The organism is Acinetobacter sp. ABJ_C1_1, assembly GCF_044684115.1.
In the GTDB taxonomy this organism is placed as follows: Bacteria; Pseudomonadota; Gammaproteobacteria; order Pseudomonadales; family Moraxellaceae; genus Acinetobacter; species Acinetobacter nosocomialis_A.
This window is the reverse complement of the sequence record NZ_JBITPU010000002.1, coordinates 1-230,686: the sequence shown is the minus strand read 5'-3', so window position 1 is coordinate 230,686 and position 230,686 is coordinate 1. Positions and strand designations below refer to the sequence as shown.

The window sequence follows — 230,686 nt, the reverse complement described above, 5'->3', positions numbered from 1 at the left end:
TTTTTTTAGTAAATGTATCATGCTTATATTTCTATATTTTTTCAGTTTTTCTCATTTTATTTATGTTCATTAAAATTTGATGAATTTAAGCAACTTTAAAAATAATGGATTAACTAAGATAGAAGTAGTTCATCCCTGAGTTATAGGTTACCTATTATATACTATTGTTATGTTATACAGTAGCTTTTAATAAGAACTGTAAGTAACGAATCACAAACTCAACACATCTAAACATTTTTTTGTGGCACTTTAGATTGATGTATGTCGGCGGCGACAAAATAAAGGGATATTTATATGATAAATAAGTGTAAGTGTCATAGCTTAATTTATTTAAATCGCTAAGATAGAAAACTGAATGATTCATCCTCCTGATGCTACAACCGTAGAATAAGCCCATGAAAGACAAGCCGACATTAACTTATCAATTGCCGACTCAGTCCTGTTGGACGCATACATGGATAAAACCGCCTTTTTGTCATCCTGAATTGGGCCATGAAAAAGACACACGCTTTTATAATCAGCAGCCTAGATCGCCTGCACGAGGATCGAAAGAATTATTGCGTTGGTTAGTGACTCGTGAATCTTATACATGGAACGTCGATATTCAGAATGAGTATGAGGTACGCGTTAATACGCCAATTGCTTTGCCGCAGAATCGTCCTCATGCAGACTTAGATGATTGGCAAGTTTGGTTTGTAGGTCATGCCACTGTACTCATTCAAATTGGTCCATATAACTTTATTACTGACCCAGTCTGGTGTGATTATGCGAGTCCACTGCATGGCCGTGGTCCGCGCCGTGTATGCCCAGCAGGTTTTGCATTGGAACAGTTGCCAACCATTCATGGGGTTCTACTGAGCCATAATCATTATGATCATATGGATTTAGCAACGCTTGAGTGGCTACATAAAAAATTCGCTATGCCAATTTATACAGGGCTTGGCAATGGGTTCTACTTGCCTAAAGAGTTCCATGTCATTGAAATGGATTGGTGGCAGGAAATTCCTTATCACGAGTTAAGAATTGTTTATACACCTGCTCAACACGGTTCGGGGCGGGGCTTACGTGACCAAAATAAAGCACTTTGGGGCGGCTTTTCGGTTTTGGCAAAAACAGGACATTGTTTTTTTGCTGGTGACACTGGCTATGCAGGGCACTTCAAACAGATATATGCACGTTATGGCGCACCGCGTGTTGCCTTACTTCCAATCGGAGCTTATGAACCTCGTAAACTAATGAGCTATGTTCATATGAATCCTCAAGATGCAGTGCATGCACATTTAGATTTACAAGCGCATCGGTCTGTTGCGATTCACTATCGAACTTTTCAGTTAACAGATGAAGATCGGGAAGATCCTGAACATGCGTTAGCTCAAGCGATTAAAGCATCATCAAAACTTGCTAATCCTTTTTATTGCATTCGAGAAGGGCATAAATTGACTGTCTAAAACGCTATTATTTTTTATATTAAAAAAGCCAGTTCAATTTGAACTGGCTTTTTATTATTTTGACTAAAATTAAGCTAAGTCAAAACGGTCAAGGTTCATAACTTTTGTCCATGCTGCAACAAAGTCTTGAACAAATTTTTCTTTACCGTCGGTTTGAGCATAAACTTCTGCTAATGCACGTAAGATTGAGTTCGAACCAAAGACTAAATCATTACGTGTCGCAGTAAATTTGACTGCACCTGTCTTACGGTCTTTGCCTTCAAATACTTCACTTGTTGAATCAACAGGTGCCCATACATTCGACATGTCGAGTAAGTTCATAAAGAAATCTGTGCTGAGTACACCAACTTGCTGAGTGAATACACCATGTTGTGATCCATCCCAATTGGTGCCCAGTACACGTAAACCACCAATTAATGCAGTTAACTCTGGTGCAGTCAAAGTCAGTTGTTGGGCTTTATCAATCAATAAGATTTCAGCTGGTGTGTTAATACCTTCTTTCTTCCAGTTTCTAAAGCCATCAGCAGCGCCGAGTAGTAATTGGAAAGTTTCGATATCGGTTTGACTTTGTAATGCATCAACGCGACCAGGAGCAAATGGAACGCTAACGTTAAAACCTGCCGCTTGAGCAGCTTGCTCTACACCAACGTTACCTGCAAGCACAATTAAGTCAGCCAATGACAATTGAGTTGATGGTTTGAGTTCTTCAATTTTAGTTAAAGTCTCAACAGCTTTTTTGTTGACTTCCCAACCACGTTGAGGAGCTAAAGCAATACGTGCACCGTTTGCACCACCGCGTTTGTCTCCACCACGGAATGTTGATGCTGATGCCCAACCAAGAGAAACTAACTCACCAGCAGATAATCCTAATGCAGCGATTTTTGCTTTTGCATCAGCAATGCTTGCAGCAGATGGAATAGCACTGGCAGCAGGTAATGGGTCTTGCCAAATTAAATCTTCAGCAGGGACTTCGGGACCTAAATAACGCGCTTTTGGACCCATATCACGATGAGTTAATTTGAACCATGCGCGAGCAAAAGCATTTGCAAATGCTTGAGGGTCGTCATGGAAGCGACGAGAGATCTTTTCAAATTCAGGGTCAAAACGTAAGGTCAAATCTGTTGTCAGCATTGTTGGCTTACGTTTAACTGATGGGTCGAAAGGATCAGGAATGATTGCCTCAGCATCTGCTGCTACCCATTGAATTGCACCAGCAGGTGAACGCTCTTGTACCCACTCGTATTTGAATAGGTTTTCAAAGAAGTGATTGCTCCATTGTGTTGGAGTTTGTGACCAAATCACTTCTAAACCTGAAGTAATCGCATCTTTACCAACACCTGTACCAAAGCTATTTGACCAGCCAAAGCCCATTTGCTCAATTGGTGCTCCTTCTGGATCAGCATGAACATGGTCAGCAGAGGCTGCACCATGAGTTTTACCTAAAGTATGACCGCCTGCAATCAAAGCAACAATTTCTTCATCATCCATTGCCATGTTGCCAAAAGTCGCACGAATAAACGGTGCAGCTGATCTTGGGTCACCACTGGCTTCTGGACCTTCAGGGTTTACATAAATTAGACCCATTTCGGTTGCAGCAAGGTTACTGCCTGCCAATGCTTCAGAGTTACGATGAGCTAACCATTCTTTTTCATCACCCCAGTTTACATCGTTGTCTGGTTCCCATACATCTTCACGGCCTGCACCAAAACCAAAGGTACGGAAGCCAGAAGACTCAAGTGCAATGTTTCCGGCAAGAATAAATAAATCTGCCCATGATATTTTTTGACCGTATTTTTGTTTAACTGGCCATAATAAACGACGTGCTTTATCTAAACTTGCATTGTCAGGCCAGCTATTTAAAGGGGCAAAACGTTGTTGACCACGACCCGCGCCACCACGGCCATCACCCATACGATAAGTACCGGCAGCATGCCATGCTAAACGAATAAATAAACCTGTGTAACTTCCCCAATCGGCTGGCCACCAATCTTGAGAATCGGTTAATACATTTTTGATATCGGCTTTGAGCGCGTAGTAGTCAATTTTTTTAAATTCTTCGCGGTAATTAAAATCTTTACCAAGTGGGTTAGAGCGTTCCGAGTGTTGATTGAGCAAGTCAACGCGTAATTGATTTGGCCACCAGTGCAAATTAGTCGTGCCACCACCGACTGTGACTTGCGGTTTTGAGTTATGACCTGAAAAAGGACATTTTGATTCGTTTGACATGATTATATTCTCTCTGGGTAATATTTATTTGAGCTCTTAATGGAACCGAAGGCTCATTTTCCTGGACTTCTGGGTTAAAAAAATGATGCATATCGAATAAAGGAATGAGAGAACAAGTGGTGAGATAAACCGTTTTAAAATTTTTCACTGTTATGTCAGCTCATCATTTTTACTCAACAATACATGAGTTTCCTTTGTTTATTATTCCTCCAATTTACTGCATGAAGGCTAAAAAACAAGAGGGAAAATGGTTCGACTTTTGCAAATAATGATGCACGGCATGAGCTCCTTAATCATTGAAACATCGCAATATCTTTCAATTTCGTTCTTTAAATATACTAGAATCTGATTGTTTATTTTTCAAATGGATTAAATTGGCCACATTAATAGATAAAACCGATTTTAACGGTGAAGTAAATTGTTGAGTACGGTAAATGTGAATCTGAAAATAAAAGAGAAAATCTAAAAAATAGTTCAATAAAAAAGGAGAGTTAAAACTCTCCTTTTAAAGTATTTATACGGTGACAAGACGGTTAGATTTAACCATATCGGCTAAACCATGCGTTTTAAAGTAGTACTCAAGCCAGCTTTTTACAATAAGCGGGTTATTCATTTTCATGACATCATCAAGTAACTTTTGGGCATCTGTCATTGGTACATGACAAATTGCTTTACGCACACGTAAGATGTTGCTTGAACTCATAGAAAGGGTATTAAAGCCCATTGCCATCAGTAAGATTGCGGATAATGGGTCACCCGCCATCTCACCACAAATACTTACCGGTTTTTGGTATTTGTGACACTCTTTCACCAGTCGGGTCAAGGCACGCAAAATGGATGGATGGAAGTGTGAATATACACTGGCCACATGCGGGTTATTACGGTCCACTGCAAGCAAGTATTGAGTTAAATCATTTGAACCAACAGAGAAGAAATCGACAAGCTCTGCAAACTCATCAATTTGTAGCAGTACACTTGGTACCTCCACCATAATCCCGATTTTTGGTTTAGTAATTTTAACTTGCTCTTCTTCTTGTACAGCTATCCAGTCACGCTCAAGTAAATAAAGCACTTCTTCGACTTCACTTACTGTCGTTACCATTGGCAAGAGAATATGTAAATTATTTAAGCCAATACTTGCTTTAAGCATTGCACGAATTTGCGCCGAGAAAATCTCTGGATGATCGAGTGTAAAACGAATACCACGCCATCCTAACGCCGAGTTTTCTTCTTCAATACTGAAGTATGGCAAGTCTTTATCGGCACCAATATCGAGAGTTCGCATGACCACTGGTTTATTGGCAAAGTGACTCAACTGTTGGCGGTAGATTGCACGTTGTTCTTCTTCACCCGGGAAACGCTCCCGTAACATGAATGGAATTTCACTTCGATATAAGCCAACACCTTGCGCGCCGCGTTGTACGCCGCGAACAACATCAATCATGAGGCCTGTATTTACAAAAAGTTGGACAGAAACTCCATCTGGAGTAATCGCTTCTTTGGTCTCGTATTGTTTGAGATCTTTTGCGATTTGCTCATCTTCTTTTTGAATTTCTTTATAGCGTTGACGTAAACGACGTGGAGGGTTTACAAAAACACGGCCCTGATACGCATCCACAATCATTTCTGCATCATCAAGCGTGTTAACAGGTAGCTCAGTTACACCAACTACTGTTGGAATACCCAATGCACGTGCCACAATTACCATATGCGAGTTAGCAGCACCTTCTGAGGTTACAATGGCTGCAATATTATCGACCGGTAATTCCACGAGCGCAGCAGTACTAATTTCTTCACCAATTAAAATACTGTCTGGGCTGAGTTCACGGTGGCTTGAATCTTCTTCTTGCAAAGAAGCTAAAATACGCCGTCCTAAATCTTTAAGGTCGGAAACTCGTTCGCGAAGATAGTCATCTTCCATTTGCGCAAATAGGGCAGTGTGTTTTTCAATGACACGGCGAACAGCACCTTGTGCCCAATGACCATCACGAATCAGATCTTTAATTTCTGCAGGTAATGCATTTTCATCTAGCATTCTTAAGAAAACGCTAAATAAAGCGCGTTCTTCTGCCATGAGTGAATCATGCATTTTTTCATCTAAAGAACGAATCTCTGAACGAACTGATGAGATCGCTTGATCTAGAAGACGAAGTTCATGGCTAATATCTTCTGCTTCACGGTCAGGCACTGCACCCAAATCGGCAGGTGGATATAAAATAATAGCGCGACCTAAAGCAACACCGCCTGCACCTGAAGCACCTTGGAAGGTTTTATAGGCAGGCCCATTGCTTGGCTTACGAAATACATCGATATTGCCAACCGCGTGAGCATGTGCAATTACCCCAGAAAGTTGAGCGCAGAGCGTAACTAAAAAGGATTCGGCTGCTTCGCTAAAGTCTTGAGGAAGTCTATTTTGGACAACTAAAACGCCCATAACCTTACGACGGTACATGACAGGTACGCCGAGGAATGAGTTATAAATTTCTTCGCCCGTTTCAGGTAAATACAAGAAGCGCTCATGCTTTGGTGCATTGTCAAGGTTAACAATTTCTTCACGTTGCCCAACCAGACCGACCAAGCCTTCACCTAACTGCAATGAGACATGACCAACTGATTCTGGATTTAAGCCTTTTGAGGCCATCAAGACATAACGCTGGTTGCGTTCATCGAGTAAATAAATAGAGCAAACATCCACTTTCATGGCCTCAGCAACCTGATTGACCATAATGTCTAACGATTCATGCAAACTCACGGACGCATTAATCTCTTGGACAATGCGTCTTAGAGTGTCGAGTTGCATGTTTGACATGGATGTATACTCCAGTATTTTTTAGACTATGAATGTATTTATAACAGCACTTTTAATAAAAATCATTTGCTAGATAAATGATTTTTAGGGTAATTGTTGCAACGGCAACTGTGTACACAACTCCACCATGGCTTTCCGGTAAACATCACGCTTGAAGTTCACCACTTGACCAAGAGGATACCAATAGCTAACCCACTGCCATTCGTCGAATTCGGGCGGGTCAGAGAGGTTTAACTGAATATTTTTTGCAGGCGCAGTTAACTTCAGTAAAAACCATTTTTGTTTCTGTCCGATACATACGGGGTCAGAGTCTGACCGAATGTACCGATGTGGCAAACGATAACGCAGCCATCCCTTGGTTTGCGCAATAATCTGGACATGTTCGGGCAATAAGCCGATTTCTTCTCTCAGTTCTCGAAAAAGTGCCTGTTCAGGGGTTTCTCCAAACTGGATGCCTCCTTGTGGAAATTGCCAAGCATTGTGACCAATGCGCTTTGCCCATAAAACCTGTCCATCATCGTTTGCCAAAATGATCCCGACATTGGGTCGGAAACCTTCTGAGTCGATCATTTGGCTACCTAAATATTTATCTATATCGTTGACTTTAATCGCGGGGACAAACACTTTTTTATGTCCAGCTCGAAAAGATCAAAGTAAAATGTTTAAATTGCTACGATCTTAACGAATTTCTATCGACTAGCGGAGATAGATTTACATTTTTTTTCTTAAATTTCAGTTTAAACGAGAATTTTCATGAAACTGGCGTTGTTTGATTTAGACCATACCTTGTTAAATACCGATTCAGACCACTCGTGGGGTGAATTTTTAGTCAACGAAGGTTTGGTTGATCCGGTTCATCATCGTCAGATGAATGATAAATTTTATGAAGATTACAAAGCAGGCCAACTTGACCCATATGCTTATAATGAATTCGTTTTCGGTTTCTTAACAAAGCATGACAATAACTACTTAACAGAGCTTCACCAATTGTTCATGCAAAAAGTGATTCGTCCACAAATGCGCCCTAAAGGCTTCGATGCGATTAAGAAACATCAAGACTTAGGTCATACTATTGTGGGTATTACGGCAACGAGTGATTTTATTACCGCGCCAATTTTCCGTGAATTTGGTATTACTGAAATTTTAGCGACCAATGCCGAAGTGGCTGACGGCAAATATACCGGTAAAGTTACGGGCTTGGCATGTTATCAAAAAGGTAAACTTGCACGTCTTGATGACTGGTTAGCTGGACGCAGTGTATCAGAGTCTTGGGCGTATTCAGATTCAATCAATGACCGTTTTTTACTTGAATATGCAACGCATGCGATTGCGGTAAATCCTGATGACCGTCTTGAAAAGTTAGCTCAAGAGCACAACTGGGAAATTCAGGACTGGTCGATTTAGGATGATCGAGTTGGAAGAGCTATGTGGCAGTTAAGGTCTTCCAATTCTTAAATCATTATATTTAAAATCATTTTTATATTTCTTGAAAATCCTAATCCAAAAATAAATATTGATAAGTTCAATAAAAATAAATTTTAAAAATGAGGTAATCAATGTCAAAAACACCACAGATTAAATTACCAAAACAACTTTGGAATGATCAAAGTATTGATTTAACACGCCATCGCTATCAGGGAAAATTACTGAGTAAAAGTGAAGGCTTTAAATTAGGTAAAGCTCAACGTAAAAAAGTACCACGTGAACAGTTGTCAAAGCTTTCTGAACGACCACAAGGTACAACTGCTTTAACGATCTATGATTGGAGTAATCAAAGACGGTTAGAAAAACTCAAACCGATTCGTGCAAAACGGATGAGTATTTCACCATTTACATTTTATCGTGGCATGCCTTCTTTGATGCTATTTGACCAAGCATGGGAGCAGGTAAATACAGGTTTATTTCAACAAATTTGTGGTGATTGTCATTTAAGTAATTTTGGTGGTTTTGCAAGTCCAGAACGTAACCTGTTATTTGGAATTAATGATTTTGATGAAACTTTAGTTGCCCCGTTTGAATGGGACGTAAAGCGTTTAACAACCAGTTTTGTGATTGCGGCACATGATATTAATCTTGCAGATAAAGTGGGCTTAAGAGCAATTAAAATAATGCTGAATAGTTACCGCCAACACTTATTAGAAAATTCAAAACTTTCGCCACTACAAGTTTGGTATGAAAAAATTGATGCCATTACCTTATTAGAAAATACTGAATGCCGAAAACTTAGAAAGAAAAGCGAAAAGGATATTGATTCGGCACAGAAAAAAACGGTGTATTCTGTTTTGCCAAAGCTTACACAGCAAGACCAAGTTACAGGCTTGCGTCATTTTGTAGATGATGCGCCGTTATTATGGCATCCAAGTGCAGATGAAGCATTTAGTAAAGATGTTGATGTATTCTTTCAACAATACCGTGATTCTTTGAAATATGATCGCCAAGTCCTTTTTGATCGTTATCAATGTACAGATGTGGCTTTTAAAGTGGTGGGTATTGGAAGTGTTGGTACACGATCAGCCATAGCATTATTTCAAGATGCAGATCGGGAACCGTTAATTTTACAAATGAAAGAAGCGAATCCATCAATTCTTAGTCCGTTATTTGTAGAAAAAGTAAATCACGAAGGGGAACGTGTGATACATGGCCAGCAACTGATGCAGGCCGCAAGTGATATATTTCTTGGGTTTTCTTCAATATCGAATCAACATTTTCATGTCCGTCAGTTACGTGATATGAAAATCTCTTTTAATCTTAATGATATGGATGAGCAGTATTTCTATAAGTATGCTGAAGATTGTGGCTTGGCTTTAGCGCATGCCCATGCAAAATCTGGAAATGCAGATGTACTTATGGGATATCTTGGAGAGAGCGATACGATTGTAGATGTATTACAAACGTATGCAGAAGAATATGCAGAGCGCAATCTAAACGACTATCAGCAATTTATGAATGAAATTGCTGATAGTAAGATTCAACTCGCTGGAGAGGATGCGCTTTAATAAATTACTTAACTTTGCCTGTGGTATACCAAATATTTGGGTCAGGGTTTTGTTGATGCCAAAGCTTAAATTGAGCCCGCCATTGCTGAAAGGGCTCCGATAACGTAGGGCGTGGGTCATCACTTAAACTATAAGCCATGCCTTCTACTAGCCATTTAGGTTTAGTCAGCATTGCGATATTTCCCCATTCTTCGGCTTGTCGGTGATGAATAAGTTCATGGGTGATGTAGAAATCTTTCCAGCCACGCGGTGCAACCAATAACCCCAAATTACCAACTGCTTTCGCGGCTGCTTTTTCCATACCAAAGGTATTTGCACATTGTGGAGTTGAGCAAAAAACCATAGTGGGTTGTTGATGAAAAGCACCTACTTTATTTTGGGTCTCTTTTAATGCCTGATTATAAAGTGTCTTTGCAAGAGGCTCTGTCTTTGGATCATCTACACAGACATGACCATCACAATGTAACAATGACAGGTGATGGCCGAAAACAACACGTATCGGTTTAAACCAAATAAATGTAACTAGAACTAAGACAGCTAAAGTTATGAAGCCGTATAAACCGATTTTAATTATCTTTGAATATTGATTCTTCACGATCATGAATCTTAAGTGAAAAGTATAATGATAGTAGAGTAAAGGGTATATATTTACAGTATCATTTCTAATCAATATATAACTTTATTAATTAAAGTAGCATGGCTAAAAACAGACGTACTAAAAATGAAAGCAGCAATAATTTCTTTGAAGAATTTATAGATCAGCTCATTACCGCTATTTTTGGTGAATTGTTTATTTATATCATTGCTTTACTGTGTATGAGTGCATTTGGCGGAATTATTTTCGCTGCTATATGTTTCAGTTGGGGCGTTCTGTTTTTACTACTACCTTTCGCTGTTCTGATTTATATTCTTCTTAGAAAATATAGTCATTAATAGCGTTATTCCTGCATCATTTTAATCAACTCTTGCATGGCTCTAGATTGTGTACGTGCAGGGTGCCATACCATACCTAATTGGCGGTTCATCTCGACATCTAAATCAAGCTGCTGCATATCTTGATTCAACAAAGTTTTTGGTAGTACTGACCAACCTAAACCAATAGAAACCAACATACGAATAGACTCTAGTGGATTATTACTCATGGTGATTTTTGGTTTAAGTCCTTGTTTTTCAAACTCGGCCAAAGTGATTTGAGCTGTATAAGTTTGTGCGGCAGGCAATAAGCTTGGGTATTCGATTAAGTCTTGTAAGGTCAAATTCTTTTTTTGAGCCAATGGATGAAATGGAGCAGCTACAAAAACTAAAGGATCATTCCAGATGGTAATGTAGTTAAGACGTTCATCACCTGAAGGTGGAAGCGTTAAAAATGCAAGCTCTAAATCACCAGCAAGGACCTGTTCATGCGCTTGTTCTGAGTCAACAAAATGCACGTCTAGCGTGACTTGTGGAAACTGCTGAACAAAATGCTTAAGTGGAGCAGGCAAGTGATGCAGCCCGATGTGATGACTCGTCCCGATTTTTAAACGGCCTTGTATTTGCGTCTGTTCATGACTTAGCGTGTGGTGAATATCTTTAAGTTCATTTAACCAGTTTTTGACTTTTGGTAATAATGAATGGGCAGCATGAGTCGCTTGAACCCCACGTCCTGCCGACTCAAATAACTTTACGCCGAAGTATTCTTCGAGACTATGAATACGTTTGGTGACAGCAGGTTGGGTAATAAAGAGTTGATCTGCAGCCACAGAGATAGACCCTGTTTCCATAACTTTTACAAAAGCTTCAAAGGCTGCAAGATTCATAATACAACTCTACTTGGAATAGAAAAATCGAGAGAGGCTAAAGTCACCAAGCCAAAATCGTATCATGCTTGCAGCTAAACGTTCTATAAACTTGTGATTTGGCGTATTAATCTTAACCTAAGCAGTTGTCTCTTTTTCGTTTAAGGCTGAAATACGACGGTCTTTTGCTGCCCATACTTTTTCATGAAAGAAAAATGCAAATGCTTGTACTGTTGGTTCTAACATACTTAAGGTTAAAGCCATCCAGATGTTACCTGTTACAAAGTACGCGACTAGCATTGCTACCGTAATATGCATAATGTAGTAACTTAAGGTTTTCTTTAATGTACGTTGATTTTTTACAACGAATTTTTGAATATTAGCCATCATCATTCTCTCTACCTATCTTTGATATTTTTAGTATAGAGATGAGAGTATAAGATTAAAAATGGATTATGCAAATGATAATCATTAACAAATCCGATTCATATATTTTGCGTGATATTAATAAATACGGGAATGATTCCTAAAAGTTTTCTAATTTATAAAAATGATAAATTAGATTTATGTGAAACTCTGGCTATAATCGAAGAAAGATTAGAATTACCCAGTCCAATGGAGCAAGACGACATGGCAGGCAAAACTTTATATGACAAATTGTGGGATGACCACGTAGTTACAGAGCGTGATGATGGTTCGTGCTTACTTTATATCGACCGTCATTTATTGCATGAAGTAACAAGTCCACAAGCATTTGAAGGTTTGCAACTCGCGGGTCGTCAACCGTGGCGTTTAAGCGCAAACGTTGCTACACCAGACCATAACGTTCCGACTTCTAAAAAAGAGCGAGATCAGGGCATTGCAGGTATTGAAGATGATACGTCTCGTATTCAAGTTCAAACCTTAGATGATAACTGTAAGGCTTTTAATATTGTTGAGTTTGGTATTAATGACATTCGCCAAGGTATTGTGCATGTTGTTGGTCCTGAACAAGGTTTAACATTACCAGGTATGACTGTGGTATGCGGTGACTCGCATACAGCAACTCACGGTGCTTTTGGTTGTTTGGCGCATGGTATCGGGACATCTGAAGTTGAACATGTTTTAGCGACACAATGTTTGATTCAGAAAAAATCAAAAAATATGTTGGTTCGTGTTGATGGCGTTTTAGGTAAGGGCGTAACACCAAAAGATGTCGTATTGGCGATTATCGGTAAAATCGGTACTGCAGGTGGTACGGGTTACGCAATTGAGTTCGGTGGCCAAGTTTTCCGTGATATGTCGATTGAAGGACGTATGACGGTATGTAACATGGCGATTGAAGCGGGTGCTCGTGTGGGTATGGTTGCAGTTGATGATAAGACTATCGAATACGTAAAAGGCCGTAGCTACGCACCAAAAGGTGAGCAGTGGGAACAAGCGGTTGCTTACTGGAACACTTTACATTCAGACGATGATGCTGTTTTTGATGCAGTTGTTGAATTAAATGGTGCAGAGATTGAACCACAAGTGTCTTGGGGAACTTCACCTGAGATGGTGATTCCAGTGTCGAAAGCTGTACCAACCTTAGAACAAGCCAAAGATGACGTACAACGTAGTGACTGGACGCGTGCGTATCAATATATGGGTTTAAATGCAGGTCAAGCATTGGGTGATATTCAACTTGATCGTGTGTTTATTGGTTCTTGCACTAATTCACGTATTGAAGATATTCGTGCTGCTGCTGAAGTAGTTAAAGGCCGTAAAGTGGCATCTAGCATTAAGCAAGCCATGATTGTTCCGGGTTCTGGTTTAGTTAAGCAGCAAGCAGAAAAAGAAGGTTTGGATAAAATTTTCTTGGAAGCTGGCTTTGAATGGCGTGAACCGGGTTGTTCAATGTGTTTAGCAATGAACGCAGACAAGTTACAACCGGGTGAACACTGTGCATCAACCTCGAACCGTAACTTTGAAGGTCGTCAGGGTAATGGTGGTCGTACTCACTTGGTCAGTCCGGCAATGGCAGCTGCTGCTGCAATCGCAGGTCATTTTGTTGACGTTCGTTCATTTTAATTCGGTCTGGAGCAAACCATGAAAGCTTATACAGTTGAACAAGGTATCGTTGCACCATTAGATCGTGCCAATGTCGATACAGATTTAATTATTCCAAAACAGTTTTTAAAATCGATTAAACGTACTGGGTTTGGCGACAACTTATTTGATGAACTTCGTTATTTAGATGAAGGCTATCCAGGTCAAGATAACTCGGTACGTCCAAAAAATCCGGACTTTGTTTTGAATCAGCCACGTTATCAGGGAGCAACAGTTTTAATTGCTCGTACGAACTTTGGTTGTGGTTCAAGCCGTGAGCATGCACCTTGGGCATTAAATGAATATGGTTTCCGTACCGTTATTGCACCAAGCTTTGCTGATATTTTCTTTAATAACTGTTTTAAAAACGGCATGTTACCAGTCATTTTGCCTGAGAATATTGTTGATCAGTTATTTAAAGAGTGTGCTGCAAATGAAGGATATCAATTAACTATTGATTTAGCTGCACAAGAAGTTCGCACGCCAACCGGCGAAGCGTTTAAATTCGAGGTAGATCCATTTCGTAAGCATTGCTTGTTAAATGGCTTGGATGATATTGGTTTAACGCTTCAAAATGCGGACGCAATTCGCGCTTATGAAGAAAAAACTAAACAGGTTCGTCCTTGGGTATTCCAAGAGATAAATTAACCTTTTGGTACATTTTAAACATAGTCATGGCGTCGTGTTCAAACTCTTGCTAACATGCTAAAGCATAACAACAGCTTAAAATTATGCACTAGATGAGGATTGGGCTTGAACAATGAAGAGGAACGTTACTCATAGCTTTTTGTTGGGCCTGTGCGCAATAACACTGAGTGCTTGTCAGAGTACTCATAATGTAGTGGATACTGTTCGTATTAAGCAGGCTGAACAAGAACATTTGGGGCAAAATGCAGCAATATATTGTTCGGGCGCAAAAAGTTGCGAATTTGAACGGCTAAATGATATTACTGTTGTTGATGCACAGACACGCAGAATTAGTAATCAGGCAATTCATCAAGGAATTGTAAGATTAAATGGTTCGGTGTTGAGTCAAAGCAATAGCTTGTATCTATCTGTGCCTGCGAAACAATATGAAGTGGTGATTCGTTACTATCCGATTTCTCCAGATCGGGCAGAAACGATCCATGTTATTCACCAATTCAAAGCTAATCATCGCTATATGTTTAAAATGTACCGAGACAAATCTAACCGTTCGGGTAGTTTGCTCAATGTTTCTGTACCAGATCCATTATGTGTTGACTTAGAGCAGGATGGGCGTGTAATTCGCCGTTTTTGTCGACCATTTGATGTAACCACAGGACTCGGTGAATTTCTCGAACAGAAAAAACTAACACCACGACAGTCATAACGCTGTCTTGTCTTTGAAAATGGAAAACTTCATGTCTAAACAGATTTTAATTTTGGCTGGTGATGGAATTGGTCCTGAAATTGTTGGGGCAGCAGAAAAAGTATTAAATAAAGTAAATGAAAAATTTAATTTGTCGTTGACTTGGGAACATGGCCTATTGGGTGGCGCAGCGATTGATGCTCATGGTGAACCGTACCCAGCTGTAACAAGCGAGCAAGCAAAGAAAGCCGATGCCATTTTATTAGGTGCCGTTGGCGGACCAAAATGGGACACTATTGAACGCTCTATTCGCCCTGAACGTGGTCTTTTAAAAATTCGTAGTGAACTTAACTTGTTTGCTAACTTGCGCCCAGCGATTTTATACCCACAATTAGCCGATGCTTCTAGCTTAAAGCCTGAGATTGTTGCTGGTTTAGATATTTTAATTGTTCGTGAACTTACTGGTGGTATCTACTTTGGTCAACCACGTGGTATTCGTGAACTCGAAAATGGTGAAAAACAAGGCTATAACACTGACGTTTATTCTGAAAGTGAAATTAAACGCATTGCAAAAGTGGCTTTTGAACTTGCAGGATTGCGTGGCGGTAAAGTGTGTTCTGTAGATAAAGCAAACGTTTTAGAAGTGACAGAGCTTTGGAAGCAAACGGTTACTGACTTACAGCAAGCGAACTATCCAAATATTCAGCTTTCACATATGTATGTGGACAATGCTGCAATGCAACTTGTACGTGCGCCTAAACAGTTTGACGTAATCGTTACAGGCAACTTGTTTGGCGATATCTTGTCTGACGAAGCAGCAATGCTTACAGGCTCAATTGGTATGTTGCCATCAGCTTCTTTAGATGAAAGCGGTAAAGGCATGTATGAACCTTGTCATGGTTCAGCGCCTGATATTGCAGGTCAAAATGTGGCAAACCCATTAGCAACCATTCTTTCTGTTGCAATGATGCTTCGTTATACCTTCCGTGAAGAAGCTGCTGCTAAAGCAATTGAAGATGCAGTAGGACAAGTACTTGATCAAGGTTTCCGTACAGCCGATATTATGTCTGAAGGCATGACTAAAGTAGGTACAGCCGAGATGGGTGCAGCAGTTGTTGCTGCTCTTGCTTAATCGCTACTTTACTAAAAAAACGCAGCTTAATCGCTGCGTTTTTTATTGTCGAAAGGTTTTAACAGGCTTTGCCCTGATATTGGATTGATTCAGCAATGTCATTTTTAAGCTGAAAAATAACTTTGCAACTAAAATTAACATCGTAAGAATTGCTTCCTAAAGACCCCGATTGAATAGGGACTGGATTACCACCCATCTCTACATTACTCACCATAGGAATGGGAATACTTAATGGCCGTAAAATTGTGTAGATGAGTTGATTTGGTGTTTTTTGTGGAACATGAGCAATTTGAAATCCAAGACCACGCAAGTTTATTTCTTGCTGAATGACGGTCGACGATTTGCCCAGAAAGCCTTTTAAATATTCCTGTAAGTCGACAGATTGGCGTGGGGTAGTTGCACAACCGTTAAGATGAATAAGTATCACTGAGAGTAAGCTTATTCGACATAAGGTCTGTATGTTCATTTTTCTCTATCACATTATATTTATTATTAGATAACGGTAGGTTGGATTGCCTAGCTTGTAAAGAAAAAAAGGAAGTTTATGATAAATGGAGAATGAGTTTATCTAGGGATTCATACTCATATCCAAAAGGCTTTATAATTATTTTGCAAAAAACTTAAGGAAAACATGATGAAAAAAATACTTTTAGCATTTTTATGCAGCTTTGGAGTAACAGCGGTATATGCCGATAATTGTGACACTACTCGTAATACTTATGATGATATTTACTGTACAAATAAAATCTATGCGAGTGCTGATGCAGACTTGAATAAAAACTATCAGGCATTAAGAGCAAAATTGAATACGGCGCAAAAAAATACGCTTAAGAAGTCTCAGCTTGCTTGGATACGTCAACGTGATGCGGAATGTACAGATTCAAATAGAAATAGTGTAGACGTGCAATGTCGTTTACAGACAACGCAGGAAAGAAACCATTGGCTGCAAGAAAGATTGCGTGAATGCCAAACAGTCGGATGTAAAACCAGTCGATTAAGTGAATAAATAACGCAATAAAAAAGCCACTTCATGATGTGGCTTTTTTGCATTCACTAATTAGCGAGCACGGTACGTAATACGACCTTTAGTTAAGTCATATGGAGTCATTTCGACTTTTACACTGTCGCCAGTAAGAATACGGATATAGTGTTTACGCATTTTACCAGAAATGTGTGCAATAACTTCGTGACCGTTTTCAAGACGTACACGGAACATCGTATTAGGAAGCGTTTCGGTGACAACGCCTTCGAACTCAATGAGTTCCTCTTTATTGGCCATAGCCTACCTGATGATCAAATTGGAAAGGCGCAAATTATAGTCAATTTATTTAAAAAAAACAAGATAGACATCTTCTTGTTAAAGCATCTGGTTAAACTATGACTAGTAAAAAAAGATGCAATTTTTTTCACAAAACAACTCTAATTCTGTTGTCAGTTTGGTCAATCAACGCTAATCTAAAATCATAGTTATTAGGGACTGTTCATGAAAAAAGAGTCAACAGCTCCTAAGTATCAATGAAGTATCTACATGGAAGGGCACTGCGTGGGTCAGCTAACAGATGCATCAGTTGTATTACGTTTTGGCTATCAAGCAATTCGTCGTGCAGGATTGCCAACAGAAGAAATATTAACTAAAGCGGGAGTCGCTTTAAATCAGGTCGATACTAATGCACGTACTCCGTTAAGTGCACAGTATGCCTTTTGGACTGCAGCTCAGGAAGTCAGTAAAGATCCAGACATCGGTTTGCATTTAGGTGAGCATTTGCCTTTGTACCGTGGTCAGGTGATTGAACATTTATTCATTAGTAGTGAAACCTTTGGTGAAGGGCTTAAGCGAGCTTTGGCTTACCAACGTCTAATTAGTGATGCATTTGATGCAAAACTGGTGGTTGAAGATGGACGTTGCTATTTGACCAATGGTGAGCAAGTGGGGGCCGACAACCTTGTGAATCGTCATTTTTCAGAATGCGCGATTTCTGGTGTGCTCAGATTCTTCAAATTTATTACCGAAGGGCAGTTTCATCCTATCTTCATCGATTTTAACTTTAGTGAAGGTGCTTCGGAGGACGAATATTTCCGAGTTTATGGCTGTCCGGTAAGTTTAGGGCAAAAAGAAACAAGGCTATATTTTGACCCTGCCATTTTAGACTTCCAACTTTGGCAAGCAGAACCTGAACTATTGCAATTGCATGAGCAGCTCGCAATTGAAAAGTTACAAGAACTGGCTCGTTATGATTTAGTAGGTGAAGTTCGCCGTGCGATTGGTTCGACACTTGAAAGTGGAGAAACTACGCTAGAAACCGTAGCAGCACAATTAAATATTACACCGCGCCGTTTACGGACACAGTTAAGTGAAGCGAATACCAGTTTTCAGCAAATACTTTCTGACTACCGTTGTCGTTTGGCTAAAAAACTTTTGGCAAATACCAGTGAGAGCGTAGAGCGTATTGTGTATTTAACGGGTTTCTCTGAACCAAGTACGTTCTATCGTGCGTTTAAACGCTGGACCAATGAAACACCAGTTGAGTACCGTAAGCGTAAACAACACCGTTAAATACTAAAATTGGTTAAGCCTACTCAGGTAGGTTTAGCCAATGTGGTCCAAGTGGTGGCTGTGGTAAGTCAAATTGCTCGGGATAATAACATTGAATAAAGTAGAGACCGTCAGGTGGAGCAGTGACTCCTGCCGCTTTACGATCTTGTGCCGCAAACATCGCATCGATATGGTCTATTTCATACATTCCTTGACCAATTTCCAGTAAGCATCCAACAATATTACGTACCATATGGTGTAAAAAACCATCTGCTTGAATATCTAAGACCAAGTAGCGACCATGCTCAAATAGACGGCAATGCGTCACATGTCGTACAGGCTTATTGGACTGGCATGCTGCTGCGCGAAAGGTTTCAAAGTTATGCGTACCTTCAAATTTGCTGGCAGCTTTAATCATCTTTTGCACATCTAGCTGTTGGTAAATGTGCGTGACCTGTTTATGTAAGAGGGCTGGGCGACAAGGAGCGTTATAAATAACATAGCGGTAACGTCGAGCCGTCGCCTTAAAGCGCGCATGAAAACTTTCATCCATCAGTTTAATCCACTGAATGGAAATATCTTTAGGTAACTGGCTATTTGCTCCTCTTAACCATCCAGTCTCTGGACGAATGGCATTCGTATCGAAATGAGCCACCATATTGGTTGCATGTACTCCCGCATCAGTACGGCCCGCACCGTGAAGTGCAATGGGCTCATCTGCGATTTTGCTGAGTACACGCTCAATCGTTTCCTGAACGCTGGCAACGCCTGGCTGTTGTGTTTGCCAACCTCGATATTGAACTCCGCTAAACTCAATACCGACCGCATAACGTTGCATAGCTTTACCTCTATTTAATGCAAATTTTCATTCCAATGGCTGAGCCATTGTTCTGGGGTTGGGTATTTTAAATAGATTTGAAGTGCTTTTGCATAAAGATCTGCATGACTATGCGCATCATTAATGACAATTTTTGCAGTTTTGGCCCAAGCACTAATTGCATAACGTTGGTCAATGCCGCCAAAGGTCACCTGTGTCGCCAAGATTGGAACACAACCATGAGCATACAGTTCATCTAAGGTTGCCAATAATTCAGGGTTTACTGCGATATTGCCTGTACCAAAGCCTTGTAACACCAAAAAGTGTGGTGGGGCAGGGAGTAAGTGACGTAATTGCTGTACCAAGTGCTGTGTTGCAATCGGTTGCATCATCCAGTTTAAAATTTGGAATGAAGCAGCTTTTTCAATTTGAGCATCTTGTACGATCAATTCATTTTGCTGAGGCGTAAACTCAACTTCACTACTTAAACCTGAAAATGCATCGAGTTCAGTTGTATGCGTTTTTAAAGCAGTTTGTGCATGGAATACTTGATGATGGAATGCAAGATAAGCACCTACAGGTAGGGCAATCACTTGTTCTAATGCAAGATATAAGTTCTCAATTGCATCAGTAAATTCACGAGTATTATCACCTTGAATATTGAGTAACGGGTATTGGCTACCAGTAATCACAATATGACAGCTTTGGCCTAAAAAGCGGGCTAGGGTTGCAGCCGCATAACTGAGCGTATCTGTACCGTGAATAACAACGAAATGTTGATAGCCTTCAAGTTGTAGTTGTTGTATGCGTTGAATGAGGCGTAACCAATCAGGTGCCGTACATGCACTGCTATCGACAATATTAGGTGCAGCGAAGCAGTCGACTGTTAAGTGTGGGGGAATCACTTTTTCAAGTTGAGGTAAGAATTGGTCATAAGGCATCGGAGCTAAAGGTTCACCAATGCAACCAAAAGTACCACCCATATAAAATAAGGCTATTTTTTTCATATTTTTGCAGGCATAAAAAAGCAGTCATCTCTGACTGCTTATGGTAAATCGAACAGTTCTAAGAAGCTATGCGATTAAGTAGGTTTTTCGCATGTTGTTGTTGTTCTGTGTTGAATTTTTGCTCACCGGACTGTAGTAAATTGCGCGCTGCTTGGTTCGCTCCAAATTTGATGTATTGCTCAGCCAACTTTAAGTCGAGTTCATTTTCATTTACTTGTTTTAATTCTGGAAAAGATTCTAGAAGTGGATCTTCTATTTGAGCTTGCGTAACTACTTCATTGACTACATCTATGGAATTTTGAGTTTCAAGCTCTGGTGCTGTAACTAAGGCAGGCTCATCTAACGAAAACTCAAGCGGTGCGATAGAAGTCGCTTCTAATGGCGCTTGTTCTACGAGTGTAAGTTCATCTAATGATGGAACTTGTTCAACAGATTTCGTCTCTGAACTTGAAGGATTTAAGTCAAGGTTGAAATCTAATGCATTGACGCTACTCTCTTGATCTGCTTTTACCTCTACTGCTTGAGTTTTTTCCTCAGTTTCATGCTGAGGGGCCAAGTCAAAAGAAAACTCTAAATCAGCTAGCTCATTTGTTTCCTTAGATGACGATACTTCTGGTTCTTGCGGAGACGTTGATACTTCTGTTTCATGTACAGGTTGGCTGGTATTTTCTGTAGCCGCAGTTTTTTCGAATGAAAAGTTAAATTCTAACGGTTCAACTTCAACAGCAGGTTCTTGTTTTACCGGTGTATAGTCTTTCTGCAAGTCATCAAAAGAAGCTTCAGAAGAACTTGTTGTTAACTGGTCAAACTGAGCTGTTGTATCAGGTGTATTTTTTGGCTCTTCATATGTTTGAGCCTGAGGAAAATCAATAGCATCAGGTTGTCTTGAAGACTCATATTCTTTTTGTCTTGCTTCTGCTTTAATTGCGATTTCATTTAATGCCAAGCTGCGAATGTGGCTAATAAGTTGTTGAATCGCGAATTCATCTTTTTGAGCAATATGAACTTCAAGAAGTAATAAATACAATTCGTGTTGGGTATTGTCTTTCTTTAGTGCCTGATTGACTTGAGCTTCGGCCGCAGAAAATTGTTTTTCTTGAATGAGTTGTTGAATATTTTGACGAACAGCTTCTGGTACTGGACTACTTTGTGGAAGAGCAGGAGCGACTTCTTCAACTACACTGGCTTTACTTTTTTCGCGAGAGCTTTTACTCGACTTGGCACTCGCTTTTTTACCCGCTTTTTTACTTATACTTTTTGAGGAGGTGGTCTCTTGTTTTTGGCCATTCTCACGCTTTTTTAAAACAACGGCGACCACGAGTAATATGATAAACGGAATCACATATAACATTACTTTCCCCTTAAAAAATAAAATTTTGCAATATAAAGCGAGCTAACTCTGGTTTTAACTTAATGTTTTTGCTTGTGAGTTCGTTGCTGTGCTTGTAACTGCTGTTGTAACTCTGCCAAACGCGCATTCAGAAGTTGAATACGTTGGTCTTTTAAACTTAAAGTTTGATTTAGTTTGGTTACATTCCTTTGTAATGTAACGGTTTTTTCTCGAGTTGTCATAACTTTTACTGCTAACTCAGTATTGTTTTGACCTTGTTGTGTGCTCTTTTTTGCACTTCCATGAGTAGAATTTGGGCTGTTCTCTGCCACAATGCTCATTTCAGCTTGTTGTAAACGATATTTAGCTCTGCCAGAAGATGGTTTTGCTAAGTTGGCTTCATTCGATTTAGGTTTTGGATGTGAAGCTTTAGCTGTATTTGCTGCTGTTAAGTTTAGTGAAATTCCCTGACGTAAACGGTTTACATCACCTTGAATAAACGCATGTCGGTTTTGAGCTTGGATATCTCGCATGACCTTAGCCACAGGTTGTTTGGTCTGTGCTGCAATACGATTAGCAATAGTCCATAAAGACTCATTCCGTTGTACAACATATTTACCTGTAGGTGCTGGGCCTTTATAGGTGCTGATTTTTTGCTTTTTCGGTGTACTTTTACTTAATACATTTTTGTGTTGAGCAGGCTTAGCTTGGGCTGCTTTTTTGACTGTAGTTGTTTGATTGTCATTGCTTGGTTTAAGAGGCGCAGATGGCTGTTTTTCTACAGCAGATGGCTGCTCAGTACTCATTGCTGCTATAGTTTGCTGTGGCGCTTGAGTCGAAGGTTTTTCGGTAAAAGGCGTCGCAGGAGCAGAGCTACTCAAAGCCGGAGCAGATCCAGTGCTAATGTTTAGATTACGTTCATTAGCTGGAGTTTCGGCTACGGTTGTTGCTGTCTCAGCAGGTGTGTATCGAGTACTTTCAGGTAAGTTTAACGCAATGTCTTTTTCATTTACGATAAATTGCGGTGAAAGTGGACTTTCGTTAGCAGCGACCTTTTTTATAGGCGATGGCTTTAAAACGGTTTTAATATGTTGAAGACGAGTTGCATTACCTTCACTGACTTTTACGACAATATTCAGTTCAGGATCAATAATAGGACGAGATGAGGTAATTACAATAACGCCAGAACCTTGACCATTTTGTCGTGTATAAAAATTCAAGTTACCAGGAGGTTGATGAGTGACTCCTAAACCATTGAGATCTTCTTGCGTGGCTAAACTGACTTGCAAGGGCGTATTTGGATCGGCTTGCTGAAAATTCATTTCTGCATACAGTAATTCCCCAGGCGCAGATTGAATTTGAATAGGATCTAATGTAATCGCATAAACAGAAGGCGAAGACATAATGGTGAAAATGGCAATTTTTAATTTGTTATATGCAGTCATCTCAATCCATGACCTGATCAGTCGTAAAGTCGTTCAAAATTATACAATAATGAAATGTAAATAAATTGTTAATTTTTCACAAACCAGTTACGAAAAAGCCGATCAAATGTGATCGGCTTTTTATTTTGACTGAATTATTCAGGTCAAATTATGAGCTTTTGTATTCTACTAAAATACGTAACATACGACGTAAAGGCTCAGCAGCACCCCAAAGTAGCTGATCGCCTACTGTGAATGCACCGAGATACTCTTTACCCATATTGAGTTTACGTAAACGGCCTACAGGTACAGTTAAGGTACCAGTCACAGCTACAGGTGTAAGATCAGTCATAGATGCTTCACGTGTATTTGGTACAACTTTAGCCCACTGGTTTGAATTACGAATCATATCTTCGATCTCATCAAGCGGAACATCTTTTTTCAGTTTGATCGTTAATGCTTGAGAGTGGCAACGCATTGCACCGATACGCACACAGTGACCATCAATAGGAACGATTTGAGAGTTACCTAAGATTTTGTTGGTTTCAACTTGGCCTTTCCACTCTTCTTTAGATTGACCGCTTTCAAGCTGTTTATCAATGTAAGGAATTAATGAACCAGCAAGTGGTACACCAAAGTTTGCAGAAGGGAAGCCTTCACCACGTTGTAACTCAGCAACTTGGCGGTCAATATCAAGAATTGCAGATTTAGGATCATCTAACAAGGTCTTGGTATTGTTGTATAAATAACCCATACCTGTTAACAACTCACGCATGTTTTGTGCGCCAGCACCTGATGCTGCTTGATAAGTCATAGCAGTCATCCACTCAACCAAATTGTTTTGGAAAAGTGCGCCTACGCCCATCAACATAAGTGATACTGTACAGTTACCACCAACGAAAGTTTTAGTACCTTTCGCTAAACCGTCTTTAATCACGTTAAGGTTAACTGGATCAAGAACAATGATTGCATCATCAGACATACGTAAAGTAGATGCAGCGTCAATCCAGTAGCCATCCCAACCAGTTGCTTTTAACTGTGGGAAAACTTCAGACGTGTAGTCACCACCTTGGCAGGTAATAATGACATCCATTTGCTTCAGACTATTAATGTCTGTAGCTTCCATAAGTGCTGGGGCAGTCTTACCACCAAATGAAGGAGCTTCACCACCTGCATTACTGGTAGAGAAGTAGAATGGCTCAATATGAGCAAAATCATTCTCTTCAACCATACGTTGCATAAGGACGGAACCGACCATCCCGCGCCAACCGACCAGACCTACTTTCATGTCATTTTGCCTCGGTGCGTTAAAATTGTTAGGGGGAGTTGAGTGTATCAAAAGTGCTCACAACTGCAAGCGTTACAGAATCAAAACAGCAATTTTATTGAGTAGAATATCTTGTTTATGTTACATACAAAATTGATAAAGATGACAAAAACATTAAAAACAAATCATCTTAAAAGAGTAATTTCAATGATTTATATCGAAGTTCTATCTGTAGTGGTGATTTGGTTGACTTTCTGGTCACTTATTCCTCGTGATGAGTGGTGGTTTAGAGGGGCTGATTTTCCGCGGCTACAAATTCTATTTATTGGCTTAATTGCTCTAATTGGCATGTTGTTTTGGTCGGATGAATGGAATATCGGGCGTGAGCTTTTGCTTGCGGTGCTCATCGCGGCAATTGCTTATCAGCTTAAAATGGTTTTGCCTTATACATTGTTTTGGAAAAAGCAGGTTAAAAAGGTCAAACAACAGCAAGTAGATCCCAAAAAGCAAATTTCACTTATCGTTTCGAATGTGCTTATGCCTAATGATAAATATCATTTGCTTCTTGAACATGTGCGGTCACTCAAACCTGATTTACTCCTTACTTTAGAAACAGATAAAACGTGGGAAAATGCTTTAAAAGAAATTGAAGCGGATTATCCTTACCGTGTGCCTGTACCTCTCGATAACTTATATGGCATGCATTTATATAGTCGACTACCGCTGAAAAATGTTGAGGTCAAATTCATTTTAAGTAATGAAATTCCTTCTATCCATACCACGGTTATCTTACGCTCTGGGATGCATGTTCAGCTCTACTGTTTACATCCAAAGCCGCCTAGTCCAACTGAAGCAAAAGATTCAACATTACGAGATGCAGAGCTTCTGATTGTTGGAGATCAAATTAAGGATTTAGATGAAAGTTGTATTGTGATGGGGGATTTAAACGATGTAGCGTGGTCACGGACAACCCGTTTATTTCAGCGTATTAGTGGGTTGCTCGATCCGCGAGTTGGGCGACATTTTATAAATACTTTTCATGCAGACTATCCTTTATTACGTTGGTCACTCGACCATATATTTCACAGTACAGACTTCGGTTTGGTAAAAATGCAGCGTTTATCTCATATTGGATCTGACCATTTTCCTGTCTACGTCGTTTTACAAACAGGTCGAATATTTGAAGAAATTCAAGAAGAAGTAGAGCAAACTCAAGATGATGAAGAGGAAGCTCAAGCTGCGATACAAGAAGGTATTGCCAAAGCTGAAAAAGAAGAAAAAATAGTAACTGATGAAATTGCGGAGCCTTATAAAGAGAAAAGTATATAAAATAAGTTGTAAGCAATATCGTACAAAGATTTGAGTCTAGGTCCAATAGGCAGGGGGAGCTAAAACCCGTATTCTACATTCATCGGCACACGGAAGCGGGAATGGATAATCCCAAGTAAGGATGCACTAAGCTGATATGGAACGACATCACGGATACGATGTTAGAACGGAAGCGATAAAAAGAATTATATACCCTGAAAGCACAACCTCATTTACCCGAGTTTTGCAGGACGCAGAACTCGGGTTGATATTTATATAAATACCATTTAATTAATTGTAAATTAAAGAAATTTTTTTAAGGTTATCTTAATTTTAAAATCTATTTAATATAGGTAGTAGTTCATAAATTTTTTTATATATCAAAGCTTTTTCCGATGAAAATAGATACAAAAATTTTTTTTGTTAAGTTTTTGTTTTTATAGATTATTGAGGAATAAATATAGGCTTTGGTCTATTTAGACATAAATTGGACTTGTTTAATTGGCAAATCTCAATAGAATGTGCCGATCGTTGACATGTTGGATCGTCAACAGGCATTGTTGTTTACTTCGCCGGATCGGCGGGTTGTGATTTGCTTGTGTATTTAAATTTCTGTTTGGAAATTACTGCACATATTGAGGTTTCACTATAAGAATAGTGTTCTTCTCCCTCTCATATTTGATACTTTGCGGTGCATAAGGATTGTCTTATGAAGAATTTTAAATTTAGCCTTGCGTGGCAAATTTTAATTGCTTTAATCCTAGGGATAGTTGTCGGGGCTGTTTTACATAACCAGCCTGAAATCAAAGATAGTATTGTAACTAATGTTCTTACTCCATTAGGTAAGATCTTTATTAGCCTGATTAAAATGATTGTTATTCCAATCGTTTTCTCTACATTGATTTTAGGTATTGCTGGTGTTGGCAGTACAAAAAGTCTAGGGCGTCTTGGTTTTAAAACCATTCTCTATTTCGAAATTATTACTACTATTGCTATTTTAGTTGGCTTGGTTGCAGCGAATATCTTCCATCCAGGTTCAGGCATTGATATGTCTCAACTGGTTCAAACTGATATTTCTCAATATAAGCATACAACTGAAGAAGTACAGTCACAGTCTCATGGCATCATGCAGACAATATTATCGCTTATCCCAACGAACATTATTAGTTCAATGGCGCATGGCGAAATGTTACCTGTGATTTTCTTTGCTGTGCTTTTTGGTATTGGCTTATCTTCATTGCCAGCTACGACGAAAGATCCGCTATTAAATGTATTTCATGCTATCTCGGAAACAATGTTCCGTGTGACGCACATCATCATGAAATATGCGCCAGTGGGTGTATTTGGTTTAATCGCTGTAACTGTTGCAAACTTCGGTTTCGCTTCACTTATTCCATTAGGTAAATTGGTTGTATTGGTTTACGGTGCAATCTTGTTCTTTGCTTTAGTGGTACTTGGTTTAACTGCAAAAATGTTCAGCATCAATATCTTTACATTGTTTAAGATTTTGAAAGATGAATTAATCTTGGCATATTCGACTGCAAGTTCGGAAACAGTTTTACCGCGTATTATGCAAAAAATGGAAGCTTACGGTGCGCCAAAAGCGATTTCTAGTTTTGTAATCCCAACAGGTTATTCATTTAACCTTGACGGTTCTACGCTTTACCAAAGTATTGCAGCAATCTTTATTGCACAGCTTTACGGTATCGAAATGTCAATCAGCCAACAAGTTATTTTGGTTGTAACACTAATGATTACTTCTAAAGGTATCGCAGGTGTTCCTGGCGTATCATTCGTGGTGTTATTAGCGACATTAGGTAGTGTTGGTATTCCTGTAGAAGGCTTAGCATTTATTGCTGGTGTTGACCGTATCATGGATATGGCTCGTACTGCGTTGAACGTTGTAGGTAACGCGCTTGCGGTACTTGTAATCAGTAAGTGGGAAAAGCAATATGACTATGAAAAAGCTGCTGCTTATGAAGCAACATTTAAATAAGACTGCTTTCTTTTAGTTGTAAAAAACCCGCGATCATCGCGGGTTTTTTATTACGTTATTTCAGTACACTTTGATATAGCTCAAGGGTCTGATCGCACATATCTTTTAAACTGAACATTGTCACAGGAGCGACTGTTTGAGGTTGTTCAATATGATGCTTTACTGTTTTGACTAAAGCTTTTTCATTTTCAGCTTCAACAAGACCTTGTGGATATACATTAGATAAAATCTCTGCAACACCTCCACGGTTCCAGCCAATCACCGGTGTACCGACTGAGAGCGCTTCTAATGCTGTTCTACCGAATGTTTCTGCTTGATTGGATAGAGAGAGCACAATGTCGCTAAAAGCGAGCCATTCACGTATATCTGAGCGATGTCCTACAAAGGTAATTTTATCTGCAAGTCCTTTGCTTTGAATGGTGCTTTGCAACTCACTTAAATAGGCCTGTTTTTTAGCATCGGCACCACCCACAACAACAGCATGTAGTTGAGGATATTGCGACTGAAGTTGTTGCATTAATTCAATTAAGCTTTCATGTCCTTTTAAACGCGTAATACGGCCAGGCAAGCATAGTAAAAATTTATTTTCGAGTTCAGGAAAATCATTTAAAACCTGATTAAACCATTGTGCGGAGGGTTGGTAGTTATGTGGAAAAGCAGCTGGGTCAATCCCTCGATAAATCCGGACAATATCTTGTGGTGGACAGTTTTTATAATGGTCAGTGATGTATTTAACTACGCTGTCAGAAACAGCAATTACTTTTTCAGCTTGAGTCATAATTGCACTATAGCGATTGATTGAATAGAAACCATGTACCGTGCTAATGAGGTGAGGGCGCTTATGTGCTGGTATTCCTTTTAAGGCAAAATGGGTAAGCCATGCGGGCACACGTGAGCGTACATGGACAATATCGGGTTGATGTTGCTCAATTAGCTGACGTAAAGGGCGAATTTGCCACAAGCTCGATAAAGACTTTTTATGAATCGGTAGTGTTAAGTGTTTAGAGCCTTCAGCTTCAAGTTGAGACACTAGCCGTCCGCCATTTGATACAACCAAAGATTGGTGGCCTTGTGTAACCAGTGCACGTGCAATTTCCAGTGTGCCGCGTTCTACGCCACCGCTATTGAGTTCTGGGAGAAGTTGCATCACTTTCATTGTTTTTTGCCTTATACATTCATAAAAGATGGACCATCTACAGATACATCATTTCAAACTAAATCATTATCCGGAATTTACTATCGTGATAGCGACATGGATGTCGCTGTTTCGCTGTGTTACATGGAAGTAACATCAGCGGAACAAAGGATTTTTGCTTACTTTTTATCCCTAAAAAGTAAGGTCTGCCTATTCGAAAGTATTTGAATTTCACTTTAAATTGAGGCTATGCCTACTATCAATTTAAAATCATTACAGCTTTATCTTAATAGATCTCTTCATATCCCTCAGGACGTGTTTTAAATCGGCGATGGAACCACATATATTGAGTGGGTGCGATACGAAGCTGATTCTCAATAATCTTATTTACACGGGTTGCATCATCGACTTCATCGTCACTTGGCATATTATCGACCGCAGGTTCAATCAAAATATGATATTTAGGGTCCTGTACATCGCCATGACGATAAAAATATAAAGGGACTGCAACTGCTTTTGAAATTTTTAATAAACGACGATGCGCGGTTACTGTAGCAGCTGGTACTCCAAAAAATGGTGCCATAACACCTTGTTTGAGCCCGAAGTCTTGGTCGGGGCTATACCAAATTGCATCACCATCTTTAAGGTGGCGAATTAAGCCACGCATATCATCATGATCGATTTGTGCTTTATAAATGGTTGCTCGGCAACGATAAATAAGCATGTCGAGTAGAGGGTTGTTTTGAGGACGATATACAACATCTGGCTCAAAATATTGAGCACATACATAACCACCAGCATCAAGCAAAGTACTGTGAGTTCCCAGTAATAAAACACCTTTGCCTTGTGCTTGAGCATTGGTAATGTGCTCTAAGCCTTCAATCGTGACACGGTTTTTAAACCAGTACGGCTTATACCAAGCGTTTAAGGTCTCAAAAATACCAAGCATCATATCTACAAAAACTTGTTTTGCTTGTTGCTGTACTTTTTCAGATGACCATTCGGGAAAGCAAACTTCTAAATTACGAATAGTAGTTTTGCGACGAGATTTTAAATATTTCCAAGCGATATTTGCTAACCCGTGAGCCAAACGCCATTGAATCGCCCACGGTAAAATAGCCAAAAGCATGAGGAAAGTAATCGCAATCCATACACCCCAATATTTGGGTAATAAAAAGGACCACTGAAACTCACCGGGCGTATAAGGCTGCTTTTGGCTCATAACGATATAAAAAATTTAAAAAGTTAAAACTGCCAAAAGTGTATCACGAACTGAATTTATCGTCGTAATACACAGGAGTAAATTGAAGGTTTAGAGCTGGTAAAGAAAAATAAACTAAGTTATCGGCGGTGTTCTAAAAGAATACGAACAGCGAGTCCGGCTAATACGGTACCCATAATCCAGCGTTGGATGCTTGCCCAAAGCGGTTTTTGTTGTAGAAAGAGCGCAATGCTACCTGCAGAAAACACAATCAGTGCATTTACTGAAACACTGACAAAAATTTGTATGGTTCCGAGTTGAATAGACTGCGCTAAAATACTGCCTTGTTGTGGGTGTATAAACTGTGGCAATAAAGACAAATACATAATCGCAATTTTGGGATTAAGTAAATTTGTCAAAAAGCCCATTAAAAATAATTTTAATGGTGAATCAATAGATAAGTCTTTTACACTGAAAATAGGCGCTGCATTTGGACGTAATGCTTTCCATGCAAGCCAGAGTAAATATATGGCACCTACAATACGAATCGTGTCATAGGCATATGGAACTGCGACCACAAGTGCCGTAATCCCGAAAGAAGCGCAGAGCATATAAAATACAAAACCAACCGCAACGCCACCGAGGGAAATAAAACCTGCGAGTTTGCCCTGACTAATGGAACGAGATATAAGATAAATCATGTTTGGACCCGGGGTGAGTACCATCGCCAAGCAAATGAGTCCGAATGCCAAAATTTGAGAGAGATCTAGCACGGAAATATCCTTAAATATTATTATACTTATAGGTATATCATAATTAATTTGTATACAGCGAAACTTTACTTATTGTCTTTTTGAATCAAAAAATAAGAATAATTCAGTATGATATGAATATCCTGAATTCATAGAAATTTATGAGAAATCTCCATATCGATGCCACAAAAGGTGTCTTAATTTTTCTGGTTGTATTGGGTCATTATCTTGAAAGGTTAATTGGCTGGAACGAACCTCTAAATCAAGCGATTTTAGGGGGTATTTACTTTGTTCATATGCCAGCTTTTATTTTTATATCGGGCATGTTTTTTAAAGAAGAGAAAATCCTAGAAAAGTTAATTTACTTTTTATCGTTATATTTGCCATTTCAACTTTTATTTCAATTGCTTGATGCTTTCTATAATGGAAGTTTATGGAATTGGTCGTTTCATTTGGTATGGTTTGCTAAGCCTTATTGGGTGCTATGGTATTTATTTGGTATGGTGGCTTGGACGGTTCTCGCTTTTTTCCTAAAAAAGACGACATATCCAGTTCTGTTTTCAATCGTTTTAGCTTTACTTATTGGATGCTCACCCATCAATAATTACAGCTATTCGATTGGTCGAATTTTCGTATTTCTACCTTTTTTTATGGTGGGGGCGGTCTATGGTAAAACCATTTTCCAGTATATTCCGCAGTTGCCTTATGCAAAATTATTTGCTGTTAGTACATTATTAATCATTACTGCTGTAGCCGCTATAAGTCATTATAGTTATTACTGGTTATTTGGCAGTTTGTCATATTTTCAACTACATGTAGATCTATGGCAGGGAATACTGATTCGCAGTGTAATTATGTTGCTATCGGCTATGGGTGTTTTGAGTTTATTTGTACTTACTCAAAATTTTAAACGACCTTGGATCGGTTTAGGCCAAAAAACGCTGCCAGTTTATATATTGCATGGTTTTGTAATTATTGTTTTGACTCATCAATTAAGTTTTAAATATTCGGTAGAGATCAATATTTTCATTAGTCTTGTTTTGGCTATCCTCACTTGTATGGTTTTGCAGTTACAGATATTTGAACGTTTAATTCGCTTCATCTCTTTATTCGTTTATAAACCTTTTATGGCATTACTAGAAATTCTAAATCCAAAAAAAGGGCTTTAATTAAAGCCCTTTTTTATTGATTAACTGCCTTTACTCATTTGCTCAAGTTCATCCCAACGCTCTAATTTTTCAAGCAGTAATTCTTCAATTTCTGCTAGGCGTTGGCTTGCTTGAGTCGCAGCATCTGCATCGGACACAAACCACGAACCATCTGCAAGTTTGTCAGAAAGCTCGGCTTGTTCAACTTCCAGTTTCTCGATTTCAGCAGGAAGTTGCTCAAGTTCACGTTGATCTTTATAGCTCAATTTCACCTTTTTCACGGTACTTTGAGCCGCAGCTTTTTCCGCTTCAGCTTTTGCCTGAGCTTTCTTAACGTCAGACTTCTGGTCTACTACTTTGTCATCTGGGCGTTGTAGTAAGTAATCTTGGTAACCACCAATGTATTCTGCAATATTGCCTTTGCCATCAAATACCCAAGTAGAAGTGACAACGTTATCCATAAATGCACGGTCATGCGAAATAAGTAATAAAGTGCCTTTATATTCAGAAAGCATCTCTTCAAGTAGCTCAAGAGTCACCATATCCAAGTCATTGGTTGGTTCGTCCATCACAATCAGGTTCGATGGTTTAAGCAATAATTTAGCAAGCAAAATACGGTTACGCTCACCACCCGAAAGGGCTTTTACTGGTGTACGTGCGCGTTCAGGTGAGAACAAGAAATCTTGTAAATAACTGTAGATATGACGACGGTTACCATTTACATCAACAAAGTCAGAGCCTTCTGAAACGTTTGCCATGACTGTTTTTTCAAGGTCTAAGGCATTACGTAATTGATCAAAATAAGCAACTTCTAATTGAGTACCTGTCTTAACAGAACCGCCATGTTCGATTTCACCTAGAATGGCTTTAATTAACGTTGTTTTACCGACACCGTTATCACCTACTAGGCCAATACGGTCACCACGCATGACAAGCGTAGAGAAATCTTTGATGAGTGGTTTACCATTATAAGATACGCTCAAGTGCTCAATATCAAATACTAATTTACCAGAGCGATTTGCTTCTTGAGTCGCCATGCTCACTTTGCCTTGTTGTGAGCGGCGAGCTTTCGATTCTTCACGTAAAGCTTTTAATGCACGAACACGGCCTTCGTTACGGGTACGACGTGCTTTAATGCCTTGGCGAATCCAAGCCTCTTCTTCAGCTAACTTTTTATCAAATAAAGCATTTTGTTTCTCTTCTGCTTCCATTTGCTGAGCTTTTAGCTCTAAATAGCGTGAATAGTTACCTTCGTAGCCACGTAGGATGCCGCGGTCAAGTTCAACAATTCGAGTCGCAATGCTATCTACAAAAGAGCGGTCATGCGAAATAAATAGAAGCGTTAAATTATTTTGATCGAGTAGGAATTTTTCTAGCCACTCAATACTTTCAACATCTAAATGGTTGGTTGGTTCGTCTAGAAGGAGTACGTCTGGCTGCGTTAAAAGAGCACGAGCGAGTAGAACGCGGCGTTTACGTCCACCTGAAAGATCTGCCAAATCTGCATTTGGGTCGAGTCCCATTTTACTTAATAGGGCATTCACCTTGTTTTCAAGCGCCCAACCGTCTAGTTGGTCTAGCTTGTGCTGAAGGTTACCCATACGGTCGCAAGCTTCCATATCTCCTAACATACAAGCGTCGGTTGCTTCATGATAAGCTCTGAGTACTTCAGCAGCTTCTCCTGCGCCGTCTGCCACGATGTCAGCAACTTTGCCAGAATCCATTGGGACGTCTTGGGCTAACATAGAAACCGTTAAACCATTTTGAATAGAAACTTCACCAGAATCGGGTAATAAGCTTCCCTCGATGAGTTTAAGTAAAGTAGACTTACCTTCACCATTACGCCCAATTAAACAGACTCGTTCGCCACGTTCTAGATTAAAGTTCGCGCCATCGAGCAGGGCAGGTCCGCCAAAAGCAAGTTGGACATCCCTTAGGGTAATATAGGCCATAATGTTTTCCAGAATCTCAAATGAGGATTTAAATGACTAAACCACCATATCATGATGATCAAGCGTCATTTTCCGCACCCATTGAAGATTTGCAAGTGCGAATTACATTTTTGGATGATTTAGTTGAACAATTAAATCAACAACTCGCTATTCAAACTCAGGAAATAGCTGATTTGAAAAAACAAATGCAATTACTTTATCAACGTGTGGAATCTTCGGATTTATCAGAAGGCATTGCACCTTTTGATCCATTAACGAATAAACCCCCGCACTATTAATAAAAAGGCAAGTTCAATACTTGCCTTTTTATTAGGGGGATATTTTAATTTTACTTAAAAACCATGTAAGACGATCTTACCTTTTGTCGTACCTCTCTCAATTTGCTGATGAACCTGTTTTAAATTTTCAGCATTAATTGGACTTAAAACTTCAGTCACTGTCGTTTTGATTTTCCCTTCATCAACCAGCTTGCTGACTTCATTTAATACTTCACTTTGTTTTTGCATATCTTCAGTTTGAAACATTGAACGTGTGAACATAAATTCCCAATGCACAGACACAGACTTCGATTTAAACGGTTTAATATTTAACTGTTCAGGGTCATCAATTAAACCAAAATGTCCTTGTGGTGCAATCAACTCTACAATATCTGCTAAATGCTGATCTGTTTGAGTGGTCGAGAACACATATAAAGGTGCATTTAAGCCTAATTGTTTGATTTGTGGAGCTAAAGGTTCACGATGATCTAATACATAGTCAGCACCCAGTTGTTTGACCCATTCTTTCGTTTCAGGGCGCGAAGCTGTCGCAATAATTGTAAGGTTAGTTAACTGTTTAAGAAGTTGAATGGTAATTGAACCTACACCACCAGCCCCACCAATCACCAAAATAGTCGTATTAGCTGGTGCAGTCTTTGGAACTTGCAAACGATCAAATAGCATTTCCCAAGCCGTGATTGCTGTTAAAGGGAGAGCTGCTGCTTCAGTTGCTTCTAAAGTTTTCGGTTTATGACCAACAATACGTTCATCAACCAATTGCAACTCACTATTACTGCCTTGGCGATTTAACGCACCTGCATACCAAACAACATCACCTGCTTTAAATTGAGTGACTTTATCTCCAATCGCTTCAACTACACCTACAGCGTCCCAGCCAAGCACTTTCCAACCAGATTCAGCACTTACATTTTTACGTATTTTGGTATCGACTGGATTGACCGAAATAGCCTGTACGCGAACAAGCAGATCATGGCCCTCTGCAACGGGAGTGTCGAGTTCAATATCTACGAGTGCCTCTGGCGATGTAATGGGACCTGCTTTTTGATATGCCACAGCTTTCATAATTGTGATTCCTCTTGTTGAGAGTTTGATCATAACGTAAGCTTAAAAATAGTGACTACAGACAAATAACGCTCATAGTGTCAAAAAGGATACTGTAAAATGGCAAAAGCTCGACATTCAAGTTTTGACTGCTCACCGGGTTGCTCAGTTGAAGCCGCGATCAGTTTGATTGATGGCAAATGGAAATGTGTCATTCTTTGGCATTTATTAAATGAAGGAACTTTACGGTTCAATGAAATTCGTAAACGAGTTCCAAGCATTACGCAAAGAATGCTCACCAATCAGCTTCGTGAGTTAGAACAAGATGGCATTATTCACCGTGAGGTTTATCCTCAAGTTCCCCCTAAAGTTGAATATAGCCTGACTGATTTGGGACGTGGGCTTGAGCAGATTCTTCTTGCTCTAAAAACATGGGGGGATGCACATCTGGATCGGTTTGGTAAGTTATCTACTCTTGAAACTGAAAAGAGCGCCTAAATATTGTGCCTAGATTGCTAAGAATATCTATGAGGAAATGTTGTAGTTTTTAACCTCGTCGGTTAATTGGACATTATTTTTATGATGTAACTTGCGTTTTCTGGTCAGCTTATGCAACTCTAATAAAAGAGATTAATAGGTTTTGCTATGGACAATATCGGAATTTGGGTTACCGTTATCATTGTTCTTTTCGTGCTAGGCTCCATTTTTGGTTTAAGAGTGAGTCCACGTGAAAAGGCACTAGGTATTATGCGAGACAAAGCCCGCAAAATGGGGCTACATCCACGCATAATTGCCGCACCTGAATGGACACATGTCCCGATGGCAACTGAAAAGCGTGCCAGCATGGTTGCTTATTATAGCGTATTGATCCCCGATGCTCGTTTAACGCTCATGCGTGCTCGTGTTATAGACGGAAAATTAAAAGTAGTGCAGGGTGATGAGAAATTTAATGATTCTCCCATTGCATTAAAAGGGATTTATGCTATTGATATGCAGGCAAACTGTGTAGGCCTTTATTGGGATGAGGAATCGGACCTAAAAGCCACGCAATTAGATGAGATGAAGGCTTATCTGTTGGCCTTGGCTGAAGCCTGATTTTTAAATTTATTGGTATAGGAATAACATTTTATATGGCGAATACCTCGCGCTCTGCATCTCAAAGCACAGCATCTACTGCCTCTGCTGCACATAAACGTGCCTTAGTGATTGTGGAGTCGCCTGCCAAAGCGAAAACCATCAACAAATATTTAGGTTCGCAGTACATTGTTAAGTCTTCTGTGGGTCACGTACGTGACTTGCCAACAGGTGGCAGCAAATCAACAGAGAAAAAGCCGGCTGCCCGGACAAAACTCACTGAAGCTGAAAAAGAACAAAAAGCCCAATCTGCGCTGATTAATCGTATGGGTGTCGATCCGGAACATGACTGGAAGGCACACTATGAAGTTCTACCTGGCAAAGAAAATGTTGTTGCTGAACTCAAGAAACTTGCTAAAGATGCAGATGCAATCTATCTCGCAACGGACTTGGATAGAGAAGGGGAAGCAATCGCTTGGCACTTACGCGAAGTGATTGGTGGTGACGATAGCCGTTATCACCGTGTGGTATTTAACGAAATTACTAAAAATGCCATTCAAGAAGCATTTAAACAACCAACTCGCCTAGACTTAAACCGTGTAAATGCACAGCAAGCGCGTCGTTTCTTGGACCGCGTTGTGGGTTTCATGGTCTCGCCATTACTTTGGGAAAAGATTGCCCGTGGTTTGTCGGCAGGTCGTGTACAGTCTGTGGCTGTAAAACTTGTTGTTGAACGTGAACGTGAAATTCGTGCTTTTATTCCAGAAGAATATTGGCAAGTTTTTGCAGATACGCAAGCCAAAAAAGATGACATCCGTCTTGAAGCAGTTAGACAAGCAGGTAAGACGCTTAAACTGAAAAATAAAGCGGAAACTGATGCTTTATTAGAAGTTTTAAAGAACGCTGAATATAAAGTTGCACAGCGTGAAGATAAGCCGACTAAGGTGAATCCGAGCGCACCATATATCACTTCGACTTTACAACAAGCTGCAAGTACACGCTTAGGTTTCTCTGTGAAGAAAACCATGATGCTGGCGCAGCGTTTGTATGAAGCTGGTTTTATTACCTATATGCGTACGGACTCAACATTCTTGAGTGATGACGCTGTAAATATGGTTCGTGCTCATATTGAAAGCCAGTTTGGTGAGAAATACTTACCAGCTAAGCCAAACCGCTATGGTAACAAAGCGGGTGCTCAAGAAGCCCATGAAGCAATTCGTCCATCAAATGTTGCACTTACCGGTGACCAGCTTACAGGTGTAGAACGTGATGCTCAGCGTTTGTATGATTTGATTTGGCGTCAATTTGTTGCTTGCCAAATGACACCAGCAGAATACCTATCTTCAACTTTAACCGTTGAAGCTGGCAATGTTGAATTAAAGGCAAAAGGCCGTACGCTTGTATTTGATGGCTTTACAAAAGTTCGTGGTGCCAACAAATCTGACGACGACATTATTTTACCTGCAATTAAAGTAGGTGAAATTTTAAAATTAGAGAAGCTGGACCCAAGTCAGCACTTTACCAAGCCACCAGCTCGTTTTACTGAAGCATCTTTAGTAAAAGAACTTGAAAAGCGTGGTATTGGCCGTCCGTCAACTTATGCTGCCATTATTTCTACGATTCAAGAACGTGGTTATGTCAAATTAGAAAATCGCCGTCTCTTTGCAGAGAAGATGGGCGAGATCGTGACAGATCGTCTTGATGAAAGTTTTAATAACCTGATGAACTATGCGTTTACAGCCGACCTTGAAGGACAGCTCGATAAAGTTGCTACAGGTGAGCGTAACTGGAAAGAATTATTAGACACATTCTATGGTGATTTTAAAAAGCGTTTGACTAATGCTCAAGGTGAGCAAGGCATGCGCCGTAACCAGCCTGTTGAAGTACCAGCAGTACATTGCCCTGAATGTTCACGTCCAATGCAAATTCGTACGGGTACAACAGGCGTGTTCTTAGGGTGTTCAGGCTATAACTTGCCACCTAAAGAACGTTGTAAAGGAACCTTGAACTTAACGCCAGTTGAGTCTTTAGCAGCGTTATCTGATGATGATGGAGCTGAAACGGCTGACTTGATGTCAAAACATCGCTGTCCTAAATGTGGTACAGCAATGGACAGCTACGTCATTGATGGTGGTCGCAAGCTTCATGTCTGTGGTAACAACCCAGACTGCGATGGCTATGAGCTTGAAGAAGGCGAGTTCAAGATTAAGGGTTATGATGGCCCAACTATTCCATGTGATAAATGTGATGGTGAAATGCAGCTTAAAACTGGTCGCTTCGGCCCGTATTTCGCTTGTACAAGCTGTGACAATACTCGTAAAGTCTTGAAGAGTGGTCAACCTGCACCACCACGTGTAGAACCAATCAAGATGGAACATTTGCGTTCAACCAAGCATGATGACTATTTCGTGTTACGTGATGGCGCGGCTGGTCTGTTCTTGGCTGCAAGTAAGTTCCCGAAAATTCGTGAAACACGTGCACCAAAAGTTGCTGAGCTTCGTAGTGTGGCTGACCAACTTGATCCAAAATACCAATTTATTTTACAAGCTCCAGATGTAGACCCGGAAGGTAATCCAACTATTGTGAAGTTTAGTCGTAAGAACCAATCACAATATGTGGGATCTGAAACACCAGAAGGTAAACAAACTAAATGGAGTCTGATTTATCAAGATGGTAAATGGATTGAAGGCTAAATAAGACAGATAAAAAATGCTAGCTCAGCTAGCATTTTTTATATCAACAACAATAAAAGAAAATTTAATTTTTATGGGGAACAAGAATGTGGAAAAACATTCGGATTTTGTGTTTATTGATTATTTTATTAATCGTTGCAGTTCAGGCATGGCGTGACCAGAACCAAGACTGGAATCAGCCTGTTATCGTGGTATTGCATCCAGTAAATGCGGATGGCTTACAAACTACACAAGCTTATATTCATCAGCTACAAAACGCTGATTTCCAAACACTCAAAAGCTATTTAACTGAATGGTCACAGCATTATCGTGGACAGTCCAGCAACTTTGAGATTCGTTTAGGGCAACAACTACAGCAGAGGCCACCTGTAGTTCCTCAAAATGCCAATATACTGAAGGTAGTTTGGTGGAGTTTAAAGTTTCGTTTTTATGCATGGCGACAACAACAACCTGAAGATAGCGGAGCATCACTCAAGCTTTATTTAAATTATTATGATCCAAGTTATCAAAAAGTTTTGGTGCATTCGACTGCTTTAGAAAAAGGCCGTATTGGTAGCGTTAATTTGTTTGCGACCAAAACACAAGCTTCACAAAATCATGTCGTTCTTGTGCATGAGCTATTGCATGGCTTTGGCGCAAAAGATAAATATGATTTAACAACAGGCCAGCCGATCTATCCATTAGGTTATGCAGAACCTGAAAAAGTGCCTCTTTACCCACAAAAGTTAGCAGAAATCATGGGTGGCCGAACAGCATTGTCTGAGCAGACCAATAAAATGCCGAGTGATTTACAAGAAACAGTCATAGGTTTACCAACAGCTCAAGAAATTGGTTGGTTGAAATAAAATTGTGGATAAATACTGTTTTATCCACATCAATTGTTAATAAACGATGCAGATCTTATACAGACAATAAATGTGAAGTACATCACTATAATGACATTATATAAACTTCCTAATACCTGATAATAAGAGTAGCCATGATGAAAACTGTAGGTAATGATTTAGTTCGTAATCAGCTACATGCTGATCGTAAATGGTATCTAATATTAGGCTTCGTGCTCATTATTTTCGGTTTAGTCTTATTTAGCTCATTACCATTTGCAACATTTTCGGTTGTTTTCCTATTTGGTATTTTAATGATGATAGGTGGTGTTCTGCATTTGATCGCTGCCTTAAGTGTATTTAAAGGTGGTAGCCGATGGCTATGGGCGCTTTTTGGAGTGCTGTATTTAATGGCTGGCTATTACGCATTTTCTACACCTGTGACTACAGCTGTAGTTTTAACTAGCCTGTTATCGATTGCACTGATTATTGCTGGGGTCATCCGCACCATAAATGCATTTTTATTAAGACCAATTGCAGGGTGGGGCTGGACCTTATTTTCAGGGTTATTAACCCTCGCTACAGGTATTTTAATTTTAGTTTCTAAGGACTCACCATTTTGGGTATTGGGAATGTTTTTGGCAGTAGATATTTTATTTCAGGGCATTAACTTCTTAGGACTTGCTTCTGCAATTAAGCATTTACCTTCTAGCTCAAAAACAGTTTCTTAAATTAAATAGCGAATAAAAGGGCACTTAAGGTGTCCTTTTTTGTTTTTAGTGAGCTAGGGTCCATCTCATGGCATGGGTCTGTTAAACTACGCCTTGGTGTTTTAGCGATGTGTGTTATGAGTCTTGCAAAGTTAATTAATGAATTAAATGCTCAGCAAAAAAAGGCAGCAACGACTACGGCTCAAAACTGTCTGGTTTTGGCTGGAGCAGGCTGTGGCAAGACTAAAACCATTGTTGCTCGCGCAGCTTATTTAATTGATCAGGGATTACCTGCAAATCAAATCCAGATTTTAACGTTCACGCGCCGTGCTGCGAGTGAAATTGTGGCAAGGGTTGAACAGCATGTGGGGGCACAAGCCAAAGGCCTTCGTGCATCAACCTTTCATACCTTTTGTATGTACTTGCTACGCCGTAATCCACAAGCTTTTGGTTTGACCCAATTTAGCATTATTGATCGTGATGATCAGTTACTCATGTTTCGCTTATTGAGAGGCAAAGACAAAGATAACGTTTTGCCTAAAGCAGCAGAGCTGTGTGATTTGTATTCTTATGCCCGAAATACGCAATCTAAGCTTTCAGAGGCATTACTCAAGCAATTACCTGAAGCATATGAGTACAAGGAACAAATTGCGGAGCTAATGAAAACCTATGAACAACGTAAAAGAGAGCGTAATTTTTTAGACTATGACGATATTTTGTCGATTGTCGCTGTTCATTTGCAAAATTCCGAAGCACTCACAGATTGGGTTGCAGGTTTTTGTCAAGCTTTGCTGGTCGATGAAATGCAAGATACCAACCCTTTACAGTGGGCACTTTTGCAGCCACTCATTGGCAAGGTGAAATTATTTTGTGTAGGAGATGATGCCCAGTCAATTTACGGTTTCCGTGGTGCTGATTTCGAAAATATTCATTCTTTTAAAGAACGTATTCCTGACGCGGTTATTCATACCTTAGATTTAAATTACCGCTCGACTCAAGAAATATTAGATTTATCAAATTGGTTATTGGCGCATAGTCCAATCGATTATGAAAAACAGCTACAGGCACATCGTGGCAAAGGGCAAAAGCCACAGCTCCACTTGTTTGGTAATGAATTTGAAGAAGCCAACTGGATTGCACAAGATTTAATAGAGCGACATCAGCAGGGCGCAAATTGGTACGACCATATGGTGTTGGTTCGTTCTGGCTACAGCGCCCGCTATTTGGAAGGGGCATTTATTGCAGCTGAAATTCCTTATCGTTTTATTGGTGGCGTAAAGTTACTTGAATCCGCACATGTAAAAGATGTGCTCAGTCTCTTACGTATTGTGAGTAATCCGCAGGATGACTTAGCGTGGATGCGCTTTTTAACTTTATGGGATGGAATTGGTGACGTTGGGGCCAGTAAGTTAGCACAAGAGTTAATGGGTATTGCTGAAGTTGAAGAGCGTTGTCAGCGGTTAGAGCGTCATGGAAAAGTCCCTTTACAGGCTATTTTGATTTTGAAACAGCTTGATGTGCTACAGCAGCATGTTGAAGCAAGTATTGGTCTCGCACTCGATGCCCTAAGTGAACAGTTAGAGCAAAACTATAAAACGAAAGACTGGTCACGTCGTGTTAGAGATTTTGATCTGGTTAAACAGCTGGCGCGTAAGCATGCCTCACTTGGTGAGTTTCTTGAAGAATATGTGCTTGAACCTATTTCAGTTTCTGAAATTGAAAAAGCGGGCGATGATGATTTAGTGACCTTAATTACAATTCATTCGGCTAAAGGTGCAGAGCAAAAAGTATGTTATGTACCGCATGTCTCGCCAAATCAGTTTCCATATGCGCGTGCGCAGGGTGATTTTGATGAAGTAGAAGAAGAGCGCCGCGTATTGTATGTTGCATTAACACGTGCGGAAAATGAATTGATTTTGACGAAGCAAAATCTTAATACATGGTCACAAGACACGTATGATGAACAAGGCCGTAAAATCGAAAGTTATTTCTTAAATGATCTACCCACGCATTTAGTTCAGGCAAAAATTCATCGTCAAGTTCCACAGCCATTTGCCAAAAAACAATGGAACACTTCACGAACAGTAAACTTAGGTTTTGGTATCGATCTCGACTAAACTACTGTATAAGACACTGTAAATACTCAAATGTATATTGACCTTTATTTTGAAGGCCAATGAAGGTTGGAAAATGAAAATATTAGTTCGTAATTTAGATCGTTTAGTGACTGAAGCTGAAGTTTTAGAGCTGTTTAAGGCTTATGGTAAAGTTGAGTCTTGCGTCGTTGTAACCGATAAAGAGACAGGTAAATCAAAAGGTTTTGGCTTTGTCGAAATGCCGAATCCACGTGAAGCGATCAAAGCCATTAAAGGCTTAAATACACTTAAAGTAAAAGGTTACGGAATTCGCGTTAAAGCCGCTGAAGAGTAATGCTTTTATGCAACAATTTTTAGCTCTTTCTGTGGTTGCTCCAAATGGGACCCGTATAGCCCAAGGTGTAAAGACACTAGAAGTTCGTTCATGGGTGCCTACAGAGTTGCCTCTTAAAGATCTATTAATTGTTGAAAACCAGAATTTTTTAATCAATGATAGTGATGAAGAAGAGGGAATAGCTGTCGCTTTGGTCGATGTTGTCTCTATTCATGTTTGGCAAAATGACGAGATTGAACCTGCCTGTGCTACTGGATGGAGTGAAGGATATTTCGCTTGGGTTCTAAGTAATGTGCGACCAGTGAAGCAGCAGTTGAAAGTTCAGGCTAAACGAAAAATTTATCAAGTCGCTTTGGATTTTCCATAAATAACGTTGATTTTATCAATGGAGTCGTTAAGCTAAGAATAGCCACATTGATGGCAATTTTAGAACAGGAAAGTTTAGTTATGTCACGTGTTGCTCGTTATCATGCCGATCGTACCAATCAAAAACTCTATTTTGCGCGCTTAGCGTGTCAACAAGCAGAGCAAACTGATCATGTACAGCAGGTGCAAGCGTATCGTGAAACAGCTGTCTTTCACTTGCATGGTGCGATGCTGGCATTTCTGCAAGAACTGGTACGTTACTATCGTTTAAACGATTCACAGCCGACATTAAAATCGATTGAAGAACATATGGCGGCAAAAGGACAAGTTTCTCCTGAAGTTTCTGTTTTGCAGCAATTGGCAAAAGATGGTTTTGTGGCAGAGTTAAAGCGTGCTTACCGTATGTGCCAATATGCACCGGAACCCACTGAACCAACACCGGAAGAAGAAACATCTTCTAATTTGATCATTAAAGTGACTCAGGGACCCCAGTCATGGTTACCTGATGTGAAAATTTTGCGTGAATGGCATAGAGAGTTAAGTCATTTAATTGATGGTTTTCGTAACGAAATGGTCGAGTTCTAAAATTAAACTGTCTGAGCGCTTGAAATTTAATCCCAGTGCGCCTATATAAATAAGACGAGAGATGCAAAGTGCAAGGGTGCTTTGCCACCATGTTGAAACATGGAGGAAGTATATGTCTATACAGCAATTGAAAGAGTTATTTGGAAATCAAGAAGCAGTGTTGGAGTTAGTCCAACTCGAAGGTGGTGAGCTCGCCTTGCGTAATGCTGGTTCTGAAAAAGAGCCTTTGGTTAAAATTCAATTTAGTGATGAACTAAAAGAGATATTAGGCGAGCAAACGCCTATCGTTGCCCAACATATGATTCAAGCTGCTTTATTTGGACTGTTAGAGAAGCAGGTCAATGAATGGCAGGCTGAAGTTGTAGATGAGCAGCCTAAATTCCTAAGTTAAAAAAAGCGTACTCTTGAGTACGCTTTTTTGTATGCGTTAATGATGTGTTGACTGATGCGCGAGTTCGATTTGATTTAAAATATGATGGCTCATATTCTTTGCCATTTCTTCTTTTGCATAGAAGACTTCGCCGATATTTTCATCTCGAATAACTGCAGCTTCTTCTTTACTTTCTGCACAAATTAAAACCTGAATTTGAGGGTTTAATTGTTTAGCAATATCCACAATTCGGTGAATATCTAAAATATCCATAGGGGAAATTACCAATAGTCGTGCATGCATGATATGAGCCTGAATTAAAACACCAGGTTCAGTTGCGACACCACTCACGGCAGCAATATTTGCTTGACGCAGCTTTTCTACAATTTCACGATTTTCTTCTGCAATTACGACTTTAATGTTCTGATTAATTAAATTTTCAGTAATACGGCGTCCAACACCACCATACCCTACAATTACCACTTGATCGCGTAGATAAGCCTGATCGACTTCATCTGGCAACATCGCGAGTGGGTCACCACTACGCTCAAGAAGTCGTGCTAAATGAGAACGTTCACGAATCCAGCGTTGTACAGGTTCAACTGCCGAGAAAACAAAAGAGTTAAGCGTAATTGAGAACAAAGCGCCTGCTAAAATCAGGTTTTGAGCTTCTAGCGTTAATAGACCTAAAGAAACGCCAAGTGTTGCCAGAATAAATGAAAACTCACCAATTTGTGCAAGGCTGGCCCCGACGGTCAAAGCAGTATTGATTGGATAGCGGAAGAATAAAACTAAAGCCATTGCAGCAAGCGTTTTACCCACCATAATAATCGCGATAACTGCCAAAATATGCAGTGGACGCTCGATAAGGATATGTGGGTCAAACAACATTCCTACCGAAACGAAGAATAAAATCGAGAAAATTTCACGTAGAGGAAGGGTTTCTTCTTCTGCACGGTGGCTAAAGTCTGATTCTTTTACGACCATACCTGCAAAGAACGCCCCTAGCGCCATTGAAACCCCAAAGATGGCATAAGAGCCATAGGCAATCGAAACAGCTGCTGCTACAACGGTCAGCGTAAATAGCTCTCTTGAACCTAAACGCGCAACAAACTGCATTATGATAGGAACAACACGCTTACCCACAATAAGCATAAAGGCAATAAAGCCGATCACCTTTAATAGGGTGATTCCAAGCGTTAGCCAGATGTTTCCTTCTGCGCCCGCCGGTGCTTTTCCACCGAGTAAAACTGCTGTAGCTGGAAGAAGTACTAAAACAAGTACCATTACCAAATCTTCAACTAACAGCCAACCTACCGCAATTTTTCCGTTTACAGAGTCTAAAAGACCACGGTCTCCTAAAGCTTTTAATAATACAACGGTACTCGCACACGATAAGCTTAAGCCAAAAACCAATGCTGAACCAAAGCTCCAGCCCCATAACATTGAAACGCCAACGCCAAGTAAGGTGGCAACCGCAATTTGTAAAATCGCACCAGGCAAGGCAATACGTCGAACTTGTAAAAGATCATTTAATGAAAAATGCATCCCAACGCCAAACATGAGGAACATTACACCGAGTTCAGCAAGTTGGTTGGCAAGATGAATATCTGCTTCTATGCCAGGGGTATTAGGACTAATAATAATTCCGGCAATTAAGTAGCCGATAAGAGGAGGAAGTCGTAGTCGGGCGGCAATATAGCCAAAAAAGAGGGCAACGCCGAAACCAACAGCAAGTAAAATAATTAAATCTACGTCATGCGGCACTAAAAACTCCTTTTACGTGAGTTAGGCTAAAGACAAGCATAAAAAATGCCAAGGCGGAATATGTAGAAAGTTTAACAAAAAGGCGGGTATAAAAAAAATGCAAAAAAAAACGACTTCTTAAAGAAGTCGTTTTTTTCGACGCTAAAATTATTTGATTTTAGCTTCTTTGAAAATCACGTGTTGACGGATTTTTGGATCAAATTTTTTGATTTCCATTTTTTCCGGCATAGTACGTTTGTTTTTAGTCGTGGTATAGAAATAACCTGTACCAGCTGAAGAAACGAGACGAATCTTATCACGCATTGCTCAGACTCCTTAGATCTTTTGACCTTGAGCACGAAGGTCTGCAACAACCTTTTCGATACCCAATTTGTCAATAATACGCATACCTTTAGTGGTTAAACGAAGACGTACAAAACGTTTTTCGCTTTCTAACCAGAAACGGTGGTGGTGCAGGTTCGGCTCGAACCGGCGCTTGGTTTTGTTGTTGGCGTGTGAGACGTTGTTACCAACGACTGGACGCTTGCCGGTAACTTGGCAAACCTTAGACATGGTGTAACTCCATTGATTTAGCCAACAGCAAATCTGTGGCCAGTCATACTAAATGTAAACGGATGAATTCATTCAAGGGGCGTTTTATACCAAAAATACGATTAAAAGACAAGCGAAATTGGTAAAAACGAGGCATGATCTAGTGTAACAGATCATGCCTTGATCAGTTAACGCAACAAGGTTTTCGAAATGAAGCGATGAATTGGTTTATTGAACGGCGGAAGAATGTATTTCAGGCTATAAAGTTTTGGATTTGACATCACCGAACGTTCATGTGAAAGCCCGAAAAAGCCTTCTGGTCCGTGATATTTGCCCATACCTGATGCCCCAATTCCGCCAAATGGCAAGTCATCTTGAGCAACATGGGTAATGACCATGTTAATTCCGAAATGTCCTGAATGAGTATGCTGAGAGATATAATCGGCGCGTGCCTGATCATAGTCAAAATAATACATTGCTAAAGGACGTGGACGACTATTAATAAACTCAATGACTTCTTCTATTTGGTCATATTCTAAAATTGGTAGCACAGGACCAAAAATTTCATTTTGCATGATATCCATTGCAGTCGTTACACCAGTCACTAAAGTTGGTGGAATTTTGCGGACATCATCTAAAATTTCATTTTGCGGATTGATTTCAACAATACGAGCACCCTGATCACGGGCATTTTCAAGATAACCTTGAATCCGGTTGTACTGTTTATCATTAATAATAGAAGTGTAGTCTTGGTTATTGCGGAAATGAGGATACATTCCAGCCACAATCAATTTAAAGTTCTCAATAAACTCGGCTGTTTTCCCGCGTGGCAAGAAAATATGGTCTGGCGCAACGCAAGTTTGGCCTGCATTCCATAGTTTACCTACAGCAATACGCTGTGCGACATCTTTCATATCTACAGAAGCATGTACCAGAGCAGGGGATTTACCACCCAACTCAAGAATAACCGGCACAAGATTTTGAGCTGCAGCTGCCATGACTGTTTTACCAACAGAAGTCGAGCCTGTGAAAATCATTTTGTCGAAAGGCAGATGACTAAACGCATCAGAAATGACGCCACCGCCGTTTACTACAGCAACCAGTTCTTGTGGGAACGCTTCAGAAAGTGCATTTTCAAGAATCTGTCCAAAATTTGGAGATGCACTCGAAATTTTAATCATGGCATGGTTGCCGGCAGCCAAAGCACAGATGAGTGGACCAACAGACAGTAGTAACGGGTAGTTCCATGGTGTAATAATGCCAATTACGCCCATTGGTTGATATTGTACCCAACCTTTTGCTGGCTGATGTAATACACTGATATGACGTTTTGATGGTTTCATCCATCCGGTTAGGTTCTTACTGTAATACTTGATTTGTTCAAGACAAGTAAGTAACTCACCAATTTTGGTTTCCATAATGGCACGATTGCCATAATCAAGGTTAATTGCTTCGGCAATCTGATCTTGATATTTTACCAAGACTTTTTTAAGACGAGCTAAACGATCAATACGCTCTTTAGCAGTGGGTACCGGATGACGTAAGTAGGCAATCTTTTGCTGCTCAAGCAAATCTTGTAAATGCTTAACATCATAAGGAACCTGAGTCTCTGGATTTGTTTTTGTTTGACTGTTCATCGGTACTTACCAAATATACTGATATACTTATTTTTTAGAGTAAATACTCTAAAGAGTCAAGTTGGTTTCTGTGTGCAAGTCTTAACCATATGAATTAACGAAGGTTATTAAAATGTCTCTACCTAAAGCTCTGAAGACAAAAGACCGGATTTTACAAATCAGTTTGCAGCTCTTTAATGAGCGTGGCGAACGGTCTGTCACTACCAATCATATTGCTGCAGAGCTGGGGATCAGTCCTGGAAACTTGTATTATCACTTTCGAAACAAGCATGAAATTATTAAGGAATTAATGTATCAGTATCAGGTCGAGACTTTAGAAATGCTCTCTTTACCTGAAGACAGACCATTAACCACCAACGACAAAATTAGTTATTTTCAGGTGCTCAGTGGTCAGTTGTGGAACTATCGCTTTATTCATCGCGATGTTTATCACTTAGTTGAAAGTAACGAAGACTTTAAGAAGATCTATCCGCGCTTTGCGGGGCAGGTGATGCAGCAAGGACAAAGAATTTATCAGGCCTTTGTCGATGCGGGTCTTATGAAAATGACAGCTTCCGAAATTGAAGCACTCATTATTAACCTTTGGATTGTCTTAACCAACTGGACCAACTTTTTATATATGTCCGGACACATTAGTGACAATAACCACCTTGAGGAAAAATGGGTTTGGCAAGCATTACGCCAAATGGTTTTCTTAGAGGGCCCTTATTTAATGGGTGAAAGCCGTGCGACTTATGAACAATTGCTCGAATCACTTGGACCTTCTGATCTTTTTGCAAGCTTGTCATCCTTAAAAGATGAATAGTTGTGCTTGCTTATTTAGAGCGCTAGAATACTCGGCTTATTAAAAATTTGTCTCAATTAAGTGATATTAACAAAATGAATATGACCACTGCCAATACAGCCCGTTTACTGATTACTTGTGAAGACAAGCCTGGGATCGTACAGGCTGTATCGAGCTTTTTGTACCATCAAGGTGCAAACATTACCGCGCTTGATCAATATGCGACGGAAGCTCAAGGCGGACGTTATTTCATGCGTGTTGAATTTGAACTTGATCATTTACAGTCGCGTAAAGATGCATTAATTCAAACATTTGCTGCCAACGTTGCTGAACGTTATGGCATGCAATGGCGTCTTGCTTTCGTAAACGAAATTAAAAAGGTTGGTATTTTAGTTTCTAAAGTCGACCATGCTTTGCTTGAGTTATTATGGCGTCATGCGCGTGGTTCTTTACCTTGTGAAATTACGCATGTGATTTCTAACCATGAAGATTTACGTGAATCTGTTGAGAACTTTGGTATTCCGTTTACTGTAATTAAAGTAACCAAAGACAATAAAGCCGAAGCTTATGCTCAAATTGATGAAATGATGCAAGGTAACGACTTATTAGTTCTTGCACGTTACATGCAGATTTTAAGCGAAGATTTTGTTGCAAAATGGGAAATGAAAATCATCAATATTCACCATTCATTCTTACCTGCTTTCGTGGGGGCAAACCCATATAAGCAAGCCTATGAAAAAGGTGTGAAGTTGATTGGTGCAACAGCTCACTATGTGACTGCTGACCTAGACCAAGGCCCGATTATTGAGCAAGACGTTGAACGTGTAAGCCATGATTATAACGTTGAGCAGTTACGTGAGCTTGGTGAAGATGTAGAACGTAATGTATTGGCTCGCGCTGTTAAATGGCATTTGGAAGACCGCATTATTGTAGATGGTAATAAGACAGTTGTTTTCTAATTACCTTATATTTTTAAAAGCACACTTTTGAGTGTGCTTTTTTATGGCTAAAATAAATTTAAAATGTTATAACATAACCTTAATTTGATGTTCTATTGGTTATTCTCAATATTGTAACTACTTAATGTTTTTTTAAGTTGAGCACGATTTGATAAGTAGTCTATGGAACTAACAAATTTTAGTGTGTTGTCTAAGCATGAGAAAAGTAAGGTGATATCACTTTATGAAGTTAGATTGCACAATACTAGGAAATGTTTTTCGCAAAAAATTAGTTGCAAATGAAAACACTTCTCATTTATTATTGTGGCACTTTATTGTTCTATCCGATGTTTGAAATCGTTTCTATAAATTGAAGTCGAGATCATCATCCATTAGGTAATTAGATTCTTATGAGTCAATCTTCCGCAGCCTTAAACTCTCCCAATCCGATGAAAAAGAAAGTCATCACGGCCCTAATTGCGGTTGCAATTGGTCATATCGGGGTCTTATGGGCAGTTAGCCACATTAAGCCTGCTGAACTAAAGCCAATTGACAAGAAGCCTTTACAAGTCCGCTTTGTAAAAATTCAAGAACAACCAAAACCTTTACCACCGAAACCAAAAGAACCGCCTAAAAAGCCGGAACCCAAAAAAGAAGTGAAAGAGGTAAAGGTTGTTGAGAAACCTGTGATTCCACCTAAACCAGTGGAAAAAATTCAGCAGGTGAAAAAGGCTGAAACTCCTAAACAAACAGTAAAGACAGAACCTAAAGTTGAACCAAAAGTAGTTACTCCAACGACTACTGTGACTGAAAAAGTCGTTGAAAAGCCAAAACCAGTGGTACAAGAAGCACCTAAAGCTCAACCTGCGCCAGATCCATCACCGAAACATGTTTCAATTGGTGGTTCAGGTGTGCAGTGGAGTCGCTCACCACGTTTGACTGTTTCACCAAAAGATTTACAAGGCGAAGCGCGTTCAGTTGTTGTACTCATTGAAGCCGATGAAAAAGGCAAGATTACTAATGTGCGCGTAACCCGAAGCAGCGGCATTTCAAGTCTAGATGACAAAGTAGTCCGTGCTGTACGTGGTGCAAAATTTAAACCTTATATGGAAAACGGTGTTGCTTATCCAATTAAAGCAGAGCAACCGTTTGATTTAACCCCTTAAACGAATTTGAGTCCCAACGGCTAACCTTAATCAGGAGTTCGAATATGAACTTTTCAATCTATTGGCAACATGCAGATGCAGTGAGTAAAACCCTGTATTTCATCTTATTGGCAATGTCGATTGCTACCTGGACAGTTTTCATCTTACGTTTGATGGGGACTCGCCAATTAAAACAACAAGCTTATGCTCAACTCTCTAAAGCTATTAGTTCGCTAAAAGCGAAGTTACAGCCTTTGAGTTTTGAACAGCGTAAAGCAGTTGCAGAGCAAGCATTATTGCGCCAAATTTCTGCTGAAAAAGTCAATGCTGAGAAAGGTATTTCTGTTTTAGGAACAATTGCTTCAATTGCACCATTTGTTGGTTTGTTTGGTACGGTATGGGGTATTTTCCACGCGTTGGTTGCTGTAGGTAAGAGCGGACAAGCAGGATTGGCTCAAGTGGCTACACCAGTAGGTGAAGCACTTATTATGACTGGTCTTGGTCTTGCAGTTGCGATTCCTGCGGTATTGGCTTATAACATTTGTGTACGTGCTAACCGTGGTCTTGCTCATGATTTACAAGATCAAGCACACAGTTTGTTAATTGATACGATGTTGCAGCAAGACTCAACTGTAAAGTCTGATGTTAAAACTGCAGAGCAAAGTTATGTTGGAGGTCAAGCTTAATGGCTTTTCAATTGGGTGAAGACCACGATAGTGGCATAAATGAGATGAACCTCATTCCGCTAATCGACATTATGTTGGTGTTAATGATCATCTTTTTGGTCACAGCAACAGTTGCCAACCCATCGATTCCATTAACACTGCCTAAAACAACTGCTGAAATTATTGATCCACCACCAAAAGCAATTACGATTAGTATCAATGCAAATGGTGAAGTGGCTTGGGATACTCAAGTAATTAGCCTTGATGAGCTTCAAAAACGTTTCCAAGAAGCAGGTCAAGGTGCGGTTAAACCAACCGTTCAACTTCGTGCTGATAAAGAGTCGAAGTACGATACGGTAGCTCAGGTAATGTCTCGCGCCAGTGAAGCCGGACTGAGCGATATTGCCTTTGTCAGTGAAAACTAAAATTTAGTTTACTCAATAAAAAAGCAACCAATTTGGTTGCTTTTTTATTGCTCTGATTTATTGATCTTTCATCAGATGCTGGAATTTACTATACAGCTTGAGCAACTTAGGTGGAATCGCAAAGTTGCAATAACCTTGTGAAGGGTTCTTTGCATAGTAATTCTGATGATATTCTTCGGCTGGATAGAATGTCGGGACAGGAGACAGCTCAGTCACAATATCAAGATCGTCATCTTTTAACGTTTGAATCGTGTGTTCTGCTGCCTGTTTTTGCTCTTCATTATAATAATAAATAACAGAGCGGTACTGAGTACCAATATCATTACCTTGGCGGTTTAAAGTCGTTGGATCATGCGTTGCAAAGAAGACATCAAGTAACTGAGAATATGTAACTTGCTGTTCATCAAAGTCAATAAGGACCACTTCAGCATGCTGAGTGTCTCCTTGACATACTTGCTCATAGGTTGGGTGAGTTGTATGCCCACCAGCATAACCACTTGTTACTTTTTCTACACCACGTATTTGTAAAAATACGGCTTCGACGCACCAAAAACAGCCGCCGCCAAATAATGCCTGTTGCATTGTTTTTCCCTCTATTTCCTGCCTATTACAATAGGGTCTATCTAACTAGATTACAAAGTAAAGCGTGTATAAAAAAGTAAAGAAAAAGAGAATAACTTATTTAGTTTTCGATAGCCACCAACAGATCCTCTATATTTAAAGGGTTTCTAGATACGCTTCTAAGTTGGAGAATGTGCCATTAAATCCTTGTGTCATTCCATCGCGAGCAGAATCAAAAGTTGAGTTCTCAATATCGTCAGAGTTCCACGGTTGCCAAGTAATTGTGACTTTTGTTTTATTATCAATATCTTCAAAAGTTGTGGTTGCTAACATTTCTAAGGGCCATGTCGGTGACATAGGGTGTCGTGTGTTGTTACCGTCTTTGTCTGAGAAAGATTGAATAAACGTTAATCGCTCATTAGGTACAATCTCACGAAACACCTGCTTCCCCCACATTTGTGTTCCATCGGGTCCTTCTAACCCATAGTGATAAGTTCCACCCACTCTAAAATCCATTGAGGTATGAATGATTTTGAAATTTTTTGGACTCATCCAATTTTGTAAGTGATTAATATCAGTATGAACCTTGAATACAAGATCACGAGGTGCATTGAATACTTTAGAAATACTAAATGGTGTAATTTTTTCTGTCATGATTATTTTCCTTTATTAGAAAACTGGTTAATTTAAGTTATGGAGTTATTTTGTGATTCTTGCAAATTATTTTCAAAGCTAACAAAGTGTTCTTCTGATATTTGGCGAAAATGAGCCTATAAAATATTAAGCAGACTCTAGTCAACTTTGGGTAAACCTTGTCGCACAATTTGAGAGAAGTGTTCACTACTCTGATCTGAGAGTTGTTCAAAATGTTCAGTACGTGGATTGATATGTGCGATTTGATACCACTGTTTTAAACTAATATTTTGATTAAGCGCTTTAAGATCATATAAATAATTAGGTAGATAACCAGAGGCTATTAACCGATAATCTTTAGGAAGCTGATATGGGTTAATGGCTTGAACCATATCAAAAATTAAGGTTGTACAATTACTTGTGAGGGTGTTATACCATTTTGGCTGTGCACGTAGCTCATCTGACTTTTTAAGATATTCTAAAAATAACGCTTTTTGTTCTGAACGTGGCATATTGACTGGGAAATTATAAACTTGCTCTTTACGGATGTTGCTACGCGTGTAGACAATATCTTTTTCATCAGATGCAATTAAGCTCAGTTCATATTTTCTAAAAAAGCCACCCACTGCCGAAAACTCCTCAGTCTTTTCTTTTCGAATTTCGATTGAAAAAACTAAAGGCTGTTGATTCTTAAATTCGAAACTGACCAGCGTATGGGCAATTTGTGGCCCCATCCAGTAAGAAGTAATAATATTTATGCCATTTAACTGGTTCAGGTCAAAAGTACGGGTTTCCCAGCGAACGTCATAAGTACCATCGGGATGCCAGTTGAAGTTACGGACATTATGCAAAGTAATAACATCGCCGTGTTTTTCGTAACTTAGCATATTGGCAACTTCAGGGTTCCAGTCACGGTCTTGACGTGCAGTAATTGAGAAATACCAAACCAGAGAACAGGCAAAAGCTAAAAGATAAATTAAGATATCTGTACGACGGCTAATAATATGACCATTGAAATATAAGCCAGCCATACTTAATGCAAAGGCAATCCATATGCCGATAATAATACGGCTACCTAACCAGCCAAAAGGTTGTTGCACCCAAAGCGCTAAACATACCCAAATACTGGAAAGCACAATAAACAACGTGAATAAACCATGTAAAGCGCCGAAGAGGAGGGCGATAATAAATTCACGTGTTCCGATATTGTGCATAGGCGGCCATAAAATTATTTTTTATAAGTTGCAAATTCGAATGAAGTTCCTGTTTTTTCATCTACTTGCTGCTCGCTCGCAGTTTTATGAAATTCACTCGGTATAGTTGGATAATGTGCATCACCTTGGACATCTAAGTCAACATGAGTGAGCTCGAGACGGTCTGCAATTGACAAGGTTTGCTTAAATATTTCACCACCACCAATGATGAAAAGCGTCTGCTTTTCGGTGTTTTTGGCGTCTTCTAAAGCTGCGTTTAAAGCATCTTCAATTGAATACGCAATTTTTACGCTGTCAAAGTGCCAGTTAATGTCACGGGTAATCACCCAGTTCACACGGTTCGGTAGAGCACGGCCCATAGACTCAAGAGTCTTACGGCCCATGATGACCACACCACCTTGGGTGATTTCTTTAAAATGTTTTAAGTCGGCAGAGATATGCCATGGCAACGCATTGCCTTTACCAATACAGTGATTTTTGTCCATTGCGACAACGTGGACAACTTCTACATTTTGCCATGCCATAATCTTATTCTCTAAACCGTAATCTAATGAAATTTAAGCCGTCGTTATACTGCAACCGGAGCTTTAATTGCTGGATGTGACTCGTAACCTACAATCTCGATATCTTCAAATTTGAAATCGAAAAGGTCTTTAACTTCCGGATTAAGTTTTAATTGGCAAAGTGGTAATGGTTCACGCGTTAATTGTAGTCGTGCCTGCTCGAAATGGTTGGCATAAAGATGCGTATCGCCACCTGTCCAAACAAAATCACCTACGCCTAAACCGCACACTTGAGCAATCATATGGGTGAGTAAGGCATAGCTAGCAATATTAAATGGCACGCCCAAGAACACGTCAGCACTACGTTGATAAAGCTGGCATGACAATTTGTTGTCTTGTACGAAAAATTGGAAGAGTGTGTGGCAAGGTGGCAATGCAACTTGTCCAGCTTCATTCGGGTTCCAGCCAGAAACGATTAAACGGCGCGAATTTGGGTTAGTTTTGATTTCGTTAATTAACCATTTAATTTGGTCAAAACCATCTTGGTTATAAGTACCGTCAGCATTTTTAGTTGCGCCGAAATTACGCCATTGGTGGCCATAAACTGGGCCTAGTTCATGTTCTGGGCGGCCAAAACGAGCTGTTTGTTCTGCTGTAGCCCATTCGTCCCAAATTGAAACTTTATTGTCTTTTAAATATTGGACGTTGGTGTCGCCTTTTAAAAACCAAAGTAACTCAATCACAATAGAACGGAAGTGAACTTTTTTTGTGGTGAGTAAAGGAAAACCTTTAGAGAGATCAAAACGCATTTGATGACCAAATACAGAACGGGTTCCTGTGCCTGTACGGTCGCCTTTGTCACCGCCATTATCAAGGATATGTTGTAGTAGGTCTAAATATGCACGCATAACACTCTCGAGTTCGGATTAATTCCATAAAATAAAGGGGGGAGATAGCTCAACGATAAATAATTACGCAATAGAGCTGCTTCATCATGAACCATTGAAGATGATACCTGTTGTAGCTCAAGATGAAAATCTAAAAATAGTTCTATGGCATTTCAAGAGGCGTAATTATTCAAAACGCTTGGCACGATTTTGATAAATTGAAACAAGAAAAAATCCAACCAGTACAAAGCCTAAAGCTTGTATCGTTACGATCCAATTATGCTGAGGTGGCAATATCCATACCACAATAGCAACAATAAGAAGAGGATAAATTCTAAGCAGAAACTGGAAGTTAGATTTATATGAACTACGGTCTGGAATTTTTGTTTGTAAATATTGCCCGAAATGAAGTCCGAAACCTAACGCAAGGCTCAGAATAGTGTAAGTCGGCGATAAAGGCTGGACTTGATTGGCTACATAAATTGCAGCACAAACGACAATAATGAAGATGAGTTTGATGTGACGCGGTGCGTTGTACCAATAAGCCAACATAAAACGGGAGCCTATTTGTTAAATAACGATTGTGGTGAAAAAATAAAAGCAGCAAGCGCCATAAATGCAATGCCTTGAACGCCCCAAATAAGTAAGTTAGGCATGGCTTTCACAAAAATAAGTGCAAACAAGAGGGCAATAGGGACCCATGTAAATAGACGGTAAAGTAAACCGGTTGGGTTACTTTGAGCAAAATGCAATTTAAAGTAGCGGCAGATTAAAAAAATAACCCCAGTTCCCGTAAACATTAAAATAGTATCTAACGGTAATGGTTGATATTGATATAACCCAATACAGATTAAGAGGGTAATAATTAAGATCATTAATTTTTTAAAAGTCGGGACTTGCTTGTTAAACCAGAATTCCAGCATGGTGTATCTTCTTTCTTGGGAGATAAAAACTGTAGCATAAAAAAGAGGAGCCGAAACTCCTCTGATTTAGATGTTAACTGTTCTTTTGTGGGCCCCAGTCATAAATTTTCTTTTGATAGGCATACCACATCATCCAAAGGCCAATGAGTAACATTGGAACTGTAAGAATCTGACCTTTAGTCATCCAACCAAATAAAATGAAACCTTGGTCGGCATCGGGTTGACGGAAGAATTCCATTACAAAACGTGCAACGCCGTAACCCATTAAAAATAGTGCTGAAACGGCCATACGTGGGCGAGGTTTTGAACTAAACCACCACAAGATAATGAATAGAATTAGACCTTCACAAAGTGCTTGATAAATTTGAGAAGGGTGGCGAACTAAATGTAATGGATCGGTTGGGAAAATCATTCCGAATGGATAATTCGGATCTGTAACCGCGCGACCATATAACTCTCCACCAATAAAGTTACCGAAGCGTCCGAACATTAAGCCTGTCGGTACACACGGGGCAATAAAGTCGAGTGTCTGGAACCATGTTTTTTGATATTTTTTACACCAGAATAGCATTGCAATCATAACGCCTAAGAAGCCGCCGTGGAAGCTCATACCACCAGTCCAGACTTGGAATAGCCAGATTGGGTTTTCAAGGAATTTATCAAACTCATAGAAAAGCACATAGCCGATACGTCCGCCGAGCACAACACCTAAAGCGCCGTAAAACACCAGATCGGAAACCATGTCCGATGTCCAGCCATCACGCTGTTTGGCACGGTAGGAAGCGAGTCCCCAAGCACATAAAAATGCCAATAAATACATGAGTCCATACCAATGGACTTGAAGAGGTCCTAGATGTATTGCGACCGGATCGATATTAGGATAGGTCAGCATTGCTGCTCCTTGATCTTACGTTTTGACAGATTGTAGCGGAATGATGTGAAAAATGTTGTACATTCAATGTGTAAACATAGGGAACAAGAATCAATGTGTATTGTGGCTTTAGCATGGCATGTTCTGGATGATATGCCCTTGTGTCTTATTTCAAACCGTGATGAGTTTTATCACCGACCAACCGCATTGTTGCATCAATGGGAACATGCACCCATCATTGCAGGGCAAGACTTACAGTCCGGTGGCACTTGGATGGGCGTTACGCCACAGGGTCGATGGGCTGTGTTAACTAATTTCCGTGATGGACGTGATAAACAGCAATACGAGACGTCTCGAGGTCATTTGGTTCAGGCTTTTTTAGAGTCGGATTTGTTGCCGATTCGCTTTGCGCAACAATTGGAACAACAGCAACAGAACTTTGCTGGTTTTAACTTGTTTATGGGAAATGCTGATCAGGCAGTCTATATGAGTAACCGCGGTGAGGCTCCTCAAGTATTAGCCAACGGCGTATATGTGGTTTCGAATGGTTTAATGTCCGATCACTGGGAGAAAACCAGACATTTAAGAACCCGTTTTACGCAAGAGTTCTTGCCTATGCATCAGCACAAAACAGAAGAGTTAAGCTTGCAACATGCAGCGTGGGATATTTTAGAAGATGAACGTAAAGTCACCACAGCATTGTTGCCAAATACGGGCATTCAACCAGAAATGGAAGAGTTATTATCATCGACTTTTATTCAAAGCCCAGTATATGGAACACGTTGTTCGAATTTTTTAAGAATGACCAATAATGAATGGATTTGGTTGGAAAAGACCCAGCAAGGCGAACATAGCGGCCAAATTGTACAGCAGCAGATACTTCTAAATCGTTAACAAAATGCCGATCAAATGATCGGCATTTTTCTAGGGAGAAATAAATTAACCAGCAATAACACCACCATCTTTACGGGTAATAACTACAGTTGCCGAACGTGGGCGCGCAGTTTTGTTGCTTGGGTCTTTTTGTGTGGCAGGCCAGTTACTTTCTGGTTTTGCGTAACTTGACGAATCTTCACCAGGGTGCTGAACATTAATGAAAATTGCCTTATAGTCCGGTGTCATGGCAATACCAGTAATTTCACATTGCTTTGGTCCGACTAAGAAACGGCGTAATGTTGCATCTGTAACTTTAGCGCCTGTTATGGTTTGCTGACCATTTGATGTAGTTGCCGCACCGCCATCACCAATTTGACCTGGTAGGGCAGCAAGCATCATACAGTTGGTGACATCTGTATAAGCACCGTCATCTGTTTCAATCCAGAGAACACCGCGTGGGTCAAACCACATACCATCTGGAGATGAAAAGTCGTTATTGTCTGTTAAGCCTGACAAGTTGATGTTTGAAGCCATCGAAGCTTCTGCACCAAATAAGTAAATGTCCCATTTGAAGGTTTCAGCAGTTGTTTTGTCATCGGCTTCTCTAAAACGAATGATATGGCCGTTTACATTTCCCTTTTGTTCTTTTGTGCCTGCATATAGGTCAGTATAGTTACGAGGGTTGGCTGCATCTGTAGGGTAATCTTTACCACGGTTTGAGTTGTTGGTGAGTGTGACATAAATTTCACCATTAATCGGGTTAACGGTTGCCCATTCTGGGCGGTCCATTTTTGTTGCACCGACTGAATCTGCTGCTAAACGCGCAAAAGTGACTGCGTCTGCCTGAGATTTAAATGGATAGGTCGTGTTACTTTCATTTAAACCATTTTTACCGTAGGCAAGTTCAATCCATTGACCTGAACCATCGTTATTAAATTTGGCAACATACAACTTACCTGAGTTCATGTATTTGTCACCGGCTGCATAGCCGCCGTTTATATCTTTTGTGTCCCACACTGCGGTTGAAACAAACTTATAGATATATTCGCCACGAGAGTCATCACCCATATAAAATGCGATTGGTTGACCTGCTACGGCACGACATGCACTGTCTTCATGGGCAAAACGGCCTAATGAGGTACGTTTAACCGGATTTTGACGGTTATCAAATGGGTCAATTTCGACCATCCAGCCAAATGTGTTTGGTCCATTGCGGTAATCTTGGGTTGCTTGAGCCGCTTTTACATCGGCATTCCAGCGGTCATATAGGTCTTGTGCCTCTACTTGCCCAATTGCGGTTTCCCAACCGTAACGAGAACTCGACCCTGCTTTAAGGCCATAGCGTTTAAGGGCAATAATTTCTTCTGGAGTACGTAGCGCATCATCAGTTGTGCTACGGGCAAAATAACCGATAAAGTTTTCTTCTGTGGTTAAGTATGTTCCCCAAGGTGTATAGCCATTACCACAGTTATTGTGTGTACCACGAGTCTGACGGCCAGCAGGTGAAAAGCGCGTTGAAAGTAAGTTAGACCCTGCTGCTACACCAGCGAAGTCCATGACTGTAGAACCTGTAATACGTCTATTAAAAATAGAGTTTTTTACAACCTCGACTTTTTGAGTAGCAGGGTCTTTTTTAATATGTACTACAGAAACCCCATGGGCATTGGTTTCACGAATGACTTCGTCTTCTGGGCGGCGTCCATCAACTTTGGTTGGACCTTTAGGGTGTAGAAAGGTTTGGTTGATGTATTCGTGGTTCATCACCAATAAACCTTGTGCTGAAACAGTGTCATCAAAACGGTTTGTTGATGTGTTTAAACCAAAATAGTGCATACCATCGTGGCAGTCGCCAGAGCGAAACTGGAAGCTTGGACCAGATGGAATATTGTTATCGTCCCAATCACCAAAAGAAGGATTAATAGAGTCACCTAAAGCGTAAATCACATTTGCCTCATAACCTTCTGGTACGGTCACAATATCATTTAAATTTTTAGCAACTGGCGTAAAGGTAAGTTTTTCTGGCTTTTTATTCGGATCGACTGGAGCAGTTCCACCGTTGTTGGAGCCAGAGTCATCGTTATTATCATTACAGCCCGTTAAAGTGGAGGCTAAAGTTAATGCCACAGCCCCGCTTGCTGCTTTAGTAATGAGACTACGACGACTTACGTATTGGTCTAAAACATCACGAAAGTGAATATTGTTCGAAGTGTTGTTGTCTAGTTCCTGATCTTCATGATATGGGGTCAAGTCGTTCATATTAAATTCCTAATTCAAAATAAGTTTTTTCTAAATGTCTTGATTAGCTTAAGTTTTGAATATGACGAGGTCTTGACGTTTTAATGATAACTTAATGAAAAATTTGATCGTTTAGTCAAAAAGAAAAGTACTTTTTATTTTTATGGGGGTTTTTAAATAAAAGAAACCTGCATAAAGCAGGCTTCTTTTGAGTTGCGGTAAGAATTATTTCTTTACAACAGATGGTGCTAGAGGGTCAGCCGTAATATAACCAACTGCCGCTGCAAAACGATCTTTGTAGTTTGCACGAACAAGAGGATCAAGAGTCGCTTTTACTTTATCGTGTAATGGAGATTCCCAGTCACCCGGATGCTGGAAGTTACTCATGATGTAAGTCCAGCCATTCACTGCATCTACAGCATGTAAACCTGTCGATTCAGCACCAGCAGGTGTTGATAAGATACGGCTTAATTGTTTGGTATCTACGTTATATGCCCATAAGAAGTTATTTACGTGCATACCACTGTCTTCACCAATGAAGAGCGTACGTAAGTTTTCAGAGAACTTAATGTTATCTGGGTTTGCAATTTTATCTGCATTTGCAAGGTTACCCAAAGCATCAGCAGTGGTGAGGTCTTCACCCACTAAAGCTGCTGGCGGTTCCATATGAGTCGATACCCATTCACTGTTAATGAGCTGACCTTTGTTGTCAACTTGGCTGCCTTTTAAAGTGTGCGCATAAACTGCACCAGCTTTTGGACCCTGTACTTGAATATCAGTGGTTTTATCAACCATAGAAGACTGTACATAAGACATCGCAGAGTATGCGATTTTGTCTTTAATATTGACAGTTGTGCCTTCCATTTTGGTGAAGCCCATACTTGCGCCCACTAAAGCTGCATAACGATGCGTTTCTAAGAAAGCCGCTTCACGCTCTTTACCCGGTACAAGTTTGACCCAGTTATTTTTGCCGCTATAACGGATTTTGGTATAGCTTGCATCTTGAGGATCTGTAGTTTTTACATCCATCAAGTCTGAAATCTTGTATTGATCTGCCCAGCTTTTTACTTCTGCACTTGTTGCATGGCCAAGGTTAATCCAAGAAATATCACCTGCACCAGCGCCTACGCCTGAGGTTTGCTTCCATTTAGCAACATAGAGCGTACCCGCAGATAAGTCTTTTTCTTTATCGGCAACAAACATGAATAAACCGCCATTCGTTGCATCATCACCCATCAATGCAGTGCGGTTATCTGGCATAACTTGAATAAGTTCGTGCGAGATACGACCTAAACAGTAATGTTTTTTGATTGAACCTGTACCATCTGTATTTACAGTCACTTCTGGTAAATGACCGTAGTGGTATGGGTTACCTTTGGTACTGTCACCAAATAAGTTTTTGCTAAATACTGGTAAGTAGCTTCCAGCAACATTGTTTGCGTCTGGTTCGTATTCTTCACTAGAAAGGTGAGTTCCCCATGGAGATAAGCTTGCACCACAAGTAATCCATAAACCGTTTACTTTAGACGTATCGACATTGTGGTATTTAACCAGTGTTAAATGACCAGTTTTAGGGTCTTGGTCTAAAGTTAAAATCGCAATTGGAGATGGTAGTAAGCCATACATAGACGCTAAGCTTTGGTCGCGAGTCGTATATTCAAACTGAACGACATGAAATACAGGGTTGCCTGTAACACCTAAAGCTTGTTTGTCTGCATCGGTAAAGTCACGACCTGTTGCTTGTTTAAAGCTAATTAAAGAGCTTCCATCTGGACAGTCAGAGAAGAATTGACGTTCTTGACCTGGTTTTGACTTATCAATAATCGGCTGATTATTAATATCAACATAACCACCCGCTAGAATTTTTCCACCTTTACCGTCTGCAACCAGATCACCAGTTGTAAAGAATGGCTTGTACGCTAATGTGTAGTCAGTTTTTGAGCCATCTTCCCAGCTAATTGAAAGGCTTGATCCAACAGTTGTTGTTGCCATCGCTGCTGGGTTGGCTAAAGATGGTGCAGCCATTGAGGTAAACGTTGCATTTTTAAAGTTTACTGTTGGTGGTGGAGTAACAACATCTGAATCATTATTACTGTCATTACAGCCTGCTAACGTTGCTGCCGTAGCCATCGCACCTAATGGAAGAAAAGGGATCCCCGTAAACCATTTTAAAATATCGCGACGTGTTGGGTGGTTAGAAGCAGTTGTCATAATAAATCCGTAACTTTTGTGTGTATATTTGTTGAGTCGATTCTATGGATTGGAAATGACACTTTTCTTACATTTTTAAGTCACTTTGAAGACAGTTTATAATTTGATTAATTAAGGCGATTTAAAAGTAAAAAGCCCAAATCTTAATGTTTGGGCTTTTAAAGAGAAGTTTTAAATTATTCAGCAGTCTGGCTTTTTCTCTTCTCAAGAATTTTACCGAACAGTAGGCCTATTTCAAAAAGTAACCACATTGGAATCGCTAGCATCACCATTGAAATCGCATCTGGCGGTGTAATAAACATAGCAACAAAAAAACAGCCCACAATAATAAAACGTCTTTTTTCAGCAAGGCTTTGAGTATTTACTACGCCAATTAAAATCAGTAATAAGGTTGCGATAGGAATTTCAAAAGTGACACCAAACACTAAAAATAGCTTTAAACAGAAGCTTAAATAACTATTAATGTCGGTCATTGGCGCTACTGTTTCAGGTGAAACGCTAATAAAGAAATGTAATATTGCCGGCAAGGTAATGTAATAAGCAAAAGCGACGCCTGCATAAAATAGAACAATACTGCCAATGAGTAACGGTAGCGCTAAATGGCGTTCTTTTTGATAAAGCGCAGGGCGAACAAAAGACCATATTTCATAAAGAATAAATGGCATTGCAAGCATAAGTGCGACAAATAAATTAAGTTTAAATGGCGCCATAAAGGTTGCTGTTACATCCGTTGCAATCATTGAAGATGATGCAGGAAGTTGTAACCTTAAAGGCTCAGACAATAATTGGTAAGTATTATTTCGAAAGGGTAGTAAACAAAAGAATAAGAATAATGTTACCCCTACAATCCTGAATAAATGGCGTCTTAAAACCACCAAATGATTCATGATTGGCATTTGGTCTAGGTTTTCTTGACTATTTACAGTGGTTGAAGGCAGTTGGTTCATACGGCAATCTTCAATTCAACAGGAGATGTTTCTGGAATATCAGTTTGAGGAACTAAAGGCATAGGTTTGGCAACATACGGCACTTTGTAATGGTCTGATATAGGAATACATTTCCGAATAGGCTTTTGTGTTGTTTTAGGCGTTTCTGGAACTTCTAAATGTTCTGAAATCTGCTGTTTTTGTATTTCTTCAAGCTGCTGTTGTACTTTTCGTTCCAATGCTTCAATGCGGTTAAGTTCCTCTTGCATTTCTTTGCGGAACTCAGAAAGACGCAGCTCCTGATCAATCTCGTTTTGCAAATTGGTGATATAGCGTTTTAGTCGAACATACCAACGACCTGCAAAACGTGCAGCTTCGGGAAGCTTATCTGGACCTAAAACTAAAATTGCAATAATTGCAAAACAGAGTAGCTCTGTCATTCCTACATCAAGCATGGGACAAACCTTTAGCTTTTCACTGATGTGCTTTCAGATGTTTTAACTTGTGCGTCAATCGTACGAGGAGTATTTAAAGATGCAGCTTCGTCTTCTTCACGAACTGATTTTTTAAAGTCTCTTACTGCACCGCCAACATCTTTACCGATATTTTTTAATTTAGATGTACCGAACAATAAAATAACGACAATTGCGAAAATAACGACATGCCAAATAGATAAACCAGCCATGATTTTATACCTCTTTTTAGTTCGCTTTATATCAACAGGTTGCCATGACAGGAATGTGACACTTATATTTCATTTTTAAGACAGTATTTATAAGTCGTCAGTTACGGTTAGATTTTTAAAGATATTTATCTGAGTAATTTTAAATTTTATTTAACTTAGATTTTAGACCAATTTACGTGAAATAGATCATACATTTCAAAATCAAAAGGTGTAGCATAACAAGCTGTTTTTAACGAGCAAGAGGAGAGGACGTGGCATTACTATTGCCTATATTGGCATTTATCACCGGACTTTTACTTGCTCAGACCTCCATCGCAGAAACCATAAAACCTATTCTTTCAGCTTGGCTTGCACGACTCCTGATTCCGATTGTGATCATTTACAACATGGTCTTTTATCAATCTGGAAGTTTGAGCTTAATGCTCTTTAGTTTTGGGTCTGCATTTATTATTTTCTTTGCCTATTTGGCTCTATTTAAAGACCGCTTACTGGCACTTTGCGTAAGTTATACCAATATGGGATGGCTTGGTTTTCCTTTTGCCATGGCTCTATTTGGTCCTGAAGCAACTGCTCCAATTGTCGCTTTATATATTGGGATGTCACTTTTTGGAAATGCTTGGGCTGTCACCGCGGTAACTACTGCACCGCAAAGTAAGCTCAATATATTAAAAAAGGTTTTAACTTCCCCACCTTGTATATCAATATTTTGTGCTGTTGTGCTCAGACTTTTAGGGGCCCAGCATATCGAAAGCCCTGCTATACATTGGGTTTATGAGGTTGCTAAATTTGCAATGACTTTTGCAGGTATGTGTGTGCTTGGAATGTGGCTGCGCCGTACCAGAGTTTATGCAAAAGACTTAATTTACAGTACAAAAGCTCAAGCCTTTAAAGTCGCGTGTGGCTTTGTTCTATGTGGCTTAACTTATAGGTTTCTACCGATTCCAAATATAAGCCAGCAAATTGGAGTCATGTTTTTAATGTTCTGTTTGCCACCGGCAGCCAATATTGTAGCGCTAGAAACACATTATCAAGGAACAGGAAGATCTGCGGCTTATATTGCTTCTGGGACGATTGTGAGTTGTGTGTGTATTGCGATTTATGCAGTGTTTTTACATCTTTACTTCTAAGGAAGAGATTAGACCAGACGGCCTTTGAATAATGGTTATATGCTTATTTTGTGTATATAGGCAATATTTACTTTTGTTTCGTCAAAAGTAACAAAACCATTTGTCGAACTGACGACACATCCTGAGCGATTCCCGAAGCACTGCTTTGGGAATCAGCGCAAGGCAGTGACGGGCGACATCCATGTCGCCTAGCACGATAGCAAATGGCTTTAACGTTAAACTAAATAAATGCTATATAAAGTTTTATTTCTGCAAGCTCTCTCTGAATAACTGCATCGCTTGTCCACGATGACTAATCTTATTCTTATCTTCTTTAGAAAGTTCAGCACTAGAAACTTGTAGCTCAGGTAACCAGAACAGAGGGTCATAACCAAAGCCATTTTCACCACGTGCAGCTTCTAAAATTTCGCCGTGCCAAATGCCTTGGAAAATTTGTGGCAATGGATCTTCAGCATGCGTTACTAAAGCAAGCACGCATACGAACATACCTTCAATCACTTCACCATTTTTACGGTATGGCAAAAGGTCATTTAATAATTTGGCATTATTCGCTGCGTCGTCACCATGTTCTCCAGCATAGCGTGCTGAATAAATACCAGGTGCACCACCTAAAACCGGAACACAAATACCTGAGTCATCAGCCATAGCAGGTTTCCCTGAAATTTTAGAGGCATGACGTGCTTTAATAATGGCATTTTCAATAAAGCTTAAGCCGTCTTCAATGGCGTCGGGAATATTAAGGCGACCTTGAGGAATAATTTCTACAGGTAACTTAAGCTGTTCAAAAAGTTTTTCAAACTCTGCGACTTTACCTTTGTTATTACTTGCAAGGACTAAAGAGCCCTGATCAAACCAATGTGGGGTAGACATAAGATAACCAAACTTTATAACCAATATTGAACGCCAGTTATGTTACGTGTTTTTTGGAAGGGGATATAGAGTAAAACAAATAGAATATAAAATTAGAAGCTTAAAAACTAAAACCACCTTATAGATGATATAAGGTGGTTTTAGTCGAGTAAGTTTGAGCTGGATTATTATTGAGCTTGAATCCATTTATCCGCACGGTCGCGTGCCATACGAATTTGCTCTTGAGTTAAGTTTGCAGCAAGAGCAGTCTTTTTACCTTCAGATAAACTAATCACTTTATTGTCGAGCATGCCATCACGAGTTGAAAGCTCATACCACTGGTAAGCACCTACGTAGTTTTTCTTTTGCTCTTCCATCATCGCGAGGTTATAGCTTGCGCGGTTATCGCCGTTACTTGCAGCTTTTTCGAAATACTTACGAGCCATAGACTCATCTTTCTTAACACCAATGCCGTCGGCGTACATACGGCCTACATTTAACTGTGCTGGTGATAAACCTTGGTCAGCAGCAGCTTTAAACCAAGTAAATGCTTGTTTATCATCTTTTGCTACATCTTTACCGTATTGGTAACGTGTTCCAAGATAAAATTGTGCGCCAGCTTGGCCAGCTTGAGCTGCTTTTTGAAGGTCATGAATCCCCATTGTGGAGAAGCGCGCAGCCTGGCTCGCAACCGATTGTGGCTGGGCGATATAATCTGCATGAGCCTGCATACTTAGCAGTCCTGCAATTAGTGTGCTAAATAATGTCTTTTTCATAGTGCACTCACTCGATAAATAGCGACTTCACCAAACAAATTCGGAACATGTTTGCTTAACAGGCTTCCCTGCTGGTTTCCATTGACGGCGAGTCGATTAATAATTTGTATTTGATTTTCCGCACATAGTGCTTCGAAATCTTTAAACGTACATAAATGAATGTTGGGGGTGTTATACCACATATATGGTAGAGCATCCGATACAGGCATCATTCCTTTTAATGCTAGAAAAGAGCGAGTCTTCCAATGCGCAAAGTTTGGAAAAGTAATAATAGCCTGTTTACCCACACGCACCATGTCTCTTAATAAAACATCGGGTGCATCTACGGCTTGCAAAGCCTGTGCCATAACCACATAGTCAAAAGACTGGTCGGCAAAACGGCTCAAACCGAGATTCAAATCTTGTTGAATAATATTTAACCCGCGACTGACGGCAATTGCAATCTTTTCTTGATCAATTTCTAAACCATAAGCACGAATTTGATGCTTTTGGCTCATATGAGCGAGTAATTCACCGTCACCACACCCTAAATCGAGTACGCTAGAGCCGGGTTTAATCCACTTTTCTGCCAGTTGTTGATCAATACGCATTAGCTTGCCTCCAGTGATGTCGATTTTAAATGTTCTTCACCGCCTAAGAAAGCGCGCAGTGTTTTGACATACAGTGGAATCGGAAATAAAAACGAGTCATGACCTTGTTCAGCATCAATATCGAGGTAACTTACCGGCTTATGGTTGGTAATGAGCGCATCTACAATTTCTTGTGAACGGCTTGGTGCAAAACGCCAGTCAGTTGTGAACGAAACAATTAAGAACTGGCATTTGGTTTTACTCATCGCATCTGTAAGTGAATGACCGTACTCACGTGATGGATCAAAATAATCCAAAGCTTTGGTCATAATCAGATAAGTATTGGCATCAAAGTTACGGCTAAACTGTTCACCTTGATAACGCAGGTAGCTTTCGACCTGAAACTCGACATCAAAACCGTACATAAACTTGCCGGATTTTAAATCACGACCAAATTTTTGTTTCATCGCTTCTTCAGAAAGATAGGTAATATGGCCGACCATACGAGCCAAAATTAGGCCTCGTTTTGGATAGCTATCATTTTCTAAATAACGACCATGATGGAAGTCTGGGTCAGACAAGATGGACTGACGTGCCACCTCGTTAAATGCAATATTCTGTGCTGAAAGCTTTGGCGCGCTAGCAATAACGACACATTTTTGTAAACGGTCAGGGTAGTCTACCGACCATTGTAGTGCTTGCATGCCCCCTAATGATCCGCCAACTACTGCATACCAAACACTTACTCCTAAACGGTCAGAAAGCATGGCTTGAGTTTTAACCCAGTCGCGTACTGTTACTAATGGAAAATCTGGTCCATAAGGGCGATTATCATTTTCAGGGTTTGGTGAAGTTGGACCAGTCGATCCACTACATCCACCAATATTGTTGAGTGCAACTACAAAAAAATTATTTGTGTCGATTGCCTTACCCGGGCCAATACAGCTATCCCACCATCCAGCTTTTTTATCATCTTCATGGTGATAGCCCGCTGCATGATGATGTCCGGAAAGGGCATGACAGATCAAAATCGCATTTGATTTATCTGCATTTAAAGTGCCGTAAGTTTCAACCATTAACTCAAAGCGTGGTAAAACACGGCCACATTCAAGATGTAAGGGTTCTTCAAATTGGAACTTTTGCGGAGTGACTAACCCCACTGAGTCAGCTGGAAAAGACACGGGAACATTTCGCCTTTTAAATCTTTCAGGAATAAAAAGAAAGGATACCAAGCTAGGTATCCTTTCCAAAGTCTTTTTTTTAATTAAACAGCGGCGGCAACAACCTGATCTGTACTTAAAACACCTTGATCAATCAAACGGTTGGTACATGCAATAATTGCTTCAATTGATGAGGTGACTGTGTTGTCGTGAACACCTGCACCAAACGAGCCTCTACCAGTACCTTTCACTTGAAGTTCAATTAAGGTTAATGCTTTGGCATTTGCACCTGAACTAATACTACGTTCTTCATAGTTCAATACGTCAATTGGTAATTGAAGTGCATTTAAGAATGCAGAGATAGGACCATTACCTTCGCCACGTAATTGTTGAGTTTCACCTTCAACGTCGATCTCAAGTTCAATGATTTGAGTACCATTTATGTCAGATAACTTATAGTTTTTGACTGTGTAATGGTGGTTCTTCACATCGACATATGCGTCTTTAAACAAGGTCCAGATTTCTTTGGCATTAATTTCTGTACCATTCTCATCAGCATATTGTTGAACAACCTGACTGAATTCGATTTGCAAACGGCGCGGCAATACAACGTTGTAGTTTGATTCTAATAAGTAAGCGATACCGCCTTTACCAGACTGGCTATTTACACGAATTACAGCATCGTAGTCACGGCCCAAGTCTTTCGGGTCGATTGGCAAGTAAGGCATATCCCAGATTTCTTCGTTTTTCTGGTATTCAAAGCCTTTTTTGATTGCATCCTGATGTGAACCAGAGAATGCAGTAAATACCAAGTCACCTGCATATGGATGACGAGGGTGTACAGGTAAACCAGTACATTCTTCAACCGTTGCAATCACTTCATTAATGTTAGAGAAATCTAACTCTGGCGCTACACCTTGGGTGTACATGTTCAATGCAATCGCAGCAACGTCAACGTTACCTGTACGTTCACCATTACCAAACACACAACCTTCGACACGGTCAGCACCGGCCATAATGGCAAGTTCTGATGCAGCAATACCACAGCCACGGTCATTGTGGCAGTGAACAGAAATAATCACGCCATCACGACGTGCCAAGTTACGATGCATCCATTCAATTTGGTCTGCATAAACATTTGGCGTAGAAACTTCGACAGTAGCAGGTAAGTTTAAAATTACTTTATGATCTGGACGTGCATCCCAAATTTCTGTGACGGCATCACAGACATCTTTTGCGACTTCTAATTCGGTTGCAGAGAAACATTCTGGGCTGTACTGGAAAATCCAGTCAGTTTCAGGATACTGTGCAGCATATTCTTTCACTTTCTGAGCTGCATTCATCGCCAACTGTTTTGCGCCATTTACATCTACATTCAACACTTTTTGACGGAAGGTTGGAGAGTTAGAGTTATAAATATGCACAATTGCGCGCTTAGCACCTGCTAAAGCTTCGAAAGTACGCTCAATTAAATGGTCACGTGCCTGAACCAATACTTCAATGTACACATCATCAGGAATATGATTTTCTTCGATTAACATGCGGGTAAAATCGAAGTCAATTTGAGATGCAGACGGGAAGCCGATTTCAATATGTTTAAAACCGATTTTTACAAGCATTTTGAACATTTTGAATTTTTGTTCCATGTTCATCGGTTCAAAAATTGCTTGGTTACCATCACGTAAATCCGTGCTCATCCAGATTGGCGCTTTTGTAATTTCGTTATTTGGCCATTGGCGATCTGGTAAATCGACTCGCTGGTACATACGGCGGTATTTTTTGCTAGGGTCAGCCAACATCATGAGAAAACTCCTTATCTCGTAGCACGGTTGCTCTAGGTATCGTGTAAAAGGCAACGTTCTACAGTTATATATGGTATCTAATACAGAAAAATTAAAGGGAATTTAGAAAGGTCTGCTCTAAAATGCAGACAAAAATTTATACGCGCGCGAGGCGCAACATCAGGAGTTCGAGATGATGTCTTGCTTGAGTAGGCTGGGCAAACAAGTGATTCGTTTTCATCTATAGACCATGTAATAGTAAGTTTGGTGGTTTGCTAATATGCTTATTGTTTAGATATATCACATCTAAACAATGATTACACGTTGTGCAAAAGTCTTATACACATTTTAATTTCAGTGTTCAGAAAATAATTTTCTAATTTTGCATTGTTCTATATTTTATCGAAAATAATTTTCATTATTTTGCCTTATTGGGATAAAAATAATTAATTAGACTAAATAAGGCAAAAATAAATAGAGTTATAGTTCAGCCCACTTACGCATCAGGTTATGGTAAAGGTTGGTCAGTTTAATGACTTCGCTATGATTGTCACCTAGCTGCATTCTCAGGTTTTGTACTGTTTGATCTAGGTTAAACAGCATATGTCGTTCGGCATCATCACGCACCATACTTTGCACCCAGAAAAAAGAAGCAATACGACAGCCAGAAGTAATCGCCGTCACTTCATGCAAACTGGTAGATGGATATAAAATCATATCTCCTGCTGGGAGTTTCACTTCGTGATAGCCATAAGTGTCTTCTACGACCAGGTCACCGCCTTCGTATTCTTCAGGTTCGCTTAAAAATAAAGTACATGATAAATCGGTTCTAAGCCGTTCTTTTGTACCACGTATACGACGGATAGAGTTGTCTACATGAAAACCAAAAGACTCCTGATTTTCATAACGATTAAACAGGGGAGGGATAATATCAAGTGGTATTGCAGCAGATAAAAATAATGGGTGAGTGCCTAATGCCTCAAGAATAATATTGCTCAGATGATGAGTAAGCGGATGATCTTCAGGTAATTGCTGATTGCGTTTTACAGTTGCAGAGAGTGTACCAGCGGTTACTTTGCCATTGACCCATTCAATTTTGTCCATTTCATTACGAAAATATTGGACCTGTTCTTTACTCAATACATTGGGAATATGGTGGATCACGGTGATACCTGCGAGTAATAATAGTAGAAAATTAAAATAGCCTCTAACAATAGAGGCTATTTTATATCAGAACCCATAAAAATATTATGGGATTCTAAATTAACTTAGTATTTAAAGTTAATTGCGAGTACTGCGCTACGGCCTTCTGCTTCTGTTGCATAATGAGAAGCATAAGCTTTAGTAAAGTAACGCTTATCTGATAGGTTGTTTAGGTTCAGCTGTAAATTAACATTTTTATTTACGTCATAACGAGCCATAGCATCGTAACGAACATAACCAGGAACATATTTAGTATTTGCAGCATCTCCAAATACTTTATCCATAGCGACTGCGCCAGCACCTACTGTCACTTGTGGTAATACTTTATAAGTTGTCCAAAGTGTCGCTGAGTTTTTCGCTACGTTTTGTACTTGATTACCGTTTGTTGGGCTTGGAACATAGTTGCCGTTACTATCTTTAGCATATCCACCATCAACGATTTCGCTATCTAAATAGGTGTAACCAGCAGAGACTGCCCACTTTTCAGTAATGTTACCGTTCGCACCTAATTCAATACCGTCAACACGTGTTTCACCAATATTTCTTGTGAAACCATCAGTGCCTAAAGCACGTGTATTAGTTTTTTCAGTACGGAAGATTGCAGCAGTTAAGTTTAAACGGTTATTTAATACATCCCATTTTGTACCTAACTCATAAGTTTTAACTTCTTCTGGCTTGAGGTTATTAATAGCTCTTGCTTGTTCATCGGTTGTGTTACGGTTTGGAACGCTAATTCCCTCTGAGCCATCACCAGCATCTACACCTACTGGATTAGCTGAGGTTGCATAGCTCAAATAAATAGAACCATTTTCAACAGGCTTAAATGTGATACCTGCTTGATAGTTAAAGAAGTCATTGCTTGAGCTGTATTTTGTGCCAGCTTTAATGAGCGTTGCACCTGAGCCTGAGTCCTTATTGTATTTAACATCAGTATCAAATTTATCCCAACGTACACCTAAGTCAATTAACCATTGAGGTGTAATTTCAATGTTGTTTAATGCGTAAATTGACTGGGTCTTAGATGTAATGTTGGTAACATTTGGGTTTGCTTGTATACGACCCAACCATGCATCATTTGGATTAGGGTTATTAAGGTCAGTACACCAGCCATTTGAGTTAGCAAGTGAACAAGCATTATTTGCACCGCTACCACCAATTTGTGAAGTATTTGGATCGGTTACGATGTTTGTGCCACGATCTGACTCTTGCTTGCTATATTCAGCACCAATATTAAAGCTGTGCTTAAGAGAACCCGTATTGAACTTACCTTTTAGTGATAGCTGATCAGTAAAGCTGTCTGTATCAGTAATATTGGTATTTACACGGCGCCAAACCTTACCATTAACGATGTTACCTTGGCTGTCATCTGGCTGAGTCCATAAATAATTATTTTTAGACTTACCATAAACAGCAGTATTGCTGAGGGTTAAGTTATCGTTAAAGTCATGTTCAAGTTTAAGTGTACCAATCTGGTTTTCTTGTTTTTGAAAATCGCGATCTTTCCAACCGTAATAAATACCTTGTTTAACATCAACCGGTTTACCAGCAGTCGCTTTCTTAATGACGTCATATTGATAAGGCACACCAGAATCAGGTGTATCATCAGTTTTTAAATAGTAGTAGCTCAGTGTTCCACGGGTAGCACTATCTAAACCGAAACTAATACTTGGTGCGATACCAGCGCGTTTATATTCTGCACCATTACTTTGGCCAGCTTTGTCATTTTGGTGCCCCATCACAATAACACGGGCAGCCACTCCATTACCGAAGTCTTTATTGCCATCTAAAGTAACACGAGCATAGTTATCTGTGCCCCCGGCAACAGAACCTTCAAGAGAGTCACCTTTTTTCGCAACTTTCGTAATCAGGTTGATACTACCGCCTGAACCACCCGCACCACCTAAAGCAGATGCAGAACCTTTAATAACTTCAACTTGGTCGACAGCAAACATTTCACGGTTTTGAGAAGTTGCATTGCGAACGCCGTCTACATACATCGAACTTTCTGAGTTGTAGCCACGAATGAAAGGTCGGTCGCCATTTGGGTTACCACCTTCACCAGCACCTAAAGTAATACCAGGTACGGTACGTAATGCATCAGATAATGTTGTTACTTTTGTATCTTCAATAAGTTGTTTTGAAATAACTGAAACTGATTTCGGAGTATCTAAAAGGGGAGCAACGAATTTTGCATTCGCTGATTGATCTACCTTTAAAGATTCTTCTTGAGTCGCTTTAGTATGAATGGTTGGTAATTGTGAAAGTGACTCTTGTGCCATTGCAGTTGTTGCGATCATAGAAAGGGATGATGCGATTGCAGATGAAACAATTTTTTTACGTGTTCTAATCAATGACATGACTTTCAGGACTTAAATACAAAACGTTATGCGAATAATAATAATTCTTATTTATATGTACAGTTTGTGTTAATTGGATTTGCCGATAGGATTGTGAAGAAAATGTGAAAGATTTAATAGGGTTTTGTGTCTTAAATTCCCTAATTGATTGATTATTCTTAACTGTTTATAAAAACGATAATAATTTATAAATTAATTGTAATTTTAGATTTATGAAGAATAACTAAAAAATTACTTTGGCTTAAGGATGAATTAAAAAAAATTAAAAAATCATAAAATTATTGTGAAATTTACTGGAAAAACGGCCTTCAATTTACTGATCTGATCGGTTAATTTTGTATATCTTGAAAGTTGTCATATAATACAGCACTTTTTTAAAAACTGTTCCTACTAACTAATTTTTATCGAGGAAGCCATGCAAGTAACGACTGAAGCGGTTTCGGGCGTTGCCCGTCGTTTAAATGTTTCTGTACCGACGAGCCGTATTAACGAGCAATTTGAAGCTCGTTTGAAGCGCACTGCCAAAACTGTGAAGATCAACGGCTTCCGTCCGGGCAAAGTACCTGCAAACGTTGTTCGTCGCGAATACGGTGCAAGTATTTATCAAGAAGTTGTGAATGACATCATTCGTGACAGCGTATTCGAAGCAATTCAACAAGAAAAAATCAATGCGGTAGGTATGCCGAACATTGAGAAAGTTGAACATAAAGAAGATGCTTTAGTTTTTGAAGCAACTGTAGAAGTTTATCCTGAAGTTGAAGTAAAAGCATTTGACGGCTTAGAAGTTGAACGTAAAACAGCTGAAATTAAAGACGCTGACGTTGACACTATGATCGAAAACTTGCAAAAACAACGTCAAACTTGGGCTGTAACCAAGGGTATGGCGAAAAAAGACATGCAAGTGACTTTTGACTTCGAAGGTTCTATCGACGGTGAGAAGTTTGAAGGCGGTTCTGCTGAAGACTTTAAACTTGTGTTAGGTTCAGGTCGTATGATTCCTGGCTTCGAAGACGGCATCGTTGGCATGAAAGCTGGTGAAGAGAAAGTAATTGATGTGACTTTCCCTGAAGATTACCAAGCTGAAAACTTAGCTGGTAAAGCAGCTCAATTCAAAATCACTGTGAAGCAAGTTGAAAAACCTAAACTTCCAGAGATTGATGCTGAATTCTTAAAAATCTTCGGTGTTACTGAAGAAGAAGGCGTTGAAAAATTAAAAGCTGACGTTCGTAAAAACATGGAACGTGAAGTTCGCAATGGTTTACGTAACCAAGTTAAACAAGCTGCATTTGATGCTCTTGTTGCTGCTAACGAAGTTGAAGTTCCAGCTGCAATGGTTGCTCAAGAAATTGACCGTCAACGTCAACAAATGGTTCAACAGTTCACTCAACAATTTGGTGGTGCTGGTGCTCAATCTTTTGACAAGAGCATGCTTCCTGACGAATTGTTCAAAGAACAAGCAGAGCGTTCTGTTAAACTTGGCGTATTAGTAAGCAAAGTTTTAGCTGATGCTAAACTTGAAGTTGATCAATCACGTGTTGATGCTTACATCGACGACATGGCTTCTTCTTATGAAGATCCAACTGAAGTGATCGAATACTTCAAAAATGATGCTCAACAACGTGCTCAAATCGAAGCTGTTGTATTAGAAGATCAAGTTGTTGATCACATCTTAGCTGCGGCTAAAGTGACTGACAAAGCAGTATCTTACGAAGACTTGTTGAAAGAACAACAAGCTCGTCGTATGGGCTAATCTTTTAAGAAGTCAGGAAAAGGCGCTTTAGGCGCCTTTTTCATTTTTAGGTATGTGGTTAATTTGAGTACGCCATTAAGTACTTAGGTATAAATAATATAATATTTCAGTGCGAACCTTTTGCAATTTGAGAAATTATCCCGCATATTGTTGCCATAGGTTAAGTCACAAAAAATTTAGGAATAAATAACGTATGTATGTTCCAACAATTGAAAATGCTTTAGTTCCTGTTGTGGTTGAACAATCTTCTCGCGGCGAACGTTCTTTTGATATTTATTCACGACTTTTACGTGAGCGCGTCATTTTTCTAACTGGTGAAGTTGAAGACAACATGGCAAATTTGATTGTTGCTCAAATGTTGTTCTTAGAAGCTGAAAACCCAGATAAAGATATTCATCTTTATATTAACTCGCCAGGTGGTTCAGTCACTGCTGGTATGGCGATTTATGACACGATGCAATTTATCAAACCTGATGTAGTGACATACTGTATGGGGCAGGCTGCATCTATGGGCGCATTCTTATTAAATGCTGGTGCTAAAGGTAAACGCTATTGCCTTGAAAATGCACGTGTAATGATTCACCAACCATTAGGTGGATTCCGTGGTCAGGCATCAGACATTGAAATTCACGCACGTGAAATTCTATTTATTAAAGAACGCTTGAATCGTTTGATGGCAGAACACAGTGGTCAAGACTATGACACGATTGCTCGTGATACTGATCGTGATAACTTTATGACTGCACAAGCAGCAAAAGAATATGGCTTAGTCGATCAGGTATTAAGTAAGCGTCCATAAGGGGGAGTTTTAAGTGGCTTGAGTTGTTAGAAAACGCCTCCATATAGTCATTTAACCCTATCGCTTGCCCTCATATTTAAGATTCTATTTGTGGAGAGAATATGTCCGAACATCCTCAAGGACAAAAACATTGTTCATTTTGCGGTAAAACGCAGTCTGAAGTCGGGAAACTGATTGCGGGCGAGGACGCATATATTTGTAATGAGTGTGTAGATGTCTGCTTAGACCTTGTACAAACCAGCCAACAGGTTGAAGCAGGTGACTGGGCGAGCAAGGCATTGCCAAAACCACATGAAATACGTGCTGCGCTTGATCAATATGTGATTGGTCAGGATCTTGCCAAAAAGACATTATCTGTTGCCGTTTATAACCATTATAAGCGTTTGAAAGTCGGGCAGTCTGGTCATGTGTCTAAAGATGTGGAAATTGCTAAAAGTAACATTCTACTGATTGGACCTACCGGTTCAGGTAAAACATTACTAGCTCAAACATTGGCTCGTTTGTTAGATGTTCCATTTGCGATGGCAGATGCGACTACTTTAACTGAAGCGGGTTATGTCGGCGAAGACGTTGAAAATATTGTACAAAAGCTTTTGCAAAAAGCAGATTACGATGTAGAAAAAGCTCAAAAGGGCATTATCTATATCGATGAAATCGACAAGATTACACGTAAATCTGAAAATCCGTCGATTACGCGTGACGTTTCTGGTGAAGGTGTACAACAAGCATTGCTTAAGATGATTGAAGGTACTGTAGCTTCAATTCCACCACAAGGTGGACGTAAACATCCGCAGCAAGAGTTCATTCAAATTGATACCTCAAATATCTTATTTATTTGTGGTGGTGCATTTGCTGGACTGGAAAAAATTGTACAACAGCGCCAAGAGAAAGGCGGAATTGGCTTTACAGCTGACGTGAAGAAAAAAGATGAAAGCAAGAAAATTGCTGAATTGTTCCGTCAAGTTGAGCCGACTGACTTAGTAAAATTTGGTTTAATTCCAGAATTTATTGGTCGTTTACCAGTTATTGCAACGCTTGAAGAGCTTGATGAAGAAGCATTAATGCAAATTTTGACAGAACCAAAAAATGCATTAACTCGCCAATATCAATACTTGTTCAACATGGAAAATGTTGACCTTGTATTTGAAGATTCAGCTTTACGTGCAGTTGCTAAGCGAGCGCTTGAGCGTAATACTGGAGCTCGTGGTCTACGTTCGATTTTGGAAAATGTTTTACTTGAAACAATGTATGACTTACCAAGTCGTACAGATGTAGGAACAGTTTTTATTAATGAAGCAGTCATTAATGGTGAAGCTGAACCTGTTTACAAGCCAGAACGCCAGCCTAAAGAAGCAGCAACTCATGAAAGTGTTGCTAAGGCAGATTTAAAAGTAATTGATTCGAAGTCTGCTTAGATTTCATTCATCTAAAAAGCATGAATCGCGCGAGTGATTCATGCTTTTTTTGTTTTCAATTCATGTAGGTGGTGTTAATCTAAAAAAACAAAATACGCATAGTTTTGCGATATAGAAAAATCAAAAGAAAACGCTTTGAGGGATGTCATGCGTTATTTAATTATTGCATTAAGTTGTACCGCACTACTTGCGGGTTGCCAAAGTTCATCACACTTAGCAAAGAATCCAGCTGAGCTGACTGCAACGTTACCTAAAGTTGATGTTGATAAAGCACCCGGTGTATTTGATCAATACCATGTGGGTGGCTTTAGTATGGGTGGCTGGGTCAACCAAAAACTAGGCCAGACATTTGTACCGATTAAACCGCAAAATGAACATGCAGCAGTAGTCTATCTCTATCGGCCAGATACCAAATGGAACCGTCAGGAAATTGCAGCAATTAATTTGTTTGTAAATGGCAAACGAATTCCAAGCTTATTACATAACCATTATTACTGGATTGAACTACCAGCAGGAAGTTATCGTATTTCTGCAAGTCGGCCTTTATTAGGTATTCATTTCCAAGAGCCAAAATATATTGATATTACGGTCGATGCAGGAACATCTTATTATTTAAAATACGATGAAGAAAATAAAATGGACCGTGGTGAACACACTGGCCCATTTATGTTAATGCAAGAAAATATCGGACGTAGAGAGATTGCTTTTACTGAGCTTAAATCTTCTAGCTATAATTTTGTTGCTGAAGATACTTCAGGAAAAATACGTCATAAACCGCAAGAGCTAAAACCAGCTAAATATGATGAGAAGTCAGATGTTCATCTGATTAAACCATTTAAGTTATGGAACCCTTTAACGTGGTAATGGCCTACAAAGGATAAAGAAAAGTTAAGACTTTTCTTTATCCTTCATCAATGGCGCAATAATTTTAAGCATCTCTTCTTGCATGTGATCACGTGCTTTAGGGTCATTAAAGGTTTGTTGACCCAGCTCCATCATATATTCTGAAATTTGCCCCATAATCTGTACGTTTTTACGCGTAATCGATTGGCCTTCTGGGGTTTTTAAAAATTTCAGATTTGCCTGAACTTCTTCTTCAGTATATGTCTTTAAATAAATATCTTGTAGGGCTTGCGTAGTTTTTGGGCTACTAATGAGCTGGTTACTCGAATCTTTTAAAAGTAAGCCTAACTTTTTCGCTGCCTCTTTTTCTTTCGGGCCTAAAGTTTTGATGCCCGTAATATTAGTGATGATCTGTTCAGCTTGTTGATCATAATAAGGCGTTAATTCATTAATTGATTCTTTAAGCAAATAATCAATTTGGCTCATTTGCATGAGTTCTTTGACTGAACTTAATTTGGCAGGAGAAGCAAATAAGCTTGTTGTAATACAGCTTAGGCAGAGACTGATTGAGAGATTTTTAAGAATAGGGCGGATAGTCATGAAATGACCTATATGCAATTTATGGCGGGTGGGTGTATTTATTAATAGCACAGATTGGTGAATCAATTGTTACAATTCTTTTCAATTACCAAAAAATATTAAAAGGCATAAAAAAAGCACCGAATCCGGTGCTTTTCTTGATTAGCCTGCTGCGGCATCGATTACTGGAATTTTTCCAATTTTCGCTTGCCAGATTTTTGGAGCCACTGCGTGAATTGATGTACCGTTTACATCAACCGCTACAGATACAGGCATATCTTCAACTACAAATTTGTAGATTGCTTCCATACCTAAGTCAGCGAAGGCAACAACTTCAGCTTCACGAACAGCTTTAGATACAAGGTAAGCTGCACCGCCAACTGCCATAAGGTAAGTTGCTTTGTTATCTTTGATTGCTTCAATTGCTGTTGGACCACGGTCAGCTTTACCAATCATACCGAATAGACCAGTATGCTCGAGTACTTTACGTGTGAATTTGTCCATACGTGTTGCAGTTGTAGGGCCAGCAGGACCAACGACTTCATCACCCACTGGATCAACAGGGCCAACGTAGTAAATAAATTTACCTTTAAGATCAACTGGTAATTCTTCACCATTGTCGATCATTTCAACCATACGTTTGTGTGCAGCATCACGACCTGTGTACATTGTTCCGCTAAGAAGTAATGTATCGCCTGGTTTCCAAGAATCCATTTCTTCTTGAGTAATGGTATCAAGGTTTACACGTTTAGACTGCGAAGAGTCCCAAGTTACTGATGGGTAGTCTTCAAGTTTTGGTGCTTGAATATGAGCTACGCCTGAACCATCAAGCTGGAAGTGAGCATGGCGAGTCGCAGCACAGTTAGGAATCATACCAACTGGTTTACCAGCAGCATGACATGGGTAATCTTTGATTTTAATATCAAGAACAGTCGTTAAACCACCAAGACCTTGTGCACCAATACCAAGAGCATTTACTTTCTCAAAGATTTCGATACGAAGTTCTTCGATTTTGTTTTCTGGTCCACGGCGAAGTAATTCGTCCATGTTGATTTCTTCCATGAGTGCTTCTTTAGCAAGCATCATGGCTTTTTCAGCAGTACCACCAATACCAATACCGAGCATGCCTGGAGGACACCAGCCTGCACCCATAGTTGGAACAGTTTTAAGTACCCAGTCAACAATCGAGTCAGATGGGTTAAGCATTGCAAGCTTAGATTTGTTTTCTGAACCGCCACCTTTAGCAGCAACAGTAATATCTACTTTGTTACCCGGTACGAGTTTGTAGTGAATAACAGCAGGGGTGTTGTCTTTTGTATTTTTACGACCAAATGCAGGGTCAGCAAGTACAGATGCACGAAGAACGTTGCTGTTTTCAAGGTAACCTTGGCGAACACCTTCATTTACTGCATCGTCTAAGCTCATTGTTAAATCGAATTTAACATCTAAGCCCACTTCAAGGAAAACGTTAACAATACCAGTATCTTGGCAAATTGGACGATGACCTTCCGCACACATGCGAGAGTTAATTAAAATCTGTGCAATTGCATCCTTTGCAGCTTTGTTTTCTTCGCGATCATAAGCACGGCTCATCGCTTGGATAAAGTCTTGCGGGTGATAGTACGAAATAAACTGTAGGGCGTCCTTGATTGATGTAATCAAGTCATCTTGTTTGATAATCGTTGTCATACCAAAAAATCTCTTGAGCGGGCTGTTAGCTAGCGGGCTAAATTATATGACAAAAAGACAATCTTGTGGGGGATTGGTTGATCTTTTGACCGAAAGTCGAATAAGACCAATGCTAAGTGATTTAAAACTAAGAATAACCAACAGCTAAGGCAGTTATTTGAGAATAAAAAAAGCCATTTGAGCGGACATCAAATGGCGAGAGGTAGAAAAGATTAAATGATATTAATTATTTGGCAGCAGCTTGTTGTTCAGCCTGAATTGCTGTTAAGGCAATAGTAAAGACGATGTCATCTACTAAAGCACCACGAGACAAGTCATTGACTGGTTTGTTGAGGCCTTGCAACATTGGTCCAACGCTGACTACATTTGCTGCACGTTGTACTGCTTTATAGGTCGTGTTACCTGTATTTAAGTCTGGGAAAATAAATACATTGGCACGACCAGCAACACGTGAGTCTGGTGCCTTTTGACGACCCACACTTTCAACAGAAGCTGCATCGTATTGGAGTGGACCATCAATCAGTAAATCAGGGCGACGTTGCTGAGCAATTTGAGTCGCTTGTTGTACTTTCTCAACATCCGCACCTGTTCCAGAGGTTCCAGTCGAGTAGCTGATCATGGCAATACGTGGGTCAATTCCAAACGCTTTTGCAGAGTCAGCAGACTGAATCGCAATTTCAGCAAGCTGGTCGGCTGTAGGGTCTGGGTTAATTGCACAGTCACCGTAAACATAGACTTCATCTGGTAAAAGCATAAAGAATATGGATGAAACCAGTGAGTAAGAAGGTGCGGTTTTAATCAGTTGAAAAGCAGGGCGCACGGTGTTCGCTGTTGTATGAACTGCACCAGAAACCAAACCGTCTACATGATCTAGCGCCAGCATCATGGTGCCGAGAACTACGGTGTCTTGTAATTGATCTTTGGCTTGTAACTCGTTGAGTTTACCTTTGCGCAGTTCAACCATTGGTGAAACATATTGGTTGCGAATACTGTCCGGATCAATAATTTCTAGGTCAGCTGGTAGTTCAATACCGCGTGCTTTTGCAACGTCTTGTACTGCATCTGGTTTTGCTAGCAAAATACAATGCGCAATACCACGCGCCTGACAAATAGCAGCTGCTTCAATAGTACGTGGCTCATCGCCTTCTGGAAGCACAATTCGTTTTTTAGCTGCAATTGATTTTTGCACTAACTCATGACGGAATGCAGAAGGAGAAAGGCGTGGAGTTGCACCGTTATTACTGTGCTGTTTAAGCCATTCGACATCGATATGACTTGAAACAAAACGAGTCACTTGCTCGGCACGTTCAGTGTCATCGATTGGAATTTCATTACCAAAATCAGATAAGCGCTGTGCCGTTTCCAGTGTGTTTAAACGGGTATGTAAAATTGGTAAGCCTTGTTTGATAGCGCTTTGGCAAAACTCTAAAAGCTCAGGGGCAGGTGCTTCACGTTCGGTCAGTACCAAGCCTGCCAATGGAATACCGTTGCTGGTTGCCAAGCTACCTGCAAGTAAAACGTCGGTACGTTCAGATGCACTAATAATCAGTTCGCCAGCAATGAATTTATTCAGTTCATATTCAATGCTTGAGGCAATTAAACTTGAATGCAAAATACGACGTGTTTTCGCTTCGCCTTGATGTACCCATTGACCGTCAATCACGTTCGCGATGTCTAAAGTTCTAGGTACACTTAAGGTATTACTAAATGGGACTAAACCAATAATGGGTAAATCGTTCGATCCAAAGTAGCGATTATATTTTTGCAGCTCTGTCGTAAATTTTGCGATGTCTTCAGTCGGTCGTAACGATGGATCAAACGCAACAGGAATCTGAGCTGTTTCCTCAGATAACCCGCGTGTACGCATAAAGAGTACACCTGCTGTTCGGTTTGAAGTTGCACCGCCAAACTGACGCAAGTGAGCTTCAACTTTCTCGGCTGTTTTACGTGGGTTTTGAATGTCAGCAGTGCTCACTAAAACCACTTCTGCATCGAGGGCTTGAGCAAGACTTGCATTAAGCTCACTGGCAAAATGATCTTGCCCATTTGGCAATAAACCTTCAACAATAATGACATTATTGTCGGCTGCAATACTGCGATGAAGACTTACTGCTTCTTCAAGTAGTTCATCAACTTCACCTGACGCAATGCGTTGGGTTAACTTTTCATGAGAAATGGATTGAACAGTTTTACCTTGAAATAAATGACCAAATAAAGATGTAGTTCGGTCTAAATTTTCTTGATCTACCTGAGAAAATGGTTTTAAAAAGCCTGCTTTAATCCCATTACAATCAAGTGCATAAATCATACCTAAGCAGGCAGAGGTTAAACCAACCCCTTCACCTGTAGGAATTAATAAAATTGTATTCATATAAACCTATAAATAAATGAATAACGTTCTTTGACTTCTGTAATTAAGCAAGGCTAACTTCAGGAGATGTATTTTGTGAAACGTCTACAACCTGACGAGTTTCTTTGGCAATACGGCCTTCTTCATCGGTTGGAATCACCCAAATTTGTGGGCCTGTACCACTATCGATACGGCCTTCTGTGCCACGTTTTAAATTGTTGTTCTGGTCTTTATCGAGCTGTAAACCAAAGTGAGGTAAATAAGCTAAAGTTTTTTCACGAATATAAGCTGAGTTTTCACCAATACCGCCTGTGAAGATCAGGCCATCAATACTTGGCAAACCACAGCTTAGTGCAGCAAGTGATTTTGCAAGACGGTAGCTAAATACTTCGATTGCAAGACGCGCATCTTCGTTGCCATTTTCAGAGGCTTCAATCACAGTACGCATATCGTTAGAGAGTTGTGATAAGCCAAGTAAGCCACTTTCGTTATTCAAAACTTTATCGATTTTCGCTAAGTCCCATCCAAGGTTTTTTGCAAGGAAACTGTGTAAGCTTGGGTCGACATCACCACTACGGGTTCCCATCACAACGCCTTCAAGCGGAGTAAGGCCCATAGAAGTATCAACACTTTGTCCATTCCATACTGCACAAGTCGAACTACCATTGCCCAAGTGTGCTGTTAACCAACCGCCTTTTTGGAAATTACCAGCCAGTTCACTGCCTCGGTCAGATACATAAGCATGGCTTGTGCCGTGGAAGCCATAGCGGCGAACGTTGTGATCTGTATATAAAAATTTAGGGATTGCATAACGGTATGCATGCGCAGGCATGGTTTGGTGGAATGCAGTGTCAAATACGGCAACTTGAGGTAATTCAGGAAATAGGCGCATCGTTGCTTCAATCCCGATTAAGTGGGCTGGGTTATGAAGCGGTGCAAGAGGAGTAGCTGCACGAATACGTTCTATAATTTCAGGAGTAAGTAATTCAGCTTTGGTGAGGCTTCCACCATGTACGACACGGTGACCGATTGCTTGAGGTTTATAGTTTGCAAGACGTGCAAGTAAAGTTTCTAAAGCTTTGGCGTGATCAGCATAGGGAATTGAAAGCTCTAGTGGTTCTCCACCGACTGTAATTCCTTTAATACGAGCATCAGCCGCCCCTAAGTTTTCTGCTAAACCATAAATACGATCTTCACGACGGTCTGAAACCAGCGCGTATTTAATAGATGAAGAACCGCAATTAATAACTAATACTGATGTAGCCACGTTGAAATACCCAAGTCCTGATTTAAAAATAGTTTTCCTAACTTCCTGATCAAAAGGCATTAATTGCAACATGCATTAAGAGCAGGTTGTGATGTTTTAACATGTGTTGTTTTTCTGTCCAAGATAGACTTTAGCCCATTAGACTTAAGCACTATCGACCATCAAATTTTTTATAACTAATATCTGTTCAGTATAAAGCTTAACCACTGTATTTATTGTTTTTTTGTAGAAGAATTAAACAGTTTTTTGTATGTATTTATGAAAAGTAAATTTTGAATTAAGGTAATTTTCAACTATTTGGTATAAGTTTTTTAAGAAAAAAGAAGTGCTGTCATTTTAATCAAACTAGAGGGGAGTATTACAAATAATATACGTAATTGAAATTAAGTTTTAATAGTTTATATATAGGATAAAAAGGATAAATTATAAACATTTTTAATATCAAACTAAGTATAAAAAAGTCAGTGCTCACCCATTTATAAAGATATTTTATTGCTTTGATATTATGAGAATTTTCTCATAGTTATTAATGTTTAATTTACCCGTAAATATAGTCAAAAATAAAATCATTTCCTTGTTTAAAACTTAAACATTATTTGTCTTTAATGCTAAGGCCTAGAGTATTGCTCGGAGTTATAAGGGCTTGCATGTCGCTTTTTGCCTTAATAATATTATTCATCCCTCTGCCAAATGATCGTTAAATATATCATTTGGTCTATTTTGTTTTTCCGGCTTATCCGGTTGTACAGGAGCGTCCAGCATGGACTTGCCGAACCCAATATTGGCAAAAGTTACCGAGCGTGTAATCGCGCGTAGCCAAAAAACTCGTTCTGCATATTTACAACGCATTGAACATGCCCAAGGTAAATTTCCTGCTCGTGGAGCACTCTCATGTGCCAACCTCGCGCATGGTTTTGCCAGCATGGAAGATAATGAAAAATTAATTATTAAAGTTGGCCGTGAACCAAATATTGGCATTGTGTCTTCATATAATGAAATGCTTTCAGCACATGCCCCTTATAAAACCTTCCCAGACATTATAAAAACAGCTGCCCGTGAAAATGGTGGTGTTGCTCAGTTTGCAGGTGGTGTGCCGGCAATGTGTGATGGCATTACTCAAGGTAATGCCGGTATGGAATTGTCATTGTTTTCACGTGAAACAATTGCGATGAGTACAGCAATTGCACTTTCTCATAATATGTTCGATGCCGCATTGTGTCTCGGGGTGTGCGATAAGATTGTGCCGGGCTTACTGATTGGTGCCTTACAGTTTGGTTATCTACCGACTATTTTTGTGCCTGCGGGTCCAATGAGTAGCGGTTTATCAAATGATGATAAAGCCAAAATCCGTCAACAATTCGCGACTGGTCAAGTGGGTCGCGATGCCTTACTTGAAGCTGAGTCAGCTGCCTATCATGGTCAGGGCACATGTACCTTCTACGGGACTGCAAACAGTAACCAAATGCTGATGGAAGTCATGGGTTTACATTTGCCAAGCGCTGCATTTGTTCACCCTCATACGCCATTACGTGATGCTCTCACTGCCGAGGCTGCTAAGCGTGTACTTGACTTAACTGCTGAGCGAGGCAACTACACACCAATTGGTCATGTTGTCGATGAAAAAGCCATTATAAACGGCATTGTGGCTTTACTGGCTACAGGCGGTTCAACCAACCATACGTTACATCTTATTGCGATTGCACGCGCGGCTGGCATCTTAATTGACTGGGATGACTTTGATGAGTTGTCTGCTGTTGTTCCATTGCTCGCAAAAATCTATCCAAATGGTAAGGCTGATGTAAACCATTTCCAAGCTGCGGGTGGGGTTGCTTTCCTTATTCGTAACTTACTTGAAGCTGGTTTGTTGCATAACGATGTAACGACAGTGGCGGGTAAAGGTTTACAACACTACACCAAAGAACCGAAATTGATTGACGGTAAGCTCACTTGGGTTGACGGTGTGGTTCAGAGCCTCGATGACAAAGTACTCCGTAGCATTGATGCGCCGTTTCAGCCAGATGGCGGCTTGCGCTTAATGCAAGGTCGCCTTGGTCGTGGTGTTATCAAGATTTCTGCGGTTGCGCCAGAGCACCGTAAAGTTAGAGCTCCGGCAATTGTGTTTGACTCTCAAGAAGCAGTACAAGCAGCGTTTGATCGTGGCGAATTACACCGAGACTTTATTGCGGTTGTTCGTTTCCAAGGTGCTCGTGCGAATGGTATGCCTGAGTTACATCGTTTGACGCCTGTGTTGGGTGTTTTACAAGACCAAGGTTTCCACGTTGCTTTAGTCACTGACGGTCGTATGTCTGGCGCTTCAGGTAAAGTACCAGCAGTCATTCACTTGTCTCCAGAGGCTTTACTCAACGGTCCGATTGCTAAAATCCAAACCGGAGATATGCTGGTTATTGATGCTGAAGCTGGTGTACTCGATATTGAGTTAGATGAACAAACTTGGCAGTCACGCCCTGTTGCACAACCAGAACATCAGGCAGAAAACGAAGTTGGTTTTGGGCGTGAATTATTTGGTGTATTCCGTGCAGCAGCAGCGCCTGCTGAACATGGTGCATCTGTGTTTGGTTCACTTGTTGGTGAAGAGCCACAAGCGCATATTTGAGACAAAGGAATTACAAAGTAATGAGCAAGATTGAAGATGTGGTCAAATTAGGCCCAGTAATTCCCGTGTTGGCTTTTGACTCTGCCGAACAAGGTGAACATGTATCACGTGCATTGCATGCTGGCGGTGTAAAGGTACTGGAAATTACTTTACGTACTGCTGCTGGTTTGGCTGCTATTGAGCGAGCGTCTCAGTTGGCAGACGACATTGTGGTGGGTGTGGGAACAATTACCAAGCCTGAGCATTGTGCTCAAGCTAAAAAAGCAGGCGCTAAGTTTGGTGTATCTCCTGGTTTGACCAAAGACTTACATTTGGCTGCACAAGATGCTGGCTTACCTCTATTACCAGGAGTCATGACACCAAGTGATCTGATTCAGGCGATTGAGTTGGGTTATGACATTGTGAAGTTTTTCCCAGCGCAGCAAGCAGGTGGAGTCGAGATGCTCAAAGCATTTTATGGTCCATTTCCAAACTTGCGTTTTTGCCCGACTGGTGGAATTACAGCAGAGTCAGCACCAGATTTCTTGAAGCAACCTAACGTCGTTTGTGTAGGTGGTTCATGGTTGACGCCTAAAGCTGTTGTTGCTGCACAAGACTGGGCTGAAATTACGCGTTTAGCTCAAATTGCGAGTCAGTTGAGAGCATTGTAAATGTAGTCAATATTTATAAAAAATGAAGTGCATTCTATGTGCTTTAAAGGCTGTATTGATGTGACCAGTTTGTGCTGGTCACACCTAAATATAAAAAATTAATGTCTTAACAGTAGGAATTACTGTGGTTGAAGACTTTTGTTTAGGCAGTGTGCCTAAATAATAATTCCAAGGAGAAGTGTCCCATGGAGACGGTTCAGGGTGGCATGTTGCTGATCTACACTGTAATTGCGATTATTGCATTGGTTGTTATGATCGCGAAGTTCAGAATTTATCCCTTTTTAGTTCTTATCATTGTTTCACTCGGTTTAGCTTTAGCTGTTGGCATGCCAATGGGCGATATTGTTAAGTCATATGAAGCTGGTACTGGTAAAACCTTGGGCCACCTTGCGATTGTAATCGCGCTCGGAACGATGCTCGGCAAAATGATGGCCGAGTCAGGTGGTGCTGAACGAATAGCAATTACTTTAATTAAATGGTTTGGTGAGAAAAATATTCACTGGGCCATGATGTTTATTGCTCTTATTGTTGGTCTTCCCGTATTTTTCGAAGTCGGTTTTGTTCTACTTATTCCAATTGCGTTCAACATTGCTAAACGGACAGGCAAGTCCTTATTAGTTGTTGGTTTGCCGATGGTTGCTGGTTTGTCGGTTGTACATGGTTTAATTCCGCCACATCCAGCAGCTTTGCTGGCAGTGCAGGCATATCATGCTGATATTGGTAAAACGATTGCTTACAGTTTAATAGTCGGTGTTCCAACAGCTATTGTGGCTGGGCCTTTGTATGCACTCTGGATTAATAAATACGTCAAACTGCCTGAAAATAACCCGTTAGCAAAGCAGTTTGTTGATGCGGATACGACTAAGACTCGTGAGCTACCAAGCTTTGGGATTACCTTATTTACGATTATGTTGCCTGTTGTACTCATGTTAATCGGAAGTTGGGCTGATCTGTTCTTTGCACCAAAAACTTTCGCAAATGATGTACTACGTTTCATTGGTACTTCTGATATCGCATTGCTTATTGCCGTACTGGTCAGTTTTATTACCTTTGGTACGATGCAGGGCTTTAACCGTGAGCAAATTGAAAAATTCTGTGGCGGGTGTTTAGCTTCTATTGCTGGGATTATGTTGATTGTAGGTGCTGGTGGCGGGTTTGGTGGCATTTTACGTGACACCGGTATTTCTGATGAGATTGTATCTACAGCTTTAAAGGCAAATTTATCGCCGTTATTGTTAGGCTGGTTTGTTGCAGCATTAATTCGTTTGGCTACAGGTTCTGCAACGGTTGCTATGGCTACCGCTTGTAGTATTGTTGCTCCAATTGCAGCTACGGCTGGCGTTGCTGTTAGGCCGGAACTTTTAGTCCTTGCCACGGGTTCAGGTTCATTGGTGTTCTCACATGTAAATGACGCAGGATTTTGGTTAATCAAAGAATATTTTGGTATGACAGTAGGGCAGACACTCAAGACTTGGTCAGTATTAGAAACGATCATTTCGGTGTTGGGTTTATCTTTCACGCTACTGCTTAGCACTATTTTATAATTAAAGGTGAGTAATCCATGATTGTGATTGCAATGGGTGTCTGTGGAACAGGTAAAACCCTAATCGGTGAGTTGTTATCAGAGCGTTTGGCTTGTGAGTTCCTCGATGGCGATACGCTTCATTCGGCTGCAAATAAAAGCAAGATGAGCCAAGGTATTCCTTTAACTGATGAAGACCGTTTGCCGTGGTTACAAGCCATTCGTCAGGCGATTGAAACAAAACAAAGAGATGGTGAAACAGCTGTATTTACATGCTCATCTTTAAAGCGGATGTATCGCGATATTTTAAGAGGGCAGGACCAGAATATTAAATTTATATACTTAAAAGGTTCTTATGAGCTGTTGCAGCAACGTCTTGCTGAGCGAGCAGGCCATTTCTTTGACCCATCATTGCTACAAACTCAGCTAGATACATTAGAGGAACCTGATGTGAATGAAGCAATTGCTATTGATATTGCGCTCACACCAGAACAGATCATTGAACAAGTCATCCAGAAGTTAGGGGTGACTGATAGTGTGTGTCGAGGATAACCTCATTTAAAACTCACATCTTGATGGCTCTATAGCCTGAGGCCCAAGCAAGGTGAATACCGGTAACAGTACTGGTATTCACACAAACTAGACCTGTTCATAACAGGCTAGGTTTAAATTTATAAATAATTGGAGATAAGAATAATGAGCCATTCAAATAATTTACAACATAAATTTCCCCCAGTAGATAGTATTCCTGACAGCGTACGTCTGCCATCTCAGATTCATCAGCGTATCTCGTTAGTGGATGGTGAGTTGAAGTTATGGGCTGGTTCAACCAAGAAGACATTCTCTCCAATCTGGATTCAGCAACCTGACGGTAGCTTGCAGCAAGTTGAGCTTGGTAGTTATCCAGTCATGGGTGAGAAAGAAAGTGACGAAGCGTTAGAAGCTGCAGTACGTGCCTACAATAATGGTCGTGGTGAATGGCCAATGATGAAAGTTGGTGAGCGCATTGCTTGTATGCAGAATTTTATTCAGCGTATGGTGGAACAGCGAGACCTCATTGTTAAACTGATCATGTGGGAAATTGGTAAGAGCTTGGCGGACTCAGAAAAAGAGTTCGACCGTACTGTCACCTATATGCGTCAAACGATTGATGCCCTGAAAGATCTGGATAATGCCAACTCCCGCTTTGTGATTGCTGAAGGTACGATTGGTCAAATCCGTCGTACTCCATTAGGTGTCGTGTTGTGTATGGGACCGTACAACTACCCGCTGAACGAAACCTTTGCTACCTTGATTCCGGCCATGCTGATGGGTAATACCATCATTTTTAAACCACCTCAATTTGGTACCTTATTGTTTGAACCATTGTTGGAAGCATTCCGTGATTCATTTCCAAAAGGTGTGATCAATACCATTTATGCACCAGGTTCATTGGTGGTGCCGCATCTGTTGGCATCTGGAAAAATTAATGTATTGGCATTGATTGGTTCTAGTAAAGTGGCCGATCACTTGAAAAAACAACATCCTAAATCTCACCGTCTGCGTGCGATTCTGGGATTAGATGCAAAGAACGCAGCCATTATTCTGCCAGATGCTGATTTGGATTTGACGGTGAAAGAGTGCCTGTTGGGGGCATTGTCTTTTAATGGTCAGCGTTGTACTGCGCTTAAAATGCTGATGGTACATCGGTCAATAGCTGACGAATTTGTTAAGCGTTTAACGGCTGAGCTGGCTAAACTAAAAGTGGGTATGCCTTGGGAAAAGGGTGTATTTATTACTCCGTTGCCAGGCATGCATCGTACAACCTATATGACTGAAGTCATTGAAGATGCCGTGGCAAAAGGAGCTAAAGTCGTTAATCCGGAAGGTGGTGAGTTCTGCAAAACCATGTTCTATCCCGCTGTAGTTTATCCAGTGACAGAGGGTATGAGACTGTATCGCGAAGAACAGTTTGGTCCAGTGGTGCCTGTCTCTGTTTATGATGACATTGAAACTGTGCTGGAATATGTTACGACTTCTGATCATGGTCAGCAGGTGAGTATTTTTGGTAGCGACCCCGAGCAAATTGGTCATTTAGTCGATACACTTGTACATCAAGTTTGTCGTGTAAATATCAATTGTCAGTGTCAACGTGGTCCAGATGTATTCCCATTCGGTGGCCGTAAAGATTCTGCGGAAGGTACACTGTCTGTGCATGATGCGTTACGTGCATTTTCTATCCGCGCTATGATTGCTGCTAAACAGACCGATGATAGCAAAGGTATGCTGGCTTCTATGGTGTCTGAGCACTATTCGAAATTTGTGAATACCGACTTTATTTTCTAATTGATATACGATTAAAAAAACCAGCTTTTGGGCTGGTTTTTTTATAGTTGCTAATAATTTAAATAATAAAAAAACGCCTGAAATTGATCAGGCGTTTTTTTTGCAAGAATGGCTTGATTATTGACGAATTTGACCGTCACCTAACACAATCCATTTTTGAGAAGTTAAGCCTTCTAAACCAACTGGACCACGTGCATGAATTTTATCTGTTGAGATACCAATTTCAGCACCTAAGCCATATTCAAAGCCATCAGCGAAACGAGTTGAAGCATTAATCACGACTGAACTCGAATCTACACGAGCCAAGAACTGACGAGCCAAAGTATAGTTTTCAGTCACAATGGCATCGGTGTGATGTGAACCATACTTATTGATATGGTCAATTGCTTCATCAATACCACTAACCACTTTAACAGCAAGAATTGGTCCTAAATATTCGGTATACCAATCTTCTTCTGTCGCAGGTTTTACAGAAGCGCCTAAAATACGACGTGTTTCTGGACAGCCACGGAGTTCGACTTGTTTTTCAGCATAAAGTTCAGCAATACGTGGTAAGAAAACGTCTGCAATTTTTTCATCAACAAGCAGTGTTTCCATCGCATTACAAACACCGTAACGATGTGTTTTGGCATTCAATGTAATTGGTAATGCTTTTTGTAAGTCGGCTTGAGCTTCTACAAACACATGACAGTTACCATCAAGATGCTTAATGACAGGAATGCGAGCTTCATTGGTTACACGTTCAATTAGGCTTTTACCACCACGTGGAACAATTACATCTACGTATTCAGCCATGGTAATGAGGTGACCAACCGCTGCACGGTCAGAGGTTTCAATCACTTGTACTGAATGCTCAGGTAAACCAGCAACTTTTAAACCATGTTTAATCGCTTCTGCGATCGCTTTATTCGACTCAAGTGCTTCTGAACCACCACGTAAAATAATGGCATTACCTGATTTAATCGCTAAAGATGCAGCTTCAAGGGTAACGTTTGGACGTGATTCGTAAATCATACCAACGACACCTAAAGGCACACGCATTTTTCCAATTTGAATACCTGTGGGGCGATATGCAAGATCCGTAATTTCCCCAATTGGATCGACAAGCGCGATCACATCTTTTAAACCTTGCAACATCCCTTTAAAGCGTGCGGGCGTAAGCTCAAGACGATCAAGTAAGGCGCTATCAAGCTTGTTGTTACGGCCTTTTTCCATGTCGAGTTGATTCGCCGCCAAGATTGCTGCCTGATTATTTTCTAAAGCAGTATAAATAGCAGAGAGTGCATGATTTTTAAGCGAAGTTGAAGCACTTGTTAAAACGCGTGAAGCCTCACGTGCTTGTTGCCCAACTTTTTGCATGTATTGTTCAATTGAATCTTGCATAGCAGTTTTTAATCATTTACCAATGACTACGATAGTAGCAGTCAAATGCGGAACAATGAATGGCTTTTTTTCAAAAATGTGACCGCTATAAAAAAACATTTAAATATTTTGAAAACTATTAGCGGCTTAAACAAGATGAGCGGTCATTTCAGCGATTGCGTATATTTCAGACAATTGTTTAGAATGGACTTGTGCAATACAAACTAATACAAATTTTAAAGATTTGTGCATAAAAGATTACATGTTCAAGAAGGAACTCTTGCAGCATAAAAAAATTACAGCAAGGAGGAAGCAAGGATATGAATTCCATTATTCAAATGGATTCGGAGATAAACCAAGCTTATGCCGGTTTTGGGTTTTTCGATATCTACCATAGAGATAGTTTTAAACAGCCAGCTCGTACCACATGGATTGACGGCTGGAAAATTGAATACATGGCGATTGCAGATCCAAAAACCATTCACAAAACACCAATCGTGATTGTTGGCGGCGCTTTTCAAAATTTTAACTCTTATAAATATTGTGTTGAGCAACTGTTTGAAAGTGGTCCGGTCATTCTAATTGACTTGCCATCAATGGGCGCAAATCAACAAATTACCAATCGGGATACTGGAATTTCTGCTGGAACATTAGAACTACCTGATTTATCAGAAATGTTAGGTCGCTGGTTAGATATTGTTGGAATTCAAAAAGTTTCTGTAATGGGAATGTCGTTGGGTTCAGTTGTTGCTTCTTGTTTTGCTTATCACCGTCCAGACCTGATGGATCGCATGATTTTGATGGGTGTTATGCAAAAGACCCGTAAAAGCTGGCGAATGATTTTGGAAGAATCGCTCAAACTCATGCAAGAAAACCGTATGGAAGAGTTTGGGCAAGCGGTCATTTTATATTTGGTCAATCATGCCAAGTTAGATAAAACCCGTATGTCACCTACAGCTAAAAAATTATTTTTTAGGCAAATGGCTGAGTTTACGGGTACCGAGCGTGAACGTTATGACATTAACTGTAATCGACTTTTGCGTTTAACAGATGTGCCGATTCCAAAGTGTAAAACACTGGTTGCAGCAGGGCAGTATGACAGTTTTACTCTGCCTCATGAAAATGCCAATTTTGCTTTGCAATGTCCAGATATGGAATTTGCACTAATTGCAAACGCAGATCATGTACCACAGCTCCAGCGTCGTAAAGAAACCATGAGTTTGTTCACTTCATTTTTAAAAGGTGAATCTATCCAAAATTTGGATGGCATTATTCCAATGACGCGCGAACAAATGCAAAGTATGGAGCGCCGAGGTGAGGAACGGATTCCAGTTCTCCAGCCTAAAACGAAACTGAGCCACCGTGAATGTAAAACAGAATTGCCAGTGACGATTGTGGACGTGACTTTCTTTGGGATGTACTTGAAGTTCGATGATGTGACACAGCTCGACTTTGTAAATGAACACCCACGGGATCTGGCTCTGCATTTAGAAGATGAGGAAGGCCCTTTCTCAATTGAATGTTTAATCTTTGAAGCTACTGAACAAGGAATCCGTGCTTTATTTAAGCATGGCAGTTTTGAGCTTGCTGATCGTTTAAGTCGTTTTATTGTCCGTCAAAAACAAACTGCTTAATTAGGTTTTTATAAATGGAAGCTCGTTTATTTCGAGCTTCCATTTTTTTATATTTATTATTTTGTTTGGGCATGAATGGTCCAAACTAAGCCACCTAAATGTTCTTCACTTCTCTCTTTAGAAACTTGTCCAAAGAATATTTGTGGTTGCTCAACACTCACCTGACTAAATCCTGCATCTTTAAAAAAGTCTTTCACCTCAAGTGGCGTTTTAAAATGAAAACTAAAAGAGCTGCGAGACATTAATTTCAGTAATTTACTGCTGTTCCAGATAATACTGGCGAGTTTATTTTTAACGGGTTCAGGGTAAAGGTCGGTTAAGTAATGGAACTTTTTAAAAGAAGCACCATAGTGGGCAATCGATTGGATCAGTTGTTTTAATAAGTCTTTATCAAAATAGTTAATTAAACCTTCACTAATCACAACCAGTGGGCGGTTAGGATTAAACACTTCAAACGCTTGTGCAAAGGCTTCGGTAAATAAATCGACTGATAAAACCTCAGGGGCATTTTTTTCAATTTGTTGTAGGGCATTTTGTTTGGTTTGTGCCATATCGGGTAAATCAAGCTCTCGATAGGTAATCGAAGGGTAATGCTGTCTAAACCACCAGCCGCGTGGTGATAAACCACAGGCAATTTCAAGCACCTGTAAATCAGGATTTTCTTGAATCAACTTCTCTAAATTATGATCAAGCATGGTATGGCGCTGTTTAAGCGTCGTGCGCATGCTGCCACCCACATATTTCTCTGCCCAAGACTCTAATGGGTGAACTAAATATGCCAGTGATTTGCCTTTACTGGTAGCAAGTGCTTCGTGTGAGATCCCCATTTGATACCAGATATAACCCGTATAGTGGGCTGTAAAAGAGATGTGGCGGTGTTTTGAAAGGTGTTGTGTCATTCGTCCTGAACTCGATTTATTGTTTTTCTGTGATCTTCATTGCCTAAGCGCTATAAGATCTTGAATTGAAATTACGTCATTTAAGTTGATTAATACATCACGGCGGAGTTTTGCTATTTTAAATGTTTCATATCGGGATTAACCTTCGGTTCGACCTACCTTGCGAAACGATGTTTCTCATTTGGCAAAAGTAGGCAAAACCTGAGGTACGAATAGCAAAGATTAATTATCTTTGCCGTACCGTAAAACGAAAGCTATGCTTTAGTAAATGCTACGCACTTCGTTTGTCTTGCGCAATGCGAAAGCGCTAACGCTTTTGCATTGCTCAGGTTGCAGATGACGCTTCTACGTATTCATAATTTAGATCGAATTTTTAAACTCTTCAATGGCTGTTTTGACAGCTTGCCATTCATTTCCAAGCGATAAAGTTTCACCAATCTGAATTTGTGGAATTTGGCCACGCATGCGTTCAAGGCGTTCTTGGTTTGGTAGCTCTAAGTTTGCAATACCTTCAAGTGCTGTACATGCTGCACTACGGTCATTGCATACCAGCCCCATATCGCAGCCAGCTGCCAGAGCGGCCTGAATACGTGCATCTGCGCCACCAGCTACACAAGCAGCTTGCATGCTTAAATCATCAGAGAAAAGTACACCATTAAACTTCAAACGGTTGCGTAGAACTTCTTTAATCCAGAACGGTGAGAAACCTGCCGGATTTGGGTCAACCTGATCATAAATCACATGTGCAGGCATGAGTGCATCAAGCTCAGGCATAAGCTTAATGAAGCTTTGCATGTCATGGTTATAAATTTCGTCATAACTGCGGCTATCAATTGCAGCAGCAACATGAGAGTCTGCTTTTACTGAACCGTGACCAGGGAAGTGCTTACCGGTATTTGCCATTCCAGCTTTTTTCATACCGCGCATAAATGCGCCAGCAAGTGGGGCAATATCCTCAATGTTTTTAGAGAAGCCACGGTCACCAATCACATCACTAATTGCATTAAGGTCTAAAACTGGTGCAAAACTAAAATCGATCCCCACAGCCAAGACTTCAGTTGCCATTAACCAACCACACTGTTCAGCCAGTTCAAGCGCCTTTTGTGGTTGGGTGATATAGAGTTCGCCAAAGCGGCCCATCGCTGGCAATAGCGTAAAGCCAGATTTTAAACGTTGAACTCGACCACCTTCTTGATCGACAGCAATCAAAATATCTGGGCGAACTTGGCGCATATGGTCGGTTAAAGCACGGACTTGTTGTGGTGATTCAATATTTCGTGCAAATAAAATCATGCCACCGACTTGCGGAGCTTGTAATAGTTCAATATCTTCTTTAGTAAGTTCTGTGCCGGCAATGTCCAGCATCAACGCGCCAATCATATTGGTTCCATTTGAATTTTGATTGAAAAACAATAAGCGAATTTTGCAATGATTTGCTACATTTTGTCAGTACAGAATATGATAAAACTACACGGTATAAACAATTTAGTTGGTTAAGATGTTGAATCTGCTTAGTTCATATCGAAAACAGAGCGTGTAAGATACGAACACCCAAGGAAGTATTAAGAATTTATGAAACTTCAAACTATAGCTTGTGCAGTAGCAATCGCGACTGGCGGTTTATTCTTCTCTCATACGATGAACGAAGCAAGAGCAGCAACCAATACAGCTGCTGTTTCTCAATCGATCCAGCCAACGCAAGAGCAGGCCTTGGTGGCTCGTCAACTGGCAACTTTAGTTGATCGCCAACATTATTTAAATATGCGTCTGGATGCGAATACATCTAACCGTATTCTTGATATGTATTTAGACAGTCTTGATCCAGACCATTCATTATTTTTAGACGCTGAAGTTCAAAATTATAAAAAACTCTATGGTTCAAATTTTGGTGCTTCATTAAAAGCGGGGAACTTAACTGGATCGTTTGCAATTCACCAGCAATATCGTGAACGCTTAAAACAATTTTACGAGTTCATGTTGGCTGAGTTGAAACAACAACAGAACTTAAAGCAACCAAATAGCTATATAGAAGTAGATCGCGAAAAAGCACCGTATTTTAAAACAACGGCTGAGCAGCAAAATCACTGGCGTAAAATGCTGGTTTCACAGTTAATTAATTTAACCATTAGCCGTGAAGAAGAGCAGGCAAAACAAAAGGCACTGAAAGAAAACCCGTCACTTGCTGATGGTCAAGACTTAAAAGGTCCAGAAGATTTAACGCCAGCTCAAACTTTGACTAAGCGTTATACACGTCAGCTTGAAAGAATTAGTCGTGTAAAAAGCGATGATGTTTTAGATAAAACATTAAATGCAATGTTAGCGACTTATGATCCACACAGTAACTATTATCCGCCAATTGATGCGATTGAATTGAATCGCCAAACGACTTTGCAGCTTGAAGGGATTGGGGTATCAATTCGTCCAGAGCGTGGCAATGAAGATTACACCAAGATTGAAACCATTGTAGAAGGTGGTCCTGCAAGTAAGTCTGGCCAAGTGAAATCGGGAGATCGAATCGTTGGAGTCGCTCAAGAGGGCGGTAAAATGATCGATGTGGTGGGTTGGTCAAGTTCGGAAATTGTTGGGCTTATCCGTGGTAAACGTGGCACTAAAGTAACTCTGAAACTTCTTGGTGCTGGTGCATCAATGAGTCAGGCACGTAATGTGACTTTAGTACGTGACGTTATTCAAGAAGAAGACGCAGGTGTTCGCTCACGTACAGTTGAAGTGACACGCGATGGTAAAAAGCATGTATTAGGTGTGATTGAAATTCCGTCATTCTATTTTGACTATCGTTCACGTCGCGCTGGTCAGCAATATCGTTCAGTTTCTGAAGATACTGCAAATGCTTTTGAGGCATTAAAAGCGAAGAAAGTAGAAGGTATCATTATTGACTTGCGTAATGACCCAGGTGGTTCATTAGAAGAAGTTGCACGTATGCTTGGACAAGTGATTAAGTCAGGTCCTGTTGTGCAAATTCGTGATGGCAACGGCAATGTCAGTGTATTTGAAGACAACGATGGCGGTCAGCAAATCTATACAGGTCCTCTCGCTGTATTGGTGAACTTGGCATCTGCTTCAGCAAGTGAGATTTACTCTGCGGCAATTCAAGACTATGAACGTGGCATTATCATTGGTAGTACAACTACAGGTAAAGGTACAGCTCAGGTCCAACTTGATACTTTGGCGTACGGCCAAGCGACCTTAACTCAGCGTAAATTCTACCGTGTTACAGGTGGTAGTACGCAAAACAAAGGTGTAGTGCCAGATATTAAGCTTGTCGATATCTATAACGAAGAGTTTGGTGAGCGTAAATCGAAGAACGCATTAAAGTGGGATACCATTCCTACCGCACCATTTAAGCGTGAAGGTTCTGTTCAACCATATGTTGCGAAGTTGTCTCAATTCTCTGAACAACGTGTTGCTGTCGATCCTCAGTTTAAATATTTAAATAAACGTACGGCAATCGCGAAGGTTACGAGTGACCAGAAACAGGTTGTGCTTGATATTGATAAGCGCCGTGCTGAGCTTTTGAGTTTGGAAAAGCAAACTTTAGATGCTGAAAATGAACGTCGTGCAGCAACAGGTCAAAAGCCTTTTGCAAACTGGGAAAGCTATCAAGCTTCATTAGATGCGTTAGCTGAATCTCGTGCCAAAATGAAAGCTAACCAACGTCCTGCGTTGCCAGAAGAAGAAACATTTGTGAATGAAGCAGCAAATGTACTTATGGACTATGCAAAATTGCAAAACCGTTAAGTTCTTTTGTCTGTTTTACGAAAAAGCACGCTGTTCTCAGCGTGCTTTTTTAATTTTTTATGTCAGTAAACTGTCATGCATTTATCATCAAAGTGTCAAGAAAGCTGCTTAATCTTTAAGCATGAAAATAAATACATTGATGGATGGCGCTATGCAAGGCTCATACGCGACAGCACTATTAAAACAACAGCAACTCCCTGAAAGCTTCCAATTCTATTTTAAACAAAAACAGCAGTTGTCTAATACTCAGGAATTGCACCAACTCCACGGGTTGGTTCGTCCTCGTTTAAAAATTGCGATTGTGACAGAGACATGGCCGCCAGAAATTAATGGCGTAGCACTCTCACTATTACAGTTATGTCAAGGTTTGCAAAAACAAGGGCATAAAATTCTACTGGTTCGACCTGAACAAAAAGCCAAGTGTCATGATTTTTTGCCAGAGCAAGAATGTCTGGTCATGTCACAAGCGATTCCGAAATATCCAACGCTGCAATTTGGCTGGCCTCAATATTTAAAAGTTTCAAAAGCTTTTGAAAAATTTATGCCAGATGTTGTGCACATTGTGACGGAAGGGCCGCTGGGCTTAACTGCTATGCAAGCTGCAAAAGCAAAAGACATTCCTGTTTCTAGTGGCTTTCATTCACCATTTCAAGATTTTAGTCGATTCTTTGATTTGGCTTTTTTAGTTAAGCCAATTCAAAAATATCTTTGCTGGTTTCATAACAACACGCAAGTGACCTGTGTTCCGAGTAAAGATACAGAAGAAGCTTTACGTGGTTTTGGTATTACCTGTCCACTTATTGTGGTTGGACGAGGTGTCGATACTACGCGCTTTTCGCCAAAGCATCGCTCAGAAAGCCTACGCCAGCAATGGGGTGTCGATGCCGATACTCGTGTCATGCTGTATGTAGGGCGTTTATCACCAGAAAAAGAAGTGCAATTGATTGTTGAAAGTTATGCAGCCATGCAAAACATGCAGCAACATAAAACTAAACTGGTTGTGGTGGGAGATGGCCCGGATCTTGCTCGATTAAAAGCATTACCTGAAGCGAGAAACGTCATTTTTACCGGTAGTTTGCGTGGACAAGATTTGGCGGCTGCCTATGCAAGCGCAGATGTATTTGTATTTGCGAGTCAAGTTGAAACGTTTGGTAACGTAGTTTTAGAGGCAATGGCGAGCGGTTTGCCGGTTATCGCGTATGATTATGCATGTGCACATCAATATTTAGTCCATAACGTAAGTGGTTGGTTAAGTCCACTTGGGCAGAAAAACCATTTTATACAACAAATTTATCAACTCCCTTCAGTACAACAACTTAGAGAAATGGGCATACAAGCCTGTCATAAAGTACAGCAAAGCGGTTGGCAACTTCCGGTACAACAATTAGAACAGGCATTTTATCAGGTGGTGAAGGAATCCTCGGTGGACTTCACCTAAGTATCCTAAAATAGGAGAACGACCATGAAATTAAAGAATGCAAAAATAAAAATACTCGATCTTGATTTGAGAGGCTGTTTATATCTCAATCATTTTTCTCACTCACAACGTGTGGCTTTATTCTTCAAAATTATTAGCCGTGCGGGCGATGGGCCATTTTGGTACCTCATGCTGGCAATTGTATGGGGAATGCATGGCATTACCTACAGTTTGCAAATTATCTATTTGTTAATTGGCGGCTCAATAGGAACGGCAATTTATAAATTTTTAAAACATAAAACGACGCGTCCACGCCCATACCAAGTCCATCAAGTAATTGTGCTTGGTGAAAGACCACTCGATCACTTTAGTTTTCCATCTGGTCATACGTTACACGCAGTGATGGTGACAATTGTGTTGGGGTATATCCAACCTGTGTTATTAGCCGCTATGTTACCTTTCATGGTGCTGGTTGCGTTGTCTCGTATGGTACTGGGGCTTCACTACCCAAGTGATGTGATTGTGGGTGCGCTTATTGGTGCGGCAGTAGCAAGTCTGATTATTTTTGTCGCGCCATTATTGGGCATTGCTTTATAACGAACAGTAATTTTTATCAGCTTAAGCTATCGATTAGGTTTGTGGATTTGCTAAAGTACACAGTTCGTGATTTAGCAGATTAAACAGATAGGAGCCGCTATGGGCTTACGTTGGACAGATACGATTGATATTGCCATTGAATTGTCAGAAGCACATCCAGAAGTTGATCCGCAATGGATCCGTTTTACCGATTTACATGCATGGGTATGTGCATTACCAGACTTCAGTGATGACCCAAATAAATCAACCGAAGGATTGCTAGAAGGTATCCAAATGGCCTGGATAGACGAAGTTCGCTAAAAACAGTAGAAAAAATCGCAACTTTTACACATTCAAAGCTGATTATTGCCTATGACATCGGTATAATGCTGCAAATTTTTTAAAGTTTAAATCTTAAAATAAAGGAGCCACTCATGGCTATTGAACGTACTTTGTCTATCGTAAAGCCTGATGCTGTGTCTAAAAACCACATCGGTGAAATTTTTGCTCGTTTCGAAAAAGCGGGTTTAAAAATTGTTGCGACTAAAATGAAACACCTTTCTCAAGCTGATGCTGAAGGTTTCTATGCAGAGCACAAAGAACGCGGTTTCTTTGGTGACTTAGTTGCATTCATGACTTCTGGTCCAGTTGTAGTATCTGTTCTTGAAGGCGAAAACGCAGTTCTTGCTCACCGTGAAATTTTAGGTGCTACAAACCCTAAAGAAGCGGCTCCTGGTACTATCCGTGCTGATTTCGCTGTAAGCATCGACGAAAACGCTGCTCACGGTTCTGACTCAGTTGCTTCTGCAGAGCGTGAAATTGCTTACTTCTTTGCTGACAACGAGATCTGCCCACGCACTCGTTAATCGAAAGCATTCAAACCAGATAAGTGGTATACTACTTATCTGGTTTTTTTATTCTCTCAAGAGCATATTGTCTGATTCTTGAACAATATCTTCTGTTTTTGACATGGTTTAGGTAAATACACATGAGTTCTGCAGTGGTCGTTTCATCTGAAAATCTTGATGGACAGCAGCAATCTTCGTCCACGCCAGCATCGCCTGCTGCCGAAAAAGTGAATTTACTCGGCATGTCACGCGCGCAATTAGAAAAATTCTTTGAAGATATTGGTGAGAAAAAGTTTCGTGCCGGACAGGTCATGAAATGGATTCATCAGTACTTTGTTACTGATTTTGCTGAAATGACGAATATTTCAGGCAAGTTGCGTGCAAAACTTGAACAAATTTGTGAGATTAAAGCTCCTGAGGTTGTTCACCGTCATTATTCAAAAGATGGCACACGTAAATGGGTGTTCCGTGTAGGTGAGGGTGCAGGTTCGTTAGTTGAAACTGTATTAATTCCTGCCGAAGATAAAACTGGACTACGTAAGACGCTTTGTATTTCCTCTCAAGTGGGCTGCGCATTGGACTGCTCATTTTGTTCAACAGGTAAGCAAGGTTTCCAGCGTGATTTAACGCCAGATGAAATTATTGGGCAACTTTGGATGGCAAACTATTCTTATATGGAAGAAGTGCCTGTTGCTGAACGTGAGCGTTCAGTGACCAATGTCGTGATGATGGGTATGGGTGAGCCATTGCTCAACTATGACGCCGTATTAAGCTCAATGCACATTATGCTTGATGACTTTGCTTATGGTATGTCAAAACGTCGTGTGACTTTATCAACGTCAGGTGTTGTACCAAAAATTGACCAACTTGCGAAAGATATTGATGTCGCTTTGGCAATTTCTTTACATGCGCCAAACGATGAACTACGTAATGAATTAGTGCCTATTAATAAAAAATATCCATTGGCTCAATTGATTGCAGCATGTCAGCGTTATATTGCCAAAGATGGTAATGAAAGTGCGCGTAAACATGTGACTATCGAATATGTCATGTTGGAAGGTGTGAATGACCAACCTGAACATGCACAGCAAATGATTAAATTATTAAAAAATTTACCAAGTAAAATTAACTTGATTCCGTTTAATCCGTTCCCGCACGCGCCATATGGTCGCTCAAGTCGAAATCGCATTATCTCGTTCCAAAAAACTTTGTCTGATGCCGGATTTGTGTGTACGATTCGTCAAACACGTGGTGATGATATTGACGCTGCATGTGGACAGTTAGTGGGCCAAGTAGCTGATAGAACCCGCCGTGCTGAACAATGGCAGAAAAAAGTTACACAGCGTCAAGAGATTTTACGTACACAAGGATAAAGTTGAGGGAAGACTTTGAGTACTCCGAAGTTAAAGATCATGTTATGTATGGGGGTTGCAGTTGCATTTCTGGCAAGTGGTTGTCAGACTTCGCCAACACTAAAAAAGGACCCGGAAAAAGCAGTGAAGGTGCGTACGCAGCTTGCTGCAGAATACATTCGTTCTGGTGACTTGGATTCTGCAAAGCGTTCCCTTGATCAAGCCTTAAGTGTCGATAGTCGTGATGCAACGGCAAATATGATGATGGGTATTTTATTGCAACAAGAAGGCAGTAAACCCAATTTAGGAAAAGCAGAACATTATTTTAAACGTGCAATTTCTTCTGAGCCAGATAATGCTCAGGCACGTAATAATTATGGTACGTACTTGTACCAAATGGAGCGTTATAATGATGCCGTCGAGCAATTCCGTATTGCTGGTGCAACATTAGGGTATGATCAACGCTATCAAGCCTTAGAAAATCTTGGGCGGATTTATTTAAAATTGGGTGATATTGCGAGTGCTGAAAAAACATTCAAACAAGCACTCCTTGCTAACCGCGACTCTTACATTTCAATGTTAGAGTTAGCAGAAATTTTTTATTTGCAGCAGCAGATTCCGGCTGCTACACAAATGTATGAACAATATGTTCGTACAGTGGGGCAGAAAAATCAGGGTGCTCGCGCACTTTGGATTGGTTTAAGAGTGGCTCGAGCCAATGCGGATAAAATGGGAATGCAAGTTTTAGTAAACCAGTTACGTGCTTTATTCCCGGAAAGTCCAGAATATCAACGTTATTTGCAATTACAGTATAGTACTGAGGCCGTATGGAAATAAATCCTAATTCACAGCAGCCAACTGGCTCAAGCTTACCGACTTCTGCTTTAGGAAATATTCAACGTCCTGGTGAGTATTTACGTCAAATTCGTGTTTCTCAGAAAAAAGAATTAGAGCAAGTATCTTCAGATTTAAATATGCCGCTTAAAACGCTCAGTGCGTTAGAGCAAGACGATTATAAATCTTTGCCAGAAGCAACTTTTATTAAAGGTTATTATCGTTCTTATGCAAAATATTTAAATGCTGATGCAACTGCAATTATTCAGCGTTTTGATGAGATTTATGCAAACGATACAGGCCTTTTGCCAAATCATGCTTTAAACAACTCACCAATTAAAATCATGGGTAAATTACCGGGTTCTAATAGTGATCGTAACAAGAAGTGGTTAAAGCGTGCATTGCTTGCGATTTTGATTATTGCTGTCGTGTCATTGATTGTGATGGGTGTCCAAAAATGGACTTCAAACAAAGAAGAAGCTGAGGCGCCAAAAGCAAATCAGTCTGATGTTGAAGTTTTACCTATGAAAGGAAATGCCTCTGCAACAGCGGGTGATCAATTGGTGTTAAACTTTAACCGTCCAACTTCTGTTCATATTGTAGATGCAACAGGGAAGGTTTTAGCTACGGGTCGTCAGGCATCGACTTTAACCTTAAATGGTGAGTCTCCATTCCAGATTCGTCTTGATGACGCAACAGCTGTGTCATTAAGCTTAAACCAAGAACAGATTTCATTGTCTCCATATACGGTAAACGGTAAAGCTGAATTCCGTTTATCCCGCTAATACCATGAGTTGAGCGATACAATGATAGAGAACCCAATTAAACGTCGACCAACACGTAAAATTCGTGTTGGTTCGGTCTATGTCGGCGGCGATGCACCTATCAGCGTGCAAAGTATGACAAATACCGAAACTTGCGATGTCGATGCAACAGTTGCTCAGATTGAACGTTGTGTTGATGCAGGTGCAGATATTATGCGAGTTTCAGTTCCTTCTATGGAAGCAGCTGAAGCTTTTGGTGCGATCCGTAAACGTGTTTCAGTTCCACTAGTGGCTGATATTCACTTTGACCATAGAATTGCTTTAGCAGTTGCAGACTATGGTGCAGACTGTTTGCGTATTAACCCAGGTAATATCGGTTCAGACCAGAAAGTTCGTGAAGTTGTTGCTGCTGCACGTCATCATGGCATTTCTATGCGTATTGGTGTGAATGCGGGTTCTCTAGAAAAAGATTTACAGAAAAAATATGGCGAGCCTACAGGGCAGGCGCTGCTTGAGTCGGCTTTACGTCATATTGATATTTTAGACCGTCTAGATTTCCATGAGTTTAAAGTCAGCGTAAAAGCATCAAATGTGTTTTTAACCATGGATGCTTATCGTTTGCTTTCACAACAAATTGATAATCCATTGCACTTGGGTGTAACCGAGGCTGGTATTTACCGTACAGGTACTGTGAAATCAGCGATTGCTCTTGGCGGTTTATTGATGGAAGGCATTGGCGATACCATGCGTATTTCGCTTGCTGCTGAACCTGAAGATGAAATCAAGATCGGTTTTGATATCTTAAAATCGCTTGGTCTACGCTCTAACGGTATTAACTTTATTGCTTGCCCAAGTTGTTCTCGCCAAGAATTTAACGTGATTCAGGTGATGCAAGCTTTAGAAGAGCGTTTAGAAGATATACGTACACCAATGGACGTTTCAGTTATTGGTTGTAAGGTAAATGGCCCAGGTGAAGCAAAAGAAGCAGATATCGGGGTTGTTGGGGCAGCGCCTCGTTCATTGGTTTATCGCAATGGTGAGAAAAGCCATTTAATTGATACCAATCAATTGGTTGATGAAATCGAAACTATGGTTCGTCAACGTGTTCAAGAGCTTGAAGAAGCTAAATCTAAAGAAATTATTCGTAGTTCATCATGAGTTCAATTGTCGCAATCAAAGGTTTTAATGACGTTTTACCAACGCAAACAGCAGCGTGGAGACGTCTCGAGCAGCATTTAGCATCGTTAATGGATGCTTATGGTTACCAACAAATTCGTTTGCCGATCGTTGAACAAACGGGACTGTTTAAACGTGCTATTGGTGATGCAACCGATATCGTTGAAAAAGAAATGTATACATTCTTCGATAAAGGAAACCCACCTGAATCATTAACTTTGCGTCCAGAAGGGACTGCGGGTTGTGTACGTGCGTTGGTTGAACATAACTTATTGCGTGGCGCTACGCCGCGTGTGTGGTATATGGGACCTATGTTCCGTTATGAAAAACCACAAAAGGGCCGTTATCGCCAGTTCCATCAGTTCGGTGTAGAAACTTTTGGTGTAGCGACTCCTGATATCGATGCAGAATTGATTCTTTTGACAGCTCGTTTGTGGAAACGTATGGGCGTTGATCATATGGTTCAGCTTGAGTTGAATACTTTAGGTGAAACAGATGAGCGTACAGAATACCGTAATGCTTTAGTTGCGTTCTTAAATGAACATAAAGATGCTTTGGATGAAGATTCACAGCGTCGTTTAACGACAAATCCATTACGTATTTTAGATTCTAAAATTGAATCGACCCAGAAAATTTTGGAAAATGCGCCGAAATTACATGACTTCTTAAAAGAAGACAGCCTAAGCCACTTCCAACAATTACAAGACTATTTGACTGCTGCAGGCGTTAAATTTGTAATTAACCAAAAATTGGTACGTGGTCTAGATTACTACAATAAAACTGTTTTTGAGTGGACAACGACAGCACTAGGTTCGCAAGGTACAGTATGTGCAGGCGGACGCTATGATGGTCTAGTTGGCCAATTAAAAGGTAAGGCTGATCAGTCTGTACCTGCTGTTGGTTTTGCAATGGGGATGGAGCGTTTATTGCTTCTACTTGAGCAAGTTGAACAAGCTGAAATTGTACGCGATTGTGAAGTTTTCTTGGTTGCAGAGCCTGCTTATCAAGCTAAAGCATTGGTTTTGGCAGAGCAATTACGTGATGAGTTAGAAGCTGCTAATAGCAATGTTCGCATTAAAACGGGTTCACAGGGCAGCATGAAGAGTCAGATGAAAAAAGCTGATCAGGCTGGGGCCGTTTACGCCATGATTTTGGGTGAACGTGAATGGGAAGCACAGCAGCTTGCTATCAAAGAGTTAGCAACAGCTGAGCAGTCTCAAGTTGCATTGGCTGAACTCGTACCATTCTTAATTGAAAAATTTACAAAATAAACTGAAACATCTGGAAAAGGACAATCACATGAGCTTAAGTGATGAAGAACAATTCGACAGCTTAAAGTCGTTCGCCAAAAAATATGGTTCTGCCATGATTAGCGGGATTCTCATTGCATTGATTGCCTTTTTCGGGTGGGAATATTGGCAAAAAAGAAATATTGCAACGAGTCAGACAGAAACTGCAAAAGTACAGCAGTTGATGGATGAGGCAAATGCAACAGCCGATAATCCAAATGCTTTAGCTTCAATCACAGCTTCAGCAGATAAACTTGTAAAAGATGATATTGATTCAGTTCAGGCGATACAAACTCAATTTGTATTGGCAAAGCTTGCATATGAAAAACAAGATTATGCTGCTGCTGAAAAAGCTTTGAAAAAAGTTGAAAACTCAAAAGTAAAAGATGAAGGACTGATTCAGGTTGTAAAATTGCGTTTAGCAGATGCACAATTAGCGCAAAACAAATATGATGAAGCTCTAAAAACCTTATCTGGTAATGTCGATCCGGCATTTAAAGCAACAGTAGAAGAGTTACGTGGTGATATCTTTGTTGCGAAGAAAGATATTAATTCTGCTAAAAAAGCGTATCAAGCTGCATGGGATTCGTTACTGGAACGTAAACAAGAGCGACAAATTTTACAAATTAAACTCGAAAGTGTTGGCGTTTTAGTTGAAGATCCACAGATTGAGCGCCCAATTTTGGAAACACAGGTGGAAGAGTCTTAATGAATCAGAAATTCAAACTGCCTTTGGCAATTGCAATCGCATCAGCTGTACTGGTGGGATGTTCTAGCAACAAAGTAAAAGAAGCAAAACCAAATCCACTACCGAAATTGACTGAGTCGAAAAAGTCTCTAGTACCGGTGTTTTCGCGCAGTGTTTCTTCTACGAATAAGGCAGATCCATTACGTTTACAACTTGATGCTAATGACGGTGTTGTTTTTACACTTGACCCTAAAGGCGAAGTAGCTGCATATCGCGGTAAACAACGTCTGTGGGAGAAAAAAGTAAGTAAATTGGGCTTAAGCTCTGGTGTTGAAGCTGCTGAAGGTATTGTTGTTGTGGGTAACAGCAAAGGTCAGTTATTTGCTTTAGATCAAGCTACAGGTGAACAAAAATGGACTGCACAATTATCTGGTGCATTATTAAGTCCTTCTTTAGTTCAATCTGGACGTGTGATTACAATTGCAAACGACGGTACTGTATTTGCACATGATGCATCATCAGGACAACAAGTTTGGGCATACAAATTGCCAAACGTTCAGTTCAGTTTGCGCGGTCAACCATCACCAGTCAGTCTTGATCCACGTACTGTTTTAATTGCTTCTGCAAATGCGTATGTGTATGCAATTGATACGATTAGTGGTATTCCACGTTTCCAACGTCGTGTTGCGGTAAGTGAAGGTCGTTCTGATATTCAACGTCTAATCGATATTGATGGTGACCCGGTTGTTGCAGGCCAGCTAATGGTTACAACCAGCTTCCAAGGTCAAGTCACAGTGACTGATTTGGCTTCTCAACGCGTAGTTTGGAGTGAAGATTCAAGCAGCACCAAGCGTCCAGAAGTTTATGACAATAAAGTATTTGTTTCATCAACTGATGGTAAGTTGACTGCTTATGATTTATCTACAGGCGAAAAGCTTTGGGAAAATGAAAGTCTCTTAAATCGTCATTTAAGTAACCCTGTTGTGTTGGGATCGGACCTTATTGTTGGCGATTTAGATGGTGTTTTACACCTGATCGACCCAGCAACAGGTAAATTGGTAGGTCGTTCTAAAACAAGTGGTGAGGTCAATACATTACGTGTTATTGAGAATCAGCTCTACGTTTCGACCCGAAAAGGCGATTTAAGTATTTGGCAGAATCGTTAATTTTGTTCGCTTGTGCTAAAATAGCCGCTTAACAAATTACGCTGTTAAAAAATATCGGGGTGTTTGAATTAAATCAGTTCAAAGCCCCGTCTTTTATTATGGTCATATCTGACCTTAAAATATATCTCCTGTACTGTTTCTAATGCTCATGCCATGAGATATGGCTGGTCTTGAATTAAGGTTATTGTATGAAACCCGTTATTGCGCTCATTGGTCGTCCGAATGTCGGAAAATCAACGTTATTTAACCAGATTACCAAGAGTCGTGATGCACTTGTAGCCGACTTCGCGGGTCTGACTCGTGACCGTAAATATGGTGATGCGACTTATCAAAATAAGTCTTTCATTGTTGTTGATACTGGCGGTATCGGTGAAAGTGAAGGCGGTATCGATAACTACATGGCCGAGCAGTCAAAAACAGCCATCAACGAAGCAGATATTATTATTTTTGTAGTTGATGCACGTGCCGGTTTGTTAGCTTCTGATGAGCAAATTGCTCGTGAACTCCGCACTTTAGGCAAGAAAATTTATCTTGTTGCGAACAAGGTAGATGGCGTACATGCTGAAGCTGCTTTAGTTGAGTTTTATAAACTTGGTATGGGCGAACCCTTACAGGTTGCAGCGAGCCATGGTCGCGGCGTACAGCAAATGCTTGAAGATGTACTTGCGGAAGTTCCAGAAGATGAAAATCCGGAAGAGCATGACAAAGATATTGGCTTGCGTTTAGCCATTATTGGCCGTCCGAACGTAGGTAAATCAACGCTAGTAAACCGCTTACTTGGTGAAGACCGTGTAGTGGCATTTGACCAACCAGGTACAACTCGTGACTCTATTTATATTCCGTTTGAGCGTGAAGGCCGTAAATACACCTTAATTGATACAGCGGGTGTGCGTCGTAAAGGTAAAGTTGATGAAATGATTGAGAAATTCTCAATTGTGAAAACTTTACAAGCAATGAAAGATGCACACGTTGTGGTTGTTGTGGTCGATGCGCGTGAAGGTATTGTTGAGCAAGACTTACATTTAATTGGCTATGCACTTGAAGCTGGTCGTGCCATGGTAATCGCCATTAACAAATGGGATAACATGAGCGAGTACGACCGTAAACAATGTAAGCTTGACGTTGAACGTCGTTTTGACTTCATTCCTTGGGCGAAAATTCATTTAATTTCTGCACTGCATGGAACAGGGGTAGGTGATTTATATCCTTCTATCCACCGTGCTTATGAGTCTGCAAACTTAAAAGTTTCACCAGCGAAATTAACTCAAATTTTGAGTGATGCGACAGAAGCTCATCAACCACCAATGATTAGTGGTCGCCGTATTAAAATGCGTTATGCGCATATGGGCGGACAGAACCCACCGACTATTGTGATTCACGGTAACAAGGTTGATAAGACACCTGCGGACTACCGCCGTTACTTAGAGAACGTGTTCCGTAAAGTGTATAAACTTGAAGGTACGCCAGTTCGTATTGACTTTAAAACTTCTGAAAACCCGTTTGAAGGTCGTAAGAGTCAAGTTGATGAACGTACAGCTGCGCGCCGCCGTCGTTATATTCAGAAATTCAAAAAAGCGGAAAAGAAATTTAATCGTTAATCTGTATTCATGTAAAAAAGCCCAAAGTCTTCTTTGGGCTTTTTTTACAAAGAATTAAGATAGAACAAAGATTTATGAAAAAGTGTGATTGATAAACGTAATTTTTTGTAAATTTCATAACGAATGCTATAATCCATTTTTTTATAAAATAATCTATATTCCGAAAGAATAATGCTGCTTAAGGTTCTTTTTTAGCATGGTAACATTACATCTTGCCCAGTTAACGCTTACACATGCCCAACCTTCCTACGCGGCACTTGAGTGTATTCCCGCCATGCAAAGAAGGCGTCTGTCACCCTTGGCTAAATTAGCGCTCAATAGTGCAATTAGTACTTTAGATGGACAGCGTGTTGATTATATTGTTTGGGTATCACGTTATGGTGATGAAGCTAAAACATTAGGAATATTACAAGATGTTCTGCAAGGCCAAACACCATCACCTACGCAGTTCTCTACCTCAGTTCACAATGCTATTTCTGGTTTGTATTCTATTTTATGTCAGGATGACACTCCATCTACCAGTCTAAGTTGTTCATGGACAGAAGGATTAATAGAAGCTTACGCTGCATTAAAAGCTTTACCACGTATTCAGCGAGTTTTAGTCGTTGCCTACGATGAACCCTTACCAAACATTTATAGCGAGACTATTGATTTTCCTGCCTATGCAATGGCTGCCTTAGTAAGTTTGGATCAGCCTAATTTACAGTTTACTGAATGGTCACCTACAGATGAATTAGATGGTCTGACATTTTCTCGTTTTTGGCAAAGTGCTGATCTTTCTATGTCTGAATATGGGTGGAAAAAATGCTAAACCTTAAAAAGTTAAAGCAAAAAAGTAATTATTGTTGGCGGGTAGCTGCTACAGGTTTTAGCTTTGCGAGTTTTGGTATAGGGGGTATGGCAATTGCGGCAGTCATTGCACCTGCATTGAAAGTGACCACATCAGATCCGGAAAAACGCCAACAATATGCCCAAAGTATAATTAAGCATAGCTTTAAAGGCTTTACTGAAATGATGGTTAAGCTTGGCATTATGACTTATTCGGTAGAAGGTCTAGAAAAATTAGAAAATAGTCGCCAAGAACTTGTGATTGCCAACCATCCGACTTTGATTGATGTTGTAGTACTAATTGGTATGATGCAGCAAGCTAATTGTGTGGTGAAGGAATCCCTTTGGAGCAATCCATTTACCAAAGGACCAGTACAAAGTGCAGGTTATATTTTAAATGCAGGCTCTAAACAGTTTGTCGAGGATTGTGTTTCTCGGCTAAAAGAGGATAATGCCGCTTCTCTTTTGATCTTTCCGGAAGGTACTCGGACTGAAAAAGGAATGATCCTCAATGAGTTTCAGCGAGGGGCCGCAAATATTGCCATTCGTGCAAATGTGCCAATTCGCCCAGTAGTGATTACATGTGCTCCATCTACATTAACCAAAAATGAAAAATGGTATCACGTACCATCTCGGCCATTTCATATAGAAGTGAAGGTACTAGATGCAGTGTATGTAAAAGATCTATTAGAAGATTTAACGGTAGGACCTAAACAAGTTCGTGAGTTAAGTCGTAGTTTTTACAAAATTTTTGATGAAGAGTTATCTTGAAATGAGCAATCTTGCTGATGAACTAAAGCAAATGATTATTGATGTTTTAGCACTAGAAGATATTACTATTGCCGATATTGATACAGAAGCTCCATTATTTGGAGAAGGTTTAGGATTAGACTCGATTGATGCCCTTGAGTTAGGACTTGCTTTGAAAAAACGTTACAACATCCATTTAAGTGCAGAATCGGATGAGACCAAACAGCACTTTAAATCAGTTCAAAGTTTGGTTGCGTTGGTCGAAGCGCAGCAGCAAGCATAAGGAGTGTGATGATGTTATCTCAAGAACAAGTACTGGCAAAGCTCCGTGAATGGATGGAAGATTTATTTGAAATCGAACCTGAGTCTGTACAGTTAGATTCAAACTTATATTCAGATCTAGATGTAGACAGTATTGATGCAGTTGATTTGGTAGTGAAGATTAAAGAGCTCACAGGTAAACAAGTAAAACCTGAAGACTTTAAAAATGTAAGAACTGTGTTAGATGTAGTGACTGTTATTCAGAATATGACTGCTGAATGAAAATGTTAATTAAAGGGATAATTACAGCACTTTTCGTGCTGTATCCCTTTATTGTGGGCTGGAGTTTATCTCACGGACAATTTGTCTGGGTAAGTGCATTGCTTATTGGGCTAGGTGTTTTACGTTTATTTAGTAAAGGTAATCAGCTTTTATGGCCTTTAACCAGCCTTGCTATTGTTTGTGGTGGCTTAAGCTTACTACTACAGAATCATGCATGGTTAAAGCTGTATCCGGTTGGGATGAGTTTAGGCGCTTTAGGTATTTTTGCATTCACCTTAATAAAACCTCCTTCTATGATTGAGCGTTTTGCTCGGTTGATTGAACCTGATTTACCACCATCAGGTGTTCATTGGACTAGGCAGGTCACTAAGGTCTGGTGTGTTTTCTTTTTATGTAATGCATTAATTGCATTCATTACGGTTTTTTTTACTTCGACTCAAATTTGGGTCATTTATAATGGCTTTATTTCTTATGTGCTGATGGGCATGTTATTCCTTGGCGAATTTATTTTGCGTAAAAGGCATCAGCGTTTACATTCTTCAAATCATTAATTCAAAATTATGCAATGTCATTTTCAGAAATTCATCGATTCGGTTCAGCCACTTTGCTTAGATAGTGCTCTGCATTCAACTAGCTTTAATCATTTTTGGCAGGATGTGGCCTTACAAGCCGGTGCAATTGCTCAATTAGAAAATTTAACTTGGGCTTTATGGGAAACAGATAGCTACGAATTTTTGGTTTTATTGTTTGCTGCATTATTGGCTAAAAAGCAGGTGCTGTTACCGCCAAATCGAGTGCGTGAATTAGAACAGGACTTTGCAGCGCAGCATATTTATTTTTTAAAACGTCAAAGTGTTGAATCAGTTGCTCCCTTATCTTTAACGTTGGATGATGACTTTTTAGAGCAGGCACAACTCTATTTTTATACCTCTGGTTCAACAGGGCAGCCTAAAAAAATCCCAAGAACCCTAAAACAATTACTCAATGAGGTACAAGGCTTAAGCCAAAGTTTTGTTTTTGAAAATGATGCTATAGCTATTGCAACGGTGAGTCACCAGCATATTTATGGATTACTGTTTAAGCTACTTTTACCTCTTGCAACAGGGCGTTGTTTCTATATACCGCAAGTTGCTTATCCAGAAGATGTCATACACGTTCAAAAGCAATTAAAAACACTGAGTTTAAGTAATTATTTGATTTCAAGCCCAGCTTTATTAAAACGCTGGACAACCGATGTGGTTTTAGAACAATGCCAGATGGTGTTTAGTTCTGGTGGCAAACTAGAAAGTGGCGTTCGTCCTTTAGTAAATTGCTTAATTATTGAAGTTTTAGGAAGTTCGGAAACGGGCGGCATTGCCCATCGTGCTAAAGATGATGACGTATGGACGCCTTTTGCCAATGTAGCTATTCGTATTGAAGACCATCAGCTCATGGTCAAAAGTAATCATGCTTATGAAGATAACTGGATTACCACAGGTGACCGTGCCGAATGGGCAGATCAGATGTGTAAGAGCTTTCAGCTTTTAGGACGCACCGACCGAATTATTAAGCTTGAAGAAAAACGTTTGAGTCTAGATGCGATTGAACAAAGTATTCAAGCCTTAGACGAAGTCAAGCAGTGCCATGTACTGGTGTTTGAGCATGAGCATCGTCAAATGCTTGGTTGTATTGTTGTTCTGACAGAGCAGGCTCGTGAGCAGTTGAAAAAGCAGGGTAAGGCAGTCTTTGTTGGCCATTTAAAACAGCAGTTGAAAGATCATTTAGAAACCTTAGCAATTCCACGTCAATGGCGTTTTTTAAGTCAGTTACCGCAAAATACACAATCTAAACTCGATAAAAGTTATTTGAAAACGCTATTCAAGCCGATGTTGCAACCTGTAGTGCTATCACAGAGTCAAAGTGCAGATGACTATATTTTTAGTCTTGAGTTTCCACCTGAGTTAGCATGTTTTAAAGGCCACTTTCCAAAACAGCCTATTTATCCAGGGGTTGGGCAAATAGGTTTTTTACAACATTTTGCTAAATCAATTTGGTCCGATTTAAATTGGTGCAAAGGGTATGAGCAGTTAAAATTCCAAAATCTCATTTGTCCTTATGCTGTTGTGCAACTCAAGCTTTCTCGAAAAGAGCATAAGGTGAGTTTTGAATTACGTGATTCAGAACAGATTCTAGCTTCAGGACGACTATTATTTGCTTTGCAAACGGAAGTAGAGGGTTAAAAATGCAGACCAACTATGGCTTTGTTATCCCAGTCTATAATCATCCACATTTCTTAGCAGACTTGATTGCTAATTTGGATAGTTTTCATTTGCCGATTGTGTTGGTAAATGACGGAAGTGATGATGCGTGTAGCCAAATTCTAAGAGACTTGGCAGAGCAATATCCTCAAATTCATTTAATCGAGCATGAGGTAAATAAAGGGAAAGGCCAAGCTGTAATAACCGGATTACGCGCAGCACATGCGCTTGGTTTAAGTCATGCATTACAACTCGATGCCGATGGTCAGCACTGCTGGGATGACATTCCAAAATTTCTGGAACAGTCTCGGCAGCATCCAGATGCGATGGTGATTGGTCAGCCATATTTCGATGCCTCTATTCCCAAAAAGCGCCTATATGGACGTTACATTACCCACTTTTGGGTGTGGTTAAATAGTTTATCGTTTGAGATTAAAGACAGTATGTGTGGTTTCCGAGTGTATCCACTTGAGAGCACCATTAAGGTATTGAATAGCGCTAAATTCCAACCACGTATGGGTTTTGATAGTGAAATTTTAGTGCGTTTAAAATGGGAAAATACACCTTTCATTAATGTCCCGACGCCAGTGGTTTATCCAGAGCAGGGGATTTCCCATTTTCATGCTTGGCGAGACAACTTAGGCCTAAGCAAGGCACATGCAACTCTATTTATGGGGATGCTGATTCGTTTACCAAAACTGTTAAAACATAAGCTGCAAGGTTAACCATGACACAGTCAGCTTCTCCAAAATGGAATGATATTAAAGAGCGTGGTGGCATGTTGCCATTAATGTTAATGCTTTGGTTTTATCGTTTTGGTGGACGCTGGTTATGTAAATTGGTGCTGTACTTTGTGATTATGTGGTATTGGTTATTTGCAGTTGCAGCAAGACAAGCTTCACTACTCTACTTACGAAAATTACATCGTTTTGCAGGAGCCAACTCTCCATTTATACATGAGCCGACTTTGGGAAATAGCTACGCGCACTTTATGCAGTTCGGCGAATGTATTTTAGATAAGATCGAGGGCTGGCTAGGCAATATTCCAGAACAGAAACTGGAAATTTTTGGACATGAGTATTTTCATCAGCACTACCAAAAGGGCGCTCTAATTGTTGTCTCGCATTTTGGTAATATTGAGTTACTTCGCGCAATAAAATCAGATCATCCACAAAAAATTAATGTGCTGGTTTATCAAAAACATGCAACGAAATTTAATGATTTTCTCAAAAAAATAAATGATAAAGCAGATGTTTGTCTTTTATCGGTCGATGAACTCGGTATTGAAACGGCTATGTTGCTTCAGGACAAAATGCAACAAGGTGAGTGGGTCATTGTTGCGGCAGACCGAGTGCCAGTGCAGTCAGACCGAGTACAGCAGCTAGAGTTTTTAGGGGAAACTGCTGCATTTCCACAAGGCGCATGGATTTTGGCAAATTTACTTAAAGTACCGGTGATTGCCGTATTTTGTTATCGCATGCAGCAACAATTTCAAGTGCATATCCATCTCATTTCAGAGCAGGTAAATTTACCGCGTGCTCACCGTATTGAAAGTATGCAAAGTGTGACTCGAACCTATGTAAATGTATTAGAGCAGCATTGCATGCGAGCTCCTTATCAATGGTTTAATTTTTATAATTTTTGGACGAAATAACATGCGTGTGTTAACCGTAGGGGAACAACCACTTTGCATTGAAGATGTTGTTGCTGTAGCCAGAGGCGAATGTCAGGTTGCTTTACCTGCATCCTCTGAATGGCGTGAACTGATTCAAAAAGGAGCTGATTTTCTCGATCAGTTACTTGAAGAAGAAGGGGTAATCTATGGTGTGACCACGGGTTATGGCGACTCGTGTTTGGTTGAAGTTCCATTGAATCAGGTCAATGAATTGCCACTGCATCTTTCTCGTTTTCATGGCTGTGGTTTAGGTGAAAACCTTGATGTAATTACTGCACGTGCAGTCGTTGTTACTCGTTTATGTTCATTGGCACGTGGTTATTCAGGTGTGTCGATTGCTTTGCTGGAACGCTTAGTTTGGTTGCTCAATCAAAATGTGATTCCGGTTATTCCATCTGAAGGTTCAGTGGGGGCAAGCGGTGATTTAACACCATTATCTTATATTGCTGGAACTTTGGTTGGTGAGCGTGATGTTTATGTCGATGGACGAATTGTTCCGGTTGCTCAAGTGTATGCCGAAAAAGGGTTACAGCCTTTAACACTCAGACCGAAAGAGGGCTTGGCCCTTATGAATGGTACTGCGGTGATGACGGCAATTGCATGTTTAAATTATAAAAAAGCAGAGCAGATTGCTTTTGCAAGTACTTTGATTACTGCGTTGAACGTATTGGCATTGGAAGGTAATCCAAGTCATTTCGATGAAGTTCTGTTTGCACAAAAGCCGCATCCAGGGCAGCAACAGATTGCCAAGCAATTACGTGATTGGCTGAACAGTGAAGTACAAACCGCACATCAGAGTCCACGCTTGCAAGATCGTTACTCATTACGCTGTGCGCCGCATATTATTGGCGTGTTTGAAGACTCAAAAGTATGGTTACGTCAGTTTATTGAAAATGAGCTGAATTCGAGTAATGACAATCCATTAATTGATCCTGTCGGCATGCGTGTGTTGCATGGTGGTCACTTCTACGGTGGACATATTGCACAGGCAATGGACAGCTTAAAAATTATGATTGCCAATATTGCTGACTTGATGGATAGACAGATTGCACAGTTGGTCGATCATAAAATGAATCATGGTTTACCACGTAATTTAACAGGTGCAACGGCTGAACGTTTACCACTGAATCATGGTTTTAAAGCTGTACAGATTGGAGTCTCCGCGTGGACAGCCGAGGCTCTAAAAAACACCTTAGCTGCTTCAATTTTTTCACGTTCAACCGAATGCCATAACCAAGACAAAGTCAGTATGGGAACCATTGCTGCACGTGATGCGAGCCGTGTGATTACTTTGACACAGCAAGTAATTGCAGCGCTGTGCTGTGCAAGTGTACAGGCGATTCATTTGAAAGGTTTAACGGAACAATTAAGCCCAACATTACAAGCCTTCATGCAATGGACCTTACAAAGCTTTGCATTTGTCGAAGAAGATCGACCATTACAAACCGAATTACAACAGATTGTTGATCGTTTAGACCAACTTGAATTGTTTAATCAACCAGAATTTATGGGATAAGGTGAGCGAATGCATGCGGATGTAATCATTGAGATTCCATTTCATGATGTTGATACCATGAATGTGGTTTGGCATGGACACTATTTAAAGTATTTTGAAATTGCACGCTGTAAATTGCTTGATCAATTTCATTACAACTATATGCAAATGAAAGAATCTGGTTATGCATGGCCTGTGATAGAAAGTCACGTCCGTTATGCATATGGTATTGAGTTTGAACAAAAGATTCGGGTTCGGGCTATTTTAAAAGAATGGGAAAACCGTTTAAAAATAGACTATTTGATTTTTGATGCCGAGTCTGGAAAGCGTTTAACCAAGGGCTATACCACACAGGTTGCTGTAAATATTGCAAACCGTGAAATGTGCCTTCAGTCACCTCAGGTTTTATTTGAACGTTTAAATGCGTGGTCTGAGTTCCAACCAACGAGGGGAGCATGATGTCTAAATTTGTTAAAACTTTAGGGATAGGTCTCACAGTATGGATGGGCAGCTTGAGCGCCGTTTATGCGGCCTCAACAGAAGTGACACAGATTTTTCAGCAGTTGGCACAAACGCCGATAGTCCGTGCTGATTTCGAGCAGCAAAAGAAATTACCGTCTTTGAATAAAACTTTTGTATCCAACGGTTCTTTATTATTTGCGAAATCTTATGGTGTGGCATGGCAAATTAAACGTCCAGTACAGGCGGATCTCATTGTTACTCCAACCAAACTGGTACAAAAGACTCAGCGAACATTTAGCCAGATTCAAATTGATCAATCACCTTATAGTTCTGTTGCAACACTCTTTTTGCAGTTAATGTCAGGCAATGAACAAGCCTTGGCAAAGAACTTTAATGTAGTGAGTGCAAACTATAGTCCAGCGGGCTGGAATATTAGTTTAACGCCAAAAAGTAGCTTATTTAAAAAACTGTTTGTGCGTGTAGATGCTCAAGGTCAACAGTATGTAAACCAAATTGTGATTACTGAAAAAGCCAATAATTTGACCACAATTCGCTTTAGTCACCAGACTTCTAAACCGACGACTTTAATGGCTGCCGAGCATGCGCTTTTCCAATTGGCAAAATAAATTTACTGTACTGTGGCTAATCGCGCTCTTACTCATGGCTGTGGGATTGGGCGTAACATGGCTTAAAAAAGATATCCATATTCAGACGGATATTTTTGCGTTATTGCCGAAAATGCAGCAGGACCCACAGCTTGCACGTACTCAGCAGTATATGAATGAGCAACTCAATAACAAAGTATTTGTTGTAGTGGATGCTAAAGATGAATCTGAGATACAAAGCGCGACGGAGCTTTTAACGGTACAAGCCAAAAGTAGTGCATTATGGCAACCTTTAAAACCACAACTTGATTTTGATCAATTTGCAAAGCAGCTCTATCAACATCGGGTAGGTTTGTTAAGCGAGCAAGACCAGCAGTTACTACAAAAAAAAGACTACTCGGCACTTAGTGAACAAAGCTTAATGCAGATGATGAGTCCGGGTCTACCTGTGACAGCAGAATCACTTAAGCAAGATCCATTACTCTTGTTTACTCGTTATGCCATGCAATTGGCAAAGCCATCGCAGCAAGATATTGAAATGGAGAAAGGCTTTGCGACTATTCATCATGATCAGGGGCTTTCACGGTTATTTGTATTACAGTTAACCCAAAGCCCATACAATATTGATTATCAAGAACAAGTATCGAACTGGATTGATCAGACCAAACAAAAATTAGCTGCAATGGGGCTAAATTCCCATTGGACGGGAACGATCTTATTTACAAATTTTGGAACGCAATCGGCTAAAGAGGAAATCTCGACCATTGGTGTTGGTTCGACATTAGGTCTGATTTTTCTGGTGTGGTTTGGTTTCCGCTCATTACGTCCTATGGCGACAGAATTTATTGCTGTTTCGACCGGAAGCTTTGTTGCATTTGCAGTGACTCACTGGATATTTGGGGAAATCCATCTCATCACTTTAGTATTTGGTGCGAGTCTAATTGGGGTTTGTGTCGATTTTTCTTTTTACTTCATGGCAATGCAATCTCAGCATCGCAAGCTAGGTGGTTTCCAGATTTTATTACCTTTATTGCCTAGCTTATTTATGGGCTTAATGACCACCTTGGTGGCTTATGTCTTTTTGAGTTTTACACCATTTCCTGGGTTTAGACAGATTGCGGTATTTTCAATTGTCGGTTTAACTGCGGCTTGGATTAGTAGTGTACTTTTATTACCAAGACTACCTGCACTTAATGCCCAACCAGCCATACATGCTTTGTCATGGATTGGACAAACACGACTGTGGTTTCAGCAACGTGCAAAAATACGTTATAGCTTGATTGCGACTATTTTAGTTGCAGGTACAGTTAGTCTTTTCTACCTTAAAACAAACGATGATATTCGTAATTTGCAAGGTATGGATGCGAGCTTAAAGCAGCAAGATCAAACTGTACGTGAACAATTTGGACAGCAACAAGGCAGTGATTATTTTGTGGTAAAAGCCACCTCTGCAAATGAAATGCAGCAACAGGAACAACAACTCATTAGACAGTTGCAGCAGTTACAGGCAAAAGGGGAAATTTCTGCATTTCAAGCTTTGGGACAGTGGATTCCACCATTGGTTCAACAGCAACATAATGTGCAGTTATTACAAAGTATTCCACGCTCGACTTTAGAACAATATGCACAAAGTATGGGGCTAAATGTGGCTGATGTTTTGCAATGGCAACAGCAGCTCGCGAAACAACCCTTATTGGATTTCGCCGTATTTAAAGATCATCCTTTAGCTTTTTTACAGCTCCAAGCGAATGAGCGTTTGGTTATGGTGACAGGGATAAAACACCCAGAGGTTTTAAAAGGGCTACAGTCTCAATATGTGCATTTTCAGCAACCGATTGCAACAATGTCACAAATGTTTGCCGAGCATAGAGTACAGGCTCAGCATCTTCTGATTTATGCATTAATTGGATTAACACTAGGCTTAGCCGTTATTTATGGCCTAAGTTCGATTGTGCCTTTAGTTCTGCCTGTAAGTTTGGCGTTATTGAGTACTTTTGCTGTTCAGGCGTGGTTAGGTGTAGAAATTAATTTGTTTAGTATTATGGCGACTTTCCTGATCATTGGGATTGGTGTCGACTATGCAATTTTTTATCGACATGGGCATGATCATCCACAAGTAGTTGGAATGGCGTTATTTTTATGTATGATGTCGACCTTACTTGGCTTTGGATTACTTTCATTTAGCCATACGTATGCAATTCACTGTTTTGGTTTGACGGTTTTATTTGGGGTTATTTTCTCATTCATCTATGCGACTTTACTCACCCCAGCAGATGAAAAACATATCGTGAATTTACAAGACCATTCATAATTTGAATAAATTAAAAAGGAAAGTCGTGCTATGAGCACTTTAGAAAAAATTGATGTAGTCATTATTGGGGCGGGTCCATCAGGAAGTTCTGCTGCGGCACTTCTGCGCAAGAAAGGCTATAAAGTTGCGGTTTTGGAAAAGCAGTATTTCCCACGGTTTTCAATTGGTGAGTCATTACTACCGCAATCTATGGCGTTTTTAGAAGAAGCCGGTTTACTAGAAACAGTTCGCGAGCATGTCGAGCAATATGCGTTTCAATTTAAAAATGGTGCGGCCTTTTTACGTGGTAAACAACGCAGTTTTTATGACTTTACTGAAAAGTTTACCGATGGGCCGGGGACGACTTGGCAGGTTCGCCGTGCAGATTTTGACAATTTACTTGCTAAACAAGCTCAGGCTTATGGGGCAGACCTTCGTTTTGGACATGAAGTTTTAGATGTAGACGTAGCACCGGAACAGCCTATTCTTACGGTATTAGATGAAAATCAGCAAAGCTATCAAATTCAAACCAAGTTCTTACTTGATGCAAGTGGGTTTGGTCGAATTTTGCCAAAATTGTTAGATTTAGAGAGTCCATCAAACTTTCCGGTACGTCGTGCACTGTTTACTCATATTGAAGATGGAATTACGGATGACCCTGAGTTTGACCGTAATAAAATTTTAATTACGGTACATGAAAAAGACCACCGTGCATGGTATTGGCTAATTCCATTTGCTGACGGCCGAGCTTCTTTTGGTGTAGTCGCTGAACAAGATTTTTTTGACAAATACACAGTTGAAAATGCTGCCGATAATGAGCCAGAGGTAATGTTCAAACGCATTTTAGCCGACGAACCAAGCTTGTCAGAGGTACTACGTCAAGCTAAGTTTGATACACCAGTACGTACTTTGGTGGGCTACTCTGCCAATGTTAAGCATTTGGCAGACCGCAACTATGCACTTTTAGGGAATGCGGGTGAGTTTCTTGATCCAGTGTTTTCATCAGGAGTGACTATCGCGTTAAAATCTTCAAGCTTGGCGGTTCCTTTGGTTGAGCGTGTTTTGCAAGGTGAACAGGTAGACTGGTTGCAAGAATATGAAAAACCGCTGCGCCGTGGTATTCAGGTGTTTCGTGCCTATGTTGAGTCATGGTATGAAGGTGAATTTCAGGACGTCGTTTTTTCACAAAATCAGAATGATGGCATTCGCCGTATGATTTCTTCATTACTGGCGGGTTATGCATGGGACGAAAAAAATCCAATTCATAAAAATGCCAAACGTAGACTTAGCACCCTAGCAGAATACTGTCGTGAAGGCTTAATGCAAGAACAGGTATTAGAGGTATAAGCATGCAGTGCAAATGGATGATGATATTACTTGGTAGTTGCCTATGTTTTACGGGCTGCCAAGTGATGCCACATGCGAAAGGTTTACAAAGTCCCTTATGGCAAACTCAAGCTTATCAAAGACAAGATCAGGTTGAAGTTCAGTGGAAAAACCAAAGTTTTAGTTTTTTGCTATATCAGCAACAGCAAGGAAATGTACTGGATATGGTCGCTTTGAGCTTGACGGGCCAACAGCTGTTTAAATTACAGTTTGATGGCCAACGAGTTCATGTAGAGCAACGTATTGACCAAATGCGCTTATTACCTTTTGAATTTGTGGTACGTGATCTTTTATTTGCGACCTACCCAAAATTTTCGAGCTTGGGACAACAAGCTGTAGAAATGAAGCAACAGGCTGATAATCAGGATATTTATATTGATAAACAGCCTGTATTACACATCAAGAAAGGTCAGGGAAGTATCGAGTTACTTAATCAACAAGTTCCTTATAGCATGACGCTAAGTTCGATTGAAAATACCTTGCAGCCTCAAAAAAGCAGTACACCATGAGCGTTTCATCTATAAATAATTCTGCTCAAATGGCAGTCGGCATACAGTTCAGTGTGGGTTTATCTGCATTAGGTTGTGAACCTGATCAAATCAAACAAGCATTACAACAGTCGCAGCAAACCTTAACTTTGCGTGATGATTTAATCGCTGATCGTAATGTTTGGGTGGGACAATATACGCACTCATTGTGTTCGAGTGTGCCGGATGCCTTACAGTCTGTCGATTCTCGTAATTTAAGATTTGCTCTGACTGCTTTAGCAAAAATTGAAACCGAACTAAAAAGTTATACAGAGAAGTTTCCATCAAAACGTTTAGCGATTGTGGTTGGAACCTCTACTTCTGGTATTTCCGATAGTGAATTATTGCTTAAGCAATATTTTGAAGGACAAACTCAACAACTCATTTCTCACCGACGTCAGGAAATGAGTTGTTTAGCAAAAGCCTTACAACAGTATTTAAATTGGGAAGGGCCTGCATATACTATCTCTACCGCTTGTTCCTCAAGTGCTAAAGCATTGGCTGCTGGGCAGCGTTTGCTACAAGCCGATTTAGCTGATGCAGTACTAGTAGGTGGTGTCGATACTTTGTGCCAACTCACACTCAATGGATTTAATAGCCTAGAGAGTTTATCTAGCGATATTTGTCAGCCATGTGGGGCTGGACGTGATGGTATTAATATTGGTGAAGCCGCAGCCTTCTTTTTGCTCACTAAAGAACAAACACCTGTCATGTTAATAGGCGCAGGAGAATCAATGGATGCATGGCATATTTCTGCTCCGCATCCGGAAGGTAAAGGTGCTGCGATCGCTATGGAGCGCGCATTGGAGATGGCAAATATATCTGCACAAGATATTGGTTATTTAAATCTTCATGGAACTGCAACTCCACAAAACGATGCCATGGAAATAAAAGCTGTACGACAAGTCTTTGGTAATCATCAAGTTGCTTTAAGTAGTACCAAGCATAAAACTGGACATTGTCTTGGTGCAGCTGGTGCTATAGAAGCGTTTATTTGTGAGCAGGTTTTAAAAGATCAGAGCTGGCTACCATTACATCGAGATGTTGAGATTGATCCGGATTTGGCTGACCAAAACTATGTGCAAAATGCCGAACTAAAACAATCCATTCGCTATGTAATGAGTAATTCTTTCGCTTTTGGGGGAAGTAATATTAGTCTTGTTTTTGGAGTGAAGCCCTAATGAAACTGGAGGCAATTCAATATATTCCTCATGAGCAACCAATGGTATTTATAGACCATTTAACTGAGGTTGCAGAAGGGCGAGCACAAGCTGAGCTAACCATTACACCTGAGCTTATGTTTTGTGAAGCCGAAGGTTTACCGACATGGGCAAGCATTGAAATTATGGCGCAAACCATTAGTGCTTACTCAGGCTGGCAAGGCCAACAGTCAGAACAAGCACCAAAAGTCGGATTTTTATTGGGAACACGTAAATTACATTTACCTATTCCTTATTTCGCCTTGGGTTCTCGATTGATCATTCAAATAGAACAACAATATTTTCATGAAGGACTTGGGCAATTTTCCTGTGAAATTCAATATGCTGAACACTGCATTCAGGCAACGTTAAGTGTATTTGAGCCAACAGAATCACCATTTGAATAACCACAAAGAATTAGGAATACATTGTGACAAGACGAATTTTAGTAACGGGTTCAAGTCGAGGAATTGGGAAGGCGATTGCATTGCAACTGGCAAAGGCTGGTTTTGATGTAACGGTACATGCACGTTCACGTCAGTCAGAAGCGGAGCAAGTCGTACAAGAGATTCAGGCATTAGGACAAAATAGCCATTATTTAATGTTTGATGTAAATGAGCGCAGTACGGTTCAGCAAATTTTAGAACAAGATGTAGAGCAGCATGGTGCTTTTTATGGCGTGGTTCTCAATGCTGGGCTTACCCATGATGGTGCTTTTCCTGCCTTAACAGATCAAGACTGGGATGAAGTGATTTCGACCTCATTAGATGGTTTCTATAACGTTTTAAAACCGCTCATTATGCCAATGATTCATCTACGCAAGGGCGGGCGTATTGTCACTTTATCTTCTGTTTCTGGAATTATGGGTAACCGTGGTCAGGTGAACTATAGCGCTGCAAAAGCAGGTTTAATTGGTGCGACCAAAGCCTTGGCACTAGAGTTGGCGAAGCGAAAAATTACCGTGAACTGTGTTGCACCGGGACTGATTGAAACCGAAATGGTCACCGATGAAGTTAAAGAACATGCACTTAAAATGATTCCGTTACAACGCATGGGACAGGTCGATGAAGTGGCAAGCGTAGTGAAATTTTTATGTTCAGATGAAGCCTCTTATGTAACCCGACAAGTGATCTCTGTAAATGGGGGACTCATCTGATGAAGCGCGTTGTTGTGACAGGAATGGCAGGGATTACCTCTTTAGGTGAAACTTCCGACGAAATTTTTTCTCAATTTAATGCAGCAAAAAGTGGCATTCGCTATATGCCTGAATGGGAACAGTATGTTGATCTTCGGACTAAGCTAGGTGGTCCAGTTGAAACATTTCATGTTCCTAAGCACTTTAACCGTAAAGTGACCCGTGGTATGGGGCGTGTTGCGCTCATGTCTGTGGTATGTGCTGAAACAGCTTTGCAAAATGCTGGTTTACTTGGGCACGAAATTTTGTCCAGTGGTGAAACAGGCGTTGCATTTGGTTCTTCTGCGGGTAGCGTAGAGGCTGTGGGTGAGTTTGCAAGCATGTTGCTTCATCAAAGCATGAGTAAGATTAATGCAACCACTTATATACGTATGATGGCCCATACAAGTGCTGTCAACATGACCGTGTATTTTGGCCTAAAAGGCTTAACTTTACCGACGTCTAGTGCTTGTACTTCTGGCTCTATGGCCATTGGTCAAGCTTATGAAGCAATTAAGTACGGCAAACAACTGGTCATGATTGCGGGTGGTGCAGAAGAGCTCAGTGCTGCAGGCGCGGCTGTTTTTGATGTTCTATTTGCCACAAGTAATATGAATGATCAGCCAGAAAAAACACCACGTCCATTTGATGCTAAGCGAGATGGTTTAGTAATTGGGGAAGGAGCAGGCTGTTTAATTTTAGAAGAATACGAACATGCTAAAGCCCGCGGTGCACATATCTATGCTGAACTTATTGGATATGGAAGCAATACTGATGGCCAGCATGTAACTAAACCTGACGCTGAAATGATGGGGCGTTGTATGGAGTTGGCGCTTAAAGATGCATCTTTGCAGGCTAGTGATATTGGTTATGTAAACGCACATGGCACATCGACCGATCAGGGGGATGTAGCAGAAAGTCAGGCAACAGCAAAAGTTTTAGGCCGTAAGCCAATTAGTTCATTAAAAAGTTATTTTGGGCATACGCTGGGGGCTTGTGGTGCTATTGAAGCTTGGCTCAGTATTGAAATGATGAACCGTAATTGCTTTATTCCGACATTAAATCTAGATGAAATTGACCCGCTTTGTGGAGATCTGGATTATATCGTTCAGCAGCCTAAAGCACTCGATGCAGATATTATTATGAGCAACAATTTTGCTTTTGGTGGGATTAATACTTCACTTATTTTTAAACGTGTTAAATAATAAGGAACACAACAATGTTAAATAAGAAAATTTTATTGGTAGCAATGCTGAGTGCTGGTTTTACTGCTACCGTTCAGGCTGCTGATGAAGTACATCATTTAAACTTTAAAGAAGCTGTAGACCGTGCCGTAGCAGATGGAACTTTGGATGGCTCTGTAAAATTTTATTTAAGTGGTACAAAGTCGGGCGGTAAAGTTATTCAAAAAGACGTAGTAACCAATAAAAAGACCAATGGTTTTGCTAAATCAGCAGAAGCTTCATGTGATTGGGTTTTACGTTCAGCGCTTATTCAAATGCAAAACAATGCTAAAGCACAAGGTGCAAATGCAGTGACCAATATTGTGAGTTATTTTAAGTCAAATGAAACACGTAGTACGACGACTTATGACTGTTATAAAGGCACAATGATGGCTGGCGTAACGCTTAAAGGCGACATCGTTAAATTTTAATTAATTGAGTAAATAGGGTAGAGATAATGTCTGAACATATTATAGAAGTTTATACACAGGCATTATCTCAACTTCTTTTAAAGTCGAAACAAGACTTTCCCGACTTTCGTACATTTAACGATTATAAAAAGCAGCAGATACAACATATTAAAAATAAGCTATTAGCTCAAAAGCTAAATGTAAATCCAGCAGATTTAGTATTTGCGAAACATGAGTATGGCAAACCTTATTTGTTAAATCATACGTTGCATTTTAACCATTCACATAGCCAACAATATTATGCTTTGGCGCTAAGTGAGCGGGTTAAAGATATTGGTATAGATGTTGAAGAACTTGACCGTAAAGTCCGTTTAGATAGTTTGGCACAACATGCCTTTCATCCTGATGAATATGCAACATGGCAAAGCCTAGAACAAGATAGAGAGTATTGGTTTAAGGTCTGGACCACTAAAGAAGCTGTTCTAAAAGCATCAGGCCTTGGTATACGTTTAGATTTAAATACTTTAAACACTCAAGCCCACCCCACCAATCATGGTGGATTATGTTCGCATGAACTTATTGGAACGTTTGCTTATCAAAATTTTGTTTCAGGTAACATGATTTTAACGGTCGCATGGCGTTCAGAGCAGTCTTGCCGTGGGTTTCAGTTCCCTTCTATTCAGCTTCATTCACTTGAAGGATAGAGTGAGCCAAATAGCACATATAAAAAAACCGCGAATTACGCGGTTTTTTTAGTTTAGAACAAGCTATAAAATTAAGCTTGACCTTCAACAGCAGCAGCTTGAGCACGTTCCATATTTGCTTCGAACTCTGCATCAAAGTTGATTGGAGTAAGAAGTAATTGTGGGAAGCTACCCTTAGTAACTAAGTCGTTTACAGCTTCACGTAAGAATGGGAACAAAATGTTCGGGCAGTATGCACCCAAAATGTAAGGTAAGCGATCTTCTTCGATGTTATCGATTAAGAAAATACCAGATTGAGTTACATCTACGATGAAAGCTGTTTCATTGTCGTTATTGGCTTGAACCACAACTTTTAAAGATACTTCAAAGTGAGTTGGGTCAATCTTTTCAGCAGCAGAAGAAAGATTGATATTAAGTTCAGGTTGCCATTGTTTAGTAAAAACTTGTGCCCCTGGAACCTCAAAAGAAATATCTTTTGTATAAATACGCTCTAAAGCTAATTGTGGTTGAACTTGTTGTTCTTCGCTCATTGTTTTTTCCTTAATATGGATGCGATGTTAAGCCAATAATTCGTCGAGTTTACCTTCACGCTCTAAAGCATAAAGTTGGTCAAAACCACCGATAAACTGATCATTAATAAAAATTTGTGGAACAGTACGATGGTTTGTACGTTGCATTAATTCAGCACGTACTTCTGGTGCTTCAACAGAAAGATTTACTTCTTTGTAAGCAACACCTTTACGCTCAAGTAATTGTTTCGCGCGAACGCAATACGGGCATACAGAAGTTGAGTAAACAATGACATTTGCTGCCATAACAATTCTCCTTAAGCTTTTGGTTTGCTTTTAACGAGAGGTAAGCCTTGAGCTTTCCAGTTACTGATACCACCATCAAGGCGATAGCTGTCATGGTGAGCAACTTTCTGTAAAGCGCTACCAGCAACTTGCCCTAGGTTACAGATAAATACCAATGGACGGTCACTTGCTTTTAATTCATCAGCATGACTTGCAATTTGGCTATAAGGAATATTGCGGCTACCACTAATGTGACCTTCGCGGAAGTCTTTGCTATCGCGTAAGTCAATCAAAAGAGCATTTTTCGCTTTCACTAAAATACCAAGCGACTGTGGAGAAATTTTACGACCGTTACGTTGACCTTCAAAAATGAAGAACAATACGATCAAGACTCCGAGTGTACCAAACAAAATGGGGTGATTCCCCATAAACTCTAACCAGCGTTCCACAAGTCACCTAAAAAAATTAAAAACAAAATTGACCTAGAGTATAGCGTATATAGATGGTGATCAAAATCACCACTTCAAGGGCAAAAGGGGTAGAAAATTAGTTTTTTTGCTGCGCTTCTTGAATCTCATCGATTAAACGTAAGAAGCTATCTAAGCGTCGTGGCAAAATTTCACCTGCTTCAACAGCCTGTTTTAAACCACAGTTCTTTTCATGAGTATGCGTGCAATTACGGAACTGGCATGAACCTAAATGTGCTTCAATTTCAGGGAAACCCATACGAATTTTTTCTAAATCGAGATGCCAAAGCCCAAACTCACGAATTCCCGGCGAATCAATTAAGGCACCATTTTTACCAAAGTTGATTAAGCGCGTAGAGGTTGTTGTGTGTTGACCAAGTGCGGAGTTTTCAGAAATGATATTGGTTTTCTGCTCGGCATCTGGAATAAGCACATTAATAAGTGAGCTTTTACCAACACCTGACTGACCGACAAAAGCAACGGTTTCACCATCAAGTCGTTGAGACAATGCTGAAATATCGCCTTTAGAATGACAAATCAAGCTCTCATAACCTAAATCTTCATACTCTTTAAGCATGTCGAGAATCGGGTCATTTTCAGTCAGTAGATCTGATTTATTCAGCACTAAAAGGGCAGGAATATTTGCATCTGCACATGCTACTAAGTAGCGGTCAATCAGAGTCGGTGCCGGTTCTGGAAGCGGCGCAAAAACAATAACGATTAAACTGATATTGGCTGCTACAGGTTTTACTTTGTGATAGCGATCTGGACGAGTAAGCAGTGAAGTACGTGGGTGAATTGCAGTAATAATCCCTAAGCCTGTGTTAGGGTCTGCTTGCCACTTCACTCGGTCACCCGTGACCAATAATTCAAGATTTGTGCGCGTGTGGCAACGCCAAATACTTTTTAATTCAATCGGTTTCCAGAATGGTTCTGGTTCGCCTTCGGCAACTTGAGGTTTCTCTGGGTGATGCTCGGGTACAGAAAGTGCCTGTACTTCAAGTTGACGGCCATAGTGCTGTACAACCAGCCCATCTAGATCTTGTGAAGTATCGACTTCTTCTTGGCGAGTTTTATGCTGTTTTTCAATACGACGTTGCTGTTGCTCAGTTAAACGACGCTTACGAATTAGAGCCATTCATATCCCAAAAAAACCATTGTTTGAAGACCGCAAAAATAGCACGAAGCTGGTATGGAATTACAGCGCAGAAGCAAGAAATTTGCTACTATTGATGTTTTTACGGCATTTTAGAACGTACATACATGAGCAGTACTTTAAATACACGATTAATTTGGATTGATCTGGAAATGACCGGTTTAGATACCGACAACGACCAGATTATTGAAATCGCAACAATTATTACAGATGATCATTTAAATGTACTTGCCGAAGGTCCGGTTTTGGCTATTCATCAACCTGATCGTATTTTAAATGCAATGGATGAGTGGAATACTCGCCAGCATGGCCAGTCTGGTTTAATTGAGCGAGTTCGCCGTAGTAAATTGACAGCTCGTGACGCTGAGTTACAGACTTTAGAATTCTTAAAAAAATGGGTTAATCCAAAAGTTTCACCAATGTGTGGTAACTCGATTTGTCAGGATCGCCGTTTCTTACATCGTCTTATGCCTGAGCTTGAGCAGTATTTCCACTATCGTAATCTTGATGTATCTACGGTAAAAGAGCTCTCAAAACGCTGGCGCCCTGAAATTATGAGTGGCCTGAAAAAGAATGCATCACATTTGGCGATGGATGATATTCGTGACTCAATTTCTGAACTTAAGTACTACCGTGAATACTTCTTCATTATGAATACTGATGGTAAAGATTAATGACTTTGCCTGAGTAATATGAAAAGGGGGCAGTAGCCTCCTTTTTTATTATTTAAAGGACATTGTTACAATAATGCCAAGGGCTAATTTGGCTTTCATATTCATTTTGCTTAAAATGATGTTTTAAGTTTATTTATTATAAAAAGAGAGCATTTATGCAAAGTAATAACCCGATACTGACCCGCGTTGAAACGGTCAGTGATTACAGTCAACCGATGACCGTGCAAGGTGCGATTCAAAAATCTGTGATGTTGACCATCATTGCTGCCGCAGTGGGTGTCGCTTTATTTTTCTATGCAGCCTTTACTGCAAATGTTGGTATTGCTTACGCAGCTTCAATTGTGGGTGCAATTGGTGGCTTGGTTTTAGCTTTAATCACAACGTTTAAACCAACGACTGCGCCAACTTTAGCAATTCCTTATGCTCTATTTGAAGGAGCATTTATTGGTGGTATTTCGTTTACTTTCCAGTTGAAATATCCAGGTGTTCCTCTTCAAGCTTTATTGGCAACCTTCGTCACTACTTTGGTGATGTTTGGTCTCTATAAGTTCCAAATTATCCGCGCAACTGAAAAATTCAAATCGGTTGTAATCTCTGCATCTTTGGCGATCTTTATTGTATTTATCGTGCAGATGGTTATGCGTTTAGCATTTGGTTCAAGCATTCCTTATATTTTTGAAAGTAACTGGTTAGGAATTGGTTTTGCTGCATTTGTTGCAGTCATTGCTTCACTTAACCTGATTTTAGATTTTGACCTGATCGAAACCAACGCAGCATACCGTGCTCCAAAATTCATGGAATGGTTGTGTGGTATTGCGTTGCTTGCAACTTTAGTCTGGATGTATATCTCGTTCTTACGTCTACTTGGCTTATTGTCTGACGACTAAAATTTAGATTATAAAAAGTCGCTCCTGCATAGGGGCGATTTTTTTTCGTGCGATTTTTGAAAAAAGATGCATTATGCAATTTCGAAAAACGTTGAATATTGGCATTATGCTGAAAATTGTTTTGAGTGAGATCGGCATGACACAAGGACTTTTAGCAGGTAAACGCTTTTTGATTGCAGGCGTTGCTAGTAAATTATCAATTGCTTATGGTATTGCACAAGCATTACACCGTGAAGGTGCAGAGCTTGCATTTACTTATCCAAACGAAAAATTAAAAAAACGTGTAGATGAGTTTGCTGAGCAATTCGGTTCTAAGCTTGTGTTTCCATGTGATGTTGCCGTTGATGCTGAAATTGATAATGCATTTGCGGAACTTGCAAAACATTGGGACGGTGTAGACGGTGTTGTGCACTCAATCGGCTTTGCACCTGCACACACGCTTGACGGTGACTTTACTGACGTGACTGACCGTGATGGTTTTAAAATTGCTCATGACATTAGCGCATACAGCTTTGTTGCAATGGCACGTGCTGCAAAACCTTTATTACAAGCTCGCCAAGGTTGTTTATTAACTTTGACTTACCAAGGTTCTGAGCGCGTTATGCCTAACTACAACGTAATGGGTATGGCGAAAGCATCTTTAGAAGCTGGTGTTCGTTACTTGGCATCAAGCTTAGGTGTTGATGGTATCCGCGTAAACGCGATTTCTGCGGGTCCAATCCGTACTTTAGCTGCTTCTGGTATTAAATCTTTCCGTAAAATGTTAGATGCTAACGAAAAAGTTGCACCATTAAAACGTAACGTAACGATTGAAGAAGTGGGTAACGCAGCGTTATTCCTATGCTCACCTTGGGCTTCAGGTATTACTGGTGAAATTTTATATGTAGATGCTGGTTTCAATACTGTAGGTATGAGCCAATCTATGATGGATGATGAATAAGTTTTAAAATTTATTCAGACATAAAAAAAGCCGTAGTTGAAGGACTACGGCTTTTTTACTGGGCGCAAGTTATTGCGGCAGTTCTTTTACAGGTGAACCACCTAATGCCTGCATAAGGGTGACATAAGCGTTGTATTGGCTTTGTTTGGTTTCAACAAGGCTCAAGCGCGCAGTACGTGTAGTTTGCTGAGCATCAAGAAGTGTTTTTAATGCAACAGCGCCATAACGGTAGCGGACTTCGGTTAAACGTTCGGTTTTTTCTGCAAGTTCAACATTACGTTGTTGCAGCTCTACTTGTTTGTCGAGTTCTGTGCGGCTTGATAACGCGTTTTCTACATCAGCAAAAGCCTGATAAAGCGTTTGGCGATATTGAATAATCGCTTTTTCATAATCAAGGTTGCTAATCGCGATATCTTTTTTCATATCGTTATATTGTAAAAACGGTAGGCTCAAACTCGCCCCAAGCGTGAGGGCAGGGTTACGTAATAACTCCGTTAATGATGTACTGCTTGAACCTAAACTACTGGTTAAGCTAATTGACGGATAGTAGCTTGCTTTAGTCTCATCTTTGGTTGCTAGGGCTTTTCTCAAGCGAAGCTCGGCTGCTTGCAAGTCTGGGCGACGTGACAAAATATCCGCTGGTAAACCCGCACCAATAGCAGGCAGTGCTGTACGTGGTAAACGCTGTGGCTCTTGGATGTTGAGTTGCTGTACAGGTTCATGCAATAACACGGCAATGGCTGTACGCGTTTCAACAAGCTGTTGTTCAATTTGGCTTAAACTTGCTTTTTGGCTTTGAACAGACTGCTCGGCTTGCGTAAGGTCTAAGCCTGAAACTGCACCTGCTTTATACTGAGTTTGAACTAACTGATAAAGCTTTTGTGAAGTGGCTAAGCTTTGCTGTGCAGTTGCATAACGTTCATTTAAGTAGCCCAGTTGCCAGTAGAGTTTCGCTGTAGTGGCAATTAGACTTTGCCCTGTAGACTGTAAGTCTTGTTCAGTCGCTAAAGCTTCCCATTTACTTGCTTCAGTTTGACGAGCAAGCTTGCCAAACAAATCAAGTTCATAACTTACGCCTGCACTTAAGGATAGTCCTTTAGCACTATCATCGCCTGAATTTAAATCGAAATTATGACCTGTAGAAACATTTGAACTGGTACGCAAGCCTTGTTGATTTGCCGTTAAATCAGCTTTCAGGCGAGCTTGCTTTAAGGTGATCCCTGCAACAGCTAAATCACTATTACGTTCTAATACGTTGTTTACGAGTTGGTTGAGCTGTGCATCGTTAAAAAGCGTCCACCAACGGTCAGAGTATTGTGCAACTGATACAGTTTTCGTTTTAGTTGGGTTGTCGTACTGAAAGCTACCCGGAACCTGTACAGAAGGGGCTTGGTAAGGTGTTTTAACCATCGCTGCACATCCCACAAGAGAACTGGTGAGGAGAAGTGCTGCGCTAAGTTTAGTCATTGAAAAAGACATGCAATTTTCCTTATTCTCGTGATAGTGCTGCAACAGGGTCGAGTTTTGCGGCATTTTTGGCAGGCAAGAAACCGAATACGACACCAATTAATGTTGAGCAAACAAATGCAGCCACAATAGAGGTCATCGAATATGCCACTGCAAAATTACCTGCGGCCACTTTGTTAATGAGCTGTCCTAGGCCGAGCGAAAGTAATACGCCGAGTACACCACCAATTAAACACACTAAAATTGCTTCGATTAGGAACTGCTGCAAAATATCACTTTGTCGAGCGCCGACAGCCATACGCACCCCAATTTCTTGAGTACGTTCAGTCACCGAAACCAACATAATATTCATTACACCGATACCACCAACTACCAGAGAAATTACAGCAATTGCTGATACTAAGAGGGTCATAGTACTTGTGGTTTTCTCAATGGTTTGACGAATACTGTCACTGTTCATGGTGAAAATATCTTGGGCACCGTGGCGCTGTGTTAATAAGTTAACAATCGCGTTTTCAGCGGCGCTGGTCGAGTATTTATCGTTAATACGTACGACAATATTACGGACATGGGCTTGCCCTAACATCCGGCTCATGACCGTGGTATAAGGCATATACACATTGAGTGTGTCATCTGAACCCATACCGCTAGTTTGAGGCTCTACAATCCCGATAATACGAGCCGGCACACTACCCAGTAATACCACTTGCCCAATTGGGTTGGTGCCATCACTAAAGAACTGTTTTTGAGTATTGGTATCAATGACTACATCTTGCGAACGATCTCGCACACTACGCTGGTCAAAGGTTTGACCGTCTTTAAAGACAAGTCCCTTTACGTCAAAGAAGTCGTTACTTACACCATTAATGGTCGCATTCGCTTCATTTTGTTGATAACGCATAGTCTTGGATGTGCTGACCATTGGACTGACCGCACTCACATAAGGCTGCGTCATTAATGCGTCGGCATCGGCAGGCACCAGCGTTTTAAAATTGGCTGTTTTGGAGTTGTCACCAAAACCACGACCTTGGAATACCGTAATTGTGTTAGTACCGAGGCCACTAATATTTTCCAAAATCTGCTTTTGTGAACCATTACCCAGCGCTACCACCGTTACGACAGATGCAATACCAATAATGATGCCTAGCATGGTTAAAAAGGTACGCATACGGTGGGCATTCATGGACAGTAAAGCCATTTGGAACGCTTCAGATAAGCGGTCTAAAGTTGAACGCCAAGCTGAAATACTTTTGCCTTTTTTCTGCTTATTTTGTAGAGCAGGGGCTGCATCTGGGTCAGTTTTAACTTCTTCGGTAGATTGGTCTGGAACATTAGGACGGTCACTAATAATTTCGCCATCACTAATTTCGATAATACGCGTTGCATTTTTTGCAACTTGCATATCGTGTGTAACCAAAATAATGGTGTGGCCAGCCGCATTGAGTTCACGCAAAATTCGCATAACCTCAACACCACTATGTGAGTCGAGTGCACCTGTTGGTTCGTCGGCTAAGATTACATCGCCGCCATTCATTAAGGCGCGGGCAATCGAAACACGTTGCTGTTGACCACCGGAAAGTTGGCTCGGTCGGTTTTGAGTTTTAGTGCCTAAACCTAATTCAGTGAGTAGGGCAGTTGCACGTTGTTTACGATCCGAAGGAGTAACACCTGCATAAACAGCTGGAACTTCAACGTTACCTTCGGCAGATAAGTCACCGAGTAAATGATAACGCTGGAAAATAAAACCAAAATATTCGCGGCGTAACTGCGCTAACTGGTCGGGTTCTAGCTTACCGGTTTCTTGACCATTAACCTTATAACTCCCACTTGTTGGGCGGTCCAGACAGCCCAAAATATTCATGAGCGTTGATTTACCAGAGCCGGACTGGCCGACAATGGCAACCAGTTCACCTTCATAAATAGTAAGGTCAATGCCTTTTAAAATTTGAATCGTGCTTTCGCCAGCAGGGAATTCCCGGACCAGATTGCTGACTTCAAGCAAAGCTTGTTTTGTCATGCTTACATTCCCATTGGACCGCTACGGCGACGGTTATTACCACTATTTGCAGAAGCTGCAGAGTTTTCTGAACTATCAGCAATCACAACTTGGTCACCTTGTTTTAATCCGGCAAGTACTTGTGCGTTTACACGGTTGTTAATACCCACCAAAATTTGCGTTGGTTTAGTCGTACCATCTGCTTGTAAAATACGAACGACACTCAGCGTTGCTTTGCCTTGTTCAATAAGTTGTTTTTGTTCAGGAGTTAAATTTAAGCGTTCTAAACGAGCACCATTACCTTCATGTTTTCGCTCTGCTCTTGGTGTAGAGCTTGCTTTGTCAGCTGACTGACCAGGTTTTCTTTGACCAGAAAATTGTTTACTACTTAAAGCAGAAGATGGAACCAATAAGGCATTTTTTGCTGAATCTAATACGATATAAACTTGAGCAGTCATATCAATACGCAATTTGCCATCTGTATTTGGAACGTCAAATAAAGCATTGTAGTAAACAGCTGAACTGCTAGTTGAACTTGTTGTACTGTTTGATTCACTCGAAATTGAATCTGGAGCTGGCTCAATCTGGCGTAATGTCGCATAACGCTTGCTGTCATCGCCTAGAGTAGTGAAGTAGACCTGTTGGCCTTTTTCTACTCGCATAATATCGGCTTCACTCACCTGCGCTTTAATCGTCATATTTTGCAGTTTTGCAATTTTAACGATTGTAGGAGCACTTTGGTTCGCGTTTACGGTTTGACCTTCTTCAGTCACAATCGCAACAACCGTACCATCAGTTGGTGCAACAATACGTGTATAGCCAATATTTGTTTGTGCTGTTGAACGCGTAACTTTTGCAGACTCAATTTGTGCATCTAATGCTTTAACTTGTGCCTGAGCAGTTTTATAAGCAGCTTCAGCTGACTCTAAATCTGCACGAGGTGTTGCATCTTGAGCATACATTTGTTGCTGACGACGATACTCAAGTTGTTTTTCATTTAAAGATGCCACTTGTTGAAGGCGCTGTGCTTCTAAGTTTTTAATATTGGCATCGGATGTTTTCAAACTGTTCTCTTGGGTAGTCGAGTCAATTTGTGCAATGAGTTGACCTTGTTTGACCTGATCGCCAAGCTGTACATACATCTTTTTAACCTGACCAGATACCTGAGCACCGACACTAATCAGTTTGGTTGCATCAAGCGTACCGGTTGCAAGTACATTATTCTCAATATCTCCGCGAGTTACCTCAGCTGTAATATATTGAGGTTGCTGTTGTTTAGGCTTTAAAAACTTCCAAGCTAATACAGCAATAACGGCTATACAGACGACAATAATAACGAGTTTAATTGGCTTTATTTTTGGCATGGCGAGAGGTCAGAAAGTCTAAAATTTTAATTAGTATAAGAGTCAATTGAGGATAAAACGTGAATTTTTATGATATTTCAATCAAGCAGGCAAAGGATTTGACTGCTCTATTGTATAAATAATGTTTTCCCACACAACTCGGCAATTGCCTGTTGCATCAAATGTTCGGCATTTTCATTAGACATGCCTTTAATTGCCGCATCGATTTGCAAGAGTAGAGTAGACCAGCCTAAAAACTGCTGTGGATTGAGTCTTCTTAACGCTTGCTGATATAAGCTAACTTTTGTTTTCCAAATACCGAGCTGCAATGCATTATGCGGTTGTTCGAACAACTGCATGAGTAAACGCATTTCTTTACTTAATGTCCATAAAATTAGGCTTTCAGGTTCACCAGAACCAATTAAATACTGGAAAATCTTAATCGACTGCGCGAGATTACCTTCTAATAAAGCATCGCTTAAGTCGTAAGTGGTGTAACGGGACTGATCTTGTAGACATGCATATAGCTGTTCAATTTGAATCAACTTTTGGTCTGGGAAAGTATCTCGTACACGCATCAAGCTATTTTTAGCGGCGAGTAAATTGTGCTCGTGATGCTGCATGAGCCACTGCCAAGCGTCATTGTCGAGTTGAATTTCGAGCTTCTCTGCTTCAGCAGTTAAAATTCTTTGACGGTCTTGCGGATAGTTGGCAGTCAAAGCAACAACAACGCCGTTTGCTTCGACAACTTGGAAAAAAGCAGACTTTAAACTGCTACTGTCTTGTTTAGGTAAAACAATTAATAGTAGGTTAGTTTCATTATGTTGAATATAGCTTTTAAGCTGTTTTAGACCATTTGCATCGGGCTTGATATTGCCATGAACTTCAATCGCAAGTTGCTGCGAAAATAAAGACAAGCTGTTCAGTGCATTAAAAACATTTTTCCAGTCACTCACGCTACTAATATCATAGCGCTGTCTTTCAATGTCTTGTTGCTGCCAGCTTTTGCGGAAAGTATCTAATAAGTTTTGTTCAAGTAATGGTTCCTGTCCATGCAGAATCCACGCACCCCGAGCTTCCGGAATGCGTTTAAGGGCTTGTAAATAGTCAAGTTTCATTACTTAAGAACAAATAAATCTTATGGTTGAGCTTTTGGTAAGCGGTTTGCTGAAATTTGACGAGTAATTTGCTGTGCAATGTCATCAATCACAATACGTTGTAAGTAACCTTCTTGCTGGTTCTCAGTGTTAACCGTTGCTAAGTCGTATTGATAACTACGAGATGCAGTTAAAGTACGCGGCTCGGTAATTTTATTACCTTGACGGTCTTCAATTTGGAAAGTCACAGTCAAGCGTAATAACACTTCTGTAAGCTTACCATTTAGAAGTTGACGACGCGGTGTGTACTCTAAAACATGAAGAACATACGCATCATTGTCATTGCTGAACTGAACGCCATTTGCAGCTAAATACACTTTTAATTGTGTTTCTAGGTCATCGGTTTTTGCCGGTAACTCAAGGCTTAACTTTTTATAAACAAGTGGAGTCGCAGTCGGGTTAGTTCCTTTTAAATGGAAACCACACCCGACTAAGCCTGCACTAAGGCCTAAGGTTAAAACAACAGCGGCTAAACGTTGGGCTAAGTGCATGCTTGATCCTCTCATTAATACCTGTAATTAAACCACGAGGTTAACCAATTTGTTTGGAACCACAATTTCTTTTTTGGTTGGTCCTGTTAAGAACTGTTGCACTTCTGATAATGCTTTAGCTTGAGCTAATAATTCATCTTTAGAAATATCAACAGAAACTTCAAGTTTACCGCGAAGTTTACCATTTACTTGTACAACAATCGTTTGGGTATTACGTGTTAACGCAGAAGCATCAACTTCAGGGAAGATCGCTGCTGTTAAGTCCGTACCAAACTGAGCCAATAAAGTTTGGCTTAAATGCGGTGCAAATGGCGCAAGTAAAGTTAACAATGTGGTGATTGCTTCACGTTCTACAGCAATGTCATTGTCATCTTTAGCTTCAAACTTGTTGCTTGCGTTTAACAATTCCATCAATGCAGCAATTGCAGTGTTGAATGCATGACGACGTTCAATATCATCACTTACTTTTTGAATCGTTTCGTGAGTCTTACGACGTAAATCTTGAGCATCTTTAGACAAGTTTGCTGTATCGATTGCAGTTGCAGCGTTTCCTTTTTCAAGGAAGCTTGCTACAAGACGCCATACACGTTTCAAGAAACGGTTAGCACCTTCAACACCTGCGTCAGACCATTCCAAAGATTGATCTGGTGGAGCAGCAAACATCATAAATACACGTGCTGTATCTGCGCCGTATTGATCAATAATGGCTTGTGGGTCAATACCGTTATTTTTCGACTTAGACATTTTTTCTTGTCCGCCGATAATCACTTCTTGACCGTCACCTGAATATTTTGCAGAAATGATGCGACCTTTCTCATCACGTTCTAATTCGATGTCAGCAGGGTTGAACCAAGTTTTCTTACCATTTTCTGCTTCACGATAGAATGTATCTGCAAGCACCATGCCTTGAGTTAACAAGTTAGTAAATGGTTCATTACCTTGTACAACGCCTTCATCACGCATTAATTTGTGGAAGAAACGTGCATAAAGTAAGTGAAGAATCGCGTGTTCAACACCACCAATATATTGGTTTACAGGAAGCCAGTTTTGAGCTGCTTCAGGTTTAACCATACCGCCAGTGAAGTCTGGAGACGCATAGCGTGCGTAGTACCAAGATGACTCTACGAATGTATCCAATGTATCTGTTTCACGGCGTGCATCGCCACCACAGCAAGGACATTTCGTTTCATAGAATTCAGGCATTTTATTAAGCGGGTTACCTGAACCATCTGGAACAACGTCAGTTGGTAATACAACCGGAAGTTGGTCTTCTGGAACTGTGACTTGACCACAAGTATCACAGTTAATCATTGGAATTGGACAACCCCAGTAACGTTGACGAGAAACACCCCAGTCACGTAAACGGAATTGAACTTTAGAGTTTGCTAAACCTTGTGGTTCTAATTTCGCAAGGAATGCGTCAAACGCAGCTTGGAATTCTAAACCGTCAAACTCGCCAGAGTTAACAAGTTTACCTTCTTTAGAACCGTACCATTCTTGCCACTCAGTTGCAGAGTAATCTGCATCGTCAGCGCCTTTGGCATCAATCACTTGCTTAATTGGCAAGTTGAATTTGTTAGCAAATTCAAAGTCACGTTCGTCATGTGCTGGTACAGCCATCACTGCGCCAGAACCGTAAGACATTAATACGTAGTTTGCGATCCAGACAGGAAGGTCTTCACCAGTTACAGGGTGTTTTACAAACAAGCCTGTTGCCATGCCTTTTTTCTCGGCTGTTGCCAAGTCAGCTTCTGCAACTGAACCCATGCGGCATTCTTCAATAAATGCAGCCAATTCAGGGTTATTTTCAGCAGCTTTAAGCGCAAGAGGGTGTTCTGCTGCAACAGCAACATATGTCACGCCCATAAGCGTGTCAGCACGTGTTGTATAAACAGTTAAGCCGTCAGCATAAATTTCGGTATTGGCAGATGGGAAAGTAATTTCCATACCAGTAGAGCGACCAATCCAGTTACGTTGCATGGTCAACACTTGTTGAGGCCAGCCATCTTGTAAAGTGTCTAGGTCGTCTAATAATTCTTGTGCATAGTCCGTAATACGGAAGTAGTACATTGGAATATCGCGTTTTTCAACCAATGCACCAGAACGCCAACCACGGCCGTTTTCAACTTGTTCATTCGCCAAAACTGTTTGGTCAACTGGATCCCAGTTCACTGTTGAAAGTTTACGGTAGATCAAACCTTTTTTATAAAGTTGAACGAACAACCATTGTTCCCAGTGATAGTACTCTGGTGTACAAGTTGCAAATTCACGGTCCCAATCTACAGATAGACCTAATTTTTTTAATTGGTCACGCATATAAGCGATGTTTTCAAATGTCCATTTTGCCGGAGCAACTTTATGGGCAATTGCAGCGTTTTCCGCAGGTAAACCAAACGCATCCCAACCCATAGGTTGTAATACGGTTTCGCCTTTTAAACGGTAGAAACGGCTAATTACGTCGCCAATTGTATAGTTACGCACATGACCCATGTGCAGTTTGCCACTTGGGTAAGGGAACATTGACAGGATGTAACGATGTTTACCTTCGACAGTGTCGGCAACTTTAAAGACTTTACGATTTTCCCAATCTTGTTGGACGGATGGTTCAATCGTGTTTGCTTGATATTCTGGGTCAATGTGAGAAATAGTCATAGACGTAAGCTATACAACGAAAATTGAAATGAAAGATTGCTGCACAGCATAGCGCAAAATACAGGAAAATGTCAGTTTTTAGATCACGATTTTATCTTTTAATATGAGCTATAAAAATTTCCCAACCCATTCTTCTTTATTTTAAATCCAAGAAGAGTGGTGAAAGTATTCACCACTCTCATTTTACTTATCGTGGTGCTGAAGCGGATGGGGCAGGTGGCGCAGGTGGAACTGCTGCTGCGGGTGCAGTTTTTTCCTGCACGGCATTAGGTGCTGCTGGTACAGCCTTATCTGTTTTATCTTGAGCCGGTTGTTCAGGGCTTGGTGTCGAATTTTTTACAGATGGCTGAGTGCCATAAGTCGAAACTTTGTTCAAATGTTTCGCGCCTTTAGGCGGTGGTGTGGTGGTGTAATGTGTCGAGCCACTTTGGTCTACCCATTTATAATATTGCTCTGCCTGACTTTGAGTTGAGCAAACTAAAATTGCTGTTGCCGCTGCTGTATACAGGCTTGTTTTTAAATAAGATAAATTCATATTAGATGTTCCCCAAAAAATACTGACTATATTTAAATAAAGTTCAAAAATAAGCAATTTAGAATGCAGGGTTTTATATAAAAAAGAGTGATTTTTTAATAAAAATGGAGAGGGAATGAACAAATATTCGGCTCAATATTAGCTTAAAAAAACAGCAGCTAAAAAATTTTATGGAAAAACCATTTCTTTATTCTTGACTTTGTATATAGAAACAACAAAAATGCTTTCTCTAGTTTTATATGTATTTACTCGATCACCCTTCGAATAAATATCATGTTTTGTAATAGACATTCTCTCTAGCCGAGAGATTGATTTTACTAAAGTATGTATATCCAGACATGCTTTATTAATGTTAAAACAGCTTATACGGCTGAAAACAGAAATTTTTCTATTGCGACGAAAACTAGACAATATGTGTGCTATAACAGTGCAGACAATTCAATGAATGAAACACTATTTGTGCCTTCCATAAATAGTGATAAAAATTTTAGGGTGAATCACGTTGGAACTTTTATCTGGTGGTGAAATGCTCGTTCGTGCTCTTGCGGACGAAGGCGTTGAACATGTTTTTGGTTATCCAGGCGGCGCTGTATTACATATTTATGATGCGCTATTTCAACAAGACAAAATCAATCATTACCTCGTGCGCCATGAGCAAGCTGCTGGTCATATGGCAGATGCATACTCGCGTGCTACAGGTAAGACTGGCGTAGTACTGGTCACTTCTGGCCCAGGCGCAACCAATACAGTAACTCCAATTGCAACAGCTTATATGGACTCAATCCCAATGGTGATTTTGTCTGGCCAGGTTGCATCACATCTTATTGGTGAAGACGCTTTCCAAGAAACTGACATGGTTGGTATTTCACGTCCTATCGTGAAACACAGCTTTCAGGTCCGTCACGCGAGTGAAATCCCTGCAATTATTAAAAAAGCATTCTATATCGCTTCAAGTGGGCGCCCTGGTCCGGTTGTAGTCGATATTCCTAAAGATGCGACGAATCCTGCAGAAAAGTTTGCATACGAATATCCTGAAAAAGTGAAGATGCGTTCATATCAACCGCCTTCACGTGGCCACTCTGGTCAAATTCGTAAAGCAATTGATGAATTACTTACTGCAAAACGTCCTGTTATCTATACAGGTGGTGGTGTCGTTCAAGGGAATGCTTCTGCTTTATTAACTGAACTTGCGCATCGTCTTGGTTATCCGGTAACTAACACACTTATGGGGTTAGGCGGATTCCCGGGTGATGACCCTCAGTTTATTGGCATGCTGGGTATGCATGGTACATATGAAGCCAACATGGCAATGCACAATGCAGACGTAATTTTGGCAATTGGTGCGCGTTTTGATGACCGCGTAACAAATAACCCTGCCAAGTTCTGCCCGAATTCAAAAGTGATTCATGTCGATATCGATCCTGCGACCATTTCAAAAACGATTATGGCGCATATTCCTATCGTTGGTGCAGTAGAGCCTGTTCTTCAAGAAATGTTGGCACAGTTAAAACAGTTAAATGTGTCTAAACCAAATCCTGAAGCAATTGAGGCTTGGTGGTCTCAAATTAATGAATGGCGCAAAGTTCATGGTTTGAAATATGAAAACCTATCTGATGGCACCATGAAGCCACAGCAGGTTGTTGAAGCTTTATATAAAGTGACCAATGGTGATGCCATCATTACTTCTGACGTTGGTCAACATCAGATGTTTGGTGCACTTTATTATAAGTACAAACGTCCTCGCCAATGGATCAACTCTGGTGGTCTTGGCACCATGGGTGTTGGTTTACCTTATGCAATGGCTGCGAAGCTGGCTTTCCCAGATCAGCAAGTTGTTTGTATTACGGGTGAAGCTTCAATTCAGATGTGTATTCAGGAACTTTCAACCTGTAAACAATATGGCTTGAATGTAAAAATCTTGTGCTTGAATAACCGTGCATTAGGTATGGTTAAGCAATGGCAAGATATGAACTATGAAGGTCGTCATTCAAGCTCTTATGTTGAATCATTACCTGACTTTGCCAAGTTAATGGAAGCTTATGGTCATGTAGGCATTCAAATTGATCATGCCGATGAACTTGAGTCGAAGCTTGCAGAAGCAATGGCAATTAATGATAAATGCGTATTTATCAACGTTATGGTTGACCGCACGGAACACGTTTATCCAATGTTGATTGCGGGTCAGTCTATGAAGGACATGTGGTTAGGTAAAGGGGAGCGTACATAATGAGACATATTATTTCTGTACTCGTTGAAAACGAAGCTGGTGCGCTTTCTCGCCTTGTTGGTTTATTTAGCCAACGTGGATATAACATTGAAACACTTAATGTTGCACCAACCGAAGATCCGACATTATCACGTCTGACTTTAACGACTTATGGCGATGACCATAAAATCGAACAAATTACGAAACAGCTCAACAAACTTGTTGAGGTGGTAAAAGTAGTTGATTTATCAGAAGGTGCACACATCGAACGTGAACTCATGCTAATTAAAGTAAAAGCATTAGGAGCTTCACGTGCCGAAATTAAGCGCACTGCGGATATTTTCCGTGCGCAAATCGTAGATGTGACACCAACGACCTATACCATTCAAATAGCAGGGACAACTGAAAAATTAGATGGTTTTATCGATGCACTTGCAGAAAACACCATTCTAGAAGTCGTTCGTTCAGGGGTATCTGGTATCGCCCGTGGCGAAAAAGTTTTAGCCATTTAATTTTTTAAAAAGTATTTTAGCGGAGAACACAAATGCAAATTTTTTACGATAAAGACTGTGACTTATCAATCATCCAAGGCAAGAAAGTAGCGATTATTGGTTACGGTTCTCAAGGTCATGCACATGCACTTAACCTTAAAGACTCAGGCGTAGACGTAACTGTAGGTTTACGTGCAGATTCAGCTTCTTGGAAGAAAGCTGAAAATGCTGGTCTTAAAGTTGCTGAAGTTCCAGCAGCAGTTAAGCAAGCTGACCTCGTAATGATTTTGACTCCAGATGAATTCCAATCACAACTTTACCGTGACGTGATTGAGCCAAACATCAAAGAAGGCGCGACTTTAGCATTTGCTCATGGTTTCTCTGTTCTATATAACCAAGTTGTTCCACGTAAAGACTTAGACGTAATCATGGTTGCGCCTAAAGCTCCTGGTCACACAGTACGTTCAGAATTCCAACGTGGTTCAGGTGTTCCTGACCTAATTGCAATTCACCAAGATGCTTCTGGTAATGCACGTAACGTTGCGCTTTCTTACGCTTCTGGCGTAGGTGGTGGGCGTACAGGTATTATCGAAACTTCATTCCGTGAAGAAACTGAAACTGACTTATTCGGTGAGCAAGCAGTTCTTTGTGGTGGTGCAGTTGAACTTGTTAAAATGGGCTACGAAACTTTGGTTGAAGCTGGTTATGCACCAGAAATGGCTTATTTCGAATGCTTACACGAACTTAAGTTAATCGTTGACTTGATGTTCGAAGGCGGTATCGCTGACATGAACTACTCAGTTTCTAACAACGCTGAGTACGGTGAATACGTAACTGGTCCTGAAGTAATTAACGAGCAATCTCGTGAAGCAATGCGTAATGCATTAAAACGTATTCAATCTGGTGAATACGCGAAGATGTTCATTCAAGAAGGTGCGTTGAACTACCCATCTATGACAGCTCGTCGCCGTCAAAATGCTGCACACGGTATTGAGGTAACTGGTAATAAGTTACGTGCGATGATGCCATGGATTCAAGCGAACAAGATCGTAGACAAAGAGAAAAACTAATACTCTTTTCTATTGTTTTAAAAAAACCCTGCTAAATGCAGGGTTTTTTATTTTAATTGTTCTAAATTGAGCTTAAAAAAACATCATTAAGGTCAATTGACCTAGACTTAAGAAATTCTATATTTTTCATATAATTGGATGCTTAATTTTTGGTTACTTTATTGATTTCTAAAGTAAAAAATGCTTGACCAAATGTTAGATAATGTTATTGTTTATAACTGACTAAAAAAGTCGAATTTACTAATTTTCTTTAACGTGTTTAATTGTATTTTGTGCAATGAATTGAACAAAATAAAAAAAAGTATTGAATAATCATGGAAGTCCAGTATGGGTCATGTTGATTACGATAGCACATTGATCGTCGGCTCTTTTATTGCGGCTGGCGTTATCTGCTATATTGTGATTTCCATGGAGCAGTTAATATTTAAGCAAGCTTATAAAAAAGTTGAACCGCTTATTTTATTACTGAATGGTTTATTGCTCGCAGCAGCCATTAGTATTGTCCATATCGTAGGCATGCAGGCTTACCATTTATTTGAAACAGCCTATTCTAATATTTCTTTAGTAGTACTTTCTTTTGGAATTAGTGCTTTACTTTCATGTATCTCAATTTGGCTCACTACTCGCTTTACACTACCATTATTTAGGTTGGTTTTAAGTTCAGTCATTATGGGAATTGGTATTTCCGCTTCGTATTATGTGAGTATGTTGGGCTGGAATATTGATATTTATAAGAAAGATTACACGTCATTTCTCATTTTATTTTCTGTCTTAATTGCCATGAGTGGGTCGGGTTTAGCTTTCTTGCTAGCCTATAAATTAAAAGAGAGCGAACGTAATCGGGTGAGTTTAAAACTCGCTTTTGCAGTCATGATGACCTTAAGCATTATGGGTATGCACTATACGGCACTCATTGCGACCAATATTACTGATAAATTTGTGAGCCAATATCAGGCTGAACATGACTTGCTGCTGTTTACCATTATTTTGGTCACTTGTTTGGTGCTGGTCGCGAGTTTTATTGTTGCAGTGCTGGAGCAGCGACTAAATCAACGAAATTTAGAACTACGTAAAGTCAATAAAGAACTCGCCAATCTCTCTATTCAAGATAACTTAACTAAGCTACCAAACAGACTTTATTTGGTTGATTACGCAGAAGTTCTTCTTTCAGACCATCGTTACAAAGACCAAAAAATTGCTTTTCTCTATATCGATTTAGATCGGTTTAAATCGGTAAATGATGCGTTTGGACACCACATTGGTGACCAGCTTCTTATTCAAATGGCCAATCGCTTACATTGGCAACTCAATGAAAAATGTAAGTTACTTAGAATTGGTGGGGATGAGTTTTTATTAATAGCTGAAAATACTGATATCGATGGGGCGGTGCATTTAGCAGAAAAAGTATTGCAGCTTATTCAAGAAAGTTACCAAATTTCTGGTAAAGAAATTAATATTTCGGCAAGCCTTGGTATCGCACTGTTTCCGGAACATGGGCAAAATGTTCAAGACCTGCTAATGAATGCCGACGCTGCCATGCTGATGTCAAAAGAGCAGGGCCGCAATACTTATACCGTCTTTAGTTATTCTACCCATCAACAAGAAACAAGAAGTCAGTCAAAACTGATCAATGATTTATATAAAGCAGTCGATGAAAAACAATTTGTTCTCTATTACCAACCGAAGTTTAATACCAACCTTGAGATTTGTGGGGTAGAGGCACTCATTCGCTGGAACCACCCAACTTTGGGTATGCTCACACCTCATATGTTTATTGGCGGTGCAGAAAAGACGGGTTTAATTATTCCAATGGGATATTGGGCGCTTGAACAAGCCTGTCAGCAAATTCAGGAATGGGAACGCAGCAACACTCAGTTTTATCCAATTGCAGTCAATTTATCGGCCTTACAGTTTGAAAATAAAAAGCTCTTTAGTACCCTCGAAGGCTTGTTAAAAAAATACCAAATTCAGCCGCATCACCTTATTGTTGAAATTACCGAATCGACAGCTATGCGGCATATCGACTTAAGCATTCGTGCTTGTGAACGATTGCGAGATATGGGTATTCGTGTGGCAATTGATGACTTTGGAACAGGCCACTCAAGCTTCTTATATTTAAAAGATTTACCAGTCGATGAACTTAAAATTGACCGTGGTTTTATTGTAGATTTAAAGCCGGGTTCAAAAGAAGAAGTCATTTTAGAAAGTATTATTCACTTGGCGAAAAAGCTAGGTTTAACCGTAACAGCCGAAGGGGTGGAGACTCAGCAGCAAGTCGAAATTTTAACGCGTTTGGGTTGTCAGCAGTTCCAAGGCTATTTGTTGGGTATGCCTGTAAATGTAGGGCAATTGATCCAGTCACAAGGCGCTCATTTTGTTTAATCTAAACCTTGGGTTAAATTAAAAAATACCAGTTTATATAATATCTAAAATAATAATTTAGTTAATCTAATGAAAAACAATAAGAAATTTAAAATCTTGGCATAAATTCCACATTGACACTTCTAAACTCTCAGATTAAGCTTTGCATGCTGGCCACATTGCCAGTTGGTTTTAGCAGACCATGATGAAAGATCGTATCAGAGTTATCCCGTCTGAGGGATAGTTTTGTGCGTAGGCTCCTCGTCTCCTCCCGTAGCGGTAGGACGGGAGAGGGACACCTTCGGGTGTGCTGGTTATATCTTTCACCAGTCTGCTAACCCTCTTTCGTTCTGCCACCATAATTCTAAATTAATGCTTTGGCAGAACTCCAAATATAAGGAGTTGGCTATGCATACTATTTTTATACCACCAGATTAGTCTTTAACAGGGTTTGATTACTTTTGAGTTTTCAGACTTTAGTTCGTCACGACTAAAAAATCATATAAACAATAAAACTTGAGATGCGTTAGGGCTATCTTTGGGGCCTTTGCATGCTTTTTTTGCCTAAAGCAAAAGTTGCAGCCGTTTTCTCTCATTTAGACACAACAAGAAATTATTTTATAACGGTACATATATGCCATATTCAGATCTCTCATTTCGCGCGTTAAGTGCGCTGCATAAGTGTCGCTATCTTTTTAGTCAACATGGTTTTCACAACGTCGGCGTCGACCGCCTTGTGAGAGAGGCAGAGGTCCCGAAAGCCTCATTTTATAACTATTTCCACTCTAAACAGCGGCTGGTTGAAATGTGCCTAAACTTTCAAAAAGATGCCTTAAAAGAGCAAGTACACTCAATCATTTACATACAAAAAGATTTAGCCTTACGTGAAAAGCTCAAGAAGATTTTCTTTTTACATGCCAATTTAAATGGCAACTATTACTTATTATTTAGAGCTATTTTTGAAATTGAAAAAATCTACCCGACAGCTTATCAAGTGGTGGTGCAGTATAGACATTGGCTCATTAACGAAATCTGTAATTTGCTTTTAACCTTAAAGAAAGAAGCCACCCAACAAGATGCTTATATGTTTTTATTTGTCATGGATGGGGCGATTATGCAATTACTCGATGCAAACAGGGGAGATACGCGAGATATGTTACTAGTATATATTTTAAAGAGCATATTTATGAGTGATTAATTAATTTAAATAAATACTTTTTTTAATCTTATAGTTTTATTAATCAATATTTTTTAAAGATTGAGTTTATTTAAAAAAAGCCGTTATGTGTTTAAACATATCGGCTTAATTTATAAGATTAACAAGAAGCAATAAGCCTAATTGAATAAGAGAGTTTTTAATAAAAACCTATCAATCGTTAAAAAAGATTTGTTAATGCAGTTTACAAAAAATAACTTAAAGTTATTTAAGCGGCTGCATAACTTTGTCTTGTTTCAAGCTCAATCAGCTTATTTATATAAGACCATGTTTCTTCAGCGTTAATTTCAGGTTTATTAATAGTGCCATCAATAATAAGCCCATCTATAATGTTAAGAAAAAGACTACTTAAGACTTTAGGGTCTTCAATTTCTAAATCTAAAAATATAGACATCACTAAATTGAAAATCCAGTGTCTATATTCATTTACTTGAGTTTTTATAGATGGATACATCTGTAAAACTTCTATAGTCGCTTTCTTAAATAAGCAACCATTAAAATCTTCAGTGTTAATCCAGTCCATATACCAGTTAAAAACATTCTTAAGTTTGTTTAACGGGTCATGAGTACTATTAACCTTTTCTAATAGGGAAGCCTGAACCTCTAAAATTCTTCGCTGAAGGCATTCTTCAATTAAAACTTCCTTAGAAGAGAAGTACTTATAGAAAGTCATTTTTGCAACATTGGACTCAGCAATAATTTTGTCTACCCCAATAGAGGTATAACTTTTCTGATTAAAAAGGGTCATTGCTGTTGTTATAATCGTTTCTCTTTTTGACATTGGTTGCCCCGTCATAGATATTTTTTGATTAACTTTGCTATTGTAAAGTATGAAAGCTTAAATAAAACTTATTTTATGATATTTAAAAAACCATATTTATTCAATAGTTTGGTATATTTTAAAAAATAACAATATATGTATTTTATTGGCAATAGTTTACTTTTTTAAATAATATTAATTAATCCATTGATTTGTTGAGATAATGAACATAATATCGATTCGTTAAGTATGGGTATACGGAATTTATCCTTTTAGCGACTGAGTGCGAAATGGAAATAGAGGGATGGCCCTTAGCTTAACTATAAGAAAAACTTTTTATAGAGAATGATTATGTCAAAAAAATTTGAAGACTTTGATAATCCAAGACAAAAAGCATTACAAGGTATGAAAAACAGTATTTCTGCCCAACAGTGGGAAGAAAACTTACAGTTTCTCAAAAATTTAAGGAATAGAATTGCACATTTGCCAGTAAGTCATCATCCAGCCATTGAAATATTAAATAACGGTTATCTTGATAAACAAACCTTGACACGTATTCATTTAGAATACCGTCATGCCATCGTACAAATTTTTACTGATGCTTTGTTAAAAGCACAGTTTCTCACAAAGCAATTGGAACCAAAGCTTCACTCGGGCGCTAAAATGTTTCCACGGGTGTTATTAAGCTTAAATATATTGGATGAATTCGGTTTTAGACCGGGTTTAGGTAAAGATAATTATTATTTAGGGAACCCTGAATATGCACATTATCCATTATATGAAGACTTATTAAATGACTATGGTTTGACTGAGGCTGACCGTCGTAATTATAAACCTTCAAAAATTGCAGATCAGGTGAGAACATTCTTAGAAGATTCTTATGATAGCTATATCAATGTCGTGGCTTTATTGGCTGTGGCAGAAGAAGAAGTCATTCTGTTTAGTCCACCATTACGACAAGCAACCAAGTTTATAAATATTGATGTTGAGGGTGGTGGTTATTACCACGTACATGGCGTTTCAACAGATGAAACGGCAGAAGCTGCCGATGATGACCATCAAGATGACTTGTGGTTTGCATTAGCACAAGCCATTACCAAAGATGATTATGAAAGCTTGACCAAAGTATGTCTTGAGTATTGTGCATTGTGGACTGAGTTTTGGGACGCACAAATTGCCGATATTCAATTTATTGAAGAAAAGAAACTGGCATAAGCGTCTAAGTTTATTCATAAAAAGCCTGTTTATATTGAACAGGCTTTTTTAATGGTGAAAGCCATGAGTTCTTTAGGGTTTCAACAAGTGAAATGCTAGAGCATTAAGAATGCCAATAACAGTCTTAGGAGCATTATTTATTGCAGGGAAATATTCTTATGATGTATTTGATCCATATCTTTTAGTTCAGCTAATGGTGTGAACTACTACCTTATTATAGCCAATATGTGAACCAATCACACATTTTGATGGAAAAAACAACGATTAGATAATATTTTTTTACTTCCTCATCTTATTAGTTTTTTAGATAGAAAATAGTGACATTAATTGTCACATTTTATAGGAAAACATTCTTTTTCCCTAAGACTACTAAGGAAAGTTTTACCATTTGGTAAGTAAAAAATGTCACCAATTTAAAAAAGCCAATAAAAATATTTATAAAACTTATTATTTACTCCTGTTTAAACTCATATTCAAAAATATGCATCTATTGACACTATAATAATAAAACCTTTAACCTTAATTAAATATTTACTGGTTGGTTTTAAATCTTCTAAATAATATGGAGATTTATTTTGGGTTGTATAATATGATTTTACAACGCTATAAAATAGTTTTCGGTGGAACAATAGGGGCTGGAAAAACGTCGGCAATTAAAAGCTTATCCGATATTCCAGTTTTATCCACTGAAGCTTTAAATACGGATCATCAAACACATAATAAATTACTCACTACTGTGGGAATTGATTATGGAGAGGTGATATTAGAAGATAATACAATTGTTGGTTTATATGGGACTCCTGGACAAGAGCGTTTTAATTTCATGTGGGAAATTATTTGTCAGGGGGCACTAGGTGTTATTATCTTAATTGACCATTCAAATCCTGATCGTCTAAACCATTTAAAATATTATATTGATGCTTTTAAAAAATATGATGTTCATATGGTTATTGGTATTACGCATCTTGATCAGGATTCGAATCTACAATTAAAAATCTATCGTGATTATATGAAAATATACGAACATCATTATCCATTATATGCTGTTGATGCTCGTATAAAAAATGATATTTTGCTATTAACTGAAACATTGATTACCAATATTGAAGTTAATTAAATTATCTTCTAGAGGTTAATTATGGAATCAATGACTGTTATAGACAATCAAACAGACGAATTTAAACAATTTTCAAAGAATGTTGTTTCTGCACTACTGCATCAAACAAAGCATATAAACCTTTGTATGCTCTGTACTACTGATGGATTTGAGATTACCACTGCAAGTAAAAAAAATTGGAGTAATACTGGAAAAATTGCGGCGGTGAGTAGTTCTATCATGGCACTTATTTCAGCATTTATTTCTGAAATTCATTTAGTAAATTGTCAAACAATTACTTTAGATACAGAAACAGGAAAAGCTTTTCTGAGTATTGTCCCTCATGACAAGTTTCCTTCAGTACTTGTTGTGATTACAGATAAAAATGTTCTCCTTGGTGAAATCCTGCATGAACTTAAAAAAGTAATTGCACATTTACATCAGTATTAAAATTTTATTTATGTGAAATCATCATTTTTATATGAAAAATACTCTCTACCTCACGATTTTTGGTTTAAATTCTGATACCTCAGATCAACTAAAATCAGCGATCCAAAATGCTTTTCCTCAGGGAACCCTTTTGGAATGGACAACTTTGGCTCATCCTGAGTTAGATTTTATTTTCATCAATGATGCTTTCTTCCATTCTCAGATTATTCAGAATATTATTTCTACACATAAACATATTAAATATCTAAGATTAGTAAATTCTCCTGAAAAATCAGGAATGATTAATAATGGTATACTCTACTATCCATTTTTAAAATCCAATGATTTATTATCTTGGTTAGTTGATAAAACAAAAAATTATCAGATTACTTTAAACCATGAAGCAACCTTATCTTTTGATGAAATATTTACAGAAAGAAATGGTTTTATTCGCCTATATGATCATATAGGTAATATTGCAATTATTGATGCGCGTACTGAACGTGTTTTTGTTGATCCTGAACGAGACCATATTATTTTTAATCATCAAATTAAACAAAGCTATGCTAAAAGTTCTCTAGTTAATGAACTCTTAAAATCTTTTGTTTTATTTGATTTGAAAGTTTGGTTATGGCAGGTTCTTTATCAGTCTACTGAGATTTTAGAGTTATCTAATATTCAAGATAAACAATGTTATATTCTTAATGAATGGCCTCAAGTTAATGGTTTTTCAAATAGAAAAAAATTATTAAAAATATCAGCCTTTTTCTCAAAAGGTGCAGAGGTTGAATATGTTGTTCAAAATTCTGAATATACTTCAACACAAGTTAAAAAATTTATTTTAATGACACAGTTATTGAGAATGAGTGAAAGCATACCTTCTGCCCAAGCTAAATTTAAAATAGAAACTGTTCAAACTTATCAAAACTCTTCGGGGGTATTCTCAAGTTTTCTAGGAAAGTTAAGAAGAAAACTTGGAATATAAAAGATGTTAATACATCTATTATTTGGCATTTTGCCTTTTTATACAATTGGAGTAATTTATGGCACGTTTAGAGCTTGATAAACTATCAGCTATTGATGGTTTTGTTGCTGGGGCATTAGTTGATAGTGAAAGTGGTTTAGCATTATCGACTGTGGGGAATGGTCTTGATATTGAACTTGCAGCAGCAGGAAATACAGAAGTTTATCGTGCTAAGCAAAAAGTAGCTAAAACGTTAAATCTAAATGACAATATCGAAGACATTCTCATTACTTTAGACAAACAATATCATTTACTTCGTCCATTAAGTGATAATCCAGCATTATTCTTATATATTGTTTTAGAACGTAGTAAAGCAAACCTTGCAATGTCACGACATGAACTACGTGCTTTTGAAAAAGAATTAGATTTTTCTTAATTCAAAAAAGCATTAGTTTAAAATTGTAAAACAAAAGAATGAACATGTTTAACAAACTGTTCATTCTTTATGAAAAAATTATGCATTCAATTTTACAAATTATTTCCCCTTTATTTAGATACTGATATCTTTCTTCTTCGTAGTCTTGTTTCAAAACAACTGAATGGTCTTTTTTGTTAAAAGATTAGAATGAAATCTCTATGCCCAATTTGTTTGTAGGTAAAATCAGTAAATAGCCCTTGCAGCAACATTATTTCTTATCTTAATTCTCAATCCCTCTGATTTGATGCAATAAGTTGCTTTTGTTTTAGCGTTATCAGTATGTGATAACTGTTTTTCCATCCATCTATACCGCTCAATTCATTTAAATATGTTGACGCAGTAGCTCTGAACCAGAAGAGAAGTTTCATAGACTTTAATGTGAAAAATTCTAGAAGTCGTGAACATAATCTACTTAGTAGTGACTTCTAGTTTTGAAATATGTGGACAACTCCAGACTTGTCCACAAAGTCGATGAAACACTTTATAAATCTGCTACAATTACGCCAATTTTTTATTTTGATCGACTTTAGATCTTCGGCACTGCAATCTCCGCAGTAGGTGTATTTCATGAGTTTTAAAGATGAGTTAGCGGCACAGGTCGCTCAACGACGCACATTTGCTATTATTTCCCACCCCGATGCCGGTAAAACCACCATGACAGAAAAACTGTTGTTATGGGGTAAAGCGATTCAGGTTGCAGGGATGGTAAAAAGCCGTAAATCTGACCGTGCAGCTACATCTGACTGGATGGAAATGGAAAAAGAACGTGGTATCTCGATTACCACGTCTGTTATGCAGTTCCCATATAAAGGTCACACGATTAACTTACTCGATACACCGGGGCACGAAGACTTCTCGGAAGATACTTATCGTACGCTTACCGCAGTTGACTCTGCACTTATGGTGATTGACGGTGCAAAAGGTGTCGAAGAACGTACCATCAAATTGATGGAAGTGTGTCGTATGCGTGACACACCAATTATTTCTTTCGTCAACAAAATGGACCGCGAAATTCGTGAACCACTTGAGTTGTTAGACGAAATTGAAAACGTTTTAAACATCCGTTGTGTACCAATTACATGGCCACTTGGTATGGGTCGTGACTTTGCTGGTGTATACAATATTCTTGAAAATAAATTGTATGTATACAAAGCAGGTTTTGGTTCAACCATTACCGATATTGAAGTGCGTGATGGTTATGATCACGCCGACATTCGTGACAAAGTAGGCGAGTTGGCTTGGGCTTCTTTTGAAGAGTCGCTTGAGCTAGTACAAATGGCAAATGAGCCATTAGACCGCGAGCTTTTCTTACAAGGTAAACAAACGCCTGTTCTATTTGGTACAGCATTAGGTAACTTTGGTGTTGACCACGTTCTAGATGCATTTATGAACTGGGCACCTGAACCTAAAGCTCACCCAACGCAAGAGCGTGTGGTTGAAGCGAAAGAAGAAGGTTTCTCTGGTTTTGTATTTAAAATTCAAGCCAACATGGATCCTAAACACCGTGACCGTATTGCCTTCATGCGTATTTGTTCAGGTAAATACGAGAAAGGCTTGAAAATGAATCACGTGCGTATTGGTAAAGAAGTCCGCATTAGTGATGCGTTGACTTTCTTGGCTGGTGAGCGTGAGCATTTAGAAGAAGCATGGCCGGGCGATATTATTGGTTTGCACAACCACGGTACAATCCAGATTGGTGATACTTTCACTAGCGGTGAAAACCTTCACTTCACTGGTATTCCACACTTCGCGCCAGAAATGTTCCGCCGTGTACGTTTGAAAGATCCATTAAAGTCAAAACAATTGCAAAAAGGTTTGAAAGAGTTGTCTGAAGAAGGTGCAACTCAGGTGTTTATGCCACAAATTAGCAATGATTTGATTGTGGGTGCAGTTGGTGTGCTTCAGTTTGACGTTGTTGCTTACCGCTTGAAAGAAGAATATAAAGTTGACTGTGTTTACGAGCCAGTAAGTGTAAATACCGTGCGTTGGATTCATTGTGATGACGACAAGATTCTTAATGAGTTCAAGAAAAAAGCACACGACCAGCTTTCAATTGATGGAGGCGGTCACTTAACGTATCTTGCTCCAAGCCGAGTGAACTTGCAGATTATGCAAGAGCGCTGGCCTGATATTCAGTTCCGTAACACACGTGAACACTAAGCATGTAAATGTGACAAACAGCTTCGAATAGAAGCTGTTTTGTTTTGAAAAATAAGAAAGGATGATGAAATGAACTTGAGTAAAAAAGCCATTATTGCGCTTATAGTTGCAGTCATAGCACTAATTTCTGCTATTTCTGCATTTGTTTGGAAAAGCACTCATTCCTCATCCTCTTCTCAAAAAAATCCAGTTTCTGCTCAAGAGCATCCTACTGAGAAAGCAGAGGTTTTACCTTATTTAAACTTGACCGAAACCAAGGCAAATTATGCAGTTCCTTTTTGTGAAAAGAAAAACTGTATTGATGTCGACATTCAAACCATAAAAACCCAAGACACTTGGTTAAATAGCTGGATTGAAAAGAGTCAGGCGAAAGTTATTCAGACTCAAATTGATTTGAAAAAAGATTTAAGCCTGCAACAAGCAGTAGATGCCTACGTTAAAAAGTCGGATGAATGGCAAGAGAAATATTCTAAAAACCGTGCCTACGAATTACACATTCATACGCGTATTGCTTCGCAGCGCAATCAATATGTTTTATTGCAGTTAGGGTTAGACAGCAAACAAGAAGAAGTCACTATAAAAGATCGTTATTATTTTTTTGTGGCTGATCGTAAATTGCATAAAAGCTTAACTTTGCTTGATGTACTTCAAAAAGACCAACAAACCACTGTGCATCAAATCGTGCAAACGGCTTATCAGGACTGGTTGAAAAAACAAAATGCTGACGTCAAAAAAGACGCACCAAAAACTTTGTATTGGGGACAAGCCGACTGGTTCTTTGATGGTGAAGGTGTAGGTCTGCACTATCAGGCAAATCAGATTACGAAAGATGCCCCTCAGCTCGATATTTATTTAACAACAGAGCAAACTAAAAAAATATTACAACCTGAGGTTTATGAACAAATGTTTTAAGTTGGTAGCAGAATTTGCAACCTACTTATAGATGCGCTAACTTCATATGAGTTATGCATAATCTTCTCAGAATAAAGGCAAAATATGATGTTAACTTCTAAGGCCTCGCTACGTTTAACGCTACTTGCTTCTGCACTATTTTTAGTGGCATGTCAGCCTAAAAGTGATCCTAAAGAGTCGAAAGATCAGCAAAAACCAGCAGTGGTTGAGCAAAAGCCTGTGGAGCTGACTTTAAAAGGGGAAACAGTGCAAAGTAAGGTGGTTTTACCTGACTGTAGTGGTAAAACTTGTCCTGAATTTACTGTTGAGCGCTTGCAAAGTAACTATCCGTTTATTGATAAGATTATTGACCAACAAGTTTTAAAAGCACTCGGCCAGATTCTTGAGATTGCAGAGCCAGACGCAAAAGCAGCAAAAGCCAATAAAAAGACAGAGGCTTCAGCAGTTGCCGCTACAGATCAACCAGATAGTTTCGATGCTCAGGTTCAGCGCTATGCCAACTCATTTATTGGTTTAGATAAGGAACTAAAAGAGTTAAGTAGTAATCATCAGATTAATCTTTTAGTGAAGCCTAAAATCATACAGTCGCAAGGTAAAGTCGTAACTGTTGTGGTTAACAGTAGTAGCTATTTGGGTGGGGCGCATGGTTCGGCTGCACAGCACTATTACAATTTTGATTTAAAAGAGGAAAAGCAAGTCAAACTTGAAAACTTGCTGCGTCCAGAGAAAAAAGCGGCTTTAGAAAAGTTAGCACATGAGGCGTTTAAAGCTTGGGTGACAGACTCAAAACTTGCCAATAGTGTGAGTGAATATGAGCAAGCTTGGCCATTTAAACTCACCGAAAACTTCTTGTTAGGTGATCAGGGCTTAATTCTTCAATATGGTGAATATGAAATTGGGCCTTATGTTGTTGGGTTGCCTCGTTTAGTCATTCCGTATGATCAATTACAAGATGTGTTGAAAGAAGAATATTTACCGCAGCCTAAAGCTAAACCTGCTTCGGCACCAGCTGCAAAAAGTGCTAGCTAATGCATTTGTTTGATACCCATACCCATTTTGATGTTGCCGATTTTGATGAAGATCGGCAACAGTTAGCACTTGAGGCTAAAAAAGTGGGTGTAGATGCTTTGGTGTTAATAGGCTTTTTACAGTCACGTTTTGATGAGTTGGTACACACCCATCATCAGCTCAAGCAGTGGGATAATGTACCCACTTCTTATTTAGCGCCGGGGTTGCATCCGTTTTATATTGAACAACACAGGCCAGAACATCTTTCTCATCTTGAAAAAATTTTACAGCAAGAAGACTGCGTGGCAGTCGGTGAAATTGGCTTAGATACTTTTCTGAAAGAGCATAAGCAGCCCGATGTATATGCCAAGCAAAAACAATATTTTGCTGACCAGTTAGAACTAGCAACCCAATACCAAAAACCAGTGCTGCTTCATATCCGTAAAGCGCATGGCGATGTGCTTGCTTTGTTAAAAGCGCATAAGTTTAAACTTGGTGGCATTGCTCATGCTTTTAGTGGTGGGGTAGAAGAGGCGAAAGGGTTAATTAAACTCGGTTTTAAAATTGGTGTGACGGGGCAAATTACCAACCCAAATGCGAAAAAGCTTCATACGGTTGTGCAGGCTATAGGGGCGGAGCATTTAGTGATTGAAACGGACTGCCCAGATATGACACCGCTTTGCTGCCAAACCTCTACTGAGCAGCGTACTCGAAATACGCCTGTGAACTTACCTTTTGTATTAAAAAGTTTGGCCGAAAATTTAAATATGCCAGAGTCTGATTTAGCCGAAAAACTTTGGAAAAACTCTCTATCTGCTTTGAAATTATCGTAATAAAAATCAAAGATTAGAAATAGTAACTAAAACAAAACACAGTGATGAAAAAAGAAGCTTAAAGTAAGAAAACAACATGTAAAAACGTGAAAAATAACATTGCCAGACATGGGAGGATAACCCAATGGCTAAGTATAGCAATATCAATAGTTTTAATGCTCTACAGACGCTAACAGTAGGTTCCAGCAATTATCAGATTTTTAGCTTAACCCAAGCCGAGAAAAAGCTAGGTGACATTGCCAAACTGCCGAAATCATTAAAAGTACTGTTGGAAAACTTATTACGGTTTGAAGATCAACACAGTGTTAAAACGGAACACATTCATGCTTTAGCAGAGTGGCTAAAAACCCGTAGCTCAGATCAGGAAATTCAATATCGACCTGCACGGGTTTTAATGCAAGATTTTACCGGTGTTCCTGCGGTCGTTGACTTAGCTGCAATGCGTGCTGCAATGGCACAAGCAGGCGGCAATCCTGAAAAAATTAATCCATTATCGCCTGTAGACTTAGTCATTGACCACTCTGTGATGGTGGACTATTTTGCCGATGATCAAGCTTTTGAAGAAAACGTTCAAATTGAAATGCAGCGTAATGGCGAGCGATACCAATTTTTGCGTTGGGGACAATCTGCATTTAATAACTTTAGTGTTGTGCCACCGGGCACAGGTATTTGCCATCAGGTTAATTTAGAGTATTTGGCTCAAGCGGTGTGGCTAGGCGAAGACAACGGACAAACCTTTGCTTTTCCTGACACTTTGGTCGGTACAGACTCCCATACCACCATGATTAATGGTTTAGGTGTATTGGGTTGGGGTGTTGGTGGTATTGAAGCAGAAGCTGCAATGTTGGGCCAGCCTATTTCTATGCTTATTCCTGAGGTGATTGGTTTTAAACTGACCGGAAAATTACAAGAAGGGATTACGGCAACTGACTTGGTGCTTACCATTACTCAAATGCTTCGCCAAAAAGGTGTAGTGGGTAAATTTGTAGAGTTCTATGGCGATGGTTTAGCCGATTTACCACTTGCTGACCGTGCGACCATTGCCAATATGGCACCTGAATACGGTGCAACGTGCGGTTTCTTCCCAATTGATGAAGTGACTTTAGGTTATTTGAAGCTAACAGGCCGTCAAAATGACCGTATTGCACTGGTTGAAGCATATAGCAAAGCACAAGGCTTATGGCGAAATGCAGGTGATGAACCTGTTTTCACAGACACTTTAAGTTTAGATATGAGTACGGTTCAGGCAAGTTTGGCAGGTCCAAAACGTCCTCAAGACCGTGTGCTTTTATCAGAAGTACCAAAAACCTTTAATGCACTCATGGAATTAACGCTTAAACCAGCTAAAGAAGCTAAAGAGCGTTTAGAAAATGAAGGTGGTGGCGGTACGGCTGTAGAAGCGGCCAAAGCCAATATTCAGCATGAAAGCCCATCTTGTGTGATTGAGGGACAGGAATATCCGTTAAATCATGGCGATGTCGTCATTTCAGCGATTACTTCATGTACCAATACTTCAAACCCAAGTGTAATGTTGGCAGCAGGTTTACTTGCTAAAAAAGCCATTGAAAAAGGCTTGCAGCGCAAACCGTGGGTGAAAAGTTCACTTGCGCCTGGTTCTAAAGTCGTGACTGACTATTTGTTGGCGGCTGGGCTTACGCCGTATTTAGATGAGCTCGGCTATAACTTGGTTGGTTATGGTTGTACCACGTGTATTGGTAACTCGGGTCCTTTACCTGAACCAATTGAAGATGCAATTCAGTGTCATGATCTAAACGTGGCATCTGTACTCTCTGGTAACCGTAACTTTGAAGGGCGCGTACACCCATTGGTTAAAACCAACTGGCTTGCATCACCACCACTTGTGGTTGCTTATGGTTTAGTTGGGAATATTCGTACTGACTTAACGACTCAACCAATTGAGCAAGGTAAAGACGGGCAACCTGTTTACTTAAAAGATATCTGGCCAAGTCAGGCAGAAATTGATGCTGTCTTACAAAAAGTAAATACCGACATGTTCCACAAAGAATATGCTGCGGTGTTTGATGGTGATGAAAGCTGGCAATCGATTCAGATTCCAAAAAGTAAAACTTACGAATGGGCTGATGACTCGACTTATATCCGCCATCCGCCGTTCTTTGAAGGTATTAGTGAGCCACCAAAACCAATTAAAAATATTGAACAGGCGCGTATTTTGGCAGTGCTTGGTGACTCGGTAACAACCGACCATATTTCACCGGCCGGTAATATCAAAAAAGACAGTCCGGCAGGCCGCTATTTACAAGAGCAAGGTGTTGAACCAAAAGACTTCAACTCTTATGGTTCACGACGTGGTAATCATGAAGTCATGATGCGAGGCACGTTTGCCAATATTCGTATTAAAAACGAAATGCTCGGCGGTGAAGAAGGTGGTAATACCATCCATATTCCAAGTGGTGAGAAGCTTGCCATTTATGATGCGGCAATGCGTTACCAACAAGAGCATACACCGCTCATTATTATCGCTGGTAAAGAATACGGAACAGGTTCTTCACGTGACTGGGCTGCCAAAGGAACGAATTTGTTAGGTGTCAAAGCTGTCATTGCTGAAAGTTTTGAGCGTATTCACCGTTCAAACTTGGTGGGTATGGGCGTGTTGCCACTCCAGTTTGTTGATGGACAAACTAGGCAGTCGCTCAACTTAACCGGTCATGAGGTTATCTCGATTCGTGGTTTATCGGATGGTATTCAGCCTCATGAAATTCTTGAAGTTGATGTGAAAGGGCCAAATGGGGTAGCCAGCCACTTTAATGTGTTATGCCGAATTGATACGTTAAATGAGGTTGAGTACTTTAAGGCTGGTGGTATTTTGCATTATGTACTTCGGAATTTGATTGCTGGTTAATTTGGCTAAGTTTGCATAGCCTTGTAATGAGGGTGCTTTGGCTAATGTTGACTATATAGGCGTATCCTTACTTTTTAAGGATAAAAAGTAACAAAAATCCTTTGTCGGGCTGACGGTATATCCTTATACCGCAGCCCAACTGGGCGGCATCCATGCCGCCTGTCACGTTAGTAAATAATGACTTAAATCTTAAATAATATAATTTGATTTATAATGATAAGACTTGTCGTGAATTTAAATATCACCATCTCAAGTTTTCTTTGATCTGAAATACACTTTCGTCTGAAAAGCAGTAAAATACTCCCCGTGTTTTATATCCCCTCAAAGAGTAGCAATGACCGATCTTCAACAAGATGAATATGACCGCCGTTTTGCAGGTGTAGCCAAAATTTATGGTGATTCATCGTTCCAGCACTATGAAAAAAGTCATGTGATGGTGATTGGTATTGGTGGTGTTGGCAGTTGGGCGGTAGAAGCTTTAGCACGTACAGGTATTGGCGAGATCACACTAGTCGATATGGATGTGGTTGCGGCATCAAATGTGAATCGTCAGCTACCTGCAATGACCTCAACTCTGGGCTGTGAAAAAGTTGAAATTATGGCGGAGCGTTGTCGCCAAATTAACCCACGCATTAAAGTCAATATTATTGATGACTTCTTAACACCTGAAAATGTTGCAGAGCTTTTAAACCCTGTACCAGACATTGTTTTGGACTGCATCGATGATGTTAAAGCAAAACTGGCTTTAATGCTCCATTGTCGTTTTAATAAAATACCTTTGATTGTTTCAGGTGGGGCAGGTGGTAAGCTCGATCCACTTAAAATTCGCGTGGCGGATCTATCAAAAACAGAACAAGACCCAATGTTAGCGAAGTTACGTAGTCAGCTTCGTGCTCGTGGCATCTGTAAAAAGCCAAAAGAGAAATTTGGCATTACCTGTATTTACTCAATCGATAATCCATTTTCAAGCGCAGATGTCTGCCCATCGGCTGGGTTGCGCTGTGGTGGCTATGGTTCAGCGGTGGTGGTGACTTCAAGCTTTGCCATGATTGCTGTAGCCGAAGTTTTGAAAAAACTCGATTTAAAGAAAGCCTAATTTAAATATTGAAAAGGCATGCGCTTATGTGAGTGCATGCCTTTTGTTTTGGGAAAAACTATTTAATCATATAGCTCTATGTTGTCTTGTTTGGGCTGTGTGGGTAATTGCTGATCATAAAATTTAAAGCACCATAAAATTAAAATAACGATGGTGCATATTGCGAAACCTTTTAAATACTTCATGAAGAATTCAATCAAGTGAATGGTCTTGATTAAAATTCTAGTCAAGGTTATTCATCTAATCTAATATAGAAAATAGACCAAATGATCTAATTTTGAGATGATAATGCTCACATTAAAACAATTCCAATATTTCATAAAAATTGTTGAAGAAGGGAGTTTTACTGCTGCCTCAGAAAAGCTATTTATTGCTCAGTCTGCCTTAAGTCGACAAATGAAACTATTAGAAGAAGAAATTGATTTTCAGTTGTTTGACCGTACTGACAAAAGAGCAAAACTCACGGCAGCGGGAGAGGTCTTCTATAAGAAAATAAAAGATAACTTGCTTTACTTAAATGAAATTATTGACCTGTCTAAAAGTGTGTCGGATGGGAAAAACCGTCAGATTAAAATTGCTCATTCAAGCAGCATTGTTATGGAGCATAAAAAGGTACAAATATTAAAAGAAGTTAGCTTAACCCAGCAGCTGAGTTTTGAGCTGAATACCTTGTCATCAGAACAACAGATCTTAGCGTTAATGAATGGTGAAATTGATATTGGTTTTATTCGGCCACCCGTTCGGCACACATTAGATGAGATGAGTGTTGTTAAGTTATATGAAGAGCCATTAATGGTGGCTGTGCATATTGATCATGCCAAATTTGCTAAAGAAGAAAAGGTTTATTTAAAAGACTTAAAAGATGAGTATTTTGTATCTTCACCTCATGCTGAAAGAGGGGGCTTAAGTTATTTGGTCGCAAATCTGTGTTTAGCTGCAGGATTTACCCCACAAAAAGCCCCGATTCAGTCACGGAAGGTTTCACAGCTACAATTGGTTGCTGCAAATTTGGGAATCAGTATAGTTCCTGAAGAGTTCAAACAAATTTTGCCTAATCAGGTAAAGCTTTTACCCTTGGCAGATCATTTGTCACTTTCAGAAGTTTTATTGGTCTATAGAAAAGATCATGATGAAATGATTCAGCGCTGTGCCGAGCAAATTCATCAAATGTTTTTACCTTAAAAAGTTAATTAACCTAATCTATAGTAAGTGTAGGTAACGTTGTCGTCTTTGTAGACGTCATAACTGCTTTGTTTGAAGTCTGACACCCATTCACTGCCTGTGTAACCAGCAATATGTCCATAAACGTGATTGCGGGTTCTGTGAATGATGTAAATGTCGCCTTCTTGAGGCTCATCAAAAGCTGGGTTAATTTCTTTATAGCCAATTTTTTTCAGGGTATCGCCCCAATCAGATGCTGCAATTGGGTGGTTTTCAACATCGGCACCAGCAGATTCAAGTGCAAGACGAATGCTACGTGCACAACGAGCTTTGCTGCGTCTAGAGGTAACACTTTCTAATTTTGCTACGAATTTTTCTACATCTATGGCTGGAGGGGTGTTGCTTTCAGTGCGGTGATTATTGGGTTTCATGGTGAAGGGATAAGGAAGGCTTGGTGTGCTGTGTGATACAACAATCGCTGCCTGATTTGAATCCTGATACATATAGTTATCAGCTACTTGTCCGTCATAAATAATCATCGTGAAATCTCTACCCGTACTACCTATATCCGTATTTAGAAAATCACCACCTACCTGTGGCGTTCAGAGATACTAATTGCCCAAACTTAAAAGTTTTGTTTATGTTATGTAATAACGTATCTTTTTTCCAGTTTTTATTTCTGACTGAGAAAAAATAGCCTAGTTGAAATAGCGACTAAAAGCAGTGAAATTTAATTGTTTGATATTATTCATTATAAATAATTAATCAGAGCTTAAATTTGAATATTTTGAGCCGACATTTGCGAATATACTCAAAATCTAAGTCTCTGATTTAAAATGCCACATTTTCTTACAATTTAAGAAGGTTAAGCAGGCTTAAACCTGATGCTCTTTTACATATTCTTCAGTACGAATAATGGCAGCTTGCATGTTTTGAATTGCATTCTCGACATCAGCTAAAGTTTTTGCATTTCCACCGCTCAATGCCTGACGCCATTTACGGGCACCCGGTAAATTTTGGAATAAACCTAAAATATGACGGGTAATGATAGAGAGTGGCGCACCTTCAGCCATGCGTTGTTCGATATAAGGCAGCATTTGTTCCATAATATCGAAACGGTCTGGTGCTTCTAGGTTCCAAAGTTGGCCAAGCTCAGCAAGTAGGTAAGGGTTGTGATAGGCTTCACGGCCAATCATCACACCATCAACGTGCTGTAAATGAGCTTGAGTTTCGGCAAAAGTTTTAATTCCACCGTTAATTTCAATGGTCAGGTGTGGACGTTCTTGCTTTAAACGGTAAACATCTTCATAACGTAGTGGTGGCACTTCACGGTTTTCTTTCGGAGACAAACCTTTCAATATCGCAATACGTGCATGCACAACAAAATGAGTACAGCCTGTTGCCGCAACGGTGTCTACAAAGTGCAGCATTTCTTCGTAAGACTGCATGTCATCAATACCGATACGGTGCTTTACCGTTACCGGAATATTCACCGCTTTTTGCATGCTATGAATACATTCAGCGACCAAGTCTGGTTCTGCCATTAAGCACGCGCCGATTTTATTGTTCTGTACACGGTCACTTGGACAGCCTACATTGAGGTTGACTTCTTCATAGCCCCAGTCTTCAGCCATTTTTGTACAAGTGGCAAGCTCTTGAGGATTTGAACCACCGAGTTGCAGTACGATTGGGTGTTCTTGGCCGTTGTAGTCTAAATGGCGTTTTGCATCGCCAAATAAAATCGCGCCTGTCGTTACCATTTCGGTATACAGCACAACGTTTGGGTTAAACAACCGCGCAAAGAATCGGTAGTCCTTTGTAGTCCAGTCCATCATAGGTGCGACAGAAATACGAGGTTGTAACGATTGAAGTGATTGCATAACCAATAGACCCAAAAGTCGCTAAATTAAAGAAAGGGCAGCATTATACGGGGTTTAGCCTTGAATCGACAGAGGCTTTTAGCCGTATAATTTATAACCGCCCTTGGAGTGGATATAGAAAGATGATTTTTAACAAGTTACGTTATGGCTGAGCTAGCTGCTTTTTTTGTAAGAAAGCATCAATCACACTAAACAAAATGCAAAACACAACGAGTCCAACACCGGCAAGACATGTCATGGTCCATCCACCATGATTCCAAGCAAAAATTCCTAATGCTGAACCAGCTGCGCCACCAATAAAATAAGTCGTCATATAGATGGCATTAATACGAGATTTAGCATCTGGACGTAAACGGAAAATAATGCTTTGGTTACTGGTATGAACGAGCGCGAGTGCCAATTGAATTAATGCAAAACCAATAACATAAGTAGAAAGTAAAGTTTGTCCGAAATAGAAACAAACCCAGCTCACCAAAAATAGCCCACAACCCATCCAAGTAAGTAATCTTGTATAGCCTTGGTCGGCGTATTTACCAATATAGCGAGTGGATAGTGCACCAAAGATACCGACTAAAGGGACCAATCCGATAAATAGATCGGGTAAATGATGTGCCGAGGTAAGAAGTAGTGCAATGGTGGAATACAAAGTACTGACTGCTGCAAAGGCAAAAGCACCCGTAAGCGCTCTTAATAATAATCGCTTTTCTTGCTTTAAAAGCTGAGCCATGGAAACAAAGATTTGTCCATAGTTCATTTTCATACGCAAGACATAAGGCAAGCGGCTTTTTAAAGTAAATGCCAATAGAAGCATTAATACACCGCTTACCACATAAACCACTTTCCAGTGGAAAAGATTGGAAAATAAGCCTGCCAGACTGGTAGAGAGTAAAATCCCGACCAATAATCCACTCATTAAAAAGCCAATAATCTCGCCTGTTTTCTCAGGTTTGACCGTCATAGTTGCAAGTGGAATAAGCACTTGAGCTGCAACAGAAAACAAGCCCGCTAAAATTGTACCGATCCAGAGCATGGGCAAGTTAACAGCAAACGCAGAAGTAAATAGACCAACTGCACAAAGCACCATCAAAAATGGAATAGCCTTGGCTTTATTGACGATATCACCCATCGGAACAATAAAGAGTAAACCGAGGGCATACGACACCTGAGCAAATGTCACTGTTAAAGCAGCTTGTGCTTGCGTTACAGCAAACTCTTGCTGAATAGAGTGAATTAGAGGCTGACAGTAATAATTCACACCTGCACATAAGCCACATGCTGCTGCCATCAACCAAAGCAAAGGTTTATTTTGACTGATATCTTCAGGGGTAGACATGATGTTCTCTCAGTTTTATTAGGTATATGCCGTTGCTTCAACTTCAATAAGCATGCGTTCTAATGCAAGGCGTGGCACAGGAATGAGCGTGCAGGCTGGAAAAGGATGATTTTTCCATAGATTTTGCATGATTTTAATTAAAATTTGGTGTTTTTCATCTGAGTGGTCAACAATTAAAACTCTTAAAACAGCAATATCTGAGATTTGTGCGTTTGCTGTAGTTAAGGCGTGTTGAATGTTATTAAAAACTTGAGTGGCTTGTTCTTGAAAGAGTGGGCTGAGTTCGCCGTTTGAATCTTCACCGCCTTGACCAGCTACATGAATAATATTCTTAAAATTTTGGACTACTGCAACATGACTATAAGCATTTGGGGTTGGGTTATATAAAGATGATGGATTTATGATTTTAAAAGCTTCTTTATTCATTGGAATTCGACCGTTCATTAAAAGTTAGATGAGTATCCAACCTCAACTTAAGTTGAGGTCAAGAAGATTTAATGTTTTAGTCTTTTCTTTCTAAGTGTAATCATCATTACACCTACAATATTGAGTAGGCAGCCCACCCATTGCCACATATTGAGATGTTCATTTAAGAAGACAACGGCAAGTAAAATCGTTAGAACTGGTCCAATTGAAGCAATCATTGCAGATTGTGATGCACCAAGACGCTCAATGCTTTGTATGAGCATAACAGTGGGTAACACGGTGACTAAAAAGCCTAAGCCGACTCCATACCAAATGACGCTTGAGGGGAGCTGTAATATCAGTTGAATAGGATGAGGTGTGCTCAAAGCGTAATGTGTTAATGCACCAATACAGGCAATAGTTAGTGCTAAGCCTGTGAAATTCCAAGAACCAAATTTTTTAATTAATGGCGGAGTTAGCAGTAAATAGCCTGCAAAAGCTACCGCACTTGCAAATACGAAACTTGTTCCTAACCAGAAATTGCCCTGAATTGGTGCATTGTTATGTTCTTGGAGCATTACTAGCACCGTTCCACCATAACTAAGGAAAATGGCGAATAAACTTTTTACATCTAATTTTTGTTTGTAGAGCAGGCTTGAAGCAATCACGGTAAGTGTGGGATATAAAAATAGGATAATTCGCTCTAAAGAGGCACTAATAAACATGAGACCCATGAAATCGAGCCAGCTGGCGAAGTAGTAGCCTAATAGACCGGCAAAAATTAAAATTAGCCAATCCTTCTTTTTTATGCCCTGATTATGATGCCTATTGAACCAGCAAATTAATAGAAAGAACGGTAAAGCGCTTAACATACGTAAAGCCATCAGGACTGTACCGTCTACTAATGGAGAAAGGGCATAAGTTTGTTTAATAAAGATTGCTTTTGTGCTGAATAGAAAAGCAGAGCAAAGCGCAAAAAAAGACCCAATTTGAGACGACGATAAAGAAATTTTCATATACAGGACTGTATAAGAGAGACTATTGTCTGCAAAAAAAAGAAAAATCTTCTTATATTACACCTCAAGTCAAATATCGTGAATCATCAGTTCAAAATATGGGTATTTATTAAATAAATAGTGGGTGGTATTTTCAAAAAGTTCAATTAGAATCCAAATTCTGTACAAAGAATACACATGGGGGAAACATTGCGGGTTGCAATGTTTTTGACAATGAGAAATTAGCTTGAGGAACGCTCATGCAGATCGGAATCCCAACCGAAACTGTCGTCGGTGAAAATCGTGTAGCTGCTACGCCAGAGACAGTAAAGAAGTTGATTAGCGCTGGTCATAGCGTTGTGATTGAACGTGGTGCTGGTGTAAAGGCTGCGTACATTGACAGTGCTTATGAACAGGTCGGTGCAACCATTACGGATGATGCCTATACGGGTAGTCAAATTATTTTGAAAGTTCGTGCGCCACAAGGCGGGGAAATTCAAAAACTTGCAGCAAATACAGCTGTTGTAGCAATGTTTGATCCTTATCGTAATACCGAGCTAGATCAGTTTGCGAATCAGCAAGTATCTGCTTTTGCTCTGGAATTGCTTCCTCGTACGCTTTCTCGTGCACAAAACATGGATGTGTTGTCTTCTCAGGCGAACTTGGCTGGTTATAAATCAGTTTTGCTTGCAGCGGCTGAATATCAACGCATGTTCCCAATGCTTATGACTGCTGCCGGTACTGTAAAACCTGCACGTGTTGTGATTATGGGGGTTGGGGTTGCGGGTCTTCAAGCGATTGCTACTGCAAAACGTTTGGGTGCAATTGTTGAAGCAACTGACTTGCGTCCTACAGCAAAAGATCAGGTTGAGTCTTTAGGCGGTAAGTGGTTAGACGTACCAATGTCTGAAGAAGAACAGCAACGTGCAGCAGATGCAGCAAAAAATGGTTATGGCTGGATGCCGGGTGAGCAATATATCAAAGACCAAGCTGCGATTGTAGATAAAGCTGTGTCGAATGCCGATATCGTGATTACAACAGCATTGTTGCCGGGTCGTGATGCACCGCGTCTGATTAAAGCTGAAACTGTTGCCAAGATGAAACCGGGCTCTGTCATTTTAGATATGGCTGTTGAAACTGGCGGTAACGTTGAAGGCTCTAAAGTTGGCGAGACTGTGTTTACAGAAAATGGTGTGAAAATTTTGGGTATTCCAAATATTCCAGCCACTGTTGCGACAGAAGCTTCTGCATTATATGCACGTAACGTTTTTAATTTCGTAGAGACTTTATTCGACAAAGAGAAAAACTTTGCGATTAATCAAGAAGACGAAATCCAAAAAGCCCTATTGGTCACTCATGGCGGTCAAGTGCTGCTTAAGCGTGGTTAAGGAGATCTCTCATGGTTGAAACTATTACAATTTTCGTCCTTGCCATCTTCGTAGGTTATTACGTTGTTTGGGGCGTTACACCAGCTTTGCACACGCCACTTATGGCGGTAACCAATGCATTGTCATCAATTATTGTTGTTGGTGCGATGCTACAAACAGTAGGTCTACCTGTTTTAGGTGTAGATGCTAATGTTGCATTTCAAAGTGTGAATGTGGTGAGTGTACTGGGTGCGATTGCAGTATTTTTAGCAAGCATTAATATTTTCGGTGGCTTCGCAGTAACTGCGCGCATGCTGGAAATGTTCAAGCCTAAGCAAAAGAAATAAGAGGGCTTTGACATGGAATTTATTCAAGCAAATGCAAACTGGTTGTACCTTGTAGGCGCAATCCTCTTTATCTTGACGCTTCGTGGCTTGTCTGGCCCTAAAACAGCAATTCAAGGTAACCGTTACGGTATGATCGCAATGGCGATTGCAGTTGTGACAACCTTCTTTGTTGCCAACAACCCAGTGATCTGGATGATTGGTGGTGCAATGGTGCTTGGCGCGATTGTAGGTATTGCACGTGCACGTACTGTCCCAATGACTCAAATGCCTGAAACTGTTGCACTTATGCACTCATTGGTAGGTTTGGCTGCGGTTTTAATTGCGGTTGCAGCAATTTTGCATAACAATCAGCTTACAGCATTGTTTGCTCAAAACGAGGCGGCATTAACAGCGGCTGGCGTGCAACATGCACACATGAGCAAGGTTCACCTATTTGAATTGTTTGTTGGTTGTTTCGTTGGTGCAATTACCTTTACAGCATCTGTATTTGCTTACGGTAAATTGGCTGCGAAAAAATGGGCTAAAACAATCTCTGGTGGATGGGTTAAACCTGTTCAAGCACTTATCTTTGTTGCGATGTTGGCTTGTGGTTTCTACTTCTTCACAACTGGCAACATGACTGCTTTCTGGGCAATGACAGCACTTGCACTTGCATTTGGCTGGGTATGGATTGCACCGGTAGGTGGTGGTGATATGCCTGTTGTGGTATCGCTTCTTAACTCGTTCTCTGGTTGGGCAGCAGCAGGTATTGGTTTTACACTAGAAAACAACATGTTGATCGTTGCAGGTTCGCTTGTTGGTTCATCTGGTGCGATTCTGTCTTACATCATGTGTAAAGCAATGAACCGTTCAATCATCAACGTATTGTTTGGGGGGGCGATGGGTGGTGCGGCAGTTCCTACAGCAGCTAAAGGTGAACAAGTTCAACGTAACTACCGTTCAGGTTCTGCTGATGATGCTGGCTTCTTAATGTCAAATGCAGACAGTGTTGTGATTGTACCGGGTTATGGTATGGCGCAAGGCCGTGCACAAAATGCTGTAAAAGAATTGTGTGAACTTTTGAAAGAACAGGGTGTAACGGTTCGCTTTGCAATCCATCCGGTTGCAGGTCGTATGCCTGGTCATATGAACGTACTACTTGCTGAAGCAGACGTAGCATATGAAGACATCTTGGAAATGGATGAGATTAACTCAGATTTCCCAGCAACTGACGTAGTACTTGTCATTGGTGCAAACGACGTTGTAAACCCAGCTGCAAAAGATGACCCAAGCTCACCGATTTATGGTATGCCGATTCTTGAGGCTCATAAAGCGCGTACAATTATGGTGATTAAGCGTTCTATGGCGACTGGTTATGCAGGTCTTGATAATGACTTGTTCTATAACGAAAAAACAATGATGATCTTTGGTGATGCTAAGAAAGTTGTTGAAGATATGACTAAAGCAATTAATGGTACAGGCCACTAAGTTGCTTTGATACAAAAAACCACCTTCGGGTGGTTTTTTGCTTTTTGAGATTTAAAGAAACTTTTCTACTAAGTCCATTGATTGTTGGTAGAGATCACGTGCCAGTTGCTGGTTTTTGGCATGTGAAGATTTCCAGTCAGGCATATGCGCACTGACATATTCGCCGTTGCGGTTGTGCCATGAGTCTCCAATCGCCATCTCTGTGATGAGCTTTGCCGGAACTGATGTTGGAACTAAACCTACTTTCATGGCTGCATAAACTGGTTTTGGTAAATCGCGATAAATATCAGAAGCAACACCACCAGGGTGTAATGCATTGTTAGTAATTGTACTACCAGCTAGTTGTTCAGCTAATGCATTACTGAACAGTAAGTTTGCAAGTTTAGATTGTCCATAATAGAACAGGGGATTATAAAAACCTTCTGCACGAAATTTATTAGGTTTAATTGAACCAACCCAGTGGGCAATAGATGCAAGGTGAATAATGCGTGCTTGAGGTGATTGTTTTAAAGCTGGAAGTAGCTTTTGAGTGAGTAATAAATGCCCTAAATAATTAACGCCAAATTGCTGTTCAAAACCATCTGCTGTGAGCTGTTTTGTTTTTGCAAATAGCCCAGCATTATTAATGAGTACATCAAGATTGCCGTATTTATCTGCAATTTCATCAGCAGCTTTTCTGGTTAACTCAAGACTGTTTAGATCAAGAGAAACGATATCAACTTGTCCTTGGTTGAGTGAGCGTAGTTTGTTTTGTGCCTCTTGTGCTTTTTGAAGATTTCGACACGCCAAAATGACATGTTGCCCTTGTTTTACAAGTTGTTCGGCTGTGGCAAAGCCAATCCCTGTGTTGGCGCCTGTAATGAGTATCTTCACTTTTTAGTGCTCCAGTTATGCTATTTATTGATGAGACTTTAAGAGTAGTTATAGTGCTGGAATTCTGACAATTTGTCATGTCAATTTTAATGAAGGTTGATGACTAGCTCGTAAGTGCTGTTAAAGCTTTGATAGAAATGTCTGAGGCTGTAAAAGATAGTTTGTTTTAAATAAAAATTTTGGTTGGTTATATAAACAAAAAGCGGCTCAAAAGAGCCGCTTTTTTTAAAAGCAAAAATTTTATGCGACTGACTCTGGGGCAGTACGCCATAAGCTTTCTAAATCATAGAATTTGCGGGCAGTTGGTAGCATCACGTGTACTACAACAAAACCAAGATCAATTAAGATCCATTCGGCATCTCGTTCGCCTTCAACGCCAATCGGGCGGAAACCAGCTTTTCGAGCTTCTTCTGCAACATTGTCAGCAAGTGCTTTGACGTGACGAGTAGATGTACCACTCGCGATGACAATAGCATCCGCAACGTTGCTAATAGAACTAACATCTAACTGTAGAATATCTTTTGCTTTTACATCAACTAAAGCGTCATGGACGACTTTGAGACAAGCTTGTACGTCTTTATTTGAGGTGTTCATTGCGAAATCGTGAGAATTAGACACGCTGGGCGATGGTTCTAAATTCATATAGGGTATATTTTCCTGACAATTACTCACTATCTAATATAGTGGTTTTCGCGCTAAATTTCAAACAAAACTAGTAACAGTTTATATATTTACATCATCGGAAAAATATTTCTTTTTCCATGTAAATGACTGATTTGACCCGTTTTTAGGCTTGTATTCTGCCGCAATGTAGCCTTCATAAGCGCTTTGCTTAATCCAAGAAAAAATTTGTTCATAAGGGATTTGAGCTGTGTCGGGTTCATGGCGTCCCGGACAATCTGCAAACTGAATATGGCCAATCTGGTGAATATTTTCTTGTAAACCTTCAAGTACATCTTCACCCATCATTGCCATGTGGTAACAGTCATACTGCATTTTTAGGGCAGGGTGATTGACTGCTTCGAGCATTTCTTGGGCTTGGGCAATGTTTTGTACTAAAAAGCGTGGCATATCTGTGCCATTAATCATTTCAAATACAGGTTCAATACCCTGTTCTGTAAGTAAATGACAGGCCAATTTTAAATTGCTTGCTAGTGTTTTAAGGCAAGGGAGTAGGTCTGAATCTTGAGGTTGCTTACCTGCCAGAATATTAACACGAGGTACTTTTAAGGCAGTGGCATAGCGAATAGCTAACTCTAGTGCTTCACGAAATGCTTTTTCTTGACCCGGTATGCCTGCCAAACCATTTCCACCCTGCATAAGATCACCAGCAGGAACATTAATTAAGCATAAACTTAGGTTGTAACGTTCAAGTTGGTCTTGAATATCGGAAATGGAAAGTTCGTATGGGAATTGGATTTCTACATGTTCAAAGCCCTCTGCGTGGGCTAATGCAAAGCGTTCAATTAAAGAAACTTCGGTAAAAATCATGGATAAGTTAACGGCAAGACGACCCATATACAAACTCCGTTTATTATTGCTCTACTACTTGAATCATAGTAGCTAAATCTTTCTCAGCAAAGCCATTTTTTTGGTGAGTTTGTAGCTGTAATAGAGCTTTTTGTGCAACAGGGATGTCTAAATTAACATTCTTAGCTAATGTTACCGCGTTGTTAAGATCTTTAGATAATGTTTGAACTTTCCACTGAATAGGCTCGAATGTATGAGTTGCCATACGTGGTGCAAGTATTTGAAAAGGCTTTGAGTCAGCAAAACCACCGGCTAGGGCGGGAGCGAGTAATGTCGTGTCTACACCTGCACGGTCTGCTAGTGCTACAGCTTCAGCAATAAGAGCACTGTTTGCTGCCACAATCAGTTGATTGCAAATTTTAGTGGCTTGCCCCGTACCTGTATCGCCCATACGTGTTACACGTTGAGAAAGTACATTATAAACAGGACTTAAAGCTTCAATAGTTTGAGCATCTCCACCTGCAAAAATGACAAGTGTACCTTGTTCGGCACCAGCGGTTCCCCCTGAAACAGGAGAGTCAATCCATGTCGTATGTTGTGACGCGGCAGCCTGAGCAAGTGCTTTTGTTGCAGCTACAGACAGGCTTGAGAAGTCTACAATAACCTGACCAGCTTTTAAGTGAGGTTGAATTTGTTCAAATACGGCTTGCACAGCTTTATCGTCAGCTAAACAAGTTAAAACTATAGGGTATTGTGCGATGTTTGAAAGATCGAGAGCGTGTGCGCCAATATCGATAAGTTCTTCACAAGCAGATGCTGTTCTGTTCCAGACAGCAACTTGAAAACCTGCTTGAATAAGACGGCTAGCCATACGGCTTCCCATAAGCCCTATGCCTAAAAAGGCAATAGGTGTATTACGATCAAAATTCATCTTCAATGCTCTTATCTATATTGGCGTGGTAAAAATTTAACTTCCGGATGTTTATCTTTTTTACGAGCAAGTTTGCTATTTTTACCAAGTAATAATTTAAGTTGCCAGATTTTTTCTAGACGTAATGATTTTTCTGGTTGATGCTCCATTGCATCTAATACGCGTTTTGCAGCAGTCAAAGCATCTGGTGAGCGTTGCAGCATTTCTGAGGCAATCGCATTTGCTTTTTCTAATGGATTTTCACTTAAGTGAGTTACAAGGCCAATATCTTTTGCATAGTTTCCGTCAAATACACGGGCAGTTAAGGTCAGCTCTTTTGCAAGATCAACACCTATCAAACCCTTAAGTGAGCGGGTAAGTCCCATATCTGGTACTAAACCCCAGCGACTTTCCATAATCGACATTTTAGTCTCTGGGTGAGCAATACGGATATCGGCAGCCAGCGCAAGTTGCATCCCCGCACCAAAACAATAACCTTCAAGTGCGGCAATCACAGGTACAGGTAAGTTCTGCCAAATTAGAAACGCTTTTTGGAAAAGGCTTTGTCCCGGCTTTACAAGTTCCCAAATCGCAAATGCAGAGTTCTTAGGATTGTTAAGGTCAGATAAATCAATACCAGCACTAAATACTTGTGCTTCACCAGTCAAAATTACACAGCGAATATCTCGGTCTTTTTGTATGGCTTTAGCCGTTGAAACGAGTTCTTTAAGGAGGGCGAAACTCATGGCATTACGTTTATCTGGACGGTTTAGATAAACTGTCGCAATGCCATTATTCTTTTCTATACGTAAAAGTGCCATGAAATTCCCGCTTATTTTTTTATCGATAAGCGGAGCATAACATGGCTTGAAATTGGAAACATGACAGGTCAGTCATGCCTTTTCTATAGGTTCTTGTTTAGTCGGGTATAACTAAAATTTGGTGAGCTGCACTTTCAACTTCTTTAATGACAAGTCCTAATTCATCGAAACGTTGCATGACTTCTTCGATGAATCCGTCATCGGCTCTACGACGCTCTTTACGTAATGTCGAAACAAACTGTTCGAAGTCACCAGTGACTTGTTGAAGTTTTGGCGTACCGACATAGCGAGTTGCACCGTAGAGGCGATGTAACACATGTTCAAGCTGAGGGAAGTCTTCAAGCTCAATAAGCTGCTGCATTTCATCTAGCTCAGTTGGAAAACTGTCTACCAACATTTTAAGTAAGTCTTGAGCAAGATCTTCTTTATTTGCAGCCAATTGTAGGCTTTGCTGCCAGTTTAATATTTCTGGGTCTAGTGCTTCGGCAACAACGTGATGATCTTTATCTAAAGCTTGCGCAGTGAAATTGTTTTTGGTCCATTGCGTTAAAATCTGAATGATTTGCTCCATTTGAATTGGTTTGGTGACATAGTCATTCATACCAACTTTAAGAAGCTTTTGCTTTTCATCAGCAAGGGCATGGGCTGTTAATGCAATAATTGGAAGCTGCATTTCGCCATCTAGCGTTGATTCTAATGAACGGATCGCGCGAGTGGTATCAATGCCTGACATAACAGGCATTTGAATATCCATAAACACTAAATCAAACGGTTTGAGTTTTTGGTCAATGCGTTCTTGAATGATATTTAGCGCCTCTTGTCCACTTAAGGCTTTAGTGGTTTTAACATTTAACTCACCTAACAATGCTTCTAAAACAATTAAGTTTGGTAAGTGGTCATCGACCGCTAAAATATGTAAACCCTGACCATTAAAGTCTTGTTGTTCCTCTTCAAAAATAGGTTGGTCACTTAATAATTGAATGAGTCCGCTACGGCTTAATGGTTGATAAAGTGGGCGAGCGCGATATTCGGTAAGCATGTTTGGCTCAAGCGTCATTTGATAGCCATAAACTGCTAAGTTGCCTTGATAGCGGCTACGAATTTCTTTAAGTAAAGCCTCAGTATCGCCGCTATGATCAACAATAAGCCAAGTATTATCTTTCTGATCAAGATGCTTTAAGCGGCTAAACAAGTCCAGAATCGACTGCGTTTCGATATGTGGAACTTGGTAATTTTCAAGATAGTATCGTAAAACACTTGCTGTTGCAGGATGTGCTAAATAAGACACGACTTGTAAATGTTCGAAGTGAGGGTGCTCTATCTCATGCTCTTCATCTACAGCAAACTGTGCAGTAAACCAGAATGTTGAGCCTTTTTCTGTTGGTGCACGCTCTTGGTTATCTTCAAAACCAATTTGACCATGCATGAGATGAACCAGTTGTTTAGAGATCGCGAGACCTAAGCCTGTACCACCAAATTGGCGTGTAACAGATGCATCGCCTTGTGAAAACGACTCAAATAATTTTTTGCGGTCAGTACCACTTAAACCAATACCACTGTCTTGAACGCTAAAATGCAGTAAACATTGACCAATATCGTCATGTTCCATACGTACACGAACAATAATTTCGCCATCTGGAGTGAACTTGATTGCATTTGAAATTAGGTTGGTCAAAATTTGCTTAAAGCGTAAAGCATCTCCAATGACTTCTTGAGGAATGTTGTCTGCATAATAGAATGCCATGGCAATATGCTTTTGGGCAGCCAAAGGTGACAACATATCCATGACATCGAAAATAGCTTCTTCTAAATCAAACGGTGCTGTCTCAAGCTCTAATTTACCTGCATCAATTTTTGAGAAATCTAATACATCGTTAATTAATGCTAATAAATGGGCAGAAGATTTTCGAATAGTTTGTAGATAGAGGTTTTGTTCGTTACTTAGGTTTTGTTGGCGAAGTAATAAATGAATAAAGCCATCAATACTGTTAAGCGGCGTACGAAGCTCATGACTGATATTGGCAAGGAAAACAGATTTTGCCTGATTTGATGAAATGGCTTGGTCACGTGCCTGACGGTAAGTAATATTTTGAACTTCGAGAGTATCTAATGTTCTGCGTAAGTCTTCTTCGGTTTGTTCTGTGTGTTCTTTAAGTTCTAAAAAACTAAAATGTAGTCTTTTCACTACACTTGCGATATCGCGCTGCAGTAAGCGTAATTCACCAGTACTGTTAATAACCATGTGCTGGTCTAAAGTATCTGCATTAAGTCGCTGTAGCTGCATCCGAATTTCGTACATTGGTGCAACCCAACGGCGAGAGAAGAAATTTAGACAGAGCAAAAGTAATAATAAAGTCATTAGACTGGTAATAACTAACGCAATCAGAATGCGATAACGTGCCAATTCTAGTGGTTGATTATCCATTTCAATCACTAGCCAAACAGGGGCTTTCCCTGCGGTATTGCTGACTCGAATACCATAAATGTTGTTATTGTTATAAGAGATCGGACCAAAAAAACTATTGTTTTGCGTAAAGTTAGGCCAGTAACGATTATCTCGGTAACCTACACTTAAGTATGTTTGACCATTACTATCAATTAAAGCAGCACGCTTTAAATCTTTTTCACTGAACATGCTTTGCATAATGTTTTGTGCATGATCATATTCATCAGGTTTTAGCTCTACCAGTGTGTAGAGGTTTTTGGCGATTTCATTATAACGCGCCAAAATAGCCGAAGCGTGATGCAGTTGCTGTTGTTTTGCAGAGTGAGAGGTTTCAGTTAAAACCAGAAAAGCACCAACACCAGTTAAAATCATCATGGGCACAAAAATAAGAGCAATCAATTGCCCATATGCATGATTCAGACGTAAGCGTTTCGATAAGGTTTTATTGAAATTAGACATGGCTACATCAGATTGATCTCTCTGTAGGGCATATTATCACGCTTTATTTTAAAACAGACGGCATTTTATAACTGACTGGGCTTTAATCACTTTCATTAAAAAGCATAGTGAAATGGGTGCAGTACCGATCATTTTTTCATACAATAGTGCCACCCCGATTTAGGTGTTGATCATGAGTAATACACAACCTGATTTTTTAGCCGACGAATTTTTGTTAGATCACTATGTAGGTAAAACACCTTTAGTCCGTTTGCAGCGCTTGGCTTGTCACACGCAGGCAACGGTTTTAGCAAAATTGGAAGGTAATAATCCGGCAGGTTCTGTAAAAGATCGCCCTGCATATAACATGATTATGCAGGCAGAAAAGCGTGGTCAAATTAAACCGGGCGATACGTTAATTGAAGCAACTAGCGGCAATACAGGTATTGCGTTGGCTATGGTTGCGGCAATGCGCGGCTATAAAATGAAACTTATTATGCCAAATAACATGAGCCAAGAACGCAAAGATGCGATGTTAGCTTATGGCGCAGAACTGATTGAAGTGACTCCACAACAAGGTATGGAAGGCGCACGTGATTTAGCTTTGCAAATGGAAAAAGACGGCAAAGGTCATGTTTTAAACCAATTTGGTAATCCTGATAATGTTGAGGCTCATTACCTGACAACTGGTCCTGAAATCTGGAAGCAAACTGGCGGTAAAATTACTCATTTTGTAAGCTCAATGGGTACAACCGGTACCATTATGGGTGTTTCTAAGTATTTAAAAGAACAAAATCCAGACATTCAGATTGTGGGTTTACAGCCAGCAGACGGATCAAGTATTGCGGGTATTCGTCGTTGGCCAAAAGAATATTTACCCACGATTTTTGATAGCAGTCGTGTAGACCGAATTATTGATATTCCTCAAATTGAAGCTGAAAAAACCATGCGTAAATTAGCGCGTATGGAAGGTATTAGTGCTGGTACATCTTCAGGTGGTGCGGTTTGGGCATCAATTAAGATTGCAGAAGAAAATCCGGATGCTGTTATTGTGTGCATTATCTGTGACCGTGGCGATCGCTACTTGTCTACAGGTCTGTTCTCAGTACAGGACGATAACTCATAATTGAGAGAAAGAATGCGTTTCCCAACTTTAGTTTTTGACATTGAAACTTTAACTGATTTAAAAGCGGGAGCGCATTTATATCATCTTGATTTGCCAGAGGCAGATGTTGAACAGGCACTCACAAAAATCCGCCGCCAAGAATCAGGTATGGATTTTCAGCGTTTGCCATTGCATGAAATCGTTTGTATCTCTGGTTTATGGATTGATGAATCGGGGTTTAGACTGTTTTCTTTTAGTCGAGAGCACTATTCAGAAGCTGAAATTTTACAGAAATTTCTATCTATTTTTGACAAGCGCCATCCTACTTTGGTGAGTTGGAATGGCTCACAATTTGATTTGCCGGTTATTTTGTTCCGTGCCATGTATCATGGCCTTTCTGCACCGGGCTTGTTTGATCAAGGTGAGCTTGATAGCCAGAAACGTTTTAATAATTACCAAAACCGTTATCACCACCGTCATATTGATTTAATGGATGTGATGGCAATGTTTAATGGCCGTAATTTCCAGAAACTTGATGAGGTTGCCTGTATTTTAGGTTTACCAGGTAAACGTGGTGAATCGGGGTATCATGTTCCTGAATATGTACGTGCTCAGCAATGGTTAAAGTTAACCAGTTATTGTGAAGGTGATGTACTCAATACATGGTTTATTTATTTGCGTTGGTTGTTACTTAAAGGCCAAATTAATGTAGATGAACATAACCACTGGATTAGTTCCAGTATTGAATATTTACAGACTATGCCTCCACAGGCCGATTTTCTTGAAGTGTGGCAACATACCTCAAAACACACTGATTTTACGTCCCACTATTTTAATCCTTTAGATTTTTAGGTTCATTCTTTGAAACAGCAAGCCAAATCTCGCAAAGCTCAGCAACCTGAATATATTTTTCAGGTTGAAACTCTTTCTCATGAGGGGCGAGGAATTGCGCACTATGGTTCTCATCCAGATCATCCGGCAGATAAGCATGGTAAAAAGGTATTTATCCGTTATGCGTTGCCTGGAGAAACCGTAAAGGCTCAAATTACGCATGAGGCTAAACGCCTTGAAGAAGCTGAAATGATTGAGCTTTTAGCAGAACCTTCGCCAAATCGCGTAGAGGCAGTTTGTCCTCATTATGGTATTTGTGGTGGCTGTAGCATGCAGCACATCCATCCAGATGAGCAAATTCGCTTAAAGCAAAATGTACTTCAGTCACATTTGCAACACTTTGCAGGTATTCAACCTGAACAGTGGCTAGAGCCAATTCGATCTTTACAAAGTGATTATCGTCGTCGAGCGCGTATTGGTGTGCGTTATTTGCCAAAACCAGATCGTTTGATTCTAGGTTTCCGTGAGCATCATAGTAATCGTTTAACTTCTATCCATACATGTAGTGTTTTGGACAAAAAGTTATCAGATAGCCTGCCAGAATTGCGTACTTTACTCCAAAGTCTAAAAGGCAAAGCGCATATTGGTCATGTAGAATTAGCAAAAGGTGATGAGGAAACTTCTTTATTGGTTCGTCATGTAGAAAAATTAAACAGTTCTGATGTCAACCAATTAAGACAATTTGCGTTACACAAAGGCTGGCAATTGTATTTGCAACCTAAAGGTCCTGAAAGTCTTCGTCGTATTGATGAAGAGCAAGGCGCTATGCGGTTACATTATGCTTTAAATGCATTTGAGGTAAATTTTGCTTTTTCGCCATTGGATTTTACGCAGGTCAATGGCACAGTAAATGAACAAATGGTGCAATTGGCATGTGAATTGCTTCAATTGCAGCAGGGTGAAAGGGTACTGGATCTGTTTTGTGGATTAGGTAATTTTTCGCTTCCACTTGCACGATGTGTTGGTGCAAATGGACAAGTTGTTGGTGTGGAAGCAAGTGAAGAAATGGTGCAACGAGCAACGGATAATGCCAAGTGTAACAATCTGGTGCAAGCGAGCTTCTTTTCACAAGATTTAACAAAAGATTTTTCGCATCATTCTTGGGCAAATCAAGGATTTGATGCATTATTGATTGATCCTCCTCGTGCTGGTGCATATGAAATTATGCAGTATGTACCAAACTTTGGAGCAAAAAGAATCGTTTATGTATCATGTAATCCAGCAACACTCGCAAGGGATGCGGGTGTTTTGGCTCAACATGGGTACCAGTTAAAAAAAGCAGCGGTTATGGACATGTTTACGCACACAGAACATGTTGAATCAATTGCTTTATTTGAAAAAATTCAAGAGATAAACGATTAAAAACATGAGTTACATATCCAGGAGAATGGTATGGTCACAGTACGTGAACAGTTACCTGAACAACTAACTGAGTTGTCAGAGGAAACGACTGTAGAGCATGCCGCCGAAACACAAGTCGGTTTAGCCTCATGGTTGGATCGGGTTCGTGAAATATTAGATGGGGCAGAGCTTAAACAACTCGAAGAGGTTGCGCATTTAACCCTGCAAAAAGAGTTAGATTCAACGGTTAATCATCGTTCCAATACATTTGCTACTGGTGTTGGGATGGCTGATATTCTTGCGCATTTACATGTAGATGAAGACACTTTATCTGCTGCGATGCTTTATCGTAGTGTTCGTGAGGACATTACTGATATAGAAGAAGTGAGGCGCAAATTTGGTGAGCAAGTCTATAACCTTGTCAAAGGCACTTTGGCAATGGGTAAGCTTTCAGAGCTCATTGAAAAAAATAAACGATTAGAAGACCATTTTAATAATAACCAGCGGGAACATTTAAGCGGCATTTATAAAATGTTGATTTCTGTGACCGAAGATGTTCGTGTTGTTTTAATTAAGTTAGCTGAGCGTACTTATTCTTTACGTGAGTTGGCGAACTCGTCACGTGAGCGTCAAGAGCGTGTCGCGCGTGAAATTCTAACTATTTATTCTCCATTAGCGCATCGTTTGGGTATTGCACAGCTTAAGTGGGAACTAGAAGATTTAGCTTTCCGCTATTTGGCACCAGACCGTTATAAAGAGATTGCTTCTTTACTCAATGAAAAGCGTCTTGAGCGCGAACACTATATTCAGTTCGTGATTGATCGCTTAAAGAATGAGTTGGCGTCTTACGGTATTGAAGCTGAAATTACAGGTCGAGCAAAACACATTTATTCGATTTATCGAAAAATGAAGAGCAAAAACCTGAGTTTCGATCAGCTTTATGATATTCGTGCCTTACGTGTATTGGTCAATAGCGTACCAGAGTGTTATCACTCATTAGGTATTGTTCATCAAATTTGGCGTCATATTCCACACCAGTTTGATGACTATATTACCAATCCAAAAGCCAATGGTTATCGCTCATTACATACTGCTGTAATTGCTGAAAATAAATCTTTAGAGGTACAAATCCGTACTCATGAGATGCATGATGAAGCAGAATTAGGTGTGTGTTCGCATTTTAACTATAAAGAAGGCTCAAAAAATACCGACCATTCTTTTAACCATCGTTTACATTCGCTTCGTGCTGTTTTGGAACATTACCAAGAACGTAATGAAACCACAGTACATCAAAATGAAGACGAGACAGAAGGCTTTGATCAACTTCAAGACTTTGAAGGTTTTGAAAAGATTTATGTTTTCAGCCGTGATGGTGATATTAAAGAATTACCACGTGGATCAACTGTTTTAGACTTCGCTTATCATGTACACACAGAGGTAGGGAATAAATGTTATGCAGCGCGTGTTAACCAGCGCTACGTGCCATTAACCTATACGTTAAAAACAGGTGAGCAGGTTGAGATTTTAACCAAGAAAGACCGTGAACCAAACCGTGACTGGTTGGTGAACTCTTTAGGTTATATCAAGACATCTCGTGCACGTGACAAGCTACGTCACTGGTTCAGACAGCAAGATCGTAGTAAGAATCTTGAAGTTGGTCGTGAGTTATTGAACAAAGAATTGTCTCGATTGGCGATTCACCCTAAGAGTATCGATCTTAACGACTACTCATCGCATTTCAATGTGAAAACAGGCGATGATATTTTGGTTAATCTGGTTAGCGGCGATATAAGCCTACATGCCTTGATTAACCAGATTAATCGTCAAATGCATCTGGATCAGGATGAGCCTGAACTGGTGCTTAAGCCAACATTAAACCCACGTGCCAGCCATACTTTGTCTGCACATGGTATTTTGATTGATGGTTTAGACAACGTAGAGCTACATATTGCACAGTGTTGCCAACCAGTCCATGGCGAATCAATTGCTGGCTATATCACATTGAACCGTGGTGTAAGTATTCACAAAGTCTTGTGTTCTGATTATCAACGTATGATCAAGCAAGAGCCAGAACGTGCTGTTGAAGCCGATTGGGAAATGCAGCCAACTCGTGGTCAAAGTGTTCAAATTGTAGTTGAAGCTTATGATCGTCGTGGTTTGCTCAAAGACTTAACTCAAGTGATTTTCTCTGACCAGATTAATATCCGTCAGGTGAATACAATTTCTGAGGCTGATGGTATTGCCAATATGAAGTTGCTCATTGAGGTCAAAGGTTTGGCTCAGCTTTCACGCTTATTGGCTCGTTTAGAGCAACAACCTGGAATTATTAGCGCACGACGCATGATTCAAGGTGTTTAATTAGATTGAAAAAAGGCCGTCAATTGACGGCCTTTTTTTATAAGCTACTTTCTTGATAAGTAAATATTTGTCAGGCGATTTAAAAACTGTGGGCTTATGGTTGAGAGTTGATAAAGCAGTTTAGTTTTTATACCAACTGGAGTGTGAGTCGGGGTCCAGAAATGAGCTTTTTTCTCAACAAGAGAAAGCACTTGTTGGGCAATATCATTAGGCGTTAAATCGACTCCCATGTTTTGAATACTGCCCGCATTCATATTGTTGACCATCGCAGTTTGTACAAATAAAGGCATCACATCTAAAACACGAATGCCGTATTTTTTCCATTCCACATCTAAACCTTCAGTAATTCCTCTCACTGCAAATTTACTGGCTGAATAAGAAATAAGGTCAGCTTGCCCGTAAATTGCAGAAGCTGAAGAGAGATTAATGACGCGTGCAAAAGAAGCTTGCTTTAAATAAGGAAGTGCAGCATGGCAGCCATTGATGACGCCGTTTACATTAATATTGATTGTTCTTTGATGTGACTTGATATCGATATTTTCAAAGGCTCCGGAATATAAAATCCCTGCGTTATTTACTAAAATGTTAAGCTCGCCAGCCCAGTCGATAAATTCTTTTAATATAAGTTGCCATTGGCTGTAATCACTAACATCTAAATAGCCAGCGCATGCATTAGGTCCTAACTCTGTTGCTAAGCTTTGAGCAAGTGATTCGTTAATATCATAAATGCCTACTTTATATCCTTGGTTGTAAAATACTCGCGCAATTTCTGCTCCAATACCTTGAGCTGCGCCACTAATCAGAATGCTATGTTTCATCTTTTTTTCTCTTTATCGTTACAATAGGATGAATGATTTGCCGCTTTAATTTTGATCATAGCAAATTAAGATTTTAAATTTACTGACCGACTTTTTGAACTTGAGGGTTACCATGGATAAATTGCTTAAAATTATGCAAGAGCTACGTGAAAAATGTCCGTGGGATCAACAGCAAACTCCAATGTCATTGACTAAATATGCAATTGAAGAAGCATATGAAGTCGAAGCTGCTATCCGTCAGGGTGATATTGATGAAATTCGAAATGAGTTGGGTGATTTGTTACTACAAGTTGTATTCCAATCACAAATGTTTAGTGAGCAAGGGGCGTTCAATTTTCAAGATGTAGTTGAGGCAATTAGTGAAAAATTGGTAAGACGTCATCCACATGTTTTTCAAGCTGATCAATTTAATAACTTAACACCCGAACAAGTCAGTGAGTTATGGAAACAAATTAAACAACAAGAAAAGCAAGGTAAGCCGCAATCAAGATTAGATGAAATTAAACATGGGCCAGCACTGTCTCAAGCACAGGAAATTCAAAAAAATGTCGCAAAAGTCGGGTTCGATTTTGAAACAGTAGAAGATGCTTATACAAAACTAGAAGAAGAACTAGATGAGTTTAAAGAAGCGCTAAAAAATCAAAATATTGATGAAATTCAAGATGAATTTGGCGATTGTCTGTTTTCATTGGTCAATGTAGGACGTAAACTTAACATTTCAAGTGAAACTTCACTTTTATCAACCATACATAAATTTAGAAGTCGTTTTGCTTTTATTGAAGAGCAAGCCATAAAACAGCAAAGAACATTAGAAGACATGACCTTGTCCGAGATGGATGAATTGTGGAATCAAGCAAAACGACAATTACAATCAGGGGAAAAACGACATGCGATACAGCATGAGACTTTGGAAAAATAAGTGTTTTATTTTACTGATGTTGTACTTAGGGGTAATTTCGCCTTCGGTTTTTGCTCAATCTTTTGACCAGAACTTTCTAGAATGGAAGGCTAAACAGCAGATGTACGACCAAAAGTTAAACGTCTCTAAGCCTTCTCATTCTTATGGTTCTAAAAATTCTTATACTAAGAGTTCTAATGACTCTACAGGGCAAATTCACTTGAATCAGGCCACTGTAAATGAGTTTCAGCAGTTAAAAGGCGTCGGTGAGAAAAAGGCGCAAGCGATTGTAGAATATAGACAGAAGAACGGAAGTTTTAAAAATATTGACGAAATTAAAAACGTCAAAGGAATAGGACCAGCTATTTTTGAAAAAAATAAATCACGTTTAGCCTTATAAAAGTTGTGTTCGTCAATTATCATTTCCTGCGCAATCTAAAGAGAATCAAATTGCCCTTTGTGTGTGTTAGAGCTATGATTAGCGACAACTTGTTATTTACGTCCTGACGTAGGAGACAGCGTCTTTTGCAAACCTTGCGAGCGTCAAAATGTGGTTTGTCCACAGCCCAACTTCCTTCTTCGATTTTAGATGTGATCGATAGTCTGAACAAAGCAGGCTATGAAGCTTATATTGTTGGGGGTGGTGTCCGTGATTTAATGCTAGGACTCAATCCTAAAGATTTCGATGCAGTCACCAATGCAACACCTTCTCAAATTAAAGAAGTTTTTGGTCGTCGATGCCGAATTATTGGCCGTCGATTTGAATTAGCACATGTCTATTCAGGGCGTGAGCTAATCGAAGTTGCTACTTTCCGTGCTCCTCCTAAAAAAGCAGTCACCAATGCTTCAGGCATGATTTTGCGTGACAATAATTGGGGAACCATTGAACAGGACTTTGCTCGACGCGATTTTTCTATCAATACGCTTTACTACCAACCACGTAAAGGTATTGTGCTCGATTTTTGTAAAGCAATTGATGATGTCAAAAATAAGACTTTGCGTTTATTGGGTGATCCTGTACAACGTTTTGAAGAAGATCCGGTGCGTATGCTACGGACGTTACGTTTTGCAGCGAAGTTAAACTTTAAAATTGATCCAGCGATTCTCGATATTTTTGATGTTGAGATGACGCAGTTGCTTCGCGATGTTTCTCCACACCGTTTATACGATGAGTCTCAGAAGCTTTTCACAATGGGTCATTTGGCACGTGTATTACCAATGCTGATTGAATTTGGCGTGTGGAAACAGCTTTTTGCTGATATTCGCCCAGATCTGACGCCATTTATTCAACGTGCTGCAAAAAATACAGATCAGCGTATTCAAATTGGTAAAACCATTAACCCTGCATTTTTCTATGCAGTTTTATTGTGGCAGCCATTTTTAGAACGTTGTGACTTTTATTTAACGAAAGGTGTAGTTCCAGCTGAAGCTCGTGCCCAAGCTGGTTTAGATGTTTTAAAACGTCAAGCCACGCGTACAGTCATTCCTCGTTTTGCCGAAACTTTTATTCGTGAAGTTTGGGAAATGCAAACTCGATTGCTTAATCCAAAGCCACAGCAAATTGAAGCATTGGCAAGCCATGCGCGTTTCCGTGCAGGCTTTGACTTCTTATTACTTCGTGAAAAGTCAGGTGATGACACCACACAAGGAATGGGAAGCTGGTGGGATGCTTACCAAGAAATGTCAAATGACGAAAAAGAAGCTGCGATTAGCCAATATAATCGTCAAAAAGCGAAAAGTCGTCGTAAGGTTGCTGCTGAACCTGTTGAAAACAATAGAGTTGATGCAGAAATTGAGCCTTTGGTGGATGTTCCAGAGCCTCGAAGCCGTCGTGGCAAGAAAGAACGTGCACGACAAGAGCAGTCTGTTGACCGTTTTATGGAAAAATCTTCCACATCACAAACCAATATGACGAGCGATCACCCAATCTTAAAGCGTAAGCGGGTACAACGTGATTTGAGCCAAGTTATTTTTGGGCCTACACAATGACAGTAACCACATATATTGGCTTAGGAAGTAACCTAGGTGACTCACGCCAAATTTTGTCTGAAGCGATAGCCAAGCTTAAATCTATTGGTAAAGTGAAGGTATCCAAACTGTACCAAAGCCCACCGATGGGTCCTCAAGATCAACCGAATTATCTAAATGCAGTTGCTCAGCTAAAAACTGAGTTACTTCCGCTTGACTTACTCGACCATTTACAGCGTTTTGAACAGGAAGCTGGGCGAGTGAGACTCCGTCATTGGGGGGAGCGAACTTTAGATCTTGATCTGCTGATTTATGGCAATGAAAAAATACAAAATGAGCGCTTAACTGTGCCGCATGTAGGAATACTGCAACGAGATTTTGTTGTGATTCCCTTATTAGATTTAGACGCTGATTTACATATCGATGATCAGCCACTTAAGAATTTAGAACTCTTACAGCAGCCAACGCTGACTGTACTTGCTGATGAGTCTTGGGCTTAAAGCCGACTTATTACGTTCTGCAAACTCCTGTAGAGGATACCATCATGATTAGTCTAAGTGACTTAAGAAAATTTAAAGCCGAAGGACGTAAGTTCTCTTGTCTAACTTGTTACGATGCAAGTATGGCAAAAGCAATGGAACTTGCTGAAATTGATACTATCTTAATTGGTGATTCTCTTGGAATGGCAATTCAAGGTCGTGACTCAACTTTACCTGTAACTGTTGAAGACATGGCTTATCATACAGCGGCGGTGCGCCGTGGTAATCAGCATGCATTGATTATGACTGATCTACCATTTATGAGTTATGCCACTTTAAACGATGCTTTGCAGAATGCGAAAACAGTTATGCAAGCTGGTGCCCAGATGATCAAAATCGAAGGTGGTGCATGGCTAAGTGAAACCGTACAAGTGTTAACACGTAATGGTGTACCTGTATGCGTACATTTAGGTTTAACACCTCAGTCTGTACATGTATTTGGTGGCTACAAACTACAAGCTAGGACCCGTGAAGCTGCTGATCAACTTATTGCTGACTGTACGGCTGTAGTTGAAGCGGGCGCGGCAGTATTATTACTTGAATGCGTTCCTGCACAATTAGGTCAAGAAATTGCAGAGTTATTCCCGAATACTCCTGTAATTGGTATTGGGGCGGGTAATGCGACTGATGGTCAGGTACTTGTAGTACAAGACATGTTAGGTTTGACGTTTGGCAAGGTTGCACGTTTTGTGCGTAACTTTATGAAAGAACAATCTGGTGAAACAGCAATTTTAGATGCTTTTAAAGCTTTTCACGCTGCTGTACAGGACCAGTCGTTCCCAGCCAAAGAACATACTTTCCAAGTTGAGCTGTAATTCATGAAAACAGAAACCACTATACAAGGCTTAGCTGCTTCTTTAAATCCTGCTAGAGCTGCACGTAAAATCATTGGTTTTGTCCCAACTATGGGAAATCTACATGAAGGACATCTAACACTTGTTCGTGAAGCGAAAAAGTTATGTGATGTTGTGGTTGTGAGTATCTTTGTGAACCCGACCCAATTTGGTCCAGGTGAAGATTTTGATAACTATCCACGTACTTTAGAGCAGGACAGTCGTCTACTTGCTGATGTTGGTTGTGATATTATTTTTGCACCTTCAGTTGAGCAAATGTACGGTACACAACCTCGTTTAACTAACATTAGTGTTAGTCAAATTACGGATGACTTATGCGGTAGTTCACGTCCGGGACACTTTGATGGTGTGGCACTGGTTGTCACAAAACTCTTTAATATTGTGCAACCGAATTATGCTTTCTTTGGTCAAAAAGATTACCAACAGTTGGCAGTGATTCGCCAGTTTGTACAAGACTTAAATATTCCATTAGAAGTGATTGGCGTGCCCATTGTTCGTGCGGCAGATGGTTTAGCGCTTAGTTCAAGAAATGGTTATTTGACTTCTGAACAACGTCAAACTGCACCAGTCATCTATCAAGGTCTAAAGCAAGCTGAAGAGCAATTACACCAAGGTAAAGATTTACAACAAGTCTTGGTAGATTTAAAAACGCTGTTGACAGACAATGGTTTTGTTGTGGATTATGTGGAAGCTCGTCAGCCGAACTTGTTAGCTGTTTCTCAGTTTGATCGCGATATTGTGTTGTTTGTCGCGGCTAAATTGGGCGCAACACGTTTAATTGATAATTTACAAGTTGCCTTTACACCTCAATAATACATAAAAGGACAGCCATGCCATGAAGCGTATACTTATCGTGACAGGACAGTCTGGTTCAGGAAAATCTTCAGCTCTTCAGGTATTAGAAGATTTGGGCTATTACTGTATTGATAATTTACCTTTGGCATTGCTGCCTGAAATTGTGGCAAAGCTAGATCATGAAAATAATCTTGAGCAACTGGCTTTAGGTGTAGATGTCCGAAGTACACGGGCTGATATGCAAGAGTTCGACCATGTTTTTGAGCAATTACAAAAACATGGTACGGTTGATGTGATTTATCTGACGACACAAGATCAGGATTTGATTGCACGATTTAGTGCTTCGCGTCGTCCACATCCGTTGGCGAACCGTTTCAAAAGCCTTTTACAATGTATCCATGAAGAAAAGCAGTTACTGATTCCAATTCAGTTCCGCGCTACCGTTCATATTGATACTACCGATAAAAGTGTTCATGATTTAAAACATATTTTGCTGTCGAAATTAGGGCAGTCAGATAATCTGATTGTTATATTGCAGTCATTTGGTTATAAACATGGCATTCCTTTAGATGCCGACTATGTTTTTGACGTACGGCATTTACCAAATCCGCATTGGGATTTAGAATTACGCCGCTTTTCTGGTTTAGACGAGCCAGTTAAGCAGTTTTTAGAAGCAAGTCCACAAGCAAACGAAATGTTTGAGGACATACATCACTTCTTAAAAAAATGGTTGCCGGCATTTGCTGAAGGGCATCGTCACTATATGACGGTTTCAATAGGTTGCACAGGCGGCCAGCATCGTTCAGTTTATATGGTAGATAGACTAAAACAAGCACTTGAGGCAGAATGGTCTGTTCAGGTCTTACACAGAGAAATGAAGCACTGGTCATGATAGACACAACTGTTGATGTAATTAATAAACTCGGTTTACATGCACGTGCATCAGGAAAACTGATAGAGGTCACTACGAAGTTTCGTTCATCAATTCAGATTGGTAAGGGCGATCATTTAGTAGATGCAAAGAATATTATGTCGTTACTGATGTTGGGTGCAGGAAAAGGGACCACTTTACGTTTGGTCATTGATGGCGCTGACGAAGAACAGGCATTAAATGAAGTACAGGCGTTATTCGCCGCAAAATTTTATGAGGCAGATTAATCGTGGCACGTCGTCCCCAGCGTTATACTGAAGAAGATTTTGATTCTTTAGAAGGACGTGCAAGTAAAACCGAACAGAAAAAAGCAGTTCAACGTATGGCTGCTTTAGGTGAGCAGTTAGCACAACTTTCTATCAAACAGATTCAAAAACTTCCGGTTGATGAGCGTTTAATTGATGCTCTTTTAGAAGTTCAGAATATTAGCTCGTTTGAAGCGCGTCGTCGCCAGTTTCAGCGTGTTGGTAAACTCTTGCGTAATGAAGATGAGACCGTCATTTTATCTTATTTGACTCCTCAACAAGGCGCGAAAAAACAAGCTCAATTGATGCGTTGGGTAGATCGTATGATCGAGCAGGGCGACCCTGCAATTAATGAGTTTAGTAAAATCTATAATGCATCTGAACGTCATACTTTGCGTCAGCATGTGTTAAGAATTAACCGTGATAAAACTCAGCAAGTTGCGGAAGCAGATCTTGAAGCATCTAAAGGTAAGTTTATTAACTACGTGCAGCAAGTCGCTTTATTGTCAGATCAAGGTTAATACCGTTTTAACTAAAAAAAAGCGACGTTAGATACGTCGCTTTTTTATTTCCGATATTGTTTAAACGCGTTCTTTTGCCCATTCACGCAAAATGAATTTTTGCAATTTGCCTGTTGCGGTTTTTGGTATTTCAGTAATCACTACATCTTTGGGAACTTTAAAGCGCGCCAGTTCTTTTTGACAATGTGCAATAATTTCTTCAGGAGTCACTGTAGCACCCGTTTTTAATTCAATAAATGCACATGGTACTTCTTGCCAACGTTCATCAGGTTTTGCCACAACAGCCGCCGTTAAAACTGCTGGATGTTTATATAAAACGTCTTCCACCTCTAAAGATGAGATATTTTCTCCACCTGAAATAATAATATCTTTGGAGCGGTCAGTGATTTTTGCATAGCCATCTGGGTGGCAAACAGCTAAATCTCCTGTGTGGAACCAACCACCAGCGAAAGCTTCTTCAGTTGCCTTAGGATTTTTTAAATATCCCTTCATGACAATGTTGCCACGGAACATAATTTCTCCCATGGTTTCGCCATCATTTGGAACAGGCTGCATCGTTTCAGGGTCTAGTACGCGCATACTGTCTTGTAAAGGATAAGGCACGCCCTGACGAGAATGCAGTTGTGCTTGTTCAGTAATTGACAGGTCGCTCCATCCTGCTTGAGATGCGCAAAGTGCAGATGGTCCATAGGTTTCAGTTAAACCGTAAACATGGTTGACATTAATTCCAATATTTCGCATACCTTCAATCACAGCGACAGGTGGAGCAGCACCTGCCACCATAACTTCAACATGATGTTCTATGCTTAACTGTTTTTCTTTTGGTAAGTTAATAATCATGGATAGAACAATTGGCGCACCACAGAAGTAATCAACCTTATGTTTTGCAATAAGCTGCATCACCAGTTCAGGATCGACCTTGCGTAGGCAAATATTGGTGCCACCACTGGCTGCAATACTCCATGCAAAGCACCAACCGTTACAATGGAACAGAGGAAGTGTCCATAAATAAACAGCTCGAGGTTTCATGCCACAGGCTAAAATATTACTAGCCGCATTTAAATAAGCACCTCGGTGATGATAAACCACGCCCTTAGGGTTGCCTGTTGTGCCGGAAGTGTAATTTAAGCTAATTGCATCCCATTCATCTTGTGGTAAATGCCATTCGAAATCAGTATCACCTTGAGCTATCCATTCTTCATATTCAAACGAACCAAGAAATTGGTTTTCACCCTCATATTCTTCATCAGCGACATCAATCACAATAATATGTTGGTTGGGAATGAACGATAGAGCTTCTCTGGCTAAATTAACAAACTCAGGATCAACTAAAAGTACTTTAGTCTCAGCGTGCTCCAGCATGAAGGCGATAGTTTTAGCATCTAAACGAGTATTTAGTGTATTAAGAACAGCACCAGCCATAGGTACAGCAAAATGTGCTTCGATCATTGCTGGTACATTTGGCAATAAAACTGAAACGGTATCGTTTTTAGTTATGCCTAATTGTTGAAGTTGAGAAGCAAACTGTCGGCAGCGCTGGTAAGTTTCTTTCCATGAAATCTGACGGTTGCCATGAATGATAGACGCTTGGTCTGGATAGATATAAGCTGCACGTTCTAAATAGCGCAGAGGGGATAACGCAACAAAGTTTGCGGGTGTGCGTGGTAATTCATCGTATGCACTAACCATGTGAAATAACTCCATGTTCTATTTTTTAATTCATTCTTTGAAAATATGACTTAATATTAATCAAAGCATTAATGCTTTAGTCTTAAACAGAAATACCCCTCAGTCAGGAAATGAGCACAAATGCTATTTTCAACATCTTAAAACAGTTCTGATGAATAATTATCCTATTTATGTATTTCTTAAAATTTAGGTAGAGCACTTATTAAAGTCACTTATTGCTGTTTACCGTATAAGCAAAATGTATTTATGATTTTATGAGTACAAAGGTTTTCACTTGGCTTGAACAAGTGTAAAATCTTTCAGGTTTTTTAATTTTGATTTACACCGTTTTTATATTTTGAGGCTTGCCTCGATCATAATCTCGCGGTGAAATGCTCCTTCGTATAGGGCATCACTCCTTAAGGATTTTTCTATGCCAATTATCACATTGCCAAATGGCGATCAAAAGAGTTTTGATCACCCTGTATCTGTTATGGAAGTCGCTCAAAGTATTGGGCCTGGTTTAGCAAAAAATACTGTTGCTGGACGAGTAAATGATCGCTTAGTTGATGCATGTGACTTAATTACCGAAGACTCGACCTTACAAATTATCACTCCAAAAGATGAAGAAGGTCTTGAGATCATTCGCCACTCTTGTGCACACCTTGTAGGGCATGCAGTAAAGCAACTTTTCCCTGAAGCAAAGATGGTGATTGGTCCAGTCATCGAAGAAGGTTTCTATTACGACATCTGGATGCCACGTCCATTTACATTAGACGATATGGCAGCAATCGAAGAGCGTATGAAAAAGCTCATCGATCAAGATTACGATGTTGTTAAAAAAATGACTCCACGTGATGAAGTTATTGCTGAATTTACTGCTCGTGGTGAAGAATACAAATTACGCTTGATTGCAGACATGCCTGAAGAAACACAAATGGGCTTGTACTACCATCAAGATTATTTAGATATGTGTCGTGGTCCTCACGTACCGAATACAAAATTCTTAAAATCATTCAAGCTCACTAAAATCTCTGGTGCTTACTGGCGTGGTGATGCGAAGAATGAACAGCTTCAACGTATTTACGGTACTGCTTGGGCTGATAAAAAGCAGTTAGCAGCTTATATCAAGCGTATTGAAGAAGCTGAAAAGCGTGACCACCGTAAAATTGGTAAAGCATTAGACTTGTTCCATATGCAAGAAGAAGCACCGGGTATGGTGTTTTGGCATGCAAATGGTTGGACTATTTATCAAGTACTAGAGCAGTACATGCGTAAAGTTCAGCAAGATAATGGTTACCAAGAAATTAAAACTCCACAAATCGTAGACTTTACGCTTTGGGAGAAATCTGGTCACGCAGCAAACTATGCAGAAAACATGTTTACGACTCATTCAGAAAGTCGTAATTATGCTGTAAAACCAATGAACTGTCCTTGTCACGTTCAAGTGTTCAACCAAGGATTAAAATCTTACCGTGATTTACCAATTCGTTTAGCGGAGTTTGGTTCTTGTCACCGTAATGAACCATCTGGTTCTTTACACGGTATTATGCGTGTTCGTGGCTTTACACAAGATGATGCACATATCTTCTGTACCAAAGAACAGATCGGTAAAGAAGTTGCAGACTTTATTAAACTCACTTTAGATGTTTATAAAGACTTTGGCTTTGAAGAAGTTCAAATGAAGTTATCTACTCGCCCAGAAAAGCGTGTAGGTGATGACGCACTTTGGGATTTGGCTGAAAAATCTTTAGCAGATGCTTTAGATGAAGCTGGCCTTAAATGGGAATTGCAGCCGGGTGAAGGCGCATTCTATGGTCCAAAGATTGAGTTCTCTTTAAAAGACTGTCTTGGTCGTGTATGGCAATGTGGTACCATTCAGTGTGACTTCAACTTGCCAGTTCGTTTAGACGCTTCTTATGTAACTGAAGAAAACGAACGTGATCAGCCTGTAATGTTGCACCGTGCAATTCTTGGTAGTTTTGAGCGTTTTATTGGTATACTAATTGAACACTACGCTGGTTTTATGCCACCTTGGTTGTCACCTGTACAAGCATGTGTCATGAACATTACCGACTCTCAAGCGGAAGCAAGTGAGCAAGTTGTGGCAAAACTCAAGGAAAATGGCCTTCGCGCTATTTCTGACTTGAGAAATGAAAAAATCGGATTTAAGATTCGTGAGCGTACTCTAGAGCGCATTCCTTACCTGTTAGTTCTTGGTGATCGAGAAGTTGAAGAAGGTACAGTGAATGTACGTACTCGCTCAGGAAAAAATTTAGGTACTATGTCAGTGGATGCTTTCATTGACTTAGTGAAATCTGCCGTCGCCGAACGTGGCCGGTATATTGTGGAGTAAGAAAGATTAAACAGCCTGACCGTAACCAACAACAAGGTGCAAAGAGTAACCGTCCAGCAATTAACGATGAGATCCGTGCAAAAGAAGTACGCCTCGTCGCTGCTGATGGTGAGCAAAAAGGAATTGTTTCATTAAATGAAGCACTGCGTGCTGCTGAGGATGCAGATCTTGACCTTGTTGAGATTGTCGCAAACGCTGAGCCGCCTGTTTGTAAAATCATGGATTACAACAAGCACTTGTTTGACCTGAAACAGAAGCAAAAAGATGCCAAGAAAAAACAGCATCAAGTGCAAGTGAAGGAAATCAAACTACGCCCAGCAACTGATGTAGGTGATTATCAAGTTAAGCTTCGTGCTATTTTGAAGTTCCTTGAAGAAGGTAACAAAGTCAAAATCACCTTACGTTTCCGTGGTCGTGAAATGGCTCACCAACAACTTGGTTTAGCTCAATTGCAAAAGATTGAAGCAGACGTAGCTGAGTTTGGTATTGTAGAGCAAGCTCCGAAAATGGAAGGTCGACAAATGGGTATGTTGCTTGGACCGAAAAAGAAAAAGTAATACTCAAAAAAAGCACTGCAAAAGCAGTGCTTTTTTTTGCCTATCATTTTATGGTTTAGTTCCTTTAAAGTGCGATTTAATAACTTTTTAAACCAAACTTATTCTCAAATTTTATGTATTTTTTGGTGTTGGAGATATCATTGTATTAGCCAAAACATGATATAACGCAAGACGCAGTCATGATAACGATGAATAGGAAAATAGAATGATTGATCTATATTATTGGGGAACACCCAATGGACATAAAATCACAATTGCCTTAGAAGAAATGGGACTGGATTACACCCTTTATCCAATTAATATTTTAGAAAATGATCAATTTCAACCAGATTTCCTGAAAATTTCCCCAAACAATAAAATTCCTGCAATTGTCGATCAGGACGGTCCACGTGGTGAGCCAATTTCAGTATTTGAATCAGGCGCGATCTTGCAATATTTAGGTCGAAAAACTGGCTTATTCTATCCAACAGATGAACAAGAGCGAGTTGAAGTTGAACAATGGCTCATGTGGCAAATGGGTGGACTAGGGCCTATGCTTGGGCAGAATCATCATTTTAACCGCTTTGCGCCAGAGAAAATTCCTTATGCAATTGAACGTTATGTGAATGAAACTAAGCGTTTATATGGTGTATTGAATAAACAGCTCATTGGTCAGAAGTTTGTTGCAGGGGAATACTCAATTGCTGATATGGCAATTTTACCTTGGATCCTGCGCTATGAATGGCAGGGTATTCAATTAGAGGACTACCCATATGTGCAAGAATACATTGTCCGTTTAACAGCACGTCCTGCGGTGCAAAAAGCTTTATCAATTAAAGTCATCTAATTTTGCTTGGTAGCACAATGAATAAAGTGAAAGGTAGTTTGGTTTAATTAGAATGCTAAGTTACTTTTTACTTTTTTTGAGTGCTTTTGGGGCGGCTACATTATTACCGCTACAATCAGAAGCTGTACTCGCTGCTTTATTATTAAAAAATCAATATTCCGCTTTTCTTCTCATTTCAATTGCTACTTTCGGAAATGTACTCGGTTCATGTGTGAACTGGTGGTTAGGTTTAAAAATAGAACAGTTTAAACATAAAAAATGGTTCCCAGTTTCTGAAAAACGTCTAGAACAAGCTCAACGTTTTTATCATAAGTATGGCTTTTATTCGCTGCTTTTAAGTTGGACACCTGTGATTGGTGATCCAATTACTTTGGTTGCTGGCTTATTCAAAGAAGATTTTTGGCGCTTCTTATTTATGGTTCTTATTGCTAAGGCTGCGCGTTATATTTTTATTTATTGGGTAATTACAGACTTCATTTAAAGTAAAAGCATCCGAAGATGCTTTTACTAAAAGGATTTAATTAGTCTTCTGAGCTTTTAGTAATATCGACTTTAAATAGGTCATTGGTTTTTAGCCAACAGAAGGTGACCACTGCAAGCGTCATGCAACCGCCAAAAATAGTTGCTGCAATAGTTCCCAAATATTTAGCTGCCAAGCCTGATTCAAATGCACCCAGCTCATTACTGGATGAAACAAACATTCCATTTACAGCTGCAACGCGACCACGCATATTTTCTGGTGGGAAAATTTGCAAAATGGTTTGTCTAACCACAACTGAAATACTGTCACAAGCACCTGTCATGGCCAGTGCAAATAGGGACAACCACATATTGTTTGAGAAAGCGAAAAGGATCGTGAATACACCAAAACCAGCAACTGCAAGTAGCATGTTACGCCATGCGTGTTGAGTTGGAGGAAAACGGGTCAAAGCAATCATGGTAATGAGGGCACCAATAGATGGTGCTGCACGTAGATAACCTAAGCCTTCTGGCCCTACTTTTAAAATATCTTCTGCAAAGATAGGCAGTAGGGCAATCACACCTCCAAATAAAACAGAGGCAAGGTCTAAAGAAATAGCCCAGAGAACTATTTTGGTTTTCCAAATAAAGCGGAAACCATCACCTAAGCTTTCTAATACATTGGTAGTTTCAATTTTAGGAAAGCTTCGTTTTTGTAATAAATTAATGAGAATAAAACAGATGCTGAGTAGGGCTGCAACACTAAAAAGACTGGTTTCTCTGCCTAAGTAAGCAAGCATAAACCCACCTAGCATAGGCCCAATAATCACGCCACTTTGCCAACCAATCGTTGTCCATGTTGCGCCATTGGCATAAAGCTCACGTGGAATTAAGAATGGTTTCAATGATGTAGCAGAGGGATTATAAAACCCACGTATGGTACCTAAGCCAAAAATAACAGCATAAATACCCCAAGAAAGGAAATTTACGCTGATATGACCTAAACCATGCAGATGGAACAGCAACCACAAAACTAAAGGTAGAGGCACTGAGAAAAATAAACAGATTTTCATAATGACCTGTTTATTAAACTTATCAGCAAAATAGCCACCCCAAAGGGATAGAGCAATAAATGGAATGGCTTCTGCGAGACCAATTAAGCCTAAAGTTAGAGGGTCTTTGGTAATTTGATAAAGTGAATAAGCAACAATAATTTCTTGAATCAAAATTGCTAACGTTAAGCAAAATTGATTAATGGTAACAATAGAGAAATCTCTATAGCGCAGTGCAGCGAATGCATCATGTTTCTGCATTTGAAATATCGTATGTTGATAATTTGAACATATTATAGAGCTAAATAAACCATGATGCTGAATTTATTAGCAATGACCAACCTCTAAACAAACAATATAAATTTTTAATTTGTTAAGGCATCAATCCAAAAAAATGTTACGAGTAGTTTTAATTTTAGTCAGCATGCTATAAAATACGCGCTTCCTTACCTGCAGGTCGATTTTGCAATGGTGCAATCGCGCCGAACAGGTGCCTAAAAGAGGTTACTATGGCTAAGTTAAAAACTCGCCGTGGTGCAGCTAAACGCTTCAAAGCGACTGCAAACGGTTTTAAGCGTAAACAAGCGTTCAAGCGCCACATCTTGACCAAAAAATCTGCTAAACGTATCCGTCAATTACGCGGCTGTGTAATGGTTCATGTTTCTGACATGAATTCAGTTCGTCGTATGTGCCCATACATCTAAGGAGATTATAAATGGCTCGTGTAAAACGTGGTGTAGTGGCTCATCGTCGTCACAAAAAAATTCTTGCTCGCGCTAAAGGTTACTATGGTGCTCGTTCACGCGTTTACCGCGTAGCGTTCCAAGCGGTAATCAAAGCTGGTCAATACGCTTACCGTGACCGCCGTCAAAAGAAACGTCAATTCCGTGCTCTATGGATTGCGCGTATCAATGCTGGTGCTCGTCAAAACGGTTTGTCTTACAGCCGTATGATCGATGGCTTGAAAAAAGCTCAAGTGATCATCGACCGTCGCGTATTAGCTGACATCGCTATGCATGATGCAGTAGCATTTGCTGCTTTAGCTGAAAAAGCTAAAGGCGCATTAGCTGCATAAGCTTAGAGATTCAAAGAAAGGCCGCTTTTTAGCGGTCTTTTTTATTTTAGGGTTCTATTTTTAAAAGAGAAAATAATTAGAGATAAATGATGAAAGACGAAAAATTTCTAAATGATTTAATTCAAAAAGTACAGCAAGGTCACCAATTCAAATATTTGTATTTCTGGGGGCATACTCCTAAGCAAGCTGATTTTATTGATAAAAGCTGTTTTAGCCAGTGGTTTCCTGCGCAATTTGAAATTGAGGGTGTTGAGTACTTTACTGCTGAGCACTATATGATGGCGCAAAAAGCAAAATTATTTAATGATGAAGAAATTTTTGCACAGATTTTGCAGGTTAAACATCCGAATGAAGCAAAGCAACTCGGCCGTAAAGTACGTAATTATGATGAACAGATATGGCGAGAAAAACGTTTTGACATAGTGGTGCAGGCGAATTTTGCCAAATTCTCACAGCATCCTGAGTTGAAGAAGTTCTTATTAGCCACAAAAGACCGTATTTTGGTTGAAGCATCTCCAGTCGATAAAATTTGGGGTATTGGTATGGCGCAAGATCATCCACATGTCAGAGATCCATCTCTATGGCAAGGACTAAATTTGTTGGGTTTTGCCTTAATGCATGTTCGAGAGCTGCTTTTAACTGAGTAGGTTGGTGTGAGGCTATCAATGCTTCGCTCTAAAAAGTAATGACGTGAGGGGAGTGAATTGAAACCATTAAATGACACAGATATTCGTATAGCATCATTTAAGGATGCATTATCTATTGCAGAAGTACATGTGCAAGGTTGAAAGGAAACCTATGCCGGTATGGTTAAACAAGAAATATTAGATGAGCTTAACGTACTAGATAAAGAACAGTTGTGGAAAGAGATAAGCAGAAGTCCTGATCATAAGTTATTTATCTATACTGAAAATGGAGTAGTAAAAGGCTTTCTCGATGGTTATTTAAATCCAGAAAATAATGTTGCTGAAATTCTTGCTTTTTATCTTTTAAGAGAAGTTCAAAAGTAAGGCATAGGCCGTGAGTTATTTCAAAAGTTCTATCAATGCGCTTTAAATCAAGGTTGTGCTTTTATTCGTTTAGAGGTTTTTAATAAAAATCCGAGTCGCTTCTTCTATGAAAAAATGGGAGCAAAGTTAATTGATGAGGCCGAACTACCAGAGTTCGGCCTCGGAATAACAGAATTACTTTATCAATGGGAACTTTAATCTTGATTAAAGACCAAAATAATAAGCTAAGGCACAAATAATGATGGTTAGAACAATAAGCTTGATTACACCTGTTCCTCCAGCCTTATGGTGAGGTGCTTTTAAATGGGTTGTAGACTCATTCGTTGCATCAAAAGGAGAGGGTTTCTCAACAGGCTTTAATTGAGCTGTTTGATAGTGATTTGCTGCTTTCACAATCAGTTTTGCAAATAGGTCGTCAGTTTTGTGGGTAAAATTTCTTAAGTTAATAATTTGTTCTTGGTCTAAGTCTTCCCCTAAAGGATCATTTGCGGTGCGTTTCTTCTGCTCTAAATAATCTGATAAAGCCTGAGTGCGGTAGAGGAGTTGATGTGCACAATCAGCTGGGTAGTTTTCAGGAATAAGAGCAAGAGTCGGTTGATGATCTACCGAAATTTGATGTGTTGACCCATCAAAATATTTTTTCAGAAATTCTGGTTCTTCAAAACCTGCTGCATACTTACTTCGAAATAACTCAGTTTCCATAAAGTCAGCAATTTCATCCCATTGAGGTGCTTTTAAGTCAGCATCAACTTTCTTAGATAGTTTTTCGTTCAGTTCAAAACGCCAAAAAGTTTCTAAGCGTAAATCACTACGCTGATTTAAAGGCGCTTCAAATTCATTATCGCTGCTGTACCATTCGGCAAGCTCATGCCCAAAAATCCATGCGATTTTTTTATTGTTTTGATGGCTCACAATAAAATGGGTATAAGGTAAAAGTTCTACATTATTATTTGGATTTTGCTCTTCATTTAAGATTGTTGATAAGTGAAGAGAGATCTGGGTTGTTCCCTGTTTTTTGAGTGCTTCTAACCAAACTTGGAAATGTTGAGCAAGTAAATGCTGTGAAATTAAGTCACGAAACTGAAAACTATGTTGGTCAAAAATATGATGTTGTCGCCATTGGTTGAAGCTTAAATTCTGGCGAAGGTATTCATTACCGTAGGTCACAAGTGTAAGTTGTTGTTTCCAAATCTGATTGAGCGCCATAATAATTGATCTCATTGACGATAGTATTATTTTATACGTTTTATCTTTTTGTTGCCTAATACATTTTTCATGATGGATAAACTTCATCAATACGGTGAAAAACTGTTAGAATGCAGTGTTTTATTATATTTTTAAATTTGTTGCTTTGAGAGTTAATATGTCACTGGAAGCCCTGACCACAGAAGCGCTTGCTGCCATTGCAGCAGCTCAAGACCTTGTTGCACTTGATCAGGTGCGTGTGCAATTTACAGGGAAAAAAAGCCAGCTTGCAGAACAATCGAAAGCATTAGGGAAAATGGACCCTGAAGAACGTAAAGTACAAGGTGCTGCGATTCATGCTGTTCGAGAAACAATTAATAGCGCTTTAACTGAGCGTCAAACGGCATTACAACAAGCTGCGCTAGCGCAAAAACTAGCAAATGAGACCATTGATATTACTTTGCCAGGCCGTGGACAGCGCATTGGTACAGTTCATCCTGTTACTCAAGTGCAAGAACGTATTTGCCAGTTCTTTACTAAAGCTGGTTTTACGGTTGCAACAGGACCAGAAGTTGAGGATGACTATCATAACTTTGAAGCATTAAATATTCCTGGGCACCATCCTGCACGAGCTATGCACGATACTTTCTATTTCGATGCAAACCATTTGTTGCGTACGCATACTTCTGGTGTGCAAATTCGTACCATGGAAACAAGTCAGCCGCCAATTCGTATTGTATGTCCTGGCCGTGTATACCGCTGTGACTCAGACCAAACGCATTCGCCAATGTTCCATCAAATCGAAGGCTTGTACGTTGCTGAGAACACCAGCTTTGCTGAATTAAAAGGTTTATTAATTAACCTACTGAATGAATTTTTTGAGAAAGATTTAAAAGTACGTTTCCGCCCATCATATTTCCCATTTACAGAGCCTAGTGCAGAAGTGGATATCATGGATGAGCGTGGACGTTGGTTAGAAGTATTAGGCTGTGGCATGGTACATCCAAATGTACTACGTGCTGCGGGTATTGATCCTGATAAATACAAAGGCTTTGCTTTTGGTTTAGGGGTAGAGCGTTTTGCAATGTTGCGTTATGGCATTAATGACTTGCGTATGTTCTATCAAAATGATGTGCGTTTCTTACGCCAATTTGCCTAACATTTTTTCAGGATTAAATAAGGTTTATAAAGATGAAGATTAGCGAAAATTGGTTACGCACATGGGTTAACCCAGCCATTGATAGTGATACATTATCTGATCAGTTGACTATGCTTGGTCTTGAGGTAGATGAACTAGCACCTGTTGCTAAGCCATTTACTGGAGTTGTGGTTGGTGAAGTTTTAACAGTTGAACAACATCCAGATGCAGACCGTCTACGTGTCACAACAGTGAATATTGGTTCAGGTGAACCTCTGCAAATTGTATGTGGTGCTCCTAACGTTCGTATTGGAATGAAAGCACCTGTGGCAACTATTGGCGCAGTATTACCAGGCGATTTTAAAATCAAAAAAGGTAAGCTTCGTGGTGTCGAGTCACAAGGTATGTTGTGCGGTGCTTCTGAAATCGACCTTGAAGATAAAATCGATGGTTTACTTGAATTACCTGCCGATGCTCCAGTAGGGGTAAACATTCGTGAATATTTGAAACTTGATGATAACGTCATCGATATCAGTATTACACCAAACCGTGGTGACTGTTTCAGTATCCGTGGTATCGCACGTGAGATTGCGGTAATCAACCAACTGCAAATGAATGAGCCTGAAATCAAATCAGTTGATGCGACAATCACTGATGAGAAAAAAGTAGTGATTAGCACGGATGGTGCTCCACGCTACTTAGGACGTGTAGTTAAAAACGTGAATGTAAAAGCTGCGACCCCAGAGTGGATGGAACAAGCTTTAGCACGTTCAGGAATTCGTACTCACAGTATTTTGGTTGATGTAACGAACTATGTCCTCATGGAATTCGGCCAGCCAATGCATGCTTTCGATTTAGCTAAAATCGAAGGAACTGTACACGTTCGCCAAGCTAAGCCACAAGAAAAGTTGCAACTCTTGAATGATCAAGAAGTTGAGTTGCAAGAAGATGTGATGGTTATTGCAGATGATCAGAAAGCACTAGCAATCGCTGGTATTATGGGCGGTCTAGCATCAAGTGTAACTGATGATACAGCTGATATCTTCTTGGAGAGCGCATTCTTCGCTCCACTTGCGATTGCTGGGCGTGCTCGCCGTTTTGGTTTACATACAGATTCTTCGCAACGTTATGAACGCGGTGTAGATTTTGAATTGCCATTAATTGCGATGAATCGTGCTTCTGAGCTCATTCAAGAATTAGCGGGTGGTGAGTTTGGTCCTATCACTGTGGCTGAAAAAACTGATTTACTTCCAAAACGTGAAGCTATTGAACTTAAGCAAGCTCAAGTAGACCAATTATTGGGATATCAAGTTGCTGCTGATTTCATTACAGATGCTTTAACTCGACTAGGGTGTAAAGTAACTGTTAAAGCTGAAGGTGAGTGGAGCGTAGTTCCACCATCACATCGTTACGATATGGCAATTTATCAAGATTTGATTGAAGAAGTTGCACGTATTGATGGGTATGACAATATTCAGATTAGCTTACCAAGTATGGATGTTCAGCTTGCTAAGTATCAAGATCGTTTTGAAATTGCTCAACTACGCCAAACAGTAGTCACTTTGGGTTACCAAGAAGCAATCAGCTTTAGCTTTGCTGATGCAAAACTTGAAAAGCAATTAAATCCACAGGTAAATCCACTCATGCTAGCAAATCCAATTTCAAGTGATTTGGCTGCAATGCGTAGCACTTTGCTTTCTAGTTTAATTCCTTGTGTACAATATAATTTAAACCGTCAACAAAGCCGTGTGCGTTTCTTTGAGCTAGGTTTGCGTTTTGATTATCAAAATGCCGCTTCTATTCAAGACTTAAAGCAAATCCCGACATTAGCGTTAATTGCTGTAGGCTCTCGTGAACCAGAATCATGGCATGCTAAGCCACAGCCAATGGATTTCTTCGATTTCAAAGGTGAAGTAGAAGAAGTTTTAGCTGCTGGACGTGTCAAAGTTGAATATGTTCGTTCAGAGCGTACTTGGTTACATCCGGGACAGTCAGCTGAAATTTTAGTTGATGGTAAATCAATTGGTTACCTAGGCCGTTTGCACCCATCTTTAGAAAATGAGCTCGATTTGAGCACAACTTGGGTTGCTGAGCTTGATCAGGCAGCAGTTTTGCAATCTTATGTATCTAATTTTACAGAATTATCACGTTTTCCTTCGGTTAGACGTGATATTGCGCTTTTAATCTCTGATAATATAAATGTTAGAGATATTCAGCAGTTAATCGAAAAAACTGGTGGAGAGCTTTTAGACTCTACTTGGTTATTCGATGTGTATACGGGGCAGGGTGTCGAAGAAAGTAAGCGCTCATTAGCGTTTGCATTATTATGGCAACATCCTTCACGTACGCTTGAAGATGCTGAAATTAAATCTGGTATGGACAATATAATCCAAGTGTTGGAAAACACTTATCAAGCGACATTGAGGGCCTCATGACAGCACTAACTAAAGCAGACATGGCTGATCATTTAAGTGAGTTAACCAGCTTAAATCGCCGTGAAGCAAAACAAATGGTCGAGTTGTTCTTTGACGAAATTAGCCAAGCGCTTATCGCGGGTGAACAGGTTAAGCTTTCTGGTTTTGGTAATTTCGAACTTAGAGATAAACGCGAGCGTCCAGGACGTAATCCAAAAACAGGCGAAGAAATTCCGATTTCTGCACGCCGTGTAGTGACCTTTAGAGCGGGTCAGAAATTTAGACAACGCGTTGGAAATGAGCAGATCGATTGATCTGCTTTTTTTTATATTTGTGTTTGGTTCTAATTGGTTTTGAATGAATCGTATTTAAGCCTAGAGAACTGTGTATCGATATATCAGATGCTTTTGTAATGAATTTATAAAATTTTAAGCATAAAAAAAGAGGACATAAAGTCCTCTTTTTTATCTAATCTAGAATATAGATTAGTGTGCAGCAGAAGCAGCAACGTCAGAAGCAGCAGCAGCAACGTCAGAAGCAGCAGCAGCAGTTTCAGAAGCAGCAGCGTCAACAGCAGTAGCAGCTTCAGAAGCAGCAGCAGTAGCTTCAGAAGCAGCAGCTACAGCTTCAGAAGCAGCAGCAGCAGCTGGAGCTTCTTCTTTCTTAGAACAACCAACGAAAGCTAAAGTAGCAGCAACAGCAGCAGCAACAGCGAATTTTTTGAATAACATGGCATCACTCTCACAAAAAAAATTTGAGATTAAAAAAACCTAAGTTAGGCTGTTTTGCTTTTATTATTCCTAAACGTAGCTAGGTAACAACGCATGGAGCAGTCTAACTGGTCTGCCGCTATGCTATCACTGCGAATGCTGAAATACTACTGTCACCTGTCAAAAAAGCGCAGAAAAATCGAAAAAACAGTCTGTTTTTTAACAGAAAAAAACAATCAAATAGATTAGATATATTGGAAAAGGTGTAAGTAAACTACTAAAAAACATAATTTTTTTATATTAAAAATATTTGTTTTCAAAAGCTTAAATATATCCTTACATAAGGAATAGTAAAATGTAGTTTTGTGTAAAGCATGTCAACCAAATAAAAAAGCTACTCATGAGAGTAGCTTTTTTTCAAACAATATAATGATTAAGTTGAAGCTTTACGCTTCATCTGATCAAAGAAATCATCATTTGTTTTGGTTTCTTTCATACGGTCAAGTAAGAATTCCATAGCAGCCAACTCATCCATAGGATGAAGGAGTTTGCGAAGGATCCAAACTTTACGTAATTTATCTTCATCCATTAAACGTTCTTCACGACGTGTGCCTGATTTCTTAATATTCATGGCTGGGAAGACACGTTTCTCAGCAATACGGCGATCAAGCGTAATTTCTTGGTTACCTGTACCTTTGAATTCTTCGTAAATTACATCATCCATTTTACTGCCAGTTTCAATAAGTGCAGTAGAGATGATTGTTAAAGAACCGCCTTCTTCGATATTACGAGCAGCACCAAAGAAACGTTTTGGACGTTCTAATGCATGAGCATCTACACCACCAGTTAATACCTTACCTGATGAAGGGATTACAGTGTTGTATGCACGAGCCAAACGTGTAATAGAGTCAAGCAAAATCACAACATCTTTTTTATGTTCAACAAGACGTTTTGCTTTTTCAATGACCATTTCAGCGACTTGTACGTGACGTGCAGGTGCTTCATCAAATGTTGAAGCAACGACTTCACCGCGTACAGTACGTTCCATTTCAGTTACTTCTTCTGGGCGCTCATCAATGAGTAAAACAATAAGGAACACTTCCGGATTGTTTCTCACAATAGATTGAGCTATGTTTTGAAGTAACATTGTTTTACCCGCTTTTGGCGGTGCAACAATAATCGAACGTTGACCTTTACCAATTGGGGCAACTAAGTCGACAACACGAGCAGTTAAGTCTTCTGTTGTACCATTACCTAGTTCCATGACCAATTGTTCGGTTGGGAAAAGGGGAGTTAAGTTTTCAAATAAAATTTTATTTCGAGAATTTTCAGGCGTGTCATAGTTAATCTGATTAACTTTGAGTAACGCGAAATAACGCTCACCTTCTTTCGGAGGGCGAATAGTACCTGTGATGGTATCACCTGTACGCAAGTTAAAGCGTCGGATTTGTGAAGGACTCACATAAATATCATCCGGACCTGCTAAATACGAACCTGCGGCAGAGCGCAAAAAACCAAAACCATCAGAGAGAATTTCAAGAACGCCGTCACCAAAAATTTCTTCGCCATTCATTGCATGGCGTTTCAAGATGGCAAAGATAATATCTTGCTTTCGGTTACGAGCCATACCTTCAAGGCCCATAAATTCAGCAATTTTAATTAGTTCGCCGATTGGTTTTTTCTTGAGTTCAGTTAAATTCATAAGGGTCAGAATTAGGAAAGAGTAGAGTGTGGTTTAAAAGAAGAAAAATCGCTCGCATACAAAAAAGAGTATCGCAATTGTATTTACACAATAACAATTCAGAAGTCTGATTAACTGTTTCGAAGAGAAATGTGAAAAAACAATTTCTGTTGCCGAGTGGCGATCTTTATGTTTGTGTCTTGTAAGAAGCCGGACAGAAGACGATTCCCTTCAGTGCCTCTTGAGCATGCAATATAAGTGAGATCAGCTAATTTGTCAATTTATAGCCGAAAAAAATACGCTATAGAGATATAGCGTATTTTTATCTGTAACGTTTCTTCTTAAACGTTTTCGTCAATGAAGCTAACGAGTTTAGAACGAGGTACAGCACCGATTTGCTGAGCTACTACTTCACCATTTTTGAAAAGTAATAAAGCAGGAATATTACGGATATTGTATTTCACTGCTGTATCTTCACAAGAAGTTACGTCAACTTTAACGATTTTTACTTTACCAGCATATTCACTTGATAAATCTTCAAGAACAGGTGCAATTGCTTTACAAGGTGCACACCAACCTGCCCAGAAGTCAACAAGTACAGGGGTTTCTGCATCTAGAACATCTGCTTGGAAGTTATCATCAGTTGTATTTACAATAGTCGCAGACATGGTACGGCTCCAATTTTTAGAAAAAAGTGCTATCACTATATGAGGATATAATCTCTATCAGTATTACATAGCTACTTAGTTCAATGTAAGGGTTTGATGCTATTATTCAAGGCTTAACTGAATTTGTCTAATGGATGCTCACGATATTCACCATCGGCTTGTACAATCGTTTAACAAATAGAAAAATATCGATGTCTATTAATTGTTGATGAAAATGGCTTTTCAATTGCATTCTTGTGAATTACTCTAGGCGTGAATTGTTATGGGTTTAGTTCAATAATGTCTGATTTTCTGATTGATGAAGAATTACTTGCTGCCATAGATATGGGGTCGAACAGTTTTCACCTTGCCATTGCACGGGTAGATCACGGTGAAGTTAAAAAAGTGGCTTCAATGTCAGAAAAAGTACAGCTTGCGGCTGGTCTTGATGAAAATAAAAATTTAACAGAAGCAGCACAACAACGTGGATTAGCATGTTTAGCTCGTTTTGTGGGACGTTTAAGTTCTGTTCAACCCAATCGTTTAAGAATTGTGGCAACCAATGCTTTACGTCAGGCTAAAAATGGCCATGAATTTATTCAAAAAGCCGCTGAAATTTTACCCAAACCTATTGAAATTATTGCTGGTCGTGAAGAAGCACGACTGATTTACCTTGGCGTATCTCACACGATGGCTAACGGTGGACGTCGTTTAGTTGTGGATATTGGTGGGGGATCTACCGAGTTTATTATTGGCGAAGAGTTTGAGCCAATTTATACCGAATCATTACAAATGGGATGTGTAGCTTATACAAAAGCCTATTTTGCTGATGGTGAAATCACACAAAAAGCATTCGATAAGGCAGTAGTTGCTGCCCGTAAAGAACTTTCAGCAATCGCAACGACTTATAAGATGGAAGGCTGGGATACTGTTGTTGGTTCAAGTGGAACTATTAAAGCCTGTCGTCAAATTATGGTGAATATGGGGTTAAGTGACGAGCAAGAAAATGTCACTCGTGAAGGCCTCTATAAACTTAAAGATAAGTTACTTAAGTTCAAAAATATTTCTGAAATTGATTTTGAAGGACTTCGAGAAGATCGACGAGCAGTTTTGCCAGCCGGATTGGCAATTTTGTACGCAGTTTTTGAAGTATTAGAAATTGAACATTTGGCATATTCTGATGGTGCATTGCGTGAAGGAGTCATGTATGACCTGTTAGGTCGTTTTAAACATGAAGATATCCGAGATCGTAGTGTACAAGCCTTAATGGGGCGCTATAACGCTGATCCGAAACAAGCAGAACGAGTTGTAAATACAGCTCAACAGTTATTCGATGGTGTAGCAAAGCCACTTAATTTAACGAGTGAAGACAGTGACTTACTGCGCCGTGCCGCATATTTGCATGAAATTGGTTTAGCAATTAGTCATGGTGGTTACCATCGTCATGGTGCTTATTTATTACAGCATTCTGATATTCCAGGTTTCTCACAAATTGATCAAAACCATCTTTCACATTTGGTTGCTCATCATCGTCGCAAATTACGTAATGATGTAAAAAATGAAGTTTTAAAGGCTGGCGGTTATAAATTACTTTACTTAAGTTTATTACTTCGCCTTGCAGTTTTACTCAACCATAGTCGCAGTGATCAGATGCTTCCTGCCATTGAATTGACCATCATAAATGATCAACAATGGCAGCTTAGTGTTTCTGGTGATGCCAAACAATGGCCATTGTTAGTTGCCGACTTGCATGATGAGCAAGAGCAGTTTAAGCATTGGGACATTGAATTGAATATTCAGTCGGAAAAATTTATCGATTAAAGGGATAATATTCGACCTATGAAAAAAGCTACTCAGTCCAAAGCGTGGACAACGGTTCAAATTGCACGTCATCCTGATCGTCCGCAGTTTCTAGATTATGTCGGTGAAATCTTTACAGAGTTTGATGCCTTGCATGGTGATCGTTTGTTTGGTGACGATGGTGCGATGGTAGGTGGTCTTGCTCGTTTTGACGGTCAACCTGTGATGGTCATTGGACAACACCGTGGTCGTAGTACCCGTGAAAAATTAAAGCATAACTTTGGTATGGCGAACCCAGAAGGTTACCGTAAATCTCAGCGTTTATTAGATATGGCTGAGCGTTTTAATCTTCCGGTGTTCACGTTTATTGATACGATGGGTGCATACCCAGGTGTTGGTGCTGAAGAACGTGGACAAGCTGAAGCAATTGCTACTAGCCTTGCTCAACTTTCAAGTTTGAAAGTTCCTGTTGTTGCAACAGTACTCGGTGAAGGCGGTTCTGGCGGTGCTTTAGGTATTGGTGTTGCTGACCGAGTGATTATGTTATCGCATAGTATCTATTCTGTGATTTCACCAGAAGGTTGTGCTTCTATTTTATGGAAGACTGCTGAAAAAGCGGCTCAAGCGAGTGAAGCTTTAGGTTTAACAGCAGATAAACTACAATCTCTAGGTATTGTTGAATATGTAGTAGATGAAGGTGAAGGGGCTCATTTAGACCCTGAGCGTGTTATGCAAAACCTAAAAGTGGTTTTGAAGCAAGCTTTGGAAGAGTTGCTACCAATGGATGCAAATGAACGATGCGAAGCACGTTATCAACGTTTAATGAAGTTTGGCAGCGAAAATTTAGGCATCACGTCTTAAAGCAGGCTCAAGAGTTTTCAGAAAATAGTTCTTTTCTTATTGGATGTAGTGGTGGCATGGATTCAATGCTACTACTACATTTAATGGCTCAAATTTTCCCTCAAAAGATCCGAGCAATTTACATTGATCATCAACTGCAAAAACAAAGTGCAGAATGGGGGGAATTTGTTGCCAGTCAGTCAACAAATTTAAATATTCCTTATATTATTCAAAAAGTTCAGATTTCTGATGGGAATCTGGAAGCTCAAGCACGTCAAGCACGTTATCAAGCTTATCAGCAACATTTACAAGACAATGAAATTCTATTGCTTGCTCATCATCAGCAAGATCAGGCCGAAACAGTTATTTTACGTTTATTGGCAGGTACAGGTGTAGATGGACTTGCTGCGATGCAAGCCATTGATTACCGTGTAAACATGACAATTTGGCGCCCTTTTTTGGATCTAACACGTGAGCAAATCGCTTTTTGGACTGCTCAGCTTGAAGTTAAGTATATTGATGATCCAATGAACTATGATACCCATTATGATCGTGTGTGGTGTCGTGAAGAGCTTTGGCCATTTTTAACAAAGCGATTTCCAAAAATGCAGCAGGCACTGAGCCGAACCAGTTATCTCATGCAAGATGCTTCTGAAATTTTAGAAGAAGTTTTGAAAGCCGATTTAAAGCATTGTGGAACGGCTGAATGCTTAGATTTAATTAAACTATTAGATTTGTCATCTGCCCGTCAACGTCAATTACTTTCCGCTTGGATGAAGGGTGATGGGCAATATCGGCCTGCATTTGAAATGGTCGAGCGCTTAAAGACTGAAGTTATTGACTCTAAGTCAGATGCTCAAGCGGCTTTACATTGGAACCAGTTTTACTATGTTCGTTATCAAAATATACTCTATAGGTTAAGTAAACAGGTTTATCTTGCGGAAACTTTAAATCTGGTTGAAGCTGAACTCGAGCATGCATTTAAATTAGAAGAAAAGTGGCAGGGGGCTTCTGGACTTTTTCATATTGTGTCTAAAGAAATTGGTTTAAGTCATTCTTTATTAAATAAAGAATTAAAAATAATTCGACGTCAAGGCGGTGAAAAAGTCCATTTATATGGTCGTGTTGGGCAATGGCCATTAAAAAAAGCAATTCAAGAGGCACATATTTTGCCTTGGCTTCGTCATACAATTCAAATATTAGTCATAGATAATGTTATGCTTGGTGTTTTTACACCGAAAGGATTTTGGTTGGCTCAGTCTCCGTATTGTGAGCAAGGAGGATGGCAACCAGATTTAATTTCTCATTCTTGTGATCTGGTAAATGGCGAATATGGTTATGACAAGTGCAGTAAATAGTAATATCTGTTTTATTGGTGGTGGTAATATGGCCCAAGCGTTGATTGGCGGGCTAATTTCGAGAGGTTTGCCGCCAACACGTATTACCGTTTCAGATCCAGTTGAACAAATCCGTCATTTATTACAAGAAAAAGAAATTCATGTAACCCAAGATAATGTGGCTGCAATTAAAAATGCAGATGTTGTAGTACTTGCTGTAAAACCACAGGTTTTAGCAAATGTTCTACGCCCGTTGAAAGGCTTATTATCGGATAAACTGGTTATTTCGATTATTGCTGGTGCGGAAATTAAGACAATATCAAATCTTATTGATAGCGAACGAATTGTACGTGTTATGCCGAATACGCCAGCATTAGTTCAAACTGGCGCACATGGTATTTATGCGACTGATGTGGTTGGTGCTTCAGACCGTGAATTAACGAGTCAAATTTTAGCAGCAACTGGTTTAACAATTTGGGTAAACTCCGAAGCTCAAATTGATGCGGTAACGGCAGTTTCAGGTTCAGGTCCGGCTTATTTCTTCTACCTCATGGAAAGTATGATCCGCGCAGGTAAAAATCTAGGGCTAGATGAAAAAGTTGCAACTGCATTAACACTTCAAACAGCATTAGGTGCGGCTCAAATGGCAATTACGAGTTCAAATACTCCGTCTGAACTACGTAAAAATGTGACTTCACCGAATGGTACAACACAAGCTGCACTTGAAGTTTTTGATCGTGCACAAATCTCTCAGAATATTCAATCTGCATTAGCTGCTGCACAGAAACGTAGCCAAGAATTGGCTCAAGAACTGAGTGACAGTGCAAAATAGCTTTAATAGGATAAGACAACTATGGGTGCAAATTCTGCGCTAATTTTTGGAATTTTAATTAACGTTGCGATTTTATTGGTCTTTTTCCGGTTCTTAATGCAATTGGCGGCAGTAAGTCCTTATAATCCTGTGGTTTTATCGACAGTAAAGGCGACGAAGATTGTTGATATTTTTGGCCGTATTTTTCCAACAGTCGCAAAAGGCCGGTTCAATTTAGCTGCGTTAGTTCTTTTAATTATTTTATATTTACTGAAAATTTTCGGTGTGATGTATCTTTCAGGTTCAATGCCAAATAGTCCGATTCATTTAGTGATTCTGACATTTGTGACGATGATCCAAGACTTGATTCGTTTCTGCCGTTATTTAATTTTCGCGACAATCATTTTGAGCTGGGTGGTTATGTTCACTCAATCTCGTTCACCTTACATTGAGGTGATTCAAGATTTGGCAGAACCATTATTAGCGCCGTTCCGTCGTTTACTACCTAATATGGGAATGATTGACTTATCACCAATTTTGGCTTTCTTGGCACTCTATATTGCCGAGATCTTAATGAATGAAGTCGCTAAAGTTCTTTTAACGGGACTGTAAGTTAATGCAATAAAAAAGGGCTGTTAATACAGCCCTTTTTTTATTTCTGCTAATTAATGGGCATCATCCCAGTTTTGTCCTTGTCCAACTTCAACCACTAAAGGCACGGAAATTTCGACAACGGATTCCATGACACTTGCGATTTGCTTAGAAAGTTCTTCGGCAATGTTTTGATCGGCTTCAAACACTAATTCATCGTGTACTTGAAGTAGTAGCTTTGCTTGATCTTTTGGCAAGATTTCATCAACTGCAATCATTGCAAGTTTAATAATATCAGCCGCACTACCTTGCAAAGGTGCATTAATCGCAGCACGTTCAGCAGCCTTACGTACCATCACATTTCGTGCATCAATATCTGGTGTATATAGACGACGGCCTAAAATGGTTTCAACAAAGCCTTGTTCCGATGCTACTTGGCGGGTACGTTGCATATATTCATAGATGCCAGGATAGCGTTGGAAATATTGCTTAATATAATTTTGCGACTCTTGACGTGTGAAGCCTAATTGACGAATTAAGCCAAATTCAGACATACCATAAAGTAGGCCAAAGTTAACGGCTTTCGCTTGACGACGTTGATCATTGGTCACATCTTCAATTGCAATACCTAATACTTCGGCAGCAGTACGGCGGTGAACGTCTTGTCCGTGCTGGAACGCATGTACTAATGCTTCATCTTGAGAGAAATGAGCCATTAAACGAAGTTCAATTTGTGAGTAATCGGCAGCCAATAGTACTCGGCCTTCTGGTGCAATGAATGCTTTACGAATTTGACGGCCAATTTGTCTACGAATTGGAATATTTTGTAAGTTCGGATCAGAAGAAGAGAGGCGGCCTGTTGCTGTGAGGGCTTGGTGATAACTCGTATGTACACGATGCGTGTCGTTATGAGATTGCTCAACTAAACGGTCCGTATAGGTACTTTTAAGTTTCGCTAAACCGCGATGCTCTAGAATAATTTCCGCCAAAGGATGTTCAATTTTTTCTAAAACACTTTCACTGGTGCTGTATTGTCCGGTTGCAGTTTTTTTACCGCCTTTGATTCCTAATTTATCAAATAGTATTTCGCCGACTTGTTTAGGTGAAGCAATATTAAAAGTTTCATCTGCAATTTCCATAGCCTGATTTTCAAGGCCTTCCATGGTTTTTGCAAATTCAACACTTAATTTATCTAAGAATGCATGATCTAAACGAATACCATCTTCTTCCATGCCTGACAAAATGCGAGCAACAGGCATTTCGATGTTGTATAAAATATTTTCTAATTCAGGGTGTGCTTTGAGCTTATTTGAAAGAACTTCATATAAACGATAGGTCACATGTGCATCTTCTGCTGCATAGTGAGCAGCAACTTCAATCTCAATTTGATTGAAAGTCTTTTGTTTAGCCCCCTTACCAGCAATTTGTTCAAAAGTGGTGGTTAAGTGGCTTAAGTAGACACGAGCGACATCATCCATGCCGTGACGAGTCGCCGCTGCATTTAGTACATAAGATGCCAGCATGCTATCGAAATACCAGCCTTTAAGTTCTATACCGTGGTTTGCAAAAATGTGTGCATCATACTTGAGGTGATGACCAATTTTTTTAACAGCTTCATTTTCTAGCACAGGTTTAATTTGAGCCAGAACTTGTTCACGATTCAGCTGCTGCGGTGCATTTTCATAGTTATGCGCTAAAGGCACATAGTATGCATCTTGTGCATCAAACGCGATTGAAAAACCAACCATCTCGGCAATACGGTAATCAAGACTTGTAGTCTCTGTATCAATAGCAAAATGATCGGCATTTTGCATGCGTTGCCAGAGCTGATCCCATGCTTCTTGAGTTAAAACAGTATGATAATTTGCAGTCCCAAGCTGGTCATCTTGACTAGTTAAGCTTGCTTGATCTTCGGTTTCTATAGATTCAGCAGGTTTAACTTCGTTTTGAACCACTGTCTGTGATGCTTGCTGCTTATAGCTTGAACTATTTGGGTTGTTTGGATGATCAAGCGACTGTAATTGGTTTCTAAACTCAAGCTCAGTATAAAGATTACGCAGCGCTTCCACATTTGGATCGGTAAGCTTTAATTCATGCCAATCAAGTTCTAAAGGAAGATCACACACAATACTGGCTAACTGGTGATCAAGCTTAATATTGTCCAAGTTATCTTTAATATTTTGGCTAAGTTTGCCTTTAAGTTGGTCTACATTGGCAATGATATTGTCTAAAGTGCCATATTCAGTCAGTAACTTGGCTGCTGTTTTTGCACCTACGCCAGGCACACCCATGATGCCATCAGACGCATCGCCCATAAGGGTTAAGTAATCGATAATCTGATTTGGCCAAACACCAAACTTCTCAAATACCCCGTCGGTATCCATGACGCGATCTTTAAAGCTATCTTCAAGTTTTACATGGTCATTGACGAGCTGAGCCATGTCTTTATCTCCAGTTGAGATAAGTACATGATGGCCCTCGAGTACGGCACGTTTAGCAAGTGTGCCGATAATGTCATCAGCTTCAGCACCAGGAAGACTATATAAAGGAATTCCTTGCGCTTTAATTAATGCATGCAAATATGGAATTTGTTGAGATAACTCTTCAGGCATGGTTGGGCGATCACCTTTATAAATAGGTGAAAGCTTATGACGGAAAGTTGGCTCAGGCGTATCAAAAATGACAGCCATATGTGTTGGCTGCATACGGCGCATCAGTTTTTGAATTGCAGAAATTGCCCCACGTATTGCATTGGTATGTAACCCTGTAGAGGTCGTCAATGGTGGTAATGCATGATATGCACGAAATAAAAAATAGGACCCATCAACCAAGACAAATGGTGGCATTGAACAATTCCTTAATTTGAATTAGGGGTATTTTACGTGAAAACGGCTATGAATGCAGGATTATGATTTTTGCAGTATTTTGTATGTATAAATATACGCTTGTATTGGCTTGAAGTAAGATGACATGTAATGAAGGTGTCATATTGCTAAGCCCATGTATAAAAAAGACAAACAGGGAATGATCGTCGTTTTGATCGCTTTGACTTTGTTTTTAGCCATTTCAATTGGTTTTAAATTTCAGAGTGCCGTTGTTGCTTTATCTATTGCGCTGACTGTCATACTGGTTCAGTTTTTATCAAATCTGCACCAACGTTTAATTCATTTAGAACAACAGTTTTCTCAGCAGAAAACGCCACTTTATTCTATTCATATGCAAAGAACAGTAATTTATGCAGCCGCCTTGGTTGCATTAGTTGCTTATATCAATCATTGGATGTGGATTGCTGGCGGAGCTTTGCTGGTTTTATTGTTATGTTTGATTCAAACCATCAGTGCATTTCATACTCGTCTATTGTTCCTTGAGTCAGCAAAGCAAAATGTTCATGTGGATGAAACCATAAATACAGAAGTTATAAATCCTGTAATAGAACAAGTTAGTTCCAATAATACGGATACGCTAGTCCCAGCGGGAACGGCACCTTTAAATCAAACAGAACAACCAGCACATGTACAAACCACATGGTGGCAACCAGCACTCGATTGGATGGTTCATGGCAATCCAATTTTAAGAGTTGCTGTTGCTGTGCTTATGGTTGGGGTGGTGCTCTTGCTGCGTTTTGCAAGCGAACACTGGCAGTTAAGCTTAGGTGTAAAACTTGGTTTTATTGCCATTGCTGGTGGTGTGTTAACGGTATTTGGATATATCTTACAAAAGAAAAACCAGCTTTTTGCTGTGGCATTACAGGGTGTAGGGCTTGCGGTTGTGTTCCTGACGCTTGTGTTCTCACATCATTTTGGTGTGATTGCCAATATCACTACAGCAAGTATTTTATTTGCTATTTTATTAGCAATTACGGTATTCCTGAGCTTAAAACAGCAAGCAATTTATTTAGCAATATTAGCACTCGGTATGGCTTATGCGGCTCCTTTGGTTATTCCGCAATATCGCCCAGATGTGATTTTCCTGTTTAGCTATTACTTTGTAATTAACCTTGCGGTTGCTGCTGTTAATTTTATTCAGCCTTGGAAAGTTTTAAATCAGATTGCTTTCTTTGCCACAATGTTTATTGGTGGTAGTGCAATCGCATTTTATGCTGAGCCAGCAAAATTTGACACATTAGACTGGATCTTATGGTGTCATATTGCTTTGTTTATTTGGTTAAGTGTTCGTTATAGCCAAAATATATCTCGGACTTCAGCACATGAAAAACAAGAGGGCATTCGTTTACCACCACTCTTAGATGTGGGTCTTATTTTTAGTGTACCGGTATTAGGTTTTACGCTTCATGCGTACTTGGTTCATGAGTCTACACAAGCGTTGACGATTGGTGCTGCTGTTTTGGCTGCTACCTATGCCGTATTAACTTTTTGGATTAAAAAATTCCATCCCCAGCTTTCAGTTCTTGCAAAAAGCTTTTTCATTCTTGCTGTTGCATTTTTTGCTTTAATCTTTCCACTTGCAAAGGGAGCGCACTGGACGGCAATTGGCTGGGTTGCACAAGGTACAGCTTTAATTGTGTGGGGCGTAACTGAACGCTACCGTTTAAGCCGATATATTGGCGTGATTTTAGTTTTACTCAGCTCACTTGCACTGTTTTATCAGGTTTGGGCGAATGAAGAGTTTCCAACGCTAAGCACTAGTATTTATGCAATTGCCCAATTTATTTCGGCCTTTTATTTATTGCAATACAACAGTAAAGAGCAACGCTATTTTAGCGCAAGTATGTTTAGTGGCATTTTCTTATGTTTAGGCATGTACGCGGGCGCTGTAGCTGGGGTAGAAATAATGGCATGGCATCACCAGGCTTTGAGTCCGTATTTGATGTTAGCCGTAGCCTTAATCGCAATATTTAGCGCAGTCGTACACTATAAAATACGTGTGCACTGGGAGAATTTGCAGTTAATTTTAATTAGCCTGTTACTGTTGTTAGTTTTGGGGGAAGTATTTACCAGTCAAGTCTTTATGTTGTTTAAATGGATAGACTCATTACAGCAAACTACTTTTCTAGTCGCTACCATTATTCTTAGCGGCTTATTTATTATGGCTCAACCACAGTCGGGTGAATCTGGATACTTAAAAGTCTGGGCTGGTTTAAGCTGGTTATCATTGGCGATAGTTGGTGTGGCTATTTTTCCACAAATACCAATTGTGGCTTTGGCTTTTATTCCTGTGGTTTATTCGTTTTGGGCTTATAAGGTTCATAAAACGACCCTATTGCATCAAATTCCAGTGTGGTGTTTAAGCTTACTGTGGTTGCTTGTAGTGAGTGTTGATAGCCACTCTGCTGAGTATCTTTATTTTGTTCCTTTAATTAACTTAACTGATTTTCTTTCAATTGCGGTATTTGCAGGTCTACTCTTTATTATTTACCAGCATGATTTTGATCAAGATAAATCAATGGAGTGGACTTTTAAAATTACAACAATTTTAGCTGGGTTGTTGGTATTTAGTAGTGTAGTCGTTCGGGGGTTGCGCCATTACTGGGCGACACCACTATGGAGTGCTGCAATTTGGACAAATGGAATCGTACAGTTAAGTCTGACATTGCTTTGGGTAATCTTGGCATTTATTTTAACTACATTCTCTAGCCGAAAAATGATTCGTCAACTCTGGTTTGTCGGAGCTGCACTTTTAGGTATTGTGGTATTAAAGCTGATTTTGCTTGATTTATCGCAAAGTGCGACATTAACTCGAGTCATTTCGTTTATTGGAGCAGGTGGGGTAATGTTGATTATTGCTTATCTTGCACCATTACCACCGTCATCTTCTGTACAGAAGAATCAAGAGCCTAAGCTTTAGGCTCTTGTTTTAATTCTTTTTGATTACTGTATTGATCGATATCATCATCAGCAAAAATATTAGATGGTCGATCAATCAAGCCCATTTTAGGAACAGGAATCTCGATTCGGTTATCTAAAAACCCATTACGGATACGTTCTTGCATTTCATCTCGAACTTTTAAAGAGTTTTCTTGTCGACACCACATTGTAAATAAAAGCTCAATCGATGATTCCCTAAATGCAGTAACCGTAACTGCTGGTTTTGGATCATCTAATACGAGTGGATAATTTGATGCGACATTCAGTAAAACCTCACGAACTTTAATAATGTCTTCGTGAAAGTTAATTGCCAAAGTAATTGGAATACGCCGTATTGGATATTTAGATAAGTTGTGTACAGGCGCACGAATGAGTTGTTCGTTTGGTAAACGAATATAGACGTTGTCGAGCGTAAGTAACTTTACCGAAAGCAAATCAATTGAAATGACTTCACCTTCGATGGTATTGCCACGAATAAGAGTAATTTGAATGGTATCACCGACTTCAAATGAACCTTCCCCAATCAAAAATAGACCACTAATCAGGTTACTGGCAGATGTTTGCGAAGCAAAACCAAGTGCTACTGTTAAAATCCCTGCTGCGCCAAGGAATACACTGAGTTTAAATCCTGCCTCTTTTAAACTCGTCATAATGAAGAGTAAGAAAATAAAATAGAAAATACCACGGCGCCATACAAGGCGTTGATGAGCATTAAAGCGTGAGCCAATGGTTCTAATAAATGTATTTGAAATAATACGAGCAAGAACAAAACCAATAAAACACAGTACAACACCGACTAAAATTTCACTAATACGTTCGGTGTTAATATTGGTAAATATACTTTTGAGGCTATCAGCGATATCTCTAGGAATATTTGAATCAGCCATAGAACCCCCTTAGAAAAATGAATCAAACATATTAAATAGTGCACCACCAGGTGAACGTGGGGGATGTACGTAAGTCACTTCACCTGCAAGAGGAGGTGTACGGTTTTCAATACGAATGCGGGCAGGGCGGTCAGACCCTTCATAATAAACTTTAATCTGTGAGGTCCATAAGCGGCCTGTACTTTCACTATAAAATAGCGGTAGGGCAGTTACTGGTACATTCATGCGGTCAAAGCGTAATTGATGATTACTGGTATTGTGAAAATCAATTGGTGTAACCGCACGGAATGCGCGTGGTGTTAATAGATTTAAGTCGGTACGTCCATCAACAGAGGTTGCATAGCAAATTTCACCTTGCTGGGCATTTGGGCCAAACCATGTATCTTTAGGCTGAATTACAGGAATCTCAAATAAAGGCTCATGCTGACTTTCGACTAAACCAGCAATCCAGAGAGGAGTACTAATATAAAGAGTCCCTCGCTGACCTGCTGGAATATAAATAGGATCAACAGGTTTAATCACAACAGATCTGTCTGCTAAACGAGGCATGAGTAGAAACTTTGGATTAGTTTTCCGAAACATGTAACGTTCGACTTGAACAGAATGTGGGAAACCGAAATTCGCATCCGGGATGATGTGCCAATCTTGCTCATTATCATCTTGAAGAGTAGGACGATAATATTCGATACGCCATTCTTTTATGCCACGCGTTAAACGAAAGAGCATTGAACCGAATTGCCATGCTTTGGACTGGTTAATTTCAAAGTGCTGCTCACCCCACCATTTTAAAGAATTCTGGGGGCGAGGCTGATATTCATTATTTTCAAACAAGACGTAAAATTCCTCTACCGAGTTGTTAAACAGACTTCACGCTGTAATCTGCTTAGAGTACACTCAAAATCATCTTACTCATCATTATAAATTGTGATGCAAATATTGAAACAAATACAAGTTCCATATAGTTTTGCCAAGCGTCATGGTGTTTTATTTCGTTATGACGGTGATCAAGTTTTTATTGTTAGACGTCAAAATACAGAAAAAATTGCATTGCAGGAAGCAAGACGAATTTTGGGGAAGCCTGCACATTATCAGCTATGTACTGAGCAAGAGTTTAATAGCTTATTGAGTACGAGTTATGCGGGGGATACAGGCGAATCTCAACAAGTTGCGGCTGGCTTAGAAGACCACCCAGATTTATTGAGTTTGGCCGATCAGGTTCCTGAAACAGAAGATTTAATGGATCAGGAAGATGACGCGCCTATTGTGCGTCTGATCAATGCACTTCTCTCTGAGGCAATCCGTGTAGGTGCTTCAGATATTCATATTGAAGCTTTTGAAAAGAAATTATCTGTACGTTTACGGGTAGATGGTCAATTACGCGAAATTGTGCAGCCGCGCCGTGAACTGGCCCCGTTACTTGTTTCACGTATTAAAGTTATGGCAAAACTTGATATTGCCGAAAAGCGTGTACCGCAAGATGGACGTATTTCTTTGCGTCTTGCTGGCCGTGAAGTTGATGTTCGTGTTTCAACTTTGCCTTCGTCTCATGGCGAGCGAGTAGTTATGCGTTTGCTTGATAAACAAGCGGGTCGTCTTAATATGACTCACTTGGGTTTAATGGCAAGTGACTATGAACGTTTAACTCAATTGGTGCATCGTCCACACGGCATTATTTTAGTCACAGGTCCTACTGGTTCGGGTAAAACAACGACTTTATATGCGGCCTTATCTGATCTAAATGACAATACCCGAAATATCTTAACTGCCGAAGATCCAATTGAATATCAACTTGAGGGCATAGGGCAAACACAGGTTAATACCAAAGTGGATATGACATTTGCTCGTGCTTTAAAAGCAATGTTACGTCAAGATCCTGATGTGGTGATGGTGGGCGAGATTCGTGATTTAGAGACTGCTGAAATTGCAGTACAAGCATCATTAACAGGTCATTTGGTTTTATCGACACTACATACCAACACTGCTATTGGTGCAGTGACTCGTCTTAAAGATATGGGAATTGAACCGTTCTTGTTATCAAGCTCTTTAATTGGAGTCGTTGCTCAGCGTTTAGTTCGTACCTTATGTCCACATTGTATGACATGGCGTGAAGCAGATACCTTTGAGAAACAGGTTTTTCAGCATATTTCACATGAGCCAACTTTAAAGTTACCGGAAGCTCAAGGGTGTGAGCAATGTTCCCACTTAGGGTTTAATGGCCGTACGGCTATTTATGAAATTATACCTATTGATGAACCGATGCGCCGTCTTATTCATGGCAATGCAGCTGAGTTTGAATTAGAAAATCATGCTCGTCAGTACGCAGGTTCTATTCGTGATGATGGCTTGCGTAAGGTAATTTTAGGTAAAACTACACTTGAAGAGGTGCTTCGAGTAACGAATGAAGCAAGTGAAGTATAAATTATAAAATACAATTAAAAATGCCCGAGTTAAATCGGGCATTTTTGAAATAACAAAACTTATTCAGTCACAATATTAAAAGTCACATCAATATTATTGCGAGTCGCATTTGAATATGGGCAAACAATATGAGCTGCAGCAACTAACTTCCCAGCTTCTTCACGGTCCATACCAATTAAGTAAACATTTAACGTTACTTCAATACTAAAACCTGTAGGAATTGGACCAATACCAACTTCACCTTCAACATAAGCATCTTTGCTAATATTAAATTTATCGCGGTTTGCAACGAATTTTAAAGCACCCAAAAAGCACGCTGAATAACCTGCTGCAAATAATTGTTCTGGGTTAGTTACAGCACCACCAGCGCCGCCCATTTCTTTAGGCACACCAAGTTGTACGTCTAATACACCGTCTGATGACGTTGCACGACCATCACGGCCACCAGTTGCTTTAGCTTTTGCACGATACACAACTTTTTCTAAAGACATCTTATAATTCCTAAATTAAATTGAATACAAATATATCGTACACGACTTAATTATTTTGACAAGCCAAAATTGTAAAAAAATGGGTGATTATTTAGCTATATTTGTACGAAGTTGTGTCAGCTGATCTTTCAGATCAAGTAGGGTGGTCATGTCACAAGAACTTGCTTCTAAAATATGAGCAGGAATATTTACGGCTTGTTCTTTAAGTATTTTTCCTTTTTCACTTAGTGTAATAATCACTTGGCGTTCATCTTCTTTTGAACGTGTGCGATTCACAAGTTGCATTGCTTCTAATTTTTTTAAAATGGGAGTTAAGGTAGAAGATTCTAAAAATAGTTTGTTGCCAATTTCTGAAACGGTAACCTCATCTTTTTCCCATAGAACCAACATCACCAAATATTGAGGATAAGTAATGCCTAGTGGAGTCAAAAGTTTTCGATAAAGCTGATTAAGTGCTAAATTTGTTGAGTAAATGAGGAAACATAATTGATTCTCAAGCTTTAAATTTTGACAGTCTTGGTCCATATATTCCTCAGAAAACTAAAAGATGCTTTTCTAGTATATCGCTTTATGTCTGATTTCTTAAATGCTCATAATTCTGAGCTATCGATAAAAATGAGATAACGCAAAAAAAAAGAGTAATCGAAAGATTACTCTATAACTTTAAAATATGAACTTGAAACAGTTACCAGAGATCGGCAATTTTCTTCATTAAACGAGCACGGTATTTTGCAGTTGGGTTATTTTCATTACGTTGCTGTTCTTGTTCATAGAAATCTTGCCAAGCTGTAATCATTTCTAAAGTTGTTCCTTGTTTTTTAATCATAGAAACATCAGCAGGTTGAATATTTTCTAAACGTTGTCTTGCGCCTTCAGCACCCGTTCCCCAACCAATAATCCGCTGACCAAAAGCAGGTAGAGGAATGTTTTTTGGAGTAGGTGGAAGAACATCTTGTTTCAGCTGCAAATTTGGAGAAACAAAATGATTCGTTGCTCCAAACTCAGCTGCATAACAGTGAATATTTGCCCCTAAGCAAAAAATGCTAAATAAGTATTTCCACATGAATAATTAAGCTTTTAATAGTGAATTAGTTTACGATGCGTCATTAAAGGCATTGATGTACGAACAAGCTCTTGAGCAGATAAATCAAAAGGTACAGTAATTAAACCATTGCCTTCATATTCAATCATACTTAAAACTTGTCCACGGCTATCAGTTGCTCCTGCATGTCCCCACGTTTGACGTTTTTCCCCATGCCAACCTTGTTGCGCTGCTCCTAGAACATAACATTGACTGTCCATTGCACGTGCTTGTAACAAAAGCTGCCAGTGCATTTGTCCTGTTGTATAGGTAAATGCTGCTGGAGCAGTCAATAAATGAGCGCCTTGTTGTCTGAGAGTTAAAGCTAACTCAGGAAAACGCAAGTCATAACATACCATTAGCCCAATATTGCCAAAAGGGGTAGATGTGACTACAACGTCTGTTCCAGGTTCAAAGAAACGAGATTCTTGATATCCACCAACTGCATCGCCAACTTGCACATCGAATAAATGTATTTTGTCGTAGCGTGCTTCTGTACCTTCAGGACTGATACATAAGCTTACTGTGCGCACGCGACCATCTTGTATGATAGAGCCATCTGGACGAAATGGACATGGTAAAGTGCCGGCAACAATCCAGATTTGATATTGATGCGCAAGTTTCTCAAGTCTTTGCTGGATCGATTCAAATTGCTCAGCTGTTTCACGCTGTTTACCAGCAGCGAAACATACAAAGTTTTCGGGAAAAACAATTAAGCTGGCATTTTGAGCACTGCTTTGCTGAATCAATGACTCGATTATTTGAAAGTTGCTTTCAATGTCATCTTGAGAATTCATTTGAACAACTGAAACAAGAGTCATATACAAATCCAGATTAGCAATAAAATTTAGGCATTTTGCTTATCAGATACTTGTTCAAGCGTGTCTTGTTCTTTCTGCAATTGCTTAACAAGTGGCTCAAACATATTCTGATTATTTGCATTGAGTTTCATCAATGTCTTATGTGCATCCAGAACAGTTCTTAGCATCGCATTATGAGTAATGTGTTCATCCGTTAGCGTTAGAGTGCAAACGCTAGGATCACCACAATAATTCAGAATGACAAAAACCTGCCCTAGCCCCATGCTGTTGGCTAAGGTTGTGATATCTGGATTGGTAGATAGCATCACAGCTTGAATATGATGAGTCTGTTTCAGTTTTAAACCTAGCTTGGCTAGGATACCTAGTACAGTACTATCAATAAATGTTGTTTGGGTTAAATCAACGATTGCACCAACAACATTCTCTTGCTGTTCAATTCTGTTTAAAAGTTTGTCTAGACTTATACAAGAATGGGCTCGCACTTCACCAATAAGTTTGAAAATATGCGTTCCATTTAAGCTTGCATATTCAACATGACCTGTTGACATATAAATGCCATTTTCAGAGAAGGATAGAAAAATTATCACATAGTGCCATCTCAGACTCAAGAGTCCTTAAGTCGTATATTTTTTAATTGATTGATTTTTAAATTAATTCATTCGACAAAGACTAAAGATGGCAATGTCATCAGCAACATGATCAGGGGCTTGGAATGATTGATTTTGCAAATGTTGGACCAATTGTTGAAATTGATCATTCAATCCACCATCAAATGGTTCTAGTGCTCCATCTGAACAAACAATGAAACGTGCATGACGATTTAATGTACATACATGTTCTTCAACTTCCAATTCGTCAGTTAAGCCCAGAGGAAAGCTACTAGTCGTTAAAATTTTTGGGGGTTGATTAGGTTCAAAAATAATTGGAGGAGGGTAGTGACCTGCACTAGACCAGCGAAGATTATGCGTTTCAAGATTTAAAATACCGACCACGATCGTAATATGTTTTTCGATATTCTCTTGAACTAACATTCCATTTAATTTTTTAATCAACTGTCGGGGTGTTTTTGAACGCCCATGAAATGCAGCCATCCATGAAGTTAATAAACTGCTTGTGACACCGTGTCCCGATACATCGGCAAGATAAAATAAAACTTCTTTATCATTTAATTTCCAATAATCATACCAGTCACCTGATAGATAAGCGGAAGGTTGAAAAAAAGTTTCAACTTCATAATTTAATAAATCAATAGGATTTGGTAACAACCGTTTTTGTAATTCTGCTGCCGAAGGTAAGTCACGGCTATCTTGATTACGTTTATATTGAGCATCAATTCTTGTTAATGCTTTATTTAAATCTTGAGGTAACTGGTTCCATACCCATCCAGCAAGAGCACCTGCTTCCCATGCCTGAGCTAAAGCACTACCTTCATGTTCAAAAGCGATCACAATTGTAGGTAAACGCCATTTATGAGTCAGGAAATCTTGTACATCTGCAATTGCAATAATTGTTGGGTCATATAAATCGAGATCATCTATGTGAATGACTTGTAAGTCTGGTAATGCATCCAGAGCTTGCTCTAAGAAAGGGATAGAGCGGGTCGGTTTAATAAAATACATAGAAGATATGGTAGTCCTTTTACAAGATCACTTTATCCATCATAGAGGATGTATGATCAAAATCAAGGTATTGCCTTTTTATATAAACAGCACAATACCTTGATTTCTTCTTTAATTATTTTTTAGTTTTAATATGACTGTCGTCTGGAACATCTTCAGATTCGTCATCATCAATGAAAGATACATCTGCTGAATTACCTTTTTTCTCAGCAATCTGGAATGCCTTACGTTGGAGATATAAATCGCGAATCATCGCATATTGATCACCTTGTATGGTTTGATCCAAATCTAGATATTGAGCACGTGTATCAATGGCCTGTAACACATTGGTTGACCAGTAAAGACCATCTTGGTTATCCATAATATACTTTTGTGGACGAGCCTGAGAATCTACAGCTAAGCCAATACCATCACGTAATGTGCTTGGTCCAAAGAAAGGCAACATCAAAAATGGTCCAGAAGGAACGCCATAGTAACCAAGAGTGACACCAAAGCTTTCATCTTCAGGCGGAAGACCTAAGCGACTAGCAGGGTCAGCTAAACCTAAAGTTGTTAATGTATTAACAGTAAATCGACCAAGTGTCTTTGCAGCACGTCCAGGGCGTCCTTGAATTAACTGGTTAACAGCATTCCATGGCTCTCCAAGATTTTTGCGGAACTGGCGATAAGAGCCACGCACATCTTCTGGAGTTTTCTCATTATATTGAACTGCAACGGGGCGAAGAATATTGCGGTCTAACATGTCATTAAAAGAATAAATCGGACGGTTTAATGACTGTAATGGGTCTTTTACTGTATCTGGTTGAGCGGCATTTGCATTGATTTTTAAATCTTTAGCTTTTAGGCCTTTCAAATCTTTAATAATTTGTGAACGGGGGCGGCCCTGCTGAGCCTCTGTAGAAGTAGCATCTTCCGAACTAGCGGTAGATTCTTCATTAAGATTTTCCTGAGCGTGTGCTGAGGTATAAAGACCCACAGTTAATAAGCTCGATAATAGTAAATTAGAATAATTCATATAATTCCTTAACCGCTAGCCAGGCTCTGTTCAATATGCAGTTGGATAGAGATATATTTTAATACAGAAGCGATAAGCTATTATCAATGTAAAATTGGTCAAATAATATAGAAAAATGACTAAAAAGCCTAAAAAATGACCGGTTGAATAATAAAATATGAGAAAGGGCTTGCAAAGGGTTCTTAATCCTCTATAATGCACATCCATCGGCGGTGATGCAGATAGAAACTTGTTGAAAAACAGTTACTTGGAATTGAGTTGATTGCTTTAAGTGATGAATTTGATGTTAAGTTGGTTTGAGAGATAAGTTTTAAAAATATCGAAATTACCTGTTGACTTTTAAGAGATTAAGAGTAATATAGCCGACCTAGCTTGCTGGTGACGAACCAGGAAGAAGATCATTAAGAGAATTGAAGAACAACTTGTGTGGATTTTTACTGATTGATTAATCGAAATAATTTTCATTGATTGATTGGTTTAAATTACTCGAAGTTTATTTGAGCGAAATTTAAGTCAGTAATTGA

The 230,686-nt window shown here is 39.8% G+C and carries 218 protein-coding genes and 2 pseudogenes; 130 read left to right on the top strand and 90 right to left on the bottom strand.

What is annotated here, in order from left to right:
* Nucleotides 1-395 precede the first annotated feature (395 nt).
* A complete protein-coding gene (locus ACG59Z_RS05235; RefSeq protein WP_396519804.1) occupies nt 396-1,448 on the top strand; it encodes an MBL fold metallo-hydrolase in 1,053 nt (350 codons plus the stop codon).
* Nucleotides 1,449-1,517: 69 nt separating this feature from the next.
* Here the strand turns inward: ACG59Z_RS05235 and katG are convergent, their stop codons facing one another.
* From katG to ACG59Z_RS05220, 3 genes are all read right to left on the bottom strand, one after another.
* Nucleotides 1,518-3,674: a catalase/peroxidase HPI gene (gene katG / locus ACG59Z_RS05230; RefSeq protein WP_400198202.1), complete on the bottom strand. Its 2,157-nt coding sequence runs from the start codon at nt 3,672-3,674 to the stop codon at nt 1,518-1,520.
* Nucleotides 3,675-4,188: 514 nt separating this feature from the next.
* The gene (ptsP, locus tag ACG59Z_RS05225; protein WP_263612849.1) at nt 4,189-6,483 is read right to left on the bottom strand and encodes a phosphoenolpyruvate--protein phosphotransferase; all 2,295 of its coding nucleotides are present in this window, start codon (nt 6,481-6,483) and stop codon (nt 4,189-4,191) included.
* 84 nt (nt 6,484-6,567) lie between these two features.
* The gene (locus tag ACG59Z_RS05220) at nt 6,568-7,053 is read right to left on the bottom strand and encodes an RNA pyrophosphohydrolase (protein WP_019458019.1); all 486 of its coding nucleotides are present in this window, start codon (nt 7,051-7,053) and stop codon (nt 6,568-6,570) included.
* Nucleotides 7,054-7,236: 183 nt separating this feature from the next.
* On the opposite strand from ACG59Z_RS05220, the gene ACG59Z_RS05215 reads away from it, so the two are divergent.
* Nucleotides 7,237-7,887 carry an HAD family hydrolase gene (locus ACG59Z_RS05215; RefSeq protein ID WP_400198199.1) on the top strand — a complete coding sequence of 217 codons (651 nt, stop codon included), beginning with the start codon at nt 7,237-7,239 and terminating at the stop codon, nt 7,885-7,887.
* Nucleotides 7,888-8,039: 152 nt separating this feature from the next.
* On the top strand, nt 8,040-9,479 hold the full coding sequence (locus tag ACG59Z_RS05210) for a DUF2252 domain-containing protein (RefSeq protein WP_400198198.1): 1,440 nt from the start codon (nt 8,040-8,042) through the stop codon (nt 9,477-9,479).
* A gap of 4 nt (nt 9,480-9,483) precedes the next feature.
* On the opposite strand, the gene ACG59Z_RS05205 is transcribed toward ACG59Z_RS05210, so the two are convergent.
* Nucleotides 9,484-10,080 carry a hypothetical protein gene (locus tag ACG59Z_RS05205; protein WP_400198196.1) on the bottom strand — a complete coding sequence of 199 codons (597 nt, stop codon included), beginning with the start codon at nt 10,078-10,080 and terminating at the stop codon, nt 9,484-9,486.
* Between the two features lie 95 nt (nt 10,081-10,175).
* Here ACG59Z_RS05205 and ACG59Z_RS05200 point away from each other — a divergent pair, with 95 nt between their 5' ends.
* Nucleotides 10,176-10,412, top strand: coding sequence for a hypothetical protein (locus ACG59Z_RS05200; RefSeq protein ID WP_400198195.1), 237 nt, complete (start codon nt 10,176-10,178; stop codon nt 10,410-10,412).
* Nucleotides 10,413-10,417: 5 nt separating this feature from the next.
* Here ACG59Z_RS05200 and ACG59Z_RS05195 read toward each other — a convergent pair whose 3' ends face one another.
* Both ACG59Z_RS05195 and ACG59Z_RS05190 read right to left on the bottom strand, forming a co-directional pair.
* Nucleotides 10,418-11,278, bottom strand: coding sequence for a LysR family transcriptional regulator (locus ACG59Z_RS05195; RefSeq protein WP_077162796.1), 861 nt, complete (start codon nt 11,276-11,278; stop codon nt 10,418-10,420).
* A gap of 117 nt (nt 11,279-11,395) precedes the next feature.
* Nucleotides 11,396-11,650, bottom strand: coding sequence for a DUF2061 domain-containing protein (locus ACG59Z_RS05190; RefSeq protein ID WP_200000243.1), 255 nt, complete (start codon nt 11,648-11,650; stop codon nt 11,396-11,398).
* Between the two features lie 237 nt (nt 11,651-11,887).
* Here ACG59Z_RS05190 and leuC point away from each other — a divergent pair, with 237 nt between their 5' ends.
* The 4 genes from leuC (at nt 11,888) to leuB (ending at nt 15,786) form a co-directional block, all read left to right on the top strand.
* The gene (leuC, locus tag ACG59Z_RS05185; protein ID WP_213033544.1) at nt 11,888-13,306 is read left to right on the top strand and encodes a 3-isopropylmalate dehydratase large subunit; all 1,419 of its coding nucleotides are present in this window, start codon (nt 11,888-11,890) and stop codon (nt 13,304-13,306) included.
* Nucleotides 13,307-13,324: 18 nt separating this feature from the next.
* Entirely contained in the window at nt 13,325-13,972 is a 648-nt protein-coding gene (gene leuD, locus ACG59Z_RS05180; RefSeq protein ID WP_086495923.1) for a 3-isopropylmalate dehydratase small subunit, read from the top strand.
* 112 nt (nt 13,973-14,084) lie between these two features.
* Entirely contained in the window at nt 14,085-14,675 is a 591-nt protein-coding gene (locus ACG59Z_RS05175) for a hypothetical protein (protein ID WP_086495924.1), read from the top strand.
* 31 nt (nt 14,676-14,706) lie between these two features.
* Nucleotides 14,707-15,786, top strand: coding sequence for a 3-isopropylmalate dehydrogenase (gene leuB, locus ACG59Z_RS05170; protein WP_077164956.1), 1,080 nt, complete (start codon nt 14,707-14,709; stop codon nt 15,784-15,786).
* Nucleotides 15,787-15,844: 58 nt separating this feature from the next.
* Here leuB and ACG59Z_RS05165 read toward each other — a convergent pair whose 3' ends face one another.
* On the bottom strand, nt 15,845-16,252 hold the full coding sequence (locus ACG59Z_RS05165) for a hypothetical protein (RefSeq protein WP_400198189.1): 408 nt from the start codon (nt 16,250-16,252) through the stop codon (nt 15,845-15,847).
* 165 nt (nt 16,253-16,417) lie between these two features.
* Between ACG59Z_RS05165 and ACG59Z_RS05160 the strand changes: the two genes are divergently transcribed.
* Nucleotides 16,418-16,792 (top strand): lysozyme inhibitor LprI family protein, encoded by a 375-nt coding sequence (locus tag ACG59Z_RS05160; protein WP_086495926.1) that lies wholly within the window; start codon nt 16,418-16,420, stop codon nt 16,790-16,792.
* 51 nt (nt 16,793-16,843) lie between these two features.
* Here ACG59Z_RS05160 and infA read toward each other — a convergent pair whose 3' ends face one another.
* The gene (gene infA / locus ACG59Z_RS05155) at nt 16,844-17,065 is read right to left on the bottom strand and encodes a translation initiation factor IF-1 (RefSeq protein WP_001284370.1); all 222 of its coding nucleotides are present in this window, start codon (nt 17,063-17,065) and stop codon (nt 16,844-16,846) included.
* A 264-nt stretch (nt 17,066-17,329) separates the two neighbouring features.
* Between infA and ACG59Z_RS05150 the strand changes: the two genes are divergently transcribed.
* Nucleotides 17,330-18,340 carry an AraC family transcriptional regulator gene (locus ACG59Z_RS05150; RefSeq protein ID WP_004710706.1) on the top strand — a complete coding sequence of 337 codons (1,011 nt, stop codon included), beginning with the start codon at nt 17,330-17,332 and terminating at the stop codon, nt 18,338-18,340.
* A 19-nt stretch (nt 18,341-18,359) separates the two neighbouring features.
* On the opposite strand, the gene truA is transcribed toward ACG59Z_RS05150, so the two are convergent.
* From truA to asd, 5 genes are all read right to left on the bottom strand, one after another.
* Nucleotides 18,360-19,157 (bottom strand): tRNA pseudouridine(38-40) synthase TruA, encoded by a 798-nt coding sequence (truA, locus tag ACG59Z_RS05145; RefSeq protein ID WP_400198186.1) that lies wholly within the window; start codon nt 19,155-19,157, stop codon nt 18,360-18,362.
* 14 nt (nt 19,158-19,171) lie between these two features.
* Complete coding sequence (locus ACG59Z_RS05140) at nt 19,172-20,143, bottom strand: asparaginase (RefSeq protein WP_019458031.1); 972 nt, start codon at nt 20,141-20,143, stop codon at nt 19,172-19,174.
* A gap of 58 nt (nt 20,144-20,201) precedes the next feature.
* Complete coding sequence (locus tag ACG59Z_RS05135; RefSeq protein WP_400198183.1) at nt 20,202-21,494, bottom strand: hypothetical protein; 1,293 nt, start codon at nt 21,492-21,494, stop codon at nt 20,202-20,204.
* A 59-nt stretch (nt 21,495-21,553) separates the two neighbouring features.
* Nucleotides 21,554-22,918 carry a FimV family protein gene (locus ACG59Z_RS05130; protein WP_400198182.1) on the bottom strand — a complete coding sequence of 455 codons (1,365 nt, stop codon included), beginning with the start codon at nt 22,916-22,918 and terminating at the stop codon, nt 21,554-21,556.
* A gap of 148 nt (nt 22,919-23,066) precedes the next feature.
* A complete protein-coding gene (gene asd, locus ACG59Z_RS05125) occupies nt 23,067-24,185 on the bottom strand; it encodes an aspartate-semialdehyde dehydrogenase (protein ID WP_311069523.1) in 1,119 nt (372 codons plus the stop codon).
* Between the two features lie 186 nt (nt 24,186-24,371).
* Between asd and ACG59Z_RS05120 the strand changes: the two genes are divergently transcribed.
* Both ACG59Z_RS05120 and gltP read left to right on the top strand, forming a co-directional pair.
* The gene (locus tag ACG59Z_RS05120; protein WP_400198180.1) at nt 24,372-25,493 is read left to right on the top strand and encodes an endonuclease/exonuclease/phosphatase family protein; all 1,122 of its coding nucleotides are present in this window, start codon (nt 24,372-24,374) and stop codon (nt 25,491-25,493) included.
* A 688-nt stretch (nt 25,494-26,181) separates the two neighbouring features.
* The gene (gene gltP, locus ACG59Z_RS05115) at nt 26,182-27,468 is read left to right on the top strand and encodes a glutamate/aspartate:proton symporter GltP (protein WP_087605936.1); all 1,287 of its coding nucleotides are present in this window, start codon (nt 26,182-26,184) and stop codon (nt 27,466-27,468) included.
* 55 nt (nt 27,469-27,523) lie between these two features.
* Here the strand turns inward: gltP and ACG59Z_RS05110 are convergent, their stop codons facing one another.
* From ACG59Z_RS05110 to ACG59Z_RS05100, 3 genes are all read right to left on the bottom strand, one after another.
* Nucleotides 27,524-28,624 carry a glycosyltransferase family 4 protein gene (locus ACG59Z_RS05110; RefSeq protein ID WP_400198178.1) on the bottom strand — a complete coding sequence of 367 codons (1,101 nt, stop codon included), beginning with the start codon at nt 28,622-28,624 and terminating at the stop codon, nt 27,524-27,526.
* Between the two features lie 265 nt (nt 28,625-28,889).
* Nucleotides 28,890-29,825, bottom strand: coding sequence for an LpxL/LpxP family Kdo(2)-lipid IV(A) lauroyl/palmitoleoyl acyltransferase (gene lpxL / locus ACG59Z_RS05105; protein ID WP_400198177.1), 936 nt, complete (start codon nt 29,823-29,825; stop codon nt 28,890-28,892).
* 119 nt (nt 29,826-29,944) lie between these two features.
* Nucleotides 29,945-30,577 (bottom strand): LysE family translocator, encoded by a 633-nt coding sequence (locus ACG59Z_RS05100; protein WP_017398157.1) that lies wholly within the window; start codon nt 30,575-30,577, stop codon nt 29,945-29,947.
* A 140-nt stretch (nt 30,578-30,717) separates the two neighbouring features.
* Here ACG59Z_RS05100 and ACG59Z_RS05095 point away from each other — a divergent pair, with 140 nt between their 5' ends.
* The gene (locus tag ACG59Z_RS05095) at nt 30,718-31,725 is read left to right on the top strand and encodes an acyltransferase family protein (RefSeq protein ID WP_400198175.1); all 1,008 of its coding nucleotides are present in this window, start codon (nt 30,718-30,720) and stop codon (nt 31,723-31,725) included.
* A gap of 20 nt (nt 31,726-31,745) precedes the next feature.
* Here the strand turns inward: ACG59Z_RS05095 and ACG59Z_RS05090 are convergent, their stop codons facing one another.
* Nucleotides 31,746-33,656, bottom strand: coding sequence for an ATP-binding cassette domain-containing protein (locus ACG59Z_RS05090; protein WP_400198174.1), 1,911 nt, complete (start codon nt 33,654-33,656; stop codon nt 31,746-31,748).
* 32 nt (nt 33,657-33,688) lie between these two features.
* Between ACG59Z_RS05090 and ACG59Z_RS05085 the strand changes: the two genes are divergently transcribed.
* Nucleotides 33,689-33,934: a SlyX family protein gene (locus ACG59Z_RS05085; RefSeq protein ID WP_002053395.1), complete on the top strand. Its 246-nt coding sequence runs from the start codon at nt 33,689-33,691 to the stop codon at nt 33,932-33,934.
* Nucleotides 33,935-33,988: 54 nt separating this feature from the next.
* Here the strand turns inward: ACG59Z_RS05085 and ACG59Z_RS05080 are convergent, their stop codons facing one another.
* A complete protein-coding gene (locus ACG59Z_RS05080; RefSeq protein WP_400198172.1) occupies nt 33,989-34,996 on the bottom strand; it encodes a zinc-binding alcohol dehydrogenase family protein in 1,008 nt (335 codons plus the stop codon).
* A 99-nt stretch (nt 34,997-35,095) separates the two neighbouring features.
* On the opposite strand from ACG59Z_RS05080, the gene ACG59Z_RS05075 reads away from it, so the two are divergent.
* The 10 genes from ACG59Z_RS05075 to ACG59Z_RS05030 all read left to right on the top strand — a co-directional run bounded on the left by ACG59Z_RS05075 (nt 35,096) and on the right by ACG59Z_RS05030 (nt 44,048).
* Nucleotides 35,096-35,473 (top strand): winged helix-turn-helix transcriptional regulator, encoded by a 378-nt coding sequence (locus ACG59Z_RS05075; RefSeq protein ID WP_396519768.1) that lies wholly within the window; start codon nt 35,096-35,098, stop codon nt 35,471-35,473.
* Between the two features lie 147 nt (nt 35,474-35,620).
* Nucleotides 35,621-36,070 carry a hypothetical protein gene (locus ACG59Z_RS05070; protein WP_002053270.1) on the top strand — a complete coding sequence of 150 codons (450 nt, stop codon included), beginning with the start codon at nt 35,621-35,623 and terminating at the stop codon, nt 36,068-36,070.
* Between the two features lie 35 nt (nt 36,071-36,105).
* The gene (topA, locus tag ACG59Z_RS05065) at nt 36,106-38,742 is read left to right on the top strand and encodes a type I DNA topoisomerase (protein ID WP_400198169.1); all 2,637 of its coding nucleotides are present in this window, start codon (nt 36,106-36,108) and stop codon (nt 38,740-38,742) included.
* Between the two features lie 86 nt (nt 38,743-38,828).
* Entirely contained in the window at nt 38,829-39,587 is a 759-nt protein-coding gene (locus ACG59Z_RS05060; RefSeq protein ID WP_343568582.1) for a hypothetical protein, read from the top strand.
* Between the two features lie 137 nt (nt 39,588-39,724).
* A complete protein-coding gene (locus ACG59Z_RS05055) occupies nt 39,725-40,297 on the top strand; it encodes an HdeD family acid-resistance protein (protein ID WP_049066792.1) in 573 nt (190 codons plus the stop codon).
* Nucleotides 40,298-40,413: 116 nt separating this feature from the next.
* Nucleotides 40,414-42,393 (top strand): ATP-dependent helicase, encoded by a 1,980-nt coding sequence (locus ACG59Z_RS05050; protein ID WP_400198324.1) that lies wholly within the window; start codon nt 40,414-40,416, stop codon nt 42,391-42,393.
* Between the two features lie 73 nt (nt 42,394-42,466).
* Nucleotides 42,467-42,706 (top strand): RNA-binding protein, encoded by a 240-nt coding sequence (locus ACG59Z_RS05045; protein WP_004698872.1) that lies wholly within the window; start codon nt 42,467-42,469, stop codon nt 42,704-42,706.
* Nucleotides 42,707-42,713: 7 nt separating this feature from the next.
* Nucleotides 42,714-43,073, top strand: a complete 360-nt coding sequence (locus tag ACG59Z_RS05040) for an ASCH domain-containing protein (RefSeq protein WP_400198167.1) — start codon at nt 42,714-42,716, stop codon at nt 43,071-43,073.
* Nucleotides 43,074-43,153: 80 nt separating this feature from the next.
* Nucleotides 43,154-43,657 (top strand): DUF6586 family protein, encoded by a 504-nt coding sequence (locus ACG59Z_RS05035; protein WP_004710685.1) that lies wholly within the window; start codon nt 43,154-43,156, stop codon nt 43,655-43,657.
* A 112-nt stretch (nt 43,658-43,769) separates the two neighbouring features.
* Complete coding sequence (locus ACG59Z_RS05030; RefSeq protein WP_002053465.1) at nt 43,770-44,048, top strand: hypothetical protein; 279 nt, start codon at nt 43,770-43,772, stop codon at nt 44,046-44,048.
* Nucleotides 44,049-44,084: 36 nt separating this feature from the next.
* Here the strand turns inward: ACG59Z_RS05030 and ACG59Z_RS05025 are convergent, their stop codons facing one another.
* From ACG59Z_RS05025 to ACG59Z_RS05010, 4 genes are all read right to left on the bottom strand, one after another.
* Entirely contained in the window at nt 44,085-45,794 is a 1,710-nt protein-coding gene (locus tag ACG59Z_RS05025; RefSeq protein WP_004698868.1) for a cation:proton antiporter, read from the bottom strand.
* A 147-nt stretch (nt 45,795-45,941) separates the two neighbouring features.
* Entirely contained in the window at nt 45,942-46,097 is a 156-nt protein-coding gene (gene rpmG, locus ACG59Z_RS05020) for a 50S ribosomal protein L33 (RefSeq protein WP_001205031.1), read from the bottom strand.
* Nucleotides 46,098-46,109: 12 nt separating this feature from the next.
* Nucleotides 46,110-46,346, bottom strand: coding sequence for a 50S ribosomal protein L28 (rpmB, locus tag ACG59Z_RS05015; RefSeq protein WP_000048256.1), 237 nt, complete (start codon nt 46,344-46,346; stop codon nt 46,110-46,112).
* Between the two features lie 167 nt (nt 46,347-46,513).
* A complete protein-coding gene (locus tag ACG59Z_RS05010; protein WP_311087147.1) occupies nt 46,514-47,962 on the bottom strand; it encodes a coniferyl aldehyde dehydrogenase in 1,449 nt (482 codons plus the stop codon).
* 112 nt (nt 47,963-48,074) lie between these two features.
* Between ACG59Z_RS05010 and ACG59Z_RS05005 the strand changes: the two genes are divergently transcribed.
* The 5 genes from ACG59Z_RS05005 to ACG59Z_RS04985 all read left to right on the top strand — a co-directional run bounded on the left by ACG59Z_RS05005 (nt 48,075) and on the right by ACG59Z_RS04985 (nt 51,919).
* Nucleotides 48,075-48,767 carry a TetR/AcrR family transcriptional regulator gene (locus ACG59Z_RS05005; protein ID WP_263612870.1) on the top strand — a complete coding sequence of 231 codons (693 nt, stop codon included), beginning with the start codon at nt 48,075-48,077 and terminating at the stop codon, nt 48,765-48,767.
* A gap of 74 nt (nt 48,768-48,841) precedes the next feature.
* Nucleotides 48,842-49,705: a formyltetrahydrofolate deformylase gene (gene purU, locus ACG59Z_RS05000; RefSeq protein ID WP_005066088.1), complete on the top strand. Its 864-nt coding sequence runs from the start codon at nt 48,842-48,844 to the stop codon at nt 49,703-49,705.
* A gap of 389 nt (nt 49,706-50,094) precedes the next feature.
* On the top strand, nt 50,095-50,850 hold the full coding sequence (locus tag ACG59Z_RS04995; RefSeq protein ID WP_311069537.1) for a TonB family protein: 756 nt from the start codon (nt 50,095-50,097) through the stop codon (nt 50,848-50,850).
* A 44-nt stretch (nt 50,851-50,894) separates the two neighbouring features.
* Nucleotides 50,895-51,515 carry a MotA/TolQ/ExbB proton channel family protein gene (locus ACG59Z_RS04990; protein WP_002053291.1) on the top strand — a complete coding sequence of 207 codons (621 nt, stop codon included), beginning with the start codon at nt 50,895-50,897 and terminating at the stop codon, nt 51,513-51,515.
* Nucleotides 51,515-51,919 (top strand): biopolymer transporter ExbD, encoded by a 405-nt coding sequence (locus tag ACG59Z_RS04985; protein WP_002053449.1) that lies wholly within the window; start codon nt 51,515-51,517, stop codon nt 51,917-51,919. The genes ACG59Z_RS04990 and ACG59Z_RS04985 overlap by 1 nt, the downstream gene beginning before the upstream one ends.
* A gap of 57 nt (nt 51,920-51,976) precedes the next feature.
* Here the strand turns inward: ACG59Z_RS04985 and msrA are convergent, their stop codons facing one another.
* The 8 genes from msrA to lgt all read right to left on the bottom strand — a co-directional run bounded on the left by msrA (nt 51,977) and on the right by lgt (nt 57,532).
* The gene (msrA, locus tag ACG59Z_RS04980) at nt 51,977-52,501 is read right to left on the bottom strand and encodes a peptide-methionine (S)-S-oxide reductase MsrA (RefSeq protein ID WP_396480414.1); all 525 of its coding nucleotides are present in this window, start codon (nt 52,499-52,501) and stop codon (nt 51,977-51,979) included.
* A 135-nt stretch (nt 52,502-52,636) separates the two neighbouring features.
* Nucleotides 52,637-53,134, bottom strand: coding sequence for an SRPBCC domain-containing protein (locus tag ACG59Z_RS04975; protein WP_400198158.1), 498 nt, complete (start codon nt 53,132-53,134; stop codon nt 52,637-52,639).
* A 137-nt stretch (nt 53,135-53,271) separates the two neighbouring features.
* Complete coding sequence (locus ACG59Z_RS04970; protein ID WP_400198156.1) at nt 53,272-54,327, bottom strand: DUF4105 domain-containing protein; 1,056 nt, start codon at nt 54,325-54,327, stop codon at nt 53,272-53,274.
* A 14-nt stretch (nt 54,328-54,341) separates the two neighbouring features.
* Nucleotides 54,342-54,851, bottom strand: coding sequence for a dihydrofolate reductase (locus tag ACG59Z_RS04965; RefSeq protein ID WP_400198155.1), 510 nt, complete (start codon nt 54,849-54,851; stop codon nt 54,342-54,344).
* A 44-nt stretch (nt 54,852-54,895) separates the two neighbouring features.
* Nucleotides 54,896-55,738 (bottom strand): thymidylate synthase, encoded by an 843-nt coding sequence (thyA, locus tag ACG59Z_RS04960; protein WP_002115009.1) that lies wholly within the window; start codon nt 55,736-55,738, stop codon nt 54,896-54,898.
* 165 nt (nt 55,739-55,903) lie between these two features.
* Complete coding sequence (locus tag ACG59Z_RS04955; RefSeq protein WP_263612874.1) at nt 55,904-56,269, bottom strand: hypothetical protein; 366 nt, start codon at nt 56,267-56,269, stop codon at nt 55,904-55,906.
* Nucleotides 56,270-56,280: 11 nt separating this feature from the next.
* Nucleotides 56,281-56,640: a hypothetical protein gene (locus ACG59Z_RS04950; RefSeq protein ID WP_174742772.1), complete on the bottom strand. Its 360-nt coding sequence runs from the start codon at nt 56,638-56,640 to the stop codon at nt 56,281-56,283.
* A 73-nt stretch (nt 56,641-56,713) separates the two neighbouring features.
* Nucleotides 56,714-57,532 (bottom strand): prolipoprotein diacylglyceryl transferase, encoded by an 819-nt coding sequence (lgt, locus tag ACG59Z_RS04945; RefSeq protein ID WP_200000190.1) that lies wholly within the window; start codon nt 57,530-57,532, stop codon nt 56,714-56,716.
* Nucleotides 57,533-57,625: 93 nt separating this feature from the next.
* Between lgt and ACG59Z_RS04940 the strand changes: the two genes are divergently transcribed.
* Nucleotides 57,626-58,405, top strand: a complete 780-nt coding sequence (locus ACG59Z_RS04940) for an NRDE family protein (RefSeq protein ID WP_400198323.1) — start codon at nt 57,626-57,628, stop codon at nt 58,403-58,405.
* A 45-nt stretch (nt 58,406-58,450) separates the two neighbouring features.
* On the opposite strand, the gene ACG59Z_RS04935 is transcribed toward ACG59Z_RS04940, so the two are convergent.
* The 5 genes from ACG59Z_RS04935 to ACG59Z_RS04915 form a co-directional block, all read right to left on the bottom strand.
* Nucleotides 58,451-60,643, bottom strand: coding sequence for a PhoX family protein (locus tag ACG59Z_RS04935; protein ID WP_400198152.1), 2,193 nt, complete (start codon nt 60,641-60,643; stop codon nt 58,451-58,453).
* A 204-nt stretch (nt 60,644-60,847) separates the two neighbouring features.
* Nucleotides 60,848-62,833, bottom strand: coding sequence for a PhoX family protein (locus tag ACG59Z_RS04930; RefSeq protein WP_396462517.1), 1,986 nt, complete (start codon nt 62,831-62,833; stop codon nt 60,848-60,850).
* 176 nt (nt 62,834-63,009) lie between these two features.
* Entirely contained in the window at nt 63,010-63,780 is a 771-nt protein-coding gene (gene tatC, locus ACG59Z_RS04925) for a twin-arginine translocase subunit TatC (protein WP_002053474.1), read from the bottom strand.
* A complete protein-coding gene (tatB, locus tag ACG59Z_RS04920) occupies nt 63,777-64,214 on the bottom strand; it encodes a Sec-independent protein translocase protein TatB (RefSeq protein WP_400198150.1) in 438 nt (145 codons plus the stop codon). The genes tatC and tatB overlap by 4 nt, the downstream gene beginning before the upstream one ends.
* Nucleotides 64,215-64,225: 11 nt before the next feature.
* Nucleotides 64,226-64,444 carry a Sec-independent protein translocase subunit TatA gene (locus tag ACG59Z_RS04915; protein WP_002053267.1) on the bottom strand — a complete coding sequence of 73 codons (219 nt, stop codon included), beginning with the start codon at nt 64,442-64,444 and terminating at the stop codon, nt 64,226-64,228.
* 251 nt (nt 64,445-64,695) lie between these two features.
* Here ACG59Z_RS04915 and ACG59Z_RS04910 point away from each other — a divergent pair, with 251 nt between their 5' ends.
* A complete protein-coding gene (locus tag ACG59Z_RS04910; RefSeq protein WP_400198147.1) occupies nt 64,696-65,571 on the top strand; it encodes an AEC family transporter in 876 nt (291 codons plus the stop codon).
* Between the two features lie 243 nt (nt 65,572-65,814).
* Here ACG59Z_RS04910 and rdgB read toward each other — a convergent pair whose 3' ends face one another.
* The 7 genes from rdgB to ACG59Z_RS04875 form a co-directional block, all read right to left on the bottom strand.
* A complete protein-coding gene (rdgB, locus tag ACG59Z_RS04905; protein WP_004698813.1) occupies nt 65,815-66,441 on the bottom strand; it encodes an RdgB/HAM1 family non-canonical purine NTP pyrophosphatase in 627 nt (208 codons plus the stop codon).
* Between the two features lie 167 nt (nt 66,442-66,608).
* Nucleotides 66,609-67,196 carry a tetratricopeptide repeat protein gene (locus ACG59Z_RS04900; protein ID WP_000751694.1) on the bottom strand — a complete coding sequence of 196 codons (588 nt, stop codon included), beginning with the start codon at nt 67,194-67,196 and terminating at the stop codon, nt 66,609-66,611.
* Nucleotides 67,193-67,786 carry a methionine biosynthesis protein MetW gene (metW, locus tag ACG59Z_RS04895; protein WP_001217230.1) on the bottom strand — a complete coding sequence of 198 codons (594 nt, stop codon included), beginning with the start codon at nt 67,784-67,786 and terminating at the stop codon, nt 67,193-67,195. Before metW ends, ACG59Z_RS04900 begins: the two co-directional genes overlap by 4 nt.
* Complete coding sequence (locus ACG59Z_RS04890; protein ID WP_311087139.1) at nt 67,786-68,946, bottom strand: homoserine O-acetyltransferase; 1,161 nt, start codon at nt 68,944-68,946, stop codon at nt 67,786-67,788. The genes metW and ACG59Z_RS04890 overlap by 1 nt, the downstream gene beginning before the upstream one ends.
* A gap of 83 nt (nt 68,947-69,029) precedes the next feature.
* Nucleotides 69,030-70,727, bottom strand: a complete 1,698-nt coding sequence (leuA, locus tag ACG59Z_RS04885; protein ID WP_400198141.1) for a 2-isopropylmalate synthase — start codon at nt 70,725-70,727, stop codon at nt 69,030-69,032.
* A gap of 459 nt (nt 70,728-71,186) precedes the next feature.
* Complete coding sequence (locus ACG59Z_RS04880; RefSeq protein WP_400198140.1) at nt 71,187-71,870, bottom strand: Fe2+-dependent dioxygenase; 684 nt, start codon at nt 71,868-71,870, stop codon at nt 71,187-71,189.
* A gap of 104 nt (nt 71,871-71,974) precedes the next feature.
* The gene (locus tag ACG59Z_RS04875; RefSeq protein ID WP_396480433.1) at nt 71,975-74,266 is read right to left on the bottom strand and encodes a TonB-dependent receptor; all 2,292 of its coding nucleotides are present in this window, start codon (nt 74,264-74,266) and stop codon (nt 71,975-71,977) included.
* 415 nt (nt 74,267-74,681) lie between these two features.
* Between ACG59Z_RS04875 and tig the strand changes: the two genes are divergently transcribed.
* The 4 genes from tig to ACG59Z_RS04855 all read left to right on the top strand — a co-directional run bounded on the left by tig (nt 74,682) and on the right by ACG59Z_RS04855 (nt 79,094).
* Nucleotides 74,682-76,016, top strand: a complete 1,335-nt coding sequence (gene tig, locus ACG59Z_RS04870; protein ID WP_263612886.1) for a trigger factor — start codon at nt 74,682-74,684, stop codon at nt 76,014-76,016.
* A 193-nt stretch (nt 76,017-76,209) separates the two neighbouring features.
* Entirely contained in the window at nt 76,210-76,815 is a 606-nt protein-coding gene (clpP, locus tag ACG59Z_RS04865; RefSeq protein WP_000289452.1) for an ATP-dependent Clp endopeptidase proteolytic subunit ClpP, read from the top strand.
* 101 nt (nt 76,816-76,916) lie between these two features.
* Nucleotides 76,917-78,230: an ATP-dependent Clp protease ATP-binding subunit ClpX gene (gene clpX, locus ACG59Z_RS04860; protein ID WP_004710673.1), complete on the top strand. Its 1,314-nt coding sequence runs from the start codon at nt 76,917-76,919 to the stop codon at nt 78,228-78,230.
* Between the two features lie 147 nt (nt 78,231-78,377).
* Entirely contained in the window at nt 78,378-79,094 is a 717-nt protein-coding gene (locus ACG59Z_RS04855) for a DUF2846 domain-containing protein (RefSeq protein WP_400198137.1), read from the top strand.
* A gap of 24 nt (nt 79,095-79,118) precedes the next feature.
* Here the strand turns inward: ACG59Z_RS04855 and ACG59Z_RS04850 are convergent, their stop codons facing one another.
* From ACG59Z_RS04850 to ACG59Z_RS04835, 4 genes are all read right to left on the bottom strand, one after another.
* Entirely contained in the window at nt 79,119-79,673 is a 555-nt protein-coding gene (locus ACG59Z_RS04850) for a DUF2059 domain-containing protein (protein ID WP_004710671.1), read from the bottom strand.
* A 141-nt stretch (nt 79,674-79,814) separates the two neighbouring features.
* Nucleotides 79,815-81,341, bottom strand: a complete 1,527-nt coding sequence (locus tag ACG59Z_RS04845) for a fumarate hydratase (RefSeq protein WP_151794251.1) — start codon at nt 81,339-81,341, stop codon at nt 79,815-79,817.
* A 226-nt stretch (nt 81,342-81,567) separates the two neighbouring features.
* Nucleotides 81,568-83,712 (bottom strand): phosphate acetyltransferase, encoded by a 2,145-nt coding sequence (gene pta, locus ACG59Z_RS04840; protein ID WP_396480439.1) that lies wholly within the window; start codon nt 83,710-83,712, stop codon nt 81,568-81,570.
* A gap of 43 nt (nt 83,713-83,755) precedes the next feature.
* Complete coding sequence (locus ACG59Z_RS04835) at nt 83,756-84,958, bottom strand: acetate/propionate family kinase (RefSeq protein ID WP_019458067.1); 1,203 nt, start codon at nt 84,956-84,958, stop codon at nt 83,756-83,758.
* Between the two features lie 760 nt (nt 84,959-85,718).
* Here ACG59Z_RS04835 and edd point away from each other — a divergent pair.
* The 5 genes from edd to ACG59Z_RS04810 all read left to right on the top strand — a co-directional run bounded on the left by edd (nt 85,719) and on the right by ACG59Z_RS04810 (nt 92,069).
* A complete protein-coding gene (gene edd / locus ACG59Z_RS04830) occupies nt 85,719-87,572 on the top strand; it encodes a phosphogluconate dehydratase (protein ID WP_400198135.1) in 1,854 nt (617 codons plus the stop codon).
* A 20-nt stretch (nt 87,573-87,592) separates the two neighbouring features.
* Entirely contained in the window at nt 87,593-88,222 is a 630-nt protein-coding gene (gene eda / locus ACG59Z_RS04825) for a bifunctional 4-hydroxy-2-oxoglutarate aldolase/2-dehydro-3-deoxy-phosphogluconate aldolase (protein WP_400198133.1), read from the top strand.
* Nucleotides 88,223-88,407: 185 nt separating this feature from the next.
* The gene (locus ACG59Z_RS04820; protein ID WP_004698779.1) at nt 88,408-89,766 is read left to right on the top strand and encodes a gluconate:H+ symporter; all 1,359 of its coding nucleotides are present in this window, start codon (nt 88,408-88,410) and stop codon (nt 89,764-89,766) included.
* Nucleotides 89,767-89,783: 17 nt separating this feature from the next.
* Nucleotides 89,784-90,296, top strand: coding sequence for a gluconokinase (locus tag ACG59Z_RS04815; protein WP_004698777.1), 513 nt, complete (start codon nt 89,784-89,786; stop codon nt 90,294-90,296).
* A gap of 144 nt (nt 90,297-90,440) precedes the next feature.
* The gene (locus ACG59Z_RS04810; RefSeq protein WP_274785914.1) at nt 90,441-92,069 is read left to right on the top strand and encodes an NADP-dependent glyceraldehyde-3-phosphate dehydrogenase; all 1,629 of its coding nucleotides are present in this window, start codon (nt 90,441-90,443) and stop codon (nt 92,067-92,069) included.
* Between the two features lie 117 nt (nt 92,070-92,186).
* On the opposite strand, the gene ACG59Z_RS04805 is transcribed toward ACG59Z_RS04810, so the two are convergent.
* The gene (locus ACG59Z_RS04805; RefSeq protein ID WP_039250396.1) at nt 92,187-93,452 is read right to left on the bottom strand and encodes a glutamate-5-semialdehyde dehydrogenase; all 1,266 of its coding nucleotides are present in this window, start codon (nt 93,450-93,452) and stop codon (nt 92,187-92,189) included.
* Nucleotides 93,453-93,751: 299 nt separating this feature from the next.
* Here ACG59Z_RS04805 and ACG59Z_RS04800 point away from each other — a divergent pair, with 299 nt between their 5' ends.
* Entirely contained in the window at nt 93,752-95,065 is a 1,314-nt protein-coding gene (locus ACG59Z_RS04800; protein ID WP_400198130.1) for an alpha/beta fold hydrolase, read from the top strand.
* Nucleotides 95,066-95,121: 56 nt separating this feature from the next.
* Here the strand turns inward: ACG59Z_RS04800 and ACG59Z_RS04795 are convergent, their stop codons facing one another.
* Both ACG59Z_RS04795 and nagZ read right to left on the bottom strand, forming a co-directional pair.
* Nucleotides 95,122-95,964 (bottom strand): class I SAM-dependent methyltransferase, encoded by an 843-nt coding sequence (locus ACG59Z_RS04795; RefSeq protein WP_400198128.1) that lies wholly within the window; start codon nt 95,962-95,964, stop codon nt 95,122-95,124.
* Between the two features lie 360 nt (nt 95,965-96,324).
* Nucleotides 96,325-97,344 carry a beta-N-acetylhexosaminidase gene (nagZ, locus tag ACG59Z_RS04790; protein WP_400198126.1) on the bottom strand — a complete coding sequence of 340 codons (1,020 nt, stop codon included), beginning with the start codon at nt 97,342-97,344 and terminating at the stop codon, nt 96,325-96,327.
* 192 nt (nt 97,345-97,536) lie between these two features.
* On the opposite strand from nagZ, the gene ACG59Z_RS04785 reads away from it, so the two are divergent.
* The 33 genes from ACG59Z_RS04785 to ACG59Z_RS04625 all read left to right on the top strand — a co-directional run bounded on the left by ACG59Z_RS04785 (nt 97,537) and on the right by ACG59Z_RS04625 (nt 128,936).
* Nucleotides 97,537-99,720, top strand: coding sequence for a carboxy terminal-processing peptidase (locus ACG59Z_RS04785; RefSeq protein ID WP_400198124.1), 2,184 nt, complete (start codon nt 97,537-97,539; stop codon nt 99,718-99,720).
* 139 nt (nt 99,721-99,859) lie between these two features.
* Nucleotides 99,860-101,158: a glycosyltransferase family 4 protein gene (locus ACG59Z_RS04780; protein WP_396480565.1), complete on the top strand. Its 1,299-nt coding sequence runs from the start codon at nt 99,860-99,862 to the stop codon at nt 101,156-101,158.
* Between the two features lie 24 nt (nt 101,159-101,182).
* The gene (locus tag ACG59Z_RS04775; protein WP_151682917.1) at nt 101,183-101,734 is read left to right on the top strand and encodes a phosphatase PAP2 family protein; all 552 of its coding nucleotides are present in this window, start codon (nt 101,183-101,185) and stop codon (nt 101,732-101,734) included.
* Nucleotides 101,735-101,833: 99 nt separating this feature from the next.
* A complete protein-coding gene (gene iscX / locus ACG59Z_RS04770) occupies nt 101,834-102,034 on the top strand; it encodes a Fe-S cluster assembly protein IscX (protein WP_004698764.1) in 201 nt (66 codons plus the stop codon).
* Nucleotides 102,035-102,147: 113 nt separating this feature from the next.
* Nucleotides 102,148-102,579 carry a nucleoside-diphosphate kinase gene (gene ndk / locus ACG59Z_RS04765; protein ID WP_000963851.1) on the top strand — a complete coding sequence of 144 codons (432 nt, stop codon included), beginning with the start codon at nt 102,148-102,150 and terminating at the stop codon, nt 102,577-102,579.
* A 122-nt stretch (nt 102,580-102,701) separates the two neighbouring features.
* Complete coding sequence (gene rlmN, locus ACG59Z_RS04760) at nt 102,702-103,934, top strand: 23S rRNA (adenine(2503)-C(2))-methyltransferase RlmN (RefSeq protein ID WP_151682915.1); 1,233 nt, start codon at nt 102,702-102,704, stop codon at nt 103,932-103,934.
* 15 nt (nt 103,935-103,949) lie between these two features.
* Nucleotides 103,950-104,750: a type IV pilus biogenesis/stability protein PilW gene (pilW, locus tag ACG59Z_RS04755; RefSeq protein ID WP_400198119.1), complete on the top strand. Its 801-nt coding sequence runs from the start codon at nt 103,950-103,952 to the stop codon at nt 104,748-104,750.
* Complete coding sequence (locus ACG59Z_RS04750; RefSeq protein WP_400198118.1) at nt 104,741-105,532, top strand: helix-turn-helix domain-containing protein; 792 nt, start codon at nt 104,741-104,743, stop codon at nt 105,530-105,532. The genes pilW and ACG59Z_RS04750 overlap by 10 nt, the downstream gene beginning before the upstream one ends.
* A 21-nt stretch (nt 105,533-105,553) precedes the next feature.
* The gene (ispG, locus tag ACG59Z_RS04745; RefSeq protein WP_000572095.1) at nt 105,554-106,669 is read left to right on the top strand and encodes a flavodoxin-dependent (E)-4-hydroxy-3-methylbut-2-enyl-diphosphate synthase; all 1,116 of its coding nucleotides are present in this window, start codon (nt 105,554-105,556) and stop codon (nt 106,667-106,669) included.
* Nucleotides 106,666-107,958 carry a histidine--tRNA ligase gene (hisS, locus tag ACG59Z_RS04740; protein WP_400198114.1) on the top strand — a complete coding sequence of 431 codons (1,293 nt, stop codon included), beginning with the start codon at nt 106,666-106,668 and terminating at the stop codon, nt 107,956-107,958. Before ispG ends, hisS begins: the two co-directional genes overlap by 4 nt.
* A gap of 28 nt (nt 107,959-107,986) precedes the next feature.
* On the top strand, nt 107,987-108,685 hold the full coding sequence (locus ACG59Z_RS04735; RefSeq protein WP_400198112.1) for a YfgM family protein: 699 nt from the start codon (nt 107,987-107,989) through the stop codon (nt 108,683-108,685).
* Nucleotides 108,685-109,830, top strand: a complete 1,146-nt coding sequence (gene bamB / locus ACG59Z_RS04730) for an outer membrane protein assembly factor BamB (RefSeq protein ID WP_343568611.1) — start codon at nt 108,685-108,687, stop codon at nt 109,828-109,830. Before ACG59Z_RS04735 ends, bamB begins: the two co-directional genes overlap by 1 nt.
* Nucleotides 109,831-110,018: 188 nt before the next feature.
* Entirely contained in the window at nt 110,019-111,428 is a 1,410-nt protein-coding gene (gene der, locus ACG59Z_RS04725) for a ribosome biogenesis GTPase Der (protein WP_400198110.1), read from the top strand.
* Between the two features lie 196 nt (nt 111,429-111,624).
* Nucleotides 111,625-112,239 carry a beta-ketoacyl synthase chain length factor gene (locus tag ACG59Z_RS04720; RefSeq protein ID WP_114270788.1) on the top strand — a complete coding sequence of 205 codons (615 nt, stop codon included), beginning with the start codon at nt 111,625-111,627 and terminating at the stop codon, nt 112,237-112,239.
* Complete coding sequence (locus ACG59Z_RS04715; RefSeq protein WP_077162756.1) at nt 112,224-113,027, top strand: 1-acyl-sn-glycerol-3-phosphate acyltransferase; 804 nt, start codon at nt 112,224-112,226, stop codon at nt 113,025-113,027. The genes ACG59Z_RS04720 and ACG59Z_RS04715 overlap by 16 nt, the downstream gene beginning before the upstream one ends.
* Before the next feature lies 1 nt (nt 113,028).
* On the top strand, nt 113,029-113,289 hold the full coding sequence (locus ACG59Z_RS04710) for a phosphopantetheine-binding protein (protein ID WP_039250423.1): 261 nt from the start codon (nt 113,029-113,031) through the stop codon (nt 113,287-113,289).
* Nucleotides 113,290-113,294: 5 nt separating this feature from the next.
* Nucleotides 113,295-113,549 carry an acyl carrier protein gene (locus ACG59Z_RS04705; RefSeq protein ID WP_170318151.1) on the top strand — a complete coding sequence of 85 codons (255 nt, stop codon included), beginning with the start codon at nt 113,295-113,297 and terminating at the stop codon, nt 113,547-113,549.
* On the top strand, nt 113,546-114,100 hold the full coding sequence (locus ACG59Z_RS04700) for a septation protein IspZ (RefSeq protein ID WP_400198103.1): 555 nt from the start codon (nt 113,546-113,548) through the stop codon (nt 114,098-114,100). The genes ACG59Z_RS04705 and ACG59Z_RS04700 overlap by 4 nt, the downstream gene beginning before the upstream one ends.
* Before the next feature lie 9 nt (nt 114,101-114,109).
* On the top strand, nt 114,110-115,768 hold the full coding sequence (locus ACG59Z_RS04695) for an AMP-binding protein (RefSeq protein WP_400198102.1): 1,659 nt from the start codon (nt 114,110-114,112) through the stop codon (nt 115,766-115,768).
* Between the two features lie 2 nt (nt 115,769-115,770).
* Nucleotides 115,771-116,511, top strand: a complete 741-nt coding sequence (locus tag ACG59Z_RS04690) for a glycosyltransferase family 2 protein (protein ID WP_311069564.1) — start codon at nt 115,771-115,773, stop codon at nt 116,509-116,511.
* A gap of 2 nt (nt 116,512-116,513) precedes the next feature.
* Nucleotides 116,514-117,440 carry an acyltransferase gene (locus tag ACG59Z_RS04685; protein WP_400198099.1) on the top strand — a complete coding sequence of 309 codons (927 nt, stop codon included), beginning with the start codon at nt 116,514-116,516 and terminating at the stop codon, nt 117,438-117,440.
* A gap of 1 nt (nt 117,441) precedes the next feature.
* Nucleotides 117,442-118,977 (top strand): histidine ammonia-lyase, encoded by a 1,536-nt coding sequence (hutH, locus tag ACG59Z_RS04680; protein WP_400198098.1) that lies wholly within the window; start codon nt 117,442-117,444, stop codon nt 118,975-118,977.
* A 9-nt stretch (nt 118,978-118,986) separates the two neighbouring features.
* On the top strand, nt 118,987-119,415 hold the full coding sequence (locus ACG59Z_RS04675) for a thioesterase family protein (protein WP_039250438.1): 429 nt from the start codon (nt 118,987-118,989) through the stop codon (nt 119,413-119,415).
* Nucleotides 119,415-120,044 (top strand): outer membrane lipoprotein carrier protein LolA, encoded by a 630-nt coding sequence (locus tag ACG59Z_RS04670; protein WP_104074996.1) that lies wholly within the window; start codon nt 119,415-119,417, stop codon nt 120,042-120,044. Before ACG59Z_RS04675 ends, ACG59Z_RS04670 begins: the two co-directional genes overlap by 1 nt.
* On the top strand, nt 120,019-122,334 hold the full coding sequence (locus ACG59Z_RS04665; RefSeq protein WP_400198095.1) for an MMPL family transporter: 2,316 nt from the start codon (nt 120,019-120,021) through the stop codon (nt 122,332-122,334). The genes ACG59Z_RS04670 and ACG59Z_RS04665 overlap by 26 nt, the downstream gene beginning before the upstream one ends.
* Before the next feature lie 30 nt (nt 122,335-122,364).
* Nucleotides 122,365-123,660, top strand: a complete 1,296-nt coding sequence (locus tag ACG59Z_RS04660) for an NAD(P)/FAD-dependent oxidoreductase (protein ID WP_400198093.1) — start codon at nt 122,365-122,367, stop codon at nt 123,658-123,660.
* 2 nt (nt 123,661-123,662) lie between these two features.
* Nucleotides 123,663-124,208 carry a DUF3261 domain-containing protein gene (locus ACG59Z_RS04655; protein ID WP_400198091.1) on the top strand — a complete coding sequence of 182 codons (546 nt, stop codon included), beginning with the start codon at nt 123,663-123,665 and terminating at the stop codon, nt 124,206-124,208.
* The gene (locus ACG59Z_RS04650) at nt 124,205-125,407 is read left to right on the top strand and encodes a beta-ketoacyl-[acyl-carrier-protein] synthase family protein (protein ID WP_400198090.1); all 1,203 of its coding nucleotides are present in this window, start codon (nt 124,205-124,207) and stop codon (nt 125,405-125,407) included. Before ACG59Z_RS04655 ends, ACG59Z_RS04650 begins: the two co-directional genes overlap by 4 nt.
* On the top strand, nt 125,407-125,832 hold the full coding sequence (locus tag ACG59Z_RS04645; RefSeq protein WP_396480472.1) for a 3-hydroxylacyl-ACP dehydratase: 426 nt from the start codon (nt 125,407-125,409) through the stop codon (nt 125,830-125,832). Before ACG59Z_RS04650 ends, ACG59Z_RS04645 begins: the two co-directional genes overlap by 1 nt.
* Before the next feature lie 23 nt (nt 125,833-125,855).
* A complete protein-coding gene (locus ACG59Z_RS04640) occupies nt 125,856-126,581 on the top strand; it encodes a 3-ketoacyl-ACP reductase FabG2 (protein ID WP_396480474.1) in 726 nt (241 codons plus the stop codon).
* Nucleotides 126,581-127,804, top strand: a complete 1,224-nt coding sequence (locus ACG59Z_RS04635; RefSeq protein ID WP_400198087.1) for a beta-ketoacyl-ACP synthase — start codon at nt 126,581-126,583, stop codon at nt 127,802-127,804. Before ACG59Z_RS04640 ends, ACG59Z_RS04635 begins: the two co-directional genes overlap by 1 nt.
* Before the next feature lie 14 nt (nt 127,805-127,818).
* A complete protein-coding gene (locus ACG59Z_RS04630) occupies nt 127,819-128,253 on the top strand; it encodes an excinuclease (RefSeq protein ID WP_396519699.1) in 435 nt (144 codons plus the stop codon).
* Nucleotides 128,254-128,279: 26 nt separating this feature from the next.
* A complete protein-coding gene (locus tag ACG59Z_RS04625; RefSeq protein ID WP_400198085.1) occupies nt 128,280-128,936 on the top strand; it encodes a 4'-phosphopantetheinyl transferase family protein in 657 nt (218 codons plus the stop codon).
* Nucleotides 128,937-129,007: 71 nt separating this feature from the next.
* Here the strand turns inward: ACG59Z_RS04625 and secB are convergent, their stop codons facing one another.
* The 4 genes from secB to rsgA form a co-directional block, all read right to left on the bottom strand.
* Nucleotides 129,008-129,466, bottom strand: coding sequence for a protein-export chaperone SecB (gene secB / locus ACG59Z_RS04620; protein ID WP_002053511.1), 459 nt, complete (start codon nt 129,464-129,466; stop codon nt 129,008-129,010).
* A gap of 27 nt (nt 129,467-129,493) precedes the next feature.
* Nucleotides 129,494-129,751 carry a glutaredoxin 3 gene (gene grxC / locus ACG59Z_RS04615; protein WP_000729828.1) on the bottom strand — a complete coding sequence of 86 codons (258 nt, stop codon included), beginning with the start codon at nt 129,749-129,751 and terminating at the stop codon, nt 129,494-129,496.
* 11 nt (nt 129,752-129,762) lie between these two features.
* A complete protein-coding gene (locus ACG59Z_RS04610) occupies nt 129,763-130,179 on the bottom strand; it encodes a rhodanese-like domain-containing protein (RefSeq protein WP_000443006.1) in 417 nt (138 codons plus the stop codon).
* A 97-nt stretch (nt 130,180-130,276) separates the two neighbouring features.
* Nucleotides 130,277-131,335 carry a ribosome small subunit-dependent GTPase A gene (gene rsgA / locus ACG59Z_RS04605; RefSeq protein WP_004883292.1) on the bottom strand — a complete coding sequence of 353 codons (1,059 nt, stop codon included), beginning with the start codon at nt 131,333-131,335 and terminating at the stop codon, nt 130,277-130,279.
* Nucleotides 131,336-131,460: 125 nt separating this feature from the next.
* Between rsgA and orn the strand changes: the two genes are divergently transcribed.
* The 3 genes from orn (at nt 131,461) to ACG59Z_RS04590 (ending at nt 133,854) form a co-directional block, all read left to right on the top strand.
* The gene (orn, locus tag ACG59Z_RS04600) at nt 131,461-132,027 is read left to right on the top strand and encodes an oligoribonuclease (protein ID WP_000099436.1); all 567 of its coding nucleotides are present in this window, start codon (nt 131,461-131,463) and stop codon (nt 132,025-132,027) included.
* Nucleotides 132,028-132,182: 155 nt separating this feature from the next.
* Entirely contained in the window at nt 132,183-132,914 is a 732-nt protein-coding gene (locus ACG59Z_RS04595; protein ID WP_002053496.1) for a Bax inhibitor-1/YccA family protein, read from the top strand.
* 136 nt (nt 132,915-133,050) lie between these two features.
* Nucleotides 133,051-133,854 (top strand): enoyl-ACP reductase, encoded by an 804-nt coding sequence (locus ACG59Z_RS04590; RefSeq protein ID WP_002027450.1) that lies wholly within the window; start codon nt 133,051-133,053, stop codon nt 133,852-133,854.
* Between the two features lie 69 nt (nt 133,855-133,923).
* Here ACG59Z_RS04590 and ACG59Z_RS04585 read toward each other — a convergent pair whose 3' ends face one another.
* The 7 genes from ACG59Z_RS04585 to ACG59Z_RS04555 all read right to left on the bottom strand — a co-directional run bounded on the left by ACG59Z_RS04585 (nt 133,924) and on the right by ACG59Z_RS04555 (nt 143,495).
* Entirely contained in the window at nt 133,924-135,321 is a 1,398-nt protein-coding gene (locus ACG59Z_RS04585) for an efflux transporter outer membrane subunit (RefSeq protein WP_400198320.1), read from the bottom strand.
* A 22-nt stretch (nt 135,322-135,343) separates the two neighbouring features.
* The gene (locus tag ACG59Z_RS04580) at nt 135,344-137,338 is read right to left on the bottom strand and encodes a MacB family efflux pump subunit (protein WP_400198078.1); all 1,995 of its coding nucleotides are present in this window, start codon (nt 137,336-137,338) and stop codon (nt 135,344-135,346) included.
* A 2-nt stretch (nt 137,339-137,340) separates the two neighbouring features.
* Nucleotides 137,341-138,681, bottom strand: coding sequence for a MacA family efflux pump subunit (locus ACG59Z_RS04575; protein ID WP_311069577.1), 1,341 nt, complete (start codon nt 138,679-138,681; stop codon nt 137,341-137,343).
* Between the two features lie 107 nt (nt 138,682-138,788).
* Nucleotides 138,789-139,778: a DNA polymerase III subunit delta gene (gene holA / locus ACG59Z_RS04570; protein WP_019458091.1), complete on the bottom strand. Its 990-nt coding sequence runs from the start codon at nt 139,776-139,778 to the stop codon at nt 138,789-138,791.
* 20 nt (nt 139,779-139,798) lie between these two features.
* On the bottom strand, nt 139,799-140,308 hold the full coding sequence (gene lptE, locus ACG59Z_RS04565) for an LPS assembly lipoprotein LptE (RefSeq protein WP_134262251.1): 510 nt from the start codon (nt 140,306-140,308) through the stop codon (nt 139,799-139,801).
* Between the two features lie 27 nt (nt 140,309-140,335).
* Nucleotides 140,336-142,960, bottom strand: a complete 2,625-nt coding sequence (leuS, locus tag ACG59Z_RS04560) for a leucine--tRNA ligase (protein WP_400198076.1) — start codon at nt 142,958-142,960, stop codon at nt 140,336-140,338.
* 187 nt (nt 142,961-143,147) lie between these two features.
* Nucleotides 143,148-143,495: a DUF4124 domain-containing protein gene (locus tag ACG59Z_RS04555; RefSeq protein ID WP_400198074.1), complete on the bottom strand. Its 348-nt coding sequence runs from the start codon at nt 143,493-143,495 to the stop codon at nt 143,148-143,150.
* Between the two features lie 502 nt (nt 143,496-143,997).
* Between ACG59Z_RS04555 and ACG59Z_RS04550 the strand changes: the two genes are divergently transcribed.
* The 5 genes from ACG59Z_RS04550 (at nt 143,998) to ACG59Z_RS04530 (ending at nt 150,821) form a co-directional block, all read left to right on the top strand.
* Nucleotides 143,998-145,722, top strand: coding sequence for an acetolactate synthase 3 large subunit (locus tag ACG59Z_RS04550; protein WP_263612922.1), 1,725 nt, complete (start codon nt 143,998-144,000; stop codon nt 145,720-145,722).
* A complete protein-coding gene (gene ilvN / locus ACG59Z_RS04545; protein ID WP_170247650.1) occupies nt 145,722-146,213 on the top strand; it encodes an acetolactate synthase small subunit in 492 nt (163 codons plus the stop codon). The genes ACG59Z_RS04550 and ilvN overlap by 1 nt, the downstream gene beginning before the upstream one ends.
* Nucleotides 146,214-146,245: 32 nt before the next feature.
* Nucleotides 146,246-147,262, top strand: coding sequence for a ketol-acid reductoisomerase (gene ilvC, locus ACG59Z_RS04540; RefSeq protein WP_263612923.1), 1,017 nt, complete (start codon nt 146,246-146,248; stop codon nt 147,260-147,262).
* Nucleotides 147,263-147,589: 327 nt separating this feature from the next.
* On the top strand, nt 147,590-149,644 hold the full coding sequence (locus ACG59Z_RS04535) for an EAL domain-containing protein (RefSeq protein WP_343568633.1): 2,055 nt from the start codon (nt 147,590-147,592) through the stop codon (nt 149,642-149,644).
* A gap of 613 nt (nt 149,645-150,257) precedes the next feature.
* Nucleotides 150,258-150,821: a TetR/AcrR family transcriptional regulator gene (locus tag ACG59Z_RS04530; protein ID WP_311087111.1), complete on the top strand. Its 564-nt coding sequence runs from the start codon at nt 150,258-150,260 to the stop codon at nt 150,819-150,821.
* 226 nt (nt 150,822-151,047) lie between these two features.
* Here the strand turns inward: ACG59Z_RS04530 and ACG59Z_RS04525 are convergent, their stop codons facing one another.
* Nucleotides 151,048-151,620 carry a TetR/AcrR family transcriptional regulator gene (locus ACG59Z_RS04525; RefSeq protein ID WP_400198071.1) on the bottom strand — a complete coding sequence of 191 codons (573 nt, stop codon included), beginning with the start codon at nt 151,618-151,620 and terminating at the stop codon, nt 151,048-151,050.
* 330 nt (nt 151,621-151,950) lie between these two features.
* Between ACG59Z_RS04525 and ACG59Z_RS04520 the strand changes: the two genes are divergently transcribed.
* The 11 genes from ACG59Z_RS04520 to ACG59Z_RS04470 all read left to right on the top strand — a co-directional run bounded on the left by ACG59Z_RS04520 (nt 151,951) and on the right by ACG59Z_RS04470 (nt 164,671).
* Nucleotides 151,951-152,814: a hypothetical protein gene (locus ACG59Z_RS04520; protein ID WP_400198069.1), complete on the top strand. Its 864-nt coding sequence runs from the start codon at nt 151,951-151,953 to the stop codon at nt 152,812-152,814.
* A 589-nt stretch (nt 152,815-153,403) separates the two neighbouring features.
* On the top strand, nt 153,404-153,931 hold the full coding sequence (locus tag ACG59Z_RS04515; RefSeq protein ID WP_396519683.1) for a GTP-binding protein: 528 nt from the start codon (nt 153,404-153,406) through the stop codon (nt 153,929-153,931).
* 30 nt (nt 153,932-153,961) lie between these two features.
* Entirely contained in the window at nt 153,962-154,360 is a 399-nt protein-coding gene (locus tag ACG59Z_RS04510) for a roadblock/LC7 domain-containing protein (protein ID WP_396464321.1), read from the top strand.
* A 31-nt stretch (nt 154,361-154,391) separates the two neighbouring features.
* Nucleotides 154,392-155,324 carry a hypothetical protein gene (locus ACG59Z_RS04505; protein ID WP_400198067.1) on the top strand — a complete coding sequence of 311 codons (933 nt, stop codon included), beginning with the start codon at nt 154,392-154,394 and terminating at the stop codon, nt 155,322-155,324.
* A 58-nt stretch (nt 155,325-155,382) separates the two neighbouring features.
* A complete protein-coding gene (locus ACG59Z_RS04500) occupies nt 155,383-155,739 on the top strand; it encodes a roadblock/LC7 domain-containing protein (RefSeq protein ID WP_396464159.1) in 357 nt (118 codons plus the stop codon).
* A gap of 609 nt (nt 155,740-156,348) precedes the next feature.
* Nucleotides 156,349-157,941, top strand: a complete 1,593-nt coding sequence (locus ACG59Z_RS04495) for a peptide chain release factor 3 (protein ID WP_263612928.1) — start codon at nt 156,349-156,351, stop codon at nt 157,939-157,941.
* 69 nt (nt 157,942-158,010) lie between these two features.
* Nucleotides 158,011-158,853, top strand: coding sequence for a hypothetical protein (locus tag ACG59Z_RS04490; RefSeq protein ID WP_400198065.1), 843 nt, complete (start codon nt 158,011-158,013; stop codon nt 158,851-158,853).
* A gap of 87 nt (nt 158,854-158,940) precedes the next feature.
* Nucleotides 158,941-159,882 carry an RsiV family protein gene (locus ACG59Z_RS04485; protein WP_400198318.1) on the top strand — a complete coding sequence of 314 codons (942 nt, stop codon included), beginning with the start codon at nt 158,941-158,943 and terminating at the stop codon, nt 159,880-159,882.
* On the top strand, nt 159,882-160,694 hold the full coding sequence (locus ACG59Z_RS04480; RefSeq protein WP_400198063.1) for a TatD family hydrolase: 813 nt from the start codon (nt 159,882-159,884) through the stop codon (nt 160,692-160,694). Before ACG59Z_RS04485 ends, ACG59Z_RS04480 begins: the two co-directional genes overlap by 1 nt.
* A gap of 124 nt (nt 160,695-160,818) precedes the next feature.
* Nucleotides 160,819-163,575, top strand: a complete 2,757-nt coding sequence (gene acnA / locus ACG59Z_RS04475) for an aconitate hydratase AcnA (protein ID WP_400198061.1) — start codon at nt 160,819-160,821, stop codon at nt 163,573-163,575.
* Nucleotides 163,576-163,909: 334 nt separating this feature from the next.
* Nucleotides 163,910-164,671 (top strand): ThiF family adenylyltransferase, encoded by a 762-nt coding sequence (locus ACG59Z_RS04470; protein WP_000130925.1) that lies wholly within the window; start codon nt 163,910-163,912, stop codon nt 164,669-164,671.
* Between the two features lie 62 nt (nt 164,672-164,733).
* On the opposite strand, the gene ACG59Z_RS04465 is transcribed toward ACG59Z_RS04470, so the two are convergent.
* Nucleotides 164,734-164,856, bottom strand: a complete 123-nt coding sequence (locus ACG59Z_RS04465) for a hypothetical protein (protein ID WP_001984446.1) — start codon at nt 164,854-164,856, stop codon at nt 164,734-164,736.
* Between the two features lie 103 nt (nt 164,857-164,959).
* Here ACG59Z_RS04465 and ACG59Z_RS04460 point away from each other — a divergent pair, with 103 nt between their 5' ends.
* Nucleotides 164,960-165,853 carry a LysR family transcriptional regulator gene (locus ACG59Z_RS04460; RefSeq protein WP_396519673.1) on the top strand — a complete coding sequence of 298 codons (894 nt, stop codon included), beginning with the start codon at nt 164,960-164,962 and terminating at the stop codon, nt 165,851-165,853.
* 8 nt (nt 165,854-165,861) lie between these two features.
* Here ACG59Z_RS04460 and ACG59Z_RS04455 read toward each other — a convergent pair whose 3' ends face one another.
* From ACG59Z_RS04455 to ACG59Z_RS04435, 5 genes are all read right to left on the bottom strand, one after another.
* Nucleotides 165,862-166,371, bottom strand: a complete 510-nt coding sequence (locus ACG59Z_RS04455; protein ID WP_002050979.1) for a hypothetical protein — start codon at nt 166,369-166,371, stop codon at nt 165,862-165,864.
* A 336-nt stretch (nt 166,372-166,707) separates the two neighbouring features.
* Nucleotides 166,708-167,712 (bottom strand): tRNA dihydrouridine(20/20a) synthase DusA, encoded by a 1,005-nt coding sequence (gene dusA, locus ACG59Z_RS04450; protein WP_400198057.1) that lies wholly within the window; start codon nt 167,710-167,712, stop codon nt 166,708-166,710.
* A gap of 142 nt (nt 167,713-167,854) precedes the next feature.
* Nucleotides 167,855-169,045, bottom strand: coding sequence for an MFS transporter (locus ACG59Z_RS04445; protein WP_396519647.1), 1,191 nt, complete (start codon nt 169,043-169,045; stop codon nt 167,855-167,857).
* An 18-nt stretch (nt 169,046-169,063) separates the two neighbouring features.
* Nucleotides 169,064-169,471 carry a RidA family protein gene (locus tag ACG59Z_RS04440; RefSeq protein WP_400198054.1) on the bottom strand — a complete coding sequence of 136 codons (408 nt, stop codon included), beginning with the start codon at nt 169,469-169,471 and terminating at the stop codon, nt 169,064-169,066.
* 68 nt (nt 169,472-169,539) lie between these two features.
* Nucleotides 169,540-170,466 (bottom strand): DMT family transporter, encoded by a 927-nt coding sequence (locus tag ACG59Z_RS04435; RefSeq protein ID WP_263612938.1) that lies wholly within the window; start codon nt 170,464-170,466, stop codon nt 169,540-169,542.
* A gap of 239 nt (nt 170,467-170,705) precedes the next feature.
* Between ACG59Z_RS04435 and ACG59Z_RS04430 the strand changes: the two genes are divergently transcribed.
* From ACG59Z_RS04430 to ACG59Z_RS04420, 3 genes are read left to right on the top strand one after another with little or no spacing between them, the layout of a single operon-like run.
* The gene (locus ACG59Z_RS04430) at nt 170,706-171,833 is read left to right on the top strand and encodes a Re/Si-specific NAD(P)(+) transhydrogenase subunit alpha (protein ID WP_174735586.1); all 1,128 of its coding nucleotides are present in this window, start codon (nt 170,706-170,708) and stop codon (nt 171,831-171,833) included.
* 11 nt (nt 171,834-171,844) lie between these two features.
* A complete protein-coding gene (locus ACG59Z_RS04425) occupies nt 171,845-172,159 on the top strand; it encodes a proton-translocating transhydrogenase family protein (protein ID WP_000230434.1) in 315 nt (104 codons plus the stop codon).
* Between the two features lie 12 nt (nt 172,160-172,171).
* A complete protein-coding gene (locus ACG59Z_RS04420) occupies nt 172,172-173,626 on the top strand; it encodes an NAD(P)(+) transhydrogenase (Re/Si-specific) subunit beta (RefSeq protein ID WP_400198049.1) in 1,455 nt (484 codons plus the stop codon).
* 51 nt (nt 173,627-173,677) lie between these two features.
* On the opposite strand, the gene ACG59Z_RS04415 is transcribed toward ACG59Z_RS04420, so the two are convergent.
* The 6 genes from ACG59Z_RS04415 to ACG59Z_RS04390 form a co-directional block, all read right to left on the bottom strand.
* Nucleotides 173,678-174,499 carry an SDR family NAD(P)-dependent oxidoreductase gene (locus tag ACG59Z_RS04415; RefSeq protein WP_400198048.1) on the bottom strand — a complete coding sequence of 274 codons (822 nt, stop codon included), beginning with the start codon at nt 174,497-174,499 and terminating at the stop codon, nt 173,678-173,680.
* Between the two features lie 240 nt (nt 174,500-174,739).
* On the bottom strand, nt 174,740-175,141 hold the full coding sequence (gene rsfS / locus ACG59Z_RS04410) for a ribosome silencing factor (RefSeq protein ID WP_001047580.1): 402 nt from the start codon (nt 175,139-175,141) through the stop codon (nt 174,740-174,742).
* A gap of 81 nt (nt 175,142-175,222) precedes the next feature.
* Nucleotides 175,223-176,017 carry a TIM barrel protein gene (locus tag ACG59Z_RS04405; RefSeq protein WP_348884821.1) on the bottom strand — a complete coding sequence of 265 codons (795 nt, stop codon included), beginning with the start codon at nt 176,015-176,017 and terminating at the stop codon, nt 175,223-175,225.
* Nucleotides 176,018-176,033: 16 nt separating this feature from the next.
* Complete coding sequence (locus ACG59Z_RS04400) at nt 176,034-176,900, bottom strand: NAD(P)-dependent oxidoreductase (protein WP_400198044.1); 867 nt, start codon at nt 176,898-176,900, stop codon at nt 176,034-176,036.
* Between the two features lie 11 nt (nt 176,901-176,911).
* Nucleotides 176,912-177,700 carry a crotonase/enoyl-CoA hydratase family protein gene (locus ACG59Z_RS04395; protein ID WP_016803787.1) on the bottom strand — a complete coding sequence of 263 codons (789 nt, stop codon included), beginning with the start codon at nt 177,698-177,700 and terminating at the stop codon, nt 176,912-176,914.
* Nucleotides 177,701-177,797: 97 nt separating this feature from the next.
* The gene (locus ACG59Z_RS04390) at nt 177,798-180,605 is read right to left on the bottom strand and encodes an ATP-binding protein (protein ID WP_400198042.1); all 2,808 of its coding nucleotides are present in this window, start codon (nt 180,603-180,605) and stop codon (nt 177,798-177,800) included.
* A 172-nt stretch (nt 180,606-180,777) separates the two neighbouring features.
* On the opposite strand from ACG59Z_RS04390, the gene cysM reads away from it, so the two are divergent.
* Genes cysM through ACG59Z_RS04370 form a run of 4 tightly spaced genes read left to right on the top strand, consistent with a single transcriptional unit; the run spans nt 180,778 to nt 186,279 of the window.
* Nucleotides 180,778-181,710, top strand: coding sequence for a cysteine synthase CysM (cysM, locus tag ACG59Z_RS04385; protein ID WP_016803785.1), 933 nt, complete (start codon nt 180,778-180,780; stop codon nt 181,708-181,710).
* A 12-nt stretch (nt 181,711-181,722) separates the two neighbouring features.
* Nucleotides 181,723-182,541 (top strand): 3'-5' exonuclease, encoded by an 819-nt coding sequence (locus tag ACG59Z_RS04380; RefSeq protein ID WP_400198040.1) that lies wholly within the window; start codon nt 181,723-181,725, stop codon nt 182,539-182,541.
* Between the two features lie 9 nt (nt 182,542-182,550).
* On the top strand, nt 182,551-183,942 hold the full coding sequence (gene rlmD, locus ACG59Z_RS04375) for a 23S rRNA (uracil(1939)-C(5))-methyltransferase RlmD (RefSeq protein ID WP_343568696.1): 1,392 nt from the start codon (nt 182,551-182,553) through the stop codon (nt 183,940-183,942).
* Nucleotides 183,943-183,972: 30 nt separating this feature from the next.
* Nucleotides 183,973-186,279, top strand: a complete 2,307-nt coding sequence (locus ACG59Z_RS04370; protein ID WP_004698623.1) for a bifunctional (p)ppGpp synthetase/guanosine-3',5'-bis(diphosphate) 3'-pyrophosphohydrolase — start codon at nt 183,973-183,975, stop codon at nt 186,277-186,279.
* A 44-nt stretch (nt 186,280-186,323) separates the two neighbouring features.
* Here the strand turns inward: ACG59Z_RS04370 and ACG59Z_RS04365 are convergent, their stop codons facing one another.
* Nucleotides 186,324-187,097, bottom strand: coding sequence for an SDR family oxidoreductase (locus tag ACG59Z_RS04365; RefSeq protein WP_400198039.1), 774 nt, complete (start codon nt 187,095-187,097; stop codon nt 186,324-186,326).
* A 112-nt stretch (nt 187,098-187,209) separates the two neighbouring features.
* On the opposite strand from ACG59Z_RS04365, the gene mazG reads away from it, so the two are divergent.
* From mazG to yjgA, 9 genes are all read left to right on the top strand, one after another.
* Nucleotides 187,210-188,016, top strand: coding sequence for a nucleoside triphosphate pyrophosphohydrolase (gene mazG / locus ACG59Z_RS04360; RefSeq protein ID WP_263612946.1), 807 nt, complete (start codon nt 187,210-187,212; stop codon nt 188,014-188,016).
* On the top strand, nt 187,985-188,395 hold the full coding sequence (locus ACG59Z_RS04355) for a ComEA family DNA-binding protein (RefSeq protein WP_400198038.1): 411 nt from the start codon (nt 187,985-187,987) through the stop codon (nt 188,393-188,395). The genes mazG and ACG59Z_RS04355 overlap by 32 nt, the downstream gene beginning before the upstream one ends.
* 125 nt (nt 188,396-188,520) lie before the next feature.
* Nucleotides 188,521-189,984: a polynucleotide adenylyltransferase PcnB gene (gene pcnB, locus ACG59Z_RS04350; RefSeq protein WP_400198037.1), complete on the top strand. Its 1,464-nt coding sequence runs from the start codon at nt 188,521-188,523 to the stop codon at nt 189,982-189,984.
* Entirely contained in the window at nt 189,981-190,463 is a 483-nt protein-coding gene (gene folK / locus ACG59Z_RS04345; RefSeq protein WP_400198036.1) for a 2-amino-4-hydroxy-6-hydroxymethyldihydropteridine diphosphokinase, read from the top strand. The genes pcnB and folK overlap by 4 nt, the downstream gene beginning before the upstream one ends.
* Nucleotides 190,464-190,507: 44 nt before the next feature.
* Nucleotides 190,508-191,317: a 3-methyl-2-oxobutanoate hydroxymethyltransferase gene (gene panB / locus ACG59Z_RS04340; protein ID WP_032047472.1), complete on the top strand. Its 810-nt coding sequence runs from the start codon at nt 190,508-190,510 to the stop codon at nt 191,315-191,317.
* Nucleotides 191,318-191,320: 3 nt separating this feature from the next.
* Nucleotides 191,321-192,169, top strand: a complete 849-nt coding sequence (panC, locus tag ACG59Z_RS04335) for a pantoate--beta-alanine ligase (RefSeq protein WP_400198035.1) — start codon at nt 191,321-191,323, stop codon at nt 192,167-192,169.
* A 22-nt stretch (nt 192,170-192,191) separates the two neighbouring features.
* Complete coding sequence (rapZ, locus tag ACG59Z_RS04330; RefSeq protein ID WP_042076255.1) at nt 192,192-193,043, top strand: RNase adapter RapZ; 852 nt, start codon at nt 192,192-192,194, stop codon at nt 193,041-193,043.
* Nucleotides 193,040-193,309, top strand: a complete 270-nt coding sequence (locus tag ACG59Z_RS04325) for an HPr family phosphocarrier protein (protein ID WP_019458135.1) — start codon at nt 193,040-193,042, stop codon at nt 193,307-193,309. Before rapZ ends, ACG59Z_RS04325 begins: the two co-directional genes overlap by 4 nt.
* A gap of 2 nt (nt 193,310-193,311) precedes the next feature.
* A complete protein-coding gene (gene yjgA / locus ACG59Z_RS04320) occupies nt 193,312-193,848 on the top strand; it encodes a ribosome biogenesis factor YjgA (RefSeq protein WP_004883153.1) in 537 nt (178 codons plus the stop codon).
* Nucleotides 193,849-193,908: 60 nt separating this feature from the next.
* On the opposite strand, the gene ACG59Z_RS04315 is transcribed toward yjgA, so the two are convergent.
* Nucleotides 193,909-195,537, bottom strand: coding sequence for an acyl-CoA synthetase (locus ACG59Z_RS04315; RefSeq protein WP_400198034.1), 1,629 nt, complete (start codon nt 195,535-195,537; stop codon nt 193,909-193,911).
* A 412-nt stretch (nt 195,538-195,949) separates the two neighbouring features.
* Here ACG59Z_RS04315 and thrS point away from each other — a divergent pair, with 412 nt between their 5' ends.
* The 4 genes from thrS to ACG59Z_RS04295 all read left to right on the top strand — a co-directional run bounded on the left by thrS (nt 195,950) and on the right by ACG59Z_RS04295 (nt 199,736).
* Complete coding sequence (gene thrS / locus ACG59Z_RS04310; protein ID WP_400198033.1) at nt 195,950-197,872, top strand: threonine--tRNA ligase; 1,923 nt, start codon at nt 195,950-195,952, stop codon at nt 197,870-197,872.
* Between the two features lie 5 nt (nt 197,873-197,877).
* On the top strand, nt 197,878-198,429 hold the full coding sequence (infC, locus tag ACG59Z_RS04305) for a translation initiation factor IF-3 (protein ID WP_079377112.1): 552 nt from the start codon (nt 197,878-197,880) through the stop codon (nt 198,427-198,429).
* 205 nt (nt 198,430-198,634) lie between these two features.
* On the top strand, nt 198,635-199,255 hold the full coding sequence (locus ACG59Z_RS04300) for a glutathione S-transferase N-terminal domain-containing protein (RefSeq protein WP_002054551.1): 621 nt from the start codon (nt 198,635-198,637) through the stop codon (nt 199,253-199,255).
* A gap of 52 nt (nt 199,256-199,307) precedes the next feature.
* Nucleotides 199,308-199,736 carry a YqaA family protein gene (locus ACG59Z_RS04295; protein WP_400198032.1) on the top strand — a complete coding sequence of 143 codons (429 nt, stop codon included), beginning with the start codon at nt 199,308-199,310 and terminating at the stop codon, nt 199,734-199,736.
* 40 nt (nt 199,737-199,776) lie between these two features.
* Here the strand turns inward: ACG59Z_RS04295 and nreB are convergent, their stop codons facing one another.
* On the bottom strand, nt 199,777-201,027 hold the full coding sequence (gene nreB / locus ACG59Z_RS04290; RefSeq protein ID WP_019456644.1) for a nickel resistance MFS transporter NreB: 1,251 nt from the start codon (nt 201,025-201,027) through the stop codon (nt 199,777-199,779).
* A gap of 129 nt (nt 201,028-201,156) precedes the next feature.
* On the opposite strand from nreB, the pseudogene ACG59Z_RS04285 reads away from it, so the two are divergent.
* The 5 genes and pseudogenes from ACG59Z_RS04285 to ACG59Z_RS04265 all read left to right on the top strand — a co-directional run.
* Nucleotides 201,157-201,264, top strand: a pseudogene (locus ACG59Z_RS04285) (hypothetical protein); the annotation flags it as partial.
* Between the two features lie 11 nt (nt 201,265-201,275).
* On the top strand, nt 201,276-201,470 hold the full coding sequence (gene rpmI, locus ACG59Z_RS04280; protein WP_002054552.1) for a 50S ribosomal protein L35: 195 nt from the start codon (nt 201,276-201,278) through the stop codon (nt 201,468-201,470).
* A gap of 11 nt (nt 201,471-201,481) precedes the next feature.
* Complete coding sequence (gene rplT / locus ACG59Z_RS04275) at nt 201,482-201,841, top strand: 50S ribosomal protein L20 (RefSeq protein ID WP_000124858.1); 360 nt, start codon at nt 201,482-201,484, stop codon at nt 201,839-201,841.
* Nucleotides 201,842-201,930: 89 nt separating this feature from the next.
* Nucleotides 201,931-202,488: an NADAR family protein gene (locus ACG59Z_RS04270; protein ID WP_400198316.1), complete on the top strand. Its 558-nt coding sequence runs from the start codon at nt 201,931-201,933 to the stop codon at nt 202,486-202,488.
* 57 nt (nt 202,489-202,545) lie between these two features.
* Nucleotides 202,546-203,049 (top strand): annotated as a pseudogene (locus ACG59Z_RS04265) (GNAT family N-acetyltransferase).
* A gap of 6 nt (nt 203,050-203,055) precedes the next feature.
* On the opposite strand, the gene ACG59Z_RS04260 reads toward ACG59Z_RS04265, so the two are convergent.
* Complete coding sequence (locus ACG59Z_RS04260) at nt 203,056-204,057, bottom strand: hypothetical protein (RefSeq protein WP_400198031.1); 1,002 nt, start codon at nt 204,055-204,057, stop codon at nt 203,056-203,058.
* Between the two features lie 157 nt (nt 204,058-204,214).
* On the opposite strand from ACG59Z_RS04260, the gene pheS reads away from it, so the two are divergent.
* Genes pheS through ACG59Z_RS04245 form a run of 3 tightly spaced genes read left to right on the top strand, consistent with a single transcriptional unit; the run spans nt 204,215 to nt 207,902 of the window.
* Nucleotides 204,215-205,195 carry a phenylalanine--tRNA ligase subunit alpha gene (gene pheS / locus ACG59Z_RS04255; RefSeq protein ID WP_002054514.1) on the top strand — a complete coding sequence of 327 codons (981 nt, stop codon included), beginning with the start codon at nt 204,215-204,217 and terminating at the stop codon, nt 205,193-205,195.
* Between the two features lie 32 nt (nt 205,196-205,227).
* Nucleotides 205,228-207,609, top strand: a complete 2,382-nt coding sequence (gene pheT, locus ACG59Z_RS04250; RefSeq protein WP_400198030.1) for a phenylalanine--tRNA ligase subunit beta — start codon at nt 205,228-205,230, stop codon at nt 207,607-207,609.
* Nucleotides 207,606-207,902, top strand: coding sequence for an integration host factor subunit alpha (locus tag ACG59Z_RS04245; protein ID WP_000126166.1), 297 nt, complete (start codon nt 207,606-207,608; stop codon nt 207,900-207,902). Before pheT ends, ACG59Z_RS04245 begins: the two co-directional genes overlap by 4 nt.
* A gap of 171 nt (nt 207,903-208,073) precedes the next feature.
* On the opposite strand, the gene ACG59Z_RS04240 is transcribed toward ACG59Z_RS04245, so the two are convergent.
* Nucleotides 208,074-208,319 carry a hypothetical protein gene (locus ACG59Z_RS04240; RefSeq protein WP_263612953.1) on the bottom strand — a complete coding sequence of 82 codons (246 nt, stop codon included), beginning with the start codon at nt 208,317-208,319 and terminating at the stop codon, nt 208,074-208,076.
* Between the two features lie 93 nt (nt 208,320-208,412).
* Here ACG59Z_RS04240 and ACG59Z_RS04235 point away from each other — a divergent pair, with 93 nt between their 5' ends.
* The gene (locus ACG59Z_RS04235) at nt 208,413-208,547 is read left to right on the top strand and encodes a hypothetical protein (RefSeq protein ID WP_311069604.1); all 135 of its coding nucleotides are present in this window, start codon (nt 208,413-208,415) and stop codon (nt 208,545-208,547) included.
* Between the two features lie 184 nt (nt 208,548-208,731).
* On the opposite strand, the gene rho is transcribed toward ACG59Z_RS04235, so the two are convergent.
* Both rho and trxA read right to left on the bottom strand, forming a co-directional pair.
* Entirely contained in the window at nt 208,732-210,000 is a 1,269-nt protein-coding gene (gene rho, locus ACG59Z_RS04230) for a transcription termination factor Rho (protein WP_001054522.1), read from the bottom strand.
* Between the two features lie 320 nt (nt 210,001-210,320).
* Entirely contained in the window at nt 210,321-210,647 is a 327-nt protein-coding gene (gene trxA, locus ACG59Z_RS04225) for a thioredoxin (protein ID WP_002054512.1), read from the bottom strand.
* Nucleotides 210,648-210,926: 279 nt separating this feature from the next.
* On the opposite strand from trxA, the gene ppx reads away from it, so the two are divergent.
* From ppx to ACG59Z_RS04200, 5 genes are read left to right on the top strand one after another with little or no spacing between them, the layout of a single operon-like run.
* Nucleotides 210,927-212,447 carry an exopolyphosphatase gene (gene ppx, locus ACG59Z_RS04220; protein ID WP_213688851.1) on the top strand — a complete coding sequence of 507 codons (1,521 nt, stop codon included), beginning with the start codon at nt 210,927-210,929 and terminating at the stop codon, nt 212,445-212,447.
* Nucleotides 212,448-212,465: 18 nt separating this feature from the next.
* Nucleotides 212,466-213,287 (top strand): acetyl-CoA carboxylase carboxyltransferase subunit alpha, encoded by an 822-nt coding sequence (locus ACG59Z_RS04215; protein WP_213688850.1) that lies wholly within the window; start codon nt 212,466-212,468, stop codon nt 213,285-213,287.
* A complete protein-coding gene (tilS, locus tag ACG59Z_RS04210; protein ID WP_400198029.1) occupies nt 213,224-214,624 on the top strand; it encodes a tRNA lysidine(34) synthetase TilS in 1,401 nt (466 codons plus the stop codon). The genes ACG59Z_RS04215 and tilS overlap by 64 nt, the downstream gene beginning before the upstream one ends.
* A complete protein-coding gene (gene proC / locus ACG59Z_RS04205) occupies nt 214,599-215,435 on the top strand; it encodes a pyrroline-5-carboxylate reductase (RefSeq protein WP_213689856.1) in 837 nt (278 codons plus the stop codon). Before tilS ends, proC begins: the two co-directional genes overlap by 26 nt.
* Nucleotides 215,436-215,456: 21 nt before the next feature.
* The gene (locus tag ACG59Z_RS04200) at nt 215,457-216,026 is read left to right on the top strand and encodes a YggT family protein (RefSeq protein WP_002054582.1); all 570 of its coding nucleotides are present in this window, start codon (nt 215,457-215,459) and stop codon (nt 216,024-216,026) included.
* Between the two features lie 53 nt (nt 216,027-216,079).
* On the opposite strand, the gene polA is transcribed toward ACG59Z_RS04200, so the two are convergent.
* The gene (gene polA, locus ACG59Z_RS04195; RefSeq protein WP_263612957.1) at nt 216,080-218,851 is read right to left on the bottom strand and encodes a DNA polymerase I; all 2,772 of its coding nucleotides are present in this window, start codon (nt 218,849-218,851) and stop codon (nt 216,080-216,082) included.
* Nucleotides 218,852-219,005: 154 nt separating this feature from the next.
* On the opposite strand from polA, the gene ACG59Z_RS04190 reads away from it, so the two are divergent.
* A complete protein-coding gene (locus ACG59Z_RS04190) occupies nt 219,006-221,810 on the top strand; it encodes a DUF2339 domain-containing protein (protein ID WP_400198028.1) in 2,805 nt (934 codons plus the stop codon).
* On the opposite strand, the gene ACG59Z_RS04185 is transcribed toward ACG59Z_RS04190, so the two are convergent.
* Nucleotides 221,800-222,717, bottom strand: coding sequence for a mechanosensitive ion channel family protein (locus tag ACG59Z_RS04185; protein ID WP_263612959.1), 918 nt, complete (start codon nt 222,715-222,717; stop codon nt 221,800-221,802). The two genes, ACG59Z_RS04190 and ACG59Z_RS04185, sit on opposite strands and share 11 nt — an antisense overlap.
* A gap of 9 nt (nt 222,718-222,726) precedes the next feature.
* The gene (locus ACG59Z_RS04180; RefSeq protein WP_272238692.1) at nt 222,727-223,548 is read right to left on the bottom strand and encodes a hypothetical protein; all 822 of its coding nucleotides are present in this window, start codon (nt 223,546-223,548) and stop codon (nt 222,727-222,729) included.
* A gap of 96 nt (nt 223,549-223,644) precedes the next feature.
* Here ACG59Z_RS04180 and gspE point away from each other — a divergent pair, with 96 nt between their 5' ends.
* Entirely contained in the window at nt 223,645-225,135 is a 1,491-nt protein-coding gene (gene gspE, locus ACG59Z_RS04175) for a type II secretion system ATPase GspE (protein WP_400198027.1), read from the top strand.
* Nucleotides 225,136-225,194: 59 nt separating this feature from the next.
* On the opposite strand, the gene ACG59Z_RS04170 is transcribed toward gspE, so the two are convergent.
* The 7 genes from ACG59Z_RS04170 to ACG59Z_RS04140 all read right to left on the bottom strand — a co-directional run bounded on the left by ACG59Z_RS04170 (nt 225,195) and on the right by ACG59Z_RS04140 (nt 230,162).
* A complete protein-coding gene (locus ACG59Z_RS04170) occupies nt 225,195-225,626 on the bottom strand; it encodes an organic hydroperoxide resistance protein (protein ID WP_400198026.1) in 432 nt (143 codons plus the stop codon).
* An 87-nt stretch (nt 225,627-225,713) separates the two neighbouring features.
* Nucleotides 225,714-226,151 (bottom strand): MarR family winged helix-turn-helix transcriptional regulator, encoded by a 438-nt coding sequence (locus ACG59Z_RS04165; RefSeq protein ID WP_191107000.1) that lies wholly within the window; start codon nt 226,149-226,151, stop codon nt 225,714-225,716.
* A gap of 160 nt (nt 226,152-226,311) precedes the next feature.
* Nucleotides 226,312-226,689 carry a DUF4951 domain-containing protein gene (locus ACG59Z_RS04160; protein WP_077169007.1) on the bottom strand — a complete coding sequence of 126 codons (378 nt, stop codon included), beginning with the start codon at nt 226,687-226,689 and terminating at the stop codon, nt 226,312-226,314.
* Between the two features lie 14 nt (nt 226,690-226,703).
* Entirely contained in the window at nt 226,704-227,528 is an 825-nt protein-coding gene (locus tag ACG59Z_RS04155; RefSeq protein ID WP_191106998.1) for a carbon-nitrogen hydrolase family protein, read from the bottom strand.
* Between the two features lie 26 nt (nt 227,529-227,554).
* Nucleotides 227,555-228,076, bottom strand: a complete 522-nt coding sequence (gene gigB / locus ACG59Z_RS04150; RefSeq protein ID WP_191106997.1) for an anti-anti-sigma factor GigB — start codon at nt 228,074-228,076, stop codon at nt 227,555-227,557.
* A gap of 102 nt (nt 228,077-228,178) precedes the next feature.
* The gene (gigA, locus tag ACG59Z_RS04145) at nt 228,179-229,147 is read right to left on the bottom strand and encodes an RsbU family protein phosphatase GigA (protein ID WP_400198025.1); all 969 of its coding nucleotides are present in this window, start codon (nt 229,145-229,147) and stop codon (nt 228,179-228,181) included.
* 115 nt (nt 229,148-229,262) lie between these two features.
* Nucleotides 229,263-230,162 (bottom strand): VacJ family lipoprotein, encoded by a 900-nt coding sequence (locus ACG59Z_RS04140; protein WP_400198024.1) that lies wholly within the window; start codon nt 230,160-230,162, stop codon nt 229,263-229,265.
* Between the last annotated feature and the right edge of the window lie 524 nt (nt 230,163-230,686).

Coding starts and splice junctions, on each gene's coding strand:
- ACG59Z_RS05235 (WP_396519804.1), top strand. CDS start 396: ATGAAAGACAAGCCGACATTAACTTATCAATTGCCGACTCAGTCCTGT.
- katG (WP_400198202.1), bottom strand. CDS start 3,674: ATGTCAAACGAATCAAAATGTCCTTTTTCAGGTCATAACTCAAAACCG.
- ptsP (WP_263612849.1), bottom strand. CDS start 6,483: ATGTCAAACATGCAACTCGACACTCTAAGACGCATTGTCCAAGAGATT.
- ACG59Z_RS05220 (WP_019458019.1), bottom strand. CDS start 7,053: ATGATCGACTCAGAAGGTTTCCGACCCAATGTCGGGATCATTTTGGCA.
- ACG59Z_RS05215 (WP_400198199.1), top strand. CDS start 7,237: ATGAAACTGGCGTTGTTTGATTTAGACCATACCTTGTTAAATACCGAT.
- ACG59Z_RS05210 (WP_400198198.1), top strand. CDS start 8,040: ATGTCAAAAACACCACAGATTAAATTACCAAAACAACTTTGGAATGAT.
- ACG59Z_RS05205 (WP_400198196.1), bottom strand. CDS start 10,080: ATGATCGTGAAGAATCAATATTCAAAGATAATTAAAATCGGTTTATAC.
- ACG59Z_RS05200 (WP_400198195.1), top strand. CDS start 10,176: ATGGCTAAAAACAGACGTACTAAAAATGAAAGCAGCAATAATTTCTTT.
- ACG59Z_RS05195 (WP_077162796.1), bottom strand. CDS start 11,278: ATGAATCTTGCAGCCTTTGAAGCTTTTGTAAAAGTTATGGAAACAGGG.
- ACG59Z_RS05190 (WP_200000243.1), bottom strand. CDS start 11,650: ATGATGATGGCTAATATTCAAAAATTCGTTGTAAAAAATCAACGTACA.
- leuC (WP_213033544.1), top strand. CDS start 11,888: ATGGCAGGCAAAACTTTATATGACAAATTGTGGGATGACCACGTAGTT.
- leuD (WP_086495923.1), top strand. CDS start 13,325: ATGAAAGCTTATACAGTTGAACAAGGTATCGTTGCACCATTAGATCGT.
- ACG59Z_RS05175 (WP_086495924.1), top strand. CDS start 14,085: ATGAAGAGGAACGTTACTCATAGCTTTTTGTTGGGCCTGTGCGCAATA.
- leuB (WP_077164956.1), top strand. CDS start 14,707: ATGTCTAAACAGATTTTAATTTTGGCTGGTGATGGAATTGGTCCTGAA.
- ACG59Z_RS05165 (WP_400198189.1), bottom strand. CDS start 16,252: ATGAACATACAGACCTTATGTCGAATAAGCTTACTCTCAGTGATACTT.
- ACG59Z_RS05160 (WP_086495926.1), top strand. CDS start 16,418: ATGATGAAAAAAATACTTTTAGCATTTTTATGCAGCTTTGGAGTAACA.
- infA (WP_001284370.1), bottom strand. CDS start 17,065: ATGGCCAATAAAGAGGAACTCATTGAGTTCGAAGGCGTTGTCACCGAA.
- truA (WP_400198186.1), bottom strand. CDS start 19,157: ATGCAACGTTATGCGGTCGGTATTGAGTTTAGCGGAGTTCAATATCGA.
- ACG59Z_RS05140 (WP_019458031.1), bottom strand. CDS start 20,143: ATGAAAAAAATAGCCTTATTTTATATGGGTGGTACTTTTGGTTGCATT.
- ACG59Z_RS05135 (WP_400198183.1), bottom strand. CDS start 21,494: ATGTTATATGTGATTCCGTTTATCATATTACTCGTGGTCGCCGTTGTT.
- ACG59Z_RS05130 (WP_400198182.1), bottom strand. CDS start 22,918: ATGACTGCATATAACAAATTAAAAATTGCCATTTTCACCATTATGTCT.
- asd (WP_311069523.1), bottom strand. CDS start 24,185: ATGAAAGTAGGTCTGGTCGGTTGGCGCGGGATGGTCGGTTCCGTCCTT.
- ACG59Z_RS05120 (WP_400198180.1), top strand. CDS start 24,372: ATGATTTATATCGAAGTTCTATCTGTAGTGGTGATTTGGTTGACTTTC.
- gltP (WP_087605936.1), top strand. CDS start 26,182: ATGAAGAATTTTAAATTTAGCCTTGCGTGGCAAATTTTAATTGCTTTA.
- ACG59Z_RS05110 (WP_400198178.1), bottom strand. CDS start 28,624: ATGAAAGTGATGCAACTTCTCCCAGAACTCAATAGCGGTGGCGTAGAA.
- lpxL (WP_400198177.1), bottom strand. CDS start 29,825: ATGAGCCAAAAGCAGCCTTATACGCCCGGTGAGTTTCAGTGGTCCTTT.
- ACG59Z_RS05095 (WP_400198175.1), top strand. CDS start 30,718: ATGAGAAATCTCCATATCGATGCCACAAAAGGTGTCTTAATTTTTCTG.
- ACG59Z_RS05090 (WP_400198174.1), bottom strand. CDS start 33,656: ATGGCCTATATTACCCTAAGGGATGTCCAACTTGCTTTTGGCGGACCT.
- ACG59Z_RS05085 (WP_002053395.1), top strand. CDS start 33,689: ATGACTAAACCACCATATCATGATGATCAAGCGTCATTTTCCGCACCC.
- ACG59Z_RS05080 (WP_400198172.1), bottom strand. CDS start 34,996: ATGAAAGCTGTGGCATATCAAAAAGCAGGTCCCATTACATCGCCAGAG.
- ACG59Z_RS05075 (WP_396519768.1), top strand. CDS start 35,096: ATGGCAAAAGCTCGACATTCAAGTTTTGACTGCTCACCGGGTTGCTCA.
- ACG59Z_RS05070 (WP_002053270.1), top strand. CDS start 35,621: ATGGACAATATCGGAATTTGGGTTACCGTTATCATTGTTCTTTTCGTG.
- topA (WP_400198169.1), top strand. CDS start 36,106: ATGGCGAATACCTCGCGCTCTGCATCTCAAAGCACAGCATCTACTGCC.
- ACG59Z_RS05060 (WP_343568582.1), top strand. CDS start 38,829: ATGTGGAAAAACATTCGGATTTTGTGTTTATTGATTATTTTATTAATC.
- ACG59Z_RS05055 (WP_049066792.1), top strand. CDS start 39,725: ATGAAAACTGTAGGTAATGATTTAGTTCGTAATCAGCTACATGCTGAT.
- ACG59Z_RS05050 (WP_400198324.1), top strand. CDS start 40,414: ATGAGTCTTGCAAAGTTAATTAATGAATTAAATGCTCAGCAAAAAAAG.
- ACG59Z_RS05045 (WP_004698872.1), top strand. CDS start 42,467: ATGAAAATATTAGTTCGTAATTTAGATCGTTTAGTGACTGAAGCTGAA.
- ACG59Z_RS05040 (WP_400198167.1), top strand. CDS start 42,714: ATGCAACAATTTTTAGCTCTTTCTGTGGTTGCTCCAAATGGGACCCGT.
- ACG59Z_RS05035 (WP_004710685.1), top strand. CDS start 43,154: ATGTCACGTGTTGCTCGTTATCATGCCGATCGTACCAATCAAAAACTC.
- ACG59Z_RS05030 (WP_002053465.1), top strand. CDS start 43,770: ATGTCTATACAGCAATTGAAAGAGTTATTTGGAAATCAAGAAGCAGTG.
- rpmG (WP_001205031.1), bottom strand. CDS start 46,097: ATGCGTGATAAGATTCGTCTCGTTTCTTCAGCTGGTACAGGTTATTTC.
- rpmB (WP_000048256.1), bottom strand. CDS start 46,346: ATGTCTAAGGTTTGCCAAGTTACCGGCAAGCGTCCAGTCGTTGGTAAC.
- ACG59Z_RS05010 (WP_311087147.1), bottom strand. CDS start 47,962: ATGAACAGTCAAACAAAAACAAATCCAGAGACTCAGGTTCCTTATGAT.
- ACG59Z_RS05005 (WP_263612870.1), top strand. CDS start 48,075: ATGTCTCTACCTAAAGCTCTGAAGACAAAAGACCGGATTTTACAAATC.
- purU (WP_005066088.1), top strand. CDS start 48,842: ATGAATATGACCACTGCCAATACAGCCCGTTTACTGATTACTTGTGAA.
- ACG59Z_RS04995 (WP_311069537.1), top strand. CDS start 50,095: ATGAGTCAATCTTCCGCAGCCTTAAACTCTCCCAATCCGATGAAAAAG.
- ACG59Z_RS04990 (WP_002053291.1), top strand. CDS start 50,895: ATGAACTTTTCAATCTATTGGCAACATGCAGATGCAGTGAGTAAAACC.
- ACG59Z_RS04985 (WP_002053449.1), top strand. CDS start 51,515: ATGGCTTTTCAATTGGGTGAAGACCACGATAGTGGCATAAATGAGATG.
- msrA (WP_396480414.1), bottom strand. CDS start 52,501: ATGCAACAGGCATTATTTGGCGGCGGCTGTTTTTGGTGCGTCGAAGCC.
- ACG59Z_RS04975 (WP_400198158.1), bottom strand. CDS start 53,134: ATGACAGAAAAAATTACACCATTTAGTATTTCTAAAGTATTCAATGCA.
- ACG59Z_RS04970 (WP_400198156.1), bottom strand. CDS start 54,327: ATGCACAATATCGGAACACGTGAATTTATTATCGCCCTCCTCTTCGGC.
- ACG59Z_RS04965 (WP_400198155.1), bottom strand. CDS start 54,851: ATGGCATGGCAAAATGTAGAAGTTGTCCACGTTGTCGCAATGGACAAA.
- thyA (WP_002115009.1), bottom strand. CDS start 55,738: ATGCGTGCATATTTAGACCTACTACAACATATCCTTGATAATGGCGGT.
- ACG59Z_RS04955 (WP_263612874.1), bottom strand. CDS start 56,269: ATGTTGGCTTATTGGTACAACGCACCGCGTCACATCAAACTCATCTTC.
- ACG59Z_RS04950 (WP_174742772.1), bottom strand. CDS start 56,640: ATGCTGGAATTCTGGTTTAACAAGCAAGTCCCGACTTTTAAAAAATTA.
- lgt (WP_200000190.1), bottom strand. CDS start 57,532: ATGCTGACCTATCCTAATATCGATCCGGTCGCAATACATCTAGGACCT.
- ACG59Z_RS04940 (WP_400198323.1), top strand. CDS start 57,626: ATGTGTATTGTGGCTTTAGCATGGCATGTTCTGGATGATATGCCCTTG.
- ACG59Z_RS04935 (WP_400198152.1), bottom strand. CDS start 60,643: ATGAACGACTTGACCCCATATCATGAAGATCAGGAACTAGACAACAAC.
- ACG59Z_RS04930 (WP_396462517.1), bottom strand. CDS start 62,833: ATGACAACTGCTTCTAACCACCCAACACGTCGCGATATTTTAAAATGG.
- tatC (WP_002053474.1), bottom strand. CDS start 63,780: ATGAACCAACTGCCTTCAACCACTGTAAATAGTCAAGAAAACCTAGAC.
- tatB (WP_400198150.1), bottom strand. CDS start 64,214: ATGCTTGATGTAGGAATGACAGAGCTACTCTGTTTTGCAATTATTGCA.
- ACG59Z_RS04915 (WP_002053267.1), bottom strand. CDS start 64,444: ATGGCTGGTTTATCTATTTGGCATGTCGTTATTTTCGCAATTGTCGTT.
- rdgB (WP_004698813.1), bottom strand. CDS start 66,441: ATGTCTACCCCACATTGGTTTGATCAGGGCTCTTTAGTCCTTGCAAGT.
- ACG59Z_RS04900 (WP_000751694.1), bottom strand. CDS start 67,196: ATGAAAAAGACATTATTTAGCACACTAATTGCAGGACTGCTAAGTATG.
- metW (WP_001217230.1), bottom strand. CDS start 67,786: ATGCGTATTGATCAACAACTGGCAGAAAAGTGGATTAAACCCGGCTCT.
- leuA (WP_400198141.1), bottom strand. CDS start 70,727: ATGATGTTGGCTGACCCTAGCAAAAAATACCGCCGTATGTACCAGCGA.
- ACG59Z_RS04875 (WP_396480433.1), bottom strand. CDS start 74,266: ATGTCATTGATTAGAACACGTAAAAAAATTGTTTCATCTGCAATCGCA.
- tig (WP_263612886.1), top strand. CDS start 74,682: ATGCAAGTAACGACTGAAGCGGTTTCGGGCGTTGCCCGTCGTTTAAAT.
- clpP (WP_000289452.1), top strand. CDS start 76,210: ATGTATGTTCCAACAATTGAAAATGCTTTAGTTCCTGTTGTGGTTGAA.
- clpX (WP_004710673.1), top strand. CDS start 76,917: ATGTCCGAACATCCTCAAGGACAAAAACATTGTTCATTTTGCGGTAAA.
- ACG59Z_RS04855 (WP_400198137.1), top strand. CDS start 78,378: ATGCGTTATTTAATTATTGCATTAAGTTGTACCGCACTACTTGCGGGT.
- ACG59Z_RS04850 (WP_004710671.1), bottom strand. CDS start 79,673: ATGACTATCCGCCCTATTCTTAAAAATCTCTCAATCAGTCTCTGCCTA.
- ACG59Z_RS04845 (WP_151794251.1), bottom strand. CDS start 81,341: ATGACAACGATTATCAAACAAGATGACTTGATTACATCAATCAAGGAC.
- pta (WP_396480439.1), bottom strand. CDS start 83,712: ATGAATACAATTTTATTAATTCCTACAGGTGAAGGGGTTGGTTTAACC.
- edd (WP_400198135.1), top strand. CDS start 85,719: ATGGACTTGCCGAACCCAATATTGGCAAAAGTTACCGAGCGTGTAATC.
- eda (WP_400198133.1), top strand. CDS start 87,593: ATGAGCAAGATTGAAGATGTGGTCAAATTAGGCCCAGTAATTCCCGTG.
- ACG59Z_RS04820 (WP_004698779.1), top strand. CDS start 88,408: ATGGAGACGGTTCAGGGTGGCATGTTGCTGATCTACACTGTAATTGCG.
- ACG59Z_RS04815 (WP_004698777.1), top strand. CDS start 89,784: ATGATTGTGATTGCAATGGGTGTCTGTGGAACAGGTAAAACCCTAATC.
- ACG59Z_RS04810 (WP_274785914.1), top strand. CDS start 90,441: ATGAGCCATTCAAATAATTTACAACATAAATTTCCCCCAGTAGATAGT.
- ACG59Z_RS04805 (WP_039250396.1), bottom strand. CDS start 93,452: ATGCAAGATTCAATTGAACAATACATGCAAAAAGTTGGGCAACAAGCA.
- ACG59Z_RS04800 (WP_400198130.1), top strand. CDS start 93,752: ATGAATTCCATTATTCAAATGGATTCGGAGATAAACCAAGCTTATGCC.
- ACG59Z_RS04795 (WP_400198128.1), bottom strand. CDS start 95,964: ATGACACAACACCTTTCAAAACACCGCCACATCTCTTTTACAGCCCAC.
- nagZ (WP_400198126.1), bottom strand. CDS start 97,344: ATGATTGGCGCGTTGATGCTGGACATTGCCGGCACAGAACTTACTAAA.
- ACG59Z_RS04785 (WP_400198124.1), top strand. CDS start 97,537: ATGAAACTTCAAACTATAGCTTGTGCAGTAGCAATCGCGACTGGCGGT.
- ACG59Z_RS04780 (WP_396480565.1), top strand. CDS start 99,860: ATGGATGGCGCTATGCAAGGCTCATACGCGACAGCACTATTAAAACAA.
- ACG59Z_RS04775 (WP_151682917.1), top strand. CDS start 101,183: ATGAAATTAAAGAATGCAAAAATAAAAATACTCGATCTTGATTTGAGA.
- iscX (WP_004698764.1), top strand. CDS start 101,834: ATGGGCTTACGTTGGACAGATACGATTGATATTGCCATTGAATTGTCA.
- ndk (WP_000963851.1), top strand. CDS start 102,148: ATGGCTATTGAACGTACTTTGTCTATCGTAAAGCCTGATGCTGTGTCT.
- rlmN (WP_151682915.1), top strand. CDS start 102,702: ATGAGTTCTGCAGTGGTCGTTTCATCTGAAAATCTTGATGGACAGCAG.
- ACG59Z_RS04750 (WP_400198118.1), top strand. CDS start 104,741: ATGGAAATAAATCCTAATTCACAGCAGCCAACTGGCTCAAGCTTACCG.
- ispG (WP_000572095.1), top strand. CDS start 105,554: ATGATAGAGAACCCAATTAAACGTCGACCAACACGTAAAATTCGTGTT.
- hisS (WP_400198114.1), top strand. CDS start 106,666: ATGAGTTCAATTGTCGCAATCAAAGGTTTTAATGACGTTTTACCAACG.
- ACG59Z_RS04735 (WP_400198112.1), top strand. CDS start 107,987: ATGAGCTTAAGTGATGAAGAACAATTCGACAGCTTAAAGTCGTTCGCC.
- bamB (WP_343568611.1), top strand. CDS start 108,685: ATGAATCAGAAATTCAAACTGCCTTTGGCAATTGCAATCGCATCAGCT.
- der (WP_400198110.1), top strand. CDS start 110,019: ATGAAACCCGTTATTGCGCTCATTGGTCGTCCGAATGTCGGAAAATCA.
- ACG59Z_RS04720 (WP_114270788.1), top strand. CDS start 111,625: ATGGTAACATTACATCTTGCCCAGTTAACGCTTACACATGCCCAACCT.
- ACG59Z_RS04710 (WP_039250423.1), top strand. CDS start 113,029: ATGAGCAATCTTGCTGATGAACTAAAGCAAATGATTATTGATGTTTTA.
- ACG59Z_RS04700 (WP_400198103.1), top strand. CDS start 113,546: ATGAAAATGTTAATTAAAGGGATAATTACAGCACTTTTCGTGCTGTAT.
- ACG59Z_RS04695 (WP_400198102.1), top strand. CDS start 114,110: ATGCAATGTCATTTTCAGAAATTCATCGATTCGGTTCAGCCACTTTGC.
- ACG59Z_RS04690 (WP_311069564.1), top strand. CDS start 115,771: ATGCAGACCAACTATGGCTTTGTTATCCCAGTCTATAATCATCCACAT.
- ACG59Z_RS04685 (WP_400198099.1), top strand. CDS start 116,514: ATGACACAGTCAGCTTCTCCAAAATGGAATGATATTAAAGAGCGTGGT.
- hutH (WP_400198098.1), top strand. CDS start 117,442: ATGCGTGTGTTAACCGTAGGGGAACAACCACTTTGCATTGAAGATGTT.
- ACG59Z_RS04675 (WP_039250438.1), top strand. CDS start 118,987: ATGCATGCGGATGTAATCATTGAGATTCCATTTCATGATGTTGATACC.
- ACG59Z_RS04670 (WP_104074996.1), top strand. CDS start 119,415: ATGTCTAAATTTGTTAAAACTTTAGGGATAGGTCTCACAGTATGGATG.
- ACG59Z_RS04665 (WP_400198095.1), top strand. CDS start 120,019: ATGCGCTTTTCCAATTGGCAAAATAAATTTACTGTACTGTGGCTAATC.
- ACG59Z_RS04660 (WP_400198093.1), top strand. CDS start 122,365: ATGAGCACTTTAGAAAAAATTGATGTAGTCATTATTGGGGCGGGTCCA.
- ACG59Z_RS04655 (WP_400198091.1), top strand. CDS start 123,663: ATGCAGTGCAAATGGATGATGATATTACTTGGTAGTTGCCTATGTTTT.
- ACG59Z_RS04650 (WP_400198090.1), top strand. CDS start 124,205: ATGAGCGTTTCATCTATAAATAATTCTGCTCAAATGGCAGTCGGCATA.
- ACG59Z_RS04645 (WP_396480472.1), top strand. CDS start 125,407: ATGAAACTGGAGGCAATTCAATATATTCCTCATGAGCAACCAATGGTA.
- ACG59Z_RS04635 (WP_400198087.1), top strand. CDS start 126,581: ATGAAGCGCGTTGTTGTGACAGGAATGGCAGGGATTACCTCTTTAGGT.
- ACG59Z_RS04630 (WP_396519699.1), top strand. CDS start 127,819: ATGTTAAATAAGAAAATTTTATTGGTAGCAATGCTGAGTGCTGGTTTT.
- ACG59Z_RS04625 (WP_400198085.1), top strand. CDS start 128,280: ATGTCTGAACATATTATAGAAGTTTATACACAGGCATTATCTCAACTT.
- secB (WP_002053511.1), bottom strand. CDS start 129,466: ATGAGCGAAGAACAACAAGTTCAACCACAATTAGCTTTAGAGCGTATT.
- grxC (WP_000729828.1), bottom strand. CDS start 129,751: ATGGCAGCAAATGTCATTGTTTACTCAACTTCTGTATGCCCGTATTGC.
- rsgA (WP_004883292.1), bottom strand. CDS start 131,335: ATGGCTCTAATTCGTAAGCGTCGTTTAACTGAGCAACAGCAACGTCGT.
- orn (WP_000099436.1), top strand. CDS start 131,461: ATGAGCAGTACTTTAAATACACGATTAATTTGGATTGATCTGGAAATG.
- ACG59Z_RS04595 (WP_002053496.1), top strand. CDS start 132,183: ATGCAAAGTAATAACCCGATACTGACCCGCGTTGAAACGGTCAGTGAT.
- ACG59Z_RS04590 (WP_002027450.1), top strand. CDS start 133,051: ATGACACAAGGACTTTTAGCAGGTAAACGCTTTTTGATTGCAGGCGTT.
- ACG59Z_RS04585 (WP_400198320.1), bottom strand. CDS start 135,321: ATGACTAAACTTAGCGCAGCACTTCTCCTCACCAGTTCTCTTGTGGGA.
- ACG59Z_RS04580 (WP_400198078.1), bottom strand. CDS start 137,338: ATGACAAAACAAGCTTTGCTTGAAGTCAGCAATCTGGTCCGGGAATTC.
- ACG59Z_RS04575 (WP_311069577.1), bottom strand. CDS start 138,681: ATGCCAAAAATAAAGCCAATTAAACTCGTTATTATTGTCGTCTGTATA.
- holA (WP_019458091.1), bottom strand. CDS start 139,778: ATGAAACTTGACTATTTACAAGCCCTTAAACGCATTCCGGAAGCTCGG.
- lptE (WP_134262251.1), bottom strand. CDS start 140,308: ATGCACTTAGCCCAACGTTTAGCCGCTGTTGTTTTAACCTTAGGCCTT.
- leuS (WP_400198076.1), bottom strand. CDS start 142,960: ATGACTATTTCTCACATTGACCCAGAATATCAAGCAAACACGATTGAA.
- ACG59Z_RS04555 (WP_400198074.1), bottom strand. CDS start 143,495: ATGAATTTATCTTATTTAAAAACAAGCCTGTATACAGCAGCGGCAACA.
- ilvN (WP_170247650.1), top strand. CDS start 145,722: ATGAGACATATTATTTCTGTACTCGTTGAAAACGAAGCTGGTGCGCTT.
- ilvC (WP_263612923.1), top strand. CDS start 146,246: ATGCAAATTTTTTACGATAAAGACTGTGACTTATCAATCATCCAAGGC.
- ACG59Z_RS04535 (WP_343568633.1), top strand. CDS start 147,590: ATGGGTCATGTTGATTACGATAGCACATTGATCGTCGGCTCTTTTATT.
- ACG59Z_RS04530 (WP_311087111.1), top strand. CDS start 150,258: ATGCCATATTCAGATCTCTCATTTCGCGCGTTAAGTGCGCTGCATAAG.
- ACG59Z_RS04525 (WP_400198071.1), bottom strand. CDS start 151,620: ATGTCAAAAAGAGAAACGATTATAACAACAGCAATGACCCTTTTTAAT.
- ACG59Z_RS04520 (WP_400198069.1), top strand. CDS start 151,951: ATGTCAAAAAAATTTGAAGACTTTGATAATCCAAGACAAAAAGCATTA.
- ACG59Z_RS04515 (WP_396519683.1), top strand. CDS start 153,404: ATGATTTTACAACGCTATAAAATAGTTTTCGGTGGAACAATAGGGGCT.
- ACG59Z_RS04510 (WP_396464321.1), top strand. CDS start 153,962: ATGACTGTTATAGACAATCAAACAGACGAATTTAAACAATTTTCAAAG.
- ACG59Z_RS04505 (WP_400198067.1), top strand. CDS start 154,392: ATGAAAAATACTCTCTACCTCACGATTTTTGGTTTAAATTCTGATACC.
- ACG59Z_RS04500 (WP_396464159.1), top strand. CDS start 155,383: ATGGCACGTTTAGAGCTTGATAAACTATCAGCTATTGATGGTTTTGTT.
- ACG59Z_RS04495 (WP_263612928.1), top strand. CDS start 156,349: ATGAGTTTTAAAGATGAGTTAGCGGCACAGGTCGCTCAACGACGCACA.
- ACG59Z_RS04490 (WP_400198065.1), top strand. CDS start 158,011: ATGAACTTGAGTAAAAAAGCCATTATTGCGCTTATAGTTGCAGTCATA.
- ACG59Z_RS04485 (WP_400198318.1), top strand. CDS start 158,941: ATGTTAACTTCTAAGGCCTCGCTACGTTTAACGCTACTTGCTTCTGCA.
- ACG59Z_RS04480 (WP_400198063.1), top strand. CDS start 159,882: ATGCATTTGTTTGATACCCATACCCATTTTGATGTTGCCGATTTTGAT.
- acnA (WP_400198061.1), top strand. CDS start 160,819: ATGGCTAAGTATAGCAATATCAATAGTTTTAATGCTCTACAGACGCTA.
- ACG59Z_RS04470 (WP_000130925.1), top strand. CDS start 163,910: ATGACCGATCTTCAACAAGATGAATATGACCGCCGTTTTGCAGGTGTA.
- ACG59Z_RS04465 (WP_001984446.1), bottom strand. CDS start 164,856: ATGAAGTATTTAAAAGGTTTCGCAATATGCACCATCGTTATTTTAATT.
- ACG59Z_RS04460 (WP_396519673.1), top strand. CDS start 164,960: ATGCTCACATTAAAACAATTCCAATATTTCATAAAAATTGTTGAAGAA.
- ACG59Z_RS04455 (WP_002050979.1), bottom strand. CDS start 166,371: ATGATTATTTATGACGGACAAGTAGCTGATAACTATATGTATCAGGAT.
- dusA (WP_400198057.1), bottom strand. CDS start 167,712: ATGCAATCACTTCAATCGTTACAACCTCGTATTTCTGTCGCACCTATG.
- ACG59Z_RS04445 (WP_396519647.1), bottom strand. CDS start 169,045: ATGTCTACCCCTGAAGATATCAGTCAAAATAAACCTTTGCTTTGGTTG.
- ACG59Z_RS04440 (WP_400198054.1), bottom strand. CDS start 169,471: ATGAATAAAGAAGCTTTTAAAATCATAAATCCATCATCTTTATATAAC.
- ACG59Z_RS04435 (WP_263612938.1), bottom strand. CDS start 170,466: ATGAAAATTTCTTTATCGTCGTCTCAAATTGGGTCTTTTTTTGCGCTT.
- ACG59Z_RS04430 (WP_174735586.1), top strand. CDS start 170,706: ATGCAGATCGGAATCCCAACCGAAACTGTCGTCGGTGAAAATCGTGTA.
- ACG59Z_RS04425 (WP_000230434.1), top strand. CDS start 171,845: ATGGTTGAAACTATTACAATTTTCGTCCTTGCCATCTTCGTAGGTTAT.
- ACG59Z_RS04420 (WP_400198049.1), top strand. CDS start 172,172: ATGGAATTTATTCAAGCAAATGCAAACTGGTTGTACCTTGTAGGCGCA.
- rsfS (WP_001047580.1), bottom strand. CDS start 175,141: ATGAATTTAGAACCATCGCCCAGCGTGTCTAATTCTCACGATTTCGCA.
- ACG59Z_RS04405 (WP_348884821.1), bottom strand. CDS start 176,017: ATGGGTCGTCTTGCCGTTAACTTATCCATGATTTTTACCGAAGTTTCT.
- ACG59Z_RS04400 (WP_400198044.1), bottom strand. CDS start 176,900: ATGAATTTTGATCGTAATACACCTATTGCCTTTTTAGGCATAGGGCTT.
- ACG59Z_RS04395 (WP_016803787.1), bottom strand. CDS start 177,700: ATGGCACTTTTACGTATAGAAAAGAATAATGGCATTGCGACAGTTTAT.
- ACG59Z_RS04390 (WP_400198042.1), bottom strand. CDS start 180,605: ATGTCTAATTTCAATAAAACCTTATCGAAACGCTTACGTCTGAATCAT.
- cysM (WP_016803785.1), top strand. CDS start 180,778: ATGAGTAATACACAACCTGATTTTTTAGCCGACGAATTTTTGTTAGAT.
- ACG59Z_RS04380 (WP_400198040.1), top strand. CDS start 181,723: ATGCGTTTCCCAACTTTAGTTTTTGACATTGAAACTTTAACTGATTTA.
- ACG59Z_RS04370 (WP_004698623.1), top strand. CDS start 183,973: ATGGTCACAGTACGTGAACAGTTACCTGAACAACTAACTGAGTTGTCA.
- ACG59Z_RS04365 (WP_400198039.1), bottom strand. CDS start 187,097: ATGAAACATAGCATTCTGATTAGTGGCGCAGCTCAAGGTATTGGAGCA.
- mazG (WP_263612946.1), top strand. CDS start 187,210: ATGGATAAATTGCTTAAAATTATGCAAGAGCTACGTGAAAAATGTCCG.
- ACG59Z_RS04355 (WP_400198038.1), top strand. CDS start 187,985: ATGCGATACAGCATGAGACTTTGGAAAAATAAGTGTTTTATTTTACTG.
- folK (WP_400198036.1), top strand. CDS start 189,981: ATGACAGTAACCACATATATTGGCTTAGGAAGTAACCTAGGTGACTCA.
- panB (WP_032047472.1), top strand. CDS start 190,508: ATGATTAGTCTAAGTGACTTAAGAAAATTTAAAGCCGAAGGACGTAAG.
- panC (WP_400198035.1), top strand. CDS start 191,321: ATGAAAACAGAAACCACTATACAAGGCTTAGCTGCTTCTTTAAATCCT.
- rapZ (WP_042076255.1), top strand. CDS start 192,192: ATGAAGCGTATACTTATCGTGACAGGACAGTCTGGTTCAGGAAAATCT.
- ACG59Z_RS04325 (WP_019458135.1), top strand. CDS start 193,040: ATGATAGACACAACTGTTGATGTAATTAATAAACTCGGTTTACATGCA.
- ACG59Z_RS04315 (WP_400198034.1), bottom strand. CDS start 195,537: ATGGTTAGTGCATACGATGAATTACCACGCACACCCGCAAACTTTGTT.
- thrS (WP_400198033.1), top strand. CDS start 195,950: ATGCCAATTATCACATTGCCAAATGGCGATCAAAAGAGTTTTGATCAC.
- ACG59Z_RS04300 (WP_002054551.1), top strand. CDS start 198,635: ATGATTGATCTATATTATTGGGGAACACCCAATGGACATAAAATCACA.
- ACG59Z_RS04295 (WP_400198032.1), top strand. CDS start 199,308: ATGCTAAGTTACTTTTTACTTTTTTTGAGTGCTTTTGGGGCGGCTACA.
- nreB (WP_019456644.1), bottom strand. CDS start 201,027: ATGCAGAAACATGATGCATTCGCTGCACTGCGCTATAGAGATTTCTCT.
- rpmI (WP_002054552.1), top strand. CDS start 201,276: ATGGCTAAGTTAAAAACTCGCCGTGGTGCAGCTAAACGCTTCAAAGCG.
- rplT (WP_000124858.1), top strand. CDS start 201,482: ATGGCTCGTGTAAAACGTGGTGTAGTGGCTCATCGTCGTCACAAAAAA.
- ACG59Z_RS04270 (WP_400198316.1), top strand. CDS start 201,931: ATGAAAGACGAAAAATTTCTAAATGATTTAATTCAAAAAGTACAGCAA.
- ACG59Z_RS04260 (WP_400198031.1), bottom strand. CDS start 204,057: ATGGCGCTCAATCAGATTTGGAAACAACAACTTACACTTGTGACCTAC.
- pheS (WP_002054514.1), top strand. CDS start 204,215: ATGTCACTGGAAGCCCTGACCACAGAAGCGCTTGCTGCCATTGCAGCA.
- pheT (WP_400198030.1), top strand. CDS start 205,228: ATGAAGATTAGCGAAAATTGGTTACGCACATGGGTTAACCCAGCCATT.
- ACG59Z_RS04245 (WP_000126166.1), top strand. CDS start 207,606: ATGACAGCACTAACTAAAGCAGACATGGCTGATCATTTAAGTGAGTTA.
- ACG59Z_RS04240 (WP_263612953.1), bottom strand. CDS start 208,319: ATGTTATTCAAAAAATTCGCTGTTGCTGCTGCTGTTGCTGCTACTTTA.
- ACG59Z_RS04235 (WP_311069604.1), top strand. CDS start 208,413: ATGGAGCAGTCTAACTGGTCTGCCGCTATGCTATCACTGCGAATGCTG.
- rho (WP_001054522.1), bottom strand. CDS start 210,000: ATGAATTTAACTGAACTCAAGAAAAAACCAATCGGCGAACTAATTAAA.
- trxA (WP_002054512.1), bottom strand. CDS start 210,647: ATGTCTGCGACTATTGTAAATACAACTGATGATAACTTCCAAGCAGAT.
- ppx (WP_213688851.1), top strand. CDS start 210,927: ATGTCTGATTTTCTGATTGATGAAGAATTACTTGCTGCCATAGATATG.
- ACG59Z_RS04215 (WP_213688850.1), top strand. CDS start 212,466: ATGAAAAAAGCTACTCAGTCCAAAGCGTGGACAACGGTTCAAATTGCA.
- tilS (WP_400198029.1), top strand. CDS start 213,224: ATGCGAAGCACGTTATCAACGTTTAATGAAGTTTGGCAGCGAAAATTT.
- proC (WP_213689856.1), top strand. CDS start 214,599: ATGGTTATGACAAGTGCAGTAAATAGTAATATCTGTTTTATTGGTGGT.
- ACG59Z_RS04200 (WP_002054582.1), top strand. CDS start 215,457: ATGGGTGCAAATTCTGCGCTAATTTTTGGAATTTTAATTAACGTTGCG.
- polA (WP_263612957.1), bottom strand. CDS start 218,851: ATGCCACCATTTGTCTTGGTTGATGGGTCCTATTTTTTATTTCGTGCA.
- ACG59Z_RS04190 (WP_400198028.1), top strand. CDS start 219,006: ATGTATAAAAAAGACAAACAGGGAATGATCGTCGTTTTGATCGCTTTG.
- ACG59Z_RS04185 (WP_263612959.1), bottom strand. CDS start 222,717: ATGGCTGATTCAAATATTCCTAGAGATATCGCTGATAGCCTCAAAAGT.
- gspE (WP_400198027.1), top strand. CDS start 223,645: ATGCAAATATTGAAACAAATACAAGTTCCATATAGTTTTGCCAAGCGT.
- ACG59Z_RS04170 (WP_400198026.1), bottom strand. CDS start 225,626: ATGTCTTTAGAAAAAGTTGTGTATCGTGCAAAAGCTAAAGCAACTGGT.
- ACG59Z_RS04165 (WP_191107000.1), bottom strand. CDS start 226,151: ATGGACCAAGACTGTCAAAATTTAAAGCTTGAGAATCAATTATGTTTC.
- ACG59Z_RS04160 (WP_077169007.1), bottom strand. CDS start 226,689: ATGTGGAAATACTTATTTAGCATTTTTTGCTTAGGGGCAAATATTCAC.
- ACG59Z_RS04155 (WP_191106998.1), bottom strand. CDS start 227,528: ATGACTCTTGTTTCAGTTGTTCAAATGAATTCTCAAGATGACATTGAA.
- gigB (WP_191106997.1), bottom strand. CDS start 228,076: ATGTCAACAGGTCATGTTGAATATGCAAGCTTAAATGGAACGCATATT.
- gigA (WP_400198025.1), bottom strand. CDS start 229,147: ATGTATTTTATTAAACCGACCCGCTCTATCCCTTTCTTAGAGCAAGCT.
- ACG59Z_RS04140 (WP_400198024.1), bottom strand. CDS start 230,162: ATGAATTATTCTAATTTACTATTATCGAGCTTATTAACTGTGGGTCTT.